Raw genomic sequence first — 228802 nt, forward strand, 5'->3', positions numbered from 1 at the left:
AGCCGCGCCGTCGAGCAGGCCCTCGCCGACCGTATCGCCGCCGGCACCGCCCACCCCGGCACATTGTACACCGCCGATGCCGACGCCGACGGTCATATCATCCTGACCGAAAGCGATTCGGCTTTGTGCGTATAAATATAAAAATAAAGGCTCCCCTCAAGGGGAGCCTTTATTTTTAATACCCTTTTAATCTTACGGCTTCACGCTAAATTCCTGCTCGCAGTACACGCAGCGGTACTTTCCGCTGGGGGTCAGCGCAAAAATATGGTCACAGCCTTCCTCAATCGAGGTAATGCACCGCGGGTTCTTGCACTTGATGACATTGACCAATCGCTTGGGCTGCTCGGGGCGGCTCTTTTTCGCCACGTGGCCATTCTCGATGAACGTAATACTGATCTTCGGGTCTACATAGCCCAAAATATCAAAGCTCAGGCCGCTCACGTCACCCTCGATTTTGATGATGTCCTTCTTGCCACTTTTCTGGCTGCGGACATTCTGCAGCAAGGCCACGGTGGCGTCGCTCAGCTTTTCCAGCTCCATCAGGTGGTACAGGGCCAGGCCGGTGCCTGCGGTGATATGGTCAATGACCACGCCGTTCTGAATTTCATCAACCTTCAACATCGAAAGCTACCTCCCCAGTTTTAGGATCTTTCAAGCCAAGCAGCGTCATGATCAGGGCCATGCGCATATGCACGCCGTTCTGCACCTGGTCAAAGTAAGCGGCACGCGGGTCATCATCCACATCCAGCGTGATCTCATTCACACGGGGCAGGGGATGCAGCACCGCCATGTCGGCCGGGGCCAGATCCAGCTTTGCCTTGGTCAGCACGTAGCTGTTCTTCAGGCGGATGTAATCTTCCTCGTTGAAGAAACGTTCGCGCTGCACGCGGGTCATGTACAGGATGTCAAGCTGGGGCAGGGCTTCTTCCAGGCTGCGGGTCTCGACATACTCAATGCCGTTGGGCTCCAGAATTTCGCTGATGATGTAGTCCGGCACACGCAGTTCTTCGGGCGAGACCAGCACAAACCTCATGCCCGGCAGGCGGGACAGGCTCTTGATCAGGCTGTGCACGGTGCGGCCAAACTTCAAATCGCCGCAGAAACCGATGGTCAGGTGGTCCAGGCGGCCCTTGCGCTGGCGGATGGTCATCATGTCCAGCAGCGTCTGGGTGGGGTGGCTGTGGCCGCCATCACCGGCATTGATGACCGGGATGCGGCTGTAGCGGGAGGCACGCAGCGGGGCGCCCTCTTTGGGGTGGCGCATGGCGGCAATGTCAGCCACGCAGCTGACCACGCGGATGGTATCAGCCACGGTCTCTCCCTTGCTGGCGCTGGAAACACCGGCATCGGGGAAGCCAAGCACCTGGCCGCCCAGGTTCAGCATAGCAGCCTCAAAGGAAAGGCGGGTACGGGTGCTGGGTTCATAGAACAAAGTGGCCAGGCGTTTGCGGGCCGCTACGTCGCGGTAAGCGGCCGGGTCCTCATGGATACGGTCGGCAAGGTCCATCAGACTGAGCGTTTCTTCCAGCGTAAAGTCCGCCGGGTCGATCAAATGTCTCATACACATTCCCCTTTATTCAACGGTCTATGATCTTCTCGGCAGCACCGCACCTTGCATTGTGCAGCACTGCTGTATGTCAAAGCGGTCGCCCGCCTGAACACCATTACAAAAGCTTGCGCACCATCGCAAAATCAAAGAAATCAGTATAATAAGTTTGGCAGCACAGCACCGGTTTGCACAGGCGGGAGTAGCAGATCTCCTCCAGCTGCAAAAGCGCCTGTTCGGGGCGCAGGGCCAGCTGGCGGCGGATGCCTGCCGGGCCGGACACTGCATGCAGGTGGGCCACAGTCTCCGTCACTTCAGTATGGCAGTGGCGGGCGGCAATATCAAAAATGGGCTGGCTGAAATCAATGCCTTCCAGCCGCTTATTGTCAAATAAAGAAAGCGGCAGAATATCGGTGGAAAACAGCACCGGCGTATCATCCGCCATCACGCGGCGGCGCACAAACACCAACGTCTGCGGGGCGTCGGTGGGCAGCTGCAGCTTTTCGGCCAAAGCGGGGGAGGCGATTTCCCGCGTTACGCTCAAGTTATCGCTGCGGGGTTCCTTGCCAATAGTGCGGATCATTTTATAGAATTCCAACTTCTGATCCATGCGGTTTTTCAGCTGCACCACATCCCGGTTTACCAAGGTGCCAATGCCGCGCACACGTTCCAGGTAGCCGTCGCGCTCCAGCTCGCTCAGGGCGTCGCGCACTACCGTGCGGCTAACCCCCAGATCGGAAGCCAGCTCCAATTCACTGGGCAGCTGGGCAGCACCGCTATAGCGGCCATTTTCCAGTTCCTCCAGCAGGCGGGCAGCCGTATGCTGGCTGCGCAGCTCACCGCCCAGCCGGTTTTCGGTCTGTTTATTCATCGATCAAATTCCTTTCGGGCCCGACATACGTCTGCCAGGCAGCATTTATCGCAGTAGGGGGTGGTGCGCGCCGTGCACACCGCGCGGCCATGGTCTACCAGCCGGTGGCAGAAATCACTGCCTTCTTCCGGCGGAATGATCTTCCACAGTTCCTTTTCGACTTTTGCCGGTTCCTTAATGCCGTCCACCAGGCCGATGCGGTTGCACAGCCGGATGCAGTGGGTGTCAGTCACGATGGCCGGCTTGCCGAACACATCCCCCATAATCAGGTTGGCGCTTTTGCGGCCCACACCGGGCAGGCTCAGCAGCGCGTCAAAGTCGCTGGGCACTTTGCCGCCGTATTCATCCCGCAGCTTGCGCATACAGGCAGAAATATCCCGTGCCTTGCTGCGCCCCAGGCCGCAGGGTTTTACAATGGCTTCGATTTCTTCCGGTTCGGCCGCTGCCAACGCTTCCACACTGGGATATCTGGCAAACAGGTCCTGCACCACCACGTTTACACGGGCGTCGGTGCACTGTGCCGCCAGCCGTACCGACACCAACAGCTGCCAGGCGTGGTCATAATCCAGCGTACATTCTGAGCGGGGGTATTCTTTTTTCAGCCTATCAATACAGATCCGTGCGAGTTCTTTTTTAGTCACAGGATTCGCTCCGTTTCGTTTTCTTCTCTTGATTTTACCACGATGCGCCCTTTTAATCAAGCGCAGAAGTATGATGTTTTGGTACATATCCCCCCATGTGTTTTCCTGAATCGCCGATACGGCAAAATTTTCCCGTAAAACACAGTTTACATCGGCCTTTTATCGGTGCTGCCTTGATTTCACCGCCAAAATCACCTATAATTTAATGATAAGAATTTCTATTTTATGCGGCATACACGCCGCAGCATTTTTAGCTAAATTTATAGTAAGTAAAGGAAATCCACCATGGAGCCATTGGCACAGCGTCTGCGCCCCCGCACTTTGGATGAAGTCTGCGGACAGCAGCATCTTTTAGGCAAGAATCAGGTTTTCCGCCGCACGGTCGAAAGCGGCCATATCCCCAACATGATCTTCTACGGTCCCTCCGGCGTAGGCAAAACCACTGTGGCCAGCATCATCGCTGCAGGCAGCGGCATGAAACTGCACAAACTTAACGGCACCACCGCCTCCACCAGCGACATCAAGTCGGTGCTGAACGACATCGGCACCTTGGGTACCGACGGCGGCATCCTGCTGTATCTGGACGAGATCCAGTACTTCAACAAGCGCCAGCAGCAAAGCCTGCTGGAATGTGTAGAGCAGGGCACCGTCACCCTGATTGCCTCCACCACCGAGAACCCATACTTTTATGTATACAACGCGCTGCTTTCCCGCTGCACGGTGTTTGAGTTCAAGGCACTGACCGCCGCCGACATCCGCCAGGGCTTGCAAAACGCCGTAGCCCGCCTGGGGGCCGACGACCAGACGCCGATTTTGATCCCGGACGACGCGCTGGACTACCTGGCCCAAAGTGCGGGCGGCGATATGCGCAAAGCCCTGGGCAACCTGGAGTTTGCCGTCACCGCTGCGCCGATCGAGAACGGCACCCGCACCATCGACCTTTCCATGGTGCAGCAGGTAGCCGTGCGCACTGCCATGCGGTACGATAAGCTGGGCGACGACCATTATGATATTGTCTCGGCTTACCAAAAGTCGATGCGCGGCTCCGATCCGGACGCCGCCCTGCATTATCTGGCCCGCCTTCTGGAAGCCGGTGACCTGCCCAGCGCCTGCCGCCGCCTGATGGTCTGCGCCTGTGAGGATGTTGGCCTGGCCTGGCCGCAGATCATCCCCATTGTAAAGGCTGCCGTGGACATTGCCAACGCTGTCGGCCTACCGGAAGCTCGGCTTCCGCTGGCCGATGCTGTGGTATTGGTCGCCACGGCACCCAAATCCAACTCTGCCCACAATGCCATCAACGCCGCCGTCGCGGATGTCCAGGCAGGCCGCACCGGCCCCATCCCGCGTCAGCTGCAAAACAAACACTATGACGGCGCCGACGCCAAGGTCAAGGGCCAGCATTACCTCTACCCTCACGATTTTCCCAACCACTGGACCGCCCAGCAATACCTGCCCGATGCCATCAAGGACCGCCGCTACTACGAACCCGGCGACAACAAAAACGAGCAGGCTTTTGCCCAATACTGGAAGATGATCAAAGGAGAATAACCATGTCCACCCTCCACTGCGAAAACGTTACGTTTCCTTCCTCTGACAGGAAACATACCTCCTCGGCCGTCATTTATACCTGCCCGGACGTGCCCGTGCGGGCAGTCATCCAGCTCAGCCACGGCATGTGCGAGTACGTCCGCCGCTATGCACCGATGGCGGATTTCTACGCCGCCCATGGCATTGCCCTGGCAGGCAACGACCACCTGGGCCACGGCGACACCGCCCAGGCAGGGGAGCACGGCCACTACGGCGAAAAGGACGGCCGCTTTCATCTGCTGGACGACCTGCATACAATGAACAGCCTGCTGCACGAGCGTTTTCCCGGCCTGCCCATCATCCTGTACGGCCACAGCATGGGCAGCTTTTATGCACGATGGTACGCTGAAAAGTGGTCGGAGAGTATCACGGCACTTATCATTTCCGGCACAGCTGGTCCCAGCGTGATGAACGCCATCGGCCAGCGTCTGGCTGCTCTGATTGCTGCCGTCAAGGGCAATGACGCCGTCTCGCCCTTGATGGTCAATCTGAATTTCGGCAGCTATTGCAAGCGCATCCCGGATGCCGCCTCGCCTAACGCCTGGCTCAGCCGCGACACCCAGGTCGTACGGGATTATGACGCCGACAAGCTCTGCACCTTCTCGTTCACCGCGGGCACCTACCGGGAGATGCTGGCCACCCTCAACCACGTCAGCCGCAAAAGCTGGGCTGAGGGAATCGCCAAGGACCTGCCCATCCTGCTCATAGCCGGTGACGCTGACCCCGTAGGCAACTATGGCGCCGGTGTACGCACCGTCTGGGCCATGCTGGGTGACGCCGGTGTACAGGATCTGACCTGCCAGATTTACGAGGGTGCCCGCCACGAACTACACAACGAAACCAACCGTCAGGAGGTATTCGATTACGTCCTGACCTGGATCGAATGCCATATTTAAATTCATTTTATATCGCATTATCGAGAATCCTCGGCTTATACCGGGGATTTTTTATTTTACCTATTGACAATGCTATACCTCGCGTGTATTATTGTATTAGATGCTTAGCACAAACATACAGGAGGCAACCAACATGAATTGGAACATAACCGCCGGGCGGCCAGTGTATGTCCAGCTGATCGAACAGCTGGAGCTGGCGCTGGTAGCGGGGGAATTCCCGCCAGGCAGCCGCATCCCGCCTGTGCGGGAACTGGCCGCCGATGCAGGCGTAAACCCCAACACGATGCAGCGTGCCTTGCAAGATTTGGAAAGTCGAGGCCTGCTGCAGGCGCAGCGCACCGCCGGGCGTACCGTCACAGCCAACGATACCGTATTGCAAGCTCTGCGCCGCAAACGCGCTGTCACCCTAGCCCGGGATTTTCTGCAGCAAATGCACGCCCTGGGCATGACCGCAGCAGAGGTCGAGACCCTGCTGCGGGAAACCGAAACATCAGAAAAGGAGTAACACAATGGAACCTGTATATGAAGTCCACGGCCTGTGCAAATACTATGGCAAAAAGGCCGCGCTGGATGGCGTGGATTTTACCGTAGTGCCGGGTAAATTGGTGGGTCTGCTGGGCCCCAATGGCAGCGGCAAAACGACCCTTATTAAAATTTCCGCCGGGCTGCTCACGGCCGACAGCGGCACCGTCCGTATTGATAAAGCACCGGTAGGTGTCTACACCAAGGCCATCACCAGCTACCTGCCGGACCGCATGGCCCTGCCTACCGAGTTCACCGCCGCTGACGCCGTAAGCCTGTACACTGATTTCTTTGCCGATTTCGACCGTACCAAGGCCAACGCCATGCTGGCCGACCTGCATCTGAATCAGCACGATCGCATCGGCGCTATGAGCAAGGGCACGCAGGAGAAAATGCAGCTTTGCTTAACGATGAGCCGTGCCGCCAAGCTGTACCTGCTGGACGAACCTTTGGGCGGTGTTGACCCCGCCGCACGGGAATACATTTTAAACACCATCCTGCATAACTACAGCGAGGACGCCGCGCTCGTGCTCTCCACCCATCTGATCGGCGATATTGAAAAAGTGCTGGATGAGGTTATCTTCCTCAAAGACGGTTCTGTCATGCGCCAGGTCGGCGTGGACGAGCTGCGTGAGGAGACCGGCACCAGCGTGGACACTTATTTTAGGGAGGCATACAAATGCTGACGAAACTTTTAAAATATGATTTCAAGGCCACCGGCCGCATCATCCTGCCCATCGCGGGCGGCGTGCTGTTATTAAACTTCGTCTCGGACCTGCTGGGGCATTATGTCAACAACACCGGCCATACGATGCCCTGGGTCGGCGTTTTTATGGGGCTGCTCACCCTTGCCACGTTTTTGGGCATGCTGGCGGTGCTGGCCATCTGCTTTTTTTCCAGCGTGCAGCGCTACTACAAACTGTTGGGGGAACAGGGCTACCTGATGCTGGCCCTGCCGGTACACGCCTGGCAGCACATTGCCGCCAAGCTCATCTGCGGCGTCGTGTGGACGCTGTTCGGCTTTTTCTACTTTGGAATCTGCGGTACGCTCACCCTCTCGGCACTGGACGGCGACAGCTTTTCCCTTACCGGCGTAAACATCCAAGATGTTCCGCTCCTGCTGTTATTCTTCCTCCTGATTCTTGCACTGATTGCCGGTGCCCAGCTGCACGCTTACCTGGCCTGCGCCTATGCGGGGATGTTTACCCAGCATCGGCTGACCATCAGCATCATCAGCTACTTTGTAATTGGCTTTATCGGACAAATGCTGAGCCTTGTCGGCACCATTGTTTTTGCCATTAAAGTATATCCGTCCCTCGATAACATCGGCAGCATGGTCGAACTGCAAAACGGCATACTCCTTTCCGTCTGCGTCATCTTCCTGCTCACCCTGTTGGTGGACGCCCTGCTTTGGGCGCTGACTCAGTGGCTCATGAGCAGCCGCCTCAATCTGGCTTGATTTTTCCGTTCTCTGTTCCGATTAATAAAGAAAAGAGCCTGTTTTTTCATGCAATCTCGTATGTTGTTTACTGCATCTTCTAAAACGAGGCTTTCACTTTTTGTCATCTGTACCGTGATGCCCTGTCTGTTTTTGTACAGCTGCATTATCAGCAGTGGATCAGGGGTACACGGCGGCTCGGTGCTGGCGCTGGCGCTCATGTGGTTACCGGGGTCGGCTATCGGCTATGCTGTTATTGCGTTCCTTATTTACAAACATTCCAAAGCCCCCTAAACATAATAAGAAACCCCAGGCAGGAACCGGCCCCCCATAAAAGGGGGTGCAGGCTCCTGCCTGGGGTTTCTTCCCTTATTAATTACTTAATTACTTAATTATACAACAAAATCCCGTATTGCTTCGGCATCGTGCAGGCCTTTGGTGTACAGCTTTTTCAAGGCCCCCTGGTCGCGGGTCAGCGTTTTGACACCGCAGGTGTCGTCAGGTGCAATGATGAGCACTTTGCCCTCGGCAGCCAACTGCTGTGCTTTCTGGATGCCTTCATTATAATGTTGGGCGCGCAGGGCCAGCTGTTCGGCAGCTTTCGGGTAGCGTCGGCGGATGACGCGTGCCAGCTTGCGGTCGGTGCCGTCGGCGCGGATGATCCCGGCGGGCTTTGTCAAAATCAACACCACCTTATCGCAGCCATCGGCAAAGGCCTTGTCCAGGGGGATGGTATCGCCCAAAGCGCCGTCATAGTAGGGGACACCATCAATCACAATGGGCTTGCAGGCCACCGGGATACAGCAGGAGGCCATCAGCACGCGGTAGTCGTCCTGGTGCAGATCACTGCGTGTAAAGTATTTCGGCTTGCCAGTGGTTGCATTGGTGGCAATCATGTACCATTCCGCCGGGTTTGTGTTCATTTTTGCAAAGTTCAGTGGGTTTTCGCCGCCCGCATTGCTGAGCGTCCCATAGATATATTGCAGGTTCAAAAATGAGCCGCCGTGCAGCATGTTGCCCGCGCCCATGTACTGCTTGCGCATCGAGTATTCCTCGTAAAACAGGTAGTTTCGCCCGTGCTGGCCGCTTATATAGGATGCGAGGTTTGCACTGCCAGCCGAAATGCCGATGCCATAATCAAACTGTACATCGTTTTCCATACACCAGTCAAACACGCCCGCCGCATAAATGCCGCGCAGGCCGCCGCCTACGTCGATCACGCCAATTTTTGCCATTTGTTGCTTCCACCTCTCATGCAACAAATTATACACCTGTCACACGCGCAAAGTATCATACAATCTGGCGCAGATGCCCGAAATTTTGTCCTTTTAGGGCATAGCTATTTTAACCGCACGCCGCCACAGCTTCCACCGCCGTTTCCAGTCCGCGGGCAATTTGGCGCAGGTCCATGCTGGGGGTGCCCAGCGGCTTATTGATGACCTGCTCCATTGCATAGGGCACATGGATGAACCCACCGCGCACATTGGGGTACTTTTTATCGATGAGATACAGCAGGGTATACAGCAAATAGTTGCACACATAGGTGCCCGCCGTGTAGGAGACCGCGGCCGGTATCCCGGCATCCCGCATCCGCTGCACCATGGCTTTTACGGGCAGGGAGGTGAAGTAAGCGGTCTCACCGTCCTCCCGGATGGGCACATCCACAGGCTGATACCCGGCATTGTCCGGGATGCGGCCATCCATAAGGTTGATGGCCACTTTCTCCGGAGTGATAGCCGCGCGGCCGCCCGCCTGTCCCACGCAGATGACCGCATCGGGTTTATGCCGCTGCATAGCGTCCTCCAGAACCGCACCGGCGCGGTGGAACCGGGTTGGGACTTCCAGCTTGATGATCTCGGCCCCGGCAATGGTGTCAGGCAGCAGTTTGACTGCCTCATAAGCCGGGTTGACGGTCTCGCCGCCGAAGGGATCGAAGCCGGTAATTAAAATTTTCATGGCAGAGCGCCTCTTTTCGCAGTTTTTGCCATTATAGCATATCTGCCTTTCCATCTCAAGCGCCGTGCCACACCGCACTTTTGCCGTAATCCTCCCCATTTACGCATTTTTTAATGATTCATGAACATTTCTTTACAGATTTATTATAAGTTTTAGTTGACAAACACTCTCCATGCCGTATAATGTATCTTGTGTGTGCATCTATAGGGTAAATCTTTTATGCCCTGACACATTGGCGTTGTATGTGCTGCTTGTAGCGGACCTGTCCACCGGGACCGTGTAACAAACCTTTGCGGGGCGGCATAATTGGCGCTGACTCGTTAAGCGCTTTGTGCCGGCCTAAGGAAGAAACGGTGCGAAAAGCAAGTGCTGTAACGGGAAATTCCGCAAAGGGGGATGCAATAATAATGAATGAGAATCTCATCGTATCGCTGAAAGACATTGTTGTTGATTTTGACGGGCAGAAGGTCCTGGACGGGCTTTCCCTCGACATTCACGACAAAGAGTTCGTTACTTTCCTTGGCCCTTCCGGCTGCGGCAAAACGACCACTCTGCGTGTGATTGCCGGGTTTATTACCCCAAAATCCGGCAATGTCTTTTTTGATGGCAAAGACATCGCCGACCTGCCACCCTATAAGCGCCAGGTCAACACGGTGTTCCAGAAGTATGCGCTTTTCCCGCATCTGAACGTCTTTGAAAATGTGGCGTTCGGCCTGCGCCTGAAAAAGTTACCGGAGGAAGAGATCCGCCCGAAAGTTCTGGAAATGCTGGAGACCGTCGGTCTAAAAGGCTTTGAGCGGCGCAGCATCCATCAGTTGTCTGGCGGCCAGCAGCAGCGTGTGGCCATCGCCCGCAGCCTGGTCAACCAGCCTCGCGTGCTGCTGCTCGACGAGCCCCTGGGTGCTCTGGACCTGAAGCTGCGCAAAGAGATGCAGCTGGAGCTTAAGCGCCTGCAGCGCGAGATGAATATCACCTTCGTTTATGTCACCCACGACCAGGAAGAAGCCCTGACCATGTCGGACACAGTCGTGGTCATGTCCGGCGGCAAGATCCAGCAGATCGGTTCGCCGCAGGATATTTACAACGAGCCCAAGAACGCCTTTGTCGCCCGCTTTATCGGTGATTCCAACATCGTGGACGGTGTGATGCTGCGTGACTTTTTCGTCAACTTCGGCGGTCATGACTTTACCTGTGTGGACCGCGGCTTCAAGCCCAACGAGCCGGTGCAGGTCGTCATCCGTCCCGAGGACGTGCAGATCGTGCCGCCGTCTGTCGGCATGCTGACCGGCCTGGTGCGCGAGGTCATTTTCAAGGGCGTACATTTTGAAATGCACGTGGATGTGGAAGGCTATGAGTGGCTGATCCATTCCACCCAGGCAAGCCAGCCCGGCGAACTGATCGGCATGAACATCGGCCCCGACGAAATTCATATCATGAAGCGTTCGGAGGTGTAAGCGATGCTTAAATCCAAGACCTCCCGCTGGCTGGCCGGGCCGTATCTGCTCTGGATGGCCGCTTTCATCATCGTTCCGCTGTTCATCGTCATCTGGTATGCACTGACCAACGCAGATGGCCGGTTCACGCTGGATAACCTGACCCAGATTGGCCGCTACTCCAGCGTTTTCATGCGCAGTTTGATTCTGGCTGCCGTGTCCACGGCCATCTGCCTGGTCATGGCCTTTCCCGTTGGCTATTTTCTCTCCCGCCTGCGTGCCAACAAGCAGCATATCATGCTCATGCTGGTCATGCTGCCCATGTGGATGAACTTTCTGCTGCGCACCTATGCGTGGATGACCTTGCTGGAGAAGAACGGCCTCATCAACAAGTTTTTTGGCCTGTTCGGCCTCGGACCCTTTAACATGATCAACACCTCCGGCGCAGTGGTGCTGGGCATGGTGTACAACTACCTGCCGTTTATGATCCTGCCCATTTACACGGCCATGACGAAGATCGACAACTCGGTCATCGAGGCTGCACAGGACCTGGGCTGCAACGTCTGGCAGATCTTGTTCCGCGTGCTGGTTCCTTTGACCGGCCCCGGCATTGCCACCGGCATCACCCAGGTGTTCGTGCCTGCGGTCTCTACCTTTATCATCAGCCGTATGCTGGGCGGCGGCTCCAACCTGCTGATCGGCGATTTGATTGAGCTGCAGTTCCTGGGCAATTCCTACAACCTGAACCTTGGCTCTGCCATGAGCCTGGTGCTGATGGTCATCGTCCTGCTGTGCATGAGCTTCACCTCCAGCTTTGATGAGTCCGAGATGGAAGGGGTGATGTAAGATGAACAAAAAGCAATCTGTTCTCTTGCAGCGCACCTATATCATCCTGGTGTTCTGCTTCATGTACCTGCCCATCGCGGTCATGATTGCCTTTAGCTTTAACGAGAGCAAGTCCCGTTCCAACTTCACCGGCTTTACCCTGGACTGGTACAAGAGCCTGTTCCACAACGAAATGATCCTCTCGGCGCTGGGCCTCAGCCTGGTGCTGGCGCTGGTATCCAGCGTGGTAGCTACCGTACTGGGTACACTGGCTACCATCGGCATCAACTCGATGTCCCGCAAAAGCCAGCTCATCATCAACAATATCAGCTATGTGCCTGTCGTCAACCCCGAGATCATCACCGGCGTTTCGCTGATGCTGCTCTTCGTCATGGCGCAGAATTTCGGCATCGGCGGCGAGAGCGGCATCTTCGGCTGGTTCACGCTGTTGATTGCCCATATTACCTTTAATATTCCGTATGTCATCTTCAACGTAGGCCCCAAGCTACGCCAGCTGGACCCCAGCCTGTACAACGCGGCGATGGATTTGGGCTGCACGCCGCGACAGGCCTTCTTCAAGGTCATCATGCCGCAGCTGTCCCCGGCCATCCTGTCGGCATTCCTAATTTGCCTGACCTACTCCATTGATGACTTCATGATTTCCTACTTCAACTCCGGCACGATGCAGACATTGCCCATCGCAATCTACTCGATGACCCGCAAAAAGGTCAGCCCCGAGATCAACGCCTTGTCTGCAATCATCTTTTGCGTCATTCTGGCCATTATCCTCATCTCCAACGCGATGGATTCCCGCGCATACCGCCGCAACCAGAACGCCATCCGCAAGGCGATGCAGGACGAAGGGGGGCGCTGAAGATGAAACTGAAAAAGTTTGCTGCAGCAGTTTCCACTGCCTTGATGCTGGCTGTTTTTACCGCCGCACCTGCGCTGGCTGCTGACGAGATCGAAGTCAACGATGACATTTCCGTCTCCGGCGACTACGACTGGACCCGTTTTGCCAACGACCACATCACCCTGAATGTCTACAATAACGGCCTATACATCTCCGATGGCTCCGATGACAGCGTGAATGTCGTTTCTGCTTTTGAGGATCTCACCGGCATCAAGGTCAACTACACCACCTACGATTCCAACGAGAGCCTGTACGCCAAGCTGAAATCCGGCGGCGTGTCCTACGATGTCATCTTCCCGTCGGACTACATGGTAGGTAAGATGATCAACGAGGGCATGCTGGCCGAGTTGGATATGGATAACATCCCCAACATTGCCGGCGTGGGCGAAACCTATCTCGACCGCAGCTTTGACCCCGGCAACAAGTACAGCGTGCCTTACATGTGGGGCACCACGGGTCTTATCTACAACACGACGATGGTCGAAGAACCTCCCACGAAATGGGCCGACATGTGGGATGTGGAGTACACCAACAATGTGCTGATGTTCAACAATTCCCGCGATGCTTACGCCATCGCCGCCAAGGTAGCCGGCCTGTCGATGAACCCGCAGTCTGTGGACGAGATTACCGCCATCACCGAAAAGCTGAAAGAGCAGAAGAACATCGTGCAGGCTTACGTCATGGACGAAGTCTTTGACAAGATGGAGGGCGGCGAAGCCGCCATGGCCCCGTACTACGCAGGCGATGCCATCACGATGATCGACGAGAATCCCGACCTTGCCTTTGTCCACCCGGAGGAAGGCGTCAACTTCTTCATCGATAGCATGTGTGTCCCGGCCAACGCCAAGCATAAAGAGGCTGCCGAGATGTTCATCAACTACCTGTGCGAGACCTCTGTCGGCCTGGCCAACTGCGATTTCATCGGCTATTCCACCCCGCTGACCGCCGTGTGGGAGGAACTGGACGATGATCTCAAGTACAGCGAGATTGCCTATCCCAGCCAGGAAGTACTGGACAAAGCCGAGGTTTTCAACACCCTGCCGGATGACATCAACGCTGCCATGGACGCCCAATGGAGCGAGATGAAGAGCTACGAGGAGGGCGGCAACGGCTGGATGGTCGTTGTCATGCTGGTCGTTGCCATTGCGATCTCCACGTTCAACATCTGGCGCAAGCTGCGCAAAAAGTCCCGCGATAACTACTGATTTCTCAAAGCGCTCTGCCTCTTTGGCAGGGCGTTTTGCTTTTTGTGCATTTTCGTGCTATACTGTTGGATAAGTTGACTTTGCTATTGACCATAAGGAGAGCACCCTATGTCCGCTGCACCCAAAACCTACACGCAAAAATTCACCGTCTACCGCCACGATGGCGACCATCTCGGCAATGTAAAGCCCGGTGCGTTGCTGCGCTATGCCCAGCAGATCGCCACCACCCACGCCGAAGCCGCCGGGCTGACCGATGAAGTTTACACCGCCACCCGCACGGCCTTTGTGTTGGCCAAACTGGCTTTGCATATTGACCGCACACCCCGCGTGGACGAAGAACTGACCCTTGTCACCCAGCCGGAGTGCTGCAAGCGCGCCGTCAATAAGCGCATCACCCATTTTTACGATGCCGACGGGGCCGAGGTCGCCGTTATTGACAGTCGCTGGGTGCTCATCGACATTGACAAGCGCATCATTCTGCGCAAACACCCTGAGCAGTTTGCCGACCATTGGGCCGAGGATGTGCCCTTTGCACTGCCGATGAAGATGACCAAGGCCGCGCCCGAAGCCTGCGAACTGGCAGGGGAGCCGGTCGCCAGCTATTCTCGCTGCGATATGAACGGCCATCTCAATAATACGCGCTATGCCGATATTCTGTGCGACGCGCTGCCCTGGTCCGTGTGGGAGCAGGGCACCGTGCAGGATCTGCTGCTCTTCTATCACCGCGAGGTCCCGCGGGGTGAATCCTTTACCCTAAGCCGTGCCCGGACCGGCGAAAAGCAGTATTATTTCAACGGCGAGCGCGAGGGCAAGTCCGCCTTTGAGGCCAGCATCACTTTTGCCTGATTTTTTATGTAAAACTTAGAATCTCTACATAAACCCCTGTTACACTGTTTGCAGTAAAACGTGAAAGGGGTTTTCTTAGTATGCTTACCGCAAAACGCGCCGGGCTGTCCGGCACCGCTCTCAAAATCATCGCCCTGGTGCTGATGGTGCTTGACCACATCCATTATTTTTTCGAGTTCACCGGCCTTGTACCGGAATGGTTCAGCATGTTGGCACGACTATCCGCACCGCTGTTTTTGTTCTGCACGGTGGAGGGCTTTGCCCACACCCATGACCGTAAGCGGTACTTTCTGCGCATCTGGGCCATTGCCACGTCCATGGGCACGGTGGAGTTTTTCATGATCTACGCCCACGCCCTGCGCCGGGGCGACGGCTTTTACCCGGCCAATGCAATTTTTCAGCAGTTTATGCTGCTCTGCATCATCTGGCAGGGCATCGACTGGCTGCGCCAGCGCCGGTTTGTACGGGGCGTACTGGCTGCTGCCGCGCCGATCCTCTGGCCGTTTTGCATCGTAGCGCTACTGACGCTTTTTCCCAAAATTCAGGACGCACCGATTGGCTCTGCCGTGTTGGCGTGGGTCATCACCGCGCCGCTGCCTTTGTGGACATCCATCACCGACGGCGGCTGGTCCTACCTGCTGGGCGGTATTGTACTGTATGCGCTGTACAACCACAAGCGTCTGCGGCTGGCGGTGTGGGCAGTGTTCACATTTTTGACGGAGTTTGTGCTGGTCTGGCTGCAGGCACGCAGCTTCCCGGATTTTACTTTCTCGCAGATGCTCACGACCTATTATGAGTGGTTTGCCGTCTTTGCCGTCGTGCCCATGGCGCTGTACAACGGCCAGCGCGGCAGCGGGCATAAGCTGCTGTTTTACTGGTTTTATCCCGCGCACATCTACCTTTTGTACGCAGCATCCTGTCTTGTCTACACACTCACGCAGTAAGGGGTTCTTATGGCCAACATTCTGGCGGTCGATGATGACCGCGACCTGTGTACCTTATTGAAAACAGCACTTGAGCGGGACGGCCATACGGTTGAGACCCGCTGCACGGGTGCCGATGTCACCAGCTCGCTCTGCCGCTGGGCAGACTGCATTCTGCTGGACATCATGATGCCCGGCGAGGATGGCTTTGCCGTCTGCCGCCGCATCCGCGCCCAGACAGAAGCACCCATTTTGTTCCTGACCGCCCGCACCGACGAGCCATCCGTCCTGACCGGGCTCGGCATCGGGGCCGATGACTACCTCGTCAAACCGTTCCGCCTTGCTGAGCTGCGCGCCCGTGTCAATGCCCACCTGCGGCGGCAAAACCGTGCCCCGCAGCATCGGCTGGTGCGCGGCGGCGTCTGCTTTGATCTGGCCGCAAAATCTGCCGCCGTGGGCGGCACGCAGCTGCCGTTCACCAAGTCCGAGTATGCCATCTGCGAGTTTCTTGCCCTGCACGCCGGGCAGACATTTGGCAAAGAGCAGATCTACGAGGCTGTGTTCGGCTACGATGGCACGGCCGATGACACCGCCATTACCCAGCACATCAAAAACATCCGCGCCAAGCTGCGCACCGCCGGGCTGGCCAGCCCGGAAACCGTGCTGAAAACCGTATGGGGAGTTGGATATTTATGGAACGCCGCCGACGCCTGACTTCTTTGCGCAGCGTGCTGCTGCGCTACCTCTGCCTGTGCGGCGGGGGATGCGCACTGATTCTGGTCCTTTGGTGGGGCATTTTTATGCAGCTGATCGATAACGGCTTTCTGCTGTCTGCCACAGCCTCGGCACAAGCCTGTGCCGAGGCGCGTGAAACGGTCGCTTCCATGACGGCAGATACCTTTGACCCATCCGCAATCAGTTCTCTTTGCCGCTATGCCGTCGTCTGTGATGCCAACACAGATGCAGAGCGCGTAACCACCACCAATATGAGCGCCCACCAGCTGAAAACCGCGCTCAACGACCTGCACGGCGGCAGCGGCAACCTGGGGATGATGCAGTATCAGTACATCGTCACCACGGCTGACGGCGCCACCTGCCTTTTGCAGTACGACTACGCCGTGCCCTATGCCGACCCGGCCCTGCGGGAACGCCTGCCGGATTTTCAAACCTGTTACATTATCTTTCTGGTCGTTTTGGTGTTGGCATGGCTGGCCGTAACCACCCACCGTACCGTGCGTACCTTTACGGCAGAGACCTCCCGCATCGACGAGGCGACGCGCCAAATCGCCGCCCAGCACCCCGAAGCTGTTGACGTAGACCACGCGCGCATCCGGGAATTTTCGGCCACGCTGCAAGCCCTGCAGACTATGGGCCAGCAGCTTACCGACAGCCTGCAGCGCCAGTGGCAGCTGGAGCAGCAGCGCACCGAACAGGTTGCCGCACTGGCGCATGATTTAAAAACGCCGCTCACCATCATCCAGGGCAACGCTGAACTACTGGCCGAAAGCGCCGACACCACCGCTCCCGAACTGGACGCCATCCTGCGGGCAGGGGACCGCGCCCAGCAGTACCTTGCCGCCCTGCGCAGTGTGGGCACGGTGCCCGCCGCCCGCCAGCGTACCGACAGCCATGCCTTTGTTGCCGCGCTGGCGGATACGGCCAACGCCCTCTGCCGCCCGGCGAAGCTCCACTTTGTTTTGCAGGAGCAATGGCAGGGCCAGTTTCTCTGCGCCGCCCCGGAACTCAGCCGTGCACTTGAAAACATGCTGGACAACGCCGTGCGCTATACTCCCGCCGGTGGCACCGTCACGCTGGATGTCAGCAAGACAGAGGACACGCTGGTTTTCACTGTCACCGATACCGGCCCCGGCTTCACGCCCGAAGCCCTGCACAAGGCCGGGCAGTTCCTCTACACCGACGCCGCCCGCCCTGGCAACGGCCACCAGGGGCTGGGGCTGTATCTCGCCCGCAGCGTCGCCCAGGCCCATGTTGGCAAGCTGGTGCTTGCCAACACCGGCACCGGGGCGCAGGTGCAGCTTTGCCTGCCCATGCAATAAAAGATAAAGGCCCGCCGAAGCGAGCCTTTGCCTGTAAAATTTCAGTTTTTCCATTCCCGTGCCTGCGTGATGGCCAATCCGTCCGGTTCCACGCGGCACAGCAGAAACAGCACCTTGACCCCAGCCGTCCGGGCTTGTGCCAGTGCTTCGGCAAATTGCGGGTGGGTCGCGGTGTTGGGACGTACTTCGGCCACGCCTTCCATCTGGATGACAAATGCTACCGCACAGTGGTAACCCTGCTGCGCCGCCTTTGCCAACTCGTGCAGGTGCTTGACGCCGCGTAGGGTAGGGGCATCCGGGAAATAGCCGATGCCGTCCACTTCCAGCGTACAGCCTTTCACTTCCAGCAGGTACTTTTCTTCGCCTTTTTCCATGTAGAAGTCAATGCGGGAGCCGCCGTAGGTATACTCCGGCCGCACCAGGTCATACCCTTCCGTTTGCAGCCACTCCTGCACCACCTTGTTGGGGGCCTGGCTGTCGATGTTGACCCACCCCAGGCTTGGCTTGTACACTGCCACCAGATCATATTTGGTTTTGCGGTTCGGGTTATCGCAAACTTCCAGCCGCACATCCGCACCGGGCAGCAGCAATTCTTTGCAGCGCCCGGTGTTTTTTACGTGGACGGTCTGCATCGCACCGTCTACTTGCACCTGCGCAATGAAGCGGTTGGGCCTGCTCACAAACTGACCGCTGATGATCGTGTTATATTTCAAAGTAAAACCTCGTTTATGATAAGCATTATGTCTCACATCCAATATTTATTATAGAGGATACGCCCAAATCCTGCAAGGCGGCAGGGGACTTTCGCAGACACATTGTAATTGCCCCTGCCGTGTGGTAGAATCAGGTAAAATAAAAGATCATTGCAAACGAGGTGTATTCGATGAATGAGCCAAACCGTCCCCTTTGGCAGATTATTCTTGCTGCCGCAGTTCTTTTCGGCTTCTTCGTGCTGTTAACGGTCATACGTACCTCTAAAACCGATACCACCCCAGAACCAACCCCCACCCCGGCAGAATCTCCCATCGCTGAGGAACCCGCCCATACCCCCGCACCAACGCCCACCGAGTCGACCGCCGAAACCACCACACCGGAAGAACCTGCCGAAACCACCGCACCAGAAGAGAACGGCGAGCTATTCTCCAAAGACTACATCGGCTCGGGATATAAGACCATTTATAACACCTATCTCAAAGCTACTTCCAACACCCTCGAGTACGGACTGACCGCAAAGGGGGACGGCTATTACATCGTAAACGACACCGAGGACGCCGTGGAAATTTTGCAGTATGACCGCGAGTCCGCCAACGGCAGCTGCGGTCTGTATGTATACGAGCGCTGCGAAAAGGACGCCTACGGCGGCTGGTCTCGGCAGGAGGCCCAGATTTTGAACATCTACGCCTATCGCTACTGGGAAGACATCGCCGTCGCCAGCGGAAAAACAGGCTGGAGTGATGCCCCCAGCCGCGAGTACAGCGAATTGACGGGGGAGTGACCTCTGCGGGCCGCACCATACCATTTCCACCCACGGATCTGCACGGCACAGCCCCAAATGTGAACATTTTGAAAAATGACAAAAAAATTACAAAAAAATGCTTGTAGCCCTATTGACATCTGGTGACAAAAAGGTTACAATTTAGTTGCAAGTTAGATAACACCCCAAGTTAAATAACTTTACCACATTTTTCATGTGTTCTTCTCCTCCTTTCTTAAACCCCGCCCCTCCCTCAAGGGCGGGGTTTCCTTTTGTTGTGTAGTCTTTTTTTCAAAAAACACTTGCGTCGGCGAGACAACTATGCTATACTTAAACTTGCATGAGATTTCAAAGGAGTGCTAACTATGAACTGGTATGAGATTGCTCTCGGCGTTGTTCTGATCGCCGTTTCGCTTCTGATCATCGTTTTTACCCTTGCACAGGAGCAGAAGGGCCAGGGCCTGTCTGCCGCCATCATGGGTGATAACACCGCTATGGCTGCCGGCCGTGAGCGTAGCGTCGATGCAAAGCTGGCTAAGCTGACCAAGATCTGCGGCATCATTTTCTTTGTCGTCACGCTGGTCGCTTGCGTTCTCAGCGCACGTCTGTAAGGTAGTTTACAATGCAATAAAAACCGGTCCGCTCCTGCGCACATTGGTGGTGTAAGGCGGGCCGTTTTTTATGGGAAAGTTTCGGGGCATTTGTGCCCAAACAGGAAGGGCCCTGCCGGACGACAGGGCGACGTAAATCAAAGGAGTAACTATGACACCCTTACAAAAAAATATCCTTGCCGCCGTCAAGCGCCGCCCCATGACGCTGCGCGAGCTGCAGAACAACCTGCAGGTGGATAATTCCCGTCTGCGCACCTCTGTCTCCGCCATGGTCGCCACCGGTGAACTGGCCATGAAAAACGGCACCTACGTGCCCGGTTTTGCCACCTACGAGAACCCCACCGCTCCCGGCGGCAGCATTCCTTGCACGCTGGTCAAGCTGGCCGCCCGCTTCGGCTTTGCCAGCCGTGATGACGGCGAGGGCGACATTTTCATCCCCGGCCGCGCCCTGCACGGTGCCATGCCCAACGATAAGATTCTCGTCAAGCTGTTCGACCATCCCCGCGTGGAAGGTTCCTCTGAGGGCGAAGTGCTGGAAGTCACCGTGCCTAACAACCGCTTTGCCGGCACAGTCTGCCTGTCCGAGGATGGCCGTCTGGCCGTCGAGCCCGACGGCTGCCGCGATGTCAAGTTCCTGCTGGCCAAGCAGGGCAGCGAAGGCGTGCACCTGGGTGATAAGGTCGGCTTCCTGATTACCCACCGCGGCGAGCGTCATAACGCCCACCGCGCTGCTGTCGTCGAGAAGTTCGGTTCCTCCGACTACGCCTCCGAGTGCGCCAAGGCCATCCTGTACGGCCGCAACGTCCGCCTGGAATTCCCGCCGGAGGTCCTGGAGGAAGCCCGTACCTACGACAACGCCACCATCGACCAGGCCGAAGCCGCCCACCGCATGGACCTGCGCGCCATCCCCATCTTCACCATCGACTCTGCCGAGACGAAGGACATCGACGATGCCATTAGCCTGCAAAAGCTGGAAAGCGGCGGCTACGAGCTGGGCGTCCACATTGCAGACGTCAGCCATTACGTCCGCCCCGGCTCTGCGCTGGACAACGAGGCCTACGAGCGTGCCACCAGCATTTACTACGCCGACAAGGTCATCCCCATGCTGCCCACCCAGCTGTCCAACGGCATCTGCTCGCTGAATCCGCAGGAGGACCGCTTTGCCTTCTCCTGCCTGATGCGCCTGGACGAGCAGGGCAACATCCTGGGCTACAACTTCGTCAAGTCCGTCATCCGCAGCCGCGTCAAGGGCGTGTACAAAGAGATCAACGCCCTGCTGGAATCCATGGCCGCTGAAACTACCGAACCTGTTGAAGCCGACGAGGCCGCCGGACCGATCGATCCGGAGAAGCTGAACGCTCTGAAAGAGAAGTACGCCGAGGTACTGGAGCAGCTGCCCATCATGGACGAGCTGTACCGCAAGCGCCTGGTGCTGCGCAAGCAGCGCGGCGGCATGGAGATTGAGTCCGACGAAGCCAAGCTCATCATCGATGAAAACGGCCGCTGCGTGGACATCGTCAAGCGCGGTCGCGGAACTTCCGAGTGCATGATCGAGGAGTTCATGCTGCTGGCTAACCAGTGCGCCGCCAACGCAGGCCGCACCAACAAGGTGCCCTTTGTCTACCGTGTGCACGAAGCCCCCGATGCCGAGAAGATGGAAAAGCTGTCTGCCACGCTGCTGGCCTGCGGCCTGAACGCCAAGTTCAAGAATCCCATCCCCACGCAGCTGGAACTGGCTGCCCTGCTGGACGAGACCCGCGGTCAGCCCATCCAAACCCCCGTACACACCGGCATCCTGCGCAGCATGCAGAAGGCCCGTTACGCCCCGCAGCCCTTGGGCCACTACGGCCTGGTGCTGGCGGACTACGCCCACTTTACCAGCCCCATCCGCCGTTATCCTGATCTGGCCATCCATCGCATCCTCAGCGAGATGCTGCTGGGCGCCAACAACGCCCAGATGACCAAGGACTTCACCGACTTTGCCGCCCGCGCCAGCGAGCAATCCAGCAAGCAGGAAGTCACCGCCGTCCGCATCGAGCGCGACGTCGAGGACCTGTACAAGGCCGAATATATGCACAACCACCTGGGCGAGGTCTATATGGGTACCGTGGCCGGCATCACGCCGCGCGGCGTCTTTGTGGAGCTGGAGAACACCGTTGAGGGCTTTGTCCCCGCCGCCGAGCTTTGCAAGGGTGAGCCGCAGGTCGTGGACGGCGTCAGCATGGTCGACCCGCTGACCGGCCGCACCTGGATGCTGGGCACCTCGATGAAGGTCCGCGTGGCCGCCGCAGATGTTGCCCTGGGCCGTATCGACTTTGAGTATATGGTCGAGTGATTTTCCTTATTATAAAAGCTCAATAATCTCAAAGAGCCTGAACAGCTTGTGTAAAGCAATCGTTCAGGCTCTTTTTTATTGCACTTTTTCTATTTTGTTCCGTTTCTCAGCGCAGCATGGCCGTGATGCTGCGGTTTACTGCCTGCGTTTTGTCGGCATCTTCAAACTGCAGCCGGTGTCCGGCATCCGGCACGATCAGGCAGGGGATAGCCCGTGCCTTGCAGAACTGCTCAAGCTGGTCCGCCGCCAAGTGGGCATCCTTGGTGCCCACCACCGCGCCGAACACATCAGCACCCTGCGGCAGTTCCTGCAAAGTTTCCTCCAGCGGCGTCAGCAGAAAGAACCGCGGCCGCAGCCCCAGCGCCTTCGCCGTACGCACCGCGCAGAGCGTCCCCAGGCTTTTTGCAAGGAAAGCCACATCGGTATAGTCTGCAAAACGAACGCCGGAAAGCCGTCCCAGAATCGACGGCAGAGCCAGCTCCGCTGCGCGGCCCATATCGGCCGTGCCGTCAAAAGGCACACCGGCGAAATCCAGGCACAGTGTCCCGTACCCGCGCGTCGTATAAAACGCCAAACAATCCTGCATCAACTGCTGGCGGCAGGTATACCGTATTCCCGGAAACGCGATAACAATTCCTCTTTTCATCATAAAACCCTCCCACGACAAATAAAAAACGCTGACAGCATAACACTATCAGCGTTCTTTATGGCGGAAAGAAAGGGATTCGAACCCTTGAGGGCTTTAGGGGCCCTACACGATTTCCAGTCGTGCGCCTTAGACCAGCTCAGCCATCTTTCCATATTCAGTTGCGCGTCTCTCAAGAGCGCTTTAATATAATATCAGTTCAAGGGATAAATGTCAAGGCTTTTTTACAATTTTTTTCAAAAAAGTACAAATTTAAAAAATCGCAAGTTTTGCACTTGCAAAACACATTCGTTCGTGATAAAACATATTGAGAATAAGATAAAGGGGATGTATTTTTTCGTGTATTCCATATTTCGCAACTTGGCCATTATTATTTTAAGTGCTAAATTTTGCGGTCTGGCCGCCCGTAAATGTAAGGCGCCCCAGGTCGTCGGTGAGATTCTCGCCGGTCTGCTCATCGGTCCCTGCCTGCTGAACCTCGTGCAGATCAGCGACACGATCTCGGTCTTTGCCGAGATTGGCGTTGTGCTGTTGATGTTCTCCACCGGCCTTGGCACCAACCTGAAAGAGCTGCTGCGTGCAGGCCCCATCGCTACGCTGGTCGCTTGCATCGGCGTGTTTGTACCGCTGGTAGGCGGCACGCTGCTGTATGGTGCCTTCTTTGGCCTGGGGGAGATCGGCAGCCCAGAGTTCTACCGCGCACTCTTCATCGGCACGATCATGACCGCCACCAGCGTTTCCATCACGGTGGCCACCCTGCAGGAGTTGGGGCAGTTGAAAGGCTTCCTTGGTACCACGATCGTCAGTGCTGCCGTTATCGATGACGTCATCGGTATCGTCGTGCTGACCTGCGTCATTGGCGCCAGCTCCGGTACCGGTACAGGCCTGGGCGCTGTGCTCATCAACACGGTGTTGTTCTTCCTGGTTTCTATCGGTGTCGGTGTGATCATTCACTATGCCATGAAATGGCTGGACAAACGCAACCCCCACACCCAGCGCATCACCGTTGTCAGTATCGCTTTCTGCTTTGCCATGGCCTATATTGCCGAGCAGTACTTTGGTATTGCCGACATCACCGGTGCCTACATTGCCGGCATTGTGCTGTGCGCCATGGACGATGCCTCCTACGTTGAGCGCCGCATCGACATCAGCAACTATGTTATCTTCGCCCCTGTGTTCTTCGCCAGCATCGGCCTGAAAACCGACGTCAGCGGCCTGACCCCGGAGATCCTGCTGTTCTGCGTTTGCTTCGTCATCGTTGCCCTGCTGACAAAAATTATCGGCTGCGGCTGTGCTGCCAAGATCTGCGGCTTCAACTGGCCCGACTCTCTCAAGGTCGGCATTGGCATGATGACCCGCGGTGAGGTCGCCCTGATCGTCGCCCAGAAGGGCCTGGCGGTCGGCATGGTAGATTCGGTCTACTTTACCGCCGTCATCCTGCTGATTGTTGTTTCTTCCGTCGCAACCCCCATTGCGCTGAAACTGCTCTTCCACAAGTATCCGCCGGTTCCGCATCCGAGCCAGTTGAAAGCTGAAAAAGCGTAACGTCTAAAAAATCAGCCGTTCCCACAGCAGGGAACGGCTGATTTTTTGTCATCAATAGGATTCGTGGCGTACAAAGCCGCCCAGTTCCTCGGTGGTGGTAAGGCCCTGCGCCAATGCCTTGCTGCGCATAGCGGCGTAAAACTCGGCGTCGGTGGCCTGCCTGTACGGCTCCAGGAAGAAATAGCCAATGCCCAACGTGAACATACAAAGCAGAATCCAGCCGGCAAACGAAAGGCCAAGCACAAAGTAGTGGAACTTTTCACCGTCCATAATGTCTTTGCTCAACTGCATGGCGCGGGTGGTCGTCATGTAGGGGTTTTCTGCCAGTAGATAGGGGACCAGCGCGTAGCAATAATCCCAATAAATACCGGGAACCACAAAAAGAAGCGTGCCTACAAAAATTTTCAGATTCTTCAAGAACTGTACCTTGACCACGTTCATGTACGGCGTGCGGAATACGCTTGTCACCGTAGCAGCAGGGGAAAGTGCCTGGCGGCTTTCCATAAAGTAGCGGTCACGGCCGACCTCCAGCGGGGCAGTCACAAAAATCGACCACAGCAGGGAGATCACCGCGGCCAGCACAGCGACGACCAGAATCGTCATAAGCATCTGATACGAAAGGCTGTCCAGGTAGTTTGCCACACGGTCATAGGCCGTATCGCTGCCCGTGACGGTGTCCATCGTATAGCGGGAACCGCCCGTTGAGGCGCTGCTGCCGCCAACACCGACGAGCCCCAGCACCAGGCAGATCCAGAAACATCGCCAGTAGCGGCCTCGTAGCGCCTGCTTAGCGTTTGTCTTTAATAAAGAACATGTCCACATAATTTTTGCACCTCCGTGTATTTACCTTTCATTATAGCAAATATCACGGTAAAAGCAAGGAAAACAAAAACAAAAGGCTCTAAGCCGAAGCATAAAGCTTTGATGCGGATATGGGATTTTCCCGCGCACTAAGCAAAGCCCCACTGGGGCTTTGTTTGCCGCCTGCGGACGGCCGTGCTGTTCAAATCCTCTTCACCGCAAAGCCAACAAGAAAGCCCCGAACCTAAGTTCGGGGCTTTCTTGTTGGTGCGGATGAAGGGATTTGAACCCACACTCTTTTAAGGGAACTAGAACCTGAATCTAGCGCGTCTGCCAGTTCCGCCACATCCGCATATTCTGTTGTACCCGTTGCCCGGGCGACGCATATTATTATAGCGGACACATATCGGAATGTCAAGCGCTTTTTTAGAAAAAATCCGATTTTTTCCAAAAAAAGCTGCAAACCAAAACCGCAGGGGCTTTTCCCTGCGGTTTTCAGCGAATCTTACTTTTTACCAACCAGAAAATCCGGCAGCGGACGGCCGGTCTTGCGCCACTGATAATACTCAGCGGTGGCAGCAAACTCAACGTCACCGGCAGAGTTCAGGGCCGTCTCGACGGAATCCTGAATGACGCCGATGATGAAGCCAACGCCAACGACCTGCATGGCAATGTCATTGGAGATGCCGAACAGCGAGCAAGCCATAGGAATCAACAACAGCGAACCACCGGCCACGCCAGAAGCACCGCAGGCGCCCAGAGCAGACATGATGGAAAGCAGGACAGCGGCAGGCACGGAAACCTGCATGCCCAGCGTGTTGGCGGCGGCCAGCGTCATAATGGTAATGGTGATGGCGGCGCCGTCCATGTTAATGGTAGCGCCCAGCGGGATAGAAACGGAGTAGACGTCCTTATCCAGGCCCAGCTTCTCGCACAGGGCCATGTTGACGGGGATGTTGGCAGCTGAGCTGCGAGTGAAGAAAGCCGTCAGGCCGGACTCGCGCAGGCAGCGGAAAACCAGTGGATACGGGTTGCAGTGCAGATAAATGAAAATGATCAGCGGGTTGATGACCAGAGCCATCAGCAGCATGGTACCCACCAGCAACAGCAATAGGCGGCCATACTGCGTAAAGATGGACAGGCCGTTGCTGGCCACATTGGTGAAAACCAGGCCCATGATGCCGAACGGTGCCAGGTTGATGACCCAGCGCACGATTTGCGAAACGGCGTCCGAAGTATCTGACAAGAACTTTTTGGTGCCGTCCGTGGCGATGCTCTTCATGGCCAAACCAAACAGGCAGGCCCACATCAGGATGCCAATGTAGTTGCCGTTCATAATGGCACTGAGCGGGTTGGACACGATGTTGGCCAGCAGGGTGTGTAGGACGTCACCCAGACCCTGGGGGATAACGTCAGCTGTGGCGGCCTCGGCCAGAACGAGATTCTGTGGGAACAGCATGCTAGTGATGACCGACAGGGTGGCGGCGATAAAGGTGGTCAGCATGTAAAGCCACACGACTGTGCCGAAACGGCGGTCCAGCTTGGACGACCCCTGGGCCAGTGCACTGGTGACAATGACGAAGACCAGTACAGGGGCAACGCCTTTCAAGGCACCGACGAACAGATTGCCGAGTTCCTCCAGCCAGGTGGCACCCGGGCAGAGCAGCGCCAGCACAGCGCCGATGACAAGGCCGATGGCGATACGCAGGATCAAGCTTGTATCGTTGTACTTTTTGGCAATCGATTTAACTGCCGAAGTGAATGAATTCATGAAATCCTCTTCCCTCTTTTGTTTTTTCATGGCAGCAGGTGCCATGCCCGCGGCAGCCTGCCGCACAGCAGAACCGCGAATGTACCCATTATACAAGGATAAAAAACGGAAAACAAGAGGAGCTTTGATGTGGCTACGTTGTTTTTGTGCTTTTTTTGCCGAACGAACGACAAAAAATGTCGAAAAAATGTTTTTGTAGAGAATATCGATGTGCATGAATGGCGGACAAACATGAAAACTTTAAAGTCCTATTTGTTGATACAACGTATATTTTTAAAAATTTCACAGAAAGTTATACTTTTTTGCAGAAAACGCTTGACAATTTGGTATGTGTCCGCTATAATAATATGCGTCGCCCGGGCAACGGGCACAACAGAATATGCGGATGTGGCGGAACTGGCAGACGCGCTAGATTCAGGTTCTAGTTCCCTTAAAAGAGTGTGGGTTCAAATCCCTTCATCCGCACCAATAAAAACCTCGAATTTAGGTTCGAGGTTTTTATTTTTTATCATTTTAAGTCCATACATAAAAATACAGTGCATACCGCAAATAAACCATGGTATGCACTGCGTCTTTTTAGTTTAGGTTCTCAATCATCACTTCCTCAACCGCTTATAATACTGCCGATACTGCTGCGGTGAAAGTCCCGTGGCGTCCTTAAATACACGGCGGAAGTGTGCTGTTGTCAAAAAGCCTGTCTTTTCGGAGATGTCCGAGATGCTCTCGTTGGTCTTTTCGATCAGGTTTTGCGCAGCCTTGATCCGCACGCCGTTGATATACTCGATCAGGCTCAGGTTGATGGACTTTTTAAACAGCCGGCTCAGGTAGTACGGGCTGATGTAAAACTGGCTGGCAATGCCGGTCAGGGTCAGTTTTTCCGCGTAATGCTCGGCGATATAGGTCTGAATCTGCTCCACGATATGGTTGCTGACGCGGCCGCTTTCGCCGCCCTGGGCCTGCTGCTGTTTGCACAGGTCCTTCAGCTCCAACAGCAGGGTAGCCAGCAGCATCTTACGCACCGCCTCGCCCTCGGCGCTGGTCTGCTCCTGCAGTTCCAGCAATTGCTGCAGCATCGAGTAGATGTGATTCTGCTGCTTGACCGTGATGTTGGACAGCAGGTGGTTATGCTCCTCGCTCAAAAAGGAGAAGAAGTCCACCTCCGGGAAGATTTCGGCAATCTTGCCCAGATACTCGGCGCTGAAATTCAGCACAATACGGCTGGACGGCGTGTCGCCCACAGAGGCCGTCTTATGGATTTGGTTGTCGCCGATCAGCACCACGCTGCCGGCATTGACGATATAAGCGGCGTCCTCGATAAAATAGCGGCGCGTGCCCTCGATCTCATAGTAGATCTCGTATTTGTGGTGGATATGGAAGCAGGGCATTTCAAAGCCGGTAGCGCGGTCGACGCGCTCAATAAAAAAGTCCATGCGTGGGGAATAGGTATATTCGGAAGCCATACCGGCACCTCATCTTTACGGATATTTTTTGTACGGTTTTCTTTAGAATAGCACAATTCTTGCTACATTTCAAATATTTTTTCTCTATTTCAAGGCAGAATCACAGCCTTTTAGCACTATACCGCACAAAAATTGCCGTTCCAGTGCTTTTCAGCTGCCGGAACGGCATCTTGCTTTTCTATTAGTCTTTTTTGTGGCGCTTTAAAAACGCGCGATACTCACGGTACCAGCACTGAGGGCACAAACTCTGATACTCCACATCATCCACCGTGTCAATGGCCACCTGGGCACCCTCGAACACATACTCGCCGTTAACCTTGCGTCCGTTGCAGATGGCCTTACGGCCGCAGGCACAGATGGTTTTCAGTTCCTCAATGGTATGGGCCAGTTCCAGCAGGCGGGTAGAGCCAGGGAAGCCGCGCATCATAAAGTCAGCACGCAAGCCGTAGCAGATGACCGGGATGCCAAGATCCACCGTGACCAGGAACAGCTGCTCAGCCTGTTCCGGCGTAAAGAACTGGCTCTCATCGCACAGTACACAGGCGGGGGCACCATGTTCGGCCGAGTCCTGCTTGACAAGCTCCACCACATCCATCTCAGGCGTGACAAGTTTGTCCACTTTACAGCTGATGCCCAGTCGGGAAACGATGGAATCCTGGCCCTTGGTATCGACAGCAGGTTTCAAGATCAGCACCCGCATGCCACGCTCTTTATAGTTGTAGGCCACCTGCATCAAGGCGGTGGTCTTGCCGCTGTTCATGGCACCGTAGCGGAAATATAACTTTGCCATTACCCGCTCCTTTATCTTAGTCTTTATTGCGCAGGCGGTAGCCCAGGCTCATCAGGCTGTCGCCCAAATGGACGTTTTCCACCGTAACGCCGGGATACTCGACTGACAGGTCATAGTGGCTGAAGTTCCAGAAGCCCTGGATGCCATGGGTCACCAGCTCACCGGAAAGTTCCATCGCGCTCTGGCGTGGGACGCAAAGTACCGCCACGGTGGGGTGATGCTCGGCGCAGAAGGCCTCCAGCTCGCTCAGCGGGTAGATGGTTGCTCCGCCCATCTCCTTGCCGCACAGTTCGGGGTTGATGTCGAACACGCCGATCAGCTTATATCCGTTGGTATCGCGGCTGATGAAGCTGGACACCGCAGAACCCAGGCGGCCAGCGCCGATCAGGATGGTGGGCAGCTTTTCGCCGTCGCTAAACAGCAGTTTGCCGATCTCTGCCCGCAGCACATCCACCTTATAACCGATGCCCTGCTGGCCAAAACCACCGAAACAGTTGAAGTCCTGGCGCACCTGGCTGGCAGTGGTGCCCATCATGTGGGCCAGCTCGCTGGAGGAGATTTTCTCCTTGCCGTCGGCCGACAGGGTCGTCAGGTAGCGGTAATACTTGGGAAGACGCTTGATAACGGGAAGAGATACCTTGCTTTGAATTGCCATGATACTTACCTCACAATGCCGGGATGCGAATGCCCGGAAAGAATCCCTTTTGCTAAATTTATAACTTATTATAAATTGCGCACTTCAAATTGTCAATTTTTTATCTAAGTTTTTTCGTAATTTCTAACCATCGTGTGCAGGAAAGAGCAAAATATTTTCGTTTTTATCGTCTTTTGCAGGCTTTTACGCTGATTCATATGTATCTTGCGCTTTTCTCTTTCGCATATCCGCCCTGCGTTCCGTGCATACTAAACCAGAAAGGGGGCTACTCGCTATGGAACCGACCTCGAAAAAGACCAAGTCACGTCCAAAACTCAACCCAACCGAGAGCGCCGCACTCCAAAGTCTGGAGCATGATCTTATTACCGACAGCGGCACCGTACCTGCCACCAAGGGCCGCCACGCCATCCACTGCCTGACCGTCATCGGTACCATCGAGGGCCACACCCTGGCCCCGGATGCCCAGAAAACCACCAAGTATGAGCACGTCATCCCGCAGCTGGTGGATATTGAGGAGGACCCGGAGATCGAAGGCCTGCTGGTCATTTTAAACACCGTGGGCGGTGATGTGGAAGCTGGCCTCGCCCTGGCCGAGCTTATCGCCGGGGTGAATAAGCCCAGTGCCACACTGGTGCTGGGCGGCGGCCACTCCATCGGTATCCCGTTGGCGGTGTCGGCCCGGCGCAGCTTTATCGTACCCACCGCCACCATGACGGTACACCCTGTGCGCCATTCCGGTATGGTGCTGGGCGTACCCCAGACCCTGCGCTACTTTGAGCAGATGCAGGAGCGCATCGTTGGCTTTGTAGCCAGCCATTCCAAGATCACTGCCCGCCGCTTTACCGCCCTGATGCACAACACCGGCGAGCTTGTGATGGACATGGGCACCGTGCTGGACGGTCGCCAGGCCGTGGAGGAAGGCCTGATCGATGAACTGGGTGGCCTGGGCGACGCACTGCGCTATTTATATAAGGAAATCGAATCCGGCAGGTAACACAGCTTTTTGTGCTATCTGCCAAAAGGGCAGGGGATAACTCACCTGCGGATTTTTCGTTTACAAGCCTCGCGATTCGTGATAGAATAATAGGGAATGTTCGCATGGGCTGACTTTCAGCCCGGTTTAAGATAGAATTCCTATGTAGAATAGTGGGGTAGTAAGAAACATGGCGCAGTCTCGTTCCGGGAAAAGCTCCGGCAACAAAAACCGTTCCTCATCCTCTTCCAAAAGCAAAAGCCGTTCCTCGTCAAGCCGGTCTTCTACAACTTATCGGGCTTCGTCCGGCAAATCGGGCCAGTCCTCTTCGTCCCGCAGCAAAGCGCAGGCATCCCGCCGTGCGCAGCGCCGCGCTGAAACACCCAACCTGGCACGCAGCATCCTGCTGGCCGGGTTAGGTTTGCTGTGTGTTGCCATGGTGCTGGTGCCCGGTCAAAACATGTGGAAGACCCTGCGCGGTGGACTGTTTGGCATTTTCGGCGTTATGACCTATCTGGTCGGGCCGTTTTTGCTGTACCTGGCCTACCTGCTGGCCTCCGGCTACCGCGTCACTCTGTTTGCGGGCAAAGTCGCGCTGATGAGCGTGCTGTGCGCCGGTGTACCTGTCATCTTCTCCAACGTATCGCTGAACGATGCCAACCCTTGGCAGATTATTAAAATGTTGTTCGCCCGCGGGCAGACCAGCTTCTGGGAAGGCGGCGTCTGGGGCGCCCCGGTCGGCGGCACGCTGCTGGCACTGTTTGGTCGCCCGGCATCCAACGTCATCATGCTGCTGGTGTTCCTGCTGGGGCTGATGTTCTTCTTTGCCATCACACCCGCCGATGTGGTGTTGTTTGTCAACAACCAGTACCAGAAGCTGCAGCAGGCCCGCCAGGACCGTGCCGAAGAAGAGACCGCCTACGACACCCAACTGTTTGCCCAGGAGCAGGAGGAAGAACCCATTGAGAACCTGACCGCTCCCGTGCAGGATAATCGTCCGCACCACCCGGCCTACGATGTCATCGCCGACACCGGGCGCATCCCGGTACAGCCCGCCCAACCTGTACAACCGTTGGTGCAGCAGGCCGCGCCTGTAAACCAGCCGGCTCAGCCCGTACAGCCTGCCATTCCTTCGCAGCCTGCCGCCAGTGCTCCGGTCATCCCCAATTACACCCCGGCACCTACTTACGCTGCCTATGCCGCCGCAGCCGGGTACACCCCGGCCAGCTATGGTACGCCTGCTGCCGAGTCGCAGCCCCGTGCTTCCTTTGACGTGGACCTCGGCCCCGAGGCAACCGCTTCTGCCGCCAAAGCCGCCATTGAGCACGATCCGCTGGAGCCTGTCAACATCGGCCCCGGCGGCACCTTCGGCATGGACCCGCTGTCCCATCTTTCTGATACTTCGCACTATCACGCTGCCACGGCCGATCCGCAGCCCGCTGTCCAGCCTGCTGCAGACGAGTTTGAGCTGAAGCTGGATGACCCTGCCGAGGCTGCCCCCGAAGAAGCCGCCGGGGACGAGCTGGACAACCTCATCAGCCGCGCTGTCAGCGGCCACGCGCCCTATTACGGCGAGCAGGATGTCAGCTCCGAGACCACGCTGGATCTGCCGCAGGAATCGGAATTTTCTGTGCCGCTCACTCCAGAGCCGACCTTTGATACCCCGCTGGTGCCGGTAGAAGATGATGCCTCCTTTGGCATCCCCGTAGATGGGGAAGAGGGTGCCTTCACTGGCAACACCCCAGCGGAAGAACCGCATAGCTCTCCCGCCGCCAGCGATGCCCCGGCTATCCCGACCATCGGCGGCAGCTTCTCCGTCAATGAGGCTGTCAGCAACGCCTGGAACAGCGGCCGTCCCATCTCGGATGTTCTGAACGCCCAGCCCGCCACGCCTGTGCCGCAAGCCGCCCCCGTTGTGCCCGCCTCATCTGTTGCTGCTGCGGTCTCTGCGCAGCCCCAGCAGCCCACCGGCACCGAGAGTTCCTTCGTAGTGCCTCAGCGCGGCGAAGCTGCTCATCTGCAGGTCAGCACCAGCGTCGGCAACTCGGCTTCTGCCCCCATCAGCTCACCGCCGTCCGCCGCCAAGGCAGACCCCAACACCATGAACCTGGCTGCCATGCAGGCCGAGCCTGTGGAGCCGTACTGCTATCCGTCCCTGAACCTTTTCAACGCGACCCGCCCCGACGACGAAGCCGGTGCCGCCCGCGAGATGAAGAAGAATGCCGACATCCTGGTCAACACGCTGGACAGCTTCGGCGTCAAGACCACCATGCTGGACATCTGCCGCGGCCCGTCTGTTACCCGGTATGAACTGCAGCCCCAGGCGGGCATTAAGGTCAGCCGCATCACCAGTTTGGCCGATGACATTGCCTTGAACCTGGCCACCGCCGGTGTGCGTATCGAGGCCCCCATCCCCGGCAAACCCGCCGTCGGCATCGAGGTGCCCAATAAAATCCGCTCTACCGTCAACATCCGCGCGGTGTTTGAATCCCAGAATTACATCAACATGCGCAGCCCGCTGACCATGGCCCTGGGTAAGGATATTGCCGGTGCGGCACAGGTCGCCGACCTGTGCAAGATGCCCCATCTGCTGATTGCAGGTTCTACCGGCAGTGGTAAGTCTGTCTGCGTCAACTCCATCATCATCAGCTTTCTGTTCCGTTCCAGTCCCGAGGATGTCAAGCTCATCCTCATCGACCCCAAGGTCGTTGAATTGGCCGAGTACAACGGCATCCCGCATTTGCTGATGCCCGTCGTCACCGAGCCCCGTAAAGCCGCCGGGGCCCTTGGCGCCAGCGTTGCCGAGATGGAGCGCCGTTACAAGCTGTTTGCCGAGAACAATGTCCGCGAGATCAAAGCCTACAACAAGCTGGCCGCCCAGACCGGGCTGGAGCATCTGCCCTACATTGCCATCGTTATCGACGAGTTGGCCGATTTGATGATGGTCGCCGGCAAAGAGGTCGAAGATTACATCTGCCGCATCGCGCAGAAAGCCCGTGCCGCCGGTATCCACCTGATCGTTGCTACTCAGCGTCCCAGCGTGGACGTCATCACCGGCCTGATCAAGGCCAACATCCCCAGCCGTATCGCCTTTGCAGTTTCCAGCCAGATCGACTCCCGCACCATTCTGGATGCGTCGGGTGCCGAAAAGCTGCTGGGCAACGGCGACATGCTGTTCCTGCCGGTCGGTGCTTCCAAGCCCGTGCGTGTGCAGGGCACCTTCGTCACCGACGAGGAGATCGGCGCGGTATTGAGCTTTATCAAGTCCACTTCCTCCACCCAGTATGACGAGGAAATGATTGCCGAGATGGAGCGCCGCGCCGTTGCCGAGAAAGGCAGCAAGAAGGGCAGCGACGATGACGGCGATACTGGCGGTGCGCTCGACCCGATGTTTGAGCAGGCCGTTGAATGTGTCATCGATGCCGGGCAGGCCAGCACCAGCCTGCTGCAGCGCCGCTGCAAGCTAGGCTATGCTCGCGCCGCCCGCATCATGGACCAGATGGAGCAGGAGAAGATCATCGGCCCCTACGAGGGTGCCAAGCCCCGCACCGTACTGGTCAGCAAAGCCCAGTGGGAAGAACGCAAGCTGAATGGACAGTACGATGAAGCCTGAGAAAGCTGCCCGTAAGCGCCGTCTGCCCTGGCGCAGGATCCTGCTTCTGCCGGCCGTTCTGCTGCTGGCGGTTGCCGCTTATTTTATCGAATCCCGCAGCGGCTGGTCAGATCTATACCTTGCCGCCGGGGTCTCCCTTGATGCACCGGACGCTGACCTGCTGGCCCAGATGTCCACCACCGTTACCGTGTTGGATGTGGGGCAGGGGGACGCCGTTTTGATTGGCCAGGACGGTGCCTACTGTCTGATCGACACCGGGCCGTCCGATGCCAAAGGCGACCTTGTCCGCGATTTGCAGCTGGCTGGTATCTCCAAACTGGATTGTCTGGTTTTAACTCATCCCCACGCCGACCATACCGGCGGTGCGCGGGAAGTGTTACGCAATTTTGCCGTCGGGCAATTACTTGTACCACCCTGGGATGCCCAGGCCAGCGGCGAGACTGCCGATTGGCCGCGCGGATTGTTTGATTTGGCCGCTGAGCAGGGGACCGACGTTATCACCGCCGAGGACGGCACTGTCTACCCGCTGGGCAGCGGCACCCTGACAGTTTTGCAGGGCGGCGAGTCCGAACTGTACGACACCGACGATTCTTCCGCTCATGTCAACAACGCCTCGCTGTGCACGCTGTTTGAAGCGGGTAATTTTCGTTATCTTTCCACCGGTGATGCCGAAAGCGCCGCCGAGCAGCGTCTTGTAGACCGCTACGGCAAAGCCCTGCATGCCACTTTGTTTAAGGCCGGACACCATGGGTCGTCCACCTCCAGCACCGAAGCCCTCTTGCAGGTCGTGCAGCCTCTGGCCGTGGCTATCAGCTGCGGGCTGAACAATGACTACGGCCATCCCCACGCCCGTGCTTTGCAGCGCCTGACCGACGCCGGGGCCGAGATCTACCGCACCGATACCATGGGTGCCATCACTTTCACCTGGCAAAACGATACCCTCAGCGCGGCATCCGCCGACACGCTGGATGCCGCCGCCTAAGATGTACAATATAAAGGAGCCTACCATGACGATCACGGAAAAATTCCAGAACAAGCGCTGCGTCTTTTCCATCGAGTGCTTCCCGCCGAAGCAGACCACCCAGATGGACAAGATGAAAGCCACCCTGCAGGCCATGCGCGCCCTGAACCCGGATTTTATCAGCGTCACCTTTGGCGCAGGTGGTTCCGCCGGCGGCGTTTCCACCGTAGAAGTGGCCGATTATATCCAGCACGAGGTCGGCGTGCCCGCCCTGGCCCACCTGATCTGCATGGGCAATGACCAGACCAGTGCCGCCCGCATCCTGGACGAGCTGGAGCAGGCCGGTGTGCGCGATGTGCTGGCCCTGCGCGGCGACCGCACCCCGACCCGACCCGAAAGCCCGGACTTCAAGCACGCCAGCGACCTGACCGCCTTTATTAAATGGAAGAAGCCCGGTTTCTCGGTCCACGGTGCCTGCTACCCTGAGGCCCACCCAGAAGCTGCCACCCTGCAGCAGGACGTGGAAAACCTGCGCATTAAGCAGGCCAACGGTGCCGAGCATCTGCTGACCCAGCTGTTCTTTGATAACATGCATTTCTACCGTTTCCTCAATCTGGCCCGCCGCGCCGGGGTAACACTGCCGGTCTCTGCCGGTGTTATGCCCATCGTCAAGCGCAGCCAGATCGAGCGCACCGTCGCTCTTTCCTCCGCCAGCCTGCCCTCGGAGTTCACCCGCATGGTCTCCCGTTTTCAGGATGACCCGGATTCTCTCTATGAGGCCGGCATTGAGTACGCCGTCAACCAGCTGCGCGACCTGATTGAGGGCGGCGCCGACGGCGTGCACCTTTACGCCATGAACGATGCCAATGTGGCCGCCAAGGTCTACGAGGGCATCAAGGACCTGCTGTAATGGAGCGGGCCAAGCCTTCTTCCATAAAACGTGCTACGGCGCTGCGCTACATGGGTGCATCCGGCTGGCAGCCGGATGATGCCACCACCGCACTGCTGGACCGTGCTGAGGAAAAGATCCTGGCGGCTGCCACGCCGCGGGCCGCTGTGCGGCGGCTGCCGCGGGCGGTGTTTCCACCGCCGGAACTGGACTGCGGCACCGATTTAACGCGCCACCTGCAAGGCTGTGATGCCGTACTGCTGATGGCCGCCACGCTAGGTTCCCAGGTAGATTCGCTGTTGCGGCGGCTGGAGCTGACCGACATTGCCATGGCCACCGCTGCGGATGCCCTGTCTTCGGTTTTGCTGGAGCAGATCTGCGATGAGCTGGAAGCTGAATGGCGTGCCAAATTTGCCGCCGAGCATCTCTACTTAACCGGCCGCTACGCCCCCGGCTACGGGGACTGCCCATTGGAACTGAACGATGAGCTTTGCCTGGCGGTAGATACCGTGCGCGGCTGCGGCCTGGCCATCACGCCCCAGCACTTACTGGCACCGCGCAAAAGCACCACCGCCATTTTAGGCATTGCCGATCACCCCGTGACCGGCACCCTGGCAGGCTGCACCACCTGCCACCTGCGGGAGACTTGCAGCTTCCGCAAACAGGGCACCACCTGCTTTGCTAAATAAGACGTTTTGGGGGAGTATCTGTGCAGATTCAAGAAGTTTTCGACCGCCGCCGCTTTGTCTTTCTGGATGGCGGCATGGGCACCCAACTGCAGCAGCGCGGCCTGCAGCCCGGCCAAAAGCCGGAACTGGCAGCGCTGGAAATGCCGGATGTCTTAACAGCCATCCACCGCGATTATACGGCTGCCGGGGCGGACATCCTGCTGGCCAACACCTTTGGTGCCAACGCCAAAAAGCTGGCTGGCTGCGGCCGTAGTGTCGAGGAAGTCGTCTCGGCTTCCATCGCCTGCGCCCGCCGTGCCGGGCAGGAAACCAGCGCACTGGTAGCGCTGGACATCGGCCCCCTGGGCGAACTGCTGGCCCCCGCCGGTACCCTCGCTTTTGAGGATGCCTACGAAGAATTTGCCCAGGTCATCCGCGCTGGTGCTGCTGCCGGAGCCGACCTCGTCTTTCTGGAGACGATGACCGACCTGTACGAGCTGAAAGCCGCCATCCTGGCCGCCAAAGAAAACTGTAACCTGCCGGTGTTCACTTCCATGAGTTTTGAGAGCCGCGGCCGCACTTTTACCGGCTGCACGGTGGAAAGTTACGCCGTTACCGCCGCCGGTCTGGGGGCGGATGCCATCGGCATCAACTGCTCGTTAGGCCCTGCCGAGATTCTGCCCTTTGCCCAGCGCCTTTGCCGCAGTGTTCCTGCCGGGCTGCCGGTTTTCGTCAAGCCCAATGCGGGCCTGCCCAACCCGGACGGCAGCTACAATCTGGACGCCAACGGCTTTGCCGAACAAATGCGTGAATACGCCGCCACCGGCATCTCAATGGTGGGCGGCTGCTGCGGCACCACGCCGGAATACATTGCCAAATTAAAAGAGACCTTCACCCCGCTTACCCCGGCGCAGAAGATTCCCATTCGCCGCAGCTGCCTGTGTACGCCGGTGCGCTTTGTGGACGTGACCGGCATCACTGTGGTAGGTGAGCGCATCAACCCCACCGGCAAAAAGCGGCTGCAGCAGGCCCTGCGGGAAGGGGACAGTTCCTACCCCTGCGCCCAGGCAGTGGCCCAGGCCGAGGCCGGTGCCGAGGTGCTGGACGTCAACGCCGGTCTGCCCGGCATCGATGAGCCTGCCACGCTGGAGCAGCTGGTCCGCGACCTGCAGGCCGTCACCGATCTGCCCCTGCAGTTGGACTCCTCCAACCCGGACGCCCTCTCCCATGCCCTGCGTATCTATAACGGCAAACCCATCGTCAACTCGGTCAACGGCGAGCAGAGCACGCTGGATATGATCCTGCCGCTGTGCAAAAAGTACGGTGCCGCCGTCGTCGGTCTGGCGCTGGACGAGCACGGCATCCCTGCCACAGCTGATGGCCGCTTTGCCATTGCCCAGCGCATCGTCAAGGCCGCCAACGCCGTTGGCATCCCCAACGAGGATATTTACATTGACTGCCTGACCCTTACCGCCAGCGCCCAGCAGGAGGGAGCCGTCCAGACGTTGGAAGCCCTGACCCGCTGCAAAAAGGAGCTGGGCGTGCGCACCGTGCTGGGCGTTTCCAACATCAGCTTTGGCTTGCCCTGCCGCGGCTACCTGAACACCACGTTTTTGACTATGGCCATGGTGGCCGGGCTGGACCTTGCCATCATGAACCCCAACACCCCCGAGATGATGGCCGCCGTCCGTGCCTACCGCGTGCTGACCTCCCAGGACCCGCAGAGCACCGACTACGTGGCTGCCTACGCGGATGTGCAGATCCAAACGAGCCAGGTCAGTAAGTCTGCGCCTACCGCTGCCGATGCACAAATCAATACCGCAGGCGGGGACGCCCTGTTTGAGGCTGTGCGCCGCGGCTTAAAGACAGAGGCCCGTGCCGCCGCCGATGCTGCCCTGACGATGCGCGAGCCACTGGATGTCGTCAACACCTCGCTGATCCCGGCGCTGGACGCTGTAGGCGATGGCTTTGAGAAGGGCACTGTCTTCCTGCCACAGCTGCTGCAGGCCGCCACGGCTGCCCAGGCCGCATTCGAGGCCATCAAGGCCAAGATTGCCGCCTCCGGCCAGGCCCAGGGCAGCAAGGGCAAGATCGTCATTGCCACCGTCAAAGGCGATGTACACGACATCGGCAAAAACATCGTGCGCGTCATCCTCGAAAACTACGGTTACGATGTGCTGGATCTGGGTCGTGATGTGCCGCCGGAGCGCGTGGTGGAAGCCGTGCGCCAGACCGGTGCCAAGCTGGTCGGCCTTTCGGCCCTGATGACCACCACCGTGCCCAACATGCAGGCCACCATCGAGGCCCTGCACGCTGCCAAGCTGGATTGCAAAGTCATGGTAGGCGGCGCGGTGCTGACTCCCAGCTACGCCAAGGACATTGGTGCCGATTACTACTGCAAGGACGCCAAGGCCAGTGCCGACCTTGCCAAGCAGCTTTTGGGCTAAGGCCTTGGGACAATAAAATACCCCTTGCATTTATCCTGAAAATATTGTACAATACTAAAAGCGGACAGGGCTGAATTGCGCTGTTTCGCGTACAGATGCAGGCCCCGTGCGTGGGCAGCCTGTGAACCATGTCAGGCGGGGAACCGAGCAGCATTAAGCAGCGTTTGCACAGTGCCGCGGCAAGCCTGCATCTGTACGCCAAGCAGCGCAGCCGCGTGCTCTGCCCGCCTTTTTACTGTTTTTGCAGGGAGGTGGCTTTGATGTACCGCGCACTGTACCGCAAGTGGCGTCCGCAGCGTTTTACGGATGTCGTCGGCCAGGCTCCGATCGTAACAGCTTTGCAAAACCAGATCGCCGCCGGGCGCATCGGCCACGCCTACCTTTTTACCGGCACCCGCGGCACGGGCAAAACCACCTGCGCAAAAATTTTTGCCAAAGCGGTCAACTGTCTGGACCATTCCAGCCCGGACCCATGCTGCCAGTGCGAAGTCTGCAAGGGCATCGACTCCGGTGCCATCATGGATATTATCGAGATGGACGCAGCCTCCAACAACGGTGTTGATGACATCCGCGATCTGCGCGACGAGGTTGCCTATCTGCCCTCGGTCTGCCGCTATAAAGTGTATATCATCGACGAGGTCCACATGCTTTCCACGCAGGCCTTCAACGCCCTGCTGAAAACCATGGAAGAGCCGCCCGAGCACGTCATCTTCATCCTGGCCACCACCGAGGTACAGAAAGTCCCGGTCACGATCTTAAGCCGCTGCCAGCGGTATGATTTTGCGCGCATCACGGCCGACGACATTGCCGGGCGTCTGCGCTATGTGGCCGAACAGGAGAAGATCGACCTCGACCCCAACGCTGCCCAGCTGATTGGCCGCCTGGCCGATGGTGCCATGCGTGACGCGCTATCTATTCTGGACACCTGCGCCGGCGTGGACAATAAGGTCGACGAGGCTTTGGTCCGCCGCATGGCCGGTGTGACCGACCGCGGGTATCTGTTCGAGATCAGCGATGCCATCGCCGCCCGGGATTCCGTTGCCGCGCTGGAAAAGATTTCCGCCCTGCGCCAGCAAAGCGTGGACATGCGCCGCCTTTGCATGGAGCTGGCGGGCCATTACCGCAACCTGATGCTCTGTGCCCTGCCGGGCGGCACCTCGCTGCTGACAGGCACCTCACCCGAAGAAGAGGCCGCCTATCTGCAGCGCAAGGATTTCCCGCAGGCAGACGCCATCCGCGCTATCAACGTCTTTGGTTCCGCGCTGGAAAAAATGAGCCGCGGCACTGACCAGCGTATTGAGCTGGAACTGGCTGTTTTCTCTTTGACGCAGCCCATGGCAACTGCCACTATGCAAGCACCGGCTGCCAGCCAGCCGGTGGCAGCCGCAGCGCCGCAGCCGTTCACTTCAGCTCCCGTGTCGGCACCTGCACCCGCTGTTGCACCGCCGGTACAGCAGCCTGCCGTCCCACCCATCCAGACGGACGACCCGCCGCTGCCGCCGGACCCGGAATTTTTGCAGCCGGAGCTGCCGCCGATTCCGCAGCCCACGCCTGCCCCCGCCGCACCTGCTGCTACACAGCCTGCGACCCGCAAACGGGAGCCGCCCAAAGAGGCAGGCCCGCTGGAGCCGTTCGTATATTGGCCCAATGTACTGGCTGATCTGGAAGAGACCGACGCAATGCTGATCTCTTTTCTGCGCAACACCCGCGCTTACTACGATGGCCGCCGCGTGCTGTTTGAGTGCAGCGATGCTTTCCGCGATTACATCCGCAGCAACCGCGAGGTCAGCAAAAAGCTGAAAGAATCCATCTACCGTGTTTCCCACATCCGCTGCAACATCGGCCCCTATGAGGAGCTTAAAGACAACGCTTCCGATACGCCTGCTGTTTCCATCGACCAAACGCTGAAAAACATGCAGGCCCTCGGTGTTGATATTAAAATTGAAGACAAATAAGATTTGGAGGATATATCCATGAAAGCAAGACTGCCCAAAGGCTACGGCCGCCCCGATCCCAACGCCATGATGCGCCAGGTCCAGAAAATGCAGGACGAGATCCGCGCCAAGCAGGAGGAGCTGGAGGCCAAAGAGTACACCGGTACCGCCAGCGGCGAGATGGTCACCGTTACCATGACCGGCAAGCACGAGATCACCGCTGTCAAGATCAAGCCCGAGGCCGTTGATCCCGAGGATATCGAAATGCTGGAAGACCTCATTGCCGCCGCCGTCAACAGCGCTGTTGCGGCCGTTGACAAGGAGTCCGAGGAAGAAATGGCCAAGATGACCGGCGGGCTGAACATTCCCGGTCTGGGCTAAGAGGCCGTATCTATGCCGCAGAATTTAGAGCCACTGGAAAATCTGGTGGATCAGTTTGCCCGGTTTCCCGGCATCGGCCGCAAAGGCGCCACCCGCATGGCCTACGAGGTCATGGGCATGTCTAACGAACAGGCCATGGAACTGGCCCAAGCCATTGAACATGCCAAAAAGGATCTGCACCGCTGCCGCATCTGCCAGGACTATACCGCAGGCGAGATCTGCAAGATCTGCCTTTCCCAAAAGCGCGACCGCAGCGTGATCTGCGTGGTGGAAAGCCCGCGCGACATCAAATCCATTGAGCGCACCCACGAGTACAACGGCCTGTATCACGTACTGCACGGCCTGATCTCGCCCATGGACGGCATCGGTGCCGAGCAACTTTGTATCAAAGAGCTGTTGGCCCGCCTGAACGACACCGTAAAGGAGGTCATCATGGCCACCAGCCCGACGGTGGAGGGCGAAGCCACCGCCATGTACCTGGCCAAGCTCATCAAGCCGATGGGCATCAAGACCACCCGCCTGGCTTACGGTCTGCCGGTAGGTTCCAGCCTGGAATATGCCGACGAGACCACCCTGTACCGCGCCATGCAGGGCCGCGGTGAGTTGTGACAGGATGCGCTTGACTTTTTTGCATAGACGCGCTATACTTTAAATCCCGCCAGAGAGAAAAGAGGTGAGCTTCATGGCTGAGGAAAAATCCGGCAAAAAGGTGATTGCCCTGAACCGTGAGGCCCGCCACGAGTACTTTGTGGTGGAAGCCCTGGAAACAGGCATTGAGCTTGTCGGCACCGAGGTCAAAAGCCTGCGTGCCGGCGGAGCCAACCTGAAAGACTCCTGGGCCGACATTGACGACGGCGAGTTGATCGTAAAGGGCATACACATCAGCCCCTACGACCACGGCAACATCTTTAACAAAGATCCGCGCCGTCCCCGCCGTTTGCTGGCCCATAAAAGCGAGATCCGCCGTCTGGGGCAGCAGATCAAGCTGCAAGGTTACACGCTGGTTCCGCTTTCGCTCTACTTTAAAAAGGGGCGTGTCAAGCTGGAACTGGGCTTGTGCAAGGGCAAAAAATTGTATGACAAGCGTGCCACTGCTGCCGCACGCGATGCCAAGCGTGATATCGAGCGCGCGCTGAAATCCCGGTAAAGGCAGCAAAAAGTCTGTTTCAAGCTAACCTTCCCGGTGGGGCGTTGTCCTACCGAATATGCGGGGCTGTAAAGGTTTCGACGGGGGGAGAGAGGCGTGAGCAGCGGGCCGTGGCGGTGCACCACGATAAAAGCGCCAAACTTAAATTAACTGACAACGATTATTCTGTTGCCGTCGCTGCCTAATTAGGCGCGACCGTCCTGCCTGCATCAGTACCGTGCAGGGTCAGGGCGTCGATTAGGTACTGAACATGAACGGGCTTGAGCTTGGCCGCCCGTCAGGTATTAACGAAGCTACCAAGGTGTAGTGCGTGTATGCTCGCCCGCACCAAGGGAAATCCAATAAACATACTGCGCCCGGAGATACTCTAACTAATTTCTTTTCGGACATGGGTTCGACTCCCATCAGCTCCATTGGAAGGCCCCCTTGCCGTGTCCCGGCAAGGGGGCCTTCGTTTATGGCTAAGTCTGATGAAGAGCCGAACAGGGCGGCGATGCCGCAGTGCCGGGAGCGACAGTCCTACGGGCTGTCGCTCAACCTGCGGGGGACAGACACTTTACCCGATTCTTTTATACTAGGTTATAAATCCGCAACGCCGTAGTCATTCAAGCAATGGTAAATGCCCTCCTGCGTGGCATCAAACCTTATCCCATATCCGCGCAGTTTTCCGCAATCCATCGCTAGATTCCGCTGCCAGTCCACTGCTTCTATCAGGTTATCTACATCCGGCAGCCGCAAAGCCTCAGCAAAGGCTAAAGCGGTCGTCACCATATCCTCTCTGTTTTCGCTGCCGTAATTGTATACGCCGCCGGGCAGGTTGGCAGCAGGCACCAGGTTTTCTACCGCCTGCCGCACGTAGGTGATGCCACGGTAGTCGCGGTTAGAGAAGCGCAGTTTTTCTCCATACATCGTCGCTTTTATCAGGTTCAGCGGCAGGTTGCCCCGGATGGGTAGTCCATAGCTGGGCAGGTCGTACATCCAGGTTGCACGCAGCAATACTGTGTCCGGGCAGGCATCCAACATGCGTTGCTCCATTTCCAGTTTCTGACGGCCGTAGACATTGGCAGGGGAGAGTTCCATCGTTTCCGGCAGTGAGCCGGGCTGCTGCACGCCGGCGTAGACCTGGTCAGAGCTGAAGCCCACCAGCTTTGCTCCACGCTGCGCGGCGGCGCGCGCCAGCCAAAGCGGCAGCTCCACATTGGCGCGGTAGGCTTCCTCCGGGTGCTGCTCCGTGTAGCCAGTATCAGAGATGGCCGCCGTGTGCAGGATCACGTCCGGCTGCGCCTCAGCAATACTCTGCATCAGCTGCAGTTCGGTGCAGCTGGCCATCCAGCCCTTGGGCAGGGTCAGCACCTCATAGTTTCCCTGCAAAAAGCGGCAGGCACGCGCGCCCACAAAGCCGCCTGCGCCGGTAACAAAAATACGTTTCATCGTTGTGTCCCCACTTTTATACTTTTATTTTGTATTCTACCATATTTTTGAGATTTATGATATAATGGTGTCATGAAAATTTTGTTTGTGTATCTGGTCATCATCAATCTACTGTCGCTGTTTCTGATGGCAGAGGATAAGCGCCGTGCCAGACGGCACCTGTGGCGTATCCCGGAGCGTACCCTGTTTGCGGCGGCCCTCGTTGGCGGTAGTGTGGGTGCGCTTTTAAGCATGTACCTGTTCCATCATAAGACCCGCCATTGGTACTTTGTGGTCGGCATGCCGCTGATTTTGGCGGCACAACTGGCGGCAGGGTGCTGGCTGTTGGCGGGGCGAATTTGATATTTTTTCGTCAATGTAGCTTGATATATAATTAACTTTGTGAAGTATTTTGTCATTTTAGCCAACGACGAATGTATTTTGCCCACTTGCCGCAGTAATCGCGCATTTCCTTTGCAAAGCCCGTTTTGAGTGCTATAATTATTGTGTAAGTGTTGCGCAGTGGTTGTTCTGCGCTAAAACATGGAGGTAGTTTGTATGTCCATTTTTGAGAATTTTGAGAAGAAACTGCAGGCCGAGCCGAAGTCCATCGTCTTTACCGAGGGCACCGACGCTCGCATCCTTTCCGCCGCCAGCCGTCTGCTGGCAGGCAAGACCCTGAAAGTCATTCTGTTGGGTGAGCCTGAGGCTGTTAAAAAGGCCGCCGCTGAAGACAATTTTGACATCACCGGTGCCGAGATCATCGATCCTACCGCTTATCCTGAATTTGACGCTATGGTCGCCAAGATGGTCGAGCTGCGCAAGGGCAAGATGACCGACGAGCAGTGCCGTGCCGCTCTGTCCAAGGGCAACTACTTCGGCACCATGCTGGTCAAGATGGGCAAGGCCGACTGCCTGCTTGGCGGCGCTACTTACTCCACCGCTGACACCGTCCGTCCCGCTCTGCAGCTGATCAAGTGCAAGCCCGGCATCAAGTCCGTCAGCTCCTGCTTCATCCTGATGCGCGGCGACGAGAGCATTGCCATGGGCGACTGCGCCATCAACATCGATCCTTCTGAGGACGAGATCGTTGAGTCCACTGTTGAGACCGCACACACCGCTGAGGTCTTCGGCATCGATCCCCGCGTTGCTCTGCTGTCCTACTCCACCAAGGGTTCCGGCAAGGGCGAGACCGTCGACAAGATGCGCAATGCTACCGCCCGCGTCCAGGAGGCACATCCCGAGCTGAAGGTCGACGGCGAGCTGCAGTTCGACGCCGCCGTTGCACCCGAGGTCGGCCAGCTGAAGGCTCCCGGCTCCAAGGTTGCCGGTTACGCCAATACCTTCATCTTCCCCAACATCAATGCCGGCAACATCGGCTACAAGATTGCCCAGCGTCTGGGCGGCTTTGAGGCTTACGGCCCCATCCTGCAAGGTCTGAACGCGCCCATCAATGACCTGTCCCGTGGTTGCAATGCCGAGGAAGTCTACAAGATGGCTCTGATCACTGCTGCTCTGATTTGATTTTCCCTTACATAAAGCAAAAAGTCCCGCCGCACGAAATTGCAGGGGCTCCGTAAAACATTTTTTTGACCTGATAACAGAAAACCCAGAACTGTTGGCTGAATCAGCTGCGCAGTTCTGGGTTTTCTGTTGTTCATAAGGGCAAGACTCGTCCCGTGGCCACAAATTTTCAATTTTTGCCCCGTGGACAGCTTCTTGTTGGGGCATGCCTGCCCCAAATCCTGCCGGGAACGAGTACGGTAAATTTGAATTTGTCAGTCCAAAATCAGGACTCCCGCGCAATCGGACATTTGCGTAAATGAAAGAGCCGGAAAATCTTTTCTCAGTTCCTCAACGACAAAGTAGATTTCATCATTATCCCATGTGTTTCCTGCCCTCAATTTACACAGTTCTAAGTCCTTTCGTGTTTCAAAGGCAACATCGCCGATTATAATTTTACCGTTTTCTTTTAAGTAGTTACGCAAGTCTAACAGAAAGTCGCGCTTTTGCGCATCCGTTAAATGATGCAGAGAGTATGTCGCAACAATATAGTCATAACGCAAGCTCCGCAATGGTTCGGCAAGCCCTTTTGAAAAGTCCCCCTGATATAACTGTGCATTTGGCATTTTCTCAGATGCCAACGCAATCATTCTTGATGAAAAGTCCTGCCCATAAATGGAACAGCCTCGCTCGTATAGTTTTGTCGTTAATGTGCCTGTTCCGAATCCAATATCCAACACAACGGCATTTTCATCTCTCATTATGGTCTGAAAAATGAACCCAAGTACCTTTTTATAACCGGCAAAAGGGTATGTGTTTTCCTCATCAGAAATGCCGACAGTTTTGTCATAGCCATCAGCCCAAAGGTCGAACCCTTTGTTGTTTAGCATACCTACTTCCTCCTCAACTTCCGATTTACCGGGCTACGCCAAGTATACCATATTCGCTAATGAAAGAATACCCCTAATATGGAAAAACTTGACCGTTTTGCTGCGTACGTACCAACCTCCCTACATACGCAGCGATTTGCCCGAAATGCACCTATACAGCCGTTCCCCCTTCAGAGTACTCCTTGGCTCACGACTTTGACAAAAAGCCCCATGCCAACACCTTGACGGTGCGGGCATGGGGCTTGATGCTCTCCCAACTCAACCGGGTACTCGTAACCAACCCTGACAGGCAGTTGCCGTGTCATTTCTCGAAAACTATTTTACGAGCACCTAGCTATCGTGCGGCGGGATTTTTTATGTCTCAGTTATCAATAATGCAGCTGGTCAGCGTTCAGTTTTTCCAGCACCGGCAGCATAGCGGCGGCCTCGGCTTTGGCGGCAATGGGGTCCATCATCAGATAGTTGCCACATTCCACTGCCGAAGCACCGGGGATCTCGCCCTCGTACTCAGCCATCCAGGCAAAAGCGCTGCGGGTCAGGTCCAGGGCCTCGGCCGGGGTCAGCCCGGTCGTCAGCAGGTAAAAGCCGGTCAGGCAGCCCATCGGGCCGACATAGACCACGCCGCTGCTGTACTTGCTGTTGCGGGCATAAGTCGCAAACAGGTGTTCCAGCGTGTGGACGGCAGCGGGGGAAAGATAACTGCCCTTATTGGGCTGCTTCATGCGGATATCCCAGGTCAAAATCTCACCGTTTGCGCCGTCCTGACGGGAAAGGTACATACCCGGCTGCAATTTGGTGTGATCCACGCAGAAACTCGCAATGCGTTCCATCATCTGCTCCTTAGTTAGCCATCAGCTGGACAGTGCCGCGGATGCAGTCCATCGAGATGACCATACCGTCTTTCAGGGTGCGGGTAGCGTTGGTAGCGCCCACGATAACGGCCTTGTTCAAGGTCAGGCCAACGATAGCGGAATGGCTGTTGGCACCGGCTTCCTCGGTGATGACACCGGCGGCCTCGCGGATGAACGGCAGCTCATCGTTGGTGGTGAAAGGCACGACCAGGATCTGACCAGGCTTGAACTTCTTGGCAGCCTCGGCTGCGCTGCGGCAGACGCAGACTTCGCCCTTAGCGTTGCGGCTGCCGATACCGACACCAGCCAGCAGGCTGTCACCGACCATGTGGACCTTAATCATGTTGGTAGTACCGGAAACACCAACCGGAACACCGGCGGTGACAACGACCAGATCGCCGTCCTGGATCAAACCAGCGTCCTTGGCATTTTCAACCGACATGCTGATCAGCTCGTCGGTAGAGTGGGCATAGTCCATCAGTAAGGGGGTCACGCCGCGGTAGACGTTCAGCTGGCGGCGAGTGGTCTCATCCAGCACGCAGGCGATGATCTGGGCATCCGGGCGGAAGCGGCTCAGCAGGCGGGCGGTCTCGCCGCTCTTGGAGGCGGTGATAATAGCGGTAGCCCCAATATCGTTGGCAGTGGTGCAGGCAGCGTGGCCTACAGCAGCGCTGACGGACAGGCGGCTGTTCTCACCGCGGGTGTGGTGAACCAGGGAATCAAAGTTGGAGTCGGACTCGGTAGCCTCGGCGATGGTGGCCATAGCCTTCAGGGCCTCGACGGGATACTTGCCTGCAGCGGTCTCGCCAGACAGCATGACCGCGCCGGTGCCGTCATAAATAGCGTTGGCAACGTCGGTGATCTCGGCACGGGTGGGGCGCGGGTTCACGATCATGGAATCCAGCATCTGGGTAGCGGTAATGCAGATCTTACCGGCGCTCATGGCACGGTCGATCAGGTTCTTCTGGATGGAGGGGATCTCGGCAAAGTCGATCTCAACGCCCATGTCGCCGCGGGCAACCATGATGCCGTCAGCCACAGTCAGGATCTCGTCGATGTTATCGATGCCCTCCTGGTTCTCGATCTTGGCGATGATGCGGATGTTGCTGTTGTGCTCGTCCAGCAGGTGGCGAATTTCCATGATGTCCTGGGCGTTGCGCACGAAGCTGGCAGAAATCAGATCGAAGCCCTGCTCGATACCGAACAGAATATCGTTGCGGTCGCGGTTGCTCATGTAGGGCATGGACAGGTGCACACCGGGGACGTTGACACCCTTCTTAGTCTTGATGGTGCCATCGTTCTTGACGGTGCAGACGATGTCGGTGTCGCTCACTTCGTCGATCCCCAGCTCGATCAGACCGTCGTCCAGCATGATACGGCCGCCAGCGGCAACGTCGCGGGGCAGTTCTTTGTAGGAGACAGAGCAGATCTCGTTGGTGCCCTCGACCTCCCGGGAAGTCAGGGTGAACTTCTGGCCGGTGACCAGCTTCTCCACGCCGTTCTTGAAGGTGCCCAGGCGGATCTCAGGGCCTTTGGTATCCAGCATGGCAGCAACTGGCAGGTCCAGCTCTTTGCTCAGGGCGCGCAGGGCGTTAAAGCGACCCTTGTGCTCCTCGTAATCACCGTGGGAAAAGTTGAAACGGGCAACGTTCATGCCATTCTCCATCAGCTGGCGCAGAATACCCGGCTTTTCGGTAGAAGGGCCCATCGTACAGACAATTTTTGTTTTACGCATATATCATGACCTCCATTGAAGAAATCTGAACATTAATCGAAGCTATTATACTACACATTTCCGCTTTTGTACAAGTACGCAAATCCACTTTACACATGTTTTACTGTGCAAATATTGCTCACGTTTCCGCTGCACAGGACGGGCTTTCTGTTTACAATCCTCCCCAAATAGGGTATAATCTTAAATAGGTATATTCTACGTATTCAACGCACACAATGTTTATGATACAGACAGGAGACAAACCTATGGCAAAACGTGTTTTTTTGATCGTTCTCGATAGCTTCGGCGTCGGCGCTGAGCCGGACGCCCCACAGTTTGGCGATGCAGGCACCAACACCCTGGGCGCCATTGCCGGCCACCCCAATTTTAAGGGCGACAATCTGGCCAAGCTGGGCATGTTCAACCTGGACGGTGTGACCTGCGGCACCCCCGTGGCCGAGCCTATCGGCAGCTTTGCCCGCCTCCGTGAGGCCAGCGCCGGCAAGGATACCACCATCGGCCACTGGGAGATTGCCGGTCTGCTGAGTGCCGACCCGCTGCCCACCTTTCCGAACGGCTTCCCGAAAGACCTGCTGGACGCTTTCACTGCCAAGACCGGCTTTCAGGTGCTGTGCAACAAGCCTTATTCCGGCACTGAGGTCATCCGCGATTACGGCGAGGAGCACATGAAGACCGGTGCGCTGATCGTCTACACCTCCGCCGACAGCGTGTTCCAGATTGCCGCCAACGAGGCCATCGTCCCCGTTGAAAAGCTCTATGAAATTTGTGCCCAGGCCCGTGAGCTGCTGGTGGGCAAGTACGGCGTAGGCCGCGTCATCGCCCGCCCGTTTGTGGGCGATTGCTCCGCCAACTTCACCCGCACCCCGCGCCGCCACGACTACAGCCTGGTGCCGCCGCGTGATACGATGCTGGACGCTATCCAGGCTGCCGGCAAGTCCACCATCGGTGTGGGCAAGATCCACGACATTTTTGCCGGGAAGGGCATCGGCGAGACCATCCGCACCAGCGGCAACACTGAGGGCCTGCAGGTCACGCTGGATCTGGCCGACCGCGACTTTGAGGGCCTGGCCTTCGTCAACCTCGTCGACTTCGACATGCTGTACGGTCACCGCCGCGATGTAGCCGGTTATGCTGCCGCTGCCGCCGAGTTCAACGATTGGCTGCCCCAGTTCATGGCCAAGATGCGTCCCGAGGACATCCTGATGGTCACGGCAGATCATGGCTGTGACCCCAGCTACACTAAGACCACCGACCACACCCGCGAGCATGTGCCGTTCCTGGTGTATGGCAGTGAGATCAAGCCAGGCGTGAACCTGCACACCCGCTACAGCTTTGCCACCATCGCCGATACCGTCTGCAAGGCGCTGGATGTTGACTACTGCGCAGCCGGCTGCGGCGTGTACGATGAGATCTGCAAGTAAGATGGGCGTCCTTCTCTTATGGATTCTGGCCGCAGCGCTGGTCGCCTATTCGCTCATGCTGGTGTTTTTAAGCAACTTCAACATGGGCAACCTGATGGTCTGGGTGCTGACGGCTGCCATCACGGCCTGCGCCATCTGGCATAAACCACTGGCGGGTTGGCTCCACACCGGGGCCGGACGCGTTGTAGGCATCGTGCTGGGCGTTTTACTGGTTGTATATCTGGCCTTAATTGGCTTTGTGGCCGTCAGCGGTTACGCCAACCCGCCCACCGGGCAGGAGCAGGTCATGATCGTGCTGGGCGCAGGCCTGCGTAAGGATAAGCCCAGCATGCTGCTTCGCTACCGGCTGGATAAAGCCTATGAGTACGCGGCGGAACACCCCGACCTGCTCATCGTCACCAGCGGCGGGCAGGGTAGGGACGAATGGATTCCCGAAGGCCAGGCCATGCGGGATTACCTGATTGAAAAAGGTCTGCCCGCTGACCGCGTTTTGGCCGAAAACAAGTCCACCTCCACCGAGGAGAACTTTGCTTTCTCGCTGGATATTTTAAAAGAGCGCGGCTACAGCGCCGATACCCCCATCGTTTACGTTTCCAACGCATTCCACTGCTACCGCGCCGGGCGGTATGCGGCGCGGGCCGGTTTTACCACGGTCGCTGCGCTGCCTGCCCACACGCCGTGGCGCAGCGTGCTGCCCTGTTACCTGCGCGAGGCCCTGGCCCTGGCGTACTACTGGGTATTTAAAACTTCCACATCCGGCCCCATGCACGCTATGGTTGGGCTGCTGGATCTGAACAAGAGATTTTTTTACAAATAAAATCAGGAGGGAACTGCCATGCAGATCCGTTATTATAAGGAATACAGCCGGTATCTTGACCGCTTTATGGAGTTCAAAGTCTACGGTCACGCCGGACGCCCCATTATCATTTTCCCGTGCCAGAGCGGCCGCTTTTATGATTGGGAAGACCGAAACATGTGCAACCTGGCCGCGCCCTGGATCGACAGCGGCAAGCTGCAGATCTTCACGGCTGACAGCATCGATCCCGAAAGCTGGGACAACCACGGCCCCGAGCGTCCGCGCATCGAGATGCAGGAGCGCTGGTACAACTATATCTGTGAGGAGCTGACCCCGCGCCTGCTGGAGATCAACCGCGAACAGGGCGGCGAGGACCACACCGGCAAGATCCTGGTGGGCGGTGCCAGCATGGGCGGCGGCCATGCCGTCAACTTCTTCCTGCGCCGTCCCGACCTGTATAATGGCACCATTGCCTTGAGCGGCCTGTATTCTTCCCGCATGTTCTTCGGCGATTACATGGATGACCTCGTCTACCGCAACTCTCCCTGCGATTACATGCGCAACTTCCCGACCGTCCATCCCTACATGGAGCTGTTCAATAAAGCCGATAAGTTTATTATGTGCTGCGGCCAGGGTGCCTGGGAGGGTGACCTGCTGGCCTCCACGCTGGAACTGCAGGGCATCCTGGAAAGTAAGGGCATCCACCCCATCGTGGACATTTGGGGCTATGATGTCGCCCATGATTGGGTCTGGTGGGAGAAGCAGTGGACCTACTTCCTGCAGATGACGCTGGGCAACCCGTAACGGGGTGCACGTGTATGGATTTTTGGCATGATTCTGCGGTGCAAAAACGCTGGCTGCTTCGGCTGGCCCTGTTCATTGGGCTGCTGCTGGTCCCGATTTTTGTGCTGGCCGTGTTTGCGCGGCCCTCGGCAGACGATTACATTTACGCGGCCCGCACCCACGCGGTGATGCAGCAGTATGGCTTTGACCTGCCGCGCCTGCTGAAAGCTGCCTGGGACACCAATGTCTATTACTTTGAGAATTGGCAGGGGCTGTATGTTTCCGGCTTTCTGCTGGCCTGGCAGCCCGCGATTTTCGGCAACGCCTGGTATGGGGTCACGCTGCTTTGCGTTCTTGTACCGTTGTTTTTCTGCCTGTATGGGGCCTGCCGTTGTGTGGTGCGCCGTTTGGACCAGGCGCAAAAGCTGCTGCCCTGGGCGCTGGCGCTGCTGGTCTGCTTTGCCTTTATCGAGGGCATGCCTGCCCCGGTGGAAGGGCTATACTGGTTCAACGGCGCAATGAACTACCTGCCGTATTTCTCGCTGGCCGTGCTCAATGCCGGGCTGACGTTCGAGCTGTGCTTTGCGCCGCAGTTGACCCGTAAGCAGCGCACTTTGTACTGCGCCGCCGGGGTCATGATTGGCTTTATCATCGGCGGTGGGCACCAGGTGGCCGGGCTTTTGAATGTGCTGGTCCTGTTGTTGGCCGTTGTACTGTGCGCACGGCAGCGCAGGTTTTACCATCTGCCGGCATTTCTTGCTGCCGTGGTGGGGCTGCTTATCAACGTAACAGCCCCCGGCACGCGGGTACGCGCTACCGGGTTTGCGGGGGCAGGCTTTGTTGAGGCCGTGCTGAAAAGCTTTGTGCTGGCCGCGCTGGAATGGGTCCGCTGGCTGGATGTACCGCTGCTCTGCCTGCTGGTGCTGCTGGCGTTACCGCTGCGGTACCTTGCCCAAAGCAGCAGCCTGTCGGACCGGGTGTTCCGCCATCCGCTGGCAGGTGCGGCCGTCACCTTTATTTTAATGTGGGCCATGATTTTCCTGCCATCCTACACGATGGGCGGCATCGGTGCCGGGCGGCTGCTGAATGTGGTCTGGATGACCTTTATCCTCGGCTTGGCCGTTACCGAGTTTCTGCTCTTTGGCTGGCTGGAGCGTATCCGCGGCGTCTGTCTGACGCCTGCCATCCGCCAGCTTGAAAAAGCAGGGAAGTGCCTGCCGCTGGTTTGCGCTGCGATGCTGGTCTGCATAGCCTGCATCGGCAGCCATACGGTAAAAGAGGGGCAGGATAACCACTTTGCCACCACGCTGGAGGCCGCCTATGAACTAGCCGACGGCGAAGCCGCCCGCTTTGCTAAAGTGCTGGACAAACGTGAAGCCATTTTGACCGATACCGACCAGCCCGACGTCGTGATCCGCCCCTTGACCGAGGAAGAGCGCCCCTGGCTGCTGTTTTACACAGACGTTGCCCCCGGCCCGGACCTGTGGGGCCTGACGCCGTACTACAGCAAAAACTCTGTGACCATCGCAGATTATAACAACTAAATACTAAACAAAACCGGGTATCCGACTTTTGCATCGGATACCCGGTTTGCTTATATTTATAAAAATCAGGCTTTCTCCTGCACGTAGCGGATGAAAGCATCCCGCTCGGCGCTGGAACGCACAGTGACGGTGTACATCTCGTCGCCCATGTCCAGGCGCAGGGCCTCGGGAATGCGCTCGTGCATCTTCATGCGGTTGCCGTAGCGCGCCATGATCTGCTCGTTGCTGTGCTTGTAGGTGTGGCAGTCACGGCGGCCTGCGTAAACGCAGTAGTACTTGGGGCCATCCAGCTCCAGATTTCGCACTTCGTCATAGCAGACCATATCCGCCCAGATCTGGTAGCAATCCGCTGAGTTGGCGTAGTTGATCATATCCGGCGTGTAGCCGCCCGCCGGGCGCATGTTGACTTCCAGAGCCACATAGTCGCCCTTTTTGCCCAAACCCGGCTTGTCCTCGTTCAGCTGGAAGAACTCGCAGTGGAAGAACCGGCTCTTGGCGCCAAAGGCCTTGATGGTGCGGAAGCCCACGTCTTTCAGTGCGGCAGGCACGGTCTTCTGGGTCCAGTAGCTCAAATCGCCCTGCTCGCTCACGATGTCCAGCATTGGGGTGGGGAAGACGTTGGAGGTGTAGAACAGCGGCACGCAATGGCTGTCGGCCACTCCGTCAAAGCTGACGATGGTGCCGTTGATGAATTCTTCCATAATATAAGGTACGGCGTGGGGCTCAGCGTAGAAAGCCTTCAGTTCCTTCAGGTTCCGCAGCTTATAGGTTGCCTCGGCGCCGCAGCCGTTATCGGGCTTGACGATGACAGGGTAGCCCACCTCTTTGATGAAGGCCTTGGCCGCCGCCAGCGTGCTGACCATATGGTGGCGCGCCACCGGCACACCGGCTGCAATGTAGCTTTCCTTCATCTTGCTCTTGTATTTGATGCGCTCGATGAAGTCGTTCTGTGCACCGGTGGTGATGTTAAAGTCGGTTCGCATCTGGGCGTCCATTTCCAGCCAATACTCGTTGTTGGATTCCAGCCAGTCGATCTTACCGTAATGGAAGGTGAAATAGGCCACAGCCCGCAGCATCTCATCGTAATTGCCCAGGTCGTTCACGCGGTAATACTCGGTCAGGCAATGCTTGAGCTGCCAGGGGATCTCGTCAAACGGTGCATCGCCGATGCCCAGCACATTGACGCCGTTGCGATGCAGGCGTTCGCAGAAATTCCAGTAGGTTTTGGGGAAATGCGGGCTGACAAACACAAAATTCATAGCGGGTATAACTTCCTCTTCTCTATAACGCCGGGGTACATCCTGCTGCAAAATCAGACGAAACGGTTCGCCTGGGCATCGTAAATATAACCCACTTCCTGCAGACGGGCACGCAAGTCGGCTTCGTCTGCATTTTCCCGGTCGCAGAATGCAGCAAGGCTGGCATCCCGGTCACGCAGCTGGGTATTGACGTAGCTTAACAAAATGATAGGGTCTTGGGGCAGCATAATAGGCTCCTTTTTAAGGCAGCACAGCGCAATTCCCGCCTAACGGCTTAAGCACCGTTCCAGCGGCTGCGGCACACCGTCTGCATTGCAAAAATGATCGATAATACAAAAAGTATTACCTGTGCTTTTTGCTTAGCAGCCGTTGCACCTCGCTCGCCGTATCGGCACTTAGAATTGTGCTGTGCTGCCTTTAACTGGTAAAATAAAAGAGAAAAAGCCGGTCACGCAATGTGACCGGCATTTTTTCCGTCCAATCAGACCGCGCGGGTAACTTTACCAGAGCGCAGGCAGCGGGTGCAGGCGTAGATATACTTCGGGGAACCCTCGACGATCGCCTTCACGCGCTTGACATTGGGGTTCCAGGTACGGTTGCTCCGACGATGAGAGTGGGAGACCTTGATACCGAACGTGACACCCTTGCCACAGCAAGAACATTTGGCCATAATTGCTTGCACCTCCTTTTCAATAGCTTAAATATTATAGCGTGGATTTTTGCAAATTGCAAGGGTTTTGTGCAAAAAAGTTTGAAAAATATTATATTTTCTTATCGTTGTGCAAAATCGAAGCGAAAATCCGCCATCCATCCCGGTGCAGGGCTTGTTTTGGGGGCATTTGTACGGTATAATAAGATGAGATTTTAATGGGGTGGTGTTTGCCTTTGAACGGTCTGCTGTCAGCAACACAGATCATGATGTACATTTGCCGGGCGCTGGTCGTCCTGCTTACCATCCCATTTCATGAGTCTGCCCACGCCCTGGTCAGCCATTGGCTGGGGGATGATACCGCCGTGCGGGCGGGCCGCCTTTCGCTGAACCCTATGCGCCACTTTGACCCGCTGGGTGCGCTGTGCATGCTGGTAGGCGGTGTTGGCTGGGCCAAGCCGGTCAGCATCAATCCGTACAATTATAAAAATCCGAAAGTCGGCATGGCGGTCTCTGCCGCGGCCGGTCCTATCAGTAACCTGCTACTGGCCTGGGTGTCTATGATCTTGTACAAGATCTGCTACTACAGCGGCGCGGGGGACGCGGTGCCCTTTATTGAGATGTTCTTCTATTATATGATCACGATGAACCTGAGCCTGGCTGTGTTCAACCTGATTCCGGTGCCGCCCTTTGACGGCAGCCGTATCTTTCTTTTGTTTTTGCCGGAAAAGCTGTATTTTAAACTGATGAAGTACGAGCGCTATATCATGCTGGCCGTGCTGGCACTCACGTTCCTGGGGCTGTTGAATCGGCCGCTGTCTGCGATTGTCAATCAGCTGTGGTCTTTCCTTATTAAAGGAACAAGCTTTGTAGAGTTACTGTGGGGGTATTGATTTTTTGCCGGAAGTTCTTACTTTTAAAATAGAAGATTTTGAAGGCCCGCTTGATTTGCTGCTGTACCTGGTGGGCAAAAATAAGATGAACCTCTATGATATCAACATCATGGAACTCATCGACCAGTACACGACCACCATCCGCAACCTGCAGGATAACCGCATGGAGGTTGCCAGCGAGTTCATTGACATGGCCGCCCATCTGGTGCAGATGAAAAGTGCCCTGCTGCTGCCCCGCAGCCCCGAGGCCGAGCGTATGAAGGCCGAACTGACCGGCCGCCTGATTGAGTACAGCGCTTGCAAGGAGGTGGCCGCCAAGCTGGGCAGCCGCGCCCGCGACCTGTACACCGCCGTGCGCCAGCCCATGCCGCTGGTGGGCGCAGCCGAGTACACCCGCCGCCACGACCCCAACCTGCTGGTCACCGCCTGGTTCAACCTGATGGGCCGCAACCTGCGCAAGCGCAAACCCACGCAGGAGCGTTTTGAGCCGCTGGTCACCGCGCCGTTTGTCTCGGTATCCAGCCGCGTTTCCCACATGCTGCGCGGGCTGCTGAAAGGCACCCTGCAAAAGATGAACCAGCTTTTCAACCCGGAGGACAGCCGCAGCACCCATGTAGCCACCTTTCTGGCACTGCTGGAGCTTATCCGCGCCGGGCGCATCAAGGTAGAAGACGAGGGCCAGCTGAACCTGGACCGCACCCACCGCAGAAACAAGGAGGCTTCCGCCCATGAATGAACAACAGAAGATTGGCGCGTTGGAAGCCATGTTGTTTGCCCATGCCGACCCCGTCGAGGCCGCGCGCCTGGCCGACGCCCTGCGTGTTGAGCCGGAGGAAGCTGTGCGCCTTTTGAAAAAGCTGCAAAGAAAGCTGGACGAAGAGGAAAGCGGCATGGCGATTCTTTACTTCGACCCCGACCGCTGGCAGATGGCCACCCGCCCGTACTACGGCGAGATGGTCAAGCGCATCCTGGACACCCGCCGCAATGCACCGCTTTCGCCCGCCGCGCTGGAGGTGTTGTCAGTCATTGCCTACAACCAGCCTGTCTCCCGCAGCTTTATTGAGCAGGTCCGCGGCGTGGATTCCTCGTCCATCGTAGCCAAGCTGCTGGAAAAAGGACTGATCGAGGAAGCCGGGCGTCTAGACCTGCCCGGCAAGCCTATCGCGTTCCAGGTCACCGACAGTTTTCTACGTGTGTTCGGCCTGGGCTCGCTGGCTGACCTGCCGCCGCTGCATGGCGAAGCAGGGGACAACGAACCCTCGGAAGCTGAATCTGATCCTGCCATCGATACCGCCGAGGACGGCGAACAGCTGGAATGGAAGTGATTGCCTATGACCATTGTGCTCACCGTCCTGCTGGCGGTGCTCAAATTCGTAGGCTGGCTGCTTCTTTTTCTGTTGGCGCTGCTGGTAGTCTTGCTGATCTTGCCGGTGGAGCTGCGGTTTGCCTATCAGGCTGGCAAACCATCGCTGACCGCCTGGTACGGCCCGCTGCATTTTACGCTTTGGCCACGGGCCGCTGCCAAAGATACGGCTGCACAGCATCCCGCCACGCCGCAGCCAGCGCCCGCAGCACAACCAAGCGCTGAACCAGCGCTGTCTAAAACGCAGCCTGCACCAGCGGCAGCCCCCGCAGGCGCTGCCGCCCCTGCTGCGCAATCCCCGCAAGTTTCCGTTGCGGCAAAGGCCGCTCCTACGCCAGCCCCCGCTACTGAATTTACCGGAGAGCATCCAAAATCCAGCGCTCTGCCGTTCCATATTTCGGAGCGTATCGAGACCGCCCTCAACCTGCTCACTCATGATCCTGCCGCCTTTGTCCGCTGTATGTTCGGGCACCTGCGCTGGATCGGGCGGTTCCTGGCACGGCACATCAAAGTGCAGCACCTTACCGTATTCTGGACCGTCACCGGCGAGGATGCGGCCCAGACCGCCGAACTTTATGGCGCTGCCATGGCCGCCGCCAACAATCTGCTGGCGTTTTTGCAGCAGGTCGTCTGCCTGCAATGCGACCATTTGCAGCTGGAGTCGGATTTCACCGGCCAACGCAGGGGAGAGCGTTACATTTCCGGCAGGCTGCACACCCACACGTTTCTGCTTCTCTGGCTGCTGATCCGGCTTTTGTTCCGTCTGGGCAAAGACCCGCAGCTACAGCCTGCACATATCAACTGAACCAAATTGCATTTTGCTTTTATAAAAGGAGGAGTTTCCCATGGCAGAGCATCCGATCCAAGGTCTGATGGGCGTCACCATTGAAAAGATCCGCGATATGGTGGATACCAGCACTATCATCGGTGATCCCATCCACGTAGATGACACTACCACCATCATCCCGGTCTCCCGCGTTACCTTCGGTTTTGCATCGGGCGGTTCCGATGTGGCGCCCCAGTCGTCCAAGCAGATGTTCGGCGGCGGCACCGGTGCCGGTGTGTCGGTCACGCCCGTTGCGTTCCTGGTGGTTTCCGGCGGCAACGTCCGCACGGTACAACTGGTGGAAAAAGTCACCGCCGTGGATAACGCCATTGCCGCTTTGCCGGAACTGGTGGACAAAATCACCGCAATGATTAAAAAAGACAAGCCCGCTGAAACGGGCAACGCATAAGCACAAGAAATAAGGAGTAAGCATGGCAGAACAGCGCGTTCAAAAAGTGCTGGCCGATCAGGGTATCTGCTCCCGCCGTGAGGCGGAGCGCCTGATCGCCGCTGGCAAAGTAAAAGTCAACGGTCACCCGGTAGGCCTGGGTGACAAGATGGACCCCGATTACGATAAGGTCGCTATCGACGGCCAGACCGTCCGCATCGTGCGCAAGCGGCAGTATACCTATATCATGCTGCACAAACCACGCGGCTTTTTGACCACCCGGTCCGACGACCGCGGCCGCAAGACCGTTATGGACCTTGTCTCCGATGTTCCGGCCATGCTGCGCCCGGTGGGCCGCCTGGATAAGGACAGCGAGGGCCTGCTGCTGATGACCGATGACGGTGCCTTCATCAACCTGCTGACCCACCCGTCCGGCGGGGTAGGCAAGCTCTACCGCGTCACCGTCAATCCCCGCGCCACCGAGGAGCAGATCATCCAGATGTCCTCCGGCGTGGTACTGGACGACGGCGTCAAGACCCAGCCCTGCGTGATCCATGTTGTCGTGGACGAGCCGGGCCGCACCGTGCTGGAGATCACCCTGCACGAGGGCCGCAACCGCCAGATCCGCCGCATGTGCTCGGCCGTCGGCCTGCAGGTCGTCCGCCTGCGCCGTACTGCCGAAGGCCCGGTCAAGCTGGGCATGCTGCAGCCGGGCGAATACCGTGAGCTGAAAAAGAGCGAGATCAACGCCCTGCGCAACGCCGCCCAGCATAAAAGCCGCAGCTCCGAGGCCCCGACCCGCACTGCCCCCCGCCGTCCCGGCCCGCTGCGTCCCCGCAAAGAGCAGGGTTGAACCCATATTTAGGGTGTAAAGTTGCTCGAAAGCAATTTTTTGTACAAAAAATTGTGTATTTTTTCAAAAAGTACTGCAATTTCTACTTGTAGATTTTTCCACAAAGTAGTATAATTAATTTAAATCGTGGATTTTTTTGTGAATTCTTCACTAAAAAACTTTCAGTTTTACAAATAGGGAGGAAGCTGTATGGCAGCAAACAAACCCGGCAAGGCAACGATCCTTGCAGCATTTTTTGATGACGGCGCATATTCTCCGCTGTTTACCGATGGCGCTGTAAGCGCCGCTTACGGCAACGCAAACGGTCAGAGCGTCTACGTCGTATTTGAGGACGGCACCCCCGTTGGTGTACAGGATATCGAAAAGAATATCCGCGTGCTGGAGATGGCCGCCGAGACCGGTGCCCCGGTCGTCACCTTCTACGACTCCACCGGTGCCAAGCTGGAGGGCGGTTTGGATCTGCTGAACGCTACCGCCCGCCTGACCGCTGAGATCGCACGTGTTTCCGGCGTTGTGCCGCAGATTGCCGTTGTTACCGGTACCTGCGCCGGCACCAATGCCATCAACGCCGCTTCCGCTGACCTGTGCATCATGGCTGAGGACGCCGAGCTGTTCCTGAACGCTCCGTTCAATGCTGAGGACAAAGTTGCCGGTGCTGGCTCCGCTGAATTCGCCGCCAAGGCTGGCGTTGCCGCTGTGACCGCCGCTGACGCTGTCGCCGCTGCCAAGCAGGCTGCTTCTATCGCCGCCCTGCTGCCCGCCAACAACCTGGCTGGTCCTGCACTGTTTGACTTCAGCGCTCCTTCCGCTGCGCTGAACACCGCCAAGTACACCGCCGCTGACGCCATCGCTGCTTTGACTGACGAGGGCAGCGCTGTTGAGTTGTACAAGGGCTACGGCAAGAACATCGTTACCGCTCTGGCTACCATCAACGGCAGCTCCGTTGGTATCGTTGCCACCGAGAAAGCCGCCCTGTGCCACAAGTGCACTGCCAAGGCTGCCCGCTTTGTCCGTCTGTGCGATGCCTACAGCATCCCCGTTGTGACCGTCGTCAACACCGAAGGCTTCGGCAAGAGCGAGGGGGATGACCAGGCCGGTGGTATCCGCCAGGCCGCCCGTATGGCTGGTGTTTACGCTGAGGCCACCACGGTCAAGGTCGCTGTTCTGGCCGGTGAGGCTGTCGGCCCCGCTTACACGGTGTTCGCTGCTTCTGCCGACTGGCGCGTTGCCGTGCAGGGCTGCACTGTTGCACCGCTGGCCCCCGAGGCTGCTGTCACCGTTCTGTACAAGGACGAGATCTTCGCTTCTGATAACATCGTTGCCGCTACGAAGGCAAAGGCTGCTGCTTACACCAAGGACGTCTGCAGTGCCCAGGCCGCTGTTGCCAACGGTGCCGCTGATACTGTCGCCGATGCTGCTTCTGCCCGCAGCGCTGTTGCCCAGGCCTTGGATATGCTGGCCAGCAAGCGCGCTGTCCGCCTGGCTAAGAAGCATGGCAACATCACGCTGTAATCTGCGTTTAACCTGAACATAACGACACGATCTTTAAGGAGGAAATTCCTATGAAAAACCTGATTGTCACTGTCAACGGCGTTGCTTATAATGTCACCGTCGAGGAAGGCACCGGCGCTGCCGTTGCTTCCGCTCCTGTTGCTGCTGCTCCCGCCGCTGCCCCGGCTCCGGCTGCTGCACCCGCTGCTTCTGCCGCTCCCGCTGGCGCTGCCGGTTCCGTCACCGTTACTGCTCCCATGCCGGGCAACATCCTGGACGTCAAGGTCAAGGCTGGCGATTCCGTCAAGGCCGGCGACACCCTGCTGATCCTGGAAGCCATGAAGATGGAGAACGAGATCAGCGCTCCGCAGGATGGCACCATTGCCAGCGTGAATGTGCGCAAGGGCGATGTCGTCAACTCCGGCGATCTGCTCTGCACCATGAACTAAGAAAGGGCAGGTGAATGACATTGGCTAAGAAACCTATTAAGATCACCGAGGTCGTTCTGCGCGACGCGCACCAGTCCCTGCTTGCTACCCGTATGACGATGGACGAGATGCGTCCGATCCTGCCCGAGATGGACAAGATCCCGTACTTCTCCGTTGAGTGCTGGGGCGGCGCTACGTTCGACTCCTGCATCCGTTTTCTGGACGAGGACCCCTGGGAGCGTCTGCGCATCCTGCGCAAGGAGCTGCCCCATCAGAAACTGCAGATGCTGTTCCGCGGCCAGAACATGCTGGGCTATCGTCCTTACGCCGATGACGCTGTCGAGTACTTCGTACAAAAGTCCGTTGCCAACGGCATCGATGTCATCCGTATTTTCGACGCCCTGAACGACCCGCGCAACCTGCAGACTGCCATCAAGGCCGCCAACAAGGAAGGCGCTCACGTTCAGGCCTGCATCAGCTACACCCTGAGCCCCGTACATAACAATGAGTACTTTGCCAAGTATGCCAAGACCCTGGAGGAGATGGGCGCTGACTCTATCTGCATCAAGGATATGGCTGGCCTGCTGAAGCCCTACACCTGCTATGACTTGGTCTCTGAACTGAAGAACACCATCAAGATCCCCGTAGACATCCACAGCCACTACACCGCCGGTCTGGCTTCCATGTCCATCCTGAAGGGCATCGAGGCTGGCGCCGACATCGTTGATACCGCCATGAGTCCGCTGGCTCTGGGTACTTCTCATATGCCTACCGAGAGTCTGGTCGCCGCCCTGCAGGGTACCGACTACGACACCGGCCTAGATCTGAACCAGCTGAATGTTGTCCGCGCTTACTTCAACAAACTGCGTGAGAAGTACATCTCCAATGGCCAGATCAACCAGAAGTCTTTGGGCGTCGATGCCAACACCCTGCTGTACCAGGTTCCGGGTGGCATGTTCTCCAACATGCTGAAGCAGCTGAAGGATGCCGGCAAGGAAGACAAGCTCCAGGATGTTCTGGAGGAGATTCCCCGCGTTCGTGAGGATGCCGGTTACCCGCCGCTGGTCACCCCGACCAGCCAGATCGTTGGCACCCAGGCTGTCTTTAACGTCATCATGGGTGAGCGCTACAAGATGGTCACCAAGGAGTTCAAGGGCCTGGTCCATGGCGACTACGGCAAGACTCCCGCTCCCATCAAGAAGGAGTTCAGCGACTTTATCCTGAAGGGCGAGGAGCCCATCACCTGCCGCTTTGCCGACACGCTGGAGCCCGAGATGGACAAGTTGAAGGCTGAGGCCGCCAAGTACGCCATCCAGGAGGAAGACGTCCTGACCTACGCTATGTTCCCGCAGGTCGCCCCCAAGTTCTTCGAAAAGCGCAATGCCCGCCTGCAGGGTGTCGATGCTCTGCATGCTGACTACGAGAACAAGTCTCATCCGGTCTGATTTATAACTTTGCAAGCCGTCTCTGCCGCCTGGCAGGGGCGGCTTTTTGTTCCAGAGATTGGGAATTGCATCAGGCTCTTCTTTGTGGTATAATATCAAAGTATGAGTGTACGGGTTGCACGCATGCTTTGCAGTATTCCACAAGGGAGGGCCTGTTTTTGACCGTTCTGCGTTATATCGTTCCTCCCGAGGCAGACTGTCAGCGGTTGGGGATCTTCCTGCGCACGCAGGGCGTCACCGCCGCCCTGATCAAATCCGTCAAATATAGCGGCGATGGCTTTTTCGCCGATGGAGCCCCGCTCCACACCGACCAGCCTGTGCATCCCGGCCAGCAGATCAGCTTTGCATTGCCGCCGGAACCGCCCACCAGCGTCACGCCACAGCCCGTCCCGTTTGCCATTGCCTACGAGGACGAGTTCGCCGCCGTACTGGAAAAGCCCGCCGGTATCGCTGTACATCCCACGTTGAATTACCCGGACGGCACCCTGGCCAACGGCTGGCTGTACCATTTACAGCAGCAAGGCAAGACCAGCGTGTTCCGCCCGGTCAACCGCATTGACAAAAATACCAGTGGGCTGGTGCTCTGTGCGCAAAATTTGTTTGCCGCACCACTGCTGGCTGACAGCGCTCAAAAGTGCTACCTGGCCATCGTGCAGGGAATTCTGCCGTTAGGCCCCGACCAGGTGGAAGCCCCTATCGCACGCCGCGGCGATTCCATCATCGGCCGCTGTGTACGGGAGGACGGCAAATACAGTCTGACCCGGTACAACGTACTGGGTGTCGGCACAGGCTACAGCCTGGTGGCCTGCACGCCCTGCACCGGCCGCACCCATCAGATTCGTGTACACATGGCCTACATCGGCCATCCGCTGGCAGGGGACACTCTGTATGGCGGGTCGGACAGCATCCTGTCCCGGCATGCGCTGCACTGCGCTGTTTTACGGTTTACGCACCCGGTCAGCAGACAGGCGATCCGTATCCAGAGCAAACTGCCGCCGGATATGGCCGCTTTGGCCCACAGTGAGGGGCTTTTCAACAACTGGGATCTGCAAGAACTCTGAACCAAACTTTGCATCGACCTTTTTAGGTCATCTAAAAGGAGCAGCAAGATTTTGAATTCCGCGCAAATCGATAAAAAAGGCAAAAAGAAAAATCACCGCGGGCCGTCGTCCGCCAGTGCCCATAAGGCTCATTCTTCCCGCAGCAACCTGATTGGCGACCTGCTGTACATGTATGGCTTCTGGGTCGAGTACATTTTTGTGTGCGCTTACCGCAAGGCGCACGCCGTCGTCAAAGGCATTGCCAGCACTCTGGGCAACCTGCTTATGGTCGTGCTGCGCCCGGTCCTGCTGGGCGTCATCACTTTCTGTGAGGATCTGATTAGTCCCTTCACCCGCATGGCCTCCGGTATCCGCCACATCCGGGAACTGCCGCAGGAACTTTCCGATGCCGGCAGCGACCAAATCCGCGCTGCCAAAAAGGCCTACGTCCGCAGCGGTATCCGCAAGTACTACACGCTTCTCTGGAACGCCATCACCTACGTGCTGCCCGCCATTGCGGCGGCTGTGCTGGTGGTCGTTGTCCGCAACGGCCTGGGGCTTCGTTTTGTGTTGAACGTCCAGGTCAACGGCGAAAGCGTCGGCTACGTAGCCAGCGAGCAAATTTTTGAAAACGCCCGCGAGGATGTGCAGTCCCGTATCAACACGGCCAAGTCTATGCTGGAAGAAGCCGGTGCCTCTGTGCCGGACACCCAATGGGAAGTTTCTCCTACCTACAGCCTGGCAGTTTCCGACGATACCATGACGGAAAGCGAGATTGCCAACGCTATTTTGCAGACCGCCAGCGATGAGATTGTGGACGGCACCGCTGTGTACATTGACGGCACCCTGCGGTTTGTCACCACCGAGGGTGACCATCTGCGCACCTACCTGGAAAGCATCAAGGCCCCCTTTGAAAACGACATGGATTCGTCCATCCGCACCGGTTTTGTCCACGACATCCGCCTGCTGGACGGCGTCTATCTGCAGGAATCTATCATGTCCTACAGCGACGTGATCTCCGCTCTGAACGAAGGCTCCGGCGTGCATACCTATGTAGCCGAGGAAGGTGATACCGTGCAGAGCGTCGTGGATACCACCGGCGTCACCTTTGACTCGCTGGCCCAGATGAACCCCGACCTGCAAAGCCTGGATCAGGAGATCCCCGCCGGCACCGAGCTGTTGACGGGCGCTTCCTCGGCCGAACTGCTGAAAGTCAAGGTCGTGCAGACCGAGACCGAGACCGTCGCCATCCCGTTCAGCACCGAAAAGTCCGAGTCCGATGAATACGACTTCGGCAAGACCGTCACCCTGCAGGAAGGTGTGGACGGCCTCGAGGACGTCACCTACGAGATTACGATGATTGACGGCGAGGTCACCGACCGCCAGGCGGTTTCCTACAACGTGCTGCAGGAGCCTGTCACCCAGATCACCGTGACCGGCACCAAGCTGAAGAACGGTATGGTGGCCAAGCTCGGCTCCGGTTCCTTCGTCTGGCCGGTTCCCGGCTACAAGTATGTCAGCCGCTGGATGGGCAATGGCCACCGCGGCGCGGACATCTGCGCCGCCTACGGCACGCCGATTTACGCTTCTGACTCCGGCACCGTCATTGCCGCCGGCTGGCACTACTCTTACGGCAACTACGTCGAGATTGATCACGGCAACGGCTACAAAACGCTGTACGCCCACATGTCCCGCATCCTGGTCAGCCAGGGTCAGGCCGTCAGCAAGATGGACCAGATCGGCGAGGTCGGCTCCACCGGTAACTCCACCGGCAACCATTGCCACTTTGAGATGTACTATAATAACGTCCTGTTCAGCGCGCAGACACTATTCGGCGGCATGTAATTTCTGTCGAACTCTACAATATTTCAGCGCATATCCTGTGCCTGCGACAGACTTTCACAAATATTTTGCAAATGTCTTGTGCCCCACTTTTCAAATGCCACAAAATAGTGTATAATGTATGAAAGTGCGCATGGGTGCCTTGTCCCGGCGAGAGGGATGCCAGGCCCGCACCTGCACAAAGGAGAGCTACACTTGGAAAAATTCGTGATACGCGGGGGAACCCCGCTGCATGGCGATGTCAACATCGGCGGTGCCAAAAATGCTGCCGTTGCCATTTTGCCGGCTACCATTCTGGCTGCCGATAAATGTCTGATTGAAAACCTGCCCTGTATCAGCGATGTTATGGCCTCGCTGCAAATTTTAAGCGAGCTGGGTGCCAGTATCCGCATGGTCAGCCGCAGCACCTATGAAATTGATACCACCCACATTGATTGCACCGAAGTGTCGAACGAGTTGTCCCGCCAGATGCGGGCCAGCTACTACTTCCTGGGTGCGCTGCTGGGCCGTTTTGGTGCAGGCCAGGTCGCTATGCCCGGCGGCTGCAACCTCGGCCCCCGTCCCATCGACCAGCATTTGAAGGCTTTCACCGCCTTTGGCGCTGAGGACTCGGTGGAGTACGGTCAGATCCATGTCAAGGCCGACCACCTGGTGGGCGGGCATGTGTTCTTTGACACAGTGTCCGTCGGTGCTACCATGAACGCCATGCTGGCTGCCGTGCTGGCAGAGGGCACGACCATTCTGGAAAACGTAGCTCGTGAGCCGCACATTGTGGACCTTGCCAACTTCTTGAACATGATGGGCGCTGACGTGCATGGTGCCGGTACCGACGTTATCAAAATTCATGGCGTCAAAAAGATGCACGGCTGCAACTATTCCATCATTCCGGACCAGATCGAGGCAGGCAGCTACATGGTAGCCGCCGCCATCACCAAGGGCGATGTAACGCTGCATAACGTCATCCCGAAGCATCTGGAGCCGATTACTGCCAAGCTGCGCGCGGCTGGCTGCACGATCCAAGAATACGACGACGCACTGCGCATCACCCGCACCGGCCCGCTGCATCCGCTGAAAGTCAAGACGATGCCGCATCCCGGTTTCCCGACCGACATGCAGCCGCTGATGACCGCGCTGCTCACCTTGGCCGATGGTACCTCCATCGTGACTGAGGGCATCTGGGAGAATCGCTTCCGTTATGTGGACGAACTGATTCACATGGGTGCTAACATCCAGGTGGACGGCCAGGTCGCCGTCATCGAGGGCATCAAGGAGCTGCGCCCTGCGCCGTTGCGTGCCACCGACCTGCGTGCCGGTGCTGCGATGGTAGTCGCCGCACTGGCTGCTAATGGTGTCAGCGAGATTGACGAGACCATCCACATTGAGCGCGGCTACGAGAACATCGTTGAAAAGCTGCAGCTTCTCGGCGCTGACATCCGCCGCGTGGAGATCCCCGCCAGCAGCATTTCGCGGGCAATGTAACTGTACATTCTTTATGGGTCGCTTGTGCGGCCCATTTTTTCTGGACTGAATACGAGGAAAGAACATGGCTTTATTTACCACCCTGTATTCCGGCTCATCAGGCAACTGCGGCCTGGTCCGGGAGGGGAACCAATACCTGCTGGTGGACATGGGCAAAAGCTGCCGCACCACTCTGACCGCGCTGCGCCGCCTGGACCTGGCCATCAGCGATTGTGCCGGTATCTTAGTTACCCACGAACACTCCGATCATGTAGCCGGGCTGGATACCTTTTTAAAAAAATATCCCATCCCCGTATACAGCAGTGCCGACACACTGGACGCACTGGATTCCCGCGGGACGCTGCCACCGGCTGTGGAGACCACCGCCATGGATGGGGGAAACCCGTTTGATATTGGTCCGTTCAAGGTCAGCTCTTTTCCTACCAGCCACGACGTGCCTTGCTGCGGCTACCGCATCGAGACCCCGGATGGCCGCCGCATGGCCCTTGCCACCGACCTTGGCATCCTGACCCCCGTGGTGCAGGACAGCCTGCTGGGCTGCGACCTCGTCGCACTGGAGGCCAACTACGACGCTTTCAGCCTGCACGGCGGGCCGTATCCCTACTACTTAAAGCAGCGCATCGCCAGCGACCGCGGCCATCTGGACAACAGGGCCTGCGCTGCCGAGATTCTGGACCTCATTCAGGAGGGCTGCAAAAAGTTTGCGCTGTGCCATTTGAGCCAGACCAACAATTCGCCGGAGCTGGCGCTGACCACCGTGTACAATGTGCTGCTGGCCGCCGGTATCCAGCCGGGGCGTGATGTGCTGATCCAGGCGCAGGAGCGCAATGACATCAGCCCGTACATCGAGTTTTAAGTTTAAGGGGACGCCCGCATGCAGAACATTGATTTAATTTGTATCGGCAAGATGAATGCTTCTTATTTTGCCTCCGGTGTGGCCGAGTACCAGAAACGTCTGGGCGGCTTCTGCAACTTCCGCATCATCGAACTGCCAGAAGCCTCCATCGCCGACAAAAACGCCAGCGACAGGCAGATCGCTAAAGCCCTGCAGAAAGAGGCCGACGCCATCTTAGCCTCAGTGCGCAAGGGCGCGTATCTCGTCGCACTTTGTGTCGAGGGCAAGCAGATCTCCAGCGAAGATCTGGCCGCCCTGCTGGCGGAGCGTGCCGGCAGCGGAGCCGGGGATATCGCCTTTGTCATCGGTTCCTCCCACGGGCTGGACGACCGCGTTAAAAAAGCCGCACAGGCCCGCATCAGCATGGGACGCATCACACTGCCCCACCAGCTGGCCCGCCTGGTGCTGACCGAACAACTCTACCGCGCCTGCACCATCAACGCCGGTATGAAGTACCACAAATAAACCTGCCATTACACAAAAATCCCCGCACACGAGAAATTGAACAGCGCCCCACTTGTTAGACAGTATGATATACTATCTAACAAGTGGGGTGTTTTGCTATACCAAAAGGAGTACCAAACAAACGATATACGCCGGAGTTCAAGAAAATGGTTGTAGAAACCATGAAAAAAGAACATCTGAGTATCTATGCAGCAATGCAGGAATTTGGAATTAACGACCATAAAATTATAGAGCGTTGGGAACGCATTTATTTGGAAGAAGGGCCGGAAGGCTTGTCGGTTGAGCGACGGGGCCGCGGCAGCACTGGTCGGCCAAAGAAGCTGCCAAAAGAGGCGGAAGAAGATCTGTTGGCCGAAGTGCAGCGACTGCGTGCGGAGAATGCCTACCTAAAAAATTTGCAAGCCTTGGTTTTGGAAGACGAGCGACGCCAGCACAAAAAACGCTGGTAGTTCAGAAGCTAAGGCAAAAACACGCACTCAGTATTCTGCTCTCAATCGCTCAAATACCCCGTGCAACTTTCTACTATCATTTGAAGCAGATGCAGAAAGAAGACAAATATGCATCTGTTAAGGAAGAAATCACAACGATTTACCACGAAAACAGGGGCCGGTACGGCTATCGCCGGATCACGGCAGAACTTCGCAAGCGCAATTTCCTCCTGAACCACAAGACTGTCCAGCGGCTTATGAAAGAGTTGGGCTTAGTTTGCCGTGTCAGGATGAAGAAGTACCGCTCTTATAAGGGAGAAGTGAGCAAAATTGCGCCAAATCTGTTAAACCGGGACTTCCACGCCGAAAAGCCGAACCAGAAGTGGGTCACCGATGTGACAGAGTTCAGTTTGTTTGGAGAGAAGCTCTATCTCTCTCCCATCCTTGATCTGTGCAGCAGCGATCTGGTCAGTTACACCATATCGGATCGTCCTGCACTCAGCATGGTAACCACCATGCTGGACGAGGCGTTTGCAAAGATCCCGGCCGAAACAAACCTGATTCTCCATTCTGACCAGGGCTGGCAGTACCAACATAAACAGTATCAACGGATGCTCCGAGAGAAAGGTGTTCGCCAGAGCATGAGCCGCAAGGGAAACTGTCTGGACAATGCTGTGATAGAGAATTTCTTCGGGCTGCTCAAAAGTGAGCTGCTGTATTTGCAGGAGTTCCGCTCCATGGAACACTTCAAACTGGAACTGATCGAATATCTAGATTACTACAACAACCGCAGGATCAAGGCAAAGCTAAAGGGCTTGCCGCCTGCAATTCACAGACAGCAAGCCCTTTCGGCTGCTTGAACAATTTTTACTTCAGAATATTGTCTAACTTTTTGGGGTCACTTCAAATCATGTGCGGGGATTTTGTTATTGCATCTTAGTACTTCAGCAGGTCCAGAGAATCCTGATACGGCGTCTCGGTAGCCACCTTCATGGCGGCCTCGTTCTTGTACTTGTTCAGCATCATGGCACTCTTGGCGGGGTCAGCCAGCGTACCGGCACCGGCAATGCAGCCGCCGGGGCAGGCCATGCCTTCCAGCAGGTAGCCGTTGTACTTGCCAGCCTTAGCCATCATCATCATCTTCTTGCAGTCGGCCAAGCCTTGGGCGCTCATTACCTTGACCTCACGGTCCGGGTCCATCTTCTTGATGGCATTGACAACAGCCTGGGCTACACCGCCGGAAGCAGCAAAGCCGCGGGCATCGGCACTGGCGTTGTTGAAGGCATCCTCGGGGTTGTTAGGCAGGGAAGCGAAGTCCACTTCCTTAGCCTCGAACAGGCCCATCAGTTCCTCGAAGGTCAGCACGAAGTCGACCTCACTGCGGACGGAGCGGCGGCTGGCCTCCAGCTTCTTGGCGGCGCAGGGGCCGACGAAGCAGATACGGGCCTCGGGCTTCTCCTTCTTCAGCAGGCGGGCGGTCAGGACCATCGGGGTCATAGCCATGCTGATGCACTCGGCCTGCTGGGGGAACAGCTTCTTGGCCATTACGCTCCAGGCCGGGCAGCAGGAGGTGCCCATGAAGGGGATCTTGGCGGGAACTTCTTCCATGAAGTCCTTAGCCTCATCGATGGTGCACAGGTCAGCACCGATGGCGACCTCTGCCACATCAGCAAAGCCCAGCTGGCGCATGGCTTCCTTCAGCTTGGAGGGGGTCATGCCGGGGAACTGGTTGATGAAAGCGGGGGCCACGATAGCGATAACTTCGTCGCCGCGCTTGATGGACTGGATCAGCTGGAAGATCTGGCCCTTATCGACGATGGCGCCGAAGGGGCAGTTGACCAGGCACATGCCGCAGGATACGCACTTATCGTAATCGATCTCGGCACGACCGTGCTCATCCGAGTGGATGGCACCCATACCGCAGGCAGCAGCACAGGGACGCTCGGTCTTGACGATGGCGCTGTAGGGGCAGCTGTTGACGCAGCGGCCGCACTTCACACACAGGCTCTGGTCGATGTGGCTTTTGCCGTTGCGGAAGCTGATGGCGTGTTTGGGGCAGACTTCCTGGCAGGGGTGGGCAAGGCAGCCCTGGCACATCTCGGTGACCTTGATGACCTTCTCGGGGCAGCCATTGCAGGCGAACTTGATGACGTTGATCAGCGGCGGCTCATAGTACTTGTCCGCGATGATGCCGTGCTCCAGGCCTTCGGTGGCGGGCACGCTCTCATCCAGCGGGCGCAGGGAGAAGCCCATGGCCAGACGGATACGCTCGGACACGATGGCTCTCTCCAGGAAGATGCTGCTGCGCAGCGATTTTTCCTCGCCGGGGATGATCTTAAAGGGCAGCTCACGCATCAGCTGCGCATAGTCAGACAGCTCGTTGGCGTTGTAAGCCATACGGGCCACTTCGGTGAACACCTTGCGACGGATATCCGTTACGGGGGTGTAAATGCCTCTCATAGTTTGATTGCTCCTTTTTTGCTCCGTTCAATGCTCCATAGCGAAAGGGGACTTCCACCTGTTTTCTGCTCACGGTTACAGGGGAAACACCCTTCTTGAGCGGGCGCAGCCGCTCCTGTTAAAATTTTACCAAAAACCAGCCGATTTGGCAAGAGGTCAGGCAACAAAAAAGCGGGAAATTCCAAATTTCCCGCAAAATTCATAAATTCAATCCCATTACGCTGCAAAATCCGTGCGCCGTGTTTATTTTCCCACAATTTCAGCCCTGCAGCGGCGGCCGTCCCAGGCTCCCAGCATTACGTTTACAATGTCACCGGCCTTGTGGCCCGGTGCGCTGACCAGCACCGGCAGATACTGTTTGGTGTAGCCGGTAAACAGGGTAGCGGACAGCGGCGTTTCCAGCAGCACACTGGCGGTGTGCCCCTGCATGGCGGCCACCTCGGCGGCACGCACTTTCTCCACAGCGGCGGTCATGCGGCGGCTGCGGTCCTCTTTTTCGTGTTCCGGCAGCTGGCCGGGGAAGTCGTAAGCCGGAGTACCCTCGCGGCGGGAGTAGGGGAAAACATGCACCTTTAAAAAGCGCTGGCCGGTAACAAAGGCCATGCTGGCTTCAAAGTCCTCCTCAGTCTCGCCGGGGAAGCCCACGATCACATCAGTGGTAAAGCTGACGTTTTCCGCGCCGAACGCCGCCCGCAGCTTGGCAGCAATATCGGCAAACTGGGCGGTGGTATAGGGGCGGCGCATAGCACGCAGGGTCTTGTCGCAGCCGCTCTGCAGGCTCAAATGGAACTGCGGACAAAGTTTCTTCACCGCCGCCATTCGGGTGATGACCTCGTCGTGCAGCATATCAGGGTCAAGGCTGCCCAGGCGGATGCGCTCGATGCCTTCGACCTCGGCGGCTTTCTCGATCAGCTCCACCAGGCTGGTGCCGCTGTCGGTGCCGTAGCTGGGCAGGCTGATGGCCGTCAGCACCACCTCTTTATACCCGGCAGCAGCCAGGCGGCGCAGTTCCTCCAGGATGCTTTCTTCGTCGCGGCTGCGCACCGGGCCGCGGGCACGTGGGATGACGCAGTAGGCGCACTGGCGGTTGCAGCCATCCTCGACCTTGACAAAGGCGCGGGTGTGTTCGGCGAACTTATCCATGGGCAGTTCTTCAAACTTTTCGCCCTTCCGGTGGGGGCGGATGTCCACCACCCGCTCGTCCTCGCCGTTCAGCACGCGGGTCACATCGGCCAAAATGGCATGGCGGTTGCCGGAGCCGGTCACCACGTCGGCTTCCTTGATCTCAGCGGCTTCCTCGGGGAAGGCCTGCGGGTAGCAGCCCGTCAGCACCGTAACGGCACCGGGATTCTCGCGCTTGGCACGGCGCAGCCATTTGCGGCTTTTCTGGTCGCCGAAATTAGTCACGGTGCAGCTGTTGACAACGTACACGTCGGCCGGTTCCTCGTTGGAGACGACCGTATAGCCGTTTTCCTCAAACAGCTGTGCCAGGGCGCCGGTCTCATTCTGGTTCACCTTGCAGCCCAAAGTATAAAAAGTAACCCGCATAGTTTCTGTGTTCCTCGTTTTCCTGTGATAATTCTTTTATTATAAAGGAAAAGCCGCTAAAGCGCAATACTAAAACCGCTCGCCGCCGCATAAGCATCTGGTAAACGAACTGCCGCGGGGGTGTTGCTGCCATGAAAAAACCTGCCTTTACTCTGGTTCTGTGCCTGCTGTTGGCGCTGCTTACCATGCTGCGCAGCTATGCGGCCGCCGCCGATGCGCTCCCGCACATCACCCCGGCCGGCACCGACACGCTGGATGTGCCCTGCGCTGCGGCAATCCTCATTGACGAGGATTCCGGCACTGTGCTGTACGAGAAAAACGCCGACCAGCAGCGGCCCATCGCCTCTATTACAAAAGTAATGACGCTGCTACTCACCTTTGAAGCGCTGTCCGCCGGGCGCATCAGTTTAAGCGACACTGTGCCTGTCAGTGAGCATGCCTATCACATGGGCGGCAGCCAGATCTGGCTGGAGCCGGGCGAGCAGATGACGCTGGACGACATGCTGAAAGCCATCTGCATTTCCAGTGCCAACGATGCCGCTGTGGCGGTGGCCGAATTTGTGGGCGGCAGCGAACCCGCCTTTGTGCAGCAGATGAACGCCCGCGCTGCTGAGCTGGGCCTGACCAACACCCACTTTGAGAACGCCTGCGGCCTGGACGCCGAGGGACACCTTTCCACCGCCCGCGATGTAGCTATGATGAGCCGGGAAATTTTGCTGCACCATGCCGAGGTCCGCAACTACTGCTCCATCTGGATGGACTCTCTGCGGGACGGCGCGACCCAGTTAATCAACACCAACAAGCTGCTCAAGACTTACAATGGCATCACGGGGCTGAAGACCGGCACCACCAGCCGGGCGGGCGTCTGCATCTCCGCCAGTGCCGAGCGAAACGACCTGCGGCTGATTGCCGTGGTGCTGGGGGCGGATTCCGGCAAAGAGCGTTTTGCCGCCGCCACAGCCTTGCTGGACTACGGCTTTGCCAATTATGAGAACGTCACCCCGCAGATGTCTGTCGATGCACCGGAAGCCATCTCTGTCAGCCACGGCACCGCAGACAAAGTCGAGCTTATCTACAGCACGCCGACGCGCTTTTTGATGCCAAAAAATGCCGCTGAGCCCCTGACTTCAACCATCGAGCTGCCCCGGAAGCTGGCCGCGCCCGTGGCCCAGGGCGCACACTTAGGCACCGTGCAGCTGAGCAGCGGCGGGGAAGTGCTGGCCAGTTTCCCCATCAGCGCCGCACAGGACGTGGACGCATTGAGCTTCCGCTATTGTTTCGGACGACTAGTCGACAGTTTACTGCTTTACCAGGGAGATTTTGTGCAAAATAAATGAAAAAGTCATAAAAAAGCACCAGTTTTTGCTTGACAATACCGACTTGAAACGGTATCATGGGTGTATAAAAATAAACAAAGGAGGAGTAAAAGATGGCTGTTGCATTTAATGGCAAGCATCTTGCAAAATTCATCCGTCCTGAAGAATATGAGGCGATCTACCCGCAGGTCGAGTTAGCCCATAAGCAGCTGGAGACCAAGACTGGTTTCGGCAATGACTTCTTGGGTTGGCTTGACCTGCCTGTTACTTATGACAAGGAAGAGTTCGCCCGCATCAAAGAGGCCGCACAGAAGATCCGTTCGGATTCCGATGTGCTGCTCGTCGCTGGTATCGGCGGTTCTTATCTGGGTGCCCGTGCTGTAGTGGAGGCCGTCAAGGGCCTGTACCACAACGAGACTTCCGACGGCCCGAAGATCTACTTCTGCGGCAACACGATCTCGCCCACCGCCCTGAACGACATCATCAAGCTCACCAAGGGCAAGCGTTTTTCCATCAATGTCATCTCCAAGTCCGGTACGACTACCGAGACCGCGCTGGCTTTCCGCGTCCTGCGCAAGCTGCTGGAGGATTCCGTTGGTGTTGAGGAAGCCAACAAGCGCATCTACGCCACGACCGACCGTGCCAAAGGCACCCTCAAGCAGCTGGCTACTGAGCAGGGCTGGCCCACCTTCGTCGTTCCCGATGACGTCGGCGGCCGCTACTCTGTCCTGACCGCTGTTGGCCTGCTGCCCATCGCCTGCGCCGGCATTGATATTGACGAGCTGATGCAGGGCGCTGCTGACGGCCTGAAGAAGTTCGGCCAGTGCAGCATCGACAACGACGCTTACCGTTACGCCATGACCCGCAACATCCTGTACCGCAAGGGCAAGAGTGTGGAGACCCTGGCCTGCTTTGAGCCGGACTTCACCATGATGAACGAGTGGTACAAGCAGCTGTTCGGCGAGAGCGAGGGCAAAGACCAGAAGGGCCTGATGCCCACTTCCTGCATCTTCTCCACCGACCTGCACTCCATGGGTCAGTTCCTGCAGGACGGCAGCCGTATCATGTTCGAGACCTATGTCGACGTCAAGCACACCCGTGAGGACTTCTTTATTGAAGAGCTGGAGGGCAACTTCGACGGTCTGAACTTCCTGGCCAACCAGAACATGAGCGTTGTCAACCGCAAGGCTATGGAGGGTACCATCCTCGCCCATACCGACGGCGGCGTGCCCCTGGGCCTGATCGAAGTGGACAGCCTGTCTGCCCATGACGTCGGTGAGCTGATCTACTTCTTCTGGCGTGCCTGCGCTGTCTCCGGCTATCTGCTGAGCGTCAACCCCTTTGACCAGCCCGGCGTCGAGAGCTACAAGAAGAACATGTTCGCCCTGCTGGGCAAGCCCGGTTACGAGGACCGCAAGGCCGAACTGGAAGCCAGCCTGAAAGACTAATGGAATACACGCCTGGGATATGGCGTCTCACGAATACAAGGAGGTAACCCCTATGCTGAAACTGATCGTTGGAACCAAGGGCTCCGGCAAGACCAAAACCATGATCGACATGATCGACAAAGCTACCAAAACCACTTCCGGCAATATCGTTGTCATCGAGAAGTGCATGAAGCTCACCACCGAGATCAACCACGCAGCCCGCTTGGTTGACGTAGATGAGTACGGCGTTGTCGGCGCTGACATGCTGTACGGCTTCGTGGCTGGCGTCCTGGCTGGTAACTACGACATCACCGAGCTGTTCATCGACGGCATCCTGCGCATCATCGACCACGACATGGCCGCCGCCGCCAAGGTGCTGGAAGCTATCAACAAGATCACCCCCAACATCGAGGTCGTCGTCACCGTTTCTGCTGACGCTGCCGATCTGCCGGAAGATCTGAAGAAGTACGTGATCTGATAGGCGCAACTTACTAAAGAACTTTTCAGGGCGGGGAAGTCTTCCCGCCCTGATTTTTTGGTAAAAACACAAAAAATCACATTTTTTTGTGTTTTAGCTGTTGACAAGCCCCTTGTACTTGTGTATACTATTTAAGCAACCTTTTGAGGTGTACTATGCAATTTGATCTTCGAGCTTTTCTAGAGGGTGCCCGAAAACCTTACGAGGCACATTTTCAGGCAGACCTCACGCAGTCCGATTTTGGCGGCTATACGCTGGCTGCCCCGGCTGAATGTGACTTTACGGCAACGCCCACCGATGATGGCGCGGCGTTGCTATTGTGTGTAAAGGCACAGATTCATGCCGAGTGCGCCCGCTGTCTTGAACCACTCACTCAAGATTACTGCTTTGAGCGCGACTACCTGATCCTGCCAAGGGATTTAGAAGACCCGGATTTTGAACTGCCCTGCAACGAACAAGGCTGCATTGACCTCGATGAGCTGGTCTATCAAGAGCTGATCTTCGAGGTTCCGGCAGTGCTGCTGTGCAGTGCTGATTGTCAAGGTCTATGCCCCATTTGCGGCAAAAAGAAGGCCGCAGGTTGTACCTGCAAGCCCGCAGCCGACGCTGCGCCCGTAGATGCCCGGCTTAGCATACTAAAACAACTACTCAGTTGAATTTCACCAAGGAGGTGTCCGATTATGGCTATCGTACCTAAGAGAAAGCATTCTCAAGCTCGCCGCGACAAACGTCGTTCTAATGTCTGGAAACTGGAGGCGCCGACGCTGGTGAAGTGCCCGCAGTGTGGCGAACTGAAGGTTCCCCATAAGGTTTGCGGCAAGTGTGGCTACTACAAAGGCCAGGAAGTCATCAAGAAAGAGGCGTAAGTCTCTTGCGTGGGGAGGGCGATGCCTTCCCCATTTTTTATTGTTGTGTTATTTTTAACGAAAGGGGGCCTGCCGCATGCCTTTGTATGTAACCAAGATCGACGAGGGATCACCCGCGCAAAAGTTAGGGCTATCCTTAGGCTGTGCATTGCTGGCCGTTGACGGCCACCCCCTGAACGATGCGCTGGACTATCAGTTCTACACCACCCCGGCCGTATTCTCGCTGGATGTATGCGAGAACGAGCAGCACCGTACCATCCAGGTGCAAAAAGGGGAGTATGAACCCTTAGGCTGCAACTTCAAGACCTATCTAGGCGATGAAAAGCACAGCTGCTCCAACCATTGCATGTTCTGCTTCATCGACCAGCTGCCGCCCGGCATGCGCGCCCCGCTGTATTTTAAGGATGACGACGAGCGCCTGTCCTTCCTGTTTGGCAACTATATTACGCTGACCAACCTGACGGACCACGAGATCGACCGCATCATCCAGATGCACATCAGCCCGATCTTCGTCTCGGTACACACCACCAACCCGGAGCTGCGGGTGCGGATGCTGGCCAACAAACGCGGCGGCGAGGTATTAAAATACCTGCCCAAGCTGGCTACCGGCGGCATCGAGCTGAATTGTCAGCTGGTTCTCTGCCGCGGCATCAACGATGGCGACGAGCTGCGCCGCACATTGACCGACCTGCTGGCGCTGCGCCCCCAGGTGGGCAGTATCGCCGCTGTGCCCGCCGGCGTCACTGACTACCGCGACAAACTGTACAAGCTTACGCCTTATGATAAGGAAAGCGCCGCTGCCACGCTGGACATTCTGGAAGAGTTCAGCATGAAGTGCCGCGCCGAGTACGGCCGCAGCGTCATCTACCCCAGCGACGAATGGTACCTGACCGCCGAGCGGGAGATTCCCGCAGCGGAATTCTACGACGAATTTGCCCAGTTGGAGGACGGCGTGGGCATGTGGCGGCAATACCATGATACTTTTTTAGAGGAACTGGAAAACTACCGCGGCCTGGTGCTGCCCCACAGCCTGGACGTTGTTACCGGCACGCTGGCCGCCCCGCTGATCGAAGATTGCGCCAACACACTGATGCAGCGTTACCCACAGGTGAAGATTGCTGTGCATGCCATCCGCAACGATTACTTCGGCGGCAATGTCAGCGTGGCGGGCCTTGTTACCGGCACCGACATCATCAAGCAGTGCAAAGACAACCTGCAAAGCGATACGATTGCCGTGCCGGAAGTAATGCTGCGGGATGAAAAAGATCGTTTTCTCGATGATATTACACTGTCGCAGCTGGGCGAAGCCCTGGGCTGCCGCGCCATATGCATCCCCACCGACGGTGCCGGGTGCTGCCGCGCGTATTTAAGCTCACACAAGCGCAAGATCAAACTTATGAAGAAAGAGAAGAGGGAGGAAAGCTGATATGGCAAAACCGATCGTAGCCATTGTGGGCCGCCCCAACGTGGGCAAATCCACAATTTTCAATAAGCTGACCGGCCAGCGTCTCGCTATTGTCGAAGACACCCCCGGCGTTACCCGCGACCGTATTTTCTGTGACTGCGAATGGAGCGGTCACAAGTTCCTGCTGGTGGATACCGGCGGTATCGAGCCCCGCATCGACGATGGCCTGCTGGCCCACATGCGTGAGCAGGCCCAGCTGGCCATCGATTCCGCCGATTGCATCGTCATGGTCACCGAGCTTTCTGCTGGCGTGACCCCGCAGGACCAGGACGTCGCCAGCATGCTGATGCGCAGCGGCAAGCCCGTAGTGCTGGCTGTCAACAAGTGCGACAAGGTCGGTGAGCCGCCTATGGAGCTGTACGATTTCTACAGCCTCGGCCTGGGCGAGCTGATCCCCGTTTCCGGCGTGCATGGCCACGGCACCGGCGACCTGCTGGACGCCGTCTGCGCTCATCTCAACTTTGAGGAAGAACCTGAGGATGCCGACGACCGCATCACCGTTGCTGTCATCGGCCGCCCCAATGTGGGCAAATCCAGCCTCATCAACCACATCCTGGGCGAGAACCGCCTGATCGTGGCCAACGAGGCCGGCACCACCCGCGACGCCATCGACACGATGGTAGAGAACAAGTATGGCAAGTTCGTCTTTACCGATACCGCCGGCCTGCGCAAAAAGGGCAAGGTGGAAAGCGGCGTTGAGCGCTACAGCGTCCTGCGCAGCCTGGCCGCCGTTGAGCGCAGCCGCGTCTGCGTCATCATGATCGACGCCACTGTCGGCTTTACCGAGCAGGACTCCAAGGTCGCCGGTTACGCCCACGAGCAGGGCAAGGCCTGCATCATCGCCGTCAACAAGTGGGATGCTGTCGAGAAGGACAGCTACACCATGGATACCATGCGCAAAAAGCTGGAAGAGGATTTCAGCTTCATGTCCTATGCGCCCATCGTGTTCATCAGTGCCAAGACCGGTCAGCGCGTGGACAAGCTGTTTGAGACCATCCATTTTGTGGACATCCAGAACGGCACCCGCGTGCCCACCGGCGCCTTGAACGAGATGCTGGCCCGTGCCACCGCCAAGGTCCAGCCGCCGTCTGACAAGGGCAAGCGACTGAAGGTGTTCTATATCACCCAGATCTCCACCCGCCCGCCGACGTTCGTCTGCTTCGTCAACCAGAAAGCGCTGTTCCATTTCTCGTACCAGCGTTATCTGGAAAATCAGATCCGTGAGACCTTTGGCCTGACCGGCACGCCCATCCGCATGATTACCCGTGAGCACGGCGACGGTTCTGCCAAGGCCGGAAAGGTGTAAATTATGCTGCCAAATATTATTCTGGCCTGCGTGCTGACCGCACTGGGCGGGTATCTCTTGGGCAGCATCCTGTTCGGCGTGCTGATCTCCAAGGTCATGTACAATGACGACGTGCGCGACCATGGCAGCGGTAACGCTGGCATGACCAACGTGCTGCGAACCTACGGCAAACTGCCCGCCGTGTTTACCACCATTGGCGACGTTGGCAAAAGCGTGGCCGCCGTCAACCTGGGCCGCTTCATTTTCGATGCCCTGCTTTCCGGCACAGGCGCTGCCTGGCAGAACCCGCTGGACCCTGTCTGTGGTGCGTATCTGGCCGCCATCTTCTGCATGATCGGCCACAGCCGCCCGATCTTCTTCGGCTTCAAGGGCGGCAAGGGCGTGCTGGTTGGTGCCGGTGCAGCTTTGGCTACTGAGCCGCTGGTTTGTGCCATGTTGCTGGTCATCTTCCTGATCGAAGTTGCCATCACCCGCATCGTATCCCTGGGCAGCATCATCATTGCCGCTTTGTATCCCGTAGGCACCCTCATTAACCTGATTGCCTGCGGTGCGAACCTGCCTACCATCGTGTTCAGCACCGTATGCTGCGCCATCATGGCCGCCATGGTCATCTGGCTGCATCGCTCCAACATCGAACGCCTGAAAAACGGTACCGAGTACCGCTTCGGCGAAAAGAAATAACCTTATAGCAACCGTCCTTTATCTTTGCGGATAAGGGGCGGTTTTCTTGTCTGTTTCTGTTGCATCGTGTCGAAGGCTGTGCTATCCTTCTATAAAAGGGGATGATACCATGCCAACGCCGCAGGAAGTCTGGGCCATGCTGCAAGCCCACGAAGGGGAGACCTTTTACACCGCCAAAGGTCTGCCGTTCCACTACCTGATCCACGGCAGGGAGCTGTTTGTGAACCGCAAAAACAAGTCCATCACCATTTCAACCGTTGCCAATGCCCTGGCCCGCATCAAGGCGCGGGAGGCTGCCGGGGAGGCAATCACCGGCCCCAAGAAGATCGGCTGCTACGGGGCCAGCTACCTTTACCCGGTGTTTTTACAACTGGGCATCATCCATCTGCCGCAGACAAACGACGAACCACTGCAATAAATTGCAGGCGCATAACAGGTTGCATAACTTGTTATGCGCTTTTTGCATGTTTTGTACAAAAATCGGCCAAAATGAGTAAAGCGTACAATTTTGCATCATACAAGTGAAAAATAACTGTTGAAAAATAAACTTTTTGGGTGTATACTAAGGGCATTATAAGGCATACGACGGGGGGTTGCTATGAAAAACCTGTACCAGATCACCCGGCACCTCGTCTGGCTGACGCAGTTCGGGCTTTCTGTGGCGTTGCCGCCCGTGTTGTTTTTGCTGGGGGCCGTCTGGCTCAAGAACGAATTTGCACTGGGCGGCTGGGTCGTGCTGGTCGGTCTGCTGTTGGGACTGGCCGGCTCGGTAGGCAGCCTGCGCAGCAACTTAAAAAGCATCGACCGTGAGGGAAAAGAGGATACGCCCCGCACCCCACCGCCTATTTCCTTTAATAACCATTAAATTTACTATTGCGAGGTGATCCCTACCATGCAGAAAAATCGCGATGTACTGCGGCAGGTGGGCGGATTAGCCGTCGCCTTGCTGGTCTGCATTGCTGTTATGCTGGCAGTGTACGCGCTGCTGGGTCGGTTGGACCGCCTGGTCCTGCTGGGGGCCGTTTTCGGCTGGATCTTAGCCGTAGGCAACTTTTTATCTTTGAGCATTACCGTTTCCAATGCGTTGGACCGTGCCGCCAACGGCGGCAGCCCGCAGAAAGCGCAGCTGGAGATCCAGACATCCAGCGTGGTGCGCCCGCTGGTGCTAGCGCTGATTTATATTGTACTTTTCCGTGCTAAAGTTTGTGACCCTGTCGCCGCCTTGCTGCCGCTTTTGTTCGCGCAGGTGGCGATCAAAGTACTGGAATTTTTCCGGAATGATAAAAAAGGCGGTGATACTGCACCATGAATGGCCCTAAGATCTACTTTACGATTCCGATCCTGGGCGGCATCCCCATCACGCAGACCGCGGCATCCTCGTTTGTGGTTATGCTGATCCTTTGCATCGCAGGCATTGTACTGGGGCGCAACCTGCAAAAGCGGCCCGGCCGCCGCCAGGTGTTAGTGGAAAAAGGTGTTTCCATGCTCTACGGCATGGTCGAGGACACCATGGGCAAGCACAACGCTTACTGGACGCCCTATATCGGCGCGCTGTTCCTGTCGTCGCTGTTTGGTACACTCATCGGTATGACCGGCATCCTGCGCTCGGCCACGGCGGATCTTTCCACCACCGTCACCTGGGCGCTGATGACCAGCGTGATTTGCTGGGGCTGCTCCATCAAGCAGAATGGCTTCCTTGGCTGGCTGAAAGGCTTTACCGAGCCCGTCGCTGTCATGACCCCGATGAATATTATCTCCGAGATCGCACAGCCCGTTTCGATGGCGTTCCGTCACTTTGGCAACATTGCCGGCGGCGGCGTGCTGACAAGTCTGCTCTACTCCGCGCTGGCGGCCTGCTCGGCCATGGTGCTGGGGCTGGTGGGCAAAAGCTTTATCGCCGGTGCTGTGGTGCTGGTGCTGGGCATCATTTTGCTGGTGCTGGGCATCAAAAACCAAAAGATGGCCAAAAATATTTTTGGCATCGTGTTTTCCGTGACCGGCCTGCTGGGCATTTTAAGCTTGACCGGCGTGCCGTATCTGGAAGTCGGTATTCCCGGCATCCTCAGCCTTTATTTTGATGTATTCTCTGGTGGTGTTCAGGCCTTGGTTTTCAGCCTGCTGACGATGGTTTACATCGGCAATGCCTGTCCGCCGCCGGAGGAAGTATAAACCAAAAAACAAATTTTTATAACAGGAGGAAACTTCTATGGAAACAGCAATCATCAAAGCCGCCTGCGCGATCGGTGCAGGTCTCTGCATGGGTATCGGCGCTATCGGCCCCGCACTTGGTGAGGGCAACGCCGTTGGCAAAGCGCTGGAAGGCATGGCCCGCCAGCCCGAAATGGCCAACACCCTGCGTACCAACATGATTCTGGGCTGCGCCATCACCGAGTCGACCGGTATCTACTCTCTGGTCGTTGCACTGGTTCTGCTGTTCATTTTCTAAGAAGGTCTGACACGAAAGGAGGGGACGACCCATGACAGGCTTTGAAAGTTTTGTCGGCGTCAACCCATGGACTGCGCTGTTCACCTTCTGCAATATGCTCATCACTTTTTCCGTGCTGAAGCATTTCCTGTTCAAGCCGGTCAAAAAGATGATCGACGACCGCCAGCAGGAAATTGATACGATGTACGCCGACGCGGACGCTGCCAAGCAAAAGGCGGCTGCCCTGGAGCAGGAGTATCAGGCTCATCTGCAAAGCATCAAGGCCGAGCGCGATTCGCTGCTGCGGGATGCCACCGTGCGTGCCCAAAAGCGGGAAGAGGACATCCTCAACGAAGCCCGCAGCGAGGCCGCGTCCATCCGTGCGGCAGCCGAGGCCGATATTGCGCAGGAGCGTAAGAAAGCTGTGAACGACCTGAAGAACGAGATTGGCGGCATGGCCGTGGAGATCGCCGGTAAGGTGGTCGAACGCGAGATCAACGAAGCCGATCATCAGGCCCTGATCGATGAATTTATTCGGAATGTGGGGGATGCCTCGTGACCGAACTTGCCAAACGCTACGGCGGCAGCCTGTACGATCTGGCGGCAGAAGAGCAGCTGACTGATCAGCTGTTGGCGGAGCTGGATGTGGCCTTGGATTGCTTTAACCAGGAGCCTGCCTACCTGCGCCTTCTTTCCACCCCCGGCGTACCGAAGAAAGAACGCTGCGCGCTTCTTGACAAGGCTTTTGCCGAAGCGCACCCGTACCTGGTAAATTTTTTAAAGCTGCTGTGCGAGGAAAACCTGCTGGCAGAACTGCCCGGCTGTGTCCGCGCCTACCGTGACCGCTACAATGTCGACCACGGCATTATCGAAGTAACCGTTGTGTCTGCCGTACCGCTGAACGACACCTCCCGCGAGAAGCTGCTTGCCAAACTGCAGGAGATGACCGGCAAAACGGTACGCCTGACCGCCAAGGTCGATCCTTCGATTTTGGGCGGCCTGCGCCTGGACCTGAACGGCACCCGTCTGGACGGCACAGTACAGCGCCGCCTGGAACGTCTGCGCGACAGCATCGGCAGCGTCGTACTTTAATTAAGATGTAAAAGCACCTCATTTTACAGATTGTGTGGTGAACCTAACAGTGCAACTAAAACCCGAACAAATCTCCCGCATCATCCGCTCCCAGATCAAATACTACCAGAATGCGATCGAGCAGAGCGAGACCGGCACTGTCACAATGGTCGGCGACGGTATTGCCCGTGCCGCCGGCCTGGACAACTGCATGGCCGGTGAGCTGGTCCAGTTTGAGAGCGGCGCCTACGGCATGGCCCAAAACCTGGAAGAAAACAGCGTTTCCATCGTTCTGCTGGGCGATGACAGCGGGATCAAGGAAGGCAGCAGCATCCACCGCACCGGCAAGGTCGTTTCTGTCCCTGTCGGTGAAGGGATGATTGGGCGTGTTGTCAACGCCCTGGGTCAGCCCATCGACGGCAAAGGCCCCATCGAAGCTGCCGATTACCGTGCTATCGAATCCCCGGCTCCCGGCATCCTGGACCGCCAGCCTGTCAAGCAGCCGCTGCAGACCGGCATCAAGGCCATCGACTCGATGATCCCCATCGGCCGCGGCCAACGTGAGCTGATCATCGGCGACCGCCAGACCGGCAAGACCGTCATTGCCACAGATACCATCATCAACCAGAAGGGCAAGGACGTTCTGTGCATCTATGTTGCCATCGGCCAAAAGCGCTCCACCGTCGTTTCCCTCGTGGAAAATCTCGAGAAGAACGGCGCCATGGCCTACACGACCGTTGTTTGCGCCACAGCTTCGGAGCTGTCTCCGCTGCAGTATATCGCCCCCTACGCAGGCTGCGCCATGGGCGAGTACTTCATGCAGAAGGGCAAGCATGTCCTCATCATCTATGATGACCTGTCCAAGCACGCTGTTGCTTACCGTGCCCTGTCGCTGCTGATCCGCCGTCCGCCGGGACGTGAAGCTTACCCCGGCGATGTCTTCTATCTGCACAGCCGTCTGCTGGAGCGTGCCGCCAAGTTGAGCGACGAGAAAGGCGGCGGTTCTCTGACCGCGCTGCCCATCATCGAGACCCAGGCAGGTGATGTTTCGGCCTATATCCCGACCAACGTTATCTCCATCACCGACGGCCAGATCTTCCTGGAGACTGAGCTGTTCCACGCCGGTATCCGTCCTGCCGTCAACCCCGGCATTTCGGTTTCCCGTGTCGGCGGCAACGCTCAGATCAAGGCGATGAAGAAAGTTGCCGGTACGCTGAAACTGATCTACTCCCAGTATCGCGAGCTGCAAGGCTTTGCCCAGTTCGGCTCTGACCTGGACGCCGATACCAAGGCCCGTCTGGCCCAGGGCGAGCGCATTGTGGAGATCCTCAAGCAGGACCGCAACAGCCCCGTACCTGTGGAGAAGCAGGTTGCCATCCTGTACGCCACCATCCACGGCTATCTGAAGGATATTGCCGTGGCCGACATTGGTGCCTACGAGCAGGGCTTGTACCGGTATTTGGACGACAATGCCGCCGCCAACGACGTGATGGAGACTATCCGTACCACCGGCGACCTGAAGCCCGATACCGAGGGAGCGCTGAAACAGGTACTCGCCGCTTATACCGAACAATTTACTAAAGAAAAATAAACTGCAAAGGGGGTGCTGCCGATGGCTGGCTCGATGAAAGAGATCAAGCTTCGCATTAAAAGTGTCGAAAGCACCATGCAAATTACCAAGGCGATGGAGCTGGTTGCTTCCAGCAAGCTGCGCCGCGCGAAGGAGCGGGTAGAACATAGCCGCCCCTACTTTGAGACGCTGTACGCCACCCTGTTTGATATTGCCGCTGCGGATTCTGAATTCAGCAGCCCGTATCTTGCCAAGCGCGAGACTCACCGCCGCCTGTATATCGTAATTGCCGGCGACCGCGGCCTGGCTGGCGGCTACAACGCCAACATCCTTAAAGCGGTGGAGGCAGATGCCGCCGATGCCCCGGAGCAGGGTTATTGCGTATTGCCCATCGGTAAAAAGGCGGTCGAATATTTCGAGCGCCATAATGCCTCGATCTTAACCACCTCGTTTGCGGTGGCGGGGGACATTTCTGTCAGCGATTGCTTCGAGATCTCGCGCCTTGTCTGCCAGAAATTCTTGTCAGGGGAGTTTGATGAGATTCGTATCGCGTTCACCCAGTTTGTCTCCATGCTGACCCAGACGGCTTCCATCCTGCCGGTCCTGCCTTTCGATGCACCGCGCCCCAAGCCGGGGCAGGAGCGTGAAAGCCTGATGCTTTATGAGCCGGACAGCACTGCTGTGTTTGACGCCATCATCCCGGAATATCTGGCCGGTGTCGTCTACGGTGCCTTGTGCGAGAGTGTTGCCAGTGAGCAGGGTGCCCGCCGTACCTCAATGGATGCCGCCACCAAGAATGCCGGTGAGATGATTGAACATCTGAACCTGTACTATAACCGCGCCCGCCAGGCTGCCATTACCCAGGAGATCACCGAGATCGTAGCCGGTGCCGACGCAGAATCTTAAAAAGCCCACAAAGGAGTGTGTGCTATGCCAGAAAAACACATCGGAAAGGTGGTGCAGATCACCGGCCCGGTCCTGGACATCCGCTTCAAGGACGGCGAGTTGCCCGCCCTGCTGAATGCGGTAGAACTTGACAATCACGGCAAAAAGCTGGTCGTCGAAGTGGCGCAGCATATCGGTGATAACGTAGCCCGCTGCATCGCCATGGCCGCCACGGACGGCCTGGTCCGCGGTGTCGACGCCGTCGACACCGGCGGCCCCATCAACGTACCGGTAGGCGATGCCTGCCTGGGCCGCGTGTTCAATCTGCTGGGTGAGCCTGTCGATGAGCAGCCCGCGCCCGAAAACGTAGAGCATTGGCCTATCCACCGCGCCGCCCCTGCCTTTGACGAACAGGAATCCTCCACCGAAATTCTGGAGACCGGCATCAAGGTCGTTGACCTGATCTGCCCCTATGCCAAGGGTGGCAAGATCGGTCTGTTCGGCGGTGCCGGTGTCGGCAAAACTGTTCTGATCCAGGAGTTGATCTACAACATCGCTACTGCCCACAACGGCTACTCTGTCTTTACCGGCGTTGGTGAGCGTACCCGTGAGGGCAACGACTTGTACGGCGAAATGCGCGAGAGCGGCGTTCTCAGCAAAACAGCGCTGGTCTACGGCCAGATGAACGAGCCGCCAGGAGCCCGTATGCGTGTAGCCCTGTCCGGCCTGACGATGGCGGAGTATTTCCGTGACGTCAAGCATCAGGATGTGCTGCTCTTCATTGATAACATCTTCCGTTTCACCCAGGCCGGTTCTGAGGTCTCGGCTCTGCTGGGCCGTATGCCCTCCGCCGTCGGCTACCAGCCCACGCTGGCCACCGAGATGGGCGCTTTACAGGAGCGTATTACTTCCACCCGCAAGGGCTCTATCACCTCCGTACAGGCTGTCTACGTGCCTGCAGACGACCTGACCGACCCGGCCCCTGCCACGACCTTCACCCATCTGGACGCCACCACGGTTCTGAGCCGTGACATCGCCTCCCAGGGCATCTATCCCGCTGTCGACCCGCTGGATTCCACCTCCCGTATCCTGTCGCCGGAAGTTGTAGGCCAGGAGCACTACGAGGTTGCCCGCGCCGTACAGCAGGTTTTGCAGCGCTACAAGGACCTGCAGGACATCATCGCCATCATGGGTATGGACGAACTGTCGGAAGAGGATAAGATCACGGTCAGCCGCGCCCGTAAAGTACAGCGCTTCCTGTCCCAGTCTTTCCATGTTGCGGAGCAGTTCACCGGCATGCCCGGCCAGTATGTGCCGCTGAAAGAGACCCTGCGCGGCTTTAAGATGATTCTGAACGGCGAATGTGATTCCATTCCCGAAAGCTGCTTCCTGTTTGCCGGCACCATCGATGATGTTCTGGCAAAGGCCAAACAGCAGTAAGGGGGCGGGCAGATGGCAGTTTTCCCGCTGAAGATCCTTACACCGGACGGCGTTGCCTTTGACGGCAGCGTCTCGGCCGTTTCCTGCCGCACCATCAACGGGCAGATCCAGCTGTTGGCAAAGCATATCGATTACTGCACGGCCCTCGGCATGGGGGAGGCCCACATTACGCTGGAGGACGGCACCATCCGCCGGGCCGCCTGTATGGGCGGCATGCTCAGCATGATCGGCGGCGAATGCCGCCTGCTGGCCACCACCTTTGAATGGGCCGATGCCATCGATAAAGAGCGTGCCGAGCGCAGCAAAGCCCGCGCCGAGGCGATCCTTGCCCAGAAAAACGTGGATACCCGCGAATTGGAACTGGCCGAAGCCCGCCTGAAGCGCGCCCTGGTGCGCAGCAGTGTGGCCTCGCGGCAGAATCTATCCTGATACAGCCAAAATACCGCCGCCAGAAAACGACCTGGCGGCGATGTTTTTTGAGGAAGTTCACTTTTTTTGAATTTTTTTCAAAAAAAGTGTTGACATTTCTCCTATAGTCAGCTATAATGAACAAGCTGATTCGAGACAGCCCAGTTCGACCGGGTGTAGCGCAGTTTGGTAGCGCGCTTGAATGGGGTTCAAGAGGCCGTGAGTTCGACTCTCGCCACTCGGACCAAACAGTTGGCTGTACGTCAGCGAAAGAACGTCAAATCCGAAAGGGTTTGGCGTTTTTTATTTATATTTTCCTTGGTGCAGTGTTATGCAGTTCTAACGGTTTTCTAACGGACATCATCTTTCCCATCGGCAATATTATGCGCAAAAAAGATTAATAGGAAGAGAAAAACGACCCGAAAGTGATAAAATAGCTTATAATTCGACAAATACCGTGCATTTCTTGCGAAATTCGAGCATGGCAGTTGAAAATCGAAATTTATATGTTACAATATTATACACCAACAGGGGATGGAGTGCGTCCCCGATTAAATTTAGGAGGAGTCTAAATTATGTTCGAAAAAATTCGTAAACTCAAGGACCGCAAGGGTTTTACCCTGGTCGAGTTGATCGTGGTTCTGGTCATCCTGGCCATCCTGGCTGCCCTGCTGATCCCCGCTCTGACTGGCTACATCGACAAGGCCAACAAGGAGAAGATTGTTTCTGAGTGCCGTATGGTTGTTATGGCGGCTCAGACCGAGGCTTCTGAGTTGTACGGCAAAATGGACGGTGACAAGTTGGCTTTTGGCTCTGACACTAACACGGCTGCTGACTATGATGATGCTGTTAAGGATCTGTCTGAAACAAAGGGCAAATTTAAAATTGTGCTCTATGATGATGGTACCGTTCACACTGTCCAGTATTGGAACAGCGGCTGGACTATTACTTATACTGATGGCACTTATAATGAGGCCACGGCAGCTACTGCACCTGATGGCGATACTACAACTACGATTGATGTAAAGCCTGCAAAGTCCTAAGAGTTTCACCTGCTGGTGGAACTGCTAGGAAGTACTCTTAAAGCTCAAATCCTGCCACATAAGGTGGCGGGATTTTTTGTTTCTTTGTTACTATAAGCTTCTTACCACTTTACGAGTCTGTTGTTCTGAACGTCTAAATTCCTTGGCGTAAAGCTTGTCAACAAGCGCGACTTTGGCGATAACCGCTACGGATATGGCATGTTGCGCTCCCCTGAGCATTATAACAAAAGCCTCCGCTGCCGGACTTCACTTCCGGCGGCGGGGGCCTTGCTTATATAGCCTTATTGTGGCCGTTTGACGGCCTTGTGGTAGACGAGGACAGAGATACCGGCTGTGATGGCTTCGGTGATCCAGAACGCATGCCAGACGCCCGTGGGGCCAAGCAGGCGGCACAGCACCCAGGCAATGGGCATCATGGCGATAATGTAGCGCACCAGCGAGATGATGAGCGACTCGGTGCCCTTACCCAGACCCTCCAGTGCGCCGGAGCCGGTCACGGTAAGGGAAGATACGATAAAGCCCACGCAGATAATGCGCAGTGCGGTCTGGCCCGCGGCGATCGTCTCCGGGTTGGAGCTGAACACATTCATCAGCGGGCCGGCAAACACCAGGCATAGCACCGTGCCGCCCGCCATGATGGTTCCCGTCATGGCCAGGGTCAGGTTGTAAATTTTCTTTACGCGGGCATCCTCGCCCGCGCCGTAGTTGTAGCCGATGATGGGGCGCATGCCCTGCACAATGCCGTTGGCAGGCAGGTACAGGAAGGTCTGCAATTTATAATAGATGCCTAGCACCACCACGTAGACCTGCGAATAAGCCGCCAGAATGGAGTTGAGGAACGACACCAGCAGCGAGGGGAGCGCCAGATTGAGAATGGCCGGGATGCCGATGGCATACAGGCTTACATCCATTTTGCGGTTCGGCGTCATGCAGTCGCGGCGCACCCGCACACTGATCTCCGTAGTATTGTACACGAACAAATAGATGGTCAGCGTCAAAATCTGGCCGATGCCGGTGGCCAGTGCCGCACCGGCAATGCCCATTTTCGGGAACGGGCCGATGCCGAAGATCAGCATCGGGTCCAGGATGATATTGCAGACAGAGCCTGCCATCAGGCCCACCATCGTAACGCGCATGCGGCCCACCGCCTGGAAGATCTTCTCAAATGCCAGGGTGGCCATGATGACCGTGGAGAACAGGAACGCGATGCGCGAGTAGGTCACGCCCATCCGGATGACCGTTTCGTCGCTGGTGAACATCCGCAGGAAGGTCGGCATGATCAGGATGCTGACCACCGTGATGACCACACCGTGCAGCAGCGAGAGCATCAGGCCATGGGTGGCAGCCATATTCGCCTTTTTATGCTCACCCGCGCCCAGGTGCAGGGCGATCTGCGCATTGATGCCCACGCCAAAGCCGATGGCAATGGCGTTGATAAGATTCTGCACCGGGTAGACCAGCGACAGCGCCGTCATGGCATCCTCACTGATCTGGGCCACGAACAGGCTGTCCACGATGTTGTACAGCGCGTTGACCAGCATCGAGATGACCATGGGCAGCGCCATGCTGACCAGCAGGGGAAAGATCGGTTTTTCCTTCATAAACGTATCATTCATAGTGTACCTCCCAGACACAGCAAAAAGCCACACAATGGGTCGACATTCCAGCCGAACCATTGTGTGGCGAAAAATAGTATAGACTACTGTAAAAATCCACACCTGTTTTAGGTTTTTGCATAATACCACAGTTTTTTTATTTTGTCAAGACGGCCCGGCCCACTTTTTAACCTATTGACGCAATAGGTGTTTGTGCTATAATATTTTGGTATATACTTTTCCCGGGGAAGTGCCCCGCCGCCATGAAATGAGGCAATCTGACATCCATGATCTACTTAGATTATTCCGCCAACACGCCGGTCGACCCGGCCGTGCTGGATATTTACTGCAAGACCGAGCTGGCGTATATCGCCAACCCCAACTCCACCCACTGCGCCGGGCAGGCCGCCCGGGCCGAAATGGCCCGCGTGACCGAGTCCATCGCCAGCCAGCTGGGCGTGCAGCCCGCCGAGATCATCTACACCTCCGGCGCCAGCGAGGCCAACAACCTGGCCCTCAAGGGCATTGCCCAGGCATCGCGGCACATCGGCAAGCATATCATCTCCACCCAGCTGGAACACTCCTCGGTGGGGGCGTCACTCTCCGTTTTGCAGCAGCAGGGGTACGAGATCGACCTGCTGAACGTGAACCGCGACGGCAAAGCAGACCTTGCCCAACTGCGGGAACTGCTGCGCAAGGATACGATTCTTGTCGCCGTCTGTGCCGTGGACAGCGAGATCGGCACTGTGCAGCCTGTCAAAGAGATTGCCGAGATCGTCAAGCGGTACCCGGATTGCCGCCTGCATGTGGATGCCACCCAGGCTGTGGGTAAAACGGACCTCTGGTTTGACGGCGTGGACACCATGAGCTTTACCGCCCACAAATTCTACGGTCCCAACGGAATCGGCGCACTGTACAAGCGCCGGGGGCTGGTTATTGAGCCGCAGATCTCCGGCGGTGCCAGCACAACCATTTACCGCAGCGGTACACCCACGCTGGGCCTGGCCGCCGCGCTGGAAGCTTCGCTGACGAAAGCCCTGGCCGAGCAGCCCCAGCGCATCGCCCACGTACAACACCTGCATAACCGCCTTGCAGCCGCATTGCAGGTGTACCCCGAGGTGCGCTTCAACAGCCCGGCGGATGCGGTGCCGCATATCCTCAATGTCAGTGTCAACGGCATAAAGGCTACCCGCTTTCAGCAGGCCCTCAGTGAGCAGGGCGTCTGCGTCTCGGTCAAATCGGCCTGCTCGTCGGACGGCATGCCTTCCAAGGCCGTGTTTGCCGTCAGCCGTGACCGCCGCAACGCGCTGTCCTCGTGGCGCATCAGCCTGAGCCACCTTACCACCGACGAAGAAATTGATGGTTTCCTGGCTGCCTTTGATACCTGCTACCACCAGCTGTTACAGAAGGAGAATTGATTTTGGAACGTCAACTGGAAACTTATCAGAAAATCGAGCGCAGCATTATCAAAAAATTCCGTAAACAGCTGTGGACGCCGTTTATCGTGGCCGTCAAACGGTACGAGCTGATCCAGGCAGGGGACAAGATCGCCGTCTGCATCTCCGGCGGCAAGGATTCCATGCTGATGGCAAAGCTGCTGCAGGAATTGCAGCGCCACAGCGAGGTGCCCTTTGAGCTGGTCTATCTGGTGATGGATCCCGGCTACAACGAGATCAACCGTCAGAAGATCGAGAGCAACGCCGCGCTGCTGCACCTGCCCATCACCGTGTTTGAAACCAACATTTTTGATGTTGCCAACAACAGCGAGAAGTCGCCCTGCTACCTCTGCGCCCGCATGCGCCGCGGCCACCTGTACAAGAAAGCGCAGGAGCTGGGCTGCAACAAAATTGCGCTGGGCCATCACTTCAATGATGTCATCGAGACCACCGTTATGAGCATGTTCTACGGCTCCCAGATGCAGGCTATGCCGCCGAAGCTACACAGCACCAACTTCCCGGACATGACGCTGATCCGCCCGATGTACTGCATCCGCGAGGATGACATCATCGCCTGGCGGCGCTACAATGACCTGGAATTCATCCAGTGCGCCTGCCGCTTTACCGAGGCCTGCACCATCTGCGATAACGGTGGCGGCGGCTCCAAGCGGCAGGAGGTCAAGGTTCTGCTGCGCCGCCTGATGCGGGACAACCCCAACATCGAGAACAGCATCTTCCGCAGCATTCATTCCGTCGCACTGGACACCATGCCCGGTTATAAGACCGAGGGTGTGGAGCATTCCTTCCTGGAGCGTTTTGACCGCCAGGAGGAAGCCTTGCGCGCTGAGGCCGCCAAAGCCGCCGTGCCCGATACTGAACAATAAAATATAGAAAAAGCAAGACCCATGCCGCTGCAATCGCAGGCTCGGCATGGGTCTTGTATTGTTGTTTTATTCTTCCGTTTTGTGCGGGGCAGTCTTAGTCAGTGCATCGAACTTCTTTACAATGGCCGGGTCGTCCAGCTTGATGACGCGGCCGGAGAGGTAGTGCAGGGTGTTTTCCTCCGGGATGCGGCCAAAGGTAAGCCGCTGGGCGCAGAGGGCCTGGGTCTTCAGGCCGGTGCGCTCGTTCATCTTGCGGTTGCCGTACTTGATGTCGCCCAGCACCGGGTGACCCAGGTAGGCCAGGTGGGCGCGGATCTGGTGGGTGCGGCCGGTGATCAGTCCGATGCGGCATAGGGCAAAGGGGCCGTTCTGGCGGATGACCGTTACATCGGTGATGATCTGCTTATAGCCATCGCACTGGCGGGCGTGGATGTGCACCTTGTTGTTCTTCTCGCTGTGCTGCAGCCAGGCGATATGCCGCCCGGCGGGCGGGGCACCTACCGTGATGGTCAGGTACTCTTTTTTCATCAGGTCGTCACGGATGATGGCGTTTAGGTCCCGCAAGGCCGTGTAGCTTTTGGCGGCCAGCACCAGGCCCTCGGTTCCGCGGTCCAGCCGGTTGCACAGGGCCGGGGCAAAGCGCTGCTCGGCGTGGGGATTGTACTCGCCCTTGGCCTCCAGGTAGGCGGCAAAGGCATCCACCAGGTTGGCATCGCCGGTGCGGTCGCTGTGGCACAGCAGGTGCGCCGGTTTGTACAGCACCGCAAAGTTGGCGTCCTCGTAGATGACCGTCACCAGCGGCTGGCGGCGGGGCGGCTTGACCTTGGGCTTGACGCCCTCGGTCGGGAAGAACTCATCGTTAATGTACATCTCGATCAAATCGCCCGTTTTCAGGCGGGTGTCCGGCTCAGCCCGTTTGCCGTTGACCTTGATGCGCTTGTTGCGAAACGCCTTGTACATCATGCTGCGGGGCATATCTTTGGTCACGCCCTCCACAAAGCGGCTCAGGCGGACGTCATTCTCGTTGGCACCGGCGGTAAAACTTTTCATGGAACCCTCACTTATCTCTTTGCAAAATCTTTCTTTCAGTATATAATGAAATCAGGAAAACGTAAAGTGGCAAAAAGGATGTGGAACCATGGCAGACAGCAAAGAGCGGCCTATTCACGAGAATCATCGTGCCCGCATGCAGGAGCGTGTGGCGCACAACGGCATGGAAAGCCTGGCCGAACACGAAGTGCTGGAATATATGCTGTACCTGGCCATTCCGCGCCAGGATACCAATCCACTGGCACACCGGCTGATCGACCATTTCGGCAGTTTTTGCCGCGTGATGGAAGCCACGCCGCAAGAGCTGATGCAGGTGAAGGGCGTCGGCCCGCGCAGCGCCCAGCTGATCTCCGACATTATGGAGTTTGGCCGCTATTATGCCGTGAAAAAGCGCAAAAAGCAGGCTACATTGGACACCACTGCCAACGCTATTGAGTACATCAAGCCGCTGTTCCTCGGCCTGCAAAACGAAGTGCTGTACATTATTTTGATGGACGATTCCTGCCATCCGCTCTACGACCTGAAAGCCGCCGAGGGTGTGCCGAACCACGTCAGCATCGATACCCGCAAGCTACTGCGGGATGTGCTGCGCTCCAACGCCTCCACCGCCATCCTGGCCCACAACCATCCCACCGGGCCGGCCCTGCCCAGTGCCACCGACCAGCTGACCACGCTGAAAATTATGCAGCTGCTGGCCCCGGCGGGCATCTCTATTTTGGACCACATCATCGTGGCAGGGGAGAACGCCTGCTCTATGGCAGACCGCGGCCGTTTGCCGGACATCAGCGCCCACCCCGGCATTTTAAACGCCGCCAGTACGGATTTTTAAGCTGCCGTTTCGCCCTGCCGCCTTATGCCGCGGCAGGGTATATTTTTGGCCGCCGAGTGCACAAAATACCTACCAAAAGACTTTACATTACTTTTCAGTTGTGATATAATCAGCTTACAACCAATCGTTGTGTCGAAAGGAAACTTTTATGGATGATGTGTTTCACCTAAAGGCACCATTCCAGCCGACCGGTGACCAGCCCCAGGCCATCGACGCCCTGGTACAGGGCATCAATGAGGGGGACGATGCCCAGACCTTGCTGGGCGTTACCGGTTCCGGCAAAACCTTTACCATGGCTAATATCATTGCCCGGTGCAATCGCCCCACGCTGATCCTGGAGCCCAACAAAACGCTGGCCAGCCAGATCTGCACCGAGATGCGCAGTTTTTTCCCGGATGATGCTGTAGAATATTTCGTATCCTACTACGACTACTACCAGCCCGAAGCCTATATCCCGTCCACTGATACCTATATTGAAAAGGACAGCGCCATCAACGATGAGATCGACCGTCTGCGCCACTCGGCCACGGCGGCCTTGTCAGAGCAGCGCAACGTCATCATCGTTGCCAGTGTTTCCTGCATCTACTCCCTGGGCGACCCTATCGATTACCGCAGCATGGTTATCAGCCTGCGTCCCGGCATGCAGATGGAGCGGGACGAACTTTGCAGCCGCCTGGTCAAACTGCAATATGAGCGCAACGACATGAACTTTATCCGCAACAAGTTCCGTGTCAAGGGTGACACAGTGGACATCCACCTGGCCTACAACGATGAATTTGCCATCCGGGTAGAGTTTTTCGGTGATGAGATCGACCGTATCATTGAGTTTGACCCGCTGACCGGCGAGCACAAGAACGTGGTGCGCCATGCCGCTATCTTCCCGGCCAGCCACTATATCGTTGGGCCGGAAAAGATGAAAGAAGGCCTTGCCAAGATTGCCGTCGAGATGGAGCAGCAGGTGAAGAAATTCACCGAGGAAGGCAAACTGCTGGAGGCCCAGCGCATCCAGCAGCGCACCAACTACGATATGGAAATGCTGCAGGAAGTCGGCATGTGCAAGGGTATCGAGAACTACTCGGCTGTGTTGTCGGGCCGCGCCCCCGGCTCCACGCCCACCACGCTGCTGGATTATTTCCCGGATGATTTCCTTTTGATGGTGGACGAGAGCCATGTCATGCTGCCCCAGATCCGCGGTATGTTCGGCGGCGACTACAGCCGCAAGAAGACGCTGGTGGAATACGGCTTCCGCCTGCCATCTGCCTTTGACAACCGCCCGTTGAAATTTGAGGAATTTGAGCAGAAAGTCCACCAGAAAATCTTCGTTTCGGCCACCCCCGGCGATTATGAGCGGGAACACTCCAGCCGCGTGGCCGAGCAGGTCATCCGTCCCACCGGCCTGCTGGACCCCGTCATCATGGTGCGCCCGGTGGAAGGTCAGATTGAAGACCTGCTGGGTGAAATACGTGTGCGTATTGACCGCGGCGAACGCGCCCTCGTCACGACCCTGACCGTCAAGATGGCCGAGGACCTGACAGATTATTTAGAAGATCACGGCGTCAAGACCAAGTACATGCACCACGAGGTCGACACCTTTGAGCGCATGGAAATTATCAAAGACCTGCGCGTGGGCGCCATTGATGTCATTGTGGGCATCAATCTGCTGCGTGAGGGTCTCGACCTGCCGGAAGTTTCGCTGATTGCCATCCTGGATGCCGACAAAGAGGGCTTCCTTCGCAGTGAGACAAGCCTTATCCAGACCATTGGCCGCGCAGCCCGCAATGCCAACGGCGTAGTGCTGATGTACGCTGATGAAGTGACCCCCAGCATGGAGCGCGCCATCATGGAGACCGAGCGCCGCCGTGCCATCCAGGACGCCTACAACAAAGAGCATGGCATCACCCCCAAGACCATCGTCAAGGCCATCGGCGGCGGGCTGGAGATCAGCATGAGCGAGGAAAACAAGCGCATGCGCCAGCACCGTATGAGCCGCGTGGAACGCCAGCAGACGATTGAACGCCTGACCAAAGAGATGAAAGAAGCCGCGCGCCTGCTGCAGTTTGAGCTGGCAGCCCAGCTGCGCGACGAGATTGCCCGGCTGGAGCGCGGGGAAGACCCTACCGCAGCCGATACCAGTGAGCGCAAGGCGACTGCCAAAAAGCGCAAGGGAAGAGGGAAATACAAAAGTTGAGCACCGAAGTGAAAGAGACAAAGCGCCGATCGAAGATTCAAATCGACCCCAACAACCGCATCGTCATCAAGGGCGCGCGGGAGCACAACCTGAAAAACGTCGACCTGACGCTGCCCCGCAATAAGCTGATCGTCATGACAGGACTTTCCGGCTCCGGCAAGTCCAGCCTTGCCTTTGACACCATCTACGCCGACGGCCAGCGCCGCTATATGGAGAGCCTTTCCAGTTACGCCCGCCAGTTCCTGGGCCAGATGGAAAAGCCCGATGTGGACGAGATCACCGGCCTTTCGCCGGCCATCTCCATCGACCAGAAGACCACCAGCCACAACCCACGTTCCACCGTGGGCACCGTGACCGAAATTTACGACTACCTGCGCCTGATGTATGCCCGCATTGGCGTGCCTCACTGCCCGATCTGCGGGCGGGAGATCACCCAGCAGTCTATTGATGAGATGGTCGACGAGGTGATGAAGCTGCCGGAGCGCACCCGCTTCCAGGTGCTGGCCCCCGTAGTCCGTGCCCGCAAAGGCACCCAGGCCAAGGAGCTGGACGCCGCCCGCCGCGCCGGTTTTGTACGTGTGCGCATTGACGGCAACATGTACGATCTGAGCGAGGAGATCAACCTCGAAAAGAACATCAAGCATACCGTGGAGATCGTGGTCGACCGCCTGGTCATCAGCGATACAGTGCGCGGCCGTCTGGCAGATTCCATTGAGACCGCCCTGGCCCAGGCAAACGGCCTGGTCGTTATCGATGTCATTGGCGGCGAGCCGATGATGTTCAGCCAGAGCTATGCCTGCCCGGAGCACGGCATCTCGGTGGAAGAATTGACGCCCCGCATGTTCAGTTTCAACAACCCCTTTGGTGCCTGCGAGAAGTGCACGGGCCTTGGCACCTTTATGAAGGTCGACCCTGCCCGCGTCATCCCGGACAAGCGCAAATCCATCCGCGAAAGCGCCATCAAAGCCAGCGGCTGGTACTATGCCGAGGGTTCCATCTCCGAGATGACCTACAAGGCCCTGGGCAAGCGCTACGGCTTTACGCTGGATACTCCCATCAAGGATTTCAGCAAAGAAGCCCTGCATGCCCTACTGTACGGCACCGGCGATGAGCGCATTGAGATGCAGCGCGAGAGCATGTTTGGCTCCGGCACCTACTACAACCAGTTCGAAGGCCTGGTTCCCAACCTGGAGCGCCGCTTCCGTGAGACCAACAGCGAGTGGGTCAAAGAGGAGATTGCCCTGGTCATGTCCAGCGAGGAGTGCCCTGCCTGCCATGGCCGCCGCTTAAAGCCCACCAGCCTGGCCGTCACGGTCGGCGGCATCAACATTGCCGATTTCTGTGATAAGAGCGTGACCGAGGAGTTGAAGTTCATCGAGAACGCCAAGGTCAGCGCAAAGGATGAGATGATCGGTGCGCCGATTTTTAAAGAAGTGCGCGAACGTCTGGGCTTTTTACAGAGCGTAGGTTTGGGCTATCTGACCCTGTCTCGCGGCGCGGCATCCCTGTCTGGCGGTGAGAGCCAGCGTATCCGCCTGGCCACCCAGATCGGCAGCGCGCTGACCGGTGTGCTGTACGTGCTGGACGAGCCGAGCATCGGCCTGCACCAACGCGACAATGATAAACTGATCGCCACCATGAAGCGCCTGCGCGACCTGGGCAACACCTTGATCGTGGTCGAACACGATGAGGATACCATGCGCCAGGCTGATTATATTGTGGATGTCGGCCCCGGTGCCGGTGTGCACGGCGGCGAGATCGTAGCTGCGGGCAGCGTGGCAGACATCTGCAAGGTCAAGCGCAGCATCACCGGCGCGTATCTTTCGGGCCGAAAGTATGTGGAAGTGCCTGAGACCCGCCGTCCCGGCAACGGCAAGTTCCTGCGGGTGGTCAAAGCCCACGAGAACAACCTGCAGGACATTACTGTGGATTTCCCGCTGGGCAAGATGGTCTGCGTGACCGGCGTGTCCGGTTCCGGCAAATCCACGCTGGTCAATGAGATTTTGTATAAGACGCTGGCGGCCGCGCTGAACGGCGCCCGCAGCCGCCCCGGCCAGTGCGAAGCCGTCGAGGGCATGGAGTGGGTGGACAAGGTCATCGGCATCGACCAGTCGCCCATTGGGCGCACACCGCGCTCCAACCCAGCCACTTATACCAGTGTGTTCGGGGACATTCGATCGCTGTTTGCCAACACGCAGGACGCCAAAATGCGCGGCTATGGCCCCGGACGTTTCAGCTTTAACGTCAAGGGCGGCCGCTGCGAAGCCTGCGAGGGCGGCGGCATTTTGCAGATAGAGATGCACTTTTTGCCGGACATCTTTGTGCCCTGCGATGTCTGCAAAGGCAAGCGCTACAATCGCGAAACACTAGAAGTCAAGTACAAGGACAAGAGCATTTCCGACGTACTGGATATGACGGTGGAGGAGGCCTGCGTCTTTTTTGCCAACATCCCCAAAATTGCCCGTAAGCTGCAGACGTTGCAGGAGGTTGGCCTTGGGTATATCCAGCTGGGTCAGGCCGCTACAACGCTTTCAGGCGGCGAAGCCCAGCGCGTTAAGCTGGCCAACGAGCTGGCTCGCCGGGACACCGGGCAGACCGTGTATATCCTGGATGAGCCCACCACCGGCCTTCATGTGGCCGACGTGCATCGCCTGGTCAAGGTGCTGGACAAGCTGGTGGATGCCGGCAACACGGTCATCATCATTGAGCACAACCTGGATGTCATCAAGCGCGCCGACTATATCATCGACCTTGGCCCCGAGGGCGGCAGCGGCGGCGGTACGGTCGTTGCCACCGGCACGCCCGAGGAAGTGGCCGAGAACCCCAACTCCTTCACCGGCCAGTACCTCAAACCCATGCTGGCCCGCGCCAAAGAGCTGCAGGAAAAAGCCAAATAAGATTTTGTAAGAAGCCCCCAGCCTGTTGTACTTGAACAGGCTGGGGGTTGTTTATTCTGTCATATCTTCTTTTTTCGCCGGGATCTTTGTCTCTGCCATTTCCGATACATCCGGCATGACGCTGTTTTTGGCCACCGGGATGAACCGCTTGGCAAACTTACCCTTGCCGCGGCTGCGCACATAAAAGTAGCCGATGATGGAGAAGGTCAGCGCGCCGATAAAGTTGACGAACAGATCCTCCATCGTATCCAGCAGGCCGATGTCCAGGTACCCGCCCTGGCCCAGGGCTGTCTGGGTGCCGTCCGCCTGCACGACAATTACATCAGTGATGTTGTGCAGCACCACCGGGTGGTTGCCGCCGGTAGGGTCCAGCATGATGGAGCCGATACTCTGTACCACGGTGTCCTTCTGCATATCCAAAAAGAACAGCTGGTCCATCGTGCACTCAAAAAATTCCCAAATGACGCCGACGGTCATCGAAAAGCAGAACGCCACAATGGCCAGATACAGCGGCGACAGGTGGAATCGCGCGCTGTTGTGCCGGTTCAAAATATCCAGCAGGGAGAAGCCGATGGCCGCGCAGAGAAACCCGTTCAGCGTATGCAGCACCGTGTCCCAGTAGGGGAAGGTGACGTAGTATGCGCCAATCTCGCCCATGATCTCCGCCGCATAAATAAACAGCAGGATGATGATTTCGAGGGTGTTTGGCAGTGCAATATCTAACTTTCGCTCCAGCATACTGGGTACCATAAACAGGAACAGCGTCAGCACACAGAGAAAGACGTTCTCAAAATTGCGGTTAAAAATCTGCGCCAACATCACCAGGATAACCGAAGCCCGCAGCAGGATATACACCAGCGTGACCGAGCGTTTTGTCCGCCAGGCATCCTGAAAGGCCTCGCGTTTTTGCTGCTTTTTACTTTCCATTCCTTCTCCTTTAATCCAGGGTAAAATCTTTCGGGTCCAGCTCCGGCAGCACCTGGCGGTGCGGTACACGCATCAGCGGATCGTAGCTGAACTTACGGCAGCAATAGTAAGGGGATACTACACCTTTTTGCTTGCACAGGATCATCTTGGGGTCGGCGGCAGGGGCGCCGTGCAGGCAATAGGCGCAGGCGGGAGCAATTTTACTGCCATAATAGGGTTTTCTAAACATATCCTCACCTTATCGTGCAAAATTATACTTATATTGTATTATAAATGTTTTTGTAACCTTTGTAAAGCAGTGTGCAAAGAAACACCGCCGCCACCACAGCGGCATCCGGCGGCAGGCGGCACATTGGTACGACCCGCGGGGCCAGCGTGCTGAACACGGTCTGCTCCTGCGGCAGCGCCCAAAGCAGCAGGCGCACCAGCAGGGGAAAGAGGACGGCATGCAGCAGGCGGCTTATGGCAAGCATCCGCATCGGCACCCGGCCTTGCAGCAACAGCCGCAGCTGGCCCCATACGGAGAATCCCAGCAGGCTCATCGCCAGACAGATGCCGTATAGCGCCGCCTTGCCGCCAAGGGCTGCGAACGCCGCGCACCCGGCTGTGATTTCACACGCCGCGCTGACGCAGGCCGCGGCGGAGTCAGGCAAGGGCGTAACCGACAATAAAACACCTGCCGCCACGCGGAAAAAGATTACACAGCCGCAAAGATCCAGGCAGGTGGAAGCGGCGGACGCTATTGCCGTTGGCAGGGATATTTCTTGCTTTTCCTTTTTGCACGGCACCTCTCTTACCCCGTGTGCATCCGCTTTAGGCAGCATCGGCAGGCAAAACCCCGCTGCCAGCAGGTTGGCCGCCAGCTGCCCTGCATACAGCAGTGCTCCCAGTGAGGTACTGCCCAACAGCAGCCCGCCGATATAACCCACCACGAACCCGGGGCCGGAGCAGCAGCCCAGCATCATCAGCAGCGCGGCATCCCGGGCCGATATGCGCCCGGTCACCCGCAGCTGTGCCGTCAGCCGGGCACACACTGCGTACCCGCCCAGCCAGGAGGCCAGCAGCGCTGCGGCTGTATCCTCACTTTGCAGGCCCAGCAGACGGGCCTGCGGGCGCAGCAGAGCTTTCGGTAAGGCCATGCCCACCAGCAGCTCACACACCACCATAAAGGGGAACAGCGCCGGGAGCAGGCTGCCCACACACAGCCGGGCACCGTCCGCAAAACCCTGTGCCGCTGCCTGCGGCCTGCTTAGCAGCCCCAGGCAAAGCAGGGCCAGCGCCGCCACTTCCAACCGCTGCCGCCGCAAAAGATGGTTCATAACTCGCTGCCCTCCGCGTATATTGTTACTGAAATTGGGACTTTTTGCAAAGGAGGGAACGCCGATGAAGCCGCGCAAGCTGACCAAAAAGCGTTCCCGCCAACTGCTGCCCTCCCCGGGGGATCTGTTTGCTCAGCCGCCCGCCGCCTTTTATCGCCTGCCGGAATTTGAATTGCGCGGCAGCAGCCTGCTGACCCGCGGCTGCCGCCGGGTGCTGGAATTCGGCCCCGAAAAGATATGCCTGGACATGGGCAGCTTTACAGTAACATTTTATGGCGCGGCGCTGCAAATAGAATCCCTGACCGGAAAAAGCCTGATCCTGACCGGCAAGATCCGCCGCATCGACTTTGCCAACAAGTGGGGTGAGGAGCCATGAAGACCCGCCTGCACACCGCCGATGTGCTGACCTTTACGCTGACCGGCGCGGAACCCCAGCGCGCCCTGACACTGGCGGCCCTGCATGACATTCGGCTGTTCCATATCCGTGCGTTGCCCAGCGGAGTTCAGGCGCAGATTGCCGGGGTCGATTGGCCGCGGCTGCAAGCGCTGCTGGGGGACGACCGCTGGACCGTAAAGCTGCTGCGGTGCCGCGGGCCGGGCGGATTTTTGGAGCAGCTGGCCTTACGTCCCGGCCTGCCACTGGGTGCAGCCTGGGCATTTTTGGTGACACTACTGCTCAGCCGTTTTGTCTGGACGATCGATTTTGAACCGCTGGATGCCGACGCACAAGCCAGCCTGCGCCAGCTTTTGGCAGGGCAGGACATCTGTGAGGGCACACTGCTGACCAAGGACGCCCTGGCTCAGGTCCAGGCCCTCGCCCTGCAGCAAAGCGACCGCTTTGGCTGGATCAGCCTAAATTTCACCGGTGGCCGCCTGTTTGTGGAAAGTACCGAGGCCGAGCACCAGACCATAGAAGCCCCGCCGACCCAGACCGCACTGTACGCGGCAGCGGCGGGGGAGGTCACCGCCATTGAAGCCGAAAGCGGTTTTTGTGCCGTGACCGTCGGCCAGCAGGTGCAGGCGGGGGACCTGCTCGTAGATGTGCAGCGATTGGACCGCAAGGGTAACCCGGTGCTGCAGGGGGCCTCCGGCCGGGTGTTGGCCCGGGTAGAGAAAAGCTACAGCGCCGCACAGCCCTACTATCCCACACAGCTCACGCTGACCGGGCGCAGTGCTGCCGCAGAAAGCTGGCAACTGCTGGGACGGGAGCTTTACCGGACAGAGGCGCCCGCCGACTACACCGGCACCACCGAGATCGACTACCTGCCGTTGCACATCGGCCGCGTCACGCTGCCGGGCGTTATCCAGCGCACAAACACCTGGGAAACTGCCGCCACGCCCTGCCACTACAGCGAGTCCACCGCCCAAGCACTGGCCCTGCGAGCCTGCCGGGCACAGCTGTACAGGGAGTTCCCGGACGCTATCATCGAAGCAGAACGCCGCAGTATCGACCCAGGAGAGGATGCCGCGGCCTGCACTGTGACCTACATTTTTTGCGCAAATATCGCCGAAAAGCCGTAAAATTATACCACTTTTTCCCTGCTCTTGTAGGAACGTCAAAAGGCGTCGAAAAATTTTGTGCAACATTCACAGTTTCTTTTGTAAAAAACTGTGATATAATCTAAATGTAGAAATGTAGTACGCAGGGAGGATCACCATTTGGCAGAGCGTTCTATTGAACTGGACAGCATCGAGCTGGCCGCCGCGATTTTTGGCAATTGCGATCAAAATATCCATCTTCTAGAGAAGGAGTTTCACGTAACCGCTGTGTGCCGTGGCTCTGTGCTGCGGTTCACCGGTGCCGAAGCGGACGTTGATGCCGCCGCTCACGCGGTGGACGGCATGGTTACCCTGATGGAAAATCACACCCCGCTGGAAGAACAGACCGTGCGCTACTGCATCAGCCTGGCCCGCGGGGGCGAGGATAAGCGCCTGCGGGAACTGACCGACGATTTCGTTGCTGTCACCGCCAAGGGCCGCCCCATCCACCCCAAGACCCTGGGGCAGAAGGAATACCTGGCCGCCATCCGCAGCCACGCCATTACCTTCGGCGTGGGGCCTGCGGGTACCGGCAAAACCTACTTGGCGGTCGCCATGGCGGTAAAGGCCTTTAAATCCAAGGATGTCAGCCGCATTATTCTGACCCGCCCTGCGGTAGAAGCAGGCGAAAAACTGGGCTTTCTGCCCGGCGACCTGCAAAACAAGGTCGACCCCTATCTGCGCCCGCTGTATGACGGTTTGTTTGACCTGCTGGGGGCGGAGACCTTCCAGAAATTGTTTGAAAAACAGGTCATTGAGGTAGCACCCCTGGCCTACATGCGCGGCCGCACGCTGGACGATGCCTTTATCATTTTGGACGAAGCGCAGAACACTACACCTGAGCAGATGAAGATGTTCCTGACACGTATGGGCGTGGGCAGCAAGGTGGTCGTGACCGGCGACGTGACCCAGGTCGACCTGCCGGATAAAGTGCGCAGCGGCCTGGTGGACGCCTTGCAGGTGCTGCGCGACGTGGACGGCATTGCTCAGGTGCGCCTGACCGAGAAAGACGTTGTGCGCCACCGCCTGGTGCAGCAGATCGTCAAAGCCTATGAAAAAGCCGCAGCCGGCACGCTGCGTTGAAACTGAACCAATACACAATCACATAAACAGGAGGTTGATCCCTATGTCCAATAAGGTGTTGATCACGAACGATCAGAATGTTGTAAAGATCCCCTCAGGGCTGCGTATCCTCATCCGCCGCAGCTGCAATGCTGTGCTGGACTTTGAAAAGTTCGACGGTCCCGCGGAGATCAGCGTTACCTTTGTGGATAACAACCGCATCCACGAGCTGAACAATGAGTACCGCCACAAGGACTCTGCCACCGACGTGCTGAGCTTCCCCCTTGGTGAAAACGGCGAGTATGACATCGACGAGGACAACGGCTGCAAGCTGCTGGGCGACATCGTCATCTCGATGGAGCGCGCCATGGAGCAGGCTGAGCTGTACGGCCACAGCCTGCAGCGCGAGGTTGCATACCTGACTGTTCACTCGATGCTGCATCTGCTGGGCTACGACCACGAGGCCGGCGGGCTGGAGGCTGTGCGTATGCGCGAGAAAGAAGAAGCTGTGCTGATTCAGCTGGGCCTGCCGCGCACCGTTTCCTACACCAGCGATGAGATCTGATTTAGCGCGCTTTGCGCGCGGCTTTGTCTACGCGTGGAACGGCATCTACGCCGCCATCAAAGAGGAACGGAACTTCCGTTTTCACCTCTGCGCTGCGCTGTATGCCTTTGTGGCCGCTTACTGGGCCGGGCTGAGCGCCGTGGAAACAGCGCTGATTGCATTGTGCGTGGCGGCTGTTATGGCGTTGGAACTGATGAACTCCGCCGTAGAGCGTGCCGTGGACAAGCCCGATACCACCCACTGGTGGACCGCCGGGGCCGCCAAGGATATGGCAGCCGGGGCTGTGCTGGTAATGGCCATCGGTACCATCATTGTGGCTGCCTGTCTGTTTGGGCCGCGGCTGGGGGTGCTTTGGGGTGTTTTTACCGCGCACTGGACCCGCCCGGCGTGGTTCTTCCTCACGCTGATTTTATTTTACAAATTCATTTTCCGTTCTTCCAATTCAACACAGAAAGGCGAACAACCGAATGGCAAAACCGATTCCTGAAATGCCCAGCAGTGTCTTTGTAGCGCTGGTGGGTCGGCCGAACGTTGGCAAATCCAGCCTGACCAACTACCTTGTGGGCGAGAAGGTCGCTATTGTGACCCAGAAGCCGCAAACGACCCGCAGCCGCATCACCGGCGTTATCACCAAAGGCCCGGTGCAGTATGTGCTGATGGATACCCCTGGCATCCACGCCGCCCGCAACAAGCTGGACGCCCGTATGACCCAGACCGCCGCCGCCAGCCTGAAAGACGTAGACGTGACCATGATGCTGTTTGAGCCGGCCGGGGAGCTGACCGACTCGGAGCTGACGATGATCAAGGCGCTGCAAAAGGGCGGCCCAGCGGTTGCTGTCATCAATAAGGTGGACCTGCTGGACAACTTTGCCGCGCTGGAAGCCCGCAAAAAGCAGGTAGAAGAATTCGGCTGTTTTGACCACATCGTCACCATCTCTGCCAAGGACGGCACAGGCTGCGACGATCTGTTTGCCCTGCTGAAGCCCTATGGCAACGAGGGCCCGCACTATTTTGACGATGACGCCTTCACCGATATGCCGGAGAAAGAGCTGGTGGCTGAACTGGTGCGCGAAAAGGCGTTGCTGTTCATGCGGGAGGAGATTCCCCACGGCATTGCAGTGGTGGTCGAGCGCTTTAAAGAGCGCCCCGACAAGGATCTCATTGACATCGATGTGGACATCTACTGCGAGCGCAAGAGCCATAAGGGTATGATTATCGGCAAGGGCGGCCAAATGCTGAAAAAGATTGCCTCGGCAGCCCGCATGGATATTGAAGAACTGCTGGGTGTCAAGGTCAACCTGCAGTGCTGGGTCAAGGTGCGCGAGGATTGGCGCGATAACGAGCAGCTGCTCAATTCGTTGGGATTCGCCAAGCCCTGACCGCCGCCTGACACCCCGGTCAGACAACTTTTCCGCCACCTCTCATGCTATACTCAAGAGCAGGAAGGGAGGCGGCCGCTATGAAAGACCCCGCCGCGGATTGGGCACGGTTCGTGCAATCCGGCAGTATTTTTGATTATCTCAACTATAAAGCTGGGCAGCTGACGCAGGAGGATGCTTATGCCAATTGCAACAACGGGGCTGATCCTGCGCCAGATCAAGGTGGGGGAGGCGGACCGCATCCTGACGATCCTGACGCCTGATCTGGGCGTCATCTCCGCCTCTGCCAAAGGCAGCATGCGGCTAAAGAATAAGCTGTTCAGCGCCACAGGGCTGTTCTGTTACTCAGAGTTCAGCCTGACCAGCGGCCGCAGCCATTATTTCATCGATACCGCGCAGATCAAAAACGTGTTTCATGGAATTTCCGCCACGGTGGAAGGCATGGGGCTGGCCTCTTATATGGCCGAGATTGCAGCCGAGCTTTCGCCTGCGCCGCCGGAATCGGAAACACAGCTGCGGCTGCTGCTCAACTGCCTGTACATGCTCAGCGAGCAAAAGCGCCCGGTGCGGATGCTGAAAGTGATCTATGAGCTGCGCTCCATGACGCTGGCCGGGTACATGCCCGATGTGCTGGCCTGTTCCGGCTGCGGCAAATACGATGGGGGAGAGTTTTATTTGGATCCTATCGCTGGCAATTTGCTGTGTGCAGCGTGTGCTGACAAGGCGCGGCATCTGCCCAATCTGGACGAAGGCGCGTTGTATGCGCTGCGCCATATCTGTCTGGCCGAGGATAAAAAGCTGTTCTCGTTTACGCTTTCCGATAGCAGCTTAAAAGACCTGTCCCGCGTGAGCGAGCAGTATGTGCTGGCCCACCTAGAACACAAAATGAAAAGCCTTGATTTTTTGAAAACTGTACTCGAATAAGGAGAAGCATTATCCCACATGGATACCGCATATAAAAAAACACTGGAACTGGACAAGGTCCTGGCCCGTGCCGTGCAGCTTTGCGCCTGCCGGGAGACCAAGGAAATGATGCAGGATCTGCAGCCCTGTGAGACCCCTGAGGACGAACGATACGCTCTGGAGCAGACCAACGCCATCAACAGCCTGCTGATCAAAAACGGCAGCCCGCGCTTCGGATCTGTCTCTGAGGTGCGGCGCGTGGTCGCCCATGCCCAAAAGGGCGGCATCCTCTCGATGGGGGAATTGCTGGAAATTGCCGCCACGCTGCGCAATTTTGCAGGCCTGAGCCAGTGGTACGGTCTGAGTGAGCATGACATGATGCCCACCGATGACCTGTTCTATTCTCTGGCGCCGCAGCCGGTGCTGGAGCGCCAGATCTCCGACAGCATCATCTCGCCGGAAGAAATGGCCGACACCGCCAGCACCACGCTGGCCGACCTGCGCCGCAAGATCCGCCAGACCGAGGATTCCATCCGCACCAAACTGGATGCCATCATCAAAAACTCCACCACCAATAAATTTTTGCAGGACGCTGTGGTTTCGCTGCGTAACGGTCGTTATGTCGTGCCTGTACGTGCTGAGTATCGCGGCGAGGTCGGCGGCGTCATCCACGACGTTTCCTCCTCCGGCGCTACCGTCTTTGTAGAGCCTACCGCTGTGGTCGAGGCCAACGCCCGCATCATGCAGCTGCGTGCGCAAGAACAGGAGGAGATCACCCGCATCCTGTCCGCTTTCTCGGCGCAGGTGGGCTCGCTGGAGCCGCAGTTCAGCTACAGCTATGATGCCATGCTGAAGATCGATCTGCTGCTGGCCAAGGCCCGTCTGGCCATTGAGCAGGGGGCCTTCATGCCCGCTGTCAGCGATACCATCCACTTTAAGCTGAATAAGGCTCGCCACCCGCTCATCGACAAGAAAAAGGTCGTGCCGGTGGATATTGCCCTGGGCGACGAATACGACACGCTGGTCATCACCGGCCCCAACACCGGCGGCAAAACCGTCTCACTGAAAACGGCAGGTCTGCTCAACGCCATGGCGCAGTACGGCTTCCTGATTCCAGCACACGAGAGCAGCGTTGTCTGCAGCTTTAGGGAATACCTGGTAGACATCGGCGACGAGCAGAGCATCGAACAGAGCCTGTCCACCTTCTCCGGCCATATGAAGCGCATCAGCGGCATTTTGGAGCTGGCCGGGCACGGCACGCTGACCCTGCTGGATGAACTGGGGGCCGGTACTGACCCCGCCGAGGGCGCTGCGCTGGCTGTCAGTATCCTGGAGCAGCTGCGCCGCCAGGACAGCCTGCTGATGGCTACCACCCACTACGCCGAAATGAAAGTTTACGCGCTGGAAACGCCCGGTGTCGTCAACGCCAGCTGTGAATTCAACGTAGAAACGCTGATGCCTACGTATAAGCTGAGCGTCGGCGTGCCCGGTAAGTCCAACGCATTCCTTATCAGCTCCAAGCTGGGCATCCCGCAGAACATCATCGATGCGGCCCGCAGCCATATGTCCAACGATGATAAGCGCCTGGACAGCGTGCTGGCCCAGCTGGATGATTTAAAGCTGCAGTTGAAGGTTGCTCAGGGTGACGCCGAAAAGGCCCGCTATGAGGCTGAGCATGCCCTGGAAAGCGCCGAGAAGAAGCGTGACGAGCTGATCAAGAAGGGCGAGCAGGAGCTGGAAGACGCCCGCCGCCGCGCCCATGACCTGATGCAGAACGTCCAGAACGAGGCCTACGCCCTGACGGATGAGCTGCGCCGCATCCAGAAAGACGAAAAGACCAGCGCCGCCCAGCGTGCTGTCCGCGCCCGCGAGATTGCCCGAAAGGACACTGAAACACTGCTGAAAAAGACCGATTCCAAGCCTAAGCCCGCCCGTGAGTTCGTGCCCCTGAAAGAGGTGCAGATCGGGCAGGAAGTACTGATTGCCGAGCTGAACCAGCTGGCTACCGTTACCGCCCGGCCTGACCGCAACGGTATGGTAGAAGTACGTGCCGGCATCATGAAAACGAAGGTGCCTCTCTCCGGTCTGTGCGCCCCGGACAAAATGGACAAGTGCCCGGCCCGCGAGCCGCGCCGTTCCAGCACCCACGTGCAACTGGATAAATCCCGCAAGGCCAGCATGGAGATCAACCTGCTGGGCTACACTGTGGATGAAGCTTTAGCCGAGGTGGATAAGTTCCTGGACAGCGGCATGCTGCGCGGCCAGCAGACATTGTACATCATCCACGGCAACGGCACTGGTGCACTGCGCACTGCTATCCAAAAGCACCTGCGCACCCACAAGGCAGTCAAAAGTTTCCGCCCCGGCCGCTATGGCGAGGGTGAAAACGGCGTGACCGTGGTAGAATTGAAATAATACTAGACACTTTATAGGACAAACGCATGTTTTTGCCCATGGCGCTGCAGTGCGCTGGCATGGTACACTTTTAAATATAGAAGCCCTGCACAGAAAAACGAAAGCGAGTGAACCGCTTTGAGCTTGGATTATAATGCAACCCGCAGCTTTACCATGACACTGGCCCACCGTGCGGTGGGGGACATCCGCCGCGGCGGATTCCGACAGCTGCGCAACTACGTAGATATGTGTTCTTCGCTGGCCAAACGGCCGCAGCAGAAGGACTTTTTTGCCTACGCCCAAAAAGCCCTGCAGCGCACCGACAGCTGCTACTACAGCCTGGTGCATAACCTGCTGGACACTGTGGACGAGGATCGGCTTTGCACGGTCGGCGTCAACATGGGTTTTGGCGGGCTGATCTACGGTGCCAGCGAGATGAAAAAGCAGGCCGATGTGGATGGAAAGCCCTTTTCCTGGATCACGGCCGCCCACTGCGGCGACCCGGCCCTCCCGGCGCTGGTAGCAGCCGCCGAGAAAAAGGGCAGCTTTGTCTGGGTGCTGGATGCCACTGAGGGCGACCCTTCCGAGGCTGCCAGCCTGGCAAAGGCGTTCCCCAAGTGTGCGTTCGGCGTGCTGGCCGCGCCGGAAGCCCTGACACCGGATCGCGTTGCCCAGCTGGCGGAATGTCTCAATGTAGTGGTGCTGCCGCTGCTGCAAAGCCCGGAGCTGACCCCCGATGTCTGCCATGCGGCCCGCGCTTTGAAAGCCAAGCAGATGCTGTATATGCTGACGGTCCTGGTGGATGACACCTGCGCCGAGGAAGCTTTGCAGGACGATTGGATGGAGAGCGTAGCCCAGGAGGCCCGCCTTTGCATGTATGCCCGCCGCCCCGGTATTTCGCCGGAGAAGAGCGATGTTCTGCGCCGCGGCATCGTGGCCGGCCGCCTTGAGACCGGCAAGCCGGTGCTGCTGCTGGATTGGGACGCTGACATTACCTACCTCAACCATCGCATTTCTGATAACACCGTGTGGGGCAGTGCCCTGCAGGAGGGGCAGACCTTCCCGCTGCAGCTGCACACAGGAGAGTAACCCCGCAGCCGCAAGATACGTATAACAAAAGCCGATTCCTTATCGCCTCGATGCGACAAACAAGGAATCGGCTTTTTGTTATGCTTGTAAGGGCTGCCGCTAAGTCATCCAAATCACTGGGGCAGTTTGCCTGGTTCATGCGTTTCGCCCAACTCACCGCGCAGGATCACCTCCAGCTCATCGACAGAGAGCAGCGGCACTGCCTGGGATGGACGGGTCGTGTTGGTCTTCATGCCGCCCAGCACCCACGGCTGCAAAATGCCCATCAGGGCACCGGCAAAAAAACGGCCCGCCAACAGGTTTTCATCAGCACCAATGCCGGGGCGCAGCTCTTTAGCGCGCTGCATAAAGATGGAGGAAAGGTAATCAAATATGTACTGCTGCAAGCTGTTCTGCCCGGTATAGGCCAGTGCGTTGCAGTAAAACACTTTATTTTCCAGCAGGTAATCTTCCACAGCTTCCAGCAGGGCATTCCAGCTGGCATAGGCCGAGCGTTCCACCAAAAACTGGGTCACGCCGCTTTGGAAGTACCAGTTCACCAAATCGTACTTATCCTCAAAATGATAGTAAAAGGTATTGCGCCCGACCCCGGCGTGGTCCACAATATCGTTGACCGAGATCTTTTCCAGCGGGGTGGTCGTCATCAAATCCATCAGGCTCTGGGCCAGCAGGCGCTTTGTCTGATTTGAACGCGGCATGGCAAATACTCCTTACAGCGAAATAGAATCGTACAACGTTATTATAGCATAATGTGCCTGCAATTTGCAAATTTTCCAGGGGCTTATATGGATTATTTTCCCGAAATTTAGCGCTAAATTCGTTAGGACATTTTTTCAAATTTGTTCAGTTTCGCGCTTTTTTGCGCATGTCCGCCGCTTTCAATTGCACAAAAAACGGCATTTGCCCATGTACAATAGCACGAAAAAAGGCATAAAATGGTTGCACAATCAAGAGTTAAAAGGAGCATACGATTATGGCAATGAATAAAGTGGTCCATGCGGCACAGCGTGCAGCGTTCAGCGTTGCCATCGACGCTACCATCAACGCCGTCCGTGGCAAGGGCCCTGAAAATATGGCCGAGCAGGCTGTTAAGCTGGTCAACCTGGCACAGCCCTTGCTGGCAAAACGTTATCCCGACGCCAACTGGGACGCCGTCCGTGCTTTCGTATCCGACCCCAACAGCAAGTGGATGCAGTATGCCTACCGCGCCATTAATGAGATCGACCCCCACATCCTGAAAATGAACGCCCTGAACCTGGTGTACGAGGGCATGTTCGCTGGTTATAACTACGTCATGGAACTGCGCGAAAAGTACGATTGCAACATGCCGTGGATCCTGCTGTTTGACCCCACCTCCGCCTGCAACCTGCACTGCAAAGGCTGCTGGGCTGCCGAGTACGGCAACCGCCTGAACCTGAGCTTTGAGGACATGGACCGTATCGTCACTGAGGGCGAGGAACTGGGCATCCACTGGTACATGTGCACCGGCGGCGAGCCCACCTGCCGCAAGGAGGATCTGTTCAAGCTGGCTGAGAAGCACCAGAGCTCGGTCTTCCACCTGTTCACCAATGGCACCCTGATTGACCAGGCCTTCTGCGACCGCGTCAAGCAGCTGGGCAACATGGCCTTCTTCATCTCCATTGAGGGCATCGGTGATGCTACCGATGATCGCCGTGGTGCCGGTGTTTACGACCGCGTCATGCATGCCATGGATCTGATGAAGGAGAATGGCCTGCTGTTCGGTACTTCCATCTGCTACACCAGCGCCAACTACAAGGCTGTTACCAGTGATGAATTCATGGATATGCTGATCAGCCACGGTGTGCGCTTCAACTGGTACTTCCACTACATGCCCATCGGTGACGGTGCCAACGTCAACCTGATGCTGAACGCCGAGCAGCGTGAATATATGATCCACCGTGTACGCGAGATCCGCGGCTACACCGGCGGCAAGCCCATCTTCTGCATCGACTTCCAGAACGATGGCGAGTACATCGACGGCTGCATTGCCGGCGGCCGCCAGTACGCCCACATCAACCCGGCCGGCGATGTGGAGCCCTGCGTCTTTATCCACTACTCCAACGCCAACATCCACGACAAGAGCCTGCTGGAGTGCCTGCAGCAGCCCCTGTTCAAGGAATATCACAAGGGCCAGCCTTTCAACCACAACCATCTGCGTCCCTGCCCGATGCTGGAAAACCCCGAGCTGCTGGGCGAGATGGTCAAACGCAGCGGCGCCCATAGCACCGATATGCAGCAGCCGGAATCCACCAGCGATGTCTTCCGCCGCTGCAAGCCCTACGCCGACCAGTGGACCCCGTCTGCTGATCGCATCTGGGCTGAGGAACATCCCGATTGTGCCAGCTGTGCATCCTGCTCCGCCTGTGCTTCCAAGTAAAACTGCATAAGCTGCTTTTCAGCGGCCTGCTGTATTTCGGTACAGCAGGTCGCTTTTTTGTGTGTTTCATGGTCTGCGCATTTTCACCACCCACGGCGCATATACTGGAAAACGCCGCAGGAGGAGGGATGCACCATAAAGACCGTCATCTATCTGGATGTGCTGCTCCTTGTCAATTTTCTGGTGGCCTACTTACTGCTACAAGCTGCCGGGGTGCTGACCGGCCAGCGGGCTGCCTTTGCCCGAATGCTGACGGGCAGCGTCTGCGCGGCGGTTTCGGCCTTGATTCTGTTTGCACCGGAACTTTCGTACCCTGTGCAAATTATGTATAAGCTGGCTACAGCCCTTGCCATTGCCGCCTTGACCTTCGGCTGGCGGGATAAGCTGCGACTGCTGGCGGCGGCCTGCTGGTATGCTGCGCTGAATATTTTGCTGGCGGGGTTGGTGGTTTTGATTATTTTCCAAACGGGCACCACACTGCTGCAGACGGGTAACCTTGCGGTCTATCTGCGGGTATCGCCGCTGCTGCTATTGGGGCTTTCCGGGCTGTGCTGCGGGGCTGTTGAAGTGGGGCTGCGTTTTTTCCGCCGCCGACCCACTAAACAGGAGACCGTCGGACTGGAGTTTGAACTTTGCGGTACCTGCATTCACCTGCGGGCTATGCTGGATACCGGCTGCCACCTGACCGACCCCATCACCTGTATGCCGGTGCTGGTGGTCAGCCTCACCGATGCAGGCTCCCGTCTGCCGCCAGAGGTTCGGCAGTTTTTGGCCGGCTGGTTCGCCGGGGGTGATAAGACCGACCCGCCCGCCGGGGCGCAGCTGCGGCTGATTCCTTGCAGCACCGCCGCCCAGCGCAGCCTGCTGCCCGGCTTTGCGGTGCGCAATATCGGGCTTATCACCAAGACCGGCGTGCTGCAGCTAGGGCGTACTGCCATTGCATTTGCGCCGGAATCTTTCGGTGATCCCCAATATGAGGCTTTGTATGGCAGCGATTTTTTATAAAATCTACTACGAAGGGCGGTACGAACCATGAAACTCAGCCAGACACTTTACGCATTGCTTTTACACTTAGTCCCTGTGCGGGAGCTGCATTACATCAACGGGGCCGACACTTTGCCCGCGCCGCTGGACCCTCAGCAGGAGCGGCAGGCGTTGGAGGCTTTAAGCCGCGGCAGCACCGAGGCCCGTGACCTGCTCATCACCCACAACTTGCGGCTGGTCGTGTACATTGCCAAAAAGTTTGAGACACCGTCTGCGGGCATCGAGGACATGATCTCCATCGGCACCATCGGGCTTATCAAGGCCGTGAATACCTTTGAACCCACCAAAAACATCAAGCTGGCGACCTACGCCAGCCGATGCATCGAGAATGAAATTTTAATGTACCTGCGCAAAAGTTCCAACCGCCGCCAGGATGCCAGCATCGACGAGCCGCTGAACACCGACAACGACGGCAACGAACTTTTGCTGATGGATGTGCTTACCAGCGACCAGCCCCAAGTGGGCGAGGAACTGGAGCGCAGCGCCGAGCATGCCGCCCTGCACCGGGCGGTAGCCCGGCTGACACCCCGGGAACGGCGCATTATGGAGCTGCGCTTTGGTTTGAACCGTGAGACTGAGCACACCCAAAAAGAGGTAGCCGACCAGCTGGGCATCTCCCAAAGTTACATTTCCCGGCTGGAAAAGCGCATCATCCGCCGCCTGCGGCGAGAACTGGAAGCCGTCAGCTAAAGCCGTCACGTTTCCTCGGCCCGCGTGTTGGTGATGAACGGCACTGCCAGCCCGCTGACCATGTTCATCTCCGGCTTTTGCGAATAAAGAATATAGTCGAATCCATCCCGCGTCCAGCTGATCGAAGTATAACGCCCGGTGTTCTGCTTCTGCGTCACCGTCAGACCGTCGATCTCATATTCCTCGGTTCGTTCGTAGCCGTTGACGGTCAGGTTGGTCGGCTCCCGCATGGTGCCGCTTCGGGCGACCCGTAGGCTCATGGCGCGGCCCGGCACAATGACAAAGTCCAACTCGGCCACCTCACTTTCGATCAGCCAGCAGCGCTGGGGGATGATGATTTCATTGTCCGGGTAAGCCGCCAGCCGGAAACCTGCCACCTCATTATAATTGGGCTGCAAATATTCGGTGCGCGTCTCGCGGGTATCGGTGCGCGGCGTTTTCCACCGCAGCACCAGCAGCAATACCAGCACCACTGTTTCCGCCGCCAACAAAATCAGCGTTAACACAAACCATAAAAGATCCACCATACCAAGCCCTCCCTTTAATCCCATGCTATGCCCCGGGAAAAGGACATGTGTAGATTTTTCCAGTTTGTTTGCGTGTGTACTTTGCAGCCCATACTGCTTTGTAAGCAACAGCAGGAAGGGGAATCGGCCATGGCGGCACGGAAAGTGGAACTTTGCGGGATGGATACCTCACAGCTTCCGGTTTTGAGCGAAGCGGAAAAAAGCCGCCTGATCGAAGCGGCCCATAATGGCGACCAGGACGCCCGGCAGCAGATGATCCAGGGGAACCTGCGTCTGGTGCTTAGTGTGGTGCAGAAATTTGCAAGCCGGGGCGAGAACCTGGATGATCTGTTTCAGGTGGGGTGCATCGGGCTTATCAAGGCCATAGACAACTTTGACCCCAGCCAGAAGGTACGGTTTTCCACCTACGGCGTGCCGATGATCTGCGGCGAGGTCAAGCGCTATCTGCGGGACAATAACGCCGTGCGGGTCAGTCGCTCCATCCGTGACCTGGCCTACCACTCGATGCAGGCGCGGGAAGAACTGCAGATGCGGGATGGCCGCGAACCGAAAATATCGGAAATCGCCGCCCAGGTCGGGGCCTCGCCGGAGAATGTCGCCATGGCGCTGGAATCCGCCGTGGCACCCACCAGCTTGTACGAGCCGGTCTTTTCCGACGGCGAGGACAGCTTTTCGGTCATGGACCAGCTGCGGGATAAAACAGCGAGGAAAGCTGGATCAGCGATATGATGTTCCGTGATACGGTGCGGGCATTGTCCCCGCGGGAGCGTCGCATCATCGCCCTGCGCTACCTGGGCGGCAAAACGCAAACCGAGGTAGCTAAGGAAATCGGCATCAGCCAGGCCCAGGTGAGCCGGTTGGAAAAAGGGGCGCTGTGCCAGATACGGGAGCAGATCTCCAACTGTTAAGTATAGCAAAACGCCCGCGTTCCGGGTAAAAACAGAACGCGGGCGCTTTGTTGTGTTAGGCTATAAATCAGACCTCGAAAGCCTTGTGCAGGGCTTCCAGGGCGGCATCCTCGTCCTGCTGGCGGATCAGCAGCGAGATGTCCAGGTCGCTGGTCGTGATCAGCACAATCTCGATGTTGGCACCGGCCAGGGCAGCCAGTGCGCGGGCAGCCACGCCGCAGCTGGTGACCATCTCCTCACCAAACAGGTTGATCTTGCTGTAGCCGCCGGAAACCAGCGGGGGATTAGCCTTGGCTGCTGCGGGCAGGGCTTTCATCACGGCGGCAAAGTTATCATAGCTGGTAGTAAAGCTGAAATCTACCGCCGTGCCGCGGGGCGCACTCTGGCAGATCATATCCACCACGATACCGGCCTTGGCAAACACGTCCAGGTGTTCCGCCAAGCTTTGTGCGCTGTACTGCGCACCGGGGAAAGTCGTGAGCATGATATTCTGCTCACTGCTGATCTTGCTGACACCGTACATAAACCGTCATCCTTTCATCAATCTAATGTAACGAATTGCTCGTCGATAGAGCCATACAATACGCTTTCGATGTATTCACGGGTGAGCGTGAAGTTTCCATGCGCCGCGCCCAATTCGTCGGTATAGGCAGAGTAGGGATACTCGCGGATGTTTTTCCACCCGTCTTCGTACTGGCTTATCACGCAATGCAGTTTCGGGTCCTGCATCTCCACGGCGCTGCTGCCGTCCGACTGGGTGGTCTTCTGGAAGGTGATGTCCAATACCGCGCCGATCATATTGTCCGGGCTGGACTGTGCATTCAGGAAATTGCCCAGGCTGTAAGCCACAAAACTGGTATGCCCTTCTGCGCCGGTCAGCCATTCGGCTGTCTGGGTCACATGGGGATGGGTACCGATGATAAGATCCACATCATGGTCAGCCAGCCATTGAGCCATCTGCCGCTGGGAGTCTTCCACATCATGGCTGCCCTCTACACCCCAATGACAGCTGACCACCAGCACATCGCAATTGGGGCGCATGGCGGCAATCTGCTGTTCAATGATATCCAGGTCGCTCAAATACACAACGCCATAGGCCGCACTGCTGGGCGTCGGCAGGCCGTTGGTATGTTCGGTGTAGGAAAGGTAGCCGAAGGTGATGCCATTCACCGTCTGGTACACGTAGTCGTCATAGGTTTCCAGGTTGTAGAACCCCATCGAAACCACGTCATCTGGCATCGCGGCCCAATGCTCGCGGGAGGCATCGATGCCCGCCGCACCTTTATCGTAGCTGTGGTTGTTGGACAGGCTGAACACTCGGAAGCCAATGTCATACAGTGCATCTGTAATATCTCCCGGCGTTGAGAACATGGGGTAGCCGCTGGGATCAAAGGCATCATTGACCAGCGTTTCCTGGTTCAGCCAATTTACGTCAAACTGGGTGTAGAAGTCCCTCATATTTTCATACGCATAGGAAAAATCATAGTAGCCATCGGTGCCGCGATTTTTCGCCTGCAAAAAGATGCCGTCGTGGATCAGGTCGTCGCCGGTGGCGGAAAACCGCACGGTCTCCACGGTTGGCATAGGCTCCGGGGTAGTTTCCGGTGCCGGGGTCGGCTCTACATAGGCGGCGGCTGCCACCGATTCTGGCTGTTGTGCGGTCTTGCCGGTGCTGATTTCCTGCAGCAGCGCTCCTGTCAGTACGCTGCCAACGCCCAGGGCAATCACCAGGCAGGCTGCAATTTCATTATTTCTCAAACGCATGGCAGCTTGCCCCGCAAAAGGTCGGTCATCGTGTAGTAGCCTGGCTCTCGGCCTGCCACGTAGAGGGCCGCCTGCACAGCGCCATCGGCAAACACGCCGCGGCTGCCTGCACTGTGGCTCAGGGTCAGCACTTCCTCGGGGCCGCAGAACAGCACATCGTGCTCACCCACAATGCCGCCGCCACGCACCGAGCTGATACCCAACTCCTTCGCGCCGCGCTTCTGGCGCACCTGAGAACGGTCGTAGACATACTCATAGCTGTTGCCAGCCTCGGCGTTGATGGCATCGGCGATCATCAGGGCCGTGCCGCTGGGGGCATCCAGTTTATTGTGATGGTGCTTTTCGACGATCTCAATGTCAAACTCGCCGCTCAGCACGCGGGTAGCCTGGCGGGCCAGCTCGATCAGCACATTGACGCCCAGCGACATGTTGGCGCTGCGGAAGATGGGCGTTTTGGCGCTGGCATCCTCCAGCACGGTCTCGTCCTCGGCGGAAAGGCCGGTGGAGCAGATCACGCAGGGTACGCCATGGACGGCACCATACTGTACCGCCGCCACCGCACCGGCGGGGGAAGAAAAGTCGATGATGGCATCGACCTTGGGCAGGCCCTCAAACCCGGCATAAACGGGGATATCGCCGACCTTACCAGCCTCACGGTCCACACCGGCCACCACGCGGCAATCCTGGCGGGCTGCAATTTTTTCGATCAGCGCATGGCCCATGCGGCCGTAGATTCCCTGTATCACAATATCCGTCATTTTCTGTTTCCTTTCAAAAAAGGCCCGCAGCAGGTTGCCACGGGCCGGTCAGCATGATTTACAGCAGGCCGAAATCCCGCATGGCGGTCTCCAGCTGATCCTGCACCGCAGCGGAAGGCTCGACCAAAGGCAGGCGGCAAGCACCGGCCTGCCAGCCCAGGCGGTTCATCGCCCACTTTGCGGGGATAGGGTTAACGTCGGCAAACAGGGCCTTGCACAAGGGCAGGGCTTTCAGTTGCATCTGCAGGCTTTCCTGCGTTTCACCGGCGAACCACTTGGCGCAGATGTCGTGAGTATACTGGGGTGCCACGTTGGACAGCACACTGATGACGCCCTTGCCGCCTAAAGCCAGCAGCGGGACGATCTGGTCGTCGTTGCCGGAGTAGATGTTCAGCTCCGTACCGCAGGCGGCAGCGATCTCAGCTACCTGGCTGATGTTGCCGCTGGCCTCCTTGACGGCGTTGATGTTGGGCAGCTTGGCAAGCTGGGCCAGGCTGGCCGGTGTCAGGTTGCAGCCGGTACGGCTGGGCACATTGTACAGGATGCAGGGCAGATTCACAGCGTTGGCAATGGCCGTGTAATGGGCCACCAGGCCCGCCTGGCTGGTCTTGTTGTAGTACGGGGTGACCAGCAGCAGGGCATCGGCACCGTCGGCCTGGGCCTGCTGGGACAGCCAAATGGCATACTTAGTATCATTGGAACCCGTGCCCGCAATCACCGGCACGCGGCCTGCGGCCTGCTTGACCGCATAGCGGATGCAGGCGGTATGCTCCTCATCAGACAGCGTCGGGGATTCGCCGGTGGTACCGCAGATGACGATGGCATCGGTGCCATGGGCAATCTGGTCATCAATGATGCGGCCCAGTTCTTCAAAGTTTACGCTGCCATCGGCGTTCATCGGGGTGATAATGGCAACCGCAGCGCCGGTAAAAACAGGCTTCTTCATAGGGAATGCTCCTTCTTTTAAAGTAGCGCAGGTTCCTGCGCCGGGCAGGGCAGCGGATCAGTCAAAATAGCCCTTGGCAGCCAGCAGTTCCGCCAGCAGCACAGCACCGCCAGCAGCGCCGCGCAGGGTGTTGTGGGACAGGCAGACGAACTTGTAATCGTACTGGTTATCCTCGCGCAGGCGGCCGATGCTGACAGCCATGCCGTTTTCCAGCATGCGATCCAGCTTGGGCTGCGGGCGGTCGTTTTCCTCAAAATAATGCAGGAACTGCTTCGGGGCACTGGGCAGATTCAGGTCCTGGGCAGGGCCATGGAATTCCTTCCAGGCTTTCAGGATCTCATCCTTGCTGGGCTTGTTGGCAAAGCGCACGAACACGGCACCCATGTGGCCATCAGAAACCGGCACGCGCAGGCACTGGGCGGTAAAGCGCGGAGCATCGGCGGAGACGATCTTGTCACCCTCGATGTGGCCCCACAGCTTCAGGGGTTCCTGCTCGCTCTTTTCTTCCTCACCGCCGATGTAGGGGATGACGTTATCCAGAATGTCGGGGAAGGTTTCAAAGGTCTTGCCAGCACCGGAGATAGCCTGGTAGGTGCAGACCAGCACGTCAGTGATGCCGTAGCCGCGCAGGGGATGCAGGGCGGGCACATAGCTTTGCAGGCTGCAGTTGGACTTGACGGCTACGAAGCCGCGCTTAGTACCAAGACGCTTGCGCTGGGCAGGGATAATGTCGATATGATCCGCATTGATTTCGGGCACGACCATGGGCACATCCGGGGTAAAACGATGCGCGCTGTTGTTGGAAACGACCGGGCACTCGGCTTTGGCGTAAGCTTCTTCCAGGGCCTTGATCTCCTCTTTCTTCATGTTGACAGCGCAGAACACAAAATCAACTTTGGAGGCAACTTCCTCCACATTGGCTGCATCCAGCACGATGAGCTTCTTCGCACATTCCGGCATCGGCATCTTCATCAGCCAGCGGTCACCGATTGCATCCTCATACGTTTTGCCGGCGCTGCGCGCACTCGCAGCCACGGCGGCCAGGTGGAACCAGGGGTGGTTTTCCAACAACGTGATAAAACGCTGGCCGACCATGCCAGTTGCACCGATGACGCCTACATTGTACTGTTTCATCTTTCCTAACCCTTCCTTTCGCAATACCTTTCCCGATTTCTATGCAGCAGCGGCATAAATTGTTCCGATTTTGCACAGATAATAAAAAAACCGGCTTGAAAACCGGCACAAAATGCAATATAATATCATATTGCATATACACACAGCGCAACACACCTTTCAGGGTGTGACAGTCCCGCACCTGTTTGGTTACGAGCCCAGGTCAATGCGTGCCGCGCATCGCCTTCGGCGAAGTACCCTTTCACCCAGTTTATGCCCCTGGCAGGGGACTTCAAACCGGGTTACTGATGCACTTCGCGCCTCTGTGCTGGCTTTATTATAGTATCCCTATCCCTGATTGTCAACGAAAAAAGGAAGAAACCATGCTGAAAAAAGATTTTTGGTACGACTTACCTAAAGAACTGATTGCGCAGGAGCCTGCCGCCCCCCGCGACGCGGCCCGCCTGATGGTGCTGGACCGCCAGAATGACAGCATCGTCCACTCGGTCTTTCATGATCTGCCCCAGTTTCTGGAAAAAGGCGATCTGCTGGTCGTCAACAACTCCAAGGTGCTGCCCGCCCGTCTGATGGGCACCAAGGTTCCTACCGGTGCTGTATGCGAACTACTGCTGCTGCGCCAGGTGAAAGGGGACACCTGGGAGTGCCTGGCCCGCCCCGGCAAGCGGATGCAGGCAGGCACTAAGGTGGAGTTCGGCGACGGCAGCCTGACGGCTGTGGTGGATGAGACTTTGCCAGACGGCAACAAATATGTTACCTTTACCTATGACACCGAAACGCTGTATGAGAAGCTGGACGAGTTCGGCAAGATGCCGCTGCCGCCCTACATCACCAAACAGCTGGAGGACCAGAGCCAATACCAGACCGTTTACGCCAAGGAGCTGGGCAGCGCCGCCGCCCCCACGGCCGGCCTGCACTTCACCCCGCAGCTGATGGACACCATCCGTGCGATGGGCGTTAACATTGCCGAGGTTACGTTGCATGTCGGCCTAGGCACCTTCCGCCCGGTCAACGAGGAGTCCATCGAGGATCACCAGATGCACAGCGAGTGGTACTCTGTCAGCGAGGAGACCGCCCGGCTCATCAACGACACCCGCGCCGCTGGCCACCGCGTTATCGCCGTGGGCACCACCAGCTGCCGCACGCTGGAATCCGTCTGGGCCAAGTACGGCAAGATCGTACCTTGCAGCGGCAACACCAGCATCTTCATCTATCCCGGCATCGAGCTGAAAGCCATCGACGGTCTCATCACCAATTTCCACCTCCCGGAAAGCACCCTGATCATGCTGATCTCCGCGTTCTACGGTTATGACAAGACCATGGCCGCCTATAAGGTCGCTGTAGAGGAAAAGTATCGCTTCTTCAGCTTTGGTGATGCGATGTTTATTAAGTAAGGATATTTTCATCAATCAATAAAGGAGCTGCCAACATGCCTTACCGCCTTATCAAACAGGAAGGTGCCGCCCGTCGCGGCGAATTTACTACGGTGCACGGCACCGTGCAGACCCCCGCATTCCAGAACGTTGCCACCGCCGCCGCCATCAAAGGCGGTCTGTCGGCGCTGGATCTGAAAGACATCCGTGCCCAGGTCATGCTGTGCAACACCTACCATCTGCATCTGCGCCCCGGTGATAAGCTGGTGGCCGAGATGGGCGGTCTGCACAAATTCACTAAGTGGGACGGTCCCATCCTGACCGACAGCGGTGGGTTCCAGGTGTTCAGCCTGGCCAAGCTGCGCCAGATCACCGAGGAGGGCGTTACCTTCAACTCCCACCTGGACGGTCACCGCATTTTTATGGGGCCGGAGCAGAGCATGCAGATCCAGGCCAACCTGGGTTCTACCATCGCCATGGCCTTTGACGAGTGCGTGGAGAACCCCGCCACCTACGAGTACGCCAAAAACAGCTGCGCCCGCACGGCCCGCTGGCTGCTGCGCTGCAAGGATGAGATGGCCCGCCTGAAGCATGAGGAAAAGGCTGTCAACCCCGATCAGCTGCTGTTCGGTATCAACCAGGGCTGTACCTTTGCCGACCTGCGTGTAGAACACATGAAGCAAATCGCTGAATACGATCTGGATGGCTATGCTATCGGAGGACTGGCCGTGGGCGAACCTGCTGAGGTCATGTACGACATCATCTCCGCCGTAGAGCCCTTTGCCCCCAAGAACAAGATCCGCTACCTGATGGGTGTCGGCACCCCCGGCAACATCATCGAGGGCGTTTACCGCGGTGTTGACCTGTTCGACTGTGTCATGCCCAGCCGCAATGCCCGCCACGGCCACCTGTTCACCTGGGACGGCATCATTAACATCAAAAACCTGAAGTACGAGCGCGACGAATCTCCCATCGATCCGCATTGCGATTGCCCGGTCTGCCGCAACTTTTCCCGCGCCTACATACGCCATCTGCAGAAGGCCGATGAGATGCTGGGCATGCGCTTGGCTGTTATGCACAACCTGTATTTCTACAACCACCTGATGGAACGCATCCGCGAGGCGCTGGACAACGGCACTTTCCAGCAGTTCCACGACACCTATGTGCATAAACTTGACACCCGCATCTGATATTTTTTCGTAAACGCTTGCGCTGTGCCGCAAAGTTCGATATAATAGAAGAAATCGTTTATTTTAAGGAGTATACCCGCTATGATTCAGTTTTTGAGTGCCACTGGTTCCACCAGCATGACCGAGACCCTGTTTACGCTGCTGCCGATGATCCTGATCATCGTCTTCATGTTCATTCTGATCTATCTGCCGCAGAAGCGCCAGGACAAGAAGGACGCCGCTATGCGCAGCTCCATCGAAATCGGCGATAAGGTTTCTACCATCGGCGGTATCGTCGGCATCGTCTGTGCCATCTCCGAGAAGGACGACACCATCGTTCTGGAGACCGGCAGTGACCGCACCAAGATTCGCTTCCGCCGCACCGCCATTGCCAGCGTGGAGAAGCTGGACATGGGCGGCAAGGACACCACCCCTGCTAAGAAGTAATTTTGCCCAACGGCATACCAAAACGCCCCCTTGCATAGTGTTTACTGTGCAAGGGGGCGTTTTATTATGGCTAAAAGTATTTCTTCCAATCTGCCCAGACGCCGCAGCCGTCCGCGCGGACAAAATGCGCCAGCCTGGATGCTGGTGCAGGTTTTTGCGGCGGGGGTCGGGCTATGCCTTTTGTTGTTGGCGCTGGCTGCATTTCTCTTGACGCATACGCCGCTGCCGCTGCATCTGGTGCAACCGATGGCCTGCCTGGCAGCATCAGCCGGGGCTGCGGTTTCCGGCTTTTTGCTGGCGGGTAAAATCGGGCGGCAGCGGTTTGTATGCGGGTTAATTTGCGGGGCCTTTTATGCACTTTGCCTGCTGGCAGCGGCGTTTCTTGTACATGGTGTGCCCAGCTGGACACGTAGCGACGCCATGCTGCCGCTGGCTCTGCTGTTAGGCGGCACCTTAGGCGGTGCGCTCTCCGCCATTAAGGAGGGGCACTGATGCGCACGGCACAACCTACGCGACCCGCTGTCCGTGCCCGGATGTTCTGGCCGCGCCAGCCAGCGGCGCGAGTGCCGCAGGCCCCGGCAAACGCGGCGGGCAGGCTGCCTTATGTGCCCTTGGGCTGCGCCTGTCTGTTTTTGCTGGGCTACCTGCCAGGCATTTGGCTGGGGCGAACCGGAGCCTGGGAGTCAGGCAGTCAGCTGGCGGCTTACTACCTGTCTAAAAGCAGCTACAGCACGGTTTTCTCTGTATGGCAGTGGCAGTTTTCCGCTGCCTTTTTGCAGTTGGCTGCGCTGTATCTGTGCGGCTTTTCGGCCTTGGGATGTTTCTTTTTCCCGATTTTATTCTTTTTGCGCGGTGGCTTTCTCGGCTTATGCGCTGCCTGCGTACTGGCTGCAGGGGAGAGCCGGGGCCTTGTCTGCTACTGGCTGCTGAGCAGCCTGTCCAATCTGAGTGTACTGTTTGCAGGGCTGTGGTTATCCGGCTACAGCGCAGCGATAAGCAACGGGTTGTTCCAGTGCGTCTTTTCGCGCGGGACCGCCCGTGGGCAGTTGGCGGGGGCTTTTCGGCGTCTGACAATACGCTTTCTGTTTTGCCTGCTGCTGGCCGGAACGGTCAATCTGGCCAACGGCTGGCTGTCAGTCTTCCTCGCCGGAGTCCTGCTGTGAGGGCTTGCTTTCCGCGATATAACCTTGATCCGCAAGAGGAGAGGCTTTCACCGCGGCGCGCAGGCGCTCCTGGTTGATGTGGGTGTAGATCTGCGTGGTGGAAACACTCTCGTGGCCCAAAATTTCTTTCAGCGCCAACATATCCACACCGCCCTGATACATCAGCGTTGCCGCCGTGTGGCGCAGCTTGTGGGGCGAAAAACCTCGTCCGCTTAAGCCTGCGCTTTGCAGGCAACGCGCCACGATCTGTTCCACGCGGCGCGCCGTCAGCCGCTTGCCGGTGCGCTTGGAGACGAATAAGGCCCGTTCATCTGCCGGCAGGTTCGGCAGCGCTGCACGGGCCTTTTTATAATGGTCCAGCGCTTCCAGGCAGGCGTCGTTCAGGTAGACAAGCCGCTCTTTGTTGCCTTTGCCGGTGATTCGGATGGTATCCTGCCTGAAATCGCCCATGTTGATGGTCACCAGTTCTGTCAGCCGCATGCCGCAGTTTAAAAACAGGGTAATCATGCAGAAGTCACGCTCATAGAAGTCACTTTGTATATTTTTTAACAAGTCTATGCTTTCCGCGGCAGTCAGGTACTTAGGCAGGGCCTTTTTTGGTGAGCCGAGGCTGATTCCCTCGGTGGGATTTTCCTGCAGTTTATTCACCTGGGTCACCAGATAGGAGAAAAACCCTTTTAGGGCGCTCAGCTTGCGGGCACGGGCTTTGCCGCCGTTGGCGTCCGTGCTGCGCACGTAGTCCAAATAGGAAAAGATGTCCCGCTTGGTGATCTTTTTTATATCCTCGGTTGAGATGTCCTTTAAGTTTATTTCTTCCAGCGGCGTATCCCGCGGCACACGCGACCATTGCATCGCCATCATAAAACGGAAGAAGCCGCGCAAATCGAGATAGTATGCGTTGATGGTGCGCGGTGACCGCATCTTTACAAAGTCCAGATAATGCAGGTATTCCACCACATCATTGGGTATATCCAAATACGGCGCATGGCGGTCCGGGTGGACCACATCGATATAACTGCTCATTTTCCCTGTTTGCCCCTCCCTCTATTTCGCTAAACTTTAATTTAGCGAAATAGCATGTTATGTCTTTATTATAGCTTTCTGCTTCCCCTGTGTCAAGCGCGGGGCTTTTTTCTGCCTGCTGTCAGGTGGTGCCGGGTGCAAGCTCTGCCGTTGATTTCGGATGTGATCGTAATGTGGTGTTTCCTACAAACAAAAACTGCACAGCAGTTATATGAACCGCTGTGCAGAAATTGTTTAAGAAAACGACTGGACCGTAAGCCGGGTTCTGTATCAAACGACGATCTATCTTGGCCTTACGTTGCCGTAAGGCTCACGCCATCACCGGGACGCGCGAGGCTCCGCATAATGTCCCATACGGATGTTGCTTCAAGCAGGGTTTACATAGCCGCAAAGTCGCCAGTGCGCTGGTGAGCTCTTACCTCGCCTTTCCATCCTTACCGTGCAAGCACGGCGGTTTCTTTCTGTTGCACTATCCCTGGGGTCGCCCCCGGCTGCCGTTAGCAGTTGCTATGCCTCTGTGAAGCCCGGACTTTCCTCAGGCAGTTCTTGCGAACTGTCCCGCCGCCGTATGTTCCACTCGTTTCTGGGATATTATAGCATATTGCACAGCAATTGGCAAGATTTTTTATAATATCAGCTGTAAAAGCAGCAATAAAACCACCCCGGGCACGCCCAGTACAGCCGCCACAAAGGCCGTATAGCGGTTCAGCGGCAGTGCAATGCCGCTGACAGGTTCCAGCAGCGCCATCACAGCCAGCACCCCCAGCCCGCAAACGGCCCCGGCCAGCACAGCCAGTACCGGGTGCCGCTGGCGGGCGGCGCACCGCAAAACCAGCAGCAGGCATACCGCACCGACCGCCCAGGGCCACAAAGTGTCTGTCAGCGGCACGGGGCATCCTCCTCCCGCAATAAGCGCAGCAGCACACGGCTACGGCATCGCAGGGCCGCATGTTGGTAGGTTAGCTGCTCAATTACAAAAGGGTCCAGCGCTTCTTGAAAAGCTTTCTCGTTAGCACGCAGGGCTTGCGTAGCTGCGTCCAGCTCGGCCATCAGGGCGCGGCGCTCTTTCTGGCATTTCTTTTCCTGCCGGGTCAGGTGCTTCACGGTAAGGCCCCCTTTACAACAGGATGCAGATCAGGCCGTCGCATCCCTCATTGATAATGCGTTCCAACGTAGATTGCAGGCGGCTGCGTGCCTCCTGCGGCATATGCAGCAGCTTGGCCTGCACTCCCTCGCTGACCAATTCGTTCAGGCTTTTGCCAAAGATGTTAGTGTTCCACAGTTTGCCGGGGTCGGTCTCGAAATCTGCCAGCAGGCTCTTGATGAGTTCTTCCCCCTGCTGCTCACTGCCCACCGTGGGGGAAAGTTCAGTGTGGATGTTGGCCCGCATAATGTGCAAACTGGGTGCGCTGGCGGAGAGCCGCACGCCGTACTGCCCGCCCTGGCGCACGATCTCCGGCTCTTCCAGCGTCAGCTCTTCGATACCCGGCATCACAATGCCGTAGCCGGTGGCTTCCACCTGGTCAAGGGCCGATTTGATCTTATCGTAGGCGCGCTTTGCCTTGGCCAGGCTGACCACACAGGGCAGTAGGCTGGCTTCATCCACGATGGAAAGCCCGGTCTGCTCACCCAAAATTTTGTAAAAAATATCAGGCGCAATCATTGCCGTAATGTGCACCGAACCGCTGGCAAGGTCCATGCCGGTCAGTATAGTTTTGGTGATGTACTCACATTCCAACGGCAGATTTTTGCCTGCAATATCGGCCATTTTGTGCACAGAGCCGGCAAATTTCAGCATGGCAGTGTATACGGCGCTTTGCAGCCAATGGCCGGATTCCAGCATCATGACCCAGCTGGGCATCTGCACGGCGATTTCTCGAATCGGGAACTCATACAAAAGCCGCTGCAAAATGCCGTCCAGCGCTTCGGCAGTCATTGCTACGCAGTTGATGGGCACGACCGCCCGCTGGTAGGTATCCTGCAATTGGGCGGCCAGCTGGTGGGCGGCATCACTGTCCGGGTCAGTACAGTTCAGCAAAATGACGTAGGGCTTACCGATGGCCTCCAGTTCGGCGATGATGCGGCGCTCGGCCTCGCAGTAGTTTTCCCGCGGCAGGTCGGCCACGCTGCCGTCGGTGGTGACAACGACGCCCACGGTTGCATGCTCACGGATAACGCGCCGTGTGCCGGTCTCGGCCGCCAGGTCAAAGGGCACCTCGTGGTCAAACCAGGGGCTTTTCACCAGGCGGGGGGCGTCCTGTTCCTCATGGCCGAGGGCACCGTCCACCATGTAGCCCACACAGTCGATAAGCCGTGCCCAGAAGCTGCCGCCGCCGGAAAGCTCGATATTGACCGCCTTCTCCGGGATGAACTTCGGCTCGGTGGTCATGATGGTGCGGCCTGCGGCGCTTTGGGGCAGTTCATCGTTGGCGCGGGCACGCTGGGCTTCGTTTTGGATATGCGGCAGCAAAAGCAGCTCGGAGAAGCGCTTGATAAAGGTGCTTTTGCCTGTGCGCACCGGCCCCACCACGCCAATATAAATATCGCCGCCGGTCCGGCGCGCAATATTCTGGTAGATTTGTTCTTGCGTCACGGTGTTTCCTCCTTTACAAAGCGGCGGGAATCAGCAGGCAGGTGCTCTCGGTGGTCAGGTCCTGGGGTGCGGTGCCGCCGGTCTCCAAGTGGTTGGCGGCGGCCAAGTCTTTAGCGCGGGCGTGGTAGCGCTTGGCAATATCAAAGATGCGCTCCCCTTCCTGCGCATAGTACAGGTACAGCGCCGGGCCATCTGTGCCATCGGTAAATTCTTCTCCCAGATCCACCTCACTTAAAGCCTGCTGGGCCTGGGCCTGCAGCATGGAGCCGGTTATGCTCAGCTCAATTTCTACGCGCAGCCGCGTACCGCTTTTGCCGCTGGTCAGACGGGTCACATCGGCATGCAGGCAGGGGTAAGCATCGCCGGGACTTCCCTGCCAGCTGCCTTCCGGCTGCCAGGTAAAAGCTTTATCGTAACAGGTCAGTTCGCCGCGGCTGTCGGCACACAACACATGGGCCGTGCCTTTGCCCTGCAGTTCCCAGCGGGTCTCTCCTGCTTTTTCTTTGCTGGCTGCTTCCTCAGGAATCTGCACCGGCGCTTCCAGCGTGACAAAGCAGCCGCGCACTTCGGCGTCGGGCGTGGGCAGGTCATCCTCTACGGTCACGGACAGATGGCCGTTCAGGTCGGTGGTCCTTTGCAGCAGCTTGCAGACGGTCTGCACGGTCTGTGCCTGGCAAAGGGTCGAGTATGCGTCCGCCACCACGGTGTGGGCAGCGAGCCGCCACAGTTCCAGGTGCAGTTTCCATGTAACCGATAGGCTTGCATCCGCCGCACCATCCTCTGTGCGCAGGGTGCAGTGCAGCAGTTCGCCCCAGGCGATGCACTGGTCGCTCTCGGCTGCTCCGGGAAGGTCGACGGTCTGTTGAACCGTCATCTCTTTGGTGCGGACATCCAGCGCTTCGCTTTCCGACGGCTGGCAGCAAACTTGCACCTGCAAAATGCCCTGGCAGCTGGCCTGCCCGGTCTGCATGGTCAGGCTGGTCAGGGTAAAGCTGCCGCCGATATCCAGGATGGACTCCCCTGTGCCCGGCAGCGGCAGGTTGATCTCACTGGTCAGGGCCTTTTCCTCGGCGGCCACGCGGGTCAGGCCGGATAGCTCTTGTGTGCGCTGCTCAATGCCGCAATCGGCCAGCGAGGTCAGCAGCTCGCAATTCCTGACCATCAGCGCTGCGGCACACAGGATGTACGCCCCGCGCAGGTCGATGCGATGCTCACTGACGGCGCGGCAGTTGCAGTATTCCTGCTCGCCCCAGACCTGGGCCGGGCCTTCGGCAAAGGCAGCGTCCGGGAGCTCGACCGATTTTTCAAAGGCAAATTTCTGCTCGGTGCGGTACAGTCGGCAGCCGGGCTCATCGCTTTGATAATACACGGTGCAGCGCAGATACCCCTCGCAGTGCCAGCGCCCGCTAGCTACCCGGTTTTGCAGTACCACCGGCTGCATCAGGCATTTGACGATCTTAAAAACAGCCGGCTGATAATCCGGAATCAAAATTTCCGTTTCCACCGGCAGTTCCTGCCGTGTCTCCCACCGCCCGCCGTATGCTGCAAGGGTGTCCTTAAACACCTTCAGTTCCATGCTGGTTACCCCTTTCCGTTTGGTATTCTTGTGCATGTATATGCGGCAGGGTAAAAAAATAGCCCCTGCTCAACGGGCAGAGGCATAGGATATTTTACACTTTGAAAGCTGCGCGGAGCAGCCAGCGCAGCGCGCGGGGACAACGTACCACCACTACATGCACGGCTTACACCTCCCTTCCCTGGGATTTACTGTATAAACCATACTATGGCAGCGGTATGGGATGTGTGCCTTTAATCGGCGCGGGTCAGCACAACGATGCCATGGCCTGCCTGGCAACGCAGGGTAACGGTGGGTTCTACAAACTCGTTGCTGACACCAAGAGGATAATCCGGCACGAGTTCTGCACCGTGCAGGGGGTAATACGCCCCCTCAATGTCCACGCCGATCAGCTTGCCATCCCACGGGAACACCGAGAGATACTGCCATTCGCCGCGCTGCAAGGTAAGGTCTTTACCGGGGACAAGATAATGGATCTCGCTGGCGGTATCTGCCAGCACTACGTCCACGCCATGCTCAGCTAAAAACAGGCCAGTGGAAAGGTTGGCAATCGTATGCTCCAGCCGGGCACCGCCCAAGGCGCCCAGCATGGTGACCTGGGTATAGCCGTTTTCCAGAAGCCATTTGGCGGCGTAGTGGGTGTCGGTGTCATCTTTGACGTGTGGCAGCACAATGGTATCACTGTCGGTATCAGGCTGCGGGGCTGAATCAAAATCCCCCACGATCAGATTCGGGCGCACACCCAGGCAATCGGAATTGCGGTAGCCGGCATCGCAGGCTACTACAAAGCTGCCGGGGCGGCAGTAGCGCTTCATAGCTGCATCGACCGGCACGGCCGAAAGCAGGATCGCGTGTTTCATTATTTTTCCCATTCTTTCCTGGCGCTGGCTTCCTCGTACATGGCAAGGTAGCTGGCATAGCGCGTTTTGCTGATTTTGCCTTCCTCAACTGCCTGTCGCACCGCGCAGTCGGTCTCGGCACGGTGCGAGCAGCCGGTGAAGCGGCACTGCCCAAAGTAAGGCTCAAACTCCGGGAAGGTGTGCTGGATGTCCTCTTTGGGGATGCGGCAGAGCTTCTGGGCTTCCAGACTGGCAAAGCCCGGCGTGTCGGCCAAACGGCCGCCGCAGATTTCAAATATCTCCACCTCGCGGGTGGTATGGCGGCCGCGGCCCAGCTTTTGGCTGATGGAGCCGGTCTCCCGCTGCAATTCAGGCGCCAGAGCGTTCAGCAGTGTAGACTTACCCACGCCAGAGTTGCCGCAGAAAGCACAGAGATGATCTTTGATCTGCGCCTTGATTTCGTCAAGGCCCTCGCCGGTCTCGTAGTTCAGCTGCACCAGCGGGATGCCACTGGTTTTGTAGGCCTGCACCAGCGTATCCGCCGCGCCAAGGTCAGCCTTGGTCACGACCAGAATCGGCTGTACCTCTTTATAAATGGCAGCCGCTGCCAGCTGGTCCAGCACCAGGGTACTGGGCACAGGCTGCACGGTGCTTGCCACAATGAACAGCACATCCAAATTTGCAATAGGCGGGCGCACAAACACGTTTTTGCGAGGCCTGATCTCGTCGATGACCGTGCCGTCCGGGGAAAGCGCTACCCAATCGCCTGCCACCGGCTTGATGCCGCTTTTACGGAAGATGCCGCGCGCCTTGCATTCTTTGATGCCATCCGGCGTTTTTACGTAGTAAAATCCGCCGATGCCTTTTGTGATATAGTTCATAGCGTTCCCCATCAAAGCGGGTTGCCCTGAGCGTCGCACTGCTGGCCGTTCTCATTCCACATCGTGCCATCGGTCAGCTGGTGGATCTGGTGTGCGCCATCCGAGCTGGACCACCAGCTCTCTTCGATCGCATTGCCGCCCTCATCTCCGCCGCCGTTATCGGTAGGCGTTTTGACGACTTCAGGCACACCGGTGGAGACCACCAGCGTGATAGCCGATGTGATGCGGGCCTCGGAACCGGCGGCCGGGCTCTGGCTCAAAACGGTACCGGCTGGCTGTTCGCTGGCCTGCTCGACCACGCGGACCGAGAACTTGCCCTTGATCTCGTTGCGGGCATCTTCGAGCATACGACCGGTCAGGCTGGGCACAGGCTGGGTCTTGTTCTTGTCCTGGCGGCTGACGTAGACGATGACCATCGAGTCACCGGTGACGGTCTCACCGGCAGCAGGCTGGGTGTAGATGACCGCGCCGGGGGCGACGGTGGCGTCCACCATCGGCTTTTTGGTTACGCGCAGGCCCATGTCTTTCAGGGTCTGCTCGGCATCCTCAGCCACCATGTTTTTCGTCTCGGGGATCGTAATATACTGGGTGCCCAGGCTCACGGTCAAGGTGATCTTCTGGCCCTCCTTGACAGTACGGCCGGCCTTGGGGTTCTGCTTGACGATGGTGCCGGCGGGCTCGTCGGAATATTCTTCCTCTTTCTGCAATTTCAGCAGAGAATTATACTCCGAAGCGCGGAACTCATCCTCGGTCATGCCGATGAAGCTGATGAGGGTGACGTCGTTACGGTTGGAGAAAAGCAGGTTGCTGGAGTTGGTGAAGATCAAATAGATCAGGATAGCGGCACCGATGACAAAGGCGACCGCCATGCCAAAGAAAATGGGTAGCAGAGAGAAAGGCTTCTGGCCTTTTTTCTTCTTATTCTTTTTGCCGCGGCCGGGGTTCTGGGTGCCCACACGACGGGCTTCTTCGGTGCGGATATTGCTGCCGGACTTAGCCGCTGCCTTGGTTCCAGCCGCCGATTTTGCGGCAGGTTTTGTGCTGTTTACCACGCGGTTGATATTCCTTTCCGGGTTGTCCTGGGTGTTGCGGTACTCATACGCAAAGCGGGCCGAGGGGTTGCGTTTGAAAGCCTCGATGGCTTCCAGCATTTCCTGGGCGCTCTGGTAGCGGTTGGCCGGGTCCTTTTCCATGGCTTTTTCGGTGATCTGGCACAGGGCTTCGGGCACGTTGGGGGCCACCTGCGCCAAAGGCTTTGCCTTATCGGAGATCTGCATGATGGCGATGGACACAGCACCATCGCCGTCAAAAGGCAGCTTGCCGGAGAGCATCTCGTACAGCATAACGCCCACTGAGTAGATGTCGGTGCGGGCGTCGGTCTTATCGCCCTTGGCCTGCTCGGGGCTGATATAATGCACCGAGCCAATGGCCTTATCGCTGACGGTCTGGCTCTGCGCACGAGAGAAGCGCGCAATGCCGAAGTCCATCATTTTAATCGATCCGTCTGCCAGCAGCATGATGTTCTGCGGCTTTACATCGCGGTGAATGATGCCCTTGGAGTGGGCATGCTGCAAAGCGCTGAGCACCTGGGTGGCAAAGTGTACAGTTTCTTTCCAGGTCAGGGCGCCGCCGCGCTGCTTAAGGTACTCCTTCAGCGTGATGCCGTCCACATATTCCATGACAATATACTGCAGACGGTCCGTCACGGATACATCGTAAACCTTTACGATGTTGGGGTGATTCAAGATGGAAATAGCCTTGGACTCGTTTTTGAAGCGGCGGACCAGCTCCTCGTTATCCAGGAATTCCTCTTTCAATACCTTAACGGCGATGGCATTGCCGGTCCTGGTATCGGTGCCGCGGTAGACGTTGGCCATGCCGCCCATGCCGACCAGACTTTCGATCTGATACCGTCCGTCCAGCCGCTTTCCAATGAGATTATCCATGATTGACCTCCGTAATTTCCACGCCCATCAGCAGCACGGTGATGTTATCCTGCCCACCGGCCTGCAAAGCTCTATCTACTAAGATGCTGGGGGCCTCAAAGAACGGGACCTCCCGCAGCACCAGTGCAATCTCTTCATCCGAGATCATGTTGGTCAGGCCATCACTGCACAGCAGCAAAATGTCGCCGACTTCGATCTCGCAGCGGTTATATTCCGGCACGATATTGGCCGAAACGCCCAACGCCCGGGTGATTAGGTTCTTTTTGGGGTGCTGGGCCGCCTGCTCCCGAGTGATCTTACCGCTGTCCACCAACTGCTGGACCATTGAGTGGTCCCGCGTGATCTGACGCATCTCGCCCTCGTGGAAAAGATACGCGCGGGAGTCGCCCGCATGGACCACATGCGCCAGCCCCCCGCCGGCATACGCACAAACGCCGGTCGTACCCATGCCCATCATCTCAGGGTCCGAGGTGGCTTTTTCATACACGGCGCGGTTGGTAATATCAAACCCGCGCATGATAAAGCTTTTCTCGCCGCCCGGCTGCAGGGAGCGCATCTGACGGGCAAAATACTGCTGCATCGTATCGGTGGCAATGTGCGCGGCGATACGCCCGCCATTGACGCCACCCATACCATCGCAGACAATGCCCCAGGCGGTACCGCCCGGCAGCTGCTGCGCGCAGTAGTTATCCTGGTTTTCCTGGCGGCAGCTGCCGATGTCAGTAATTGCGGCAATCTTCATTCAGGTTGGTTCCTTTCCGTAGTTTTCAGCAATTTTCGGCCTGCTGGGCATCCTCGCGGCGCAGCTGGCCGCAAGCGGCACTGATGTCCGTGCCCAAGCGGCGGCGCACCGTGGCGTTCACGCCCAGGCTTTCCAGCTTTTGCTGGAAGCGGTGCACGTTGGCGTCGTCCGTAGCGGAGTACGGGCTGCCGTCCACGGGGTTGATGGGAATCAGGTTCACATGGGCGCCCATGCCTTTAATAAGGTTGGCCAGCTTTTGGGCCATCTCATCGCTGTCGTTGACGCCGCGCACCATCGAATACTCAAAGCTGATGCGGCGACCGGTCTCCTTCTGGTAGCGGCGGCAGGCCGGGATCAGCTGCTCCAGCGGGAACGCATCGTTGACAGGCATCATGCCGGAGCGGGTCACGTTATCCGGCGCATGCAGCGAGACCGAAAGCGTCAGCTGCAAATGGCGCTTGGCCAGCTCGTCGATCTTGGGCACCAGGCCGCAGGTGGACAGGCTGATGTTGCGCATGCCGATGTTGACCCCCTCCGGACAGGAGATGATCTCCAAAAAGTCCATCACATTGTTAAAATTGTGCAGCGGTTCACCGATGCCCATTAAAACGATGTGAGAGACCCGCTCTCCGGAGTCCTTCTGTGCGGTGTAAATTTCTGAGGCAATCTCGCCCGCGGTCAAATCCCGCACGCGGCCTGCCTGGGTAGAGGCGCAGAAGCGGCAGCCCATGGCGCAGCCCACCTGGGTGGACACGCAGACCGTGTTGCCATACTTGTAGCGCATCAAAACCGTCTCGATGCAGTTGCCGTCGGCCAATTGCAGCAGATATTTGACCGTACCGTCCTTGGATTGCTGGCGGCGGCGGATGGTGGGCGCTGCGATGGTGCAATTTTCCGCAAGTTGTGCCAGCAGGGTCTTGGGCTGGTCGGTCATCTGGGAAAAATCCGTCACAAGCTTCTGGTGCAGCCATTTAAAAATCTGCTTGGCGCGGAATTTCGGCTGGCCCAGGCTGACAAGATACGCGGTCAGCGCGTCCAGCGTAAAATCGGATAAGCAAATCTTCGTTGCTTCGCTCATGCTGCGTTCCTCCCTTCTTTACTATTATAAACGATCATTGTGTACTTTCTGTTTCCAAAATAGCGGCAAAAAATCCGTCAGTGGCCGTTTTATGCGGCAAAAACAGTGTGCCATATTCGCCCTGCTGCATGCCAGGCAGTTGCAAGGCGGGGACAGCCACGTGGAAACGCGGGTTGTTTTCGAGGAAGGTTTTCACCTGTTCCTCGTTTTCATCACGATTGACTGTACAGGTAGAATACACCAATCGGCCGTTTTCGGCAAGTAAATCTGCGCCATTTTGCAGGATCTTCTGCTGGCTTAGCAGCAAATTCTCTATCCCGTCCAAATCTTTATAGCGAATGTCCGGCTTTTTGGCTATGACGCCCAAACCCGAACACGGCACATCGCACAGGATGCGGTCGAATTTGCCCCAATCGCTGCGGAGCTGGGCAGCGTCGTTCTGCACGGCTTTGGCACAGGTGACACCGCAACGGGCAAAGGCTTTGCGCAGCAGCGGCACGCGGGATTCCACATACTCGCCACTGATTAGTTTCCCTTGATTCTGCATGCACTCGGCCAGCGTCAGGCTTTTGCCTCCGGGCGCGGCACAAAGGTCCGCTACTTTCTGGCCAGGCTGTGCCCCCACACAGAGGGCAGCAAACTGGCTGGCCAAGCCCTGCACGTGGAAAAGCCCCCTGGCAAAGGCCCGGCTTGCGGCGGGCGAGCCGTTGAACTCCACCAGCAGCGCATGGGGCCATGGGCCGGGCCGGACGCTGTGGCCCTCGGTGTGCAGCAAATCGGTCAGCTCTTCGTCGGTGGTGCGCAGGGTGTTGACGCGGATGGCCGTAGCCGGGCGCTCATAAAATACGCCGGCCATTGCGAAGGCTTCTTCACCGTACTGGTTATACAGCAGCTTTGCCACCGCGGGTGACAGGCAGTAATAGGTGCCCAAGCGCTGCAGTGGGTTGGCAAAATCGTCCTCGTGTACCTCGGTCACAACGGCCTTGCGCAGTACGGCATTGACCATACCGGCGGCGCTGCTTTTGCCGAGGGCTTTCGTCAGTCGGACGGATTCATTCACCGCCGCCGACATGGGCACCTGCATATACTTGGCCTGGGCCAACCCGCTGCGTAGCACGGCACGCACCGGGGCGTCCAGTTTGGCGACCGGCTTTTTGGTGTAGCGGTCGATTGTATAGTCCAGCAGCGGCAGGCGCTCCAGCGTGGTGTAAAAGATGCGGGCCGCAAAGGCGGCGTCGCGGGTGTTCATGGGCGGGTCACACTTTTTTAGTTCGGCATCCAGCACCAGGTTGGCGTAACCGGCCTGTTCCTGGTGGATCAATGCCTTCACGGCCAGGCGGCGGGGCGTCACAGGCGGTCCCCCGCTTTTAAGCGCCTACCGGCGGCCCAGGCGGTGCCAGCCATCGGCTTGCCGCCCTCAGGCGTAACGGTCAGCAGAGCCACTGCGCCGTTTGCGGCGGCAATGGTCAAGGGCTTAAGGGCCAGCACGGTGCCGGGGGCCGCATTCTGCGGGTTCTCCGCCAGGCGGCTTTCCTGTACCTTGATGCGCTTGCCCTCATGCGCAAACCAAGCCACCGGCCAGGGGTTCATACCACGCACCCAGTTGTGGATGTGGGCTGCGTCTTCGGTGAAATGGAACTGTGCCATCTCCTTGGTCAGCGGCGGGGCCAGCGTGGCCTGGGCGTCATCCTGCTTTTGGAGTTTCAGCTCGCCGGCGGGGATCTTTTCCAGCGCCGTGACCAGTGTTTTGGCACCGACAGCGCTGACGCGGTCAAACAGCTCACCGCTGGTCTCCTCGGGGTCGATGTCAACCGGCTCGACCATCAGCACGTCACCGGTATCCAGCCCTTCGTCCAGCTGCATGATAGAAACGCCGGTCCCGGAGTCACCGTTGAGCACCGCCCACTGGATAGGTGCCGAGCCGCGGTATTTGGGTAGCAGCGACACATGCAGGTTGATGCAGCCGTACTTGGCTACATGCAACAGCTGCGGCGGGATGATGCAGCCGTAGGCCACCACCACGATGATCTCCGGGGCCAACTCCTGGATGATGTCATCCGAAGAACCGTCCCGCAAAGTGCAGGGCTGATAGACCGGGATTCCACGCTCCACCGCCAGCTGTTTGACCGGCGGGGCCGTCAGGATCTGCTTGCGGCCCACCGGCTTATCGCGGCGGGTAAATACCGCGCAGACCTCGTGCCCGGCGTCCAGCAGGGCTTGCAGGCTGGCAGCGGCAATATCCGGGGTGCCCATGAACAGGATACGCATGATATCAGTCCTCGTTTTCTTCGGGGTAATCGTCTTCGTAGAAATGCTCGGCCAGGTCCATGATGGTGATGCCGTCCAGATGGTTGTTCTCGTGCTGGATGCAGCGGGCCAGCATATCGTCAGCCTCCATCTCAAACCACTCACCGTGGCGGTCCTGGGCCTTTACCTTGACATGCTTGGAGCGCTTGATAGCGCCGTTATGGCCGGGGAAAGACAGGCATCCCTCGTACAGTTCCACCTGCTCATCGCTCAGCTCAAGGATCTCTGGGTTGATGAACTCGATGAACTTGTACTCGTAGTTAGCGGGGACCTCCTCGGGCAGGTCACGGTCATCCAGGCAGATGAACAGGCGGCGCATCATGCCCACCTGCGGGCCAGCCAGCCCCAGGCCGTTGGCGGCGATCAGGGTCTCTTTCATATCGTCCAGCAGGGTGCCGAGGCGGTCATCAAATTTCGTGACGGGGCGGCAGACTTTTTTCAGAATCGGGTCTCCGTCCTGTACAATGGTGCGAAGTGCCATGGGTAATACCTCCAAAATTGTTTTCAATACGTTCTATTTTATAAATCACCGTCGGAGTTGAAATCCACGATCACGGAAGCTTTCTGCGGCAGTTTTTCTTTGGCGTAAGCATCCAACGTTTCACGCAAAAGGGTGCGGAACGCAGTATCGTTGCGGCATTTCAACGTCAGCTTATAACGGAATTTTCCGTTCAGCATCGTAATGTTCATGGGGGCCGGGCCTAAGATGCGCAGCGGCAGGCCGGGGCGCTGGGCGGCACGTTCCGCCAACAGCGAGCCGAAACGCTGGGCCGCGATGAGCACGGCCCCCTCCTGCGCCCCCACAAAGCCAATAACGCAAAACGCGCAGAACGGCGGATACAGGCCAAACTTACGGAAGGTGATTTCCTCGCGGTAGTAAGCCTCGTAATCCTGGGCGGCGGCCAGCTGTAAAACGGGGTGGTCCGGCACGGTTGTTTGTATCAGCGCGCGGCCGGGCAGTGCAGCGCGGCCGCCGCGGCCGATGACCTGCGTGACCAGGCTGAACACGCTCTCGTAGGCGCGGAAGCCCTGCCCGAACAGCAGCGAGTCGATGCCCAGCACACCGACGAGTGTAACTTTTTCAAAGTCCAGCCCCTTGGCCACCATCTGGGTGCCAAGCAGGATGTCGTACTCGTGCCGGGCAAACTGGGCCAGCATCGTTTCGTGGGCGTTTTTTTTGCCGGTAGAGTCCTGGTCCATCCGCAAAATGCGGGCGCTGGGCAGAAGTTCCGCCAGTTCTTCCTCAACGCGCTGGGTGCCGAAGCCGCTGTAGTGGATCTTGCCGCCGCACTCGGGGCAGAGCGTCGGCAGCGGATGCACCGTTTGGCCGCAGTGGTGGCACATCAGCGCCTGCTGGGGTTTGTGGTAGACCAGCGGCACACTGCAGTTGGGGCATTTCAGCACGTGGCCGCAATCGGTGCACATGCCGATGGTGCGGTAGCCCCGGCGATTTAAGAGCAGGATGCTCTGTTCCCCATTATCGAGATTTTCCTGCAGCTCGCGTGCCAGGCGGCGGCTGACCTCCCGGGGGTTGCCTGCCGTCAGCTCGGCGCGCATATCGATGAAATCCACGCTGGGCAGCGGGCAGCCGCCGTAGCGCTGGGTGAGGGTAACAAGTTTCAGTTTGCCGCTTTGGGCGGCGTGGTAGGTCTCGGTCAACGGTGTGGCCGAGGCAAAGACCAGCAGGGCGTTTTCCATGACAGCGCGCTTTTTGGCGATGTCGTGGGCATCGTAGCGGGGGGCAGATTCACTCTGGTAGGTATGTTCCTGCTCCTCATCCACGATGATAAGCCCTAAATTTTGCAGCGGCGAGAAGACCGCACTACGGGTGCCGACCACGATGTCGGCATTTCCCTGCTGGATCATCCGCCACTGGAGCAGCCGCTCGGTGTTGTTGAGTGCCGAGTGCTGTACCGCCAGGCGGCTGCCAAAGGTGGATTTTAAGCGGCGGATCATCTGCGGTGTTAAGCTGATCTCCGGCACCAACACCAGGGCGCGGCGGCCCAGTTCCAGCGTGCGTTCGATGAGCTTTAAAAATACCACCGTTTTACCGCTGCCGGTCACGCCGTGCAGCAGCGCTGCGTGGGGCTTGCCGTCCTCCAAGTCCGGCAGCAGCGTCGCAAAGGCTTTCTGCTGTTCTTCGGAGAGGGTCAGTGGCTGCGGGTCGAACGGAATGTCCGCGAAAAGATCCAGCGACTTATCCTGCTCGGCCACCGTGAGCACGCCCTTTTTGCAAAGGGTGTCCAGCGTTGCCTTGGAGATGCCCGCCTCATCCAGCTGGCGGGCTGTCTTGGGGCCGGTGCTCAGCGCTTCCATCGCCGCCAGCTGACGCGGACCAGGCTTCGGCTTGGCGGGCAGCTCCCCTGCCAGCGTGTAAAGTCGCTCGGTCGAGCGGGACAGCCGGTTCTGCATCACGGGGCGTCCGTTTTCCACGGCAGCACGGTACTGGGCACCGTATGGGATAACCGCCTTGACGGCCTCGAACCAGGTACAGAAGGTGCGATCTTTCAAAAATCGCACCAGTTCCAGCAGATCCGGCGTCAGCCGAGCTTCCGCCGGGGCGGCATCGTACAGCGTTTTCAGCTTTTGGGTGTCGGCGTCCTCCGGCAGCGCCGCTACCGAGAGCACCACCGCCATCCGGGGCTTATTTCCCCGGCCAAAGGGCACTAACACCATGCTGCCGGGCCAGACTTTATCGTTTAACCGCGGCGGGATGCAGTAGGAATACAGCTTATCAAAGTGGATCGTCGCATCGTCTACCGCCGCCTGGGCAATCTGCAAACTCATTCGGCAGCGCCGTGCTTAAGCTTGAACTGGATGATGGAGTAGATGCTCTCAGCGCAGCTGTCGACCTCGACATTGACCACATGCTCGTCGTAGTTGACGGAGTTGGCAATCTCGGTCTCGGCACGCTTTAAGCGGCGCTGGATGGTCTCCTCATTTTCCGTGCCGCGGTTGCGCAGGCGGCGCTCCAGTTCTTCCATATCCGGGGGCAGCACAAAGATTGTGGTGGCACCGGGGTACATTTTTTTGATGTTGCCTGCGCCTTCGACCTCGATGACCAGAATCACCGGGATGCCCAGTGCCATGCGGCCCTCAATCTCGCTGCGCAGGGTACCGTAGTAATTTTCGCAGTATTTGGTGTGCTCGACAATCTGGTCATGGGCCAGATGATCCTCGAAATCAGCTACCGTCATGAAATGGTAGTTGATGCCGTCCTTCTCGCCCTCACGCGGGGTGCGGGTGGTGGCGGAGACGGTGTGCTGGATCTCCGGGTGTTTTTTCAGCAGGCTTGCCACGACGGTGTCCTTGCCGGTGCCGGACGGGCCAGAGACAACAAACAGATACTTTTCACCTTTCATACTCTATACTCCCTTTCAGCTTTCTTCTTCCTGGGCAAAGCGGCCGGTAATACTTTCCAGCGGGATGCCGGACAAAATTATGTGATCCGAGTCCATGATAAGCACCGCCTGGGTCCTGCGGCCGTAGGAAGCATCGATCAAAGCGCCCTTCTCGCGGGCATCCTGCACCATGCGCTTGATAGGTGCCGAATCCGGGCTGACGATGCCAATGACGCGGTCTGCATTGACCATATTGCCAAAGCCGATATTGATCAGTTTCATGGATGCCCCCGCTTACTCAATGTTCTGGATCTGTTCGCGAATCTTCTCAATCTCGGATTTCAGCTCCACCACCAGGCGGGTGATGGCTACATCCTGGCACTTGGAGCCGATGGTGTTAGACTCACGGTTCAACTCCTGGGTCAAAAAGTCCAGCTTGCGGCCGATGGGCTCATCCAGGGTCAAGATCTCGCGGTACTGGGCCACATGGCTGTGCAGGCGGACGGTCTCCTCATCGATAGCGGTCTTATCGGCAAAGATGGCAGCCTCAGTAACAAGGCGGCTTTCGTCGATGTTGCGGTCGCCCAGCAGTTCCTGCAGGCGGGCGTAGAGCTTATCGCTGTAAGCCTGCACGCGGCCTGCGCTGTTTTCCTCGATCTGGCCGACCAGCGTCTCGATGGTATCGAGGCGGCCCGCCACATCCTCTTTCAGCTTTTCGCCCTCGACGGCGCGCATAGCCACAAAGGCATCCACGGCCTTTTCAGCCACCGACTGCACATCTTGCCAGAGTTCTTCCTCGTTGGTGGGGGCAGCAGTCTGGGTCAGCACATCGGGGAAACGCGAAAGCATACCAACGGAGACATCGTTTTTCAGGTCCATCCGCTCCACCATCTCGTTCAGGGCGGCGCGGTAGCCCTCGGCCAGCTGCCAGTTGACCGACACCACGGTATCGGCGGCTGTGACCGTCTGGATGGAAAGGCTTAATTCCACCTTGCCGCGGCTGACCCTGGAAGCCACCAGCTTTTTCAGCTTGTCTTCCAGAAACGCGCAGGAGCGCGGCAATCGGGAAGAATACTCAAAGAAACGCGCATTGACGCTGCGCAGTTCCACCTTGATGTCACGCCCGTGCAGCAGTGCGCCGGCGCGGCCGTAGCCTGTCATGCTCAAAACCATATCCTACACCTCATACCTTCGGATTCCTGTGCCAGATGCACAAACACATATATTGTATATTGTACTATTTTTACAGCCAAGATGCAAGAAAATCCGAATAAAAAACTGCACGTCCGCAGAGTTTTCACGCTTTACGGGTGTGCAGTTTTCATTGCTATGTACAAACAGGATTATTCGTCGTCGTCCTCGTCCATGATGCGACCGATGCCCTTGCGGTAGAACGGCTCACTGCCGCGCATGCCCTGCTGCCCCAGCGGAGAGATGGACGTGGTGATGTTCAGGTCGATCTTCTTCTCGCGGCCCATCAGATAGGGGCGTGCTGCCTTGGCAACGGCGGAAAACAACTTGTCATCCTTGGGGCCGTCCAGCACCAGCAGGTAGCTCTTGGCCTCATCGTTGATGATCATGATCTGCAGGTAGGCAGAGCCGACGCCGGGAGCCTGAGCCAGCACTTCGCAGATAGGGTCGGCCAGCTCGTCCGGCAGGACGCTGGGTTCCACGATGGTAACCTTGTCGCCCGGCTTGATCTGGGTGACAGCGGCGCGCTGCTGGGCCAGGGCCTTGGCGATTTCGTCCTTCTGCTTTTTGACGGACTCGATCAGTGGCTTCTCCAGGCGCAGGCTGTTCTCGCCGGGGTTGATGACTATACCGGAGGCATCTGGGTTCTTCGAGACCATATTGGCGAAGTCATCAAAGCGCAGCATGATAACCTGCCGGCCCTGCTCCGGGTTCTTCTGCCATGCATGTACAGCGTCCCAATCACTGAAGCCCAGGTAGTAGTGTTTGCCCTCGGGGCTGTTGACCATGATGAGGTTGATTTTGGTGTTGGGGGGCAGCTGCACGCGGCCATCCGGGCCGGGCGTAGGGGCAGACTGACCCTGCAGGTCAAAGTTGGCCGGTGCCAGCAGCGGAGAGCGCACCAGCTCGTTGAGAACGGCATTGAGGTTTTTGGGGTTGTTTTCGGCTTTCAGCGCTACGATGGCATCTTTCAGCTTCGGGTTGAACGCCGGTGCTTTGGGTTGATTCTGGTCAGGCATGGTTTTCTCCTCACTTTAATTTTATCGTGTTGATCGCTTCACGCAGGTAGGAGACGCCCACCAGCTTGAGGCCCGGGAACTGGGCCGGATCGATCATTTTTAAATTGTGCTTGGGTACGATGGCTGTATCAAAGCCCACGCGCTGGGCTTCCCGCAGGCGGGTCTCCAGGTGCGTCACGCTGCGCACTTCCCCGCCCAGGCCCACTTCGCCGATAGCGATGGTCTTTTCACCCACCGGCAGGTCCAAAAAGCTGGATGCCATCGCAATACAAACCGGCAGGTCGCAGGCGGTCTCGTCCAGCTTCAGGCCTCCAATGATGTTAACATACACGTCCTGGCTGGAGAAGTTATACCCCGCGCGCTTTTCCAGTACCGCCAGCAGCAGGTACATGCGGTTATAGTCAAAGCCGCTGGCCGTCCGCCGGGGGCTGGGAAAATTGGTCTTGGTGGCCAACGCCTGTACTTCACTGAGCACCGGGCGGGTGCCTTCCATCACGCAGGCCACGCAGGTACCGCTGATTCCCAGAGGACGGCCCTCCAGCATGACCTGGGAGGGGTTCTCGATCTGGGCAAGGCCGCGGCCGGTCATATCGAACATACCGATTTCGTTGGTGGAGCCATAGCGGTTTTTGACCGCGCGCAGTACGCGGTACGGCAGGGTCTTGTCGCCCTCAAAGTACAGCACCGTATCCACGATATGCTCCATGACTTTGGGGCCTGCGATGGCGCCATCCTTGTTGACGTGGCCCACGATGAAGGTGGGAATTTCCAGCGTTTTGGCTACATTTAAAAAGCGGGCCGAGCTTTCCTTGACCTGGCTGACTGTGCCAGCCGAAGAGGAAATATCGGTGCAGCGCATCGTCTGGATAGAGTCGATGACCACGAGGTCCGGCTTCATAGATTCGATCAGACCGCAGATCTCGTCCACGTCGCTTTCTGCCACCAGCGAGATGTTGTCCTCAGGCACGTTCAGACGCACAGCGCGGAGTTTGATCTGCCGCACCGATTCCTCGCCCGTAACATAGAGCACGTTTTTGGTTTTGCTGACCTCGCTGCAAAGCTGCAGCAAAATCGTGGATTTGCCGATGCCCGGCTCGCCGCCGATGAGCGTAACGCTGCCGATGACGATGCCGCCGCCCAGTACGCGGTCCAGCTCACTGATGCCGGTGACGATGCGGCTTTTCTCCTCGGTGGTGCTGATGTTTTTCAGCTTTTGGGGCGTCAGGCTCGTCTGACCGGTCACGCGGACGGGGGCTGCGGCGCGGGAACTGCTTTTGGTCGGTTCCGCCACTACATCCTCGGTCATCGTATTCCACGCCCCGCAGGAGGGGCAGCGGCCCATCCACCGGGGGCTGGTCTCGCCGCACTGGTTGCAGACGTAGATCGTTTTCAGCTTATCTTTAGGCATGGGGTTCCTCCGGCTACAAATTCAACGACTGCCCTTATTATATCCCAAATCTGCAATGGGGGCAAGTAATCTGTGTAATTCCTGTAAAAAGGGCCGCCGCCCCGGGAACTTACGGTGTCTCCGGCGGCAGCGGCCTGCTTTATTGCGTATTATAGGGTCACTTTGTGGTAGACCTTTTTACCCTTTTTAATGACAACACCCTTGTTCAACGCTTCGACGGTCAGGGCAGCCTTCGGGTCGGTGACTTTCTCGCCATCCACCAGAACACCACCCTGCTGGACCAGCTGGCGGGCCTCACGGTTCGAGCCGCACAGGCCAGCGGCGACCATGGCAGCCAGCAGACCGACGGTGCCGTCCTTAACGAGGGAGGCATCCAGCTGGGTGGCGGGCATGTTCTCGTGGTCAGCATCACCACTGAACAGGCCGCGGGCAGTGGCCTGGGCCTTCTCGGCTTCTTCCTCGCCGTGGACCATCTTGGTCAGCTCGTAGGCCAGGATCTCCTTGGCCTTGTTGAGCTGCTCACCTTCCCAGTGATCCATCTCATCGATCTGCTCCAGCGGCAGGAAGGTCAGCATGCGGATGCACTTGAGGACATCTGCATCGCCGACATTGCGCCAGTACTGGTAGAACTCAAACGGGCTGGTCTTGTTGGGATCGAGCCAAACAGCGTTGCCGGCGGTCTTGCCCATCTTCTTGCCCTGAGAGTCGGTCAGCAGGGTGATGGTCATGGCGTAGGCGTCCTTGCCCAGCTTACGGCGAATCAGCTCGGTGCCGCCCAGCATGTTGCTCCACTGGTCGTCACCGCCGAACTCCATGTTGCAGCCGTAATTCTGGAACAGGTGGTAGAAGTCGTAGCTCTGCATGATCATGTAGTTGAACTCGAGGAAGGACAGGCCTTTCTCCATGCGCTGCTTGTAGCACTCAGCACGCAGCATGTTGTTCACGCTGAAGCAGGGACCGACTTCGCGCAGAAGCTCGATGTAGTTGAGGTTCAGGAGCCAGTCGGCGTTATTCAGCATCATAGCCTTGCCGTCGCCAAACTCGATGAAGCGCTCCATCTGGCGCTTGAAGCACTCGGCGTTATGGTCGATGTCCTCTTTGGTCAGCATTTTGCGCATATCGGTACGCCCGGAGGGGTCACCGATCATGGTGGTGCCGCCGCCGATCAGGGCGATGGGACGGTTGCCTGCCTGCTGCAGGCGTTTCATCAGGGTCAGGGCCATAAAGTGGCCAGCGGTCAGGCTGTCGGCCGTGCAGTCAAAGCCGATGTAGAACGTAGCCTTGCCGTTGTTGATTACCTCTTTGATTTCTTCTTCGTCCGTAACCTGTGCGATCAGGCCGCGGGCTTTCAGTTCGTCGTAAATCGTCATGGAATTTACCTCCCGTTTGTTGCGGCAAGGGCAAAAATAAAAGCCCCTGCCAAATGTGAAATTTGGCAGAGGGCGAAAGTTCGCGGTACCACCTCTGTTTGCCTGCCCCTCGCGGCGGCAAGCCTTCGCGGGTGCGGCAGACAAAGGGCTGCGTACACCCAAACGCTGTAACGTGCGTACACGGCACGGCCTACTGTTGATTCGGCCTGCTGCTCCGGGATGTATTCGGCATACCTGCTGTTGACCCCTTGCACCGACCGGGGCTTCTCTGGAACAGGAAAGGCTGCGTACTGGTTCCCTTCATTGCATTTAACAGGTTTCACTTTATCATATTCGGTGCCGCTTGTCAAGGCTGTAAAACATTCCATGTAAAATGTGCGCACCGTCCAGCCCCGGCAGCGGCAGCAGATTGGCCCCGCCCACCAGCAGGTTGGTGCAGGCAAACCAGTAGCCGCTGTAGCTGTACTGCCCCGCCGTCTGCATGTACAAAAGCACCGTGCAGCAGGCCAGCAGGTTTGCCAGCGGCCCGGCGGAGGCCAGCCGCAGTTCTTCTTCGGGTGTCATCGGCACACTGCGAAGCTGTAAACAGATGCCGAAGGGCGACAGCGCCAGATCCGGCCAGCGGTGCCAGAGTTTGCGGTACACGAGGGCGTGGGCACTTTCGTGCAGGATGGCGCACAGCAGCCCTGTGCGCAGCACGCCGGTACCGTCCAGCGACAGCAGGCAGGCCAGCAGGAACAATGTTACCGCCGGGGCGCGCAGCCGCAGGCGCGTTTTACGCCGCATCCTGCAACGCCTGTGCCGGGTCATAGCGCAGCCCTTTGTGCAAAATTTCAAAATGCAGGTGCGGGCCGGTGGCGTTGCCGGTCTCGCCCACAACGCCCAGCACCTGCCCCGCCGTGACCACCGCCCCAGTGCTGACGAAGAGATACTGCATGTGGGCGTAAAGGGTCTCGTCACCGTCCGCGTGCAAAATACGCAGGTAGTTGCCATAGCTGGCATGCTTGCCCGCTACACGCACTACGCCGTCTGCTGCGGCCAGCACCGGCGTGCCGGTAGCAGCAGCCAGGTCATGCCCCAAATGAAAGTCCGTTCCCCCACCGCCCATGGGGTCGGTGCGCCAGCCGTAACCGGAGGTACGGGTACAGGAGCCGCCTGGCAGCGGGAACAGCAGCGGGAAGTTTGGCGTGTAACTTTCCTCACGCGCGTTGGCGGGAGGCTTGGGTTTGCGGCGGGGCTGGCGGGCTGTTTCCGACGTTGCGGGCAGAGCCTGGGCGATAGCAGCGGCGGCTTTCTCTGTAAATTTAGAGAAGTAACGCTCTGTGCTCAGGAAAAAATCCTGCTCCGGCTGCATAGCCTGGGCAAAGGTGCGGCGCAGTTCCGGGTAAAACGGCAGGCCCATCATCCGCGCGGCCAGCGCCACCAGCAGCACCACCGTACAAAAAAGCATCTGCCCCCACAGCAGGGTGTCTCCCCCGTTTTCACAGGCTGGACGCGGGGGCGGCGGTTTCTGGCTTTCGCTTTGCGGTGCGGCATTTTCCCACATGGTCCCCACCTCCTTTTACCAGATTGTATGCAGACGGGGAGCCAAATAGAGCAGCAATACAAAAGCAGCGGGAGTCCATGCGTTAGGCACAAACTCTCGCCGCCGTTTTACGTTTTACAGATTATACGCCCAGGGCTTTGCGCAGCATTTCCAAGCGCTCATCCAGCAGCTTCTGGGGCTTGGTGAACAGGCCAAGGCCGTCCACGTCCAGCGTGCACTCCAAACTGGTAGAGTCGCCGCCGCCCATCAGGATGGCGGTAAAGGTGCCGTTGATCTTGCCTTTGCGGAAGTTGCAGCTGAGATGGCGGGCCTTATCCTTGCGGGTAAAAACGATTTCGGTCGTGCCGCCGTCGGTGTTATGCTCGACGCCTTTCAGGCCGTCGTCACTCTCCTCGTACTCACTCACATCGCTGCGCCAGTGGTTCAGGGTGGGCTTGGTCAGGTAAAGCCACACCTTGTTGGGGTCGCAGCTGTAATTGGCGGTCACTACACAGGTTTTCATACTTTTGGGTTCTCCTTACTTTTTGTTACGGCCAAAGAGATTTTGCAAAAGGCCGGTTTTGGCCGGGCGCAGGGCGGCGGCCTTGCGGGCACGCACAGCGGGTTGGGCTGCGGCGGCTGCACGTTTAGCCACGGGCTTTACGGCGGGGGCAGACTTTTCGGCGGCCTGCTCAAAGCCGTTCTGGAAATAGCCGAACATGGCCATCTGGCTGTCCACCGGCGGCTGGCCCGGGGCGGGCTTGACCTTGGTGTAGGTACCGTCCGGCTGCATTTCCCGCGCGTTGACGGTATCCCGCAGCTGCAAGTCCAAAATGCCGCGCAGCTTTTTGGCGATAGCCGGGTCGTCCACCCGCACGCCGACTTCGACGCGGCGCTCGGTGTTGCGGGTCAGGAAGTCGCCGGAAGCGATGTAGATGCGCATATTCTCGCCGCTGCCGAAGCAGTAGATACGGGAATGTTCCAGATAACGGCCCACCAGGCTGCGGATGTGCACATTTTCGGTGCGGCCGGGCACACCGGCGCGCACACAGCAGATGCCGCGGACGATCATGTCTACACGCACCCCGGCGCAGCTGGCTTCGCTGATCTTATCAATGATCTGCGGGTCGTTGATGGAGTTGTTTTTGAGGACCATCGACGCAGGCTTGCCCTGCATGGCCAGTGCAATCTGTCGGTCCATCTCCTCCAGCAGCACACTCTTGAAGCGCAGCGGCGCTACCAGCATGGTGTCGGCCTCGCTGGTCAGACGCTGCAGGGCCATGTTGTTGAACACGGCGCTGGCTTCCTCGCCGATTTCCTGGCGGGTGGTAATGAAGGACAGGTCAGTGTACAGCTCGCTGGTTTTCTCGTTATAGTTGCCGGTGCCGATCTGTGTCAAGTATTTGTACTTGCCATCCTTGCGGCTGGTGATGAGCGTCAGTTTGGAATGGACCTTGTAATCGTCAAAGCCGTAGAATACCGTGCAGCCGGCATCCTCCAGTTGTTTGGACCAGTCGATGTTGTTCTGCTCGTCAAAGCGGGCGCGCAGCTCGACCATGGCTACGACTTCCTTGCCGTTTTCTGCAGCGGCAATCAGCGCATTGACGATCTGAGAGTCGCTGGCCATGCGGTACAGCGTCATTTTAATGGAGACGACGTCCGGGTCCGCCGCAGCGCGCAGCAGCATGCGGATGAACGGGCGGATGCTCTGGTACGGGTAGGCCAGCAGCACATCGTGCTTGCGGACCTCGGTGTACAGGTCGTACCCTGCCGGGGCCTGCATGGGCTTGGCCGGCGGGTAGAACATGGCGTTGTGGCTGCCGTCGCCGGAGATGCGGCCAGCCAGTTTGAACAGGCAGCCGGTATCCAGCGGCGAGGTCTGGGCATAGCAGCGGTCCGCCGGGACGACCAGCTTCTCCCGCAGGAACTTGACGATCTCCTGCGGAGCGTCCGGCCAGAACTGCAGGCGCACAGCCGCCAGCTTGCGGCGCTTTTTCAGCAGGTCGCTCATGACATCGCGGAAGTCTATGTCGTGGTCCATCATGCCCTCGTCCACGGTAATATCCGCATTGCGGGTCACGCGGAAGAGGCACTGCTTCTGCACGCTGCTGCCTGCAAAGATGGTAGCGGCATAGTGGGCGACCAGCTCCTCCACGAAGGCAAAGCAGGTCTCCTCGCCGTCCTTGATGAAAAGCACGCGCTCAAACTGGCTGCTGACGGGCACGATGCCGTAGCAAACGCCGTCGTTTTTGCTGCGCAGCTGAGCCATGTAGTAAATATCTTTGTTGTTCAAAAACGGGAACGGATGGCGGGAATCCACGATCTGCGGGCTGAGCAGCGGCAGGAGCTCGCGCTGGAAATAAGCTTTCCAGAAATGCTCCTGCTGCTTGCTGAGCTTGGTAAAGTCCACCTTGCGGTAGCCCTCCTGCGCCAGAGCAGTGACAAGATGCTGGAAGTATTTGTCGCACTTTGCCTGCAGCTCGGCCACGCGGGGCGTGATAGCAGCAATCTGCTCCGCCGCCGTCATGTGGGTGACGTTATCGGTCTTGTTGTTTTTCACCAGCGTCTGGTCGTACAGCGAGCCGACGCGGACCATGAAGAACTCGTCCATATTGCTGCCGAAGATGGCGGCAAATTTTAGGCGCTCGCCCAGGGGCACGGTTTTTTCTTTGGCCAACGCCAGCACGCGGCTGTCGAAGTCCAGCCAGCTCAGCTCACGGTTGATAAAGATGCTCTCGGACTTTTCCAAGGTGATTCCTCCCTATTTATGGTGCCTTTTCGGCGGGCGTTCCCGTCTGTGCCAGGCCTGCCCATTTTTCTGTCATTTGCTCTGATATACCGGGGACATTGGCCACATCCTGCAGCGCCGCAAAAGGGCCGTGCTCTACCCGGTAGGCAATGATGGCTGCCGCTTTGGCCGGGCCGATGCCGGGCAGGGTCTGCAAGGTTTCGGCATCGGCGGTGTTCAGGTCCACCAGCTGTGTCGGCGCACTCTCGGCGGCGGCTTCCGTCTGCGGCAGTGCTGGCATATACGCGACTGGTGTGCCGGGCTGCCAGATCGGGGCAATCAAGAATAACGCGCCCCATACAATGCCTGCCAGCACCACCAGTGTGGCCAAAAACAGCAGTACTTTTCGGTTAGGCTGCTGTTTTTGCATACATTTTCCCCCACGGTACTGTAATTCTATTTATTATAGCATACTGTACAGATAATTGCACTTGAATTTCGCAGGTTTTACATAAATTATACGATTTTATCGGTGGCGGTGCAGGTCGGCATCCGGGTCAGGCTCCACCATTACGGCATCCGTGCCAATGGTTTTGATGCTCTGCCACGGGATCACAAGGTCGTCGTCGCTGCCCAACAGCCCCAGGCAGCGGCTGCGACCATGCAGCACCACAGCGGTAAGGCGGGCAGATTTTTCCTCAAACTCAATATCATCGATGCGGCCCAGGTTTTCGCCATTGGAAAGGCGTATCACATCCTTCCGGGCCAGGTCACGCAGCGTCATGGTCCACTCCCCCTTTGGTGTGCGATTTTTCGCCGCTTTATTGTATGCGGTAAGGGTGGAATTGTTTCTTGGACAAATCGGTGAATTTATGGTATACTGATATACTTAGAAACCAAGTAAGGAATCAATACTTCTCTTTTGCGGAGGGTTTTATGTATAAAAATATTATTTTTGATTTCGGCGGCGTGGTCGTGCAATTCAATCCCAAAGATTTTCTGATGGACCACTTTATGAACAAACGCGCCGAGGAAATTGTGTACGAGCTGACCTTTGGCAGCCAGGAGTGGCAGGACCTGGACCGCGGCACCATCACCCGTGAAGAGGGCAACGCTGCGATGCTGGAAAACGCCGCCCGCGTCAACCGCGTATTTGAGGTGCAGACCGTCATCGACGAGTGGCCCACCATCCTGCGCACGAAGGAATCCACTGTGCACACCATGCAAAAGCTGAAAGCCGCCGGATACCGCCTGTACTACCTGACCAACATCCCAGCGGATATTATGGACGAGCTGCGCCAGCGGGAATGGTTCTCACTGTTTGACGGCGGTATTGCCTCCTGTGAGGTGCACCTGTGCAAGCCGGAACCGGCCATCTATACCACCCTGATGCAGACCTGCAACCTGGCGTATGACGAGTCGATCTTCATCGATGACAACAAGGTCAACGCCCAGGCCGCCTACAACCTGGGCATCACCGGCATCCTGTACAAGAACCCCAAGTCTTTTGAACGTGCCCTGCGTGCCTGCGGCATTGAGCTTGACTAAACCTTACACATTTTTCTTATAAAATCAAACACCCCGCAGCTCTGCTTTTGCTTGGCAAGGCCGCGGGGCGTTTTCGGTTTACTTTTAGTTCTGGCAGAAAATGTTCTGCTTTTGGATGATGGGATAATGCACGAGGGCCACACCATCCAAATCTTCGTGGTGCATGGACACAGCGGTGATCTGGTTGTTATCGTAGGTCGTGTAGTAATAGACACCTGTATCGGCGTTGCAGCAGCTTGTGTAGAGGGTGATCTCGTACTTGCCGTCATCCAGCTCACAGCAGCCGCGCTGCTGCTCTACCGAGCCGAGGATGTGGAAGAACTGGCTGACACTGCTCATCTCGTCGTCGGCCGATTTCGAGTTGCCCCGGGTAAAAGCCACTTTGACAAAGCGGGACATCGAGGAAAGGTCGCCCGGCAGGCCGATGCCGCCCATACCGCGGCTGAGTTCCGGCAGATCCACGCCGGGAGCGAAAGTGTTTTTCGGGGTCCGGGGGCTGAGGGCGCGGTAGTTGGCCAGCATGGCCATCTGCTGCGGGAACGGCGGGTTGTTGGTCAGCACCTCTACAGGATTCTCGTACACATGCAGGCCATCGGCCACGGCCTCTACCGTGATGCTGCCGGTGCGATCAGTGATGAGCCAGTGCAGCTTTGCCGTGGGCAGCTGGGCGTTAAATGGGATGTCCACAAGGTTCAGCTTGGCCAACAGGGCGCGTACCTCGTTCAAGTCGGCGCACTGGCCCAGCAGCCAGGGGATCAGTTCAAACACCGAGATGTTGTCCTTTCCGTCCGTTTCCGACTGGCAGGCAGCGTTGCCCACAAAGTTCAGCCCTGCAATGCACAGGCCTTTCTCGTTGACAGCATCGTAGTAGAGCGGATGCTCCTCGGCCACATAGGCCATACCGATCATGGCGTAGTGGGTGCGCATCTCCCCCGCCCGACGGAACGTGAACGGGTAGTTGCGCGGGGTGATGGTCACCTCATCCCCGTAAGAAAATTCATAATCCAAGTTGCGGCCAAAGTACAGGTCTTTGGTCCGGTAGGATGCTGCCGTACACATAAGCGTTGGCTCCCTTCTTATTTTTGAGTAGTATAGCACAGCAGTGGGGCGGTATCCATTGCCAAATTGTAAACAAATGCCCGGTACGCAAAAAGCACGGTGCCCTGCGTGGAGCACCGTGCTTTCATTATGTCCGTATTTTACGCCAGGACGAAATGATAGACCAGCGAGACCGCAATGATCAGCGCACAGACAATGGCAGTGATCGGCGGGGCCCAGTGGATGATACGCTCGGCCATCTCATCGTCTTCGCTCACCTCGTCATCGTCGGCATAGCGGCCGCGCTTTTTGCGAGGGGCGTAATCCTCGTCATCATCGTCGTCCAGATCGTCATCTAGCTCGTCGGTGTCGTACATCTGGGTGCCCTCGTCATCGTCGTCATCATCGGCAAACAGACGGCCCTTGGGGGCGTAGCGGCGGACGCGCTCGTCCTCCTCGTCCTGTTCCTCGTCGTGGGCGGCAAAGCTCTTGGGGTCGTAGGCGGCGGTAGCACCGGCGTCATCCTCGATCTGGCTGTTGATGGCAGCCTGGGCAGCGGCGGCGGTGGCGGCGGGATCAGCCTTGGGGGCCACAGGCTGCTGCGGGGCAGCCTGCTGGGCCACGGCATTGATTTCCTGCTGCTGGCGCTCGGCCGCACGGCGGGCATCCTCCAGGATGTTGGTCAAGGTCGCTTTGATCTGGGCACGGTCGCCGCCGCACTCCGAGCAGACCGAGGAGTTTTCCTCATTGGGATGGAATGCACCGCAGGCGCAGAACCAGCCGTACTCGTTATCCTGCGGCACGCAGGTCAGCTGGGCGTTGCCGGTGCGGTTCTGCAGGGTGCGGGCGATGGAGGCGGGCAGCACGCGGGGCAGCTGCAGGCGCACACGCTTGTAGGCGCGCAGGTCGACGCCGCGGCCGTTCAGGAACGCACGGTCCTGCTCGACCTCCACGCTGGAGACCGGCGTATCGCTGACATAGACAGCATCGTCACTGCCAAAGACCTCGCCGGGCTGGGCATTGAGCTGCTCGTAATAGAAATCGTCCTCGCACAGGACCTGGCCTGCGGCGTCCTTACATTTGAAATGGACGACCAGACCGGTCAGCGGCTCAGTGCCGACGTTTTTGAAGGTCAGGCAAACCGCAACTTCGCCGGTGACGTCACCTTTCAGCAGTTCTACGCGAACAAACTGGACCGGGCTGCCGGCCGTATAATAGTTGGCGCGGGACTGCGCCATCAAGGAAAAATTCTGATCCATGGTTCACACCTACTTTTTACTGTTGCACGTCGGGCTGGTCCGTAACCTGCTCGGCATCCGTATCGGATTTCGGCTGTTCGGCCTGGACGGCAGGTGCTGCCGGTTCGGCGGTCTTACCGTTGGCCAGGTCATAGGGCGGCAGGGTGCCACCCTCCATCAGGGTCTTGAACTCTTCGCCGCTGATCTTCTCGCGCTCCATCAGCACGGCCGAGACCTTGTGCAGTTCGGCCATGTGTTCGGTCAGGATACGGCGGGCCGTCTCGTAGGCCTCATCCACGATGTCGCGGATCTCGTTGTCGATCTCGGATGCAATCGCCTCGGAGTAGCCTTTTCCCTGGCCGAAGTCGCGGCCCAGGAAAGTCTCGCCGGGATCGCCGCCGTAGACCACGGGGCCCAGCCGCTCAGAGAAGCCATAACGGGTAACCATGGCGCGGGCAGTCTTGGTGGCCTGCTCCAGGTCGCTGGATGCACCGGTGGAGATGTCCTCCAGCACCAGCTGCTCAGCCACACGGCCGCCCAAGGAGGTAACGATGTTCTCAAACATCGCGGTCTTGGTAACATAGCTGGGGTCCTTCTCGGGCAGGTACATGGTATAGCCGCCTGCACCGCCGCGGGAAATAATGCTGATCTGATGCACCGGGTCATGGTGCTTGCTGAAGTAGCCGGTGATGGCGTGGCCGGTCTCGTGGTAGGCCGTCAGGCGGCGCTCCTCGTCGGTGACCACATGGCTCTTCTTTTCGGGGCCCATCATGACCTTGACGGAAGCTTCCTCGATCTCCGGCTCGGTGATGGCCTTCTTTCCCTTGCGGGCTGCCAGCAGCGCAGCCTCATTAACGAGGTTTTCCAGGTCAGCGCCGGAGAAACCAGCCGTGGAACGTGCAATGGTCTTCAGGCTGACATCGGGGCCGAGGGGCTTGTTCTTGGTGTGGACCTTGAGGATCTCCTCACGGCCCTTTACATCGGGCAAACCGACATAGACCTGACGGTCAAAACGGCCGGGACGCAGCAACGCCTTATCCAGGATGTCGGCACGGTTGGTAGCAGCCATCACGATGACGCCATCGTTGGCATCGAAGCCGTCCATCTCGACCAACAGCTGGTTCAGGGTCTGCTCGCGTTCATCATGGCCGCCGCCCAAACCGGCGCCGCGCTGGCGGCCCACGGCATCGATCTCATCGATAAAGACGATGGACGGCATGGTCTTTTTGGCTTTTTCAAACAGGTCACGTACACGGGAGGCACCGACACCGACGTACATTTCGACGAAGTCAGAGCCGGAGATGGCGTAGAACGGCACACCCGCCTCGCCTGCGCAGGCACGGGCCAGCAACGTTTTACCAGTACCCGGAGGGCCCACCAGCAGCACGCCGTGGGGAATACGTGCACCCAAAGTATTGAACTTGCCGGGAGCCTTGAGGAACTCGACAACTTCCTGCAGTTCTTCCTTTTCTTCATCAGCACCAGCCACATCGGCGAAGGTCGCTTTGCGCTGGCTCTCCTGCTGGTCCTTGACCTTGGCACGGCCGACATTCATGATGCCGCCGCCCGCACCGCCGCGGTACATCGACATGAACAGCATACCGACGCTGCCCAGCATGACCGAGTAGAAGATGATCTCCAACCAGGGCACGCTGGTCTTGACGGCCACGTAGTCGAAGATCATCGGGGCGTCAGGGTTGGCCTCATTGTAGGCGTCCACAAACTCGGTGATCTTGCCGGTGTTGAAGTCGCCGCCGTAGGGCAGCTTATAGCTGACGTAGACGGTTCCGCCGTTGGCGGGCAGTTCGTCTTCATCGTCCTGGCTGCCGCTGAGGTTGGTCAGCAAGCCGCCAGACGGCAGATCTGCCGTGGAGGACGTATCCTCCGGCAGAGGCTTCTTGCCCTCTTTAAGCCACATCTCCAGGAGGTTGGTGTTGCGGTCCAGCCGGTAAGAGGTTACCTGCTGATTCTGGAAATAATAGTAGATGTCAGAGTAATTGACATGCTTGGAAGCCGAAGCCGCCACCAGCGGCGAGAGACTTACGAAAAGCAGTACCACTACCATGAGCACGGCAACCAGCAGGATGCCGCTGAAACGAGGTTTGCGCTGCAAGAAATCAACTCCTAAAAACCGGCGCGAGGCCGGACGATTTTACGCCCACCCGGGCTTTACTTGGAATACACTTCCGGCTTGAGGACACCGACATACGACAGATTGCGATATTTTTCGTCATAGTCGAGACCGTAGCCGACAACGAACTCATCAGGAACTTCAAAGCCGCAGTAATCCGGCTCAATGTCCGCCTTGCGGCGGCTGGGTTTGCTGAGGATGGTGCAGAGCTTAACGCTGTTGGGGTTGCGCATCTTCAGCATCGGCACCAGGTGAGACAGGGTGATGCCGGTGTCCAGGATATCTTCGACGATCAGCACGTCTTTACCGGAGAGGTCAGCGTCCAGATCCTTGATGATCTTGACAAGGCCCGTGGAGGACGTGTTGGCTCCGCCGTAGCTGGAAACGACCATAAAGTCGATGCCGCACGGGATGCTGACAGCCCGCATCAGGTCCGCCATAAAGACGACCGAACCTTTTAAAATGGAGACCAGCAGCAGATTCTTGCCTGCATAGTCCTTGCTGATCTGCGTGCCCAGCTCAGCCACGCGGGTCTTGAGCTGTTCTTCCGAGACGAGGATATGGTCAATATCCCGATCCATGACACTCTGCATAATTTATGCCTCCCCTGTTTTTTCCGTCCTCACCGTCAGCACTTCATGCGTATACGCATCGGGGGCGCAGCCTTCGGCAAAGCCGCTGCCCCAGAGCCAGAGCACCTCACTGCCGCTGGCCAGCAGCGGCAGCAGCGCCCGCTCATCCAGCGGGACGCCCAGTTCGTTGTAATATTTTTTGAGTGTTTTACGTACATGCCTGCCAGCCGGACGGAAACTGTCCCCCGGCTGCCGTGTGCGCAGCATAACATTCCCTTGTATTTTAGCACAATCCGCACAACAGTTTAAGTCTTTTTTGAAAATTGGTTGATTTTTTAGAAATTCTTCATACTTTACGCGCCGAAATTCCACAAAATAACCACCCGGAAGGCTAAAACTGCCCTCGCTAAGGGGCTGCGGCGGGGCCGGCGGCGGTTTTATGCCCTGCGGGGTCAGGCGCAGCAGCACGCCGTTTTTGATCTTATAGGTCACTTCCGGCGTCAATTGCAGGGCACCTTCCCGCTGCAAAACAAGGAAACGCAGAAGGTTTACATACTTTTCTTCGGCGTCCCGCACAGGGCTGATAAGCGCATGCAGCGCTGCATCCAGCACCGGGCCGCGGGCGCGGCAGAGGGTCTCAACCTCATAGCCGCCCTGCACAGCAGCCGCCTGCAAAAGCGCAGCTGCTTCGGCGGTCAGCCAATCATCCAGTGCCCGCATCTGGCGGCACAGGCGGGCGATCGCCTGCTCCGCCGCCGGGTTGACGCTTTGCAGCGCCGGCACCACCGTATGGCGGATGCGGTTGCGGGCGTAAAGGTCGGCGGCGTTGGTCTCATCCTGCACATAGTTTTGCCCAAGGGCGGCACAGTATGCCTCGGTATCGGCGCGGGTCAGGCACAGGCAGGGGCGGCGGTAGATGCCGCGGCAGGGCGGGATACCTGCCAGCCCGTGCAGACCTGTCCCCCGCGCCATGCGGAACAAGAGCGTCTCCGCCTGGTCAGAACAGGTGTGGGCCGTGGCAATCAGAGCTTCCTCCCGCGCGGCCAGCTGGTCGAACCAGGTATAGCGCAGCTCCCGCGCCCATTCCTCACTGGGCTGGGGCGGGATGGGCACACCCTCTTTCTCGGCATCATACAGGAACAGTTCTACCCCGTTCCGGCGGCAGAACGCCGTGACAAAGTTGGCGTCAGCCCGGGCCGACGCACCGCGGATACCGTGGTTGACGTGGGTGGCCAGCACTTCGATGGCCAAGTCTTTGCGCCGCCGAAGCAAAAAAAGCAACAAAGCCATAGAGTCTGCTCCACCGGAGTAGGCTGCAATGACTCTGTCGCCAGACTTGAACAGACCCTGCTGGCGGCAGTAGGCCAACAGAGTCTCCTCGATACACTGTACAGTTTTTTCCGCGTCAGTACTCATGGCTCACATCCAGGTTGCTGAAGCGGGTATGCGCGCCGTCCCAGCCCAGGCGCACAACGCTGGTCTCACCGTGACGGTTCTTTGCCACGATGCACTCGGCCTCGTTCTCGTTGGCCTGGCTGTCCTCGCCGTTTTGGGAGTTGTAGTAGGCCGCACGGTAGAGGAACAACACGACATCGGCGTCCTGCTCGATAGAGCCGGAATCACGCAGGTCGGAAAGCTGGGGGCGGTGGTCCGAACGGCCGGTAGTCTTTTCCGCTGCACGGGAAAGCTGCGACAGAGCGATGACCGGGACGTTCAGTTCCTTGGCCATGATCTTCAGGTTTCGGGTAATATCACTGATTTCCTGCACGCGGCTCTCAGTGCGCTTGGCACTCTGCATCAATTGCAGGTAGTCGATGATGACAAGGCCGATTTTTTCCTTTTTGGGATCCTGGTTGATGGTGCGGATCTTCGCCTTGATCTCCGGCACCGAAATGCCGGAGGAATCGTCCATATAGATGGGTGCGTTATACAAAAGCGACGTAGCCTGGGCAAAATCGTTCCAGTCGGAGTTGTTCAGACGGCCGGTACGGAATGCCTGGCTGTCGATGTTGGCAGTGCTGGAAAGGATACGGTCAGTCAGCTGTTCGCAGGTCATTTCCAAGCTAAAAATGATAGTTGGAACCTTCTGCTGACGCGCCACGTTGGTGGCGATGTTCAGCGCGAAGGAGGTCTTGCCCATACCGGGGCGGGCGGCCAGAATGATAAGGTCCGAACGGCCCAGGCCGGTAAGCACGGTGTCCAGGTAGTTGAAGCCCGTGGGGATGCCGGCGAACTTGTCGCGGTCGGCACCGCTCAGCTTCTGCATGGTGTCGATAACTTCCAGGATGGATTCCCGGATGGTCTTGACGCCGGATTTATCGCGGCCGCTGCGGATGTCATAAATCTTCTGTTCGGCGCTTTCCAGCAGCATGTCGGCATCCTCGCCGGAGGATGTCTCGCTCAAAATGCTGCGGGCGGCTTCGATCAGGCGGCGGGCCTGGTACTTTTCCCGGACGATCTTTAAGTAGGAATCGACGTTGGAGATAGCCGGGACCGTCTCGGCCAGGTGGGTAACGTAGACCTTGGCATCGTCTGCACCGGCAAAGGTGCCGTTGTTGCCCAGGGCGTTGACCAGCGTGATGAGGTCGACGGCTTCGCTCTCGGTGTAAAGAGAGCGCATCGTCTCGTAGACGGCGCGGTTCTGATCCGAATAGAACATTTCAGGTTCCATATCGGTGATGAGGCGGTTCAGCACCGTTTCATCCATCAGGGCGGCGCCCAGCACGCTCTGCTCGGCCTGCATGTTGTAGGGCATCTGGATGCCCAGACTGGACAGGCTCAATTCTTCATTTCTCGGCATGGCAGACTCCCCTCCTTTTGCCTGTGAAGTTGGTTGACTTTACAGTTCTTCCACTTTCAGTTTGAACGGTGCGACAACGCCGGCATACAGGCGCACAGCGGCGTCATAGCTGCCAAACTCCTTGATAGCGGACGGCAGCTCGACTTTTTTCTTGTCGATCTCGGTGCCGGTCAGCTGGGTCAGCAGTTCAGCGACTTCTTTGCCGGTGACCTTGCCATACAGCTTGCCGGAGGCACCGCCCTTGACTTTGGCGGTGACGACCTGGCCCTTGATCTTTGCAGCCAGCTCTTCGGCAGCCGCGCGGGCTTCTGCCTCATGGTGGGCCTTGGCCTCGCTCTTGGTGCGGGCCTGGTTCAGGGCAGCGGCGTCTGCGGGGGCAGCCAGGCCGCGGGGGAACAGAAAGTTGCGGGCGTAACCGTCCGAAACCTCATGGATCTCGTCTTTTTTACCGATGGTCTTGACATCCTGTTTCAGAATGATCTTCATATAGATTCCCTCCGTATGTCTCTATTTTTACCTTGCCGCGTCCTGCTGGGCAGCCTGGGCGGCGCGGTAAATGTCAATTTGTTCACGGATGCGCGTTTCGGCATCCTGCAGGGTACAGTCATGCAGCTGGGCACCGGCCATCATCAAATGACCGCCGCCGCCCAAGGGCTCCAGAATGACCTGCACGTTCAAGGCGCCCATACTGCGGGCAGAGATGTTGACGCCGCCGTTTTTGGCGACAGCCACAAAGCTGGCGTCCACGCCGTTGATGGTCAGCAGATCGTTGGCCGCCATGGGCAGCACTACGTTCATGCCAGCATCCAGCTCCTCCGAGAGGGCGATGGCACAGCCTTTGTAAATGTAGGCGCTTTCCACAATGTGGGCGCGGGCCTCGTACTCCTCTTTCGAGGTGTTGAACAGCAGCTTGGTATCGGCAGTCTGGGCGCCGCGGCTGCGCAGCCAGGCGGCAGCCTCAAAGGTGCGCACGCCCACATGCAGCGCAAAGCTGCGGGTGTCCAGCATGATGCCGGCCAGCAAGGCCTGGGCTTCCAGCGCGGTGATGTTATCCTCTTTGGGCAGGAACTGCAGCAGTTCACACACCAGTTCGCTGGCACTGGAGGCGTAAGGCTCGTGGTAGAGCAGCAGCGGGTTGTCGATATGGCCGACCGCCATGCGGTGGTGATCGATGACAACAACGCGCTTGCACTTTTCGTAGATTTTCTGGCTTTCCAGCAGGCGCTTCTGGTAGGTATCCACCACGATCAGCAGCGTGCGGGGCGTGATAACATCCAGCGTTTGGTCCGGCGGGATGAAGTTGTGTCCCTCGCCTGCATCGATGAAAGTCTTCAGCAGCGGGCCTGCCAGGGTGGCGTCGCTGTTGACGGCGATGACCGCCGGGACGCCGCAGATCTTGCAGATGCGCAGCACACCGATGGCCGAGCCGATGGCATCCAGGTCGCTCATGCGGTGGCCCATAATGATGACGCTGTCACTCTTTTTGATAAGGTCGCACAAGGCGTTGGCAATGATGCGGCTGCGCACATGACTGCGCTTTTCGACACCGTGGGAGATACCTCCGTAGAATTCAAAGCCGTCTACGGTCTTGACAGCCGCCTGGTCGCCGCCTCGGCCGAGGGCAATATCGATGCTCTCACGGGCCATCTGGTGACATTCCTGCAAAGTCTTGCCGCCGTGACCTACGCCGATGGACAGCGTGGTAAAGCCGCCGGGATGCAGCGCGCGCACCTGGTCAAGAATTTCAAACCGTTCCTGCAGCATCCAGTGGATGTCGCGTTCCTCCACTACCGCAATGTAGCGGCTATTGGAGATCTTGCGCAGGAAACCGGTGCTTTTGGCGATGTACGCTTCCAGCAGACTGTTGATAGCTTCCAGTTCCTTGGCCTGCTCGCTGTCCTTCATGTCGTCGAACAGTTCATCGTAGCTGTCGATCACGATGATCAGACAGGCGGGGCGGCTGGCGGTGTATTCCTCCAGCGTTTGTTTATAAACGGTATCGTCCACAAGGTAGACGATGTTGGCCCCGCGGCTGCCCTTGGCGGCGCCTGCGTAGGCGGTGAACCGCTTGTTTCCTACGGTCAAGTCCTGACCGTGGGGGCGGCTGCAGACCGCAAGGTCCAGTTCCGGGAAAAGCCGGTCGATGGGCCGGGTCACGGCATCGGTGCCGTTCAGCACTTCCTCCCGGAAGATAGTATTATACCACAGCACGCGGCCGTCTGCAATCAACATCGTGGGGATGGGCAGGCCGGTCAGGCTGTACTGGATGCGGCTGTTCTCAAAGTCCGTACTGCAAAGGTTTTTGGCCACAAAGGTGCGCAGACGGCGGCGCTGATACCACAGCACGCCCAGCGCTGCAACGATCAGCACGGCCGGGGCAATGAGCCATTTAGGCGACAGCAATGCCACCGGCACGGCCAAAGCCGCGCAGGCAATGAGCAGCAGCAGGATGACCGCTGCCAGATCCAGGCCTTGCTTTTGCTTCATGGCAAATCCCTCACATTTTCACATCAGTTTGGGGTGGTCTTACACTTCCAGCAGGATAGGCAGGATCATCGGGCTACGCTTGGTCTTGCGGTAGATATAGCTGGAAAGTGCCTCGCGCACACGGGCCTTGACACTGGCCCAATCGTGCATATTGTCGCTCAGGCTGCGGTCCAGGGCCATCTCTACCTGCATACGGGCACCGTCCATCAGTTCCTCGCTCTCGCGGACATAGACGAAACCGCGGCTGACAAGATCCGGACCGGACAGCACCTGGCCGGTGGAACCATCCACAGCAGCCGTCACGATGATGATGCCATCCTCGGACAGGTGGTGGCGGTCACGCAGGACCACATTGCCCACATCGCCCACGCCGTAGCCATCCACCATGACGGCACCGGCGGTAACGGTGTTTTCCACGGTCATGCCGTCGGCAGACAGGCGGATGTTCTGGCCGTTCTCGGCGATATAAATGTTCTGCTTCGGGATATAGCCCAGGTGCTCGGCCGTCTCGGCGTGGCGCTTGAGCTGCTTGAACTCACCGTGCACAGGCAGGAAGTACTGCGGGTGCGCCAGGGTCAGCATAAGCTTCTGTTCTTCCTGGCAGGCGTGGCCCGAAACATGGGTGTCGTACATGTTCTCGTAGATGACCTCGGCGCCCAGGGCCAGCAGGCCGTTGACGACCTTGGTAACGGTCTTTTCGTTGCCGGGGATGGGACGGGCCGAGATGATGATAAAGTCGTTGGGGCCGACCTTGACCTGACGGTGGCTGGCCTGCGCCATGCGGGACAGCGCAGACAGCGGCTCGCCCTGGCTGCCGGTGGTAATGAGCACGACCTTTTCCGGCGGGTACTTGTTGATCTCCTCGATGGGGATCAACACATTGTCAGGGGCATGCAGGTACCCCAGTTCGCGGGCCATCTCGGTGTTGGAGACCATGCTGCGGCCGCTGACGGCCACCTTGCGGCCCGACTCAATGGCCAGGTCGATGATCTGCTGCACGCGGTAGATGTTGGAGGCAAAGGTCGCCACGATGATGCGGCGCTTGCCTGCCTTGCCGAACAGGCCGCGCACGCCCTCGGCCACCGTCTGCTCCGTCGCGGTAAAGCCCGGGCGCTCGGCGTTGGTGGAGTCGGACAGCAGAGCCAGCACGCCCTTGCGGCCGTACTCGGCAATGGTGGACAGGTCGGTGACGGCATCACCGGACAGCGGCGTGTAGTCGACCTTGAAGTCGCCGGTGTGGATGACCACGCCCGCCGGGCACTCGATGGCGAAAGCCAGCGCGTCGGGGATAGAGTGGTTCACATGAATGGGTTCGACGGTGAAGCAGCCGAGCTTGACCTTCTGGCGGGGGCGGATCTCGTGGAAGACGGCGCTGGATGCCAAGCCGTGTTCTTCAAGCTTATTCTTGATGAGGCCGATGGTCAGCCGGGCGGCGTAGATCGGCACGTTGAATTTTTTGAGCAGGTACGGCAGGCTGCCGATGTGGTCCTCGTGTCCGTGGGTGATGAACAGGCCCTTGATGCGGTCCTTGTTCTCCAGCACGTAGGTGAAATCCGGGATGACCAGATCGACGCCGAACATATCCGCATCCGGGAAGACGAGGCCGCAATCGACCAGGATCATATCGCCCTGGCACTCATACAGGGTGATGTTTTTGCCGACTTCACCCAAGCCGCCCAGCGGGCAGATATGCATGGGGATGGCCGGGGTCATCTCATAGTGGGGGGCATTGTTATTCTGCTGGGGCTTGCGGCCGCGGCGCTGCTGGTGCGGAGCCTGACCCTCCCCCTGCGGTGTGTTGCGAGGACGGCGCGGGCGCGGTGCAGGCACGGATTGTGCCGGGGCCTGGGCAGCTTCGGCAGCGGCCGGGCGGGCAGGACGGCGGCGGGGCTTATTGGCCGGGGTGCTATTCTCCTGCGGGGGCTTATTCTGATGATTCTGGCGCGGGGCGCGGCGCGGCGCACCGGCCTTGTCGGTGCCAGAATAGTTGTTATTTTTACGCTTAGGCTTGAATTCTTCCATGAAAACCTCCGATTCTCGTCTAGCAGGACTGACGTATACCGCTCTGTACACGCCGACATTTCCTGCGCCTGTTTGCGATTTATGTATTTTTGCTAAAGGGTGGGTCTACCCTTATAAGACAGTGGCTGGGCGCGAAGAGCCCACCTGAAAAGGTGCGGCCGGGCCCGGTTTCATACACAACATTGCAATTACTACTTATTATAAACGGATTGTGGTTACTTGTCAAACGCCTTGCCATCTTTGCAGGTACACGCTATAATAAATAGTATTACCGGATCATGGGAGATTACGAATGAAACAGATTGAAATTTATACCGACGGCGCGTGCAGCGGCAACCCCGGCCCCGGCGGCTGGGGGGCCATTTTGCGGTTCCGTACCGCACAGAAAGTGTACGAGAAGGAGCTTTCCGGCGGCGAGGCCAACACCACCAACAACCGCATGGAGATGACCGCCCTGCTGGAAGCCCTGCGCCAGTTGAAAGAGCCCTGCGCCATCGATTTGTACAGCGACAGCCAGTATGTCATCAACGGGCTGGAAAAAGGCTGGGCCAAGGGGTGGCGCGCCCGCGGCTGGAAAAAAGCCGACAAGTCCCCCGCCCTGAACCCTGACCTGTGGGCCCCGCTTTTGGAAGAAAGCGAAAAGCACAAGATTACCTACCACTGGCTGAAAGGCCACGCCGGCCACCCCGAAAACGAGCGCTGCGACCGCATGGCCGTGGAGCAGAGTAAAAAGTACGGCGGCCGCCAGGCATAACGCCCCCTCCACCTATAAAATAAGGAGAAAGACAATGGATGGTTTCAACACCTTTGAAAAGCAGGACAAAGTGCTGCTGGGGCTGAACAGTGGCGCTGATGCCGCAGCAGCCTACCGCATTTTGCAGCAGCAGGGCTTTGCCGTGCTGACCTTTACCGCCGAAGATACTGCCGACTCCCCCGCCGCCCCGGCCACGCTGCTGCCGCTGCTGGCCGAGCAGGCCGCCAAGCTGGACTGCGCCTTTATCGCCACCGGGCATTATGCCCGCATTGAAGTGGACGAGGGCGGCGTGTCCCACATCATTACCGCTGTGGATGCCGAGGCTGACCAGAGTGCTCTGCTGGCTGACCTGCCGCAGGAATTGCTGGCCAAGCTGGTGCTGCCCCTGGGCGAGTTCAGCAAGGCGGATGCCGCCGAGATCGCTGCTGCCAAAGCGGAATAACCTTGCTGCAAAAGTAAAGGCAACACCGCACAATTCCCGCCTAACGGCTTAAGCACCGCTCCGGCGGCTGCGGCACGGCATCTGCGTTGCCAAAATGCTCGATAATACACAAAGTATTATCTGCGCTTTTGGCTTAGCATCTGCCGCACCTCGCTCGCCGTATCGGCACTTAGAATTATGCGGTATTGCCTAAAACAAAATATGCAAAAAGCAGATGTACCGCAATAGGTGCATCTGCTTTTGTTTTGCGATTATTTTTTGAAGAACGGCGTAAAGTCGAAGGTGGCAAAGTAGTCGGCCGGGGTCTCGGCACGGCGAATTTTCTGGAAGGAGCCGTCCGGTTTCAGCAGCACCTCGGCGCTGCGCAACTTGCCGTTGTAGTTGTAGCCCATCGAGAAGCCGTGGGCACCGGCATCGTGGATAAAGAGGATATCGCCCTTGTCGATTTCAGGCAACATGCGGTCGATGGCAAACTTATCGTTATTCTCGCACAGGCCGCCGACCACATCGTACTTGTGGTCGCAGGGGGCATCTTCTTTGCCCAGCACCGTGATGTGGTGGTAGGAGCCGTACATGGCCGGACGCATCAGGTTGGCGGCACAGGCGTCCACACCGATATACTCCTTATAAATGTGCTTTTCGTGGATGGCGGTGGTAATGAGAGCACCGTAGGGTGCCAGCATGAAGCGACCCATCTCGGTAAAGATGGCTACATCGCCCATCCCAGCGGGCACGAGGATCTCCTCAAACTTTTTGCGCACGCCTTCGCCGATGGCGGCGATGTCGTTGCTGCGCTGGTCGGGGCGGTAGGCAATGCCCACGCCGCCGGACAGGTTGATAAACTTGATTTTTGCGCCGGTGCGCTTGTGCAGACGGACGGCCAGTTCAAACAGGATGCCGGCCAGCTTGGGATAGTAATCGTCGGTGACAGTGTTGCTGGCGAGGAAGGAGTGAATGCCGAACTCCTCAGCGCCCAGTTTCATCAGGCGGGTGTAGGCTTCGGCCATCTGGTCCTCGCTCATGCCGTACTTGGCGTCGCCGGGGTTATCCATGATGCCGTTGCCCAGCTCAAACACACCGCCCGGATTGTAGCGGCAGCAAACGGTCTTGGGGACACCGGCCGTTTCTTTGAGGAAGTCCACATGGGTCAAATCGTCCAGGTTGATGTAAGCGCCCAGCTCGTAGGCTTTCTGCATGTCCTGCGCCGGCGTCTCGTTGGAGGAAAACATGATGTCGCTGCCGGTAAAGCCGCAGGCCTCGCTCATCAGCAGCTCGGTGTAGCTGGAGCAGTCGACGCCGCAGCCCTCCTCCTGCAGAATTTTCAGGATGTAAGGGTTCGGAGTGGCCTTGACGGCAAAGTACTCCTTGAAGCCTTTATTCCAGCTGAACGCGGCGTTGACCTTGCGGGCGTTCGCGCGGATACCGGCCTCATCGTACAGGTGGAAGGGCGTGGGGATCTCAGCGGCAATGGCCCGTGCCTGGGCCAGCGTAACAAACGGCTTTTTCTGCGGCATATCTACTCTTTCCTTTCCCAACTAAGATAGTTGTTATTATACGCTGTTTACCGGCTTTCGGCAAGAGCGGTGCGGGAAAATATGCAGGGATATGCAAAAAGGCCGCCCCAAGGGGCGGCTGTTTTGCGTAGAATTCAATCTGCGTTTGCTTTACAGGGCAGCTTCGTGTTCCGGGCTTTCGCTCTGGATATGCAGGCGGGCGGCCAGCAGGCGGTCGTCCAACTGGCGGCAGGTCCAGCGGTAGGCCGGGTACAGGAAGATGCAGGCCGCGATCCAAGCGGCGGGGTTCGCCAGCTCGGCGCCAAAGTAGCCCAGCATCGGCACCAGCACGATGGCCACGGCGGTACGGGCGATCATCTCGGCCACGCCGGCCATCATGGCCAGCGTGGAGAAGCCCAGGCCCTGGATGCTGTAACGCCAGACGATCAGCGCACCCAGCGGCACGAAAAACACGCTGTTCCAGAAGAGGTACTCGCGCCCCATGGCGACGATCTCCACCTCGGTGGTCGTGTCGAGGAAGAGGGACATGACGGCTACATCGGCAAAATGCAGGATAAGAGCCGAAGCAATGCTGTAGACGGTGGCGATCAGCAGTGCGCTGGTAACGCCTTTGCGCACGCGGTCCATCCGGGCGGCCCCCAGGTTCTGGCCCGAGTAGGTGGCCATGGCCGTGCCGACGCTCTCCAGCGGGACGGTCAGCAGGTTCATCGTCTTGCTGGCGGCGGTGACGGCGGCGACAGCCGTGCTGCCCAGCACATTGACGGCCCACTGCATGATAACGCTGCCGATGGCCGTGATGCTGCACTGCAGGCCCATCGGCACGCCGATGCCCATCAGGCGGATGCAGGCGCGCTTGCTGAAGGCGAGCTCGCCTTTCTGCATATGCAGCACCTCAAACTTGCGGCACAGGAAGCCGAAGCTGACCACGCCGGAGATGGCCTGGGAAATATCGGTGGCCAGCGCTGCGCCGAGGATTCCCATCTTGAACGGCACGATGAACAAAAGATCCAGGCCGATGTTCAGAGCGCTGGTCAGGATCAGGAAGTACAGCGGTGTTTTGCTGTCGCCCAGGGCGCGCATGATACTGGCGACCATGTTGTACAAAAAGATGAACGGGATGCTGGCGAAGATCCAGCCAATATAGATGACCGCACCGTCCAGGATGTCCTCAGGCGTCTGCATCAGCACCAGCAGCGGGCGGGTCAGGGTCACCGTGGTGATGGTAAGCACTACGCTGAATGCGATGCACAGCCAGGCGGCATTAGCCACATGGCGGCGCAGGTCGCTGTAATCCCGTGCGCCGAACAGCTGAGCGATGGGGATGGCAAAACCATTGCAGATGCCAATGACGAAGCCCAGGATCAGATAGTTGATGGAGCCGGTGGAGCCGACCGACGCCAGCGCACTGACGCCGCAGAAACGGCCTACGATGATGGTATCTGCCAGCGCGTAAAACTGCTGGAACAGATTGCCCAGCACAAGCGGCAGGGTGAAGAACAGGATCACTTTCAGCGGATTGCCGCCGGTAAGGTCTTTTGTCATAGTGCGTTTATTCCCTCTATACTCTCTACTTTCCAAAATGCGTTCTCTATCACGGCGGCCCTTATAAATACCGCGGCTGCTATTATAGCACGCGCGGCGGCAAAATCAAGGGGTGAAACCATGCAAATTTTGCGTTTTTTCGCAAGAAAACCGCCCTGCAGAGAACACTGCAGAGCGGTGTGGTTGCTGTAGGCTGTCAGGCGGCCGGTTCCCTGTTAGTCGTTGGAGGAAATGTCGGTGCCGAAGTACTTCTCGCTCAGATCTTTCAGCTGGCCGGAGGCACGCAGCTCGTCAATGGCGGTGTTAATAGCCTCACGCAGGGTGGCGGTCTCGTCGCCCTTGCGCAGCGGGATAGCAACCTCGTTGGCGTCCTGGGTCAGGACTGCGATCTTGACGTTGGCGTCGGGATGCTCTTTGGTGTAGTCGTAGAAGGTAACCTCAGCATTCAGGGTAGCATCGATGCGGCCGCTGTTCAGCAGTTCGAAGGTCTGGTTCAGGTCGTCCACGCCGGTAACGTCGGCGCCGTACTGCTCAGCCAGCTGGGCGTAGGTGCTGGAGATGGTGTTGGCGGTCTTTTTGTCCTTCAGATCTTCCAGGCTGTTGATGGTGTCGTTATCCCCCTTGGTGATGACGGCGGTGCGGTTGTAGGCGTACGGCTCGGAGAAGTCGTATTTCTCGGCGCGCTCCTCGGTGATGTCCACGCCGTTGACCATGATGTCGTAACGGCCAGCGTCCAGACCGGCCAGCAGGCCGTCCCACTCGCCCTCGATGAACTCCGGCTCAACGCCCAGCTTCTCGGCGATCAGGGTAGCAACTTCCACGTCATAGCCGACGAGGTTGTCGTTTTCATCGTGGTAGGTCCAGGGGGCCCAGGTGCCCTCCATGGCGACGGTGATGGTGCCGCGCTCCCGGATCTGGCTCAGCAGGTCGGCAGAAGCAGCGGTATCGGTGGTGGCGCTGTCGGCGGCGGAATCAGCAGCCGGGGCAGCGGAAGAAGCGGCAGAGCTGCCGCAGCCAGCCAGCACGGCGGCGGAAATAGCGGCGGTCAGGGCCAGGGCGGTGATCTTTTTACGGTTCATCAGGTAAAACTCCTTTGTTTGTAATTCTGCAGGAACTCCCGGGTGCGGGGCTGCTGCGGGTTGGTGAAGAAAGTTTCGGCGTCGGCCTGCTCCACGATGACGCCGGCGTCCATAAAGACAACGCGGTTGGCCACATGGCGGGCGAAGTCCATCTCGTGGGTGACGACCAGCATCGTGCGCCCCTCATCGGCCAAACGGCGCATGACGGTCAGCACCTCGCCGGTCAGCTCGGGGTCGAGGGCCGAGGTCGGCTCGTCGAAATAGAGGATCTCCGGGTCGTAAGCAATGGCGCGGGCAATGGCCACGCGCTGCTGCTGGCCGCCGGAAAGCTGGCTGGGATAGTGGTCGCAGCGGTCCCCCATGCCGACTTTATCCAGCGCGGCACGGGCGATCTCGTCGGCCTGGTGCTTGTCCATCTTGCGGGCAATGACAAGGCCCTCGGTCACGTTTTGCAGCGCGGTCTTGTTGGCGAACAGGTTGTAGTTTTGGAACACAAAACCGGTGCGGCGGCGCAGGGCGTGAATCTGGGCGTGGGTGATGCGGCTCAGCTCTACCTGCTGGCCGTCAAAGACCATGGTGCCCGCATCGGCATGCTCCAAAAAGTTCATGCAGCGCAGAAGCGTTGTTTTGCCGCTGCCGCTGGAGCCGAGGACGGCCACGACATCGCCCTTCTGGATATTGAGATTGATGCCCCTTAAGACATGCAGGTCACCGAAGGATTTTTGCAGATCATGGATTTCCAGCATCGTATCAACTCCTTTGTGCGCCGCGGCGGTTCAGCAGCTTCTCGCCCCAGGCCTGCACGCGGGTCAGCACCGTGCAGAACAGCAGGTAGACAAGGCCGACCTCCAGATAGAGGGCCAGCGGCTCGTAGGTGCGGGCGACGATGCGCTGGGTGGTCATGAACATTTCGGTCACGGTGATATTGGCCGCCAGAGAGGTATCCTTGACCATGGCGATCAGGGAGTTGGCCAGCGTGGGGAACGCCGTGCGCAGGGCTTGCGGCAGGATGATGCGCCACATGATCTGCATGTAGCTCATGCCCACGCACTGCCCTGCTTCCAGCTGGCCCTTGGGCACCGATTCCAGCGCCGCGCGGATAGTCTCGGCACCGTAAGCACCCTCGTTGATGGAAAACACCAGCACCGCCGCAGGGAACGGCTCGATGAGGATGCCGACACCCGGCAGGCCGTAGAACACTACAAACAGCTGCACCAGAATGGGCGTACCGCGGATGATCCAGATGTACAGGCGGGCCAGCTTGGTAAGTACCGGCACCTGGGCAAACTGCACCAGCGCCACCGCCACGGAGATGACAAGAGAAATAGAAAAGGACAGCGCCGTCAACGGGATGGTGACGGTAATGCCAGGGATCAGGATCTTAAAAAAGGAATCCGCCAATATCTGGGCAAGGCGTTCTGTCATGATGGGGATGTTCCCTCCTTGGGGTTTTATTTCCTACTTTTTCAGTATGCTTGCAAAATCAACTGCTCTATCATACATGCAGCCGTCGGGTTTGTCAAGGCCGCAGGTCTTCAACCTGCCATAAAACTATAACATGGAACCGAGGTTTAAGTTCAAGCAACATTTTTGCTGTTTTTGTTTAATTTTTGCAGTGTCTCTCCCTCATACACAAAAAGCCTGCGACAGGAAACCTGTCGCAGACTTTTACGCTTGGAGCTGGTAGCCAGACTTGAACTGGCGACCTGCTGATTACGAATCGCCGTTTCTTCGCGTTGTGTCGTTAAATAATGTGCAATATTTTGCGATATTATGACAATCTGTGTTGAGTGTCGTTTAGTCACTTTTAGTAGTTTTTAATAGAATTATGCCCAAATTATGACCATTTCAGCAGTCCCATAAATGGGAAAAGCGCCCCGCTAAGGGCGCTCTGCCTGTTATGGGTTCTTCCCGCCGGGGGTGTTGGCGCACGGTGGTCAATTTTTCGGGGTGTACTGGGCGATGATTTCCTGCGCACCTGCCACAAACACTGCCATTTGGTCAGAGGTAAAGGTCAGCAGTATGGATACTAAGTATTCAATGGTTTCCGATTCTTTATCAATCATTACAAGCGCCTCCATTCTTTGCCGCTTGGCGACGGGCTTTTTCTTCCTCGCACAGTTCAAGCAGACATTCAAGCTCTTTTTTACTCATTTCGTCAAGAGCTGCATCAATGCTGTTCCCTGTTGCTGCTAACGAAAGAACCTTCACAATTTTAGTGTAATCCATTTTTAATACCTCGCAAGCCCGTCAAGCCTGATAGCGCAGCTTTGTTTATTCGTTTGTTATGCTTTAATCGGCTGCACTTGGTTTGCGCCGAAAAAACTTGCCGTGTACGTCTTGCCATTGCCGTGACTTGCCCAGATTAGGACGGCGCGGAAAAGCGCCTTGCTGCCGTGAATCACTTCATATCCCGCCGCTTTCCAGTCAGCCCACGTTTTGCAATCCTCTGCAATCCCGGCGGATGCTTTGGCTGCTGCAATCGCTGCCGCGTTCTGTGGGCGGGCTTTGGCGCTCTGCCAAGCTCTGTGCAGGGCTTCGGCAAATACTATCCCTCCTTTGCGGAAAATCGCCCACGCACGGCTCATAATCGCGCTAAGGTCATACTGCTTCATTGCTTGCTCCTTTACATTTTGGGGCAAACCGTGCTATAATGGGTTTGCCCTATTGTGGGGGTGCGCTCGGTGTGTAGTTGGTAGCTATGCCGGGCGCTTTTCTTTTGCCGTTGGGGGTTAAGGTTCGCGGTGGCTCGGTGCTGTCTGCGCTCTGTGAGGTTCTAGCAATCCTGTCCGCGTCTTATCTGGCGTTTCTGGTGGGCTTTCGCTTGACGTCCGCCTTGACCTTTTCCCTTTCGACATCTTTATTATATACCATTGCGCAAGTACATTCAATATGCAAATTGCACAAAGATATACACTTGCATAAGTACAAATTGTACACTTGCGCAAGTACAGATTGCGTGCTATAATATGTAAGAGGAGGTGTAACCATTGGGAACAGCAAGAACAAAGGCGAATAACAAATGGAATGCTAAAGCCTATGACCGTGTAAACCTCGTGTTGAAAAAAGATACCAGCCCGACAAAGGATGAAGTTCAAGCCGCTGCTGATGCAGAGGGAGTTAGCCTGAATGCGTATATTGTGGCGGCAATCAGCCAACAGTTAAATAAAGAGAAACCGTAAAGGGGGCGTTATTATGAGCGAGAGAGCGCAGGCAAAGCAGATTATTGATACCTTGCCGGGTGACGCGCTGCCGTCACTTGATTTTTCCGCGCTCGATGAAGCATTGCAAGACTTCGACACGTTCGTTAATTCCCCGAATCCTTTATAATAGAAAATACGGAAAAACTCGGCGGCTCTGGCGGCATAATATGTTAATCTTCGGCGTGCTGTTTATGCGGCGCGCCTTTTACCCTTTATGCAGCCTTTTATATATGTCCGAAAAATTCCGATACACTTGCACAATAAAAGAAGGCCCGCCGGGGATGATAGCAAAGAATAGGGTGATGCGCTGTAAAGCCCCTGCAAGGCTCTGTGGCACGTTTTGTACTCCAGACGACAACTATATTAAACAGACCCGCAACGTCAAAACGGGCGTGTTTCTCGCGCTGTGGCGTTGCGATGCTCAAAGTATGCAAAAGCCCCCGACGGTTCGTCCCGCTGGGGGTGAATTAGTTTATTGACACGATACGCGCACGTAAAAAATTTTCAATGACGTTCGCGGTCAGTTCTTCCCATCTTTTGCCCATTTCGACAATGACGGCGGGGAAATCCTTGCAGTCCTCGTAACACTGCCCGCTGCACAGATTGGCGACGCGTGAAATATCATCCCACAAACGCAGGATTGCGCAGTTTCCGCCCTTACAGTCGGAGTACACCTGATTCAGCGCGGCGCGGATTGCCGCTATATCTGGACTTGTCGCAGCTGTATGTGCATTTATAGGGCTGTTTTTACATTAAACCTTTAATGAAGTTTGCAAGAGGCAGAAGGAACACACAGGTAAACGTAATGCCCAGGCAAAACCACGTTACAATCTGATAGAACATCATATCGCGCTGCTGGCGCAGATTTTCTAACGTTTCGGAAAGTTCTTTCTTCAATCTTTCGTTTTCTTGATTTTTAGTTTCGTTCATTAGAATCCTCCAAAATTCTGCTCTTAAAGGCATTGTGCGGGCGGAACGCCGTGTTTCCCTGCGCCGCAATTACGCTGGCTAAAATTGCGCTGTCAAGTTCCATCGGCAGATTTTGCGCACAATCAATTCAAAATGTTCATAGCTGAAAATTTCCATACCGTCACCTACTTTCTTGTGTTTTATAGGTCATCAATAATAATCACGCTGTATTTGTTTTTCAGCGCTTCAACGGTTTTTACGGTATCGCCGTTTGGCAGTCTGTAACCGCCGGGAACGGCTTCAACGATAATAACGCCATCGCCCTGCTTCAAGGCATCTTCAAGGCGTTTCAGTCGCGTTAATACATCGCCCTTCACGTTTCGTTTTTCCCCCTTTCTTCCAGCGCCCGCAAGCGCTGTTCAATGTCTACGGCTTCGTTTAGCCGCAGCGAGTATTCGCACAAGGCGCGGCACGCGGCTATTTGTTCGCGCGGCTGCTGTGTGTCATCCTGTACAATCGCGGCTAGTCGCTCAATCGCGGGCGGCAATACGCTTTTAGCTTTGGTGCAAGCTGCTTCTAGTAGTTCATTGCAGCGCTTACTGTATTCGGCTTGAAATACTGGGTCTTGCTTATAGCGACGCAATGCAGATTCAGAAAGCCCGGCGGCTTTGGCTGCTGCCCGCGCTGTGGGGCACGAAATAAGCGCTGCAAGCGCCCGTTCCTGTTTAGGTGTCAATTTATCACCTCTCAATCAAAACGCCGTTTTCGGGCGGTTTTTCACGCTTTGCGGCAATCCCGGCGGGGTTTATCGGGAAGATTCCAGCTTTTCTACCCATTCAATGGCGCGTTCCTCTACGCTTCCGCCGTTTTGCCACGCGCTCAGTCCTGTTCCGCGCCACGATTCACCGGCAATGACTGCATCGTGCCAGCGATTCAAACGCACATCTGACCGCAGCTTTCTCAGCGCACGTCCCTCTACTGTGCGAACCTGTGAGGCGGTCAGCCCCATCTTTTCGCCGGTTGCTGCAAGGGATAATCCGCTATAGTATCTATGGCGAATGGAGGCGCCCTCTGACGGGTCACAGCGGTCTAATACATCGTCTATCACTTGACGCAATTCGGCGTTAAACAGGCGCGTTTCTGCGTCTGCAAATGCCTGTTCGGCTGTGGGGTCTGGCTGTAATTCTCCGATTGTGCTGCTTTCCGGATTTTCCGGATTGGCTTTAATGTCTAAGCTGGAACAGTGATTCAGAGGGTCAGCGCTGGTTGTGTGGATATTTCCGTCAGAGTCTGCAAAACTTCGACGATGCCCGTTCGACATAGCAAGGGAAATCTGACGGCGCATTGCCTGTGAAAGCCACGTTGTAAAAGCTCCCCGTGCCGGGTCGTAGGTCTTGGCGGCGTATTCTACCGCAAAAAAGCTCTCTTGCTCGAAATCGTCAGCAGTCATTCCGTGCGCGTCCGCAAGGTCTTTGTGTGAAGGATACCACTTCCAAAACAGGGTGTGAAGCAGCCCTTTATTAAGCTCCCACAGCTGCCCCAGCGCAAAGCTATTCCCGGATGCCGCCAGTTGGGCAAGGGCGATGTTGGTTGCCTGTTGTTCTGCTGCCGACATGATGAAACCCTCCGTCATACGAAAAAAGCACAGACTCAAGGAAACTTTTTCTTGCTTCCCTGAGCCTGTGCGGCATACCTTTCGGCGGTACTCAAATTTTGTATATTATACCATAAAACGTCAATTTTTGCAAGTTGTCAGGTAGAGCACCTTTACGCCGTTCGGCGCTGTGCTGCTGTGCTGCCGAACATTAGGCAGGCTCTGCAACAGTTCGGCACGGATGCGCTCAAAGGTGGCGCGTTCCTGTTCGGAATATGTAATTCTAATCTTCACGGGCGCCCTCCTTCAATTAAAATCAATCAAATCAAGGGATTCGGTCTGAATCTCATCTGTTAGCGTTCGCAGCATCTTCCCATACTCGTGCATACTGTAAGCAGAACTTTCCCGGTTCTCAATCATTGATGTCCCCAATACGTCTATGGTGCGGGCAATCCAGTAAATGCGTTCTGCCTGATCACGGGGCGACTTTTTTACGTTTATGTCAGGGCGGTTAAACATGGCAAAACTCTCCTTTGTGAAATTGTTAAAAAATTTATCGCGTTATTCACGATGACGAGGATTTATATCAGGCAACTAATGCCAACCATCGTTCCAAGATTTTGCAGTCAGCAATGCAACAGAGCCTTTTTCCGCAAGTCGTGCGCAATCATCGGCACACGTTGGTAAAAGGGCGGGATTTATAGGGGCTGCCTTTTGCCATTTATCGTAAAACCGTTCAAATTCTGCTCTCTTATATGCGCGCCCCTCATCCGTCATATGGTTCAGTTCAAGCGCTGCTTGGTAGCTCCCCAACCAATCCCGTGCAACGGCAGGCAAGCACGAAAACATTTTGCTGTAGTCAAGCGGCGGTTCCCCGTAATAACGAACCCGCGAAATCATCCTTTGGATGCAAAGCCAAGCGTCAGCGGAAGGAATTTCATACTGTGTTTGGATAGCTCGCAGTTGGTCGCACAAGTCTGCCAGCGTGACCGGAAAACGGCAGACAGTGAACGCTTTCTGCATAGCTGCCTGCCCTGCATATGCAGGAACGTCTGCCAGCTCTGCCGACCAGATGGCAATTTGTGTTGCAGCATTTTCATCCGTCAGCGGCTTTGCCGAATTGCTGTACATGGCAACATTCCAGCGCATTAAGGTGGTGACTTCATCGATGGTCATATTTTCCCTCCCAGTAAATCAAGGTTTCCGGCTTTCAGTTGGACGGCAACGCGGGACAATGTATCAGAGGCGGGTTCCTGTGCTGTCCGCTGCGTTTGTGGATGGTTATACTGTCCGGCACGGCGTATCCAATTACGGGCGGCAGCCTGCCAGTCCTTCATACAGGCTCTTCCGCCCACCTTCCAGCCGTTGGCTGTGAAGTAGTCGATAAAGGATTTTGCCTCTGTCGCTGACGAACCTTGTTCGTCAAAGTAATTAATAGCCTCGTCCTCAGACGGTGGTGTGAAACGCTGGCGGGGCGGCTTGTCCGCAATCTCTTTTCTAGGTTCTGTTCCGTTGGGTTCTGTTAAGTTGGGTTGTGGTTCCATTTGGTTGCCAGATGGTTGCAAAGCGGTTGACACACTGGATACCAACTCATACCGGCCAAATTTGTTTACCTCGATTGCAGCCTTTTCTGCTTGATAAATCGTAGGGCGGTATCTATCGTTTCGTAGTGTGTTGTTCGCATTCCAGTCTCGGATAACCACAACACCACTATCAAACGGAATGATAAAGCCTTTCGCCACAAGCAACTTTAAATCATCCGTATTGCATCCAACAGACTTTGCAATTTTTCTCGGACTTGAAACGAAACCGTCATCGTCGCCGTGCATGCCCAGATGAAAGTATAAAACCTGTGCGCTGACGGACATCTCCGTAAAATTGTCGGTATCGACCACGTCAAGGCTGAACATTCTACGGCGTGCCATTATAGCGTTTCCTCACTTTCAAAATCCAGCTGGCCTAATGGGATGCCCAACTTGCGGGCAACCGGGGCGATTGCCTTTAGACCATGTTTGCATCTAGCAGCCTGGACGTGGTAAAAGGCGGCCATCTCCTTTTGTGCAGTCTCCGGGTCATCGCTCGGCAGGAAGTAACCACCGTAGCCGCCAGGGGCATATAGGATAATCTCGCCAGCATCACGGGCTCGCATGATCTGGCTGCGCAGTCCGCGCGGAGTAGTCTCTAGTTTAGCGGCCAGTACATCGGCGAGGATTGCGCTTTCGCGGCCATGTCCTAAGAAATCGGTAACTTTCATTTGTAACACCTCCGAAAATGTGGTATACTCGAAGGTGGGAACTGCAATGCAGCGCTCAGCGCTATTTTCCCACCTTGCCGTCTCGGTGTGCCAGCACCGGGGCGGCTTTTTTCTGTTCATATCCCTACCCGGCGGATACCGGGTTGTGTCGGCTCTGCGTCGCCCTGCATCCATGCAGCGAGGCTCGATAAATTCACAAGCACCTTGCGTCCGCACCGGACGCTGCGCACCGTGCCCGCCTTGCAAAGCTGACGAATACGGTAGGCAGGAACGCCAGATTCAGCGGCAGCTTGCGAGATGGTTGCCATACGGGGAAATTCAATTTTTGACATGGTTCTGCCCCTCTCTTTGAGCTTTCATGGCTGCAATAACCTCGTACAAATGGCGTTTTTCGCTTGGCGGAAGTTCTGTACGCAACTTGCGGCTTAGGTTTCCATCATTGATTCCAAGTGCAGCCGCAAGCTCCCACAGCTTGAACCCGTTCGTTGCGACCGCCTCCCGAATTTCGGCGTTAGCCCGATTCATAAAATCACCTCCCAATAAAGACATAACATGCGGTGCACCGTTTGTTATGCTCTTATTTTACACCAAAAAATTGTTGTTGCTTTTGCAAAAAAGTTGTTGTATAATATTATTGAAAGGAAACATTTTTTAAGAAAGTGAGGTTTTAGAAAGGGTGAATATTCGCATCACAGAACAAATTACCACCATCAGGAATGACAATGCACAATGCCAGTGGACAATAAAGACCGAAAACTGCTTTGGTCTTATATACAATTCTTTAGAAAGACATTACCCCAATTTTAATGAGGATGCCATAGTTACAAACTGTATCAACTATATGCGTAACGCAATGACCGGCAAAGATATTCATCCTGCAACATCCTACAAATTGCTTGGACGTGTTGAAAGAGGGCATACATTGCTTTTCTTCCGTGAATACTTTGACGGTAAGGAATCTGTTGCGTTTTCATTGCAAGATGTCGACAAAATTCGCATAGCAAGCCGCATGAAGTCGAACTATCTGCCTGTTAGCATCAATGATACAACAAGTATGGAATTTGACGATTTGACAAACGTTACACAAGTAATGGTAGCGGTGCTTTATTACTATAGCTACTATGGGTTTAAGCTTGTGAAATGTCGCCATTGTGGGCGTTGGTTCGCCACAAAGAGTCTGAAGAACCAGTATTGCAAGCAGATTAGCCCGTGTTGTGGCGAGATTTTGAAGGGCGAAAATAAAAGTTGCGAACAAGCGGTGCGGCAAATTATACAGAACTGTACACGACTCAGAGGTGCCATCCGGACAAAAGCAAGCAATACAGTTTCTGCGCAGCTGCACAGCAGTAAATTTCTATCGGAGTTTGAAAAGGAAAACATTGGATTAGAATGTGCCGCAAGAGAAAGACCGACCGTTGAGAATCTAACTCTATATTACAATTTTTTAAAAAGAACAAACAAAGAGAAAAAGTGGTTAGGAGGTTAAGACTATGGCAAACATAACGAAACGGACAAATAAAGACGGCTCTGTCTCCTACCGCATCAAAGTATCCGCCGGGCAGGGCGCAGATGGTCGGTACGTCTACCGTTCGGCGACGTTTACACCGCCGCCAAAGATGACCGCACGGCAAGAGGCGAAAGCTGTGCAGGAGTTCGCGGACGACTTTGAACGACGTGTTCAAGACGGTCTGTTTACCGCAAACGATTTAACGGTGGACGGTCTTGCCGAACGCTGGATGAGCGACTACTGCGAAAGACAACTAAAGGCATACACGGTGGACGGGTACAGAAAACTGATGCCGCGTGTGTCTGCTGCGCTGGGGCATATCAAGCTGTCGAAACTGCGTCCCGGTCACATTCAGGAGTTTTACAGCCAGTTGGCACAGCCGGGTGTTCGGGAGGATTCCAAGTACAGGGCGCGGGCAGCGTTTGTGGAAGCCTTTCCCAAAGGTACACGGCAAGCGCTGCGGCAAGCCGCCGGGATTTCGGAGCGAACGCTGTCGGAGGCAATGGCAGGACGCAATGTTTCCAAGAGAACTGCCGAGAAAATAGCCAGTGCGGCGGGCTGGGCGTTTACCAGAGCCTTCATCTGCTCCGGCGGCGATACGCTCAGCGCAAACAGTCAGCGACATTATCATTTAATGCTTTCATCCATGTTCAGCACGGCGGTGCGGTGGCAGCTTATGGATGAAAACCCTTGCGATCGTGTCACGCCGCCCAAGCTGGATGAAATCGACGTGGAGTTTTTGGACGAACTGCAAATTGCCACCTTGCTGGAGGCGTTGGGGGATGCGCCTGTGCAGATGTCTGTAATTACGCAGATTGCCTTATTTACGGGCGCCCGGCGGGGCGAAATCTGCGGCTTGCGTTGGTCGGATATAGATTTAGATGCCGGCGTGTTGGCAATCAACCGAAACCTTGCGTATATCCCGCACAAGGGAATGATTTTCGACTATCCCAAAACGAAAAAAAGCCGTCGCTGCATAAGGCTGAGCGACGACTGCGTAGAATTATTGAAAGACTATAAGCAATGGCAAATGCGGGAGCGCATCAAGGTGGGTACTTATTGGCAACGGGAAATCACGGTGGAAGGAGGCAAGCGGGTAAAGAACGATCTGCTGTTTACTAAGCAGGACGGAAACCCGCTTGACCCGAACAAGGTTTCCTCCTGGTTCCCTGAATTTTTGCGGGAGCATAACCTGCCGCCGTGCCGCTTTCATAGTCTGCGCCATTCCAATGCGGCGTTGCTGATTGCGGCACACGTCCCGGCAACAACGGTTGCGGGACGCTTGGGTCATGCGCAGGTTTCTACGACCACAAACATCTATGCCGCTATGATTCGTTCGTCTGATGCGGCGGCAGCGGATGCGCTGGGCAACGTTTTTGAAAGGATTCGCCAGCGGCAAAATATAGGGTGAAAAAGCTGTTTTGAAAAAATTTATGCCCAAATTATGACCATTCGCGTCAAAATGAGTTTGAATACAGACAAAAAGAAATCCCCGACGCATCGAAAAATAACGATGTATCGGGGATTTTCGTTGGAGCTGGTAGCCAGACTTGAACTGGCGACCTGCTGATTACGAATCAGCTGCTCTACCAACTGAGCCATACCAGCACACAAGGGCAACAAGATTATTATACTGATTTTTCGGCATAAGTCAAGTGCCCCGCGGCAAAATTTACGGTTTTGGCCGAGTTTAACGGTTACACTTCCGGGAACGGGAACTTTTCTTTATCGTGGACACTGATGTCGCGGCCAAGCTGGACTTCCATCACTTTCAGTTCGGTGTCGGCCACGATGGTGTGGCGGCTGCCGGCGGGCATCTTCACCACATCCCCTGCCTGCACGGTGGTCTTTACGCCGTCGACGATGGCATAGCCGCGGCCGGAGATGACCGTCCACACCTCATCCCGGCGGGCATGGCTGTGGTAGTTCATACGGTGGCCGGGGTTCAGCGTGATCTTGATGGTCAGGCTTTCGTCCTCCACGTCCAGCACGCGGAAGCTGCCCCAGGACTTCTCGGCAAACATGATCTGCTGGTCGATCTTGTCCACAAAGGGCTTGATGTAGCTGGACTGCTCTTTGTCGGAGACGAGGATGCCCTCGGGACTGGCAGAGACCACCACATCTTTCAGGCCCATGCAGAGCACCGGCACGTCCAGCTCGTTCAGCACATGCACGTTCTCGCAGGCGTCGTTCAAGATGGCTTTGCCGATCTTCGGTTCTTCCATCGCCTCGGTCAGGGTGTTCCAGGTGCCCATGTCCTTCCACTGCCCCGCAAAACGCATGACCTGAATTTTGGACTCGTGCTCGACCACGGCGTAGTCGAAGCTGATCTTGTTCAGCGTTTCGTACTTATTAAAGAGGTCCTGATGGTCGGTGAAGTCGATGAGTTCATGGGCGCGGTCCAGCACGTAGCCCAGGCGGTAGGCAAAGACGCCGCCGTTCCACAGTGCTCCCTGGGCGATGTACTGCTCCGCCGTTTTGGCGTCGGGCTTTTCCTTAAAAGTGCGCACCGGGCTGACGGAGCCAGCACTTTCGGGGATGATGTAGCCGTACTTCTCGCTGGGATAGGTCGGCTCAATGCCCATCAGGGAGAGGTTGGCCCCGCCCTTTTCAGCCAGGTCAGACAGCTGCTTGAGAGCCTCGAAGTAGTCGTTATTGACATAGGGGTCCACCGGGCATACGACGACAGGCTCGTCCGGGCCGACGCCCTTTACATCATGCAGGTAGGCCGTGGCCAGGGCGATAGCCGGGAAGGTATCCCGGCGGCAGGGCTCAACGCAGACGCCCACCGAGTCACCCAGCTGGTTATGGATGGCCGACACCTGGGTCTTGCTGGTGGCGATGGTAACGCTGGCATCCTTGTCCACCTCGGTGATCTGGCGGTAGACGCGCTGGACCATCGACTCGTAGCCGTCGGCGGTCTTGAAAATTTTGATGAACTGCTTGGAGCGGATGTCATTGGACAGCGGCCACAGGCGTTTGCCGGAGCCGCCGGAAAGCAGGATAATATTCATGCAATCTCCTTTTCAACGCTCGGCGCGCATCGGGTTATGCAGGAAGTCCTCGTAGGAAAGGCGCAGGCCGTCTTCCAGCTCGGTCTTGTAGGTCCAGCCCAGCTTGGTAGCTTTGCTGACGTCCAGCAGCTTGCGGGGCGTGCCGTTGGGCTTGGAGGTATCCCACTTGATCTCGCCGGTGTAGCCGACGACCTTAGCCACCAGCTCGGTCAGTTCCTTGATGGTCAGCTCCTTGCCGGTGCCGGCGTTGACGGTCTCGTTGCCGGAGTAGTTATTCATCAGGAAGACGCACAGGTTGGCGAGGTCGTCCACATACAGGAACTCGCGCAGCGGGCTGCCATCGCCCCAGCAGGTGACACTCTCGACGCCGTTGACCTTGGCTTCGTGGAAGCGGCGGATGAGGGCGGGTACCACATGGCTGTGGGTGGGATGGTAGTTATCGTTGGGGCCGTAGAGGTTGGTGGGCATGACGCTGATATAGTCAGTGCCGTACTGGCGGTTCAGGAACTCGCAGTATTTCAGGCCGCTGATCTTGGCCAGGGCGTAGGCCTCGTTGGTCTTTTCCAACTCACTGGTCAGCAGGCAGCTTTCCTGCATGGGCTGGGGCGCCATGCGGGGGTAGATGCAGGAAGAGCCCAGGAATTCCAGCTTTTTGCAGCCGTTCTGCCAGGCGGAGTGGATAGCGTTCATCTCCAGCGTCATGTTGTAGTACATGAAGTCGGCCAGGGCCTCCTGGTTGGCGACGATGCCGCCCACCTTGGCCGCTGCCAAAAAGACATACTCCGGCTTTTCGGCGGCGAAGAAATCCTCCACATCCTGCTGGCGGCAGAGGTCCAGTTCCTTGTGGGTACGGGTGATGATATTGGTATAGCCCTGGCGCTGCAGTTCCCGCACGATGGCGCTGCCCACCATGCCTCGATGCCCGGCTACATAGATCTTTGCGTTTTTCTCCATCATAATTGCATATTCCTCCCGCTTCAGCGCGGCAAAATTTGGAGTGTTACTATACTCCTAATGTAAAATTACTATCCTATTCATTATATTCATTACATTCATCCTATTCATCTTATTCATTAGGCGGCGAAAGGCGGCGAATGTAATGAATAGGATGAATAGAATGAATAGGATAGTGATAATAGTAATTATACTTATTTGATGACACCTTTTTCAAGGTATTCAGCCAGATTGGTCTGGATATGTTCCTCGGCGCGCTCGACGGCGACCTTCTTCATATCGTGGTCGACCATGATCTTGACCAGCTCGGCAAAGGTGGTCTTGGTGGGGTTCCAGCCCAGCTCGCGCTTGGCCTTGCTGGGGTCGCCCCAGAGATTGACAACGTCGGTGGGGCGGTAGAAGTCGGGGCTGACCTCGATGACGACCTTGCCGGTAGCCTTGTCGATGCCCTTCTCATTCATGCCCTCGCCGACAAATTCCAGCTCGATGCCCACATTGTGGAAGGCCAGCTGGCAGAACTCACGCACCGAGTGCTGCTCACCGGTGGCGATGACGAAATCCTCCGGCTTTTTGTTCTGCAAGATCAGCCACATGCACTCGACATAATCCTTGGCGTAGCCCCAATCGCGCAGGCTGGACAGGTTGCCCAAGTAGAGCTTATCCTGTTTGCCCTGGGCGATGCGAGCGGCAGCCAGGGTGATCTTGCGGGTGACAAAGGTCTCGCCGCGGCGCTCGGACTCGTGGTTGAAGAGGATACCGGAGCAGCAGAACATGTTGTAGGCCTCGCGGTACTCCTTCACGATCCAGAAGCCGTACTGCTTGGCGACGGCGTAGGGGCTGTAGGGGTGGAACGGGGTGTTCTCGTTCTGTGGCACTTCCTCGACCTTGCCGTACAGCTCCGAGGTGGATGCCTGGTAGATGCGGCAGGTGTCGGTCAGGCCGCACAGACGCACGGCCTCCAGCACGCGCAGCACGCCGGTAGCGTCGACATCGGCGGTGAACTCCGGCACATCGAAACTGACCTGGACGTGGCTCTGGGCGGCGAGGTTGTAAATTTCATCGGGGCGGACCTTGCCGACGACCGAGAGGATGCTCATCGAATCGCTGAGGTCGCCGTAATGCAGGTGGAAGTTGGGGTGGCCTTCCAGATGGGCGATGCGCTCTCGGTAATCGACAGAAGAACGGCGGATGATGCCGTGGACATCGTAGCCTTTTTCCAGCAGGAACTCCGCCAGATAGCTGCCGTCCTGGCCGGTGATACCGGTGATGAGTGCTTTTTTCATAACTGTATATCCTTTCTACCGCACTTTTTATACGGCATATAAATGCTTTTGATTGGGTCTTGTTTGTTATTGTAGCGGATTTTTTCCTGTTACTGTAGGGGTAATCTTGCAAAGCAGTAGCATTATATTGACTTTTTGTATGCCGCTGTGGTATGATGCCTGCAAGGAACTTTGGCAGGAGGGCATCATGAAAACACCATTTTTTGACGGCAAGCTGGTACATTCCCGGCGCGTGATCTACACGCCCTCCCCTTTTGCGCGGTCGAACCTCATCCATCTGCAGGAGGTGGGCAGTTTGCAGGCGCGGCAGCCCCACACCAGCACCCGCAAGGGGCTGGCGTCCTACCTGTTTTTCTGGGTGGAGAGCGGCTCCGGTGAGTTGGAGTACGAGGGTGCCTGGCACGAGCTGCATGCCGGGGACTGCGTGTTTCTGGATTGCCAGCGCCCCTACCAGCACCACACCGGGGACGATCTGTGGCAGCTGCACTGGGTGCATTTTTATGGGCCGAACATGGCGGCCATTTACAAAAAGTATCAGGAGCGGGGCGGCCTGCCCTGCTTCCGCGCTGCTGACCCCGGCGGATACGCGGCGCTGCTGGACGAATTGTACGCGCTGGCGGAATCCGACACTTACGTGCGGGACATGCAGATTTATGAAAAGCTGATTGCCCTGCTGACCCTGCTGATGGAAGAAAGCTGGCACCCGGACACCGCCCGCGCGCCGGGCAGCAAAAAGCAGAACTTGCAGGAGATCAAGGATTATCTGGACACCCACTACACCGAGAAGATCACGCTGGACGCGCTGGCTGAGCGGTTCTACATCAACAAGTTCTACCTGACCCGCGTGTTTAAGGAGCAGTTCGGTCAATCGGTCACCAACTATCTTGTGCAGCTGCGTATTACCCAATCCAAGCGGCTGCTGCGCTTTACCGACCGCAGCATCGAGGCTGTGGCCCAGGAGTGCGGACTGAACGATGCCAACTATTTTTCCCGCCTGTTTAAAAAGGTGGAGGGCACCACCCCCGGCGAGTACCGGCGGCAGTGGTGAGTTCGAGTTTTACCCAGCACAGACAAACGAAAACGCGGCGGCCTTCCCCTTTTGCCGGGAAAGCCGCCGCGCTGGTTTTTGTATGGTGTTTATTGCCGATCAGGAGAGCAGCATGCGGTCGTTGGCAAAGCCGCCGTCGCTGACCTGCTCAAAGCGCTGGAGCAGGTCGCTGACCTGCAGGTTGGCCTTTTCCTCACCGCGCACATCGTAGATGACATGGCCCTCGTACATCATGATCAGGCGGTTGCCGTACTTGATGGCATCCTTCATGTTGTGGGTGATCATCAGGGTGGTCAGGTGGTTCTCCTGCACGATCTTCTCCGAGAGGGCCAGCACCTTAGCGGCCGTCTTGGGGTCCAGGGCGGCGGTGTGCTCGTCCAGCAAAAGCAGCTTGGGCTTTTTCAGGGTGGCCATCAACAGGGTGACCGCCTGGCGCTGGCCGCCGGAAAGCAGGCCGACCTTGCTGGTCATGCGGTCCTCCAGGCCCAGGTCCAGCGTTTTAAGCAGCTCGTGGTATTCCTCGCGCTCTTTTTTGGTGATGCCCACTTTCAGCGAGCGGGTCACGCCGCGGCGGGCCGCCAGGGCGAGGTTTTCCTCAATGCCCATGGTGGCGGCGGTGCCCATCATCGGGTCCTGAAAGACACGGCCGATGTACTTGGCGCGCTGATGCTCCGACAGGCGGGTGACGTCCTGCCCGTCGATGAGGATCTTGCCCATATCGATAGGCCAGACACCGGCTACCGCGTTGAGCATGGTGGATTTGCCCGCGCCGTTGCCGCCAATGACGGTAACGAAATCGCCGTCTTCCAGCGTCAGGTTCAGGTCTTGCAGGGCCACTTTCTCGTTGACTGTGCCGGCGTTAAAGGTCTTGTAGACGTTTTTGATCTCAAGCATGGTTCTTCTCCCCCTTTTTCACCGAGGTCTTGGTGAAGTATTTGCCCTTCCAGTACGGGATGGTCAGGAACAGCGCCACTACCAAAGCAGTGAGCAGCTTCAGGTCGTCGGTAGACAGGCCCAGGCGCAGGACAAAGACCATGACGATGTAGTAGATGATAGCGCCGATAACGGCGGACAGCAGCTTGAGGGCAAAGTTGCGGAAGATACGGCTGAAGATGACCTCGCCGATGATGACCGCCGCCAGACCAATGACGATAGCACCACGGCCCATGTTGATGTCGGAGAAGCCCTGATACTGGGCCAGCAGACCGCCGGCCAGCGCGACCAGGCCGTTGGAGATCATCAGGCCCAGCACCTTGGTGACGTTGGTGTTGATGCCCTGGGCACGGGCCATGTTCTGGTTAGCGCCGGTGGCACGCAGAGAACAGCCCAGCTCAGTGCCAAAGAACCAGTACAGCACAGCGATCAGCACCGCGCAGAAGATGGTCAGGATCAGGATTGGGTTATTGAGGGCCACATTGCGGACATAACGGGCCGAGACCAGCAGGCCGTACTTATCCACGCTGATGGGCAGGTTGGCTTTGCCGCCGCCCGTGCCGAAGCCCATGATGCGGAGGTTGACTGAATACAGCGCCAGCTGGGTCAAAATACCGGCCAAAATAGCCGGGATGCCGCAGGCCGTGTGGAACAGGCCCGTAACAAGGCCCGCCAGCATACCTGCTGCCGTAGCCGCCAGCAGGGCCAGCCCCACCGGCACCCCGTTAAGCACCATAACAACGCAGACCGCACCGCCGGTACCGAGAGAGCCGTCGACCGTCAAATCGGCCACATCCAGGATGCGGTAGGTTAGGTAGACGCCGATGGCCATAATGCCCCAGATAAGGCCCTGGGCCACAGCACTGGGCATTGAGTTGATCAGGGAAGCAAAGAATCCCATGAATAAAACCTCCGAACTTTTTTGGAATCATGCTGGGGAAACGATGCATCAAAACAGCGGGGAAAGAGCCGTTTCAACCCTCTCCTCGCTGTTTATTCGTGCGTGTGATTCAGGATTTTTTAGTCGGCAATAGCCTCATAGCCGTCCGGCGGGGTGATGCCCAGTGCTTCGCAGTTGGCTGCGTTGTACTTTTTGGTAACGTTGGGGGCAAACGCAACAGGCATGGTGGAGACATCGGCGCCATCGGCCAGGATCTCGGCAGCCATCTCACCAGTCTTGTAGCCCAGATCGTAGTAGCTGATGGACAGGGCGGCAACACCGCAGCCCTTGCAGATGCCTTCCTCACCGGCAACCACAGGAACCTTCTCCGGGATAACCACATTGGCGATGGCCTCGGTGTTGGAAGCAGCGGTGTTATCGGTGGGGATGTAGATTACGTCAGAGGCAGCAGCAGCGGCCTGGGTGACGGAGGTGACATCGTTGGTATCGGTGAAAGCGTAGCGGGTGGTCTCCAGGCCCATCTCCGTGAGATAGCCTTCAATGACATCGCACTGGTAGACGGAGTTGGGCTCAGCGCTGCAGTACAGCAGGCCAACAGTCTTAGCGTTCGGGAACATCTCCTGAATCATGGCTGCCTGCTGGTCCAGCGGGGCCAGGTCAGAGGTGCCGGAGATGTTGTTGCCCACAGTGCCGGTCCAGTCAGAGATGTCCAGCGCAGTGGCGTAGTCGGTAACAGAGGTGCCGAGGACGGGGATGTCGGCGGTAGCCTGGGCAGCAGCCTGCAGCGGGGCGGTGGCGTTGGCCAGGATCAGATCGACGCCAGTGGAGACAAAGCCGCTGACGATGGTGGTGCAGTTGGCGGAATCGCCGGAGGCGTTCTGCTCGTCAAACTTGACGTTGCCCTCGCCCAGCTTCTCGGTCAAAGCGTCCTTGAAGCCCTGGGTGGCGGCGTCCAGCGCCTCGTGCTGGACCAATTGGCAGATGCCGACGGTATAGACCTTGCCGTCGGTGCTTTCGGCGGCGGAAGTTTCTTCGCTCTCCGCGGTGGAAGCTGCGGGGGTGGAATCAGCAGCAGCGGTGCTGGATGCAGTGCTGCCGCAAGCTGCCAGACCCATGGTCATGGCAGCTGCCATAGCGAGTGAAAGTGCCTTTTTCATCTTTGTTCCCTCCAAATAACGGCAACATGCTTACGCGCCGCACAGCGTGCCCTCAAAAGCAGTTGCTTTAGTGCTTTAAAGTATAGCACAGTTTAACGCTTTAAAGCAAGGTCTATCTTGCCAAATTTGGCACTTTGCAGCAGCAAATTCTCAGCATTTTTACCAAAAAACAGCAAAACAGCCCATTGCCCCCCTTTTTCGGGTTCCGCAGCGGACTGTTTATATAGTTTTGAAGTTTAGGTGGGTCAATCAGCAAAGCAGGCATTCTCTGTCTTGGCGATCAGCTCCACAAAGCGTTCCGGGCTGCTGGCGTGGCGCAAAGCGTCCACCAGCGAGTTGCGGCTGAGCAGGTTGACCAGCCGTGCTAAAATTTGCAGGTGCAGGCTTTCATTTCCCGGGGGCACGGCGATCATGAACAAAAGGTCCACCGCCCGGACGTCCGGGGCACCCCAATCCACGCCGTGGCGCAGCGTCAGGGCCGAAATGCTGGGGGCCGATACCCCGGCGTTGCAGGCGTGGGGCAGCGCGATGCCGTCCCCGATGGCCGTGGTGCCGCCGAAGTTTTCCCGCTGGCAGACAGCGTTATAGTAGGCCGTGCCATTGGTGATGGCGCCGGTCTCCTCCTGCAATTCTACCAGGATGCCCAGCACGTCGGCGGCCTCTTTGATGTTGGCGTACAGGCGCACGCCTGCGGGGTTCATCAGTTCGCTTACTTTCATCGTACAGCCCCCTTTGCCCAGATGGCGTCAGGATTTTGTTGCCCGGTCGATCAGTGCGTACAGGTACTCACCTACCGCGCCCTCGGCGCAGGTGCAGGTGGTCACCTCGTCGGCAGTGGCCTTGACCTCGGCGGGTGCATTGGCAACGGCCACAGCATGGCCTGCGGTGCGCATCAGTTCAAGATCGTTATAGTAATCACCGATGACGATGGTGTTTTTGATGGATTTGTTCATCAATGCGCAAAGGTCCTGCAAGCCGGTGGCCTTGCTGACGCCGCCGGGCATGATCTCTAAGTAAATGTTGTTGGTGGCCAGGAAGTAGTTATCCCGGCCGTAGTACTTGGTTTTGGCGTACTGCCCCAGCTTGCGGATGGCCTCGGGGTCAGCGGCAAACACTACCTTGACCCAGCCGTCCGGCACACAGTCAATGGGGCAGGCAATGCTGCCCAGGTGTTCGTCCACCTGGTGGGCGTGGGTAGTCTCGTTGGCGTGGATGACGTACATCTCGCCGTTGCCGGCCATGACCTCCACACCCATGCGCGGGAACTTGTTCAGGATGTCCTTGATAGCCGTGGTGGCCTGCTCCCGGTTGAGGGTCGAGCGGTGCAGCACCGTCTCGGTGGAAAAATCATACAGCAGCGCGCCGTTGCAGGAAATGGCCGGCAGCGAAAGGCGTATGCCTTCCAACGCTGCGCGGATCGACTCCGGCGGGCGGCCGGTAGCCACGGTAAACAGGCCGCCCAGGCTGGTAAAGAGATTGATGACCGTGCGGTTGCAGGCCGGCAGCCCCTCTTTGGCGGTGAGCAGCGTGTTATCCATATCACAGATGACAAGGGTATCGCTTAGCGCTGATTTCATGCGCGATGTTCCTTTCTTAACCGTGTCAGAAACTCTGTAAAATAGGCAGGCAGCGGCGAGTCAAACTGCACCCACTGCTGCGTTGCAGGGTGAATAAAGCCCAATTCTTTAGCGTGCAGGCATTGGCCGTTCAGGCTTTTGATGCAGTTGCGCGGGCCGTAGACGGCGTCCCCTGCCAGCGGGTGACCGATGCTGGCCATGTGTACGCGGATCTGGTGGGTGCGGCCGGTCTTGAGCTGGCAGGCAATGTAGGTAAAGTTGCCGAAGCGTTCCAGCACGCGCCAGCCGGTGTAGGCGTAGCGGGCACCCGAGGTTTCCTGCGGAACGACCGCCATCTTTTTGCGGTCCCGCGGGTCGCGGCCGAGGTACGTTTCCACAAAGCCCTCATCCTCTTTCAGATTGCCGTAGACGATGGCATGGTAGATCCGGTGGATGCTATGCACACTGAACTGGGCGCTGAGCGCCTGGTGCGCAGCATCGTTTTTGGCCATGACCAACAGGCCGCTGGTGCCCTTATCGATACGGTGGACGATGCCGGGGCGGATGGCCCCGCCGATGCCGGAAAGCTGCCCGGCGCAGTGGTACAGCAGCGCGTTGACCAGCGTGCCGTCCGGGTTGCCGGGGGCAGGATGCACCACCATGCCCTTGGGCTTGTTGATGACGATCAAATCGTTATCCTCGTAGACGACATCCAGCGGGATGTTCTGGGGTTGGGCCTCGATGGGCTGAGGTTCCGGCAGGTCGATACAGTAGGCAGCGCCGGGGACAACTTTGTCTTTTTTGTTGACGCAGCTGCCGCCGCGGGTCACTCTGCCCTGCTCCATCAGGTTTTGCAGGGCGCTGCGGGAAAGCTCGGCGCACTGCCCTGCCAGCCAAGCGTCCAGGCGGCCGGAGGCATCAGGCCCAGCGATAAGTTCAATTTTTTCCATTAGCATCATCTGCGGGGGCGGCCGATTCTGTTTTTACGCTTTTCTCGGCTTTTTCTTTAAAGTAGGAGTCGAACAGCACCCACACCATCAGCAGACCGACGCCTACGCAGACGCAGATGTCAGCGAAGTTGAAGATGGCAAAGTTCATGAACAGGACGTTGATGTAGTCGACCACCACGCCGGTAGCGATGCGGTCGATCAGGTTGCCGATGCCGCCGCCCAGTACCAGAGTCCAGGCTACCCGCTCCAGCGGGGTCAGCTTGCGGGCAAACAACATCCACAATACGCCCAACAGCATCAGCGAGGTGGCGGCAATCAGTAGTTTTTGTTTGCCTGCCAGCATCGAAAACGCCATGCCATCATTGAGAAAGTAGCGCAGCTCCAGCACGCCGGGGATCAGCGTCATGGCCGTTTTGGGCAGCAGTACCGCCGTGGCCCAGCGCTTGATAAGCTGGTCAACGCCCACAAGCACAGCCGCCGCCAGCACAGAAAGAACACCAAAAATCATGGTTACTCCCTTATTCAAAAAAATCAGCGGTGCTTATGCAATTATAAGCACCGCTGAACGGTAGATTAAAGACCCAGCACCTTAGCGCAGCGCGGGCACAGGCCGTTTTCGCCAACGGCGGGCTCGTACTTCCAGCAGCGCAGGCACTTGTTGCCGGCTGCGTGGGCAGCGGCAGCGCCCAGACCCTCGACGATGCCCTTGACACCGCCCTCGCCCTCAGTCAGATCGACTTTGGAGACGATGAACAGGTCGGCCAGCTCATCCATGGGGATGGTGTTCAGGAAGTCATAGACCTCCTTGTTGCAGTACAGCGTCAGGCAGGCTTCCAGAGAAGATCCGATGGTCTTATCGGCACGGGCCTGCTCCAGCACCTTCTTGACATCATCACGGATGGCCATGATGCGGTCCCACTTGGCAGTGAAGGCTTCGTCAGCAGCGGCCTTGGCTTCGGGCATCTGCTCAAAGACGACATAGTCCTTCATGCCGGGCATCTTGGGCACATAGCTCCAGATTTCCTGGCTGGTGAAGCTCAGGATGGGGGCCAGCAGCTTAGTAAAGTCGACCAGGATGCGGTACAGCGCGGTCTGTGCACAGCGGCGGGCATGGTCGTCAGCGCAGTACAGGCGGTCCTTGATAACGTCCATATAGAAGTTGGACATATCGATGACGCAGAAGTTGTACAACGCATGGTAAGCGCGGCTGAAGTCGTAGTGGTCGTAGGCATCGCGCATGGTGGCGGTCAGCTGGTTGCATGCTTCCAGCGCCCAGCGGTCGATCTCGAACAGCTGATCGTCAGCGACCATATCCTTGTTGGGATCAAAATCGTTGATGTTGCCCAGCATGAAGCGGGCGGTGTTGCGCATCTTGCGGTAAGCCTCGGACAGCTGGCGGAATATCTCCTTACCGGCGCGGACGTCGACGGTATAATCGCTGGAAGCGACCCACAGACGGACGATGTCGGCACCGTAGTCACGAATGATTTCGCTGGGTTCCACGCCGTTGCCAGCGGACTTGTGCATCTGCTTGCCTTTTTCGTCGACGACCCAGCCATGGCACAGCACCTCGCGGTACGGAGCCTGGCCCTGGGTGGCAACGCTGGTCAGCAGGCTGGACTGGAACCAACCACGGAACTGATCGGCACCTTCCATGTACATATCAACAGGATAGGTCAGCTCCGGGCGCTCGCGGCAGACAGCGCTCCAGGTAGAGCCGGAGTCGAACCAAACGTCCATGATGTCGGGATCTTTCTCCCAATCGGAAGCGCCGCACTCGCAGACTTCGCCCTTGGGCATGATCTCGTTGGCATCGTACTTATACCAGGCGTCGCTGCCCTCCTTGCGGAACAGGTCGGAGACAGCCTTGATGGAAGCATCGGTGATGTGGTACTTGCCACACTTCTTGCAGTAGAAGACCGGGATGGGCACGCCCCAGACGCGCTGACGGCTGATGCACCAGTCGCTGCGGTCACGGACCATGCCAGCCATGCGGTCATGGCCCCAGGCCGGTTGCCAGTGTACACTGTCAATAGCCTTGTAGACATCCTCTTTGAAAGCATCGATGGAGCAGAACCACTGCTCGGTCGCGCGGAAGATGATGGGATGGTGGCAGCGCCAGCAGTGCGGGTACTGGTGGGTGATGTGCTGCACACCCATCAGGTGGCCACTCTCCTTGATATGCTCCAGAATGACCTTGTTGGCATCCCAGACCTTGAGGCCGGCAAATTTCTCGCCAGCTTCGGCGGTCAGGCGGCCGGCGTCATCCACGGGAACAACGACGGGAACCTGCGGGTAGTGGTTAACGCAGACTTCAAAGTCCTCAACACCATGGCCGGGGGCGGTGTGGACGCAGCCGGTGCCGCCTTCGAGGGTGACATGGTCGCCCAGGATGACCAGGCCCTTGCGGTCCAGGAAGGGATGCTGATACTGCATCAGCTCCAGTTCGCTGCCCAGAACGGTGTCGGGCAGGACTTCGTACTCGTCGATGTGGCAGCCCTTCATCGTGGACTCGACCAGCTCGCGGGCCATGATGTGGTAAGCATCGCCGATCTTGACGAAGGCATACTCCAGGTTGGGGTTCAGGCAGGTGGCCACGTTGGCGGGCAGGGTCCAGGTGGTGGTGGTCCAGATGACGATCCAGGCCTTATCCAGCGGGATGTTGTGCTTGGCCAGCACGCCGTTGGGGTCGTCGGTCAGCTTAAAGCGGACGTAGATAGAGTCGCACTCGTCCTCGGCGTACTCGATCTCAGCCTCAGCCAGGGCGGTACGGTCCTCGGGGCACCAGTAAACGGCCTTCATGCCCTTGTAGATGTAGCCTTTCTTGGCCATCTCGCCGAAGATCTCGACCTGGCGGGCCTCAAACTCGGGGCGCAGGGTCAGGTAGGGGTTGGCGAAATCGCCCTGGACGCCCAGGCGCTTGAACTGGGAGTTCATGACATCGATATGCTCGGTGGCGAACTCTTTGCAGATCTTGCGCAGTTCTAGCTTGGAAACGCCGGACTTCTTATCGCCCAGAGACTTCAGGGCTTTCAGCTCGATGGGCAGGCCATGGGTATCGTAGCCCGGCACATAGGGGGCCTGGAAACCAGCCATGTTCTTGTAGCGCAGAATGATGTCCTTGATGATCTTGTTCAGCGCGGTGCCCATGTGGATGTTGCCATTGGCATACGGAGGGCCATCGTGCAGGACCCAGCGGGGTTTGCCCTCGTTGTTTTTGATCATCTGCTCGTAGACGTGGTTCTGCTCCCAGTCTTCCAGCATTTTCGGCTCTTTTTTCGGCAGACCAGCACGCATTTCAAACGGGGTCTGCATCTTGTGGATGGTGTCGTTGTAATTCTGCGCCAAGATTTCCTACTCTCCTCTATAGAAATAGTTTTTGACCTTATTGGTTTATCGGACATCAACTGTCAAAGTCAACGCCCTCAAAGTTATCGAACGCCGGAGAATTCAGCTCCTCCTGCGGTTCGGCACTTACTTTTTTACGGGTGCTGCGCTTGGCCGGGGCTTTGCGGGTGCTGCGTTTGGCAGGCGCCGGGGCAGCTTCCGGCGCATCGCTGTACAGCCCTGCACCGGGCTGGAAGCGGCTGCCGTCGATCGGCATCGGCTCTGCGGCGGGGGCGGTTTCTTCCGGTTCCTCCGGGTGCGGGGCGATAGCGAACTCAACGGTGTCTATCTTTTCCGGGGCGGGCTCGGCCACAGGGGTCGGCTCCGGCGCCGGGGCAGTTTCAGCGGGGTTATAGTAGCTGGTGGCCTGGGGTTCCGGCTCCTGCACAGGCGCGGGGGCCGGGACAGGCTCGGTATAAGGCACAGCCTCGGGGGCGGGCTCAGCATAAGGCTGGTCAGCAGCGGGCTGCGGGGCAGGCTGCTGGGCTTCCTCCTGCGCAGGCGGGTTATATTCCGGCATCTTGCTGATGAGGTTGATGTGCTTGCGGTACATCTCCATCAGCGAACGCTTGAAGCTGTCGGCTTCGCTTTTCAGCGTCACGATCTCCTGCTTGGCCAGTTCCACATCGTCGCGGGCGCGCTGCTCGCGGTCGTCGGCCTTCATATTGGCAGCACGGATGATTTCCGCAGCCTTCTGCTTGGCTTCACGGATCACGTTCTCACCCAAGCGCTGGGCGTTGATCATCGTGGTGCGCAGAGTGTCTTCCTCGGCACGGTACTGGTCGATACGCTGGGCCAGGACGACGAGGTTTTTCTGCATCTCGTCATTTTTAGCCGCCAAGGCATCCATGCTTTCCGCTACCTGCTTGAGGTAGTCATCCACATCATCGCAGCGATAGCCGCGCATCGCTTTGTCAAATGTTACGCGGCGGACATCCTCAGAAGAGATCATGGCTTTCCTCCTGTTTGCGGGCAAAGCCCGTTATTGCCGGATTTCAGGGTCCTGCATTTTATACGAAGAGTCCGGGACTCTTTGTCTCAATACTGGTAAAAGGATATGAACTGGCGATCTTTTTTGCTTTTGCCGCCGATCTCCGCCAAGCGGAAGCGTCCCACGCCCCGCACGGTGATAATGTCGGCCTCATACATAGCCTCGTGGGCGGCGCGCAGCGGCAGATGGTTGACCTCTACCCTGCCTGCGGCGATATATTCCGCTGCTTTGGTGCGGGAAGTGTGCATCATGGCGGCCAGCACCGCATCGGCACGCAGAGCCGAAACGGTGGCTTCGTGCAGTTCCCGTTCGGGGCCGGTCAGCAGGCGGGGCGGCAGTTCGGTGCAGGTTTCCACATGCACGGGGCTATGCCCGGCACTTGTAAAGTTTACGGTGATGAACTCCGCTTTATCCGCCAGCACCACCGCATAAAACACAGCGGCATCGTCGGGGTCCTGCAAAAGGTCACCGATGCAGGCGCGGTCCAAACCTAAGCCTAACAGTGAACCGAGGTAATCTCGGTGGGTTGGCAGTTTAGCGCCGCTGTCGTAGGTCTGCATGCGCAGGTAAGCGGTGGGTTCCTCCTGCCAGGCGTCCGGCGGCTCGATACAGAGCACCTGCCGCTCGGCTCCCTCAAACCCGCCCCAGAAGCGGAAGCTCTCGCAGCCCGCTTTGTGGCAGGCAGCTTCGGCCAACATCTGTTCCCGGTCAGAAAGAAAGCCGGTATACCGCGGAATCCCGCGGCTTTCGGCAACGCGGCAAAGTTCTTCTGCCCGCTTCATTAAGCGGCGTTCCTCGTCGTTCTGCGGCGGGATATAGCCCCGCGTTTTGGCGGCGGGATCAGAAGAAGACGCCATTATTTTCTAACTCGTCGATCAGATCACCCATAATGTCAACATTATAGGGGGTGATGATGAAGGTGCTGGTGGCCACGCGCTTGATCTGGCCGTTGTTGGCATACGCCACGCCGGACAGGAAATCGATCAGACGGCGGGAAACCTCTTTGCCGGTGGATTCCAGGTTCAACACGACGGTGCGCTTGGCGTTGAGCTGGTCCGCGATGGTGGAAGCATCCTCGAAACGCTCCGGCTTGACCAGCACGACCTGCAGCTGGGTGGTAGCGTTGATGTTTACCACCTTGTTGCTGTGCTGTTTGACCTCCGGCTGTTCGTAATCCTGCTGGGGGGCACCCTGCCCGCCGGCGAAGATTTCGTCCTCGGTATCATCGATGTAGGAATCGGCTTCCGTATCGATACCGAGCTTGCTTTTCAAATTGTCAAACATGGACATGGTCGTTTACTCCTTTGGTTACGCATATCGTTTTGGCAGTGGATATGCGCTATTACAGCGATATACACTAAATATTATCTTCTTTTTTATAGCAGTTGTCAATACGGGGCCGCAAGATTCTTGCTAAAACGCCGCTACAACAGCTTGCCATCCTGCAGATTGGTGCCCTGCACGATGATCTCATCGTACAGACGCACCTCATTATCGGTGCCCAGCTTGCCGTTATCGGGGATCAGGATGTAGTTCTCATCCTCGTACAAAGTTTCGATCTTCAAGAACCGCTGCAGGTTGCCATACTTGACATAGACGCCGCGCTGTCCGTCCACGATGTGGAGCGCCGCTTTGTCGATGCGGATGCCCTCGTAGGTCTTGAGGTCGATCTGCGCGGTCTCGACGCCAAAGCTCAAAATTTCGGCATTGACGGTCTGGCAGGAGACCACCAGCTTGGCAAGGCCGGCGTCCTCGTCCCGGGTCAATTCCTGCACGGCGGCAGACAGCGGGGTATTCTGCTTGCCGGGCACACTGATCTTCACACTGGAAATGCCGTCCAGCCGATCCGCCGTGGCCAGGTCGCAGACAGCGTAGAACTTCCAGCTGAAGCCTGTGGCGATCTGCCCGGCGCAGTTGGTGGTGTCTGCCGCCGGAAAGCCGTTTTGCAGCAGTTCGTTCAGCTCCGCCGGGGTGGCGGCATCCAGCTGGGCAGCATCAGTCACGATGGTGGGCGATGCTGATACACTGCTGAAATAGCCGTTGGTGGCGGCGGTGATGGTCTGCAAAGTGTCCAGCTGGGCCTTGATGCCGTCGTACTCAGTCTGCAAGACCTGGATGGTCTGAGTGAAGCCCTCGGTCTGGCCGGTATTGACCTGCATGCGGTTCTGGGCCAGCAGAAAGGCATCCTCGGCATCGGTGATGCCGCTGTACTGGGCGGTGTCCAGCTTATCCAGCAGGTTGTACAGCGCCTGCCGGGTCTGGCTGGTCAGCAGCGAAAGGTCGCTGCCGGAGGAATTCTGCGACTTGCTCAAGAGGTCGATCGTGCGGCCCAGGCGGTCAAGACGCTCTCGGAGAAGACCCTGGGAATCATCGGTGTAGCACTCGGCCAGGACGGTGCCGTTGGTCACACGCTCGCCGTCCGAGACGAGATAGCCCAGATCTCCGCTGCCATCCACCCGGACGGTGTCAAACGAGACAACGCCCTGCAGGCTGATGCTGTCGGCCATCGTGTAGGCGATGGCTGTCTCGGTCTTGTAGCCGCGGTGGAAGATGATGATGAACTGAATGGCCAGGTAGATGCCAAACACCGCAATGAGCAGCATAAACAGGATGCGAAATACTTTTTTCGCCATGGTGCGTTGAGTTTTATGCTCCATGCTGTGTGTCCATCTCCCCTCTTATTGCAAAACTATTTCCCCAGAAAATCGCGTACCAGCGCGGTGGCCTTGGCGAGGACATCGTCCTCATCCACATACAGCCAAACGGCGTCGTTCTGGTTGCGGAACCAGGTCAGTTGGCGCTTGGCGTAGTTGCGGGTGGCCTGTTTGAGTTTTTCGGTACACTCGGCCTGGGTCTGGGTGCCCTCGAAGTACGGGAAATACTCTTTGTAGCCGATGGCCTGGGCGGCGGTGCGGAAGGTATCCCGGTTGCGCCAGACCCACTCGGCCTCCTGCAGGATGCCCGCATCCACCATCCGGCTGACCCGCAGATCAATGCGGCGGTAGAGCACATTCCTGTCCCGGCAGGTCAGGCACAGGCAGAGGGCGCGATAGGGCGCTTCGGCGGGCAGGGCATCCTGCTGCTGGTCGCTCATCTTTTTGCCAGTCACGGCGATGGCTTCCAACGCCCGCAGCACCCGCACCTGGTTATTGGGGTGGACCTTGGCGGCGTAGTCAGGGTCCAATTCTCGCAGCTTCGCGTACATGGCGGCGGGACCGTTGGCCTCGGCCTCCTGGCGCAGCTGCTCCCGCAGGGCAGGGGCGGTGTTCTGCGTTTCAAACGCTACACCTTTTAAAAGGCTCGAGATATACAGCCCCGTGCCTCCCACCACCAGCGGCAGACGGTTTTGGGCGTTGATCTGGGTGATGAGCGGGGCCGCGGCGGCGGTGAAATCCGCCACGCTATAAGGCGTTTCCGGCGTGAGGAAATCCAGCAGGTGATGCGGTATCCCCTGCCGCTCCTCCGCGGTCGGTTTTGCCGTTCCTACGTTTAAATTTTTGTAGACCTGCATCGAGTCGGCGTTGATGATCTCGCCGCCAAATTCTTTGGCCAGGGCCACGGAAAGGGCGGTTTTGCCGGTGGCGGTAGGCCCGCCGACAGCGACAACGCGCGGTTTAGACAAGGCGTCCAAACTGTTTTTCCAGCTCCTTCCGGGTGATTTTCAGCACGCAGGGACGGCCGTGGGGGCAAAACGGCGGGATGGTGCCGTCCATGATGTGCTGGGCCAGCGCCAGCATCTCGGCTGCGCCGGTCTTGTCGCCCGCCTTGATGGCCGCGCGGCAGGCAATGGAATGGAGCACCCACTCCGTTTTCTCCCGCAAGGCATCGCGGGCACCATCGATCAGGCGGGCGGCCAGTTCGATGATCATATCCTCGACATCATCCACCGGGACGTCCGCCGGGACAGCGCGTACCACCACCGTGGCACCGCCGAAGTCCTCGACTTCAATGCCCGCATCGGTCAACAGGTCAATATTTTGCAAAACGGCCTGCTTTTCGGCGGCGGTCAGGTTGACCTGCACCGGCACCAGCAGCATCTGGGCGGGCACATTGCCGTAGTCCTTGGCCAGCTGCTCAAACAGGATGCGTTCATGCGCGGCGTGCTTGTCGATGACGCACAGCTCGCCCGCACGCTCGGTAATAATGTAGGTCTTGAACACCTCGCCCACCAGGCGCAGGGGTTCGGATTCTGGCGGCGGGGTCATGGCAGTCTGCTCCGGCGTGGTGTTGACCACATCCGGCAGGGCGCTTAAGGCGTGGGGGTCGTTGACGACGTAGTCCGGCGCTTCCGAAACCGAGGCCTCGGCCTCCGGCTGGGGTGTGGTCTGTGCGGACACTTCCTGCTGCAGGGCGGCGGGCTGGGCAGGCTCCCCTTCCGGTTCCGGCAAAATGTCCAGCACCGACTCGCTGGGGGCCTGGTAGGTCACCGGGCGGGGCGGCTGGCCTTGCAAAGGCTGAGGCGCAGCGCCGGCCGAGGTTTTGTAGACGGGCTTCGGGCTGTTCACCACCGTCAGGCCGGGAACTTCTTTGGCCGGGATGCCCGCTGCCAGGCCCGCCAGAGCGCGGTACTCGGCCGCTGACAGCGTTGTGAAGCGGTTTTTATCGGGTGCCGGGCGGTGCTGTGCGGCAGGCTGGGCCGCAGGTGCCGCCGGGGCAGTGGGCTGCATGGTGGTCTGTTCGGCCTCGGAGGCGGTGTGGCCCATCTCAAAGCGGCACTCCCCGCTCCCCGGCGTAGCCAAAGCGGTGCGTACGGCGCGGTAGACGGCATCAAAGACATCGCTCTCTTTGGCAAAACGAATCTCCGTCTTGGCCGGGTGAACATTGACGTCCACGAGGTCGGCGGGCATTTCCAGCATCAGCACAGCACCGGGGAATTTACCCTGCATCATCGTGCCTTTGTAGGCGTTTTCCAGCGCGGCCATCATCGTGCGGTTCTTGACATAGCGTCCGTTGACGAAGAAATGCTGGGCACCGCGGCTGGCGCGGCAGGCCCGGGGCGGCGTGACCAGGCCGGTGACCTTATACAGCTCACTGCCGCCGTCCACAGGCAAAAGGTCGCGGGCGAACTCGCGGCCCAGCACCGCGTAGACCGTGCTGCGCAGGTCTCCGTCGCCGGGGGTCAAAAACTGCTGCTTGCCGTCCCGCAGAAAGCGGAAGCTGATCTCAGGGTGGGAGAGTGCAGCGTGCAGGACGGTCTCAGAGACGAAGGTTCCCTCGCTGGCGTCCTTTTTCAGGAACTTCATGCGGGCGGGGGTGTTGTAGAACAGGTCGTTGACCGTGATGGTCGTGCCCACGGGGCGCGCGCCCGGCTCCATGCCCTGGGGCTCGCCGCCCTCGATGCGGTAGCAGCAGGCGTACTCGTCCGTTTCGGTACGGGTCAGCACTTCCACTTTGGCCACGCTGGCGATGGACGCCAAGGCCTCGCCGCGGAATCCCAGGGTATGGATATGCCCCAGGTCATCCGCCGTGGCAATTTTGCTGGTGGCATGGCGGATAAACGCCTTATCGATATATTCTGCTTCGATGCCGGTGCCGTTATCAGCAATCTGCAGTTGGGCAATGCCGCCGCGGGCCGCCGAGAGGGTGATCTGGGTCGCCCCGGCATCGATGGCATTTTCCAGCAGTTCCTTGGCCACACTGGCCGGTCGTTCTACAACTTCACCGGCCGCGATCAGTTCGGCGGTATGCTTGTCCAGCACACGAATTTTCGCCATGGGTCTCACCTGCCTTTATTCTTTATCTAAAACGGTTTTCAGTTCGTACAGGAAGTTCAGCGCTTCCAGCGGGGTCAGCGTTTCAATATCCACGCTGTGGAGCTTGTCCACCACCTCGCTGGGCACGCTGGGGTTGTTGTAGGCTTCTACGGTCTCAAAGTCCAACTGCATCGTGTTGCTGCGGCCGGGGGCGTTGGCCTCCAACTGGCGCAGCACGGCGTGGGCGCGCTTGGTCACGCTGCCCGGCAGGCCCGCCAGTTTGGCGACCTCAATGCCGTAGCTGTCATCCGCCGGGCCGGCGATGATGCGGCGCAGGAACGTGATGTCCTCGCCCCGTTTTTTGACGGCGATATTGTAGTTTTTGACGCCGTGGATGTCCTGGTCCATGCTGGTCAGCTCGTGGTAATGGGTGGCGAACAGCGTTTTGCAGCCGATGTTCTCGCAGATATACTCTACCACAGCACGGGCGATGCTCATGCCGTCAAAGGTCGAAGTGCCGCGGCCGATCTCATCAAGAATGACCAGACTGTCCCTGGTGGCATGCTTGAGGATCTCGGCCACCTCGGTCATCTCAACCATAAAGGTGGACTGTCCGGCAGCCAAATCGTCCGAAGCACCCACGCGGGTGAAGATCGCATCCACAACACCGAGATGAGCACTGGCGGCGGGCACGAAGCTGCCGATCTGAGCCATCAGGGCGATCAGGGCGTTCTGGCGCATATAAGTGGATTTACCGGCCATGTTGGGGCCGGTGATGAGCAGCATGCGGTTCTCGTCCTCGTCCAGCAGGGTGTCGTTGGGGACAAATAAGCTGCCCTTGAGCATCTGCTCAATGACCGGGTGGCGGCCCTCTTTGATCTCGATCTCGCCGCTGGTATCCACCACCGGCAGGACGTAGTTGTTCTGGAGTGCGGCCTCGGCAAAACCAGCCAGTACATCCAGCTGGGCCACCGCCGAGGCGGTGCGCTGGATGCGCACGATCTGGTCGGAGATTTCCGTCAACAGGTCGGAGAAAAGCTGATGTTCCAGGACGAGCAGACGCTCATTGGCGCCGAGGATTTTATTTTCCAGCTCTTTCAATTCCGGCGTGATGTAGCGTTCGCCGGTGGTCAGGGTCTGCTTGCGGGTGAAGGTATCAGGCACCGAGTCAGTGTAGGAGCGGCTGACCTCGATGTAGTAGCCGAACACCTTATTAAAGCCGATCTTCAGCTTAGGGATGCCGGTCTCCTCGCGGTATTTGGCTTCCAGATTGGAAAGATAGCCTTTGCCGCCGTGCATGATATCCCGCAGCTCGTCGACCTCGCTGTTGTACCCGGCGCGGATGGCGCCGCCGTCCTTTAAGGTAGCGGGCGGGTCATCGACCAGCGCGGTCGTGATTTTGTTCAGAATATCTTCCAGCGGGTCGATCTGGTCAGCCAGGTCTTTCAGCAGCGGTGCACCGCAGGCGGCGGCCTGGCTGCGCACTTCCGGCAGCATAGCGCAGGTATCGCCCAGGGCCTTGACCTCCCGCGGGGTGGCCGATCCGTAGAGAATACGGGTGGTCAGGCGCTCGATGTCAAAGACGTGGGAGAGCGCTTCTTTCAAATCGGCGCGGGCCATGTTGGCGGTGTAGAGCGCCTGCACAGCAGACAGGCGGCGGTTGATAGCCTCGGCGTCCACAAGGGGCTGCTCGATCCAGGAGCGCAGCAGGCGCTTGCCCATCGAGGTCTCGGTCTTGTCCAGCACCCAAAGCAGGGTGCCCCGCTTCTCGCGGCCGCGCATCGTCTCGGTCAGTTCGAGGTTCGCGCGAGTCACAGGCGACAGGCGCATGTACTGGGCGTCGGCATAGTTCTGCACGGTCTTGATACGCTCGACGCCGTGCTTCTGCGTTTCGTGCAGGTAGTTGATCATGGCAGCCACAGCATAAGGCACCAGGGCATCCTTCTCGTAGCCGAGGGCATCCCGCCAATCGGGGCCGAACTGGTTCGCCATGGCGGCTTCCATCACGCTGTCCTTAAAGCAGGCATCCTCCCGCAGTTCCACCAGGGCGTTGGTATGCTGCTTGATGTAGGCAGTCACATCCTTGAAGTCCAGCATCACCGGGCAAATCAGGATCTCACTGGGCATGTAGCGGCATAGCTCGGTAATGATTGCACCGCCGATCTTTTCGGCGTTCAACTCGGTGGCGTAGGCCTCGCCGGTGGAGATGTCAGCAAAGCAGATGCCAGCCTTCCAGCGGCCGCGGGTGCGCTTGGTGTAAACGCTGCAAAGGTAGTTGTTTTTGTCCTCGGCCAGCATGCTGCTCTCAATGACAGTGCCGGGGGTGACCACGCGGATGATGTCCCGTTTGACAAGGCCCTTGGCCAGGGCGGGGTCCTCCATCTGCTCACAGATAGCGACCTTGTAGCCCTTGGCGATGAGGCGGGCGACGTAGGTCTCGTAGGAGTGGAAGGGCACGCCGCACATGGGGGCGCGCTCCTCTTTGCCGCAGTTTTTGCCGGTCAGTGTCAGTTCCAGCTCTCGGGAGGCCGTTAAGGCATCGTCGTAGAACATCTCATAAAAATCGCCGACACGGTAAAACAGAATCTCGTTCGGGTGTTGTTTCTTGATTTCAAAATACTGCTGCATCATTGGGGAAACTGCTTGTTCCGCCATGGTTCACACTCCTGTGTTTTCTGCAAAAGTTGGTTGTACGGGTCAGGGTTTAGTGGCAGCCGCCGCAGGTGGAGCAGCTGCCGGTGCAGCCGCCGGAGGGAGCCTGCACGGTCATGGGGTCGCCGCCATTCATGGCGGTGTTGATGATGGCGTCAATGTGGCTGACCATGGCCTCGCACTCAGACTTGGCGGCATTGTAGCGGACCATGCCCTCGCTGGCCATGATCTGGCTGTACAGGTCGTTGACGCGCTGGTTCAGCTCGGCCACGCGGGCGGCGTCGGTCTCGGCCTTGGCGCTCTCGTTGTTCAGGTCCAGGCGGGCCAGGTTGAACTCACCGATGAGGTTCTGCAGTTCTTCGTCGCTGTCGTTCTCGCGGCGGGCAGCGTCCAGCTCCAGGTAGCGGGGGTCGGTCTGCAGGGCAGCGGCGGCTTTTTTAAACAGATCAATGCAATCCATGATAGGTTCTCCTTATGAATAAAAATGTAATAAAGCGTGAAATTTTTGCGGTTTAGTCCTGCACCAGCTCGCCTACCAGCAAGGCGGCGCGGGAGCCGGTCAGGTGGACGTTTGCCCACTGACCGATGAGGGATTCCGGAGCCTGGAACTCGACCACCAGGTTGTTGTCCAGGCGGCCATTGACAGTGCCGGCGGTGCGGCCTGCGGCTTCGACCAGTACGCGGACGGTCTGGCCGGCCATGGCAGCGGTGGCCGCAAAGGCAAACTCATCCTGCGTTTTCAGCAGGCGCTCCATGCGGGCGGCTTTCTCGGCGTGGGTGGTGGGGTCGTCCATCTTGGCGGCCGGGGTGCCGGTGCGCTTGGAGTAAATAAAGGTGAACAGCTGCATATAGCCCACCTTGCGGACGAGGTCCAGCGTTGCCTGGAAGTCCTCCTCAGTCTCGCCGGGGAAGCCGACGATGATGTCGCTGGAGAAGGTCACGCCAGGGATCTTTTCCCGGGCGTAGTCGACGAGATCCATATACTGGGCCACGGTGTAGTGGCGGTTCATCTCTTTCAGCAGGCGGTCACTGCCGGACTGCACCGGCAGGTGGATATGCTTGCACAGATGCTCCTGCGCGGCGATGGTGTCGATCAGCTTGCGGCTGGCGTCCTTGGGATGGCTGGTCATGAAGCGGATCTGGTAGTCGCCGGGCACGGTGCAGAGCAGGTTGAGCAGGTCGGAAAAATCGATCTTTTCCGCAAGGCCCTTGCCATAGCTGTTGACGTTCTGGCCCAGCAGGGTGATCTCCTTGTAGCCTTGGGCAATCAGCTCCTTGAACTCGGCCAGGATGGCGGCGGGTTCACGGCTGCGCTCCCGTCCGCGGACGTAGGGCACGATGCAGTAGGTGCAGAAGTTATCACAACCGTACATGATGGGCAGCCAGGCGCGGAAGCCGGAATCGCGGCGGATGGGCATTTCCTCGACGACGGCGTTGCGCTCCTCGGGGTTTTCGAGGTAGCGCTTGCCGCGGCTGATACGCTGGGCCAGCATGGCGGGCAGGCGGTCGATGCCGTCCACGCCGAAGACCAGGTCGACGTAGGGGTAGCTCTGGCGCAGCTTCTCCACGATGTGGGCCTGCTGGGCCATGCAGCCGCAAACGCCGATGATGAGGCGCGGGTTCTGCTCTTTCAGCTTTTTCAGCGCACCTACGTTGCCGAAAACACGCTGCTCGGCATGTTCGCGCACGGCGCAGGTGTTGAAAAGGATGAGGTCGGCATGCTCAACGTTATCGCACAGGCCGAAACCGACATCCTGCAAAACGCCCTTGATCTTCTCGCCATCGTTGACATTCTGCTGGCAGCCGTAGCTGCGCACATAGGCCAGGGGCGGCGTATCGTAAAACGAGGCCAGCACCTTGGCGGCGGCTTCGTTGTGGGTATAGGTCAGTTTTTCCAAGTCCAGTTCTCCTTGCAGGTGCCTGCATACAGGCACAAAATCCAGATATACCATATTAGTATAGCAAATCAGGCGCAAAAGCACAAGCGCTAGTTCTGGATTTTTTGCGCTTCGGTCCGGTTTCTGACCTCATCACAGTTTTTGAGGGCAGCACACAGCAAAAAGCGGCAGCACCGCATAGCGCAGTGCCGCCCCTTTTATTCGTTGGTACGTATGTTATTTAGTCGTCTTTTTCTTCTTTGTCAAACTCGTTTTCCAGCTGTTCATGGCGCTTTTTGTAGACAGCGCTGCAAAGCTGGAGTACCACCAGCGCCAACACGAAGGTGGTGCCCGCCGCAATGGCCGCGCAGGCCAGATGGATGGCCAGCGGCACATCGAACGCCGACATCCTTACAAATGTAAAAACGCCGATGACCGCCGCACCCGCAAGGCTGAACAGCACATTGGTGCCGGCAGCGTTTTTAATGCGGCGGCTCCAAAGCCCGGCACGCAGGCAGGCGACGACAATGTAGACGCAGCTAATCATAAACACAGCCCAGGTGCCTGCCATCTCCCGCATGGTAAAGCCGAGCAATCCCTCCCCCAGCAAGACAACCAGCAGCAGCGACCAGACCAGCCAGAAGCCGCGGCTTTCGATGGTAAGCATGGTGCGTTCCTGCATTTCGTCCAACTGATTTTTGCCGAAAAGTTGTGCTAATTTCATAGTTATTCCTCCCAGAATAGATCATCTAAGGTTTTGCCCAGCACCTTGCAGATGCTGCGGCAAAGATTGATGGTGGGGTTATACTCCCCTTTTTCAATGGCGTTGACGGTCTGGCGCGATACGCCGACAGCCTCCGCCAGTGTTCCCTGCGTCATGTCCTTTTCGGCGCGGGCGGCTTTCAGTTTCAGGTTTTTGGCCAACTTCCCTGCCTCCTTTCAGATGGTGTAACCAGTATAGCACCGCCCTTCTGCAATGTCAAGTATATATTACATTTTATCTTTTATTTTTTTCTTTTTGTCGTTTTGCTTGCGATTGGCCCTGCGCCGTGTTATGATAGGCCTATACTACTTTATAAAAAGGAAGTTTGGCGAATGAAGTACAGCTTTCCCGCTTTTGAAAATGGATTTGTCCGCGCAGCCGCCGCCACCCCCGCCCTGCACGTGGCAGACTGCGCCTATAATGCCCAGCAGATCATTGACGCTATGAGCGTGTACGCAGCCCAGGGCGTGCAGTTGGTCTGCTTTCCTGAATTTTGCCTGACCGGCTACACCTGCAGCGACCTGTTTTTGCAGCAGACCCTGCTGAAGGGTGCCGAAGACGGCCTGGCTGCCATCCTGGAGGCAAGCCGCGGGCTGAACCTGGTGGCGCTGGTGGGCCTGCCAGTTGCCCATGACGGCAAGCTGTACAACTGCGCCGCCGTTTTGTGCAACGGTGAGCTGCTGGGCCTGGTGCCGAAGCAGCACCTGCCTAACTATGGCGAATTTTACGAGAAGCGCCACTTTGTGCCCGGCATGGCCGAGCCGGAGTGCATTGAGTTTGCGGGGCAGGAAACGCTCATCGGCACGCGGCTGCTTTTCAGCTGCAAGCAGCTGAAAAGCTTTGTGCTGGGCGTAGAAGTGTGTGAGGACCTATGGAGCCCCGTGCCCCCCAGCTGCGCGCTGGCACTGGCCGGCGCGACCGTGATTGCCAACCTCTCCGCCAGCGACGAGACCATCGGCAAGGCCGCCTACCGCCGCCAGCTTATCAGCGGGCAGAGCGCACGGCTGCTGTGTGCCTATCTCTACGCCGACGCCGGCCACGGCGAAAGCACCACCGATATGACCTTTGCCGGGCATAACCTGATTGCCGAAAACGGCACCCTGCTGGCCGAGACTGCTCCCTTTGAAGGCGGCACCGCTATGACCGAGCTGGACCTGGACCGCATGGTGCAGGAGCGCCAGCGCAACACCACCTTTATGCCGGAGACCGCCGGGTACACCCGCGTGGAGTTTGAGCTGCCGCCTGTGGAACTGGCCCTGACGCGGCAGGTCTCCCCCACGCCGTTTGTGCCCCAGGATACCGCCGCCCGTGCCGAACGCTGCGAGCTGATCCTGCGCATCCAGGCGGAGGGCCTCGCCAAGCGCATCGAGCATACCCACGCCAAGTGCGCCGTGCTGGGCATCTCCGGCGGGCTGGACAGCTGTCTGGCTTTGCTGGTGGCCGTGCGTGCCTGCAAGGTGCTGCACCGCGACCCGAAAGAAATTGTAGCCTTGACGATGCCCTGCTTCGGCACCACTAAGCGCACCCGCTCCAACGCCGAAATTTTGTGCGAGGCGCTGGGTGTCAGCTTTGCCGAGATCAACATCACCAACACCGTCAACAGCCATTTTGCGGACATTGGGCAGGACCCGCAGACCTACGATGTCACCTTTGAGAACTGCCAGGCCCGCGTGCGCACGCTGGAGCTGATGGACTACGCCAACAAAAACGGCGGCTTTGTCATCGGCACCGGTGACTTGAGCGAGCTGGCCCTCGGCTGGGCCACCTACAACGGCGACCACATGAGCATGTACGGTGTCAACGCGGGCGTGCCCAAAACGCTGGTGCGTCACATTGTGCAGTATGTGGCCGACACCTGCGGCGATAAGCAGTTGAGCGATGTGCTGCTGGATATTCTGGATACGCCCGTCAGCCCCGAACTGCTGCCCACCGCTGAGGACGGCACCATCGCCCAGCAGACCGAGAAGCTGGTTGGCCCTTATGAACTGCACGATTTTTATTTGTACTACGTGCTGCGCTTCGGCTTTGGACCTGCCAAAATTTACCACTTGGCCCGCACCTCCTTTGCAGGCAAGTACGAGCCGGAAGTACTGCTGGCCTGGCTGAAGAATTTCTACCGCCGCTTCTTTGCCCAGCAGTTCAAGCGCAGTTGTCTGCCCGACGGCCCGAAAGTCGGATCGGTCACGCTGTCCCCCCGCGGTGACTGGCGCATGCCCAGCGATGCCTGCAACGCTTTGTGGATGGCCGAGCTGGAGAAGATCACGCTGTAATATAAAGAAGGAAGTGCTGTTATGGCCATGTGGAAAAACGACGACGAAATGTTCGCCCTGATGAAGGAGAAACTGTACACCCCCGTTGTGGGCGATATTCTGGATCAGATGGGATACAAGCACCAGTTTTTGCCTGCCTCCATCCGCCCGCTGGCGGCCCAGGTGCCCACGGCGCCCTACATCCTGCCCGGCGAGACCGAGGACAAGCGGCTTATACTGGCCGGTTACGCCTGCACCGTGCTGGAAAATGACGTGTACGAGTACCAGGCACAGAAGCCCTTTGGCTATATGACCGAAGCGCTGGACGACTTGAAGCCCAACGAAATTTATATCGCCACCGGTGCCCACAACAGCGCCCTGTGGGGCGAGCTGCTGACCGCCTGCGGCAAGGCCCGCGGTGCGGTAGGCGCCGTGCTGGACGGCTACACCCGCGACACGCCGAAAGTGATCGAGCAGAACTTCCCGGTTTTCTGCACCGGCACCTGGGCGCAGGATTCCTCGGTACGCACCTATGTGTTCCAGTGGCGGTGCCCGATCGAGATTGGGCAGGTCACGATCCACAACGGCGACATCGTGTTCGGCGATATTGACGGCGTGCTGATCATCCCGAAAGAAATCGCGCCCGAAGTGCTGGAAAAGGCTCTGGAAAAAGCCAGCACCGAAAAGACGATGCGCAAGGCCATTGAAAACGGCATGCTGGTGACCGAGGCGTTTGCCAAGTTTGGCGTGCTGTAAATTTACACAATACTAAAAGCGGAGGATGCCCGGGTGGGTGTCCTCCGCTTTGCTTTTGTTTTGGTTTTATAAAGGGGCGTTAATACTCCACACCCTCGCGGGCGGCAATGCCCTGGGTGTAGGGGTGCTTGTGCATCTGCATTTCGGTAGAGTAGTCGGCGGCGTCCTGCAGCCAAGGGGCCGGGTCGCGGCCTGTGACGACGACTTCCCTGCCGCCCTTGGCAAAAGCTGCCGCTTTGCGCAGCAGGGCTTCGTCCAGGATGTTGCTTTTTAACGCAGCGCAGGCTTCGTCCAGCACCAGCAGGTCAAAGGGCTGTGCCAGGGCTTTCTCCAGTGCGTCCGCGGATACGGCCCGTGCCTGGGCCTTGTCGTTCTCGTCCATCAGCCAGGTGAATTTGGCGTTGGGGCAGGCGTAGACTGTGGCCCCGGCTGTGCGCAGCGGGGCAATTTCGCCGCTGGTGCCGTCCTTTAAAAACTGCACAATCACCACGCGCCGCCCATGGCCCAGCGCCCGCAGCGCCAGCCCCATGGCCGCCGTAGTTTTTCCCTTGCCGTTGCCCCAGTATAGATGCAGCATGGAATTTTCCCCGCTTTAGCCGTTGGCTTTTTCAGATGCAAAAAATTCTTTGGTCAGGTTGACTACCGTGCCGGAAAGCAGCAGCAGGGCAATCAGGTTCGGGATACTCATCAGGCCGTTGAAGGTGTCGGCTACACTCCACAGCAGGCCCAGGTCCACCGTAGCGCCCAGGATGGACACGAAAGAGTACACCACAAAGAACGGACGCACGACCTTGTCATTATGGCACAGGAACGCCAAAAAGCGCGAGCCGTACAGGCCCCAGCCGATGATGGTGGAGAACGCAAAGCAGCACAGTGCCACCGCCGTAAAGATGGACGCCCAGCCGCCGTAGGTGGTAGTAAAGCCGGAGATGGTCAGTTCGGCGCCCGCGGCGGTGCCGTAGTTGACAGTGATGCCGCTGCACAGGATGACCATCGCCGTCAGGGTGCAGATGACGATGGTGTCAGCGAAGACCTCAAAAATACCGAACATACCCTGTTTGACCGGCTTTTTGGTGTCGGCGCAGGCATGGGCGATGGAGCCGGTGCCAAGGCCGGCTTCGTTGGAGAAGATGCCGCGGGAAACGCCCTTCTGCATGCTGATAAACAGGCTGCCGATGGTGCCGCCGGTGAAGGCCGCCGGGTTGAAGGCGCCGGCAAAAATAGCTTCCAGCACCAGCGGGAAACGTGGGAGATTCAGCACCACAACGCCCACCGCCAGCACGATGTAAAACAGCGCCATAAAGGGCACGAGGCGCTCGCTTACGCTGCCAATACGCTTGATGCCGCCCAGCAACACCATGGCGACCAGCATGGCCACCACGATGCCGACCACGAGGTTCAGTGTGGAGAGCGCACCATTGCCGACAACGTTGTACTCCAGCAGGGCGGTATCGATGGCCGCCACGATGGTGTTGACCTGAGTGGCGTTGCCGGTGCCGAACACCGTCAGCACGCCGAACAGCGAGTACAGCACAGCCAAAAACTGCCAATGCTTGCCCAGGCCGTTTTTAATATAGTACATCGGGCCGCCGACCCACTCGCCCGCGGCGTTGCGCTCACGGAAATGGACGGCCAGCGTGACCTCGGCAAACTTGGTGCACATGCCCAGCAGTGCCGAGCACCACATCCAGAACACCGCGCCTGGTCCGCCGATGGCGATGGCACCCGCCACGCCTGCAATGTTGCCGGTGCCTACGGTGCCCGCCAGCGCAGTGCATACCGCCTGGAACGGCGTCATAGCGCCGTCCGAGGCATCCTTTTTGCGGAACATGCGGCCGATGGTGGTTTTGATGACATACGGAAATTTGCGGATCTGCAAAAAGCCTGTCCGCACGCTGAGCAGCAGCCCCACGCCAATGATGCACACCATGGCCGGGACACCCCAGACAAAGTTGTTGACTGTCTGGTTGACAGCCGCAATCGTTTCTAACATAATCCTCCCCATTCCCTCTCGATTTAGGAATCCCACAAATACAAAAAGGTCACGAGCCGTGCGTACACATTGGCTCATGACCTGTTTGCATCGTACTGATTCAGTATAGCATTTTATAAGGAGGTTTGCAAGGGATTACTTGACGTAAACCCCTTACTTGTTTTCCGGCAGATGCCACTTCCAATCCAAAATTTCGGGCATATCCTGGCCGATCTCGTGGATGTAGTTCTTGTGAGCGACCAGCTTGTCGTTCATCTGCTGGATGAGGTACGCACCGCGGTTGCCCAGCTGGGGCAGATGCAGCAGCGCATCCTTGACCAGATGGAAGCGGTCGATCTCGTTCTGCACACGCATATCAAACGGCGTGGTGATGGTGCCTTCCTCCTGGTAGCCGTGGACACTCAGGTTGCGGTTGGTGCGCTCGTACTCTGCCTTGACTTCCCTTGTCACCAAGAACAGCGCCGAGCGTGTTGAGATGGGTTCCTACCGCTTCATGTTCGCGTTCGCCACCAGCCTTGCAATCCAGTCTTTCACGCTGCTGGCCGTCTCCGCACTGGGTGACACTGCCGAAGCATGGCGCACCGTGGCTATCGTCTACGCCATTATCGGTCTGATCGTCAACACGCTCTCTGTCTTCTCCGTCAAGGAGTTGCCGGAGGAAGAGTTTGTCGATACCACGGATAAAGCCGAAATCGAGAAAGACGAGAAGTACGGTCTTGTCGAGGCTGCCAAGTTGCTGATTTCCAACAAATACTACCTGATGATCTGCGTCACCTACATTTTGCAGCAGATCTATGGTGCCATGATCAGTATGGGTACCTTCTACACCGCCCATATTCTTGGTGACAAAAACCTGTCCGGCGTGTTCTCCCGGGCCATCAACATCCCTTTGATCATCGCACTGGTCTTTACACCGACCCTCGTTGCCAAGATGCACGGTATGTACAAACTGAATGTCGGCAGCTACGCCCTCGCTACCGTGGCCCGTGCGCTCGTTGTGGTGGCCGGCTATACGGGTTCCGGCGATGTCAAGATGATGCTGCTCTTTACGGCCATTGCTGCACTGGGTCAGGGCCCGTGGCAGGGTGACATGAACGCCGTTATCGCCTCCTGCTCAGAGTGCACTTGGCTGACGAAGCATAAGCGTGTGGACGGCACGATGTACTCCTGCACCTCGCTCGGCGTCAAGCTGGGCGGCGGTCTCGGCACCGCCATCACCGGCTGGCTGCTGGCATTCAGCAACTATGATAAGGCACTGGCCGTGCAGCCGGAATCCTGCATCAATATGCTGAAACTCATGTGCCTCGTAATTCCCTTGGTGCTGGACGCCATCATTACCTTTATTCTCTCCCGCATGAAGGTCGAGGAGGCCAACGATAAGATCCGCGCCGAAATGAAAAACTGATATTTACTATTTTCCTTCTAAAAAGGGGCTGTTGCAATACGGCAGTTCCTTTTTTATATGAATAGGTATAAGAATAAACAGTATTCATGAAGTGGTCATATTCTGATTCTAGAACTAGAAAAGCTTGCAAACAGTGGTACTTTCATGTCCCGTTTGCAAGCTTTTTCGAATTTAACGCAGAAAACCTAATCCACACTCATTGTGTAATGAGAATTAGATTTTTCCGGTATCACACATAGCAGGTTTCTCCTTTGCATCCGTGAAGACGCACTTATTGTTCACCTAGCGTTTTTTATAAATGAATCATTTCTATAATCTTGTTCATGGCATATTTGTCTGCATATAGGCTTACCTCGGGAAACTGCTTATAGTTGGGCAGCATTTCAAGCGTGATGTAATCATCATACCCGATTCCTGCGATGGCCTTTGCAACCGCCGGGAAATCAACATCACCTGCAAAGAGATCTACGAAAGCGCCGATGCCTGCCTGATCAAAGCGATAGTCAGACATATGTAGCTTTTTGATGCGGTGGCCGAGGATCTCGATCCATTGTTCCGGGTAGCCGATATACACGGCATTGCCGACATCCAGATACATACCTACATAGTCGGAGCCGATCTCATCCAGAAACCGCCGAGTTTCCAATGGGGAAAGGAGGAAGCGATTCCAAACATTTTCAATGCCAATTGCCACATCCGCAGCTTTTGCTTCGGGTACTAGTCGGCTCAATGCGTCTTGCGCACGCTCATAGGCAATATCGTACCGGATCTTTTCTGGGTGCTCTACAAAATTGCAACCGACATAACCGGGAACAACCAGAATCGTTTTAGCCCCCAGAAGGTACGCAGCTTCGATCTGCTTTTGTACAATGCCAAACGCTTTTTGCCGGGTCTTCTCGCTGTCAGAGACGAGATTATTCTGCCACAGGCTCCATACCCCTACGCTGGGGATCTCCAGGCCCATATCATCGGCCATCCTTTTCATGGCCAGGACATCTTTTTCCGGGGTTTGCGGGTTCAGATAGCCGGATTCACTCAAAACCGGCTCCACGCCATCATAGCCTGCTTTTTTCGCATGTTCAAACATCCAGCGGACATCCGTATTTTCGGAAAAAGAGAACAAACTAATACCTTGTTTCATAACATCCTCACGAAACCGTTACGGTTTTCTGCGTTTCCAAAGATTCGCGAATCGCCACGATCACAGAGAGCACATGGCGGACATCGGCCGGGGTAATTACCGTGATCGGCGTACCGGCCTCGATATGGCCGATGAAATCTTCGAGTTCCTTCTGGTAGGCATCATAGGGATCTATGGCCAGAGTTTCGGTTTTGCCGTCACCATAGACCGTGGTGGAGCGGGACGCCGCCGCGATGTTTTCCAAGTTAGCACCAGCACCCATATGGTAACAGTATGCCTTTTTATCGCCAACAACATTCAGCTCTGTCGTAAAGGGGAATCCGCTGGGCATTTCCAGGATTCCCTCAGCCGTAGCTTCCATACCGTTTTCAAAGGTCAAGGATGTTGCCACATGGTTCCAGCAGCCGACGTTGTTCTTGTGGCCGATGGCATAGACCTGCTTCACCTTGCCGAACAGGTAGCACAGATAATCAATATCATGCAGGTGCAGATCGAACAGGCCTCCGCCGCTGTTTTCGGCACGGCGATACCACTCGCTCCAGGCGGGATGCTCCGAAAGGCGGCTGGCACGGGCATACTTAATCGTTCCCAGTTTCCCTGTTTCTACCATTTCCTTGGCCCGGACGTATTCAGGCCAGAAACGGACGACCTGTCCCACGGCAAACTGAACACCGGCCTCTTTGGTAGCGGCAATCATACGGTCAAGTGATTCGAGCGACAGCGTGACAGGTTTTTCACAGATGACGTGCTTTTTATGCCCCGCAGCCAGCAGGACATATTGCTCATGTAAAAAGGTAGGCAGGCAAATATCCACAACATCGATATCTGCTGTGTTCAGCATGCTTTCACCGTCGTTATACCAATCACATCCGGCAAACTCAGCGAGGTCTTTGCCCTGCTTTTCATTCAGATCACAAACAGCTGTAACCTTTGCGTTCGGCATGGCCTTGTAGGCTGTTACATGGGTACGTCCCATAAATCCTGCTCCAATAACAGCAACATTTACCACTTACTACACAACCTTTCAGATTTATTTCTTCTTGATGTTATTGATGTTGCTCAGGACGACTGCCGCAACAATGATAGCGCCGGTAATAATCGTCTGTACGTTATTATCAACGCCTAGGATGTTCATAGCATTGGAGATGACACCCATCAGCAGGCAGCCGAGGAATGCGCCGCTGATCGTACCCTTGCCGCCGTCGAAGGTGACACCGCCGATAATAGCAGCGGCTAGGGCGTTCGTTTCATAGTTGGTACCGGCGTTCGAGGTAATGGAGTCAATACGGGCAACAAATACGATGCTGGCAACCGCGCAGAACAGACCAGAAATGCCATAAACAATGATCTTATAACGGTTCACGTTAATACCGGACAGGAAAGCGTTCTTTTCATTACCACCCAGGGCGACTACACGGCGGCCGAACTTGGTGTAAGTCATCATGAGATACGCTACCATGACCATGGCCAGCAAAACCAGCAGCATGGGCGAGAAAATTTCGAAGTACTTGGTTTTCAAGCCGTTGAATGCACCGCCGAAGTTCATGATACGTCCACCGGAAACCGTTAGGGCAATGCCATAAAACATCTTACTGGTGCCCAGTGTAATGACCAGCGGAATGCACTTACTTTTTGCAATGATAGCGCCGTTGAGCAAACCACAGGCTGCACCGGTAACAAGGCCAGCCAGCACAGCGATAAAGGTGGGCAGACCATTGTCCAACACTACGTACATAACAACACCGCAGACGACCATAATATTGCCGATGGACAGGTCAATACCGCCGGAGATCAGCAGAATGCTCATTGCCATTGTCAGAATACCCAGCACGCAGATCTGCTGGAAAATTGCGACAATGTTATTGATGCCAATAAAATTAGGGTTGATACACGAAATAATTACGACAATCAATGCGATAACGATTGCCAAAAGGACCCGCTGGTCCTTAAAAATATTTTTAGCCGGAGAAAGGCTAGTCTTTTTATCAGCCATCTTTATTTACTCCCAATGCACGTTTAATGATTTCCTGTTCGTTGATCTGCTCGCCTTTCAGCTCACAATCAATGCGGCCATCCCGAACCACCAAAACTCTGTCGCTCATGCTGATAAGTTCCGGCATATCAGAGCTGATCATCAGGATACACTTGCCCTGCTTTGTCAGGTTGCTCATCTGTTTGTAAAACTCGGCTTTGGCATTGACATCAATACCGCGGGTAGGTTCATCAAAAATGTAAATATCCTGTTCCGCATACAGCCACTTTGCCAGGACTACTTTCTGCTGGTTGCCACCGGAAAGGTAAACTGCCTCGGTCCACACGCTGGGCGTTTTGACTCGCAGTTCTTTCAGCAGCGGCTCGATCAGCGGCGGAAACTTTTTGATATTCACAAAGAATCCTTTGATCTTTTCCCGCAGGCCTATGATCGTTGCATTTTCCAGCACGCTGGCATGCAGCATCAGGCCAAGCTTCTGGCGATCCTCTGTAATAAATGCGATACCTGCATTAATACTGTCGTTCGGGTCCTTGATCTGCACCTCTTTGCCGTTGATGTAGATGTGCCCGCCGTAGCGGCTGTCTGCGCCTACCATAGCGCGCATCATCTCGGTACGGCCGGAACCGACCATGCCAGAGAAGCCTACGATCTCGCCCTTGTGCACAGTAAAATTGATTTTGGGGGAGTCTTTCGTCAGCTGCAAGTCTTTGACTTCCAGCATCACATCACCGATAGGACATTTCTCGCGGTCATAGAACATATCTATCGGGCGGCCTACCATGTCCTGCGTGATCTTGGTGATCTGCGTATCATGATTTTCGTTGGAGAAGGTGCTGATCACGGCTCCATCGCGGATTACCGTAATACGGTCCGCAATCTCGACCACTTCGTTCAGGAAGTGGGAAATGTAGATGATACCGATTCCCATGCCTGCAATACGCTTGGTCAGCTCCGTGACCTTTGCGGCATCCTCTACGTTGAACATTGATGTCGGTTCATCCATAATCAGCACACGGGGCTGCACGCTCAACGCTTTCAAGATCTTGACAAACTGCTGATCCGAGACAGACAGATTTTCAATTTTGGTATCCAGCTTCAAATGGATACCCAGGTCATCCATCTGCCTTTGTGTTTCTTTCCGCATTGCGGGATAATCTATGATTCCCAGTCCCTTGGTTTTTTCGTTGCCGACAAAAATATTTTCCACAACGTCCATGCTTGGAACCAGGTCATTTTCTTGGTAAACGATGTTGATTCCAAGCTGCTTGGACAAGAATGGATCGAACTTACTGTATTCTTTTCCATCCACCGTGATGGTTCCCTCGGTAGGTGTGTAAGCACCCGAAAGAACCTTCATCAGGGTAGATTTTCCTGCGCCGTTCTCGCCTACCAGGCAGTGGATTTCACCCGGATATACTTCAAAAGTGATACCGGACAAAGCCCAAACGCCAGAAAACTCCTTTTTGATATCTTTCATGGCAATAATGGGTTTTGTATTTTTGTAGTCACAAGGCATGTCTGATCTCACCCTCTTACAAAAACGCCAGCCAGGCGCGCCGAATTTCACGGCACGGCCGGCTGGCGGTATATTAACTCATATCGTAGTATTCAATAGGCTAGTTATTTGTTCTCGCCCAGGTACTTGTAAGCGGCTGCATAGTCATCCCAAGCAATGTAGGAGCTGGTATCATCAGCAGAAACAGGGATAACTGGCAAAGCTGTAAATTTCTCGGCAGGATCTTCGCCCAGAGCAACCTTGTTGTACAGGTTCATGAAGGTCTTGACGCCCTGAATGGAAACGGGAGCGGTCATATTCGCAGCTTCGATACCGTCTTGCAGCATCTTGAAGCCGTCCGGAGAGCCACCAGTGGAAACGATAGGGATGTTCTCTTTACCAGCGTCCTTCAGGGCGTTGTAGCAGCCCTGAGCCATCATATCGTTGTTGGCAAAGATGTAGTTGAACTCGGTGCCGGAGTTGATTAGGTCGGTAGTAACGTTGTAAGCCTTATCCGTCAGCCAGTCGGCATGCAGCGTAGCAACGACTTTCACATCGCCGCCCAGCTCTTCCAGGGCGCGATCAACACCTTCCTGGTACTTCTCGTAAACGCCGGCACCTTCCTGGCCAGCGCAGAAGAAAATCTTTGCCTCGGGGTCCTGCTCAGCGATCCACTTGATAGCAGCTTCGCCGATCTTGTCGTATTCACAGGCAACGGAAGCAATGTAATCGCCCGGATCATCCAGGCCGTCCATAGCAAAGTTCTCGATAGTGACGGGGATTCCGGCCTCGTTAGCCATCTTGACCAGCTGAGACCCCTGCTCGGTGGAGATCGGGAAGACAGAGATGCCGTCAACGCCCTGCTGAATCAGGGATTCCATCGCGGTGACGGAATCTTCCAGGCTGTTCTTGGAATCCAGGACGACGGTCTTAACGCCATTCTGCTCAGCGGCATACTCAAATGCCTTGGCAGAATACTCATTCCAGATATCCGACATATCGTAGGCGATATAGCCGAAGGTCAGGTCCTTCTTATCGCCGGTGCTTTCCGCAGCAGAAGAAGACTCTGCCGTGGAAGAAGCAGTGCTGTCGGCTGCCGGTGCGGCCGAGCTGGATGCAGCAGAGCTGCCGCATGCTGCCAAAGAAAGCATGAGCGCGGTGGCTGTTGCAATAGAGAGTGCCTTTTTCATGTGTTCTAAAACCTCCATATAAATAATGTAGAAAATAATATTATCCGGCGGTGGTACCTACCGCAGAATGTACTTAAATCTTGTAACCGAGATTTTTCAAATATACCGCAGATTCTTTAACGGCGGTATTGATCTCATCCAGGTCTTTCGGTCCTTTTGCGGTAAACTCAATTTCGAGGCTGAACGGGGCATCGTTATTAGCCTTGTCCAGTTTATTGAAAAGCGTTTTGAAATCGACGTAGCCTTTTCCAAGTGCAGGGAAATCCCATGCATCGCGTGCGCCTGCCTTATCCTTGATGTGCAGGTACGCCACATTGTCCATGCAGGTATCGATATCATCTGCTGCATCTACATTGCCATAGAACACGCAGTTTGCCGTATCGTAGTTGATTTTTACCAGATTGGAATTTACTGCCGTGACAATCTCATTCATGATTGTGCCGGTCGCATGCTCACCGTGCAGCTCCAGGACCAGCATCAAGCCATTTTCTTTCAGATGCGGGATCAGTCCTTTGATGTTCTGCACCAGAACTTCGTTTCCGGTTTTTGCTTTATCCTTTAAATGGGCCTCACCGATTGAGGAGACAATGTATTTACAGCCGAAGAAATGCGCCAGGCGCATATTCATAATAAAATCAGGCAGTCTGTCTACATCCATAAGGTTTGTATGACCGCTCATCGCAAAGGGGACTAGATCCAGCTCTTTCAGTTTGTCCTGCACATGGCAAAGACTTGCAAAGCTCTGGTCCGGAAAGACGTGTTCTGTCCATCCCTTTGTTGCCGTCAGTTCTACATAATGGAACCCCGCTGCGGCGATTCCCTCCAGTGCTTCATCGATTGAGTAACCATGGTAGCAGTTGGAATTGACACCAATAATTCTGGGCATCATAATCTCAAGCCTCTTTTCTGCATCAGTCAGCGTATAGGCCGCCTTGCATCTGTTCAAAGAAATCGTAGTAGTGATCAATATAATATCTTGCAGCACCGCCAAGCTCGGAATCCAGCCCCAGTGTAGAATACTGGATCCAGGTATTGGACACGAACTCTTTAAAGCCGCTATTTTGTACTTCATCGCGAATGTTCGAAAGGAAGAACGGGCCAAGATTTACGCCCATACCGCCAATCACCACAAGCGACGGATTGAAAAGCGTGATCAGATTTGAGATCGCAAAAGACAAATCGACCGCTAGATCTTTTATCAGCTCTTTTGCATGGGCATCCCCATCTTCAGCCATGGCACCGATATCACAGTACAAAGGTTTGCGTCCAGCGAAACGGGTCAAATCAATACCGCACGCCTCCGCTCTTTCCGTCAAGGCATTTTCACCTACAACACGTTCAACGCAGCCATGATTTCCGCAAGCGCAAAGCGGTCCGTTTCTGTCAACTGAGAAATGTCCGAACTGCGTTGCATTGCCGCCAGCCCCACGAAGCATTTTTCCATTGGCAAAAAGGCAAGCGCCAACACCTTTTGAGACGTTGATATAGGCAAAATTGGGTTCTGTAATGTTGGCAAACACATATTCTGCGTAAGCGAAACAGGCGGTATCATTCAGCAGGCAGAAAGGATAATCATGAAAAGCTTCTTCAAAGCGCTGGACCACAGGGTCACTGTAGCCTACGCCGATGACTGTGGAGAGGATCCGTTTATTTTCTGCATCAATAATGCCCGGTATAATGATGCAGAGACCCATGATGCGTTTATCCCCTACTTTCGGCTTCATAATGTTGAAAAAGGTGGATGTGATCTTGTCGACCTTATCCTCTTCTTCCGTAAGGGGAATCTGATCCCGGAAGGCGATCTTATTATCCGCCGTGATCAGGGCAATATCCAAGCGCGCTCTCCGCCAGCTGATAACCGCCACTAGGTTTTCTGTACCATTGACCCTCAGTTCGCTGGGACGGCGTCCCATTTGCTGGCTGACAACGGTCCCGCAGTCAATGAGATACTTGTTGACAATCAGCTCATCAACCAAGCTGGAAACCGTGGGTTTGCTGAGATTGGTTTCTTTCGACAACGCCGCCCTCGAGATACTTCTATTTTGGTTTACCAGTTGGTAGATTTTTTTCAGGTTTTCTGCACGGATGCGCTGTTGAATAACCATTTACAAATTTTGCCTTTCGTGTAGCAAATATCAGGTCTGGTTCGTTAGTTAGTTAGTTAAGTTATCTTACTTATTGCGTCTAAATAGTAACATATTCGCTTTTTGATTTCAACACCTCGCAAAGAAGTTTGTAAAAACTTACAAATATGCTCTATAAAACTTGTGATTTTAACGAAATTCAAATTTAAATTTGCGATTTTTAATTTACCGCCAGTAAACGAACACGCTTTAGAAATACCTAAAAATTAGCAGAAACAGCTACGCCTGAATGTGGGCATGAGATACAAAAGTCCCTGTTAATTATTTTGATCAGAAGCACAGTTAGAATTACATGTGGTGCATCACCATACTACTCTGTTCAATCAAAATCTTGCGTGATTCCGGCAATCAGTGCTAGGCTAAATACATGTCATCATCAAACTCCATAACATAAAATGGCTTATAACAAAAAAGAGGCCTGCATCCAAGTCCAACTGGACTTCAGAATGCAGGCTCTTTTATCATCACCTTTTATTTAGTTTTCCATCAGGCTGGATGGCCCTCTATTGCAAGAAGTTCACTTAACGATAGAAGCGGATAATTGATGTTCGAACAATCTTTAGCCGGCCCGATTCCTGCCACCAGAAAGCCCCCATTGAGGGCGGCTTTCACACCTGCCTCTGCATCTTCAACGACAAGGCAATCACTTGGCTTTTGGTGCAGCTTTTCTGCCGCCAGCAAAAACACCTCCGGATCTGGTTTTGAATGTAAAATTTGATTTCCATCTACAATAACATCAAAGAACTTTCCAATCCCGAGTTTTTCTACAATAAGCGGTGTATTCTTACTTGAAGATCCGATAGCCAGCGGAATATGGATGGCATGCAGCTTTTCCAGCACTGTCCATGCACCATCTGCCAAATCCGTTGAAGTTATATTTTGTAGCAGTTCTCTGTAAATATTGTTTTTCTTTTCCGCAAGCAGAAATTTTTCCTGCTCGCTATAACAGACTGGCGAATTGCGCAGGATTAGTTTGAGACTCTCCATCCGCGAAACGCCTCGCAGCTGGTTATTGACTTCTCTATTAAAAGGAATATGCAATTCATCAGCTATGGCTTTCCATGCCATATAGTGATATTCATCTGTATGGCACAGAACACCATCTAAATCGAAAATAATAGCGTTCATAGGCAAATCCTTTTGACTGCAAATAAACAGCCTCTTGCTGTGTGCTAAAGCCTCTTGCGGTCAGCAAAAATGGTGAATTTGAACGGTTTCTGCTCCAGTTCCTTCCACGCGGACCTTTTCGTTTTTCCACTCGCAGGTAAGAACCGACTTATTTGTGGTGAAAGTACTTTTGCCTACCGCTCCAGCGACAAGCAGAATCAGTTTAGAATTAAGATTCTGAGAAACTGGATTGCCAAGTGAATCCATGCCATCAGCATGCAGAGGAACTGCATAGCCGCCGCGGATAAAAACAGGGAATTTCATACCTGCCGTCGTAGAAATTGTCTGGCAGCCATGATAGCATTTTCCCGTAAAAAAGGCGTACCATTCGCCCTCCGGCAGATAGACTTCTCTTGCAGTTTGGTTTTCTTCCAACAGCGGTGCAACAAGGATAGCATCCCCCAGAAGGAATTCGTCCTCAACTTGGCGAGCGGCTTTGTCCCGCGGCCATTCGTACACCAGCGGACGCATCATTGGGACTTTCTCTGCTGCGCACCTGAATGCAGTGGCCATCAAATAGGGCTGCAAATTCATTCTGAGCCAATGCCAAAAACGCATCTCTGTCACGAATTCAGGAGAATTATAGACTGCTGCCATATTCCACGGGCTGCGTTCATTGTTTCCCTCGCCGCCTGGCATCAATTCTTTGAACTGACCGCCATCGGGTTCAGAATGCCATTGCATAATTGGCGTAAAACACGCCAGCATCGTTGCACGGCGATAGAGATCCAACGTCGGAAGCGGCCCTGCAAACCCGGCAAGATCAAATCCCCAGAACAGAATGCCGCTTAAAGCTGCACTAAGCCCTGCGGAAAGGACATGCCGCAGTTCATCATTTGTGGACTGCTGATCCCCGCCCCAATAGCACGGTGTTGTGTGCTGTCCCATGTAGCCTGCACGGCTGAAAAGAACATGATTATCGCCAAGAAATTTGGTATATGCCTTCGTGTATTGCTGCGGATAGTAGTTGCGGCTTTCCTTGCCCGTACTGCCGTCATAAAAGGAAACTGCATCTGTGCAAACAAATTCGCCGCCATCGGTTTTGAATCCATCTACGCCCATATCAAGCAGGTACTGTCTTTTTCCGAACCACGTAATGCAAGTTTCTGGATTTGTAAAATCAGGGATCATCGAGCCGGGAAACCAATGTCCTTCCGGAATCTTATAGGGCGTCCCATCCAAGTTATGAATACACAGGGAGCGTTTTACTGCATCCTCCCGATCCAAATCATTCTGATGATTTCTGATTTCATCATCGCCTTGCTGCTTATACACCGGGACCTGCCAGAGCACCAGATGAAGTCCTGCCTTATGCAGCTTTTTAATCATTTCTTGTGGGTTCGGCCAATAGGCGCTTTCCGAATAGTCAAAGTCATCTACTGCAAAAGGCGCTCCGTTCGGCTTTTCCTTATATTTGGCACCATTAAAAATGTAAAAGGTTGCTTCATCGCTCCATGCTTCAAGAACCAGCACGGTAGCCGGGAATTGATACTTCTTCAGAAGTTCAATCTGCTTTTCCGTTTCCTTTTGCGTGTTCCAATGGTTTGCGGAAATCCACGGCCCGAAGACCCAGTCAGGCGGAAGAATCGCAGGCCCGGACAAAGACATATACTCAGAAATCAGTTTTGCAGGCATTCCTGCGTTGAATATAAACTTACAATTGCTAGGCACATGAACCGTTATGACGTTTTTCTGTGTGAAATCGAATATCAATGTGCCACCAGACAGTGTACAGAAAGAGAACCCTGTATCCGTGAAAAAGAACGGCGAGGGACAATAGCTTTTATCCCCTTGATTACAGAACTTTTCTTCCACCTCGATTTTCACGATGCGGTCATTCTGGTTGAGTCCATTATACCGTTCACCCATTCCATAAACTGCTGAATACGCAAGACTCATGGTGAGCAGTTTTGTCTGTTCATTCCAGCATATAGAAGCCACCTGACCGTCTACTGGCATGTTCAGATTGGCATCGTTCTTATTAGGCTCCCACTCAATCATATACTTTTATCCTTTCACGCCGCCAACCGTAAGGCCTTCTTTGAAATACTTCTGCGCAAAAATATAAACGATCAGAATCGGAATAATCGAAATCAGTGCGCCTGCCATTGTCAGGTTGTACTGATTCTTGTACTGGCCGGACAACGTGCTCAGTAGCAGTGGAAGCGTAAATTTGCTTCTTTCGCTCAGCAAAACCAACGGCAGCAGGTAATCATTCCACATGTCCATAAATGCAAGGATTGCCAGCGTTGCCATAGCACTGCCGCTCATGGGCAGTATGATTTTGAAAAAAATGCGCCACATGCTCGCGCCATCAATAACAGCAGCTTCAATATAGGCATCGTTGATCGTCATCATTTTCTGCCGCATCATAAAAATGGCAAAGGCATTAAACAGCTGCAACAGCATAAACGCATTTAAGCTATTGGTAAGATGCATATTCGTCATGATAATGAACAGTGGAATAAAAGTGATCTGCGACGGAATCATCAGCGCCGTAACATAAATACCAAAGACCGCATTACGTCCCTTGAACGGAATTTTTGTCAGTGCAAATGCAGCCATCGCGGCACACAGAAGCCGCACTGCCGTGCAAAGAACAGACACGTAAAAGCTGTTGAAGATAGAACCCACAAATTCCGGCATAGCAAAAAGTTTTTTGTATGCATCAAGTGTCGGTTCTTTTGGGATCCACTCCACGGGAATGCTCATAATAGCGCCGCAGCCTTTTAAGCTGGTGATAATCATCCAATAAAACGGGATGCAGACAATTATGGCCATCAACAATCCCAGTACATAAAATGCCACTTTTCCAATGATTCGTCTTTGTTTCAGCCCTGTCAAAGAAGATGTTTTAGCGTTAGTCATCGTAGTTCACCCACTTGTTCTGAAGTTTCATCTGAACCATTGTCAGAAGCAGCAAAATCGCAAACAGAATCCAGCTATATGCGGCAGCCGTACCCATTTCATAGTAACGGAAGCCGCACTTATAAATGCGTTCAACCATCACCATTGTCGAGCCAAGCGGGCCACCATCGGGGGTCATGATCATAATCTGCGTAAACAGCTGGAAGGAGTTAATCAAGCTGATAATCAAGACAAAGAAAAGCGTAGGAGTCAGCAATGGCAATGTAATTCTTGTAAATTGTTTGATTTTACCGGCGCCATCGATTGCCGCCGCATCGTAGTATTCCTGATTGATTCCCTGAAGGCCAGACATCAGCATAAGGCCAAAGTACCCCATATCCTTCCAGACCGAGGCAAGAACGATTGCGGGCATTGCCCACTTTGAGCTTTGAAGCCACGAGGGCCCCTCAATTCCGAACAAGGCCAGAATATTGTTAATAGCACCATACTCAGGACTAAGAACCCATTTCCAAATCAATGCGCCAGCAACCCATGAGGTGATAACCGGGATATAGTAAAGAACGCGGAAAATTCCAACACCCTTTACATGACTGTTCAAAATGAGCGCCACAATCATAGAGGCAATAAGCATCAAAGGAATGTAGAGGATCACAAATTCCAGCGTGTTTCCAATCACCTGATAAAATTCTTTTGATGTGAGAATTTCCTTATAGTTCTCGATCCCTACGTAGAATCGATCCATGAATCCGCTAAAATCACTGAACAATGTCAGTTCGCTCAATCCATCCCAACTGGTCAGGCTGACAAAAATTTGCATAATCATTGGGATGATACTGAACACAACAAAACCAGCCAAACTTGGAAGCAAAAATGGTAATGCTGTTTTCCAGCTTGCCAATCGGGAATTTTTCATATTCTATAAACCCTCCGATAAAAATGCGGGGACAGGCTCCCGCCTGCCCCCGTCAAACTATTTACTTGGTCAAATCGATTTTCTGTTCGCACTCAGCCTGCATATCCTTCAGCGCCTGCTCCGGGGTGACAGTGCCGGCGGCCGCAGCGCTCAAATGCTGACCAACGATGTCCTGCAGCTCTGCATACTGGGTGATAACAGGAGGAGTCACAAGGTAATCAAGGCTCTTAAAGACCGCTTCGCGATTTGCCGGAGGAGTCTTTTCTTTGTACTGAGCGATGATATCCTCGTCCTGAACCGGAGGCAGCTCCCAGCCTGCGTCCAGGCGGATCTGCGTTGCTTCACGGTTGGAGGAAATGTAGGTGATGAACTTAACGGCTTCATCCGCGACCTGAGAATCTTTGGAAACGACGTAACCGTTGGAGAAGAAGTGCGTAGCCTTCTGAGTGTGACCAGGTTCAACAACGATATCCCAATCGAAGTCGCAATTGCTCGTATATTCGGGGAATGCCCAAATACCCGTCACAATCATGCCAAGGCGGCCAGACTCAAACAGGTCCCAGTCACCCATGCCTGCCATCTGCTCCTCGGTGGGCATAACATTGGTTTTCTGCTGCATGTCAACCATGTACTGCAGCGTTTCAATGTTTTCCGGGGTATCCATCGTGAACTCCGTAAAGTCATCATTGAAAAGGCTGCCGCCATTCTGCTTAACGGTCTTATAGAACTCGTTGAAGGAAATGGGATGATAATAGCCGTAGATATTATCACCCAGCGCACGGATTTTCTCCGCCGCAGCCATTGCATCCTCCCACTTCCAGTCGTCCGTGGGATAGTCGATGCCGGCCTGATCAAACAGATCCTTGTTGTAAATCAGCACAACATTCGAGAAGCTATCAGGAACACCATACTGCACGCCGTCAGCGCTGAACGCTTTCAGGGCCATATCGTTGTAGATAGAGGTGTCGATGCCGTCTTTGGTCAGGATGTCATCCAGCGGCATCAATGCGCCCTTCTTTGCGTAAGAGACGAAATTCTGGTAATCCAGTTCAAAAACATCGGGAGCCTGGCCGCCGGAAACCTTCGCCGTCATCTGCGTAAAGTAGTCGTCATAGCCATAGGTCTGCAGGTCGATGGTGACATTGGGGTTTTCTTTCATATAGTTGTCAACCATCTGCTGCAGATACTGCTCGTTGTCTCCGGACCCGGAGTACTGTGCAAACGTGATTGTCACAGGCTCATTAGAAGCCTCCGATGCTGCCGTGCTTTCCGTAGAAGCTGCATCAGAAGAGCTTGCCACGGTACTTGCAGACGAGGCTGCCGAACCGCAGGCACTGAGTGCAAGCATTGCGGCCATCGAGCATGCCATGTAAGGAATCGCCTTTTTCATTGTTTTTCCTCCTTGTATAAGTAGTGGAACACTTGATTTTTTGCTCTTCTTCGCTTACACTTATTATAGAAGAGCAATAAGACGCTCTTTGGATTTGGGCTGCACAGACTTTGGACGGTTGGTGCAGTCCTTTTTTATTCCTCCCCTCTCATATCTCGAACGGATTCCCGGCGAGAAAGGCTAACCGGAATAATAACCTCTCGCTTTGTCATATCCGCGTCTTGAATGTTATCTAAAAGCAGTTCAACTGCCTTTTCACCTTTTTGTGAGATTTCTTGGCGAACCGTCGTCAGTCCTGGTGTCAGATATTTAGAAATCTCCAAATCGTCAAATCCAACGATAGAAATATCATTGGGAACCGAAACTCCCTGTTCGTAGAACCCCTTCATAGCTCCAATAGCTAAGATATCTGCGGTAGCAACTACTGCTGTGACATCTTTATTTTCATTGCACAGTTTACGTGCAAGCTCGATGCCACTATCGTAATCAACTTTGCCTTCATAAACAAGTGTGGAATCATATGGGATTCCGGCTTCTT

228 protein-coding genes, 5 tRNA genes, 3 other RNA genes, 3 pseudogenes, 1 riboswitch and 1 other annotated feature (2 of these 241 cut by a window edge) are annotated in these 228802 nt (G+C 57.0%); of the genes and pseudogenes, 108 read left to right on the plus strand and 131 right to left on the minus strand.

Annotated features, from left to right (window positions below; all coding sequences use genetic code 11):
• A protein-coding gene (locus OGM81_12045; GenBank protein UYJ43053.1) for an ATP-dependent Clp protease ATP-binding subunit crosses the window boundary here: on the plus strand, window positions 1–135 show its 3' end. Its footprint begins 2142 nt before the window's first position; the window shows 135 of its 2277 coding nt (coding positions 2143–2277); its start codon lies beyond the left edge, outside the window; it ends in the stop codon at window positions 133–135.
• Window positions 136–192: 57 nt separating this feature from the next.
• Here OGM81_12045 and OGM81_12050 read toward each other — a convergent pair whose 3' ends face one another.
• From OGM81_12050 to OGM81_12065, 4 genes are all read right to left on the minus strand, one after another.
• Window positions 193–621, minus strand: a complete 429-nt coding sequence (locus OGM81_12050) for an aspartate carbamoyltransferase regulatory subunit (GenBank protein ID UYJ43054.1) — start codon at window positions 619–621, stop codon at window positions 193–195.
• Complete coding sequence (gene pyrB / locus OGM81_12055; protein ID UYJ43055.1) at window positions 608–1561, minus strand: aspartate carbamoyltransferase; 954 nt, start codon at window positions 1559–1561, stop codon at window positions 608–610. The genes OGM81_12050 and pyrB overlap by 14 nt, the downstream gene beginning before the upstream one ends.
• 103 nt (window positions 1562–1664) lie before the next feature.
• Window positions 1665–2417, minus strand: a complete 753-nt coding sequence (locus OGM81_12060; protein ID UYJ43056.1) for a GntR family transcriptional regulator — start codon at window positions 2415–2417, stop codon at window positions 1665–1667.
• The gene (locus OGM81_12065) at window positions 2414–3058 is read right to left on the minus strand and encodes an endonuclease III (GenBank protein UYJ43057.1); all 645 of its coding nucleotides are present in this window, start codon (window positions 3056–3058) and stop codon (window positions 2414–2416) included. The genes OGM81_12060 and OGM81_12065 overlap by 4 nt, the downstream gene beginning before the upstream one ends.
• 285 nt (window positions 3059–3343) lie before the next feature.
• Between OGM81_12065 and OGM81_12070 the strand changes: the two genes are divergently transcribed.
• The 5 genes from OGM81_12070 to OGM81_12090 all read left to right on the plus strand — a co-directional run bounded on the left by OGM81_12070 (window position 3344) and on the right by OGM81_12090 (window position 7522).
• Window positions 3344–4606: a replication-associated recombination protein A gene (locus tag OGM81_12070; GenBank protein UYJ43058.1), complete on the plus strand. Its 1263-nt coding sequence runs from the start codon at window positions 3344–3346 to the stop codon at window positions 4604–4606.
• A gap of 2 nt (window positions 4607–4608) precedes the next feature.
• On the plus strand, window positions 4609–5541 hold the full coding sequence (locus OGM81_12075) for a lysophospholipase (GenBank protein ID UYJ43059.1): 933 nt from the start codon (window positions 4609–4611) through the stop codon (window positions 5539–5541).
• A 133-nt stretch (window positions 5542–5674) separates the two neighbouring features.
• The gene (locus tag OGM81_12080; GenBank protein UYJ43060.1) at window positions 5675–6046 is read left to right on the plus strand and encodes a GntR family transcriptional regulator; all 372 of its coding nucleotides are present in this window, start codon (window positions 5675–5677) and stop codon (window positions 6044–6046) included.
• 4 nt (window positions 6047–6050) lie between these two features.
• The gene (locus OGM81_12085) at window positions 6051–6749 is read left to right on the plus strand and encodes an ABC transporter ATP-binding protein (GenBank protein UYJ43061.1); all 699 of its coding nucleotides are present in this window, start codon (window positions 6051–6053) and stop codon (window positions 6747–6749) included.
• Window positions 6743–7522: a hypothetical protein gene (locus tag OGM81_12090; GenBank protein ID UYJ43062.1), complete on the plus strand. Its 780-nt coding sequence runs from the start codon at window positions 6743–6745 to the stop codon at window positions 7520–7522. Before OGM81_12085 ends, OGM81_12090 begins: the two co-directional genes overlap by 7 nt.
• 371 nt (window positions 7523–7893) lie before the next feature.
• On the opposite strand, the gene OGM81_12095 is transcribed toward OGM81_12090, so the two are convergent.
• Window positions 7894–8736, minus strand: coding sequence for a patatin family protein (locus tag OGM81_12095; protein UYJ43063.1), 843 nt, complete (start codon window positions 8734–8736; stop codon window positions 7894–7896).
• 109 nt (window positions 8737–8845) lie between these two features.
• Window positions 8846–9457: a pyroglutamyl-peptidase I gene (pcp, locus tag OGM81_12100; protein UYJ43064.1), complete on the minus strand. Its 612-nt coding sequence runs from the start codon at window positions 9455–9457 to the stop codon at window positions 8846–8848.
• Window positions 9458–9864: 407 nt separating this feature from the next.
• On the opposite strand from pcp, the gene OGM81_12105 reads away from it, so the two are divergent.
• From OGM81_12105 to OGM81_12140, 8 genes are all read left to right on the plus strand, one after another.
• Window positions 9865–10911: an ABC transporter ATP-binding protein gene (locus tag OGM81_12105; protein UYJ43065.1), complete on the plus strand. Its 1047-nt coding sequence runs from the start codon at window positions 9865–9867 to the stop codon at window positions 10909–10911.
• Between the two features lie 3 nt (window positions 10912–10914).
• Complete coding sequence (locus OGM81_12110) at window positions 10915–11736, plus strand: ABC transporter permease (GenBank protein UYJ43066.1); 822 nt, start codon at window positions 10915–10917, stop codon at window positions 11734–11736.
• Between the two features lies 1 nt (window position 11737).
• The gene (locus OGM81_12115; protein ID UYJ43067.1) at window positions 11738–12589 is read left to right on the plus strand and encodes an ABC transporter permease; all 852 of its coding nucleotides are present in this window, start codon (window positions 11738–11740) and stop codon (window positions 12587–12589) included.
• A gap of 2 nt (window positions 12590–12591) precedes the next feature.
• A complete protein-coding gene (locus OGM81_12120) occupies window positions 12592–13833 on the plus strand; it encodes a spermidine/putrescine ABC transporter substrate-binding protein (protein ID UYJ43068.1) in 1242 nt (413 codons plus the stop codon).
• A gap of 108 nt (window positions 13834–13941) precedes the next feature.
• Complete coding sequence (locus OGM81_12125; GenBank protein UYJ43069.1) at window positions 13942–14679, plus strand: thioesterase; 738 nt, start codon at window positions 13942–13944, stop codon at window positions 14677–14679.
• An 80-nt stretch (window positions 14680–14759) separates the two neighbouring features.
• Window positions 14760–15623: a conjugal transfer protein TraX gene (locus tag OGM81_12130; GenBank protein ID UYJ43070.1), complete on the plus strand. Its 864-nt coding sequence runs from the start codon at window positions 14760–14762 to the stop codon at window positions 15621–15623.
• Between the two features lie 9 nt (window positions 15624–15632).
• Window positions 15633–16316: a response regulator transcription factor gene (locus tag OGM81_12135; GenBank protein UYJ43071.1), complete on the plus strand. Its 684-nt coding sequence runs from the start codon at window positions 15633–15635 to the stop codon at window positions 16314–16316.
• Window positions 16295–17659 (plus strand): HAMP domain-containing histidine kinase, encoded by a 1365-nt coding sequence (locus tag OGM81_12140; GenBank protein UYJ43072.1) that lies wholly within the window; start codon window positions 16295–16297, stop codon window positions 17657–17659. Before OGM81_12135 ends, OGM81_12140 begins: the two co-directional genes overlap by 22 nt.
• A 41-nt stretch (window positions 17660–17700) precedes the next feature.
• On the opposite strand, the gene sfsA is transcribed toward OGM81_12140, so the two are convergent.
• Window positions 17701–18372 (minus strand): DNA/RNA nuclease SfsA, encoded by a 672-nt coding sequence (gene sfsA / locus OGM81_12145; protein ID UYJ43073.1) that lies wholly within the window; start codon window positions 18370–18372, stop codon window positions 17701–17703.
• A gap of 170 nt (window positions 18373–18542) precedes the next feature.
• Here sfsA and OGM81_12150 point away from each other — a divergent pair, with 170 nt between their 5' ends.
• The 3 genes from OGM81_12150 to OGM81_12160 all read left to right on the plus strand — a co-directional run bounded on the left by OGM81_12150 (window position 18543) and on the right by OGM81_12160 (window position 22079).
• Window positions 18543–19154, plus strand: a complete 612-nt coding sequence (locus OGM81_12150) for a hypothetical protein (protein ID UYJ43074.1) — start codon at window positions 18543–18545, stop codon at window positions 19152–19154.
• A 344-nt stretch (window positions 19155–19498) separates the two neighbouring features.
• A complete protein-coding gene (gene secG, locus OGM81_12155) occupies window positions 19499–19744 on the plus strand; it encodes a preprotein translocase subunit SecG (GenBank protein UYJ43075.1) in 246 nt (81 codons plus the stop codon).
• A gap of 151 nt (window positions 19745–19895) precedes the next feature.
• Window positions 19896–22079: an RNB domain-containing ribonuclease gene (locus OGM81_12160; protein UYJ43076.1), complete on the plus strand. Its 2184-nt coding sequence runs from the start codon at window positions 19896–19898 to the stop codon at window positions 22077–22079.
• A gap of 106 nt (window positions 22080–22185) precedes the next feature.
• Here the strand turns inward: OGM81_12160 and OGM81_12165 are convergent, their stop codons facing one another.
• On the minus strand, window positions 22186–22728 hold the full coding sequence (locus OGM81_12165) for a hypothetical protein (GenBank protein UYJ43077.1): 543 nt from the start codon (window positions 22726–22728) through the stop codon (window positions 22186–22188).
• A 58-nt stretch (window positions 22729–22786) separates the two neighbouring features.
• Window positions 22787–22878, minus strand: a tRNA-Ser gene (locus tag OGM81_12170).
• A gap of 186 nt (window positions 22879–23064) precedes the next feature.
• On the opposite strand from OGM81_12170, the gene OGM81_12175 reads away from it, so the two are divergent.
• Complete coding sequence (locus OGM81_12175) at window positions 23065–24270, plus strand: cation:proton antiporter (GenBank protein ID UYJ43078.1); 1206 nt, start codon at window positions 23065–23067, stop codon at window positions 24268–24270.
• A gap of 51 nt (window positions 24271–24321) precedes the next feature.
• Here OGM81_12175 and OGM81_12180 read toward each other — a convergent pair whose 3' ends face one another.
• The 3 genes from OGM81_12180 to sstT form a co-directional block, all read right to left on the minus strand.
• A complete protein-coding gene (locus OGM81_12180; GenBank protein ID UYJ43079.1) occupies window positions 24322–25092 on the minus strand; it encodes a DUF975 family protein in 771 nt (256 codons plus the stop codon).
• A gap of 244 nt (window positions 25093–25336) precedes the next feature.
• Window positions 25337–25423 (minus strand) — tRNA-Leu (locus OGM81_12185).
• A 153-nt stretch (window positions 25424–25576) separates the two neighbouring features.
• Entirely contained in the window at window positions 25577–26842 is a 1266-nt protein-coding gene (sstT, locus tag OGM81_12190) for a serine/threonine transporter SstT (GenBank protein ID UYJ43080.1), read from the minus strand.
• Window positions 26843–27223: 381 nt separating this feature from the next.
• Between sstT and OGM81_12195 the strand changes: the two genes are divergently transcribed.
• Window positions 27224–27310, plus strand: a tRNA-Leu gene (locus OGM81_12195).
• 128 nt (window positions 27311–27438) lie between these two features.
• On the opposite strand, the gene OGM81_12200 is transcribed toward OGM81_12195, so the two are convergent.
• From OGM81_12200 to OGM81_12210, 3 genes are all read right to left on the minus strand, one after another.
• Window positions 27439–28302 (minus strand): AraC family transcriptional regulator, encoded by an 864-nt coding sequence (locus OGM81_12200; protein ID UYJ43081.1) that lies wholly within the window; start codon window positions 28300–28302, stop codon window positions 27439–27441.
• Window positions 28303–28483: 181 nt separating this feature from the next.
• Window positions 28484–29092, minus strand: coding sequence for a thymidine kinase (locus OGM81_12205; protein ID UYJ43082.1), 609 nt, complete (start codon window positions 29090–29092; stop codon window positions 28484–28486).
• Window positions 29093–29108: 16 nt separating this feature from the next.
• Window positions 29109–29747 (minus strand): redox-sensing transcriptional repressor Rex, encoded by a 639-nt coding sequence (locus OGM81_12210; protein UYJ43083.1) that lies wholly within the window; start codon window positions 29745–29747, stop codon window positions 29109–29111.
• Between the two features lie 274 nt (window positions 29748–30021).
• On the opposite strand from OGM81_12210, the gene OGM81_12215 reads away from it, so the two are divergent.
• The 12 genes from OGM81_12215 (at window position 30022) to ssrA (ending at window position 43176) form a co-directional block, all read left to right on the plus strand.
• A complete protein-coding gene (locus OGM81_12215; GenBank protein UYJ43084.1) occupies window positions 30022–30741 on the plus strand; it encodes an ATP-dependent Clp protease proteolytic subunit in 720 nt (239 codons plus the stop codon).
• A gap of 169 nt (window positions 30742–30910) precedes the next feature.
• Window positions 30911–34333 (plus strand): DNA translocase FtsK, encoded by a 3423-nt coding sequence (locus OGM81_12220; protein UYJ43085.1) that lies wholly within the window; start codon window positions 30911–30913, stop codon window positions 34331–34333.
• Window positions 34311–35315, plus strand: coding sequence for an MBL fold metallo-hydrolase (locus tag OGM81_12225; protein UYJ43086.1), 1005 nt, complete (start codon window positions 34311–34313; stop codon window positions 35313–35315). Before OGM81_12220 ends, OGM81_12225 begins: the two co-directional genes overlap by 23 nt.
• 25 nt (window positions 35316–35340) lie before the next feature.
• Window positions 35341–36204, plus strand: a complete 864-nt coding sequence (locus OGM81_12230) for a methylenetetrahydrofolate reductase (protein ID UYJ43087.1) — start codon at window positions 35341–35343, stop codon at window positions 36202–36204.
• Window positions 36204–36872 carry a methionine synthase gene (locus OGM81_12235; GenBank protein UYJ43088.1) on the plus strand — a complete coding sequence of 223 codons (669 nt, stop codon included), beginning with the start codon at window positions 36204–36206 and terminating at the stop codon, window positions 36870–36872. The genes OGM81_12230 and OGM81_12235 overlap by 1 nt, the downstream gene beginning before the upstream one ends.
• A gap of 74 nt (window positions 36873–36946) precedes the next feature.
• On the plus strand, window positions 36947–39298 hold the full coding sequence (locus OGM81_12240) for a homocysteine S-methyltransferase family protein (GenBank protein UYJ45007.1): 2352 nt from the start codon (window positions 36947–36949) through the stop codon (window positions 39296–39298).
• A gap of 95 nt (window positions 39299–39393) precedes the next feature.
• Window positions 39394–39492: signal recognition particle sRNA small type (gene ffs / locus OGM81_12245), an RNA gene on the plus strand.
• A 66-nt stretch (window positions 39493–39558) separates the two neighbouring features.
• Window positions 39559–41253, plus strand: coding sequence for a DNA polymerase III subunit gamma/tau (gene dnaX / locus OGM81_12250; protein ID UYJ43089.1), 1695 nt, complete (start codon window positions 39559–39561; stop codon window positions 41251–41253).
• Window positions 41254–41271: 18 nt separating this feature from the next.
• The gene (locus OGM81_12255) at window positions 41272–41613 is read left to right on the plus strand and encodes a YbaB/EbfC family nucleoid-associated protein (GenBank protein UYJ43090.1); all 342 of its coding nucleotides are present in this window, start codon (window positions 41272–41274) and stop codon (window positions 41611–41613) included.
• Window positions 41614–41625: 12 nt separating this feature from the next.
• Entirely contained in the window at window positions 41626–42222 is a 597-nt protein-coding gene (gene recR / locus OGM81_12260) for a recombination mediator RecR (protein UYJ43091.1), read from the plus strand.
• A 73-nt stretch (window positions 42223–42295) separates the two neighbouring features.
• Entirely contained in the window at window positions 42296–42760 is a 465-nt protein-coding gene (gene smpB / locus OGM81_12265) for an SsrA-binding protein SmpB (GenBank protein ID UYJ43092.1), read from the plus strand.
• A 62-nt stretch (window positions 42761–42822) separates the two neighbouring features.
• Window positions 42823–43176, plus strand: a transfer-messenger RNA (tmRNA) gene (gene ssrA, locus OGM81_12270).
• Window positions 43177–43339: 163 nt separating this feature from the next.
• Here the strand turns inward: ssrA and OGM81_12275 are convergent.
• Complete coding sequence (locus tag OGM81_12275; GenBank protein ID UYJ43093.1) at window positions 43340–44191, minus strand: sugar nucleotide-binding protein; 852 nt, start codon at window positions 44189–44191, stop codon at window positions 43340–43342.
• A 72-nt stretch (window positions 44192–44263) separates the two neighbouring features.
• Between OGM81_12275 and OGM81_12280 the strand changes: the two genes are divergently transcribed.
• Both OGM81_12280 and pta read left to right on the plus strand, forming a co-directional pair.
• Window positions 44264–44533, plus strand: a complete 270-nt coding sequence (locus OGM81_12280; protein UYJ43094.1) for a DUF1294 domain-containing protein — start codon at window positions 44264–44266, stop codon at window positions 44531–44533.
• Between the two features lie 195 nt (window positions 44534–44728).
• Window positions 44729–45694: a phosphate acetyltransferase gene (gene pta, locus OGM81_12285; protein ID UYJ43095.1), complete on the plus strand. Its 966-nt coding sequence runs from the start codon at window positions 44729–44731 to the stop codon at window positions 45692–45694.
• 254 nt (window positions 45695–45948) lie between these two features.
• Here pta and OGM81_12290 read toward each other — a convergent pair whose 3' ends face one another.
• The 3 genes from OGM81_12290 to pyk form a co-directional block, all read right to left on the minus strand.
• Window positions 45949–46563 (minus strand): class I SAM-dependent methyltransferase, encoded by a 615-nt coding sequence (locus OGM81_12290; GenBank protein UYJ43096.1) that lies wholly within the window; start codon window positions 46561–46563, stop codon window positions 45949–45951.
• A gap of 368 nt (window positions 46564–46931) precedes the next feature.
• Window positions 46932–47393: an S-ribosylhomocysteine lyase gene (locus OGM81_12295; GenBank protein ID UYJ45008.1), complete on the minus strand. Its 462-nt coding sequence runs from the start codon at window positions 47391–47393 to the stop codon at window positions 46932–46934.
• A 10-nt stretch (window positions 47394–47403) separates the two neighbouring features.
• Window positions 47404–49149, minus strand: a complete 1746-nt coding sequence (pyk, locus tag OGM81_12300; GenBank protein ID UYJ43097.1) for a pyruvate kinase — start codon at window positions 49147–49149, stop codon at window positions 47404–47406.
• Between the two features lie 245 nt (window positions 49150–49394).
• Here pyk and OGM81_12305 point away from each other — a divergent pair, with 245 nt between their 5' ends.
• Genes OGM81_12305 through OGM81_12320 form a run of 4 tightly spaced genes read left to right on the plus strand, consistent with a single transcriptional unit; the run spans window position 49395 to window position 53693 of the window.
• Window positions 49395–50570 (plus strand): phosphopentomutase, encoded by a 1176-nt coding sequence (locus tag OGM81_12305; protein ID UYJ43098.1) that lies wholly within the window; start codon window positions 49395–49397, stop codon window positions 50568–50570.
• Window positions 50554–51387: a YdcF family protein gene (locus OGM81_12310; GenBank protein ID UYJ43099.1), complete on the plus strand. Its 834-nt coding sequence runs from the start codon at window positions 50554–50556 to the stop codon at window positions 51385–51387. The genes OGM81_12305 and OGM81_12310 overlap by 17 nt, the downstream gene beginning before the upstream one ends.
• A gap of 18 nt (window positions 51388–51405) precedes the next feature.
• Window positions 51406–52170, plus strand: a complete 765-nt coding sequence (locus OGM81_12315) for an alpha/beta hydrolase-fold protein (protein ID UYJ43100.1) — start codon at window positions 51406–51408, stop codon at window positions 52168–52170.
• Window positions 52171–52184: 14 nt separating this feature from the next.
• Window positions 52185–53693, plus strand: coding sequence for a DUF6056 family protein (locus tag OGM81_12320; GenBank protein ID UYJ43101.1), 1509 nt, complete (start codon window positions 52185–52187; stop codon window positions 53691–53693).
• Window positions 53694–53758: 65 nt separating this feature from the next.
• Here the strand turns inward: OGM81_12320 and OGM81_12325 are convergent, their stop codons facing one another.
• The 3 genes from OGM81_12325 to rpmB all read right to left on the minus strand — a co-directional run bounded on the left by OGM81_12325 (window position 53759) and on the right by rpmB (window position 55622).
• Window positions 53759–54952, minus strand: a complete 1194-nt coding sequence (locus tag OGM81_12325; GenBank protein UYJ43102.1) for an ATP-grasp domain-containing protein — start codon at window positions 54950–54952, stop codon at window positions 53759–53761.
• Window positions 54953–55005: 53 nt separating this feature from the next.
• Window positions 55006–55179 carry a DUF4250 domain-containing protein gene (locus tag OGM81_12330; GenBank protein ID UYJ43103.1) on the minus strand — a complete coding sequence of 58 codons (174 nt, stop codon included), beginning with the start codon at window positions 55177–55179 and terminating at the stop codon, window positions 55006–55008.
• 254 nt (window positions 55180–55433) lie between these two features.
• Window positions 55434–55622, minus strand: coding sequence for a 50S ribosomal protein L28 (rpmB, locus tag OGM81_12335; GenBank protein ID UYJ43104.1), 189 nt, complete (start codon window positions 55620–55622; stop codon window positions 55434–55436).
• 245 nt (window positions 55623–55867) lie between these two features.
• Here rpmB and OGM81_12340 point away from each other — a divergent pair, with 245 nt between their 5' ends.
• The 16 genes from OGM81_12340 to OGM81_12415 all read left to right on the plus strand — a co-directional run bounded on the left by OGM81_12340 (window position 55868) and on the right by OGM81_12415 (window position 70297).
• The gene (locus OGM81_12340; GenBank protein UYJ43105.1) at window positions 55868–56494 is read left to right on the plus strand and encodes a site-2 protease family protein; all 627 of its coding nucleotides are present in this window, start codon (window positions 55868–55870) and stop codon (window positions 56492–56494) included.
• A gap of 4 nt (window positions 56495–56498) precedes the next feature.
• Window positions 56499–57230 (plus strand): segregation/condensation protein A, encoded by a 732-nt coding sequence (locus OGM81_12345; protein UYJ43106.1) that lies wholly within the window; start codon window positions 56499–56501, stop codon window positions 57228–57230.
• The gene (gene scpB, locus OGM81_12350; protein UYJ43107.1) at window positions 57223–57819 is read left to right on the plus strand and encodes an SMC-Scp complex subunit ScpB; all 597 of its coding nucleotides are present in this window, start codon (window positions 57223–57225) and stop codon (window positions 57817–57819) included. The genes OGM81_12345 and scpB overlap by 8 nt, the downstream gene beginning before the upstream one ends.
• A 6-nt stretch (window positions 57820–57825) precedes the next feature.
• On the plus strand, window positions 57826–58662 hold the full coding sequence (locus tag OGM81_12355) for a hypothetical protein (protein ID UYJ43108.1): 837 nt from the start codon (window positions 57826–57828) through the stop codon (window positions 58660–58662).
• Window positions 58663–58702: 40 nt separating this feature from the next.
• Window positions 58703–59092 (plus strand): GerW family sporulation protein, encoded by a 390-nt coding sequence (gene ytfJ, locus OGM81_12360; GenBank protein UYJ43109.1) that lies wholly within the window; start codon window positions 58703–58705, stop codon window positions 59090–59092.
• Between the two features lie 22 nt (window positions 59093–59114).
• Window positions 59115–59924 (plus strand): rRNA pseudouridine synthase, encoded by an 810-nt coding sequence (locus OGM81_12365; GenBank protein UYJ43110.1) that lies wholly within the window; start codon window positions 59115–59117, stop codon window positions 59922–59924.
• A 189-nt stretch (window positions 59925–60113) separates the two neighbouring features.
• Window positions 60114–61436 (plus strand): propionyl-CoA carboxylase, encoded by a 1323-nt coding sequence (locus OGM81_12370; GenBank protein UYJ43111.1) that lies wholly within the window; start codon window positions 60114–60116, stop codon window positions 61434–61436.
• Between the two features lie 50 nt (window positions 61437–61486).
• Window positions 61487–61864 (plus strand): biotin/lipoyl-binding protein, encoded by a 378-nt coding sequence (locus tag OGM81_12375; protein ID UYJ43112.1) that lies wholly within the window; start codon window positions 61487–61489, stop codon window positions 61862–61864.
• A gap of 20 nt (window positions 61865–61884) precedes the next feature.
• Entirely contained in the window at window positions 61885–63288 is a 1404-nt protein-coding gene (locus tag OGM81_12380) for an oxaloacetate decarboxylase subunit alpha (GenBank protein ID UYJ43113.1), read from the plus strand.
• A 158-nt stretch (window positions 63289–63446) separates the two neighbouring features.
• A complete protein-coding gene (locus tag OGM81_12385) occupies window positions 63447–64349 on the plus strand; it encodes an RluA family pseudouridine synthase (GenBank protein ID UYJ43114.1) in 903 nt (300 codons plus the stop codon).
• Window positions 64350–64400: 51 nt separating this feature from the next.
• Complete coding sequence (locus tag OGM81_12390) at window positions 64401–66173, plus strand: peptidoglycan DD-metalloendopeptidase family protein (protein UYJ43115.1); 1773 nt, start codon at window positions 64401–64403, stop codon at window positions 66171–66173.
• Between the two features lie 192 nt (window positions 66174–66365).
• Window positions 66366–67649, plus strand: coding sequence for a UDP-N-acetylglucosamine 1-carboxyvinyltransferase (locus tag OGM81_12395; protein ID UYJ43116.1), 1284 nt, complete (start codon window positions 66366–66368; stop codon window positions 67647–67649).
• 64 nt (window positions 67650–67713) lie between these two features.
• Window positions 67714–68505, plus strand: a complete 792-nt coding sequence (locus OGM81_12400; GenBank protein ID UYJ43117.1) for an MBL fold metallo-hydrolase — start codon at window positions 67714–67716, stop codon at window positions 68503–68505.
• A gap of 18 nt (window positions 68506–68523) precedes the next feature.
• Complete coding sequence (locus OGM81_12405) at window positions 68524–69009, plus strand: 23S rRNA (pseudouridine(1915)-N(3))-methyltransferase RlmH (GenBank protein UYJ43118.1); 486 nt, start codon at window positions 68524–68526, stop codon at window positions 69007–69009.
• 146 nt (window positions 69010–69155) lie between these two features.
• Window positions 69156–69458: a helix-turn-helix domain-containing protein gene (locus OGM81_12410; GenBank protein ID UYJ43119.1), complete on the plus strand. Its 303-nt coding sequence runs from the start codon at window positions 69156–69158 to the stop codon at window positions 69456–69458.
• Entirely contained in the window at window positions 69452–70297 is an 846-nt protein-coding gene (locus tag OGM81_12415; protein UYJ45009.1) for an IS3 family transposase, read from the plus strand. Before OGM81_12410 ends, OGM81_12415 begins: the two co-directional genes overlap by 7 nt.
• 76 nt (window positions 70298–70373) lie before the next feature.
• Here the strand turns inward: OGM81_12415 and OGM81_12420 are convergent, their stop codons facing one another.
• The 3 genes from OGM81_12420 to mtaB are packed head-to-tail and all read right to left on the minus strand — an operon-like array spanning window position 70374 to window position 73445.
• Window positions 70374–71897, minus strand: a complete 1524-nt coding sequence (locus OGM81_12420; GenBank protein ID UYJ43120.1) for a 4Fe-4S dicluster domain-containing protein — start codon at window positions 71895–71897, stop codon at window positions 70374–70376.
• Complete coding sequence (locus tag OGM81_12425; protein ID UYJ43121.1) at window positions 71894–72154, minus strand: hypothetical protein; 261 nt, start codon at window positions 72152–72154, stop codon at window positions 71894–71896. Before OGM81_12425 ends, OGM81_12420 begins: the two co-directional genes overlap by 4 nt.
• Complete coding sequence (gene mtaB / locus OGM81_12430) at window positions 72141–73445, minus strand: tRNA (N(6)-L-threonylcarbamoyladenosine(37)-C(2))-methylthiotransferase MtaB (protein ID UYJ43122.1); 1305 nt, start codon at window positions 73443–73445, stop codon at window positions 72141–72143. Before mtaB ends, OGM81_12425 begins: the two co-directional genes overlap by 14 nt.
• Window positions 73446–73576: 131 nt before the next feature.
• On the opposite strand from mtaB, the gene OGM81_12435 reads away from it, so the two are divergent.
• The 21 genes from OGM81_12435 to OGM81_12535 all read left to right on the plus strand — a co-directional run bounded on the left by OGM81_12435 (window position 73577) and on the right by OGM81_12535 (window position 89826).
• A complete protein-coding gene (locus OGM81_12435; GenBank protein ID UYJ43123.1) occupies window positions 73577–74782 on the plus strand; it encodes a D-alanyl-D-alanine carboxypeptidase in 1206 nt (401 codons plus the stop codon).
• Window positions 74783–74874: 92 nt separating this feature from the next.
• A complete protein-coding gene (locus OGM81_12440; GenBank protein UYJ43124.1) occupies window positions 74875–76209 on the plus strand; it encodes a glucose-6-phosphate isomerase in 1335 nt (444 codons plus the stop codon).
• A 52-nt stretch (window positions 76210–76261) separates the two neighbouring features.
• The gene (locus OGM81_12445; GenBank protein UYJ43125.1) at window positions 76262–76666 is read left to right on the plus strand and encodes a type IV pilus twitching motility protein PilT; all 405 of its coding nucleotides are present in this window, start codon (window positions 76262–76264) and stop codon (window positions 76664–76666) included.
• A gap of 155 nt (window positions 76667–76821) precedes the next feature.
• Window positions 76822–77322 carry a YceD family protein gene (locus OGM81_12450; GenBank protein ID UYJ43126.1) on the plus strand — a complete coding sequence of 167 codons (501 nt, stop codon included), beginning with the start codon at window positions 76822–76824 and terminating at the stop codon, window positions 77320–77322.
• Between the two features lie 24 nt (window positions 77323–77346).
• A complete protein-coding gene (gene rpmF, locus OGM81_12455) occupies window positions 77347–77532 on the plus strand; it encodes a 50S ribosomal protein L32 (GenBank protein UYJ43127.1) in 186 nt (61 codons plus the stop codon).
• Between the two features lie 76 nt (window positions 77533–77608).
• On the plus strand, window positions 77609–78958 hold the full coding sequence (locus OGM81_12460; GenBank protein ID UYJ43128.1) for a DUF512 domain-containing protein: 1350 nt from the start codon (window positions 77609–77611) through the stop codon (window positions 78956–78958).
• Between the two features lies 1 nt (window position 78959).
• On the plus strand, window positions 78960–80303 hold the full coding sequence (gene der, locus OGM81_12465; protein UYJ43129.1) for a ribosome biogenesis GTPase Der: 1344 nt from the start codon (window positions 78960–78962) through the stop codon (window positions 80301–80303).
• Between the two features lie 3 nt (window positions 80304–80306).
• On the plus strand, window positions 80307–80984 hold the full coding sequence (gene plsY, locus OGM81_12470) for a glycerol-3-phosphate 1-O-acyltransferase PlsY (GenBank protein UYJ43130.1): 678 nt from the start codon (window positions 80307–80309) through the stop codon (window positions 80982–80984).
• A 109-nt stretch (window positions 80985–81093) separates the two neighbouring features.
• Entirely contained in the window at window positions 81094–81402 is a 309-nt protein-coding gene (locus tag OGM81_12475; protein ID UYJ43131.1) for a hypothetical protein, read from the plus strand.
• A 180-nt stretch (window positions 81403–81582) separates the two neighbouring features.
• On the plus strand, window positions 81583–81849 hold the full coding sequence (locus tag OGM81_12480) for a hypothetical protein (protein ID UYJ43132.1): 267 nt from the start codon (window positions 81583–81585) through the stop codon (window positions 81847–81849).
• A 27-nt stretch (window positions 81850–81876) separates the two neighbouring features.
• Window positions 81877–82293 carry a hypothetical protein gene (locus tag OGM81_12485; protein ID UYJ43133.1) on the plus strand — a complete coding sequence of 139 codons (417 nt, stop codon included), beginning with the start codon at window positions 81877–81879 and terminating at the stop codon, window positions 82291–82293.
• Window positions 82290–83153 carry a F0F1 ATP synthase subunit A gene (locus OGM81_12490; GenBank protein ID UYJ43134.1) on the plus strand — a complete coding sequence of 288 codons (864 nt, stop codon included), beginning with the start codon at window positions 82290–82292 and terminating at the stop codon, window positions 83151–83153. The genes OGM81_12485 and OGM81_12490 overlap by 4 nt, the downstream gene beginning before the upstream one ends.
• Before the next feature lie 37 nt (window positions 83154–83190).
• Window positions 83191–83430, plus strand: a complete 240-nt coding sequence (gene atpE, locus OGM81_12495) for an ATP synthase F0 subunit C (protein ID UYJ43135.1) — start codon at window positions 83191–83193, stop codon at window positions 83428–83430.
• Between the two features lie 31 nt (window positions 83431–83461).
• On the plus strand, window positions 83462–83968 hold the full coding sequence (atpF, locus tag OGM81_12500; GenBank protein UYJ43136.1) for a F0F1 ATP synthase subunit B: 507 nt from the start codon (window positions 83462–83464) through the stop codon (window positions 83966–83968).
• On the plus strand, window positions 83965–84501 hold the full coding sequence (gene atpH, locus OGM81_12505) for an ATP synthase F1 subunit delta (GenBank protein ID UYJ43137.1): 537 nt from the start codon (window positions 83965–83967) through the stop codon (window positions 84499–84501). Before atpF ends, atpH begins: the two co-directional genes overlap by 4 nt.
• 49 nt (window positions 84502–84550) lie before the next feature.
• Window positions 84551–86071 carry a F0F1 ATP synthase subunit alpha gene (gene atpA / locus OGM81_12510; GenBank protein UYJ43138.1) on the plus strand — a complete coding sequence of 507 codons (1521 nt, stop codon included), beginning with the start codon at window positions 84551–84553 and terminating at the stop codon, window positions 86069–86071.
• Window positions 86072–86092: 21 nt separating this feature from the next.
• Window positions 86093–86956: an ATP synthase F1 subunit gamma gene (gene atpG, locus OGM81_12515; protein ID UYJ43139.1), complete on the plus strand. Its 864-nt coding sequence runs from the start codon at window positions 86093–86095 to the stop codon at window positions 86954–86956.
• Window positions 86957–86980: 24 nt separating this feature from the next.
• Window positions 86981–88375 carry a F0F1 ATP synthase subunit beta gene (gene atpD / locus OGM81_12520; protein ID UYJ43140.1) on the plus strand — a complete coding sequence of 465 codons (1395 nt, stop codon included), beginning with the start codon at window positions 86981–86983 and terminating at the stop codon, window positions 88373–88375.
• A gap of 12 nt (window positions 88376–88387) precedes the next feature.
• Window positions 88388–88804, plus strand: coding sequence for an ATP synthase F1 subunit epsilon (gene atpC, locus OGM81_12525; GenBank protein ID UYJ43141.1), 417 nt, complete (start codon window positions 88388–88390; stop codon window positions 88802–88804).
• A gap of 149 nt (window positions 88805–88953) precedes the next feature.
• Window positions 88954–89030, plus strand: a tRNA-Pro gene (locus OGM81_12530).
• A gap of 328 nt (window positions 89031–89358) precedes the next feature.
• Complete coding sequence (locus OGM81_12535; protein ID UYJ43142.1) at window positions 89359–89826, plus strand: prepilin-type N-terminal cleavage/methylation domain-containing protein; 468 nt, start codon at window positions 89359–89361, stop codon at window positions 89824–89826.
• 281 nt (window positions 89827–90107) lie between these two features.
• Here OGM81_12535 and OGM81_12540 read toward each other — a convergent pair whose 3' ends face one another.
• Entirely contained in the window at window positions 90108–91442 is a 1335-nt protein-coding gene (locus OGM81_12540; GenBank protein UYJ43143.1) for an MATE family efflux transporter, read from the minus strand.
• A 266-nt stretch (window positions 91443–91708) separates the two neighbouring features.
• Between OGM81_12540 and OGM81_12545 the strand changes: the two genes are divergently transcribed.
• Complete coding sequence (locus OGM81_12545) at window positions 91709–92839, plus strand: cysteine desulfurase (GenBank protein UYJ43144.1); 1131 nt, start codon at window positions 91709–91711, stop codon at window positions 92837–92839.
• Between the two features lie 2 nt (window positions 92840–92841).
• Entirely contained in the window at window positions 92842–93741 is a 900-nt protein-coding gene (locus OGM81_12550; protein ID UYJ43145.1) for a tRNA 2-thiocytidine biosynthesis protein TtcA, read from the plus strand.
• 66 nt (window positions 93742–93807) lie between these two features.
• Here the strand turns inward: OGM81_12550 and OGM81_12555 are convergent, their stop codons facing one another.
• Window positions 93808–94791 carry an RluA family pseudouridine synthase gene (locus tag OGM81_12555; protein ID UYJ43146.1) on the minus strand — a complete coding sequence of 328 codons (984 nt, stop codon included), beginning with the start codon at window positions 94789–94791 and terminating at the stop codon, window positions 93808–93810.
• A gap of 88 nt (window positions 94792–94879) precedes the next feature.
• On the opposite strand from OGM81_12555, the gene OGM81_12560 reads away from it, so the two are divergent.
• The 3 genes from OGM81_12560 to uvrA all read left to right on the plus strand — a co-directional run bounded on the left by OGM81_12560 (window position 94880) and on the right by uvrA (window position 100705).
• Window positions 94880–95620: a DNA repair protein RadC gene (locus OGM81_12560; GenBank protein ID UYJ43147.1), complete on the plus strand. Its 741-nt coding sequence runs from the start codon at window positions 94880–94882 to the stop codon at window positions 95618–95620.
• 148 nt (window positions 95621–95768) lie between these two features.
• Complete coding sequence (gene uvrB, locus OGM81_12565) at window positions 95769–97808, plus strand: excinuclease ABC subunit UvrB (GenBank protein ID UYJ43148.1); 2040 nt, start codon at window positions 95769–95771, stop codon at window positions 97806–97808.
• Window positions 97805–100705 carry an excinuclease ABC subunit UvrA gene (gene uvrA, locus OGM81_12570; protein UYJ43149.1) on the plus strand — a complete coding sequence of 967 codons (2901 nt, stop codon included), beginning with the start codon at window positions 97805–97807 and terminating at the stop codon, window positions 100703–100705. Before uvrB ends, uvrA begins: the two co-directional genes overlap by 4 nt.
• A gap of 51 nt (window positions 100706–100756) precedes the next feature.
• Here the strand turns inward: uvrA and OGM81_12575 are convergent, their stop codons facing one another.
• From OGM81_12575 to OGM81_12585, 3 genes are read right to left on the minus strand one after another with little or no spacing between them, the layout of a single operon-like run.
• Window positions 100757–101632 (minus strand): hypothetical protein, encoded by an 876-nt coding sequence (locus OGM81_12575; protein UYJ43150.1) that lies wholly within the window; start codon window positions 101630–101632, stop codon window positions 100757–100759.
• A gap of 10 nt (window positions 101633–101642) precedes the next feature.
• On the minus strand, window positions 101643–101861 hold the full coding sequence (locus OGM81_12580) for a hypothetical protein (GenBank protein ID UYJ43151.1): 219 nt from the start codon (window positions 101859–101861) through the stop codon (window positions 101643–101645).
• 28 nt (window positions 101862–101889) lie between these two features.
• The gene (locus tag OGM81_12585) at window positions 101890–102951 is read right to left on the minus strand and encodes a hypothetical protein (protein UYJ43152.1); all 1062 of its coding nucleotides are present in this window, start codon (window positions 102949–102951) and stop codon (window positions 101890–101892) included.
• 64 nt (window positions 102952–103015) lie between these two features.
• Here OGM81_12585 and OGM81_12590 point away from each other — a divergent pair, with 64 nt between their 5' ends.
• From OGM81_12590 to OGM81_12630, 9 genes are all read left to right on the plus strand, one after another.
• Window positions 103016–103327, plus strand: coding sequence for a YabP/YqfC family sporulation protein (locus tag OGM81_12590; protein ID UYJ43153.1), 312 nt, complete (start codon window positions 103016–103018; stop codon window positions 103325–103327).
• Window positions 103324–104472: a sporulation protein YqfD gene (locus OGM81_12595; protein UYJ43154.1), complete on the plus strand. Its 1149-nt coding sequence runs from the start codon at window positions 103324–103326 to the stop codon at window positions 104470–104472. The genes OGM81_12590 and OGM81_12595 overlap by 4 nt, the downstream gene beginning before the upstream one ends.
• A 138-nt stretch (window positions 104473–104610) precedes the next feature.
• Complete coding sequence (locus tag OGM81_12600; protein ID UYJ43155.1) at window positions 104611–105573, plus strand: PhoH family protein; 963 nt, start codon at window positions 104611–104613, stop codon at window positions 105571–105573.
• Window positions 105574–105616: 43 nt separating this feature from the next.
• On the plus strand, window positions 105617–106117 hold the full coding sequence (gene ybeY / locus OGM81_12605) for an rRNA maturation RNase YbeY (protein ID UYJ43156.1): 501 nt from the start codon (window positions 105617–105619) through the stop codon (window positions 106115–106117).
• Entirely contained in the window at window positions 106107–106604 is a 498-nt protein-coding gene (locus OGM81_12610; protein UYJ43157.1) for a diacylglycerol kinase, read from the plus strand. The genes ybeY and OGM81_12610 overlap by 11 nt, the downstream gene beginning before the upstream one ends.
• Window positions 106585–107496 carry a GTPase Era gene (gene era / locus OGM81_12615; protein ID UYJ43158.1) on the plus strand — a complete coding sequence of 304 codons (912 nt, stop codon included), beginning with the start codon at window positions 106585–106587 and terminating at the stop codon, window positions 107494–107496. Before OGM81_12610 ends, era begins: the two co-directional genes overlap by 20 nt.
• Before the next feature lie 180 nt (window positions 107497–107676).
• Window positions 107677–108420, plus strand: a complete 744-nt coding sequence (gene recO, locus OGM81_12620; GenBank protein UYJ43159.1) for a DNA repair protein RecO — start codon at window positions 107677–107679, stop codon at window positions 108418–108420.
• A gap of 18 nt (window positions 108421–108438) precedes the next feature.
• A complete protein-coding gene (locus OGM81_12625; protein UYJ43160.1) occupies window positions 108439–110814 on the plus strand; it encodes an endonuclease MutS2 in 2376 nt (791 codons plus the stop codon).
• Window positions 110815–110931: 117 nt separating this feature from the next.
• The gene (locus tag OGM81_12630) at window positions 110932–111882 is read left to right on the plus strand and encodes a hypothetical protein (protein UYJ43161.1); all 951 of its coding nucleotides are present in this window, start codon (window positions 110932–110934) and stop codon (window positions 111880–111882) included.
• A 113-nt stretch (window positions 111883–111995) separates the two neighbouring features.
• Here OGM81_12630 and OGM81_12635 read toward each other — a convergent pair whose 3' ends face one another.
• Entirely contained in the window at window positions 111996–112580 is a 585-nt protein-coding gene (locus OGM81_12635) for a TetR/AcrR family transcriptional regulator (GenBank protein UYJ43162.1), read from the minus strand.
• A gap of 281 nt (window positions 112581–112861) precedes the next feature.
• Here OGM81_12635 and OGM81_12640 point away from each other — a divergent pair, with 281 nt between their 5' ends.
• From OGM81_12640 to sigK, 3 genes are read left to right on the plus strand one after another with little or no spacing between them, the layout of a single operon-like run.
• The gene (locus tag OGM81_12640; GenBank protein UYJ45010.1) at window positions 112862–114280 is read left to right on the plus strand and encodes a radical SAM protein; all 1419 of its coding nucleotides are present in this window, start codon (window positions 112862–112864) and stop codon (window positions 114278–114280) included.
• A gap of 57 nt (window positions 114281–114337) precedes the next feature.
• A complete protein-coding gene (locus OGM81_12645) occupies window positions 114338–115285 on the plus strand; it encodes a sigma-E processing peptidase SpoIIGA (protein UYJ43163.1) in 948 nt (315 codons plus the stop codon).
• Between the two features lie 27 nt (window positions 115286–115312).
• Window positions 115313–116014: an RNA polymerase sporulation sigma factor SigK gene (sigK, locus tag OGM81_12650; protein ID UYJ43164.1), complete on the plus strand. Its 702-nt coding sequence runs from the start codon at window positions 115313–115315 to the stop codon at window positions 116012–116014.
• A gap of 5 nt (window positions 116015–116019) precedes the next feature.
• Here the strand turns inward: sigK and OGM81_12655 are convergent, their stop codons facing one another.
• Window positions 116020–116541: a hypothetical protein gene (locus tag OGM81_12655; protein ID UYJ43165.1), complete on the minus strand. Its 522-nt coding sequence runs from the start codon at window positions 116539–116541 to the stop codon at window positions 116020–116022.
• Between the two features lie 129 nt (window positions 116542–116670).
• Between OGM81_12655 and OGM81_12660 the strand changes: the two are divergent.
• Window positions 116671–117449: pseudogene (locus OGM81_12660) on the plus strand (SigB/SigF/SigG family RNA polymerase sigma factor).
• A 67-nt stretch (window positions 117450–117516) separates the two neighbouring features.
• On the opposite strand, the gene OGM81_12665 reads toward OGM81_12660, so the two are convergent.
• Genes OGM81_12665 through asd form a run of 5 tightly spaced genes read right to left on the minus strand, consistent with a single transcriptional unit; the run spans window position 117517 to window position 122051 of the window.
• Window positions 117517–117972: an ACT domain-containing protein gene (locus OGM81_12665; protein UYJ43166.1), complete on the minus strand. Its 456-nt coding sequence runs from the start codon at window positions 117970–117972 to the stop codon at window positions 117517–117519.
• A 17-nt stretch (window positions 117973–117989) separates the two neighbouring features.
• Complete coding sequence (locus tag OGM81_12670; protein UYJ43167.1) at window positions 117990–119213, minus strand: CapA family protein; 1224 nt, start codon at window positions 119211–119213, stop codon at window positions 117990–117992.
• A complete protein-coding gene (dapB, locus tag OGM81_12675) occupies window positions 119204–119971 on the minus strand; it encodes a 4-hydroxy-tetrahydrodipicolinate reductase (protein UYJ43168.1) in 768 nt (255 codons plus the stop codon). The genes OGM81_12670 and dapB overlap by 10 nt, the downstream gene beginning before the upstream one ends.
• 58 nt (window positions 119972–120029) lie before the next feature.
• A complete protein-coding gene (gene dapA / locus OGM81_12680) occupies window positions 120030–120917 on the minus strand; it encodes a 4-hydroxy-tetrahydrodipicolinate synthase (GenBank protein ID UYJ43169.1) in 888 nt (295 codons plus the stop codon).
• Window positions 120918–120974: 57 nt separating this feature from the next.
• On the minus strand, window positions 120975–122051 hold the full coding sequence (asd, locus tag OGM81_12685) for an aspartate-semialdehyde dehydrogenase (GenBank protein UYJ43170.1): 1077 nt from the start codon (window positions 122049–122051) through the stop codon (window positions 120975–120977).
• 135 nt (window positions 122052–122186) lie between these two features.
• Window positions 122187–122364, minus strand: a riboswitch (Lysine riboswitch).
• Window positions 122365–122413: 49 nt separating this feature from the next.
• Here asd and queA point away from each other — a divergent pair.
• The 5 genes from queA to OGM81_12710 all read left to right on the plus strand — a co-directional run bounded on the left by queA (window position 122414) and on the right by OGM81_12710 (window position 126200).
• Complete coding sequence (gene queA, locus OGM81_12690; GenBank protein ID UYJ43171.1) at window positions 122414–123442, plus strand: tRNA preQ1(34) S-adenosylmethionine ribosyltransferase-isomerase QueA; 1029 nt, start codon at window positions 122414–122416, stop codon at window positions 123440–123442.
• 35 nt (window positions 123443–123477) lie between these two features.
• Window positions 123478–124611, plus strand: coding sequence for a tRNA guanosine(34) transglycosylase Tgt (tgt, locus tag OGM81_12695; GenBank protein ID UYJ43172.1), 1134 nt, complete (start codon window positions 123478–123480; stop codon window positions 124609–124611).
• A gap of 81 nt (window positions 124612–124692) precedes the next feature.
• Window positions 124693–125037 (plus strand): preprotein translocase subunit YajC, encoded by a 345-nt coding sequence (yajC, locus tag OGM81_12700; GenBank protein ID UYJ43173.1) that lies wholly within the window; start codon window positions 124693–124695, stop codon window positions 125035–125037.
• 66 nt (window positions 125038–125103) lie between these two features.
• Window positions 125104–125529, plus strand: a complete 426-nt coding sequence (locus OGM81_12705; protein ID UYJ43174.1) for a TIGR04086 family membrane protein — start codon at window positions 125104–125106, stop codon at window positions 125527–125529.
• Window positions 125529–126200, plus strand: coding sequence for a hypothetical protein (locus OGM81_12710; protein UYJ43175.1), 672 nt, complete (start codon window positions 125529–125531; stop codon window positions 126198–126200). The genes OGM81_12705 and OGM81_12710 overlap by 1 nt, the downstream gene beginning before the upstream one ends.
• Here the strand turns inward: OGM81_12710 and OGM81_12715 are convergent.
• The 27 genes from OGM81_12715 to OGM81_12845 form a co-directional block, all read right to left on the minus strand.
• Window positions 126171–127223, minus strand: coding sequence for a tyrosine recombinase XerC (locus OGM81_12715; protein UYJ43176.1), 1053 nt, complete (start codon window positions 127221–127223; stop codon window positions 126171–126173). The two genes, OGM81_12710 and OGM81_12715, sit on opposite strands and share 30 nt — an antisense overlap.
• 239 nt (window positions 127224–127462) lie before the next feature.
• Window positions 127463–127803: RNase P RNA component class A (gene rnpB / locus OGM81_12720), an RNA gene on the minus strand.
• A 45-nt stretch (window positions 127804–127848) separates the two neighbouring features.
• On the minus strand, window positions 127849–128112 hold the full coding sequence (locus tag OGM81_12725; protein UYJ43177.1) for a pro-sigmaK processing inhibitor BofA family protein: 264 nt from the start codon (window positions 128110–128112) through the stop codon (window positions 127849–127851).
• A complete protein-coding gene (locus OGM81_12730) occupies window positions 128103–128327 on the minus strand; it encodes a hypothetical protein (GenBank protein ID UYJ43178.1) in 225 nt (74 codons plus the stop codon). The genes OGM81_12725 and OGM81_12730 overlap by 10 nt, the downstream gene beginning before the upstream one ends.
• Before the next feature lie 13 nt (window positions 128328–128340).
• Window positions 128341–129816, minus strand: a complete 1476-nt coding sequence (gene spoIVA, locus OGM81_12735; GenBank protein UYJ43179.1) for a stage IV sporulation protein A — start codon at window positions 129814–129816, stop codon at window positions 128341–128343.
• A 13-nt stretch (window positions 129817–129829) separates the two neighbouring features.
• Complete coding sequence (locus OGM81_12740; GenBank protein ID UYJ43180.1) at window positions 129830–131392, minus strand: DUF3794 domain-containing protein; 1563 nt, start codon at window positions 131390–131392, stop codon at window positions 129830–129832.
• A 233-nt stretch (window positions 131393–131625) separates the two neighbouring features.
• Entirely contained in the window at window positions 131626–132252 is a 627-nt protein-coding gene (locus OGM81_12745; protein UYJ43181.1) for a thiamine diphosphokinase, read from the minus strand.
• Entirely contained in the window at window positions 132252–133112 is an 861-nt protein-coding gene (gene rsgA / locus OGM81_12750) for a ribosome small subunit-dependent GTPase A (GenBank protein UYJ43182.1), read from the minus strand. Before rsgA ends, OGM81_12745 begins: the two co-directional genes overlap by 1 nt.
• 11 nt (window positions 133113–133123) lie before the next feature.
• A complete protein-coding gene (gene pknB, locus OGM81_12755; protein UYJ43183.1) occupies window positions 133124–135058 on the minus strand; it encodes a Stk1 family PASTA domain-containing Ser/Thr kinase in 1935 nt (644 codons plus the stop codon).
• On the minus strand, window positions 135051–135800 hold the full coding sequence (locus OGM81_12760; protein UYJ43184.1) for a Stp1/IreP family PP2C-type Ser/Thr phosphatase: 750 nt from the start codon (window positions 135798–135800) through the stop codon (window positions 135051–135053). The genes pknB and OGM81_12760 overlap by 8 nt, the downstream gene beginning before the upstream one ends.
• 25 nt (window positions 135801–135825) lie before the next feature.
• Window positions 135826–136878 (minus strand): 23S rRNA (adenine(2503)-C(2))-methyltransferase RlmN, encoded by a 1053-nt coding sequence (gene rlmN, locus OGM81_12765; protein ID UYJ43185.1) that lies wholly within the window; start codon window positions 136876–136878, stop codon window positions 135826–135828.
• A gap of 34 nt (window positions 136879–136912) precedes the next feature.
• The gene (gene rsmB / locus OGM81_12770; protein UYJ43186.1) at window positions 136913–138229 is read right to left on the minus strand and encodes a 16S rRNA (cytosine(967)-C(5))-methyltransferase RsmB; all 1317 of its coding nucleotides are present in this window, start codon (window positions 138227–138229) and stop codon (window positions 136913–136915) included.
• Window positions 138226–139146: a methionyl-tRNA formyltransferase gene (gene fmt / locus OGM81_12775; protein UYJ43187.1), complete on the minus strand. Its 921-nt coding sequence runs from the start codon at window positions 139144–139146 to the stop codon at window positions 138226–138228. Before fmt ends, rsmB begins: the two co-directional genes overlap by 4 nt.
• 4 nt (window positions 139147–139150) lie before the next feature.
• The gene (def, locus tag OGM81_12780; protein UYJ43188.1) at window positions 139151–139666 is read right to left on the minus strand and encodes a peptide deformylase; all 516 of its coding nucleotides are present in this window, start codon (window positions 139664–139666) and stop codon (window positions 139151–139153) included.
• Between the two features lie 38 nt (window positions 139667–139704).
• Window positions 139705–141972: a primosomal protein N' gene (gene priA / locus OGM81_12785; GenBank protein UYJ43189.1), complete on the minus strand. Its 2268-nt coding sequence runs from the start codon at window positions 141970–141972 to the stop codon at window positions 139705–139707.
• Complete coding sequence (gene gmk / locus OGM81_12790; protein ID UYJ43190.1) at window positions 141969–142547, minus strand: guanylate kinase; 579 nt, start codon at window positions 142545–142547, stop codon at window positions 141969–141971. The genes priA and gmk overlap by 4 nt, the downstream gene beginning before the upstream one ends.
• A gap of 15 nt (window positions 142548–142562) precedes the next feature.
• Window positions 142563–142808: a DUF370 domain-containing protein gene (locus tag OGM81_12795; GenBank protein ID UYJ43191.1), complete on the minus strand. Its 246-nt coding sequence runs from the start codon at window positions 142806–142808 to the stop codon at window positions 142563–142565.
• A gap of 12 nt (window positions 142809–142820) precedes the next feature.
• On the minus strand, window positions 142821–143699 hold the full coding sequence (locus OGM81_12800) for a YicC family protein (GenBank protein ID UYJ43192.1): 879 nt from the start codon (window positions 143697–143699) through the stop codon (window positions 142821–142823).
• A 170-nt stretch (window positions 143700–143869) separates the two neighbouring features.
• Window positions 143870–144736: an enhanced serine sensitivity protein SseB gene (locus OGM81_12805; GenBank protein UYJ43193.1), complete on the minus strand. Its 867-nt coding sequence runs from the start codon at window positions 144734–144736 to the stop codon at window positions 143870–143872.
• Window positions 144737–144746: 10 nt separating this feature from the next.
• Window positions 144747–146144, minus strand: coding sequence for a DNA repair protein RadA (gene radA / locus OGM81_12810; protein UYJ43194.1), 1398 nt, complete (start codon window positions 146142–146144; stop codon window positions 144747–144749).
• Between the two features lie 149 nt (window positions 146145–146293).
• On the minus strand, window positions 146294–147514 hold the full coding sequence (gene tyrS / locus OGM81_12815) for a tyrosine--tRNA ligase (protein UYJ43195.1): 1221 nt from the start codon (window positions 147512–147514) through the stop codon (window positions 146294–146296).
• Window positions 147515–147579: 65 nt separating this feature from the next.
• Window positions 147580–147827: a binding site (T-box leader), on the minus strand.
• Between the two features lie 14 nt (window positions 147828–147841).
• Window positions 147842–148300 (minus strand): hypothetical protein, encoded by a 459-nt coding sequence (locus tag OGM81_12820; protein UYJ43196.1) that lies wholly within the window; start codon window positions 148298–148300, stop codon window positions 147842–147844.
• Complete coding sequence (locus OGM81_12825) at window positions 148290–149060, minus strand: M23 family metallopeptidase (protein ID UYJ43197.1); 771 nt, start codon at window positions 149058–149060, stop codon at window positions 148290–148292. Before OGM81_12825 ends, OGM81_12820 begins: the two co-directional genes overlap by 11 nt.
• A gap of 121 nt (window positions 149061–149181) precedes the next feature.
• Entirely contained in the window at window positions 149182–149562 is a 381-nt protein-coding gene (locus OGM81_12830) for a hypothetical protein (GenBank protein UYJ43198.1), read from the minus strand.
• A gap of 15 nt (window positions 149563–149577) precedes the next feature.
• On the minus strand, window positions 149578–151788 hold the full coding sequence (gene ppk1 / locus OGM81_12835) for a polyphosphate kinase 1 (protein ID UYJ43199.1): 2211 nt from the start codon (window positions 151786–151788) through the stop codon (window positions 149578–149580).
• 16 nt (window positions 151789–151804) lie between these two features.
• The gene (locus OGM81_12840; protein ID UYJ43200.1) at window positions 151805–152197 is read right to left on the minus strand and encodes a ComEA family DNA-binding protein; all 393 of its coding nucleotides are present in this window, start codon (window positions 152195–152197) and stop codon (window positions 151805–151807) included.
• 96 nt (window positions 152198–152293) lie between these two features.
• A complete protein-coding gene (locus OGM81_12845; protein UYJ43201.1) occupies window positions 152294–152551 on the minus strand; it encodes a YlmC/YmxH family sporulation protein in 258 nt (85 codons plus the stop codon).
• Between the two features lie 152 nt (window positions 152552–152703).
• On the opposite strand from OGM81_12845, the gene OGM81_12850 reads away from it, so the two are divergent.
• The gene (locus OGM81_12850) at window positions 152704–153315 is read left to right on the plus strand and encodes an HAD family phosphatase (protein ID UYJ43202.1); all 612 of its coding nucleotides are present in this window, start codon (window positions 152704–152706) and stop codon (window positions 153313–153315) included.
• Window positions 153316–153399: 84 nt separating this feature from the next.
• Here OGM81_12850 and bsh read toward each other — a convergent pair whose 3' ends face one another.
• The 9 genes from bsh to OGM81_12895 all read right to left on the minus strand — a co-directional run bounded on the left by bsh (window position 153400) and on the right by OGM81_12895 (window position 165603).
• Entirely contained in the window at window positions 153400–154374 is a 975-nt protein-coding gene (bsh, locus tag OGM81_12855; GenBank protein UYJ43203.1) for a choloylglycine hydrolase, read from the minus strand.
• Between the two features lie 140 nt (window positions 154375–154514).
• Window positions 154515–155612, minus strand: a complete 1098-nt coding sequence (locus OGM81_12860) for a hypothetical protein (GenBank protein ID UYJ43204.1) — start codon at window positions 155610–155612, stop codon at window positions 154515–154517.
• 16 nt (window positions 155613–155628) lie between these two features.
• The gene (gene ftsH / locus OGM81_12865; protein UYJ45011.1) at window positions 155629–157656 is read right to left on the minus strand and encodes an ATP-dependent zinc metalloprotease FtsH; all 2028 of its coding nucleotides are present in this window, start codon (window positions 157654–157656) and stop codon (window positions 155629–155631) included.
• Window positions 157657–157760: 104 nt separating this feature from the next.
• On the minus strand, window positions 157761–158315 hold the full coding sequence (gene hpt, locus OGM81_12870) for a hypoxanthine phosphoribosyltransferase (protein ID UYJ43205.1): 555 nt from the start codon (window positions 158313–158315) through the stop codon (window positions 157761–157763).
• 3 nt (window positions 158316–158318) lie between these two features.
• Window positions 158319–159710: a tRNA lysidine(34) synthetase TilS gene (gene tilS, locus OGM81_12875; GenBank protein ID UYJ43206.1), complete on the minus strand. Its 1392-nt coding sequence runs from the start codon at window positions 159708–159710 to the stop codon at window positions 158319–158321.
• Window positions 159700–161094: a replicative DNA helicase gene (dnaB, locus tag OGM81_12880; protein ID UYJ43207.1), complete on the minus strand. Its 1395-nt coding sequence runs from the start codon at window positions 161092–161094 to the stop codon at window positions 159700–159702. The genes tilS and dnaB overlap by 11 nt, the downstream gene beginning before the upstream one ends.
• 39 nt (window positions 161095–161133) lie before the next feature.
• Window positions 161134–161580 carry a 50S ribosomal protein L9 gene (gene rplI / locus OGM81_12885; GenBank protein UYJ43208.1) on the minus strand — a complete coding sequence of 149 codons (447 nt, stop codon included), beginning with the start codon at window positions 161578–161580 and terminating at the stop codon, window positions 161134–161136.
• Between the two features lie 27 nt (window positions 161581–161607).
• Entirely contained in the window at window positions 161608–163581 is a 1974-nt protein-coding gene (locus OGM81_12890; protein ID UYJ43209.1) for a DHH family phosphoesterase, read from the minus strand.
• Window positions 163582–163620: 39 nt separating this feature from the next.
• On the minus strand, window positions 163621–165603 hold the full coding sequence (locus OGM81_12895; GenBank protein UYJ43210.1) for a ribonuclease J: 1983 nt from the start codon (window positions 165601–165603) through the stop codon (window positions 163621–163623).
• 292 nt (window positions 165604–165895) lie between these two features.
• Between OGM81_12895 and rnhA the strand changes: the two genes are divergently transcribed.
• Together rnhA and OGM81_12905 are read left to right on the plus strand one after the other, a co-directional pair.
• Window positions 165896–166357 (plus strand): ribonuclease HI, encoded by a 462-nt coding sequence (gene rnhA, locus OGM81_12900; GenBank protein ID UYJ43211.1) that lies wholly within the window; start codon window positions 165896–165898, stop codon window positions 166355–166357.
• Window positions 166358–166391: 34 nt separating this feature from the next.
• Window positions 166392–166799, plus strand: a complete 408-nt coding sequence (locus OGM81_12905; protein ID UYJ43212.1) for a hypothetical protein — start codon at window positions 166392–166394, stop codon at window positions 166797–166799.
• A 251-nt stretch (window positions 166800–167050) separates the two neighbouring features.
• On the opposite strand, the gene OGM81_12910 is transcribed toward OGM81_12905, so the two are convergent.
• The 8 genes from OGM81_12910 to OGM81_12945 all read right to left on the minus strand — a co-directional run bounded on the left by OGM81_12910 (window position 167051) and on the right by OGM81_12945 (window position 173549).
• On the minus strand, window positions 167051–168313 hold the full coding sequence (locus OGM81_12910; GenBank protein ID UYJ43213.1) for a diaminopimelate decarboxylase: 1263 nt from the start codon (window positions 168311–168313) through the stop codon (window positions 167051–167053).
• A 150-nt stretch (window positions 168314–168463) separates the two neighbouring features.
• Window positions 168464–169855, minus strand: a complete 1392-nt coding sequence (locus OGM81_12915; protein UYJ43214.1) for an MATE family efflux transporter — start codon at window positions 169853–169855, stop codon at window positions 168464–168466.
• A gap of 215 nt (window positions 169856–170070) precedes the next feature.
• Entirely contained in the window at window positions 170071–170934 is an 864-nt protein-coding gene (locus tag OGM81_12920; protein ID UYJ43215.1) for a transporter substrate-binding domain-containing protein, read from the minus strand.
• Window positions 170934–171680, minus strand: a complete 747-nt coding sequence (locus tag OGM81_12925) for an amino acid ABC transporter ATP-binding protein (GenBank protein UYJ43216.1) — start codon at window positions 171678–171680, stop codon at window positions 170934–170936. Before OGM81_12925 ends, OGM81_12920 begins: the two co-directional genes overlap by 1 nt.
• A 4-nt stretch (window positions 171681–171684) precedes the next feature.
• The gene (locus OGM81_12930) at window positions 171685–172359 is read right to left on the minus strand and encodes an amino acid ABC transporter permease (GenBank protein UYJ43217.1); all 675 of its coding nucleotides are present in this window, start codon (window positions 172357–172359) and stop codon (window positions 171685–171687) included.
• A gap of 512 nt (window positions 172360–172871) precedes the next feature.
• On the minus strand, window positions 172872–173000 hold the full coding sequence (locus tag OGM81_12935) for a hypothetical protein (protein ID UYJ43218.1): 129 nt from the start codon (window positions 172998–173000) through the stop codon (window positions 172872–172874).
• Entirely contained in the window at window positions 172993–173163 is a 171-nt protein-coding gene (locus OGM81_12940; protein UYJ43219.1) for a hypothetical protein, read from the minus strand. The genes OGM81_12935 and OGM81_12940 overlap by 8 nt, the downstream gene beginning before the upstream one ends.
• Window positions 173164–173219: 56 nt before the next feature.
• Window positions 173220–173549 carry a hypothetical protein gene (locus OGM81_12945; GenBank protein UYJ43220.1) on the minus strand — a complete coding sequence of 110 codons (330 nt, stop codon included), beginning with the start codon at window positions 173547–173549 and terminating at the stop codon, window positions 173220–173222.
• Window positions 173550–173924: 375 nt separating this feature from the next.
• Here OGM81_12945 and OGM81_12950 point away from each other — a divergent pair, with 375 nt between their 5' ends.
• Both OGM81_12950 and OGM81_12955 read left to right on the plus strand, forming a co-directional pair.
• The gene (locus OGM81_12950; protein ID UYJ43221.1) at window positions 173925–174116 is read left to right on the plus strand and encodes an antitoxin; all 192 of its coding nucleotides are present in this window, start codon (window positions 173925–173927) and stop codon (window positions 174114–174116) included.
• 13 nt (window positions 174117–174129) lie between these two features.
• The gene (locus OGM81_12955) at window positions 174130–174264 is read left to right on the plus strand and encodes a hypothetical protein (protein ID UYJ43222.1); all 135 of its coding nucleotides are present in this window, start codon (window positions 174130–174132) and stop codon (window positions 174262–174264) included.
• A 620-nt stretch (window positions 174265–174884) separates the two neighbouring features.
• Here OGM81_12955 and OGM81_12960 read toward each other — a convergent pair.
• The 11 genes from OGM81_12960 to OGM81_13010 all read right to left on the minus strand — a co-directional run bounded on the left by OGM81_12960 (window position 174885) and on the right by OGM81_13010 (window position 179419).
• On the minus strand, window positions 174885–175067 hold the full coding sequence (locus OGM81_12960; GenBank protein ID UYJ43223.1) for a hypothetical protein: 183 nt from the start codon (window positions 175065–175067) through the stop codon (window positions 174885–174887).
• 179 nt (window positions 175068–175246) lie between these two features.
• Window positions 175247–175423: a hypothetical protein gene (locus OGM81_12965; GenBank protein ID UYJ43224.1), complete on the minus strand. Its 177-nt coding sequence runs from the start codon at window positions 175421–175423 to the stop codon at window positions 175247–175249.
• Window positions 175420–175782, minus strand: coding sequence for a hypothetical protein (locus OGM81_12970; GenBank protein ID UYJ43225.1), 363 nt, complete (start codon window positions 175780–175782; stop codon window positions 175420–175422). The genes OGM81_12965 and OGM81_12970 overlap by 4 nt, the downstream gene beginning before the upstream one ends.
• Window positions 175783–175851: 69 nt before the next feature.
• Window positions 175852–176661, minus strand: coding sequence for a sigma-70 family RNA polymerase sigma factor (locus OGM81_12975; GenBank protein ID UYJ43226.1), 810 nt, complete (start codon window positions 176659–176661; stop codon window positions 175852–175854).
• A 120-nt stretch (window positions 176662–176781) separates the two neighbouring features.
• Window positions 176782–176934 (minus strand): hypothetical protein, encoded by a 153-nt coding sequence (locus OGM81_12980; GenBank protein ID UYJ43227.1) that lies wholly within the window; start codon window positions 176932–176934, stop codon window positions 176782–176784.
• A gap of 12 nt (window positions 176935–176946) precedes the next feature.
• A complete protein-coding gene (locus OGM81_12985; protein ID UYJ43228.1) occupies window positions 176947–177159 on the minus strand; it encodes a hypothetical protein in 213 nt (70 codons plus the stop codon).
• Window positions 177160–177234: 75 nt separating this feature from the next.
• A complete protein-coding gene (locus OGM81_12990) occupies window positions 177235–177816 on the minus strand; it encodes a hypothetical protein (protein ID UYJ43229.1) in 582 nt (193 codons plus the stop codon).
• Window positions 177813–178565, minus strand: a complete 753-nt coding sequence (locus tag OGM81_12995) for a hypothetical protein (protein ID UYJ43230.1) — start codon at window positions 178563–178565, stop codon at window positions 177813–177815. The genes OGM81_12990 and OGM81_12995 overlap by 4 nt, the downstream gene beginning before the upstream one ends.
• Window positions 178565–178894, minus strand: coding sequence for a hypothetical protein (locus tag OGM81_13000; protein UYJ43231.1), 330 nt, complete (start codon window positions 178892–178894; stop codon window positions 178565–178567). Before OGM81_13000 ends, OGM81_12995 begins: the two co-directional genes overlap by 1 nt.
• 116 nt (window positions 178895–179010) lie before the next feature.
• On the minus strand, window positions 179011–179226 hold the full coding sequence (locus OGM81_13005) for a helix-turn-helix domain-containing protein (protein ID UYJ43232.1): 216 nt from the start codon (window positions 179224–179226) through the stop codon (window positions 179011–179013).
• Entirely contained in the window at window positions 179213–179419 is a 207-nt protein-coding gene (locus tag OGM81_13010) for a hypothetical protein (protein ID UYJ43233.1), read from the minus strand. The genes OGM81_13005 and OGM81_13010 overlap by 14 nt, the downstream gene beginning before the upstream one ends.
• Window positions 179420–179570: 151 nt before the next feature.
• Here OGM81_13010 and OGM81_13015 point away from each other — a divergent pair, with 151 nt between their 5' ends.
• Complete coding sequence (locus OGM81_13015; protein ID UYJ43234.1) at window positions 179571–180380, plus strand: DUF6076 domain-containing protein; 810 nt, start codon at window positions 179571–179573, stop codon at window positions 180378–180380.
• Window positions 180381–180384: 4 nt separating this feature from the next.
• Entirely contained in the window at window positions 180385–181812 is a 1428-nt protein-coding gene (locus OGM81_13020; protein UYJ43235.1) for a tyrosine-type recombinase/integrase, read from the plus strand.
• 121 nt (window positions 181813–181933) lie between these two features.
• Here the strand turns inward: OGM81_13020 and OGM81_13025 are convergent.
• From OGM81_13025 to gmd, 4 genes are all read right to left on the minus strand, one after another.
• A tRNA-Thr gene (locus OGM81_13025) sits at window positions 181934–182009 on the minus strand.
• Window positions 182010–182098: 89 nt separating this feature from the next.
• Window positions 182099–183415, minus strand: a complete 1317-nt coding sequence (locus tag OGM81_13030) for a sugar phosphate nucleotidyltransferase (GenBank protein UYJ43236.1) — start codon at window positions 183413–183415, stop codon at window positions 182099–182101.
• A 12-nt stretch (window positions 183416–183427) separates the two neighbouring features.
• Window positions 183428–184372, minus strand: coding sequence for a GDP-L-fucose synthase (locus OGM81_13035; GenBank protein UYJ43237.1), 945 nt, complete (start codon window positions 184370–184372; stop codon window positions 183428–183430).
• A gap of 191 nt (window positions 184373–184563) precedes the next feature.
• On the minus strand, window positions 184564–185652 hold the full coding sequence (gene gmd / locus OGM81_13040; protein ID UYJ43238.1) for a GDP-mannose 4,6-dehydratase: 1089 nt from the start codon (window positions 185650–185652) through the stop codon (window positions 184564–184566).
• A 187-nt stretch (window positions 185653–185839) separates the two neighbouring features.
• Here gmd and OGM81_13045 point away from each other — a divergent pair, with 187 nt between their 5' ends.
• Entirely contained in the window at window positions 185840–186700 is an 861-nt protein-coding gene (locus OGM81_13045) for an AraC family transcriptional regulator (protein UYJ43239.1), read from the plus strand.
• A 99-nt stretch (window positions 186701–186799) separates the two neighbouring features.
• Here OGM81_13045 and OGM81_13050 read toward each other — a convergent pair whose 3' ends face one another.
• The 19 genes from OGM81_13050 to OGM81_13140 all read right to left on the minus strand — a co-directional run bounded on the left by OGM81_13050 (window position 186800) and on the right by OGM81_13140 (window position 207721).
• Complete coding sequence (locus tag OGM81_13050) at window positions 186800–187594, minus strand: ATP-binding cassette domain-containing protein (protein ID UYJ43240.1); 795 nt, start codon at window positions 187592–187594, stop codon at window positions 186800–186802.
• Window positions 187587–188534, minus strand: coding sequence for an ABC transporter permease (locus OGM81_13055; GenBank protein ID UYJ43241.1), 948 nt, complete (start codon window positions 188532–188534; stop codon window positions 187587–187589). The genes OGM81_13050 and OGM81_13055 overlap by 8 nt, the downstream gene beginning before the upstream one ends.
• A 119-nt stretch (window positions 188535–188653) precedes the next feature.
• On the minus strand, window positions 188654–189691 hold the full coding sequence (locus tag OGM81_13060) for an ABC transporter substrate-binding protein (GenBank protein ID UYJ43242.1): 1038 nt from the start codon (window positions 189689–189691) through the stop codon (window positions 188654–188656).
• Between the two features lie 245 nt (window positions 189692–189936).
• Window positions 189937–190410: a PTS sugar transporter subunit IIA gene (locus tag OGM81_13065; protein ID UYJ43243.1), complete on the minus strand. Its 474-nt coding sequence runs from the start codon at window positions 190408–190410 to the stop codon at window positions 189937–189939.
• Window positions 190411–190437: 27 nt separating this feature from the next.
• A complete protein-coding gene (locus tag OGM81_13070) occupies window positions 190438–191268 on the minus strand; it encodes an HAD family hydrolase (protein ID UYJ43244.1) in 831 nt (276 codons plus the stop codon).
• The gene (locus OGM81_13075; protein ID UYJ43245.1) at window positions 191265–192197 is read right to left on the minus strand and encodes an RluA family pseudouridine synthase; all 933 of its coding nucleotides are present in this window, start codon (window positions 192195–192197) and stop codon (window positions 191265–191267) included. Before OGM81_13075 ends, OGM81_13070 begins: the two co-directional genes overlap by 4 nt.
• Window positions 192184–192705 carry a signal peptidase II gene (gene lspA, locus OGM81_13080; protein ID UYJ43246.1) on the minus strand — a complete coding sequence of 174 codons (522 nt, stop codon included), beginning with the start codon at window positions 192703–192705 and terminating at the stop codon, window positions 192184–192186. The genes OGM81_13075 and lspA overlap by 14 nt, the downstream gene beginning before the upstream one ends.
• Window positions 192706–192770: 65 nt before the next feature.
• On the minus strand, window positions 192771–195545 hold the full coding sequence (ileS, locus tag OGM81_13085) for an isoleucine--tRNA ligase (GenBank protein UYJ43247.1): 2775 nt from the start codon (window positions 195543–195545) through the stop codon (window positions 192771–192773).
• 55 nt (window positions 195546–195600) lie between these two features.
• The gene (locus OGM81_13090; protein ID UYJ43248.1) at window positions 195601–196536 is read right to left on the minus strand and encodes a DivIVA domain-containing protein; all 936 of its coding nucleotides are present in this window, start codon (window positions 196534–196536) and stop codon (window positions 195601–195603) included.
• A gap of 86 nt (window positions 196537–196622) precedes the next feature.
• Window positions 196623–197432: a YlmH/Sll1252 family protein gene (locus OGM81_13095; protein UYJ43249.1), complete on the minus strand. Its 810-nt coding sequence runs from the start codon at window positions 197430–197432 to the stop codon at window positions 196623–196625.
• Window positions 197416–197865: a cell division protein SepF gene (locus tag OGM81_13100; GenBank protein UYJ43250.1), complete on the minus strand. Its 450-nt coding sequence runs from the start codon at window positions 197863–197865 to the stop codon at window positions 197416–197418. Before OGM81_13100 ends, OGM81_13095 begins: the two co-directional genes overlap by 17 nt.
• 134 nt (window positions 197866–197999) lie before the next feature.
• On the minus strand, window positions 198000–199232 hold the full coding sequence (locus tag OGM81_13105; protein ID UYJ43251.1) for a hypothetical protein: 1233 nt from the start codon (window positions 199230–199232) through the stop codon (window positions 198000–198002).
• Between the two features lie 32 nt (window positions 199233–199264).
• A complete protein-coding gene (miaA, locus tag OGM81_13110) occupies window positions 199265–200206 on the minus strand; it encodes a tRNA (adenosine(37)-N6)-dimethylallyltransferase MiaA (protein UYJ43252.1) in 942 nt (313 codons plus the stop codon).
• A complete protein-coding gene (mutL, locus tag OGM81_13115; protein ID UYJ43253.1) occupies window positions 200190–202289 on the minus strand; it encodes a DNA mismatch repair endonuclease MutL in 2100 nt (699 codons plus the stop codon). The genes miaA and mutL overlap by 17 nt, the downstream gene beginning before the upstream one ends.
• 15 nt (window positions 202290–202304) lie before the next feature.
• The gene (gene mutS, locus OGM81_13120) at window positions 202305–204923 is read right to left on the minus strand and encodes a DNA mismatch repair protein MutS (protein ID UYJ43254.1); all 2619 of its coding nucleotides are present in this window, start codon (window positions 204921–204923) and stop codon (window positions 202305–202307) included.
• A 49-nt stretch (window positions 204924–204972) separates the two neighbouring features.
• Window positions 204973–205380 carry a YlbF family regulator gene (locus tag OGM81_13125; GenBank protein UYJ43255.1) on the minus strand — a complete coding sequence of 136 codons (408 nt, stop codon included), beginning with the start codon at window positions 205378–205380 and terminating at the stop codon, window positions 204973–204975.
• Between the two features lie 52 nt (window positions 205381–205432).
• Entirely contained in the window at window positions 205433–206818 is a 1386-nt protein-coding gene (miaB, locus tag OGM81_13130; protein UYJ43256.1) for a tRNA (N6-isopentenyl adenosine(37)-C2)-methylthiotransferase MiaB, read from the minus strand.
• Window positions 206819–207038: 220 nt separating this feature from the next.
• The gene (locus OGM81_13135) at window positions 207039–207521 is read right to left on the minus strand and encodes a hypothetical protein (GenBank protein ID UYJ43257.1); all 483 of its coding nucleotides are present in this window, start codon (window positions 207519–207521) and stop codon (window positions 207039–207041) included.
• 2 nt (window positions 207522–207523) lie between these two features.
• Window positions 207524–207721, minus strand: coding sequence for a helix-turn-helix transcriptional regulator (locus tag OGM81_13140; protein ID UYJ43258.1), 198 nt, complete (start codon window positions 207719–207721; stop codon window positions 207524–207526).
• Between the two features lie 171 nt (window positions 207722–207892).
• On the opposite strand from OGM81_13140, the gene OGM81_13145 reads away from it, so the two are divergent.
• Window positions 207893–209830, plus strand: a complete 1938-nt coding sequence (locus tag OGM81_13145) for an NAD(+) synthase (protein ID UYJ43259.1) — start codon at window positions 207893–207895, stop codon at window positions 209828–209830.
• A gap of 21 nt (window positions 209831–209851) precedes the next feature.
• Window positions 209852–210565, plus strand: a complete 714-nt coding sequence (locus tag OGM81_13150; GenBank protein ID UYJ43260.1) for an RraA family protein — start codon at window positions 209852–209854, stop codon at window positions 210563–210565.
• A 79-nt stretch (window positions 210566–210644) separates the two neighbouring features.
• Here the strand turns inward: OGM81_13150 and OGM81_13155 are convergent, their stop codons facing one another.
• From OGM81_13155 to OGM81_13165, 3 genes and pseudogenes are all read right to left on the minus strand, one after another.
• Window positions 210645–211142, minus strand: coding sequence for a cob(I)yrinic acid a,c-diamide adenosyltransferase (locus OGM81_13155; protein UYJ43261.1), 498 nt, complete (start codon window positions 211140–211142; stop codon window positions 210645–210647).
• 15 nt (window positions 211143–211157) lie between these two features.
• A complete protein-coding gene (locus OGM81_13160; GenBank protein UYJ43262.1) occupies window positions 211158–212558 on the minus strand; it encodes a sodium:alanine symporter family protein in 1401 nt (466 codons plus the stop codon).
• A gap of 153 nt (window positions 212559–212711) precedes the next feature.
• A pseudogene (locus tag OGM81_13165) lies at window positions 212712–212972 on the minus strand (phosphoketolase).
• Window positions 212973–212979: 7 nt separating this feature from the next.
• On the opposite strand from OGM81_13165, the pseudogene OGM81_13170 reads away from it, so the two are divergent.
• Window positions 212980–213963, plus strand: a pseudogene (locus OGM81_13170) (MFS transporter).
• A gap of 292 nt (window positions 213964–214255) precedes the next feature.
• Here the strand turns inward: OGM81_13170 and OGM81_13175 are convergent.
• The 13 genes from OGM81_13175 to OGM81_13235 all read right to left on the minus strand — a co-directional run.
• Window positions 214256–215104 carry a sugar phosphate isomerase/epimerase gene (locus OGM81_13175; protein ID UYJ43263.1) on the minus strand — a complete coding sequence of 283 codons (849 nt, stop codon included), beginning with the start codon at window positions 215102–215104 and terminating at the stop codon, window positions 214256–214258.
• Window positions 215105–215111: 7 nt separating this feature from the next.
• The gene (locus tag OGM81_13180) at window positions 215112–216113 is read right to left on the minus strand and encodes a Gfo/Idh/MocA family oxidoreductase (GenBank protein ID UYJ43264.1); all 1002 of its coding nucleotides are present in this window, start codon (window positions 216111–216113) and stop codon (window positions 215112–215114) included.
• 21 nt (window positions 216114–216134) lie between these two features.
• Entirely contained in the window at window positions 216135–217097 is a 963-nt protein-coding gene (locus OGM81_13185; GenBank protein ID UYJ43265.1) for an ABC transporter permease, read from the minus strand.
• Window positions 217090–218574, minus strand: a complete 1485-nt coding sequence (locus tag OGM81_13190; protein ID UYJ43266.1) for a sugar ABC transporter ATP-binding protein — start codon at window positions 218572–218574, stop codon at window positions 217090–217092. The genes OGM81_13185 and OGM81_13190 overlap by 8 nt, the downstream gene beginning before the upstream one ends.
• Window positions 218575–218717: 143 nt before the next feature.
• Complete coding sequence (locus tag OGM81_13195; GenBank protein UYJ43267.1) at window positions 218718–219782, minus strand: sugar ABC transporter substrate-binding protein; 1065 nt, start codon at window positions 219780–219782, stop codon at window positions 218718–218720.
• Between the two features lie 73 nt (window positions 219783–219855).
• Window positions 219856–220671 carry a sugar phosphate isomerase/epimerase gene (locus OGM81_13200; protein ID UYJ43268.1) on the minus strand — a complete coding sequence of 272 codons (816 nt, stop codon included), beginning with the start codon at window positions 220669–220671 and terminating at the stop codon, window positions 219856–219858.
• A gap of 22 nt (window positions 220672–220693) precedes the next feature.
• Window positions 220694–221887 (minus strand): ROK family transcriptional regulator, encoded by a 1194-nt coding sequence (locus tag OGM81_13205; protein UYJ43269.1) that lies wholly within the window; start codon window positions 221885–221887, stop codon window positions 220694–220696.
• 525 nt (window positions 221888–222412) lie between these two features.
• Window positions 222413–223054 (minus strand): beta-phosphoglucomutase, encoded by a 642-nt coding sequence (pgmB, locus tag OGM81_13210; protein UYJ43270.1) that lies wholly within the window; start codon window positions 223052–223054, stop codon window positions 222413–222415.
• A 60-nt stretch (window positions 223055–223114) separates the two neighbouring features.
• Window positions 223115–225094, minus strand: a complete 1980-nt coding sequence (locus tag OGM81_13215; GenBank protein ID UYJ43271.1) for a glycosyl hydrolase — start codon at window positions 225092–225094, stop codon at window positions 223115–223117.
• A gap of 6 nt (window positions 225095–225100) precedes the next feature.
• Entirely contained in the window at window positions 225101–225961 is an 861-nt protein-coding gene (locus tag OGM81_13220; GenBank protein ID UYJ43272.1) for a carbohydrate ABC transporter permease, read from the minus strand.
• A complete protein-coding gene (locus OGM81_13225) occupies window positions 225954–226874 on the minus strand; it encodes a sugar ABC transporter permease (protein UYJ43273.1) in 921 nt (306 codons plus the stop codon). The genes OGM81_13220 and OGM81_13225 overlap by 8 nt, the downstream gene beginning before the upstream one ends.
• A 61-nt stretch (window positions 226875–226935) precedes the next feature.
• Window positions 226936–228264, minus strand: a complete 1329-nt coding sequence (locus OGM81_13230) for a sugar ABC transporter substrate-binding protein (GenBank protein UYJ43274.1) — start codon at window positions 228262–228264, stop codon at window positions 226936–226938.
• A gap of 134 nt (window positions 228265–228398) precedes the next feature.
• A protein-coding gene (locus tag OGM81_13235; protein UYJ43275.1) for a LacI family transcriptional regulator crosses the window boundary here: on the minus strand, window positions 228399–228802 show its end. Its footprint extends 628 nt past the window's final position; only the last 404 of its 1032 coding nucleotides appear in the window; the start codon falls outside the window, past its right edge — the gene reads right to left on this strand; it ends in the stop codon at window positions 228399–228401.

Source organism: Oscillospiraceae bacterium (assembly GCA_025758045.1).
Lineage (GTDB): Bacteria > Bacillota > Clostridia > Oscillospirales > Ruminococcaceae > Gemmiger.

Bases quoted from the DNA above. Each gene is read 5' to 3' on its own strand.
- OGM81_13000 (UYJ43231.1), bottom strand. From the start codon at position 178,894: ATGAAAGTTACCGATTTCTTAGGACATGGCCGCGAAAGCGCAATCCTC.
- pknB (UYJ43183.1), bottom strand. From the start codon at position 135,058: ATGGATAATCTCATTGGAAAGCGGCTGGACGGACGGTATCAGATCGAA.
- OGM81_12670 (UYJ43167.1), bottom strand. From the start codon at position 119,213: ATGCGTTTGAGAAATAATGAAATTGCAGCCTGCCTGGTGATTGCCCTG.
- atpC (UYJ43141.1), top strand. From the start codon at position 88,388: ATGGCAGTTTTCCCGCTGAAGATCCTTACACCGGACGGCGTTGCCTTT.
- OGM81_12555 (UYJ43146.1), bottom strand. From the start codon at position 94,791: ATGAAAAGTTTTACCGCCGGTGCCAACGAGAATGACGTCCGCCTGAGC.
- OGM81_12795 (UYJ43191.1), bottom strand. From the start codon at position 142,808: ATGAAACTGATCAATATCGGCTTTGGCAATATGGTCAATGCAGACCGC.
- OGM81_12075 (UYJ43059.1), top strand. From the start codon at position 4,609: ATGTCCACCCTCCACTGCGAAAACGTTACGTTTCCTTCCTCTGACAGG.
- OGM81_12920 (UYJ43215.1), bottom strand. From the start codon at position 170,934: ATGAACCGTAAAAAGATCACCGCCCTGGCCCTGACCGCCGCTATTTCC.
- OGM81_12915 (UYJ43214.1), bottom strand. From the start codon at position 169,855: ATGACAAAAGACCTTACCGGCGGCAATCCGCTGAAAGTGATCCTGTTC.
- tgt (UYJ43172.1), top strand. From the start codon at position 123,478: ATGCCTTACCGCCTTATCAAACAGGAAGGTGCCGCCCGTCGCGGCGAA.
- OGM81_12940 (UYJ43219.1), bottom strand. From the start codon at position 173,163: ATGGATTACACTAAAATTGTGAAGGTTCTTTCGTTAGCAGCAACAGGG.
- OGM81_12085 (UYJ43061.1), top strand. From the start codon at position 6,051: ATGGAACCTGTATATGAAGTCCACGGCCTGTGCAAATACTATGGCAAA.
- OGM81_12975 (UYJ43226.1), bottom strand. From the start codon at position 176,661: ATGTCGGCAGCAGAACAACAGGCAACCAACATCGCCCTTGCCCAACTG.
- recO (UYJ43159.1), top strand. From the start codon at position 107,677: ATGCCAATTGCAACAACGGGGCTGATCCTGCGCCAGATCAAGGTGGGG.
- OGM81_13125 (UYJ43255.1), bottom strand. From the start codon at position 205,380: ATGGATTGCATTGATCTGTTTAAAAAAGCCGCCGCTGCCCTGCAGACC.
- OGM81_12420 (UYJ43120.1), bottom strand. From the start codon at position 71,897: ATGAGAGGCATTTACACCCCCGTAACGGATATCCGTCGCAAGGTGTTC.
- OGM81_12230 (UYJ43087.1), top strand. From the start codon at position 35,341: ATGACGATCACGGAAAAATTCCAGAACAAGCGCTGCGTCTTTTCCATC.
- OGM81_12895 (UYJ43210.1), bottom strand. From the start codon at position 165,603: ATGGAAGAATTCAAGCCTAAGCGTAAAAATAACAACTATTCTGGCACC.
- pcp (UYJ43064.1), bottom strand. From the start codon at position 9,457: ATGAAAATTTTAATTACCGGCTTCGATCCCTTCGGCGGCGAGACCGTC.
- OGM81_13200 (UYJ43268.1), bottom strand. From the start codon at position 220,671: ATGATGCCCAGAATTATTGGTGTCAATTCCAACTGCTACCATGGTTAC.
- smpB (UYJ43092.1), top strand. From the start codon at position 42,296: ATGGCTGAGGAAAAATCCGGCAAAAAGGTGATTGCCCTGAACCGTGAG.
- OGM81_13145 (UYJ43259.1), top strand. From the start codon at position 207,893: ATGAAGTACAGCTTTCCCGCTTTTGAAAATGGATTTGTCCGCGCAGCC.
- OGM81_12110 (UYJ43066.1), top strand. From the start codon at position 10,915: ATGCTTAAATCCAAGACCTCCCGCTGGCTGGCCGGGCCGTATCTGCTC.
- OGM81_12560 (UYJ43147.1), top strand. From the start codon at position 94,880: ATGGCAGACAGCAAAGAGCGGCCTATTCACGAGAATCATCGTGCCCGC.
- OGM81_12585 (UYJ43152.1), bottom strand. From the start codon at position 102,951: ATGAACCATCTTTTGCGGCGGCAGCGGTTGGAAGTGGCGGCGCTGGCC.
- atpD (UYJ43140.1), top strand. From the start codon at position 86,981: ATGCCAGAAAAACACATCGGAAAGGTGGTGCAGATCACCGGCCCGGTC.
- OGM81_12540 (UYJ43143.1), bottom strand. From the start codon at position 91,442: ATGAATGATACGTTTATGAAGGAAAAACCGATCTTTCCCCTGCTGGTC.
- OGM81_13160 (UYJ43262.1), bottom strand. From the start codon at position 212,558: ATGTTAGAAACGATTGCGGCTGTCAACCAGACAGTCAACAACTTTGTC.
- OGM81_13175 (UYJ43263.1), bottom strand. From the start codon at position 215,104: ATGAAACAAGGTATTAGTTTGTTCTCTTTTTCCGAAAATACGGATGTC.
- OGM81_12910 (UYJ43213.1), bottom strand. From the start codon at position 168,313: ATGCCGCAGAAAAAGCCGTTTGTTACGCTGGCCCAGGCACGGGCCATT.
- OGM81_13105 (UYJ43251.1), bottom strand. From the start codon at position 199,232: ATGGAGCATAAAACTCAACGCACCATGGCGAAAAAAGTATTTCGCATC.
- OGM81_12535 (UYJ43142.1), top strand. From the start codon at position 89,359: ATGTTCGAAAAAATTCGTAAACTCAAGGACCGCAAGGGTTTTACCCTG.
- OGM81_12205 (UYJ43082.1), bottom strand. From the start codon at position 29,092: ATGGCAAAGTTATATTTCCGCTACGGTGCCATGAACAGCGGCAAGACC.
- OGM81_12905 (UYJ43212.1), top strand. From the start codon at position 166,392: ATGGATGGTTTCAACACCTTTGAAAAGCAGGACAAAGTGCTGCTGGGG.
- OGM81_12180 (UYJ43079.1), bottom strand. From the start codon at position 25,092: ATGTGGACATGTTCTTTATTAAAGACAAACGCTAAGCAGGCGCTACGA.
- OGM81_12125 (UYJ43069.1), top strand. From the start codon at position 13,942: ATGTCCGCTGCACCCAAAACCTACACGCAAAAATTCACCGTCTACCGC.
- OGM81_12355 (UYJ43108.1), top strand. From the start codon at position 57,826: ATGACCATTGTGCTCACCGTCCTGCTGGCGGTGCTCAAATTCGTAGGC.
- OGM81_12575 (UYJ43150.1), bottom strand. From the start codon at position 101,632: ATGGAAAGTAAAAAGCAGCAAAAACGCGAGGCCTTTCAGGATGCCTGG.
- OGM81_13050 (UYJ43240.1), bottom strand. From the start codon at position 187,594: ATGCTTGAGATCAAAAACGTCTACAAGACCTTTAACGCCGGCACAGTC.
- OGM81_12460 (UYJ43128.1), top strand. From the start codon at position 77,609: ATGCCTTTGTATGTAACCAAGATCGACGAGGGATCACCCGCGCAAAAG.
- OGM81_12375 (UYJ43112.1), top strand. From the start codon at position 61,487: ATGAAAAACCTGATTGTCACTGTCAACGGCGTTGCTTATAATGTCACC.
- secG (UYJ43075.1), top strand. From the start codon at position 19,499: ATGAACTGGTATGAGATTGCTCTCGGCGTTGTTCTGATCGCCGTTTCG.
- atpE (UYJ43135.1), top strand. From the start codon at position 83,191: ATGGAAACAGCAATCATCAAAGCCGCCTGCGCGATCGGTGCAGGTCTC.
- OGM81_12160 (UYJ43076.1), top strand. From the start codon at position 19,896: ATGACACCCTTACAAAAAAATATCCTTGCCGCCGTCAAGCGCCGCCCC.
- OGM81_12635 (UYJ43162.1), bottom strand. From the start codon at position 112,580: ATGCCGCGTTCAAATCAGACAAAGCGCCTGCTGGCCCAGAGCCTGATG.
- rpmB (UYJ43104.1), bottom strand. From the start codon at position 55,622: ATGGCCAAATGTTCTTGCTGTGGCAAGGGTGTCACGTTCGGTATCAAG.
- OGM81_12595 (UYJ43154.1), top strand. From the start codon at position 103,324: ATGAAGACCCGCCTGCACACCGCCGATGTGCTGACCTTTACGCTGACC.
- OGM81_12140 (UYJ43072.1), top strand. From the start codon at position 16,295: ATGGAACGCCGCCGACGCCTGACTTCTTTGCGCAGCGTGCTGCTGCGC.
- OGM81_13225 (UYJ43273.1), bottom strand. From the start codon at position 226,874: ATGAAAAATTCCCGATTGGCAAGCTGGAAAACAGCATTACCATTTTTG.
- OGM81_12340 (UYJ43105.1), top strand. From the start codon at position 55,868: ATGATGTACATTTGCCGGGCGCTGGTCGTCCTGCTTACCATCCCATTT.
- rsgA (UYJ43182.1), bottom strand. From the start codon at position 133,112: ATGAACTATATCACAAAAGGCATCGGCGGATTTTACTACGTAAAAACG.
- OGM81_12850 (UYJ43202.1), top strand. From the start codon at position 152,704: ATGTATAAAAATATTATTTTTGATTTCGGCGGCGTGGTCGTGCAATTC.
- OGM81_12925 (UYJ43216.1), bottom strand. From the start codon at position 171,680: ATGCTGGAAATCCATGATCTGCAAAAATCCTTCGGTGACCTGCATGTC.
- OGM81_12130 (UYJ43070.1), top strand. From the start codon at position 14,760: ATGCTTACCGCAAAACGCGCCGGGCTGTCCGGCACCGCTCTCAAAATC.
- gmd (UYJ43238.1), bottom strand. From the start codon at position 185,652: ATGAAAAAAGCACTCATCACCGGTATCACCGGCCAGGACGGCAGCTAT.
- OGM81_13230 (UYJ43274.1), bottom strand. From the start codon at position 228,264: ATGAAAAAGGCGATTCCTTACATGGCATGCTCGATGGCCGCAATGCTT.
- OGM81_12590 (UYJ43153.1), top strand. From the start codon at position 103,016: ATGAAGCCGCGCAAGCTGACCAAAAAGCGTTCCCGCCAACTGCTGCCC.
- dapA (UYJ43169.1), bottom strand. From the start codon at position 120,917: ATGAAGAAGCCTGTTTTTACCGGCGCTGCGGTTGCCATTATCACCCCG.
- OGM81_12325 (UYJ43102.1), bottom strand. From the start codon at position 54,952: ATGAATTTTGTGTTTGTCAGCCCGCATTTCCCCAAAACCTACTGGAAT.
- atpF (UYJ43136.1), top strand. From the start codon at position 83,462: ATGACAGGCTTTGAAAGTTTTGTCGGCGTCAACCCATGGACTGCGCTG.
- fmt (UYJ43187.1), bottom strand. From the start codon at position 139,146: ATGCGTATCCTGTTCATGGGCACCCCGGATATTGCCGCTGCCAGCCTG.
- OGM81_12710 (UYJ43175.1), top strand. From the start codon at position 125,529: ATGCGCACGGCACAACCTACGCGACCCGCTGTCCGTGCCCGGATGTTC.
- OGM81_12290 (UYJ43096.1), bottom strand. From the start codon at position 46,563: ATGCTAAACAACAAAGGGTTCGACCTTTGGGCTGATGGCTATGACAAA.
- OGM81_12955 (UYJ43222.1), top strand. From the start codon at position 174,130: ATGAGCGAGAGAGCGCAGGCAAAGCAGATTATTGATACCTTGCCGGGT.
- OGM81_12440 (UYJ43124.1), top strand. From the start codon at position 74,875: ATGGCTGTTGCATTTAATGGCAAGCATCTTGCAAAATTCATCCGTCCT.
- OGM81_12985 (UYJ43228.1), bottom strand. From the start codon at position 177,159: ATGTTTAACCGCCCTGACATAAACGTAAAAAAGTCGCCCCGTGATCAG.
- OGM81_12490 (UYJ43134.1), top strand. From the start codon at position 82,290: ATGAATGGCCCTAAGATCTACTTTACGATTCCGATCCTGGGCGGCATC.
- pgmB (UYJ43270.1), bottom strand. From the start codon at position 223,054: ATGAACGCTATTATTTTCGATTTAGATGGTGTTCTGTGCCATACAGAT.
- OGM81_12580 (UYJ43151.1), bottom strand. From the start codon at position 101,861: ATGTTTAGAAAACCCTATTATGGCAGTAAAATTGCTCCCGCCTGCGCC.
- OGM81_12625 (UYJ43160.1), top strand. From the start codon at position 108,439: ATGGATACCGCATATAAAAAAACACTGGAACTGGACAAGGTCCTGGCC.
- OGM81_13045 (UYJ43239.1), top strand. From the start codon at position 185,840: ATGAAAACACCATTTTTTGACGGCAAGCTGGTACATTCCCGGCGCGTG.
- OGM81_12115 (UYJ43067.1), top strand. From the start codon at position 11,738: ATGAACAAAAAGCAATCTGTTCTCTTGCAGCGCACCTATATCATCCTG.
- OGM81_12220 (UYJ43085.1), top strand. From the start codon at position 30,911: ATGGCGCAGTCTCGTTCCGGGAAAAGCTCCGGCAACAAAAACCGTTCC.
- OGM81_12080 (UYJ43060.1), top strand. From the start codon at position 5,675: ATGAATTGGAACATAACCGCCGGGCGGCCAGTGTATGTCCAGCTGATC.
- OGM81_13005 (UYJ43232.1), bottom strand. From the start codon at position 179,226: ATGTCAAAAATTGAATTTCCCCGTATGGCAACCATCTCGCAAGCTGCC.
- pta (UYJ43095.1), top strand. From the start codon at position 44,729: ATGTCCATTTTTGAGAATTTTGAGAAGAAACTGCAGGCCGAGCCGAAG.
- OGM81_12450 (UYJ43126.1), top strand. From the start codon at position 76,822: ATGCAATTTGATCTTCGAGCTTTTCTAGAGGGTGCCCGAAAACCTTAC.
- OGM81_12665 (UYJ43166.1), bottom strand. From the start codon at position 117,972: ATGTACGGTGTCAGCAAGATCAGCAGTGAGCAGAATATCATGCTCACG.
- OGM81_12225 (UYJ43086.1), top strand. From the start codon at position 34,311: ATGGACAGTACGATGAAGCCTGAGAAAGCTGCCCGTAAGCGCCGTCTG.
- OGM81_12240 (UYJ45007.1), top strand. From the start codon at position 36,947: ATGGGCACCCAACTGCAGCAGCGCGGCCTGCAGCCCGGCCAAAAGCCG.
- tilS (UYJ43206.1), bottom strand. From the start codon at position 159,710: ATGAGTACTGACGCGGAAAAAACTGTACAGTGTATCGAGGAGACTCTG.
- ybeY (UYJ43156.1), top strand. From the start codon at position 105,617: ATGTCCAATAAGGTGTTGATCACGAACGATCAGAATGTTGTAAAGATC.
- OGM81_12930 (UYJ43217.1), bottom strand. From the start codon at position 172,359: ATGACAGAACGCCTTGCCCAGATATTGGCGGATTCCTTTTTTAAGATC.
- dnaX (UYJ43089.1), top strand. From the start codon at position 39,559: ATGTACCGCGCACTGTACCGCAAGTGGCGTCCGCAGCGTTTTACGGAT.
- OGM81_13030 (UYJ43236.1), bottom strand. From the start codon at position 183,415: ATGAATATTATCCTGCTTTCCGGCGGCTCCGGCAAACGCCTGTGGCCG.
- OGM81_13075 (UYJ43245.1), bottom strand. From the start codon at position 192,197: ATGGAAAAAATTGAACTTATCGCTGGGCCTGATGCCTCCGGCCGCCTG.
- OGM81_12485 (UYJ43133.1), top strand. From the start codon at position 81,877: ATGCAGAAAAATCGCGATGTACTGCGGCAGGTGGGCGGATTAGCCGTC.
- OGM81_12990 (UYJ43229.1), bottom strand. From the start codon at position 177,816: ATGACCATCGATGAAGTCACCACCTTAATGCGCTGGAATGTTGCCATG.
- dapB (UYJ43168.1), bottom strand. From the start codon at position 119,971: ATGACGGATATTGTGATACAGGGAATCTACGGCCGCATGGGCCATGCG.
- ftsH (UYJ45011.1), bottom strand. From the start codon at position 157,656: ATGGTAGTGGTACTGCTTTTCGTAAGTCTCTCGCCGCTGGTGGCGGCT.
- yajC (UYJ43173.1), top strand. From the start codon at position 124,693: ATGATTCAGTTTTTGAGTGCCACTGGTTCCACCAGCATGACCGAGACC.
- OGM81_12610 (UYJ43157.1), top strand. From the start codon at position 106,107: ATGAGATCTGATTTAGCGCGCTTTGCGCGCGGCTTTGTCTACGCGTGG.
- OGM81_12235 (UYJ43088.1), top strand. From the start codon at position 36,204: ATGGAGCGGGCCAAGCCTTCTTCCATAAAACGTGCTACGGCGCTGCGC.
- OGM81_12800 (UYJ43192.1), bottom strand. From the start codon at position 143,699: ATGGTTTTGAGCATGACAGGCTACGGCCGCGCCGGCGCACTGCTGCAC.
- OGM81_12050 (UYJ43054.1), bottom strand. From the start codon at position 621: ATGTTGAAGGTTGATGAAATTCAGAACGGCGTGGTCATTGACCATATC.
- rlmN (UYJ43185.1), bottom strand. From the start codon at position 136,878: ATGAGCGAAGCAACGAAGATTTGCTTATCCGATTTTACGCTGGACGCG.
- OGM81_13100 (UYJ43250.1), bottom strand. From the start codon at position 197,865: ATGTCCATGTTTGACAATTTGAAAAGCAAGCTCGGTATCGATACGGAA.
- OGM81_12275 (UYJ43093.1), bottom strand. From the start codon at position 44,191: ATGAAACGTATTTTTGTTACCGGCGCAGGCGGCTTTGTGGGCGCGCGT.
- OGM81_12760 (UYJ43184.1), bottom strand. From the start codon at position 135,800: ATGAAGATTGCCGCAATTACTGACATCGGCAGCTGCCGCCAGGAAAAC.
- mutL (UYJ43253.1), bottom strand. From the start codon at position 202,289: ATGGCGAAAATTCGTGTGCTGGACAAGCATACCGCCGAACTGATCGCG.
- queA (UYJ43171.1), top strand. From the start codon at position 122,414: ATGCTGAAAAAAGATTTTTGGTACGACTTACCTAAAGAACTGATTGCG.
- OGM81_12825 (UYJ43197.1), bottom strand. From the start codon at position 149,060: ATGTGGGAAAATGCCGCACCGCAAAGCGAAAGCCAGAAACCGCCGCCC.
- asd (UYJ43170.1), bottom strand. From the start codon at position 122,051: ATGAAACAGTACAATGTAGGCGTCATCGGTGCAACTGGCATGGTCGGC.
- OGM81_12655 (UYJ43165.1), bottom strand. From the start codon at position 116,541: ATGGTGGATCTTTTATGGTTTGTGTTAACGCTGATTTTGTTGGCGGCG.
- OGM81_12165 (UYJ43077.1), bottom strand. From the start codon at position 22,728: ATGATGAAAAGAGGAATTGTTATCGCGTTTCCGGGAATACGGTATACC.
- plsY (UYJ43130.1), top strand. From the start codon at position 80,307: ATGCTGCCAAATATTATTCTGGCCTGCGTGCTGACCGCACTGGGCGGG.
- sigK (UYJ43164.1), top strand. From the start codon at position 115,313: ATGAAACTCAGCCAGACACTTTACGCATTGCTTTTACACTTAGTCCCT.
- mutS (UYJ43254.1), bottom strand. From the start codon at position 204,923: ATGGCGGAACAAGCAGTTTCCCCAATGATGCAGCAGTATTTTGAAATC.
- OGM81_12150 (UYJ43074.1), top strand. From the start codon at position 18,543: ATGAATGAGCCAAACCGTCCCCTTTGGCAGATTATTCTTGCTGCCGCA.
- OGM81_12830 (UYJ43198.1), bottom strand. From the start codon at position 149,562: ATGAAAACCTGTGTAGTGACCGCCAATTACAGCTGCGACCCCAACAAG.
- OGM81_12995 (UYJ43230.1), bottom strand. From the start codon at position 178,565: ATGGCACGCCGTAGAATGTTCAGCCTTGACGTGGTCGATACCGACAAT.
- OGM81_12060 (UYJ43056.1), bottom strand. From the start codon at position 2,417: ATGAATAAACAGACCGAAAACCGGCTGGGCGGTGAGCTGCGCAGCCAG.
- OGM81_13065 (UYJ43243.1), bottom strand. From the start codon at position 190,410: ATGAAAGTAAGCGAACTGATGAACCCCGCAGGCGTGCGCCTGTACGCC.
- hpt (UYJ43205.1), bottom strand. From the start codon at position 158,315: ATGCAGAGTGTCATGGATCGGGATATTGACCATATCCTCGTCTCGGAA.
- OGM81_12820 (UYJ43196.1), bottom strand. From the start codon at position 148,300: ATGCGGCGTAAAACGCGCCTGCGGCTGCGCGCCCCGGCGGTAACATTG.
- dnaB (UYJ43207.1), bottom strand. From the start codon at position 161,094: ATGCCGAGAAATGAAGAATTGAGCCTGTCCAGTCTGGGCATCCAGATG.
- OGM81_12480 (UYJ43132.1), top strand. From the start codon at position 81,583: ATGAAAAACCTGTACCAGATCACCCGGCACCTCGTCTGGCTGACGCAG.
- OGM81_12945 (UYJ43220.1), bottom strand. From the start codon at position 173,549: ATGAAGCAGTATGACCTTAGCGCGATTATGAGCCGTGCGTGGGCGATT.
- OGM81_12105 (UYJ43065.1), top strand. From the start codon at position 9,865: ATGAATGAGAATCTCATCGTATCGCTGAAAGACATTGTTGTTGATTTT.
- OGM81_13195 (UYJ43267.1), bottom strand. From the start codon at position 219,782: ATGAAAAAGGCACTCTCTATTGCAACAGCCACCGCGCTCATGCTTTCT.
- OGM81_13010 (UYJ43233.1), bottom strand. From the start codon at position 179,419: ATGAATCGGGCTAACGCCGAAATTCGGGAGGCGGTCGCAACGAACGGG.
- OGM81_12280 (UYJ43094.1), top strand. From the start codon at position 44,264: ATGAAAATTTTGTTTGTGTATCTGGTCATCATCAATCTACTGTCGCTG.
- OGM81_13055 (UYJ43241.1), bottom strand. From the start codon at position 188,534: ATGGGATTCTTTGCTTCCCTGATCAACTCAATGCCCAGTGCTGTGGCC.
- OGM81_13090 (UYJ43248.1), bottom strand. From the start codon at position 196,536: ATGATCTCTTCTGAGGATGTCCGCCGCGTAACATTTGACAAAGCGATG.
- OGM81_12320 (UYJ43101.1), top strand. From the start codon at position 52,185: ATGGATTTTTGGCATGATTCTGCGGTGCAAAAACGCTGGCTGCTTCGG.
- gmk (UYJ43190.1), bottom strand. From the start codon at position 142,547: ATGAAAGGTGAAAAGTATCTGTTTGTTGTCTCTGGCCCGTCCGGCACC.
- def (UYJ43188.1), bottom strand. From the start codon at position 139,666: ATGGCACTTCGCACCATTGTACAGGACGGAGACCCGATTCTGAAAAAA.
- OGM81_13205 (UYJ43269.1), bottom strand. From the start codon at position 221,887: ATGGTTATTCAACAGCGCATCCGTGCAGAAAACCTGAAAAAAATCTAC.
- OGM81_12070 (UYJ43058.1), top strand. From the start codon at position 3,344: ATGGAGCCATTGGCACAGCGTCTGCGCCCCCGCACTTTGGATGAAGTC.
- OGM81_12740 (UYJ43180.1), bottom strand. From the start codon at position 131,392: ATGGAACTGAAGGTGTTTAAGGACACCCTTGCAGCATACGGCGGGCGG.
- rnhA (UYJ43211.1), top strand. From the start codon at position 165,896: ATGAAACAGATTGAAATTTATACCGACGGCGCGTGCAGCGGCAACCCC.
- OGM81_13185 (UYJ43265.1), bottom strand. From the start codon at position 217,097: ATGGCTGATAAAAAGACTAGCCTTTCTCCGGCTAAAAATATTTTTAAG.
- OGM81_12295 (UYJ45008.1), bottom strand. From the start codon at position 47,393: ATGGAACGCATTGCGAGTTTCTGCGTGGATCACACCAAATTGCAGCCG.
- OGM81_12890 (UYJ43209.1), bottom strand. From the start codon at position 163,581: ATGAAGCAAAAGCAAGGCCTGGATCTGGCAGCGGTCATCCTGCTGCTG.
- ytfJ (UYJ43109.1), top strand. From the start codon at position 58,703: ATGGCAGAGCATCCGATCCAAGGTCTGATGGGCGTCACCATTGAAAAG.
- OGM81_12095 (UYJ43063.1), bottom strand. From the start codon at position 8,736: ATGGCAAAAATTGGCGTGATCGACGTAGGCGGCGGCCTGCGCGGCATT.
- OGM81_13060 (UYJ43242.1), bottom strand. From the start codon at position 189,691: ATGAAAAAGGCACTTTCACTCGCTATGGCAGCTGCCATGACCATGGGT.
- OGM81_13135 (UYJ43257.1), bottom strand. From the start codon at position 207,521: ATGAAATTAGCACAACTTTTCGGCAAAAATCAGTTGGACGAAATGCAG.
- OGM81_12545 (UYJ43144.1), top strand. From the start codon at position 91,709: ATGATCTACTTAGATTATTCCGCCAACACGCCGGTCGACCCGGCCGTG.
- mtaB (UYJ43122.1), bottom strand. From the start codon at position 73,445: ATGCGGGTTACTTTTTATACTTTGGGCTGCAAGGTGAACCAGAATGAG.
- era (UYJ43158.1), top strand. From the start codon at position 106,585: ATGGCAAAACCGATTCCTGAAATGCCCAGCAGTGTCTTTGTAGCGCTG.
- OGM81_13150 (UYJ43260.1), top strand. From the start codon at position 209,852: ATGGCCATGTGGAAAAACGACGACGAAATGTTCGCCCTGATGAAGGAG.
- OGM81_12365 (UYJ43110.1), top strand. From the start codon at position 59,115: ATGGCAGAACAGCGCGTTCAAAAAGTGCTGGCCGATCAGGGTATCTGC.
- priA (UYJ43189.1), bottom strand. From the start codon at position 141,972: ATGAGTTTGCAGATTGCCCAGGCGGCGGTAGACGATGCGACGATCCAC.
- lspA (UYJ43246.1), bottom strand. From the start codon at position 192,705: ATGATTTTTGGTGTTCTTTCTGTGCTGGCGGCGGCTGTGCTTGTGGGC.
- OGM81_12310 (UYJ43099.1), top strand. From the start codon at position 50,554: ATGAGATCTGCAAGTAAGATGGGCGTCCTTCTCTTATGGATTCTGGCC.
- OGM81_12090 (UYJ43062.1), top strand. From the start codon at position 6,743: ATGCTGACGAAACTTTTAAAATATGATTTCAAGGCCACCGGCCGCATC.
- OGM81_12215 (UYJ43084.1), top strand. From the start codon at position 30,022: ATGGAACCGACCTCGAAAAAGACCAAGTCACGTCCAAAACTCAACCCA.
- OGM81_13220 (UYJ43272.1), bottom strand. From the start codon at position 225,961: ATGACTAACGCTAAAACATCTTCTTTGACAGGGCTGAAACAAAGACGA.
- OGM81_12255 (UYJ43090.1), top strand. From the start codon at position 41,272: ATGAAAGCAAGACTGCCCAAAGGCTACGGCCGCCCCGATCCCAACGCC.
- OGM81_12410 (UYJ43119.1), top strand. From the start codon at position 69,156: ATGGTTGTAGAAACCATGAAAAAAGAACATCTGAGTATCTATGCAGCA.
- OGM81_12305 (UYJ43098.1), top strand. From the start codon at position 49,395: ATGGCAAAACGTGTTTTTTTGATCGTTCTCGATAGCTTCGGCGTCGGC.
- tyrS (UYJ43195.1), bottom strand. From the start codon at position 147,514: ATGACGATTTACGACGAACTGAAAGCCCGCGGCCTGATCGCACAGGTT.
- OGM81_12210 (UYJ43083.1), bottom strand. From the start codon at position 29,747: ATGGCAATTCAAAGCAAGGTATCTCTTCCCGTTATCAAGCGTCTTCCC.
- der (UYJ43129.1), top strand. From the start codon at position 78,960: ATGGCAAAACCGATCGTAGCCATTGTGGGCCGCCCCAACGTGGGCAAA.
- OGM81_12435 (UYJ43123.1), top strand. From the start codon at position 73,577: ATGAAAAAACCTGCCTTTACTCTGGTTCTGTGCCTGCTGTTGGCGCTG.
- OGM81_12475 (UYJ43131.1), top strand. From the start codon at position 81,094: ATGCCAACGCCGCAGGAAGTCTGGGCCATGCTGCAAGCCCACGAAGGG.
- OGM81_12315 (UYJ43100.1), top strand. From the start codon at position 51,406: ATGCAGATCCGTTATTATAAGGAATACAGCCGGTATCTTGACCGCTTT.
- OGM81_12845 (UYJ43201.1), bottom strand. From the start codon at position 152,551: ATGACGCTGCGTGACCTGGCCCGGAAGGATGTGATACGCCTTTCCAAT.
- rpmF (UYJ43127.1), top strand. From the start codon at position 77,347: ATGGCTATCGTACCTAAGAGAAAGCATTCTCAAGCTCGCCGCGACAAA.
- OGM81_12370 (UYJ43111.1), top strand. From the start codon at position 60,114: ATGGCAGCAAACAAACCCGGCAAGGCAACGATCCTTGCAGCATTTTTT.
- OGM81_12960 (UYJ43223.1), bottom strand. From the start codon at position 175,067: ATGAACGAAACTAAAAATCAAGAAAACGAAAGATTGAAGAAAGAACTT.
- OGM81_12400 (UYJ43117.1), top strand. From the start codon at position 67,714: ATGGCTTTATTTACCACCCTGTATTCCGGCTCATCAGGCAACTGCGGC.
- OGM81_12135 (UYJ43071.1), top strand. From the start codon at position 15,633: ATGGCCAACATTCTGGCGGTCGATGATGACCGCGACCTGTGTACCTTA.
- recR (UYJ43091.1), top strand. From the start codon at position 41,626: ATGCCGCAGAATTTAGAGCCACTGGAAAATCTGGTGGATCAGTTTGCC.
- bsh (UYJ43203.1), bottom strand. From the start codon at position 154,374: ATGTGTACGGCAGCATCCTACCGGACCAAAGACCTGTACTTTGGCCGC.
- OGM81_12705 (UYJ43174.1), top strand. From the start codon at position 125,104: ATGGCTAAAAGTATTTCTTCCAATCTGCCCAGACGCCGCAGCCGTCCG.
- OGM81_12745 (UYJ43181.1), bottom strand. From the start codon at position 132,252: ATGAAACACGCGATCCTGCTTTCGGCCGTGCCGGTCGATGCAGCTATG.
- OGM81_12445 (UYJ43125.1), top strand. From the start codon at position 76,262: ATGCTGAAACTGATCGTTGGAACCAAGGGCTCCGGCAAGACCAAAACC.
- pyk (UYJ43097.1), bottom strand. From the start codon at position 49,149: ATGCGTAAAACAAAAATTGTCTGTACGATGGGCCCTTCTACCGAAAAG.
- uvrB (UYJ43148.1), top strand. From the start codon at position 95,769: ATGGATGATGTGTTTCACCTAAAGGCACCATTCCAGCCGACCGGTGAC.
- OGM81_12120 (UYJ43068.1), top strand. From the start codon at position 12,592: ATGAAACTGAAAAAGTTTGCTGCAGCAGTTTCCACTGCCTTGATGCTG.
- OGM81_13215 (UYJ43271.1), bottom strand. From the start codon at position 225,094: ATGATTGAGTGGGAGCCTAATAAGAACGATGCCAATCTGAACATGCCA.
- OGM81_13190 (UYJ43266.1), bottom strand. From the start codon at position 218,574: ATGAAAGATATCAAAAAGGAGTTTTCTGGCGTTTGGGCTTTGTCCGGT.
- atpG (UYJ43139.1), top strand. From the start codon at position 86,093: ATGGCTGGCTCGATGAAAGAGATCAAGCTTCGCATTAAAAGTGTCGAA.
- OGM81_12805 (UYJ43193.1), bottom strand. From the start codon at position 144,736: ATGCCTGACCAGAATCAACCCAAAGCACCGGCGTTCAACCCGAAGCTG.
- rplI (UYJ43208.1), bottom strand. From the start codon at position 161,580: ATGAAGATCATTCTGAAACAGGATGTCAAGACCATCGGTAAAAAAGAC.
- OGM81_13035 (UYJ43237.1), bottom strand. From the start codon at position 184,372: ATGATGGAGAAAAACGCAAAGATCTATGTAGCCGGGCATCGAGGCATG.
- OGM81_13020 (UYJ43235.1), top strand. From the start codon at position 180,385: ATGGCAAACATAACGAAACGGACAAATAAAGACGGCTCTGTCTCCTAC.
- scpB (UYJ43107.1), top strand. From the start codon at position 57,223: ATGAATGAACAACAGAAGATTGGCGCGTTGGAAGCCATGTTGTTTGCC.
- OGM81_12935 (UYJ43218.1), bottom strand. From the start codon at position 173,000: ATGATTGATAAAGAATCGGAAACCATTGAATACTTAGTATCCATACTG.
- OGM81_12405 (UYJ43118.1), top strand. From the start codon at position 68,524: ATGCAGAACATTGATTTAATTTGTATCGGCAAGATGAATGCTTCTTAT.
- OGM81_13095 (UYJ43249.1), bottom strand. From the start codon at position 197,432: ATGGCGTCTTCTTCTGATCCCGCCGCCAAAACGCGGGGCTATATCCCG.
- radA (UYJ43194.1), bottom strand. From the start codon at position 146,144: ATGCCTAAAGATAAGCTGAAAACGATCTACGTCTGCAACCAGTGCGGC.
- OGM81_12715 (UYJ43176.1), bottom strand. From the start codon at position 127,223: ATGAGCAGTTATATCGATGTGGTCCACCCGGACCGCCATGCGCCGTAT.
- OGM81_13070 (UYJ43244.1), bottom strand. From the start codon at position 191,268: ATGAAATCAGCGCTAAGCGATACCCTTGTCATCTGTGATATGGATAAC.
- OGM81_13155 (UYJ43261.1), bottom strand. From the start codon at position 211,142: ATGCTGCATCTATACTGGGGCAACGGCAAGGGAAAAACTACGGCGGCC.
- sstT (UYJ43080.1), bottom strand. From the start codon at position 26,842: ATGAATTCATTCACTTCGGCAGTTAAATCGATTGCCAAAAAGTACAAC.
- OGM81_12640 (UYJ45010.1), top strand. From the start codon at position 112,862: ATGAATAAAGTGGTCCATGCGGCACAGCGTGCAGCGTTCAGCGTTGCC.
- OGM81_12840 (UYJ43200.1), bottom strand. From the start codon at position 152,197: ATGCAAAAACAGCAGCCTAACCGAAAAGTACTGCTGTTTTTGGCCACA.
- pyrB (UYJ43055.1), bottom strand. From the start codon at position 1,561: ATGAGACATTTGATCGACCCGGCGGACTTTACGCTGGAAGAAACGCTC.
- OGM81_12200 (UYJ43081.1), bottom strand. From the start codon at position 28,302: ATGGCTTCCGAATATACCTATTCCCCACGCATGGACTTTTTTATTGAG.
- OGM81_12860 (UYJ43204.1), bottom strand. From the start codon at position 155,612: ATGGATCAGAATTTTTCCTTGATGGCGCAGTCCCGCGCCAACTATTAT.
- OGM81_12330 (UYJ43103.1), bottom strand. From the start codon at position 55,179: ATGCTGCCCCAAGACCCTATCATTTTGTTAAGCTACGTCAATACCCAG.